206 protein-coding genes, 2 tRNA genes, 4 pseudogenes and 1 riboswitch are annotated in these 213,101 nt (G+C 69.4%); of the genes and pseudogenes, 87 read left to right on the top strand and 125 right to left on the bottom strand.

Translation table 11 applies throughout. The annotated features are described in order from the left end of the window. A partial coding sequence (locus F6X38_RS12860; RefSeq protein WP_150970224.1) for a CHASE3 domain-containing protein occupies positions 1-808 on the bottom strand: 808 nt, incomplete at its 3' end. Between the two features lie 288 nt (positions 809-1,096). Here F6X38_RS12860 and folD point away from each other — a divergent pair. Beyond that, the gene (folD, locus tag F6X38_RS12855; RefSeq protein WP_150970223.1) at positions 1,097-2,002 is read left to right on the top strand and encodes a bifunctional methylenetetrahydrofolate dehydrogenase/methenyltetrahydrofolate cyclohydrolase FolD; all 906 of its coding nucleotides are present in this window, start codon (positions 1,097-1,099) and stop codon (positions 2,000-2,002) included. Positions 2,003-2,005: 3 nt separating this feature from the next. Here folD and vapC read toward each other — a convergent pair whose 3' ends face one another. The 4 genes from vapC to hrcA all read right to left on the bottom strand — a co-directional run bounded on the left by vapC (position 2,006) and on the right by hrcA (position 4,558). Next, on the bottom strand, positions 2,006-2,392 hold the full coding sequence (gene vapC / locus F6X38_RS12850; protein WP_150970222.1) for a type II toxin-antitoxin system VapC family toxin: 387 nt from the start codon (positions 2,390-2,392) through the stop codon (positions 2,006-2,008). Beyond that, positions 2,389-2,598: a type II toxin-antitoxin system VapB family antitoxin gene (locus tag F6X38_RS12845; RefSeq protein WP_150970221.1), complete on the bottom strand. Its 210-nt coding sequence runs from the start codon at positions 2,596-2,598 to the stop codon at positions 2,389-2,391. The genes vapC and F6X38_RS12845 overlap by 4 nt, the downstream gene beginning before the upstream one ends. A 71-nt stretch (positions 2,599-2,669) precedes the next feature. Then, positions 2,670-3,359 (bottom strand): nucleotide exchange factor GrpE, encoded by a 690-nt coding sequence (gene grpE / locus F6X38_RS12840; RefSeq protein WP_150970220.1) that lies wholly within the window; start codon positions 3,357-3,359, stop codon positions 2,670-2,672. Positions 3,360-3,457: 98 nt separating this feature from the next. Further along, positions 3,458-4,558: a heat-inducible transcriptional repressor HrcA gene (hrcA, locus tag F6X38_RS12835; protein WP_150970235.1), complete on the bottom strand. Its 1,101-nt coding sequence runs from the start codon at positions 4,556-4,558 to the stop codon at positions 3,458-3,460. Positions 4,559-4,682: 124 nt separating this feature from the next. On the opposite strand from hrcA, the gene rph reads away from it, so the two are divergent. The 8 genes and pseudogenes from rph to F6X38_RS12795 all read left to right on the top strand — a co-directional run. Continuing rightward, positions 4,683-5,411, top strand: coding sequence for a ribonuclease PH (gene rph, locus F6X38_RS12830; RefSeq protein ID WP_150970219.1), 729 nt, complete (start codon positions 4,683-4,685; stop codon positions 5,409-5,411). Next, entirely contained in the window at positions 5,408-6,058 is a 651-nt protein-coding gene (gene rdgB, locus F6X38_RS12825; protein WP_150970218.1) for an RdgB/HAM1 family non-canonical purine NTP pyrophosphatase, read from the top strand. Before rph ends, rdgB begins: the two co-directional genes overlap by 4 nt. Beyond that, on the top strand, positions 6,055-7,257 hold the full coding sequence (hemW, locus tag F6X38_RS12820; RefSeq protein WP_150970217.1) for a radical SAM family heme chaperone HemW: 1,203 nt from the start codon (positions 6,055-6,057) through the stop codon (positions 7,255-7,257). Before rdgB ends, hemW begins: the two co-directional genes overlap by 4 nt. Next, positions 7,257-8,144 carry a 16S rRNA (cytidine(1402)-2'-O)-methyltransferase gene (rsmI, locus tag F6X38_RS12815; RefSeq protein ID WP_150970216.1) on the top strand — a complete coding sequence of 296 codons (888 nt, stop codon included), beginning with the start codon at positions 7,257-7,259 and terminating at the stop codon, positions 8,142-8,144. Before hemW ends, rsmI begins: the two co-directional genes overlap by 1 nt. Then, complete coding sequence (locus tag F6X38_RS12810; protein ID WP_150970215.1) at positions 8,141-8,512, top strand: YraN family protein; 372 nt, start codon at positions 8,141-8,143, stop codon at positions 8,510-8,512. The genes rsmI and F6X38_RS12810 overlap by 4 nt, the downstream gene beginning before the upstream one ends. A 72-nt stretch (positions 8,513-8,584) precedes the next feature. Further along, on the top strand, positions 8,585-9,775 hold the full coding sequence (locus F6X38_RS12805; RefSeq protein WP_150970214.1) for an ATP-binding protein: 1,191 nt from the start codon (positions 8,585-8,587) through the stop codon (positions 9,773-9,775). Between the two features lie 18 nt (positions 9,776-9,793). Then, positions 9,794-10,738, top strand: a complete 945-nt coding sequence (gshB, locus tag F6X38_RS12800) for a glutathione synthase (protein ID WP_150970213.1) — start codon at positions 9,794-9,796, stop codon at positions 10,736-10,738. Positions 10,739-10,908: 170 nt separating this feature from the next. After that, a pseudogene (locus F6X38_RS12795) lies at positions 10,909-11,556 on the top strand (magnesium chelatase domain-containing protein); the annotation flags it as partial. 517 nt (positions 11,557-12,073) lie between these two features. On the opposite strand, the gene F6X38_RS12790 reads toward F6X38_RS12795, so the two are convergent. The 4 genes from F6X38_RS12790 to F6X38_RS12775 are packed head-to-tail and all read right to left on the bottom strand — an operon-like array spanning position 12,074 to position 15,100. Continuing rightward, positions 12,074-12,547 carry a hypothetical protein gene (locus F6X38_RS12790; RefSeq protein ID WP_150970211.1) on the bottom strand — a complete coding sequence of 158 codons (474 nt, stop codon included), beginning with the start codon at positions 12,545-12,547 and terminating at the stop codon, positions 12,074-12,076. Then, positions 12,544-14,379 carry a MobA/MobL family protein gene (locus F6X38_RS12785; protein ID WP_150970210.1) on the bottom strand — a complete coding sequence of 612 codons (1,836 nt, stop codon included), beginning with the start codon at positions 14,377-14,379 and terminating at the stop codon, positions 12,544-12,546. Before F6X38_RS12785 ends, F6X38_RS12790 begins: the two co-directional genes overlap by 4 nt. Then, on the bottom strand, positions 14,376-14,870 hold the full coding sequence (locus tag F6X38_RS12780) for a hypothetical protein (RefSeq protein WP_026358495.1): 495 nt from the start codon (positions 14,868-14,870) through the stop codon (positions 14,376-14,378). The genes F6X38_RS12785 and F6X38_RS12780 overlap by 4 nt, the downstream gene beginning before the upstream one ends. Continuing rightward, positions 14,867-15,100 (bottom strand): hypothetical protein, encoded by a 234-nt coding sequence (locus F6X38_RS12775; protein WP_150970209.1) that lies wholly within the window; start codon positions 15,098-15,100, stop codon positions 14,867-14,869. The genes F6X38_RS12780 and F6X38_RS12775 overlap by 4 nt, the downstream gene beginning before the upstream one ends. 299 nt (positions 15,101-15,399) lie before the next feature. Here F6X38_RS12775 and F6X38_RS23395 point away from each other — a divergent pair, with 299 nt between their 5' ends. Both F6X38_RS23395 and F6X38_RS12770 read left to right on the top strand, forming a co-directional pair. After that, positions 15,400-15,672: a hypothetical protein gene (locus tag F6X38_RS23395; RefSeq protein ID WP_019996274.1), complete on the top strand. Its 273-nt coding sequence runs from the start codon at positions 15,400-15,402 to the stop codon at positions 15,670-15,672. Continuing rightward, complete coding sequence (locus F6X38_RS12770; protein ID WP_161992742.1) at positions 15,669-17,783, top strand: DotA/TraY family protein; 2,115 nt, start codon at positions 15,669-15,671, stop codon at positions 17,781-17,783. The genes F6X38_RS23395 and F6X38_RS12770 overlap by 4 nt, the downstream gene beginning before the upstream one ends. A gap of 79 nt (positions 17,784-17,862) precedes the next feature. Here the strand turns inward: F6X38_RS12770 and F6X38_RS23390 are convergent, their stop codons facing one another. The 9 genes from F6X38_RS23390 to F6X38_RS12730 all read right to left on the bottom strand — a co-directional run bounded on the left by F6X38_RS23390 (position 17,863) and on the right by F6X38_RS12730 (position 22,442). Then, positions 17,863-18,012, bottom strand: a complete 150-nt coding sequence (locus F6X38_RS23390; RefSeq protein WP_019996276.1) for a hypothetical protein — start codon at positions 18,010-18,012, stop codon at positions 17,863-17,865. 169 nt (positions 18,013-18,181) lie between these two features. Continuing rightward, positions 18,182-18,454, bottom strand: a complete 273-nt coding sequence (locus F6X38_RS12765) for a hypothetical protein (RefSeq protein ID WP_150970207.1) — start codon at positions 18,452-18,454, stop codon at positions 18,182-18,184. Between the two features lie 59 nt (positions 18,455-18,513). Continuing rightward, positions 18,514-18,696 (bottom strand): hypothetical protein, encoded by a 183-nt coding sequence (locus F6X38_RS12760; protein ID WP_150970206.1) that lies wholly within the window; start codon positions 18,694-18,696, stop codon positions 18,514-18,516. After that, on the bottom strand, positions 18,693-19,130 hold the full coding sequence (locus F6X38_RS12755; RefSeq protein WP_150970205.1) for a hypothetical protein: 438 nt from the start codon (positions 19,128-19,130) through the stop codon (positions 18,693-18,695). Before F6X38_RS12755 ends, F6X38_RS12760 begins: the two co-directional genes overlap by 4 nt. Continuing rightward, complete coding sequence (locus F6X38_RS12750) at positions 19,123-19,404, bottom strand: hypothetical protein (protein ID WP_150970204.1); 282 nt, start codon at positions 19,402-19,404, stop codon at positions 19,123-19,125. The genes F6X38_RS12755 and F6X38_RS12750 overlap by 8 nt, the downstream gene beginning before the upstream one ends. A gap of 92 nt (positions 19,405-19,496) precedes the next feature. Continuing rightward, on the bottom strand, positions 19,497-20,048 hold the full coding sequence (locus F6X38_RS12745) for a hypothetical protein (RefSeq protein WP_150970203.1): 552 nt from the start codon (positions 20,046-20,048) through the stop codon (positions 19,497-19,499). Between the two features lie 92 nt (positions 20,049-20,140). Beyond that, complete coding sequence (locus F6X38_RS12740; protein WP_150970202.1) at positions 20,141-20,383, bottom strand: hypothetical protein; 243 nt, start codon at positions 20,381-20,383, stop codon at positions 20,141-20,143. Between the two features lie 87 nt (positions 20,384-20,470). Continuing rightward, positions 20,471-20,734, bottom strand: a complete 264-nt coding sequence (locus tag F6X38_RS12735; RefSeq protein ID WP_150970201.1) for a hypothetical protein — start codon at positions 20,732-20,734, stop codon at positions 20,471-20,473. Positions 20,735-21,209: 475 nt separating this feature from the next. Beyond that, positions 21,210-22,442 (bottom strand): hypothetical protein, encoded by a 1,233-nt coding sequence (locus F6X38_RS12730; protein ID WP_246191323.1) that lies wholly within the window; start codon positions 22,440-22,442, stop codon positions 21,210-21,212. A 472-nt stretch (positions 22,443-22,914) separates the two neighbouring features. Between F6X38_RS12730 and F6X38_RS12725 the strand changes: the two genes are divergently transcribed. Beyond that, positions 22,915-23,352 carry a hypothetical protein gene (locus F6X38_RS12725; RefSeq protein ID WP_150970200.1) on the top strand — a complete coding sequence of 146 codons (438 nt, stop codon included), beginning with the start codon at positions 22,915-22,917 and terminating at the stop codon, positions 23,350-23,352. A gap of 35 nt (positions 23,353-23,387) precedes the next feature. Here F6X38_RS12725 and arsK read toward each other — a convergent pair whose 3' ends face one another. The 6 genes from arsK to F6X38_RS12695 all read right to left on the bottom strand — a co-directional run bounded on the left by arsK (position 23,388) and on the right by F6X38_RS12695 (position 28,035). Next, a complete protein-coding gene (gene arsK, locus F6X38_RS12720) occupies positions 23,388-24,692 on the bottom strand; it encodes an arsenite efflux MFS transporter ArsK (RefSeq protein WP_425482854.1) in 1,305 nt (434 codons plus the stop codon). Continuing rightward, a complete protein-coding gene (locus F6X38_RS12715) occupies positions 24,665-25,975 on the bottom strand; it encodes an arsenic transporter (RefSeq protein WP_150970199.1) in 1,311 nt (436 codons plus the stop codon). Before F6X38_RS12715 ends, arsK begins: the two co-directional genes overlap by 28 nt. A 22-nt stretch (positions 25,976-25,997) precedes the next feature. Continuing rightward, entirely contained in the window at positions 25,998-26,723 is a 726-nt protein-coding gene (gene arsH / locus F6X38_RS12710) for an arsenical resistance protein ArsH (protein ID WP_150970198.1), read from the bottom strand. Then, positions 26,720-27,133: an arsenate reductase (glutaredoxin) gene (arsC, locus tag F6X38_RS12705; protein ID WP_150970197.1), complete on the bottom strand. Its 414-nt coding sequence runs from the start codon at positions 27,131-27,133 to the stop codon at positions 26,720-26,722. Before arsC ends, arsH begins: the two co-directional genes overlap by 4 nt. After that, positions 27,130-27,483: an ArsR/SmtB family transcription factor gene (locus F6X38_RS12700; protein ID WP_150970196.1), complete on the bottom strand. Its 354-nt coding sequence runs from the start codon at positions 27,481-27,483 to the stop codon at positions 27,130-27,132. The genes arsC and F6X38_RS12700 overlap by 4 nt, the downstream gene beginning before the upstream one ends. Positions 27,484-27,612: 129 nt before the next feature. Beyond that, a complete protein-coding gene (locus F6X38_RS12695; protein WP_150970195.1) occupies positions 27,613-28,035 on the bottom strand; it encodes a MerR family transcriptional regulator in 423 nt (140 codons plus the stop codon). A gap of 68 nt (positions 28,036-28,103) precedes the next feature. Between F6X38_RS12695 and F6X38_RS12690 the strand changes: the two genes are divergently transcribed. From F6X38_RS12690 to F6X38_RS12660, 7 genes are read left to right on the top strand one after another with little or no spacing between them, the layout of a single operon-like run. Further along, positions 28,104-30,275 (top strand): heavy metal translocating P-type ATPase, encoded by a 2,172-nt coding sequence (locus F6X38_RS12690; RefSeq protein WP_150970194.1) that lies wholly within the window; start codon positions 28,104-28,106, stop codon positions 30,273-30,275. Beyond that, the gene (locus F6X38_RS12685; protein WP_161992741.1) at positions 30,272-30,868 is read left to right on the top strand and encodes a methyltransferase family protein; all 597 of its coding nucleotides are present in this window, start codon (positions 30,272-30,274) and stop codon (positions 30,866-30,868) included. Before F6X38_RS12690 ends, F6X38_RS12685 begins: the two co-directional genes overlap by 4 nt. 21 nt (positions 30,869-30,889) lie before the next feature. Then, positions 30,890-31,333, top strand: a complete 444-nt coding sequence (locus F6X38_RS12680) for a DUF411 domain-containing protein (protein ID WP_150970192.1) — start codon at positions 30,890-30,892, stop codon at positions 31,331-31,333. Next, positions 31,330-31,818, top strand: a complete 489-nt coding sequence (locus tag F6X38_RS12675) for a copper chaperone PCu(A)C (RefSeq protein ID WP_150970191.1) — start codon at positions 31,330-31,332, stop codon at positions 31,816-31,818. The genes F6X38_RS12680 and F6X38_RS12675 overlap by 4 nt, the downstream gene beginning before the upstream one ends. Next, the gene (locus F6X38_RS12670) at positions 31,815-32,519 is read left to right on the top strand and encodes an SCO family protein (protein WP_246191321.1); all 705 of its coding nucleotides are present in this window, start codon (positions 31,815-31,817) and stop codon (positions 32,517-32,519) included. The genes F6X38_RS12675 and F6X38_RS12670 overlap by 4 nt, the downstream gene beginning before the upstream one ends. Beyond that, positions 32,500-32,970 (top strand): disulfide bond formation protein B, encoded by a 471-nt coding sequence (locus F6X38_RS12665; RefSeq protein ID WP_150970190.1) that lies wholly within the window; start codon positions 32,500-32,502, stop codon positions 32,968-32,970. The genes F6X38_RS12670 and F6X38_RS12665 overlap by 20 nt, the downstream gene beginning before the upstream one ends. After that, a complete protein-coding gene (locus tag F6X38_RS12660) occupies positions 32,967-33,620 on the top strand; it encodes a DsbA family protein (protein WP_150970189.1) in 654 nt (217 codons plus the stop codon). Before F6X38_RS12665 ends, F6X38_RS12660 begins: the two co-directional genes overlap by 4 nt. Before the next feature lie 74 nt (positions 33,621-33,694). Here the strand turns inward: F6X38_RS12660 and F6X38_RS12655 are convergent, their stop codons facing one another. The 3 genes from F6X38_RS12655 to F6X38_RS12645 all read right to left on the bottom strand — a co-directional run bounded on the left by F6X38_RS12655 (position 33,695) and on the right by F6X38_RS12645 (position 36,231). Next, positions 33,695-34,258 carry a recombinase family protein gene (locus tag F6X38_RS12655; RefSeq protein ID WP_150970188.1) on the bottom strand — a complete coding sequence of 188 codons (564 nt, stop codon included), beginning with the start codon at positions 34,256-34,258 and terminating at the stop codon, positions 33,695-33,697. Positions 34,259-34,529: 271 nt separating this feature from the next. After that, positions 34,530-35,612, bottom strand: a complete 1,083-nt coding sequence (locus F6X38_RS12650) for a helix-turn-helix domain-containing protein (RefSeq protein ID WP_150970187.1) — start codon at positions 35,610-35,612, stop codon at positions 34,530-34,532. Position 35,613: 1 nt separating this feature from the next. Beyond that, entirely contained in the window at positions 35,614-36,231 is a 618-nt protein-coding gene (locus F6X38_RS12645; protein ID WP_150970186.1) for a hypothetical protein, read from the bottom strand. Positions 36,232-36,435: 204 nt separating this feature from the next. On the opposite strand from F6X38_RS12645, the gene F6X38_RS12640 reads away from it, so the two are divergent. Further along, positions 36,436-37,767, top strand: a complete 1,332-nt coding sequence (locus tag F6X38_RS12640; RefSeq protein WP_019994354.1) for a DNA cytosine methyltransferase — start codon at positions 36,436-36,438, stop codon at positions 37,765-37,767. Positions 37,768-37,880: 113 nt separating this feature from the next. Here the strand turns inward: F6X38_RS12640 and F6X38_RS12635 are convergent, their stop codons facing one another. After that, a complete protein-coding gene (locus F6X38_RS12635) occupies positions 37,881-39,566 on the bottom strand; it encodes a recombinase family protein (protein WP_425482853.1) in 1,686 nt (561 codons plus the stop codon). 37 nt (positions 39,567-39,603) lie between these two features. On the opposite strand from F6X38_RS12635, the pseudogene F6X38_RS12630 reads away from it, so the two are divergent. Continuing rightward, positions 39,604-40,506 (top strand): annotated as a pseudogene (locus tag F6X38_RS12630) (YifB family Mg chelatase-like AAA ATPase); the annotation flags it as partial. Here F6X38_RS12630 and F6X38_RS12625 read toward each other — a convergent pair. The 10 genes from F6X38_RS12625 to cobU all read right to left on the bottom strand — a co-directional run bounded on the left by F6X38_RS12625 (position 40,503) and on the right by cobU (position 53,811). Next, complete coding sequence (locus F6X38_RS12625; protein ID WP_150970184.1) at positions 40,503-41,642, bottom strand: PQQ-dependent sugar dehydrogenase; 1,140 nt, start codon at positions 41,640-41,642, stop codon at positions 40,503-40,505. The pseudogene F6X38_RS12630 and the gene F6X38_RS12625 sit on opposite strands and share 4 nt — an antisense overlap. An 84-nt stretch (positions 41,643-41,726) precedes the next feature. After that, entirely contained in the window at positions 41,727-42,740 is a 1,014-nt protein-coding gene (locus F6X38_RS12620) for an adenosine kinase (protein ID WP_150970183.1), read from the bottom strand. A gap of 117 nt (positions 42,741-42,857) precedes the next feature. Further along, the gene (locus F6X38_RS12615; protein ID WP_150970182.1) at positions 42,858-45,104 is read right to left on the bottom strand and encodes a xanthine dehydrogenase family protein molybdopterin-binding subunit; all 2,247 of its coding nucleotides are present in this window, start codon (positions 45,102-45,104) and stop codon (positions 42,858-42,860) included. Then, positions 45,101-46,096 carry an FAD binding domain-containing protein gene (locus tag F6X38_RS12610; RefSeq protein WP_150970181.1) on the bottom strand — a complete coding sequence of 332 codons (996 nt, stop codon included), beginning with the start codon at positions 46,094-46,096 and terminating at the stop codon, positions 45,101-45,103. Before F6X38_RS12610 ends, F6X38_RS12615 begins: the two co-directional genes overlap by 4 nt. Then, a complete protein-coding gene (locus tag F6X38_RS12605) occupies positions 46,093-46,626 on the bottom strand; it encodes a 2Fe-2S iron-sulfur cluster-binding protein (RefSeq protein ID WP_202617975.1) in 534 nt (177 codons plus the stop codon). Before F6X38_RS12605 ends, F6X38_RS12610 begins: the two co-directional genes overlap by 4 nt. Positions 46,627-46,720: 94 nt before the next feature. Next, positions 46,721-47,818, bottom strand: a complete 1,098-nt coding sequence (locus tag F6X38_RS12600; protein WP_161992740.1) for an acyltransferase family protein — start codon at positions 47,816-47,818, stop codon at positions 46,721-46,723. Between the two features lie 49 nt (positions 47,819-47,867). Beyond that, positions 47,868-48,506, bottom strand: coding sequence for a cob(I)yrinic acid a,c-diamide adenosyltransferase (gene cobO / locus F6X38_RS12595; RefSeq protein ID WP_150970178.1), 639 nt, complete (start codon positions 48,504-48,506; stop codon positions 47,868-47,870). Then, a complete protein-coding gene (gene cobN, locus F6X38_RS12590) occupies positions 48,506-52,186 on the bottom strand; it encodes a cobaltochelatase subunit CobN (RefSeq protein WP_150970177.1) in 3,681 nt (1,226 codons plus the stop codon). Before cobN ends, cobO begins: the two co-directional genes overlap by 1 nt. Continuing rightward, entirely contained in the window at positions 52,186-53,274 is a 1,089-nt protein-coding gene (gene cobW / locus F6X38_RS12585) for a cobalamin biosynthesis protein CobW (protein WP_150970176.1), read from the bottom strand. The genes cobN and cobW overlap by 1 nt, the downstream gene beginning before the upstream one ends. Positions 53,275-53,280: 6 nt before the next feature. Beyond that, a complete protein-coding gene (gene cobU, locus F6X38_RS12580) occupies positions 53,281-53,811 on the bottom strand; it encodes a bifunctional adenosylcobinamide kinase/adenosylcobinamide-phosphate guanylyltransferase (protein WP_150970175.1) in 531 nt (176 codons plus the stop codon). Positions 53,812-53,926: 115 nt separating this feature from the next. Further along, positions 53,927-54,166: riboswitch (cobalamin riboswitch) on the bottom strand. Positions 54,167-54,256: 90 nt separating this feature from the next. On the opposite strand from cobU, the gene F6X38_RS12575 reads away from it, so the two are divergent. Continuing rightward, complete coding sequence (locus F6X38_RS12575) at positions 54,257-55,096, top strand: SDR family NAD(P)-dependent oxidoreductase (protein ID WP_150970174.1); 840 nt, start codon at positions 54,257-54,259, stop codon at positions 55,094-55,096. Here F6X38_RS12575 and F6X38_RS12570 read toward each other — a convergent pair. From F6X38_RS12570 to F6X38_RS12560, 3 genes are all read right to left on the bottom strand, one after another. Further along, entirely contained in the window at positions 55,068-55,679 is a 612-nt protein-coding gene (locus F6X38_RS12570; RefSeq protein ID WP_150970173.1) for a cytochrome b, read from the bottom strand. The genes F6X38_RS12575 and F6X38_RS12570 overlap by 29 nt on opposite strands. Before the next feature lie 79 nt (positions 55,680-55,758). After that, on the bottom strand, positions 55,759-57,261 hold the full coding sequence (locus tag F6X38_RS12565) for a cobyric acid synthase (RefSeq protein WP_150970172.1): 1,503 nt from the start codon (positions 57,259-57,261) through the stop codon (positions 55,759-55,761). Beyond that, positions 57,258-58,001: a TSUP family transporter gene (locus tag F6X38_RS12560; RefSeq protein WP_150970171.1), complete on the bottom strand. Its 744-nt coding sequence runs from the start codon at positions 57,999-58,001 to the stop codon at positions 57,258-57,260. Before F6X38_RS12560 ends, F6X38_RS12565 begins: the two co-directional genes overlap by 4 nt. Before the next feature lie 260 nt (positions 58,002-58,261). On the opposite strand from F6X38_RS12560, the gene F6X38_RS12555 reads away from it, so the two are divergent. From F6X38_RS12555 to cobM, 6 genes are read left to right on the top strand one after another with little or no spacing between them, the layout of a single operon-like run. Further along, the gene (locus F6X38_RS12555; protein ID WP_150970170.1) at positions 58,262-59,347 is read left to right on the top strand and encodes a sirohydrochlorin chelatase; all 1,086 of its coding nucleotides are present in this window, start codon (positions 58,262-58,264) and stop codon (positions 59,345-59,347) included. Next, positions 59,344-59,985, top strand: a complete 642-nt coding sequence (locus F6X38_RS12550) for a precorrin-8X methylmutase (protein ID WP_150970169.1) — start codon at positions 59,344-59,346, stop codon at positions 59,983-59,985. The genes F6X38_RS12555 and F6X38_RS12550 overlap by 4 nt, the downstream gene beginning before the upstream one ends. Then, positions 59,985-61,202 carry a precorrin-6y C5,15-methyltransferase (decarboxylating) subunit CbiE gene (gene cbiE, locus F6X38_RS23910; RefSeq protein ID WP_150970168.1) on the top strand — a complete coding sequence of 406 codons (1,218 nt, stop codon included), beginning with the start codon at positions 59,985-59,987 and terminating at the stop codon, positions 61,200-61,202. The genes F6X38_RS12550 and cbiE overlap by 1 nt, the downstream gene beginning before the upstream one ends. A gap of 2 nt (positions 61,203-61,204) precedes the next feature. Further along, a complete protein-coding gene (gene cobI, locus F6X38_RS23905; protein ID WP_150970167.1) occupies positions 61,205-61,936 on the top strand; it encodes a precorrin-2 C(20)-methyltransferase in 732 nt (243 codons plus the stop codon). Next, complete coding sequence (gene cobJ / locus F6X38_RS12535; protein ID WP_150970166.1) at positions 61,933-63,747, top strand: precorrin-3B C(17)-methyltransferase; 1,815 nt, start codon at positions 61,933-61,935, stop codon at positions 63,745-63,747. Before cobI ends, cobJ begins: the two co-directional genes overlap by 4 nt. Beyond that, a complete protein-coding gene (cobM, locus tag F6X38_RS12530) occupies positions 63,744-64,520 on the top strand; it encodes a precorrin-4 C(11)-methyltransferase (RefSeq protein WP_150970165.1) in 777 nt (258 codons plus the stop codon). Before cobJ ends, cobM begins: the two co-directional genes overlap by 4 nt. On the opposite strand, the gene F6X38_RS12525 is transcribed toward cobM, so the two are convergent. Next, positions 64,492-65,235, bottom strand: a complete 744-nt coding sequence (locus F6X38_RS12525; protein WP_246191320.1) for a cobalt-precorrin-6A reductase — start codon at positions 65,233-65,235, stop codon at positions 64,492-64,494. The two genes, cobM and F6X38_RS12525, sit on opposite strands and share 29 nt — an antisense overlap. After that, positions 65,225-66,340 carry a cobalt-precorrin-5B (C(1))-methyltransferase gene (locus F6X38_RS12520; RefSeq protein ID WP_150970164.1) on the bottom strand — a complete coding sequence of 372 codons (1,116 nt, stop codon included), beginning with the start codon at positions 66,338-66,340 and terminating at the stop codon, positions 65,225-65,227. Before F6X38_RS12520 ends, F6X38_RS12525 begins: the two co-directional genes overlap by 11 nt. 58 nt (positions 66,341-66,398) lie before the next feature. Between F6X38_RS12520 and F6X38_RS12515 the strand changes: the two genes are divergently transcribed. Further along, positions 66,399-67,688 carry a cobyrinic acid a,c-diamide synthase CobB gene (locus F6X38_RS12515; RefSeq protein ID WP_150970163.1) on the top strand — a complete coding sequence of 430 codons (1,290 nt, stop codon included), beginning with the start codon at positions 66,399-66,401 and terminating at the stop codon, positions 67,686-67,688. Continuing rightward, entirely contained in the window at positions 67,685-68,656 is a 972-nt protein-coding gene (cbiB, locus tag F6X38_RS12510) for an adenosylcobinamide-phosphate synthase CbiB (protein WP_150970162.1), read from the top strand. Before F6X38_RS12515 ends, cbiB begins: the two co-directional genes overlap by 4 nt. Here cbiB and cobS read toward each other — a convergent pair. Further along, positions 68,643-69,422, bottom strand: a complete 780-nt coding sequence (gene cobS / locus F6X38_RS12505) for an adenosylcobinamide-GDP ribazoletransferase (protein WP_150970161.1) — start codon at positions 69,420-69,422, stop codon at positions 68,643-68,645. The genes cbiB and cobS overlap by 14 nt on opposite strands. Before the next feature lie 75 nt (positions 69,423-69,497). Between cobS and cobT the strand changes: the two genes are divergently transcribed. Beyond that, entirely contained in the window at positions 69,498-70,514 is a 1,017-nt protein-coding gene (cobT, locus tag F6X38_RS12500; protein WP_150970160.1) for a nicotinate-nucleotide--dimethylbenzimidazole phosphoribosyltransferase, read from the top strand. 2 nt (positions 70,515-70,516) lie between these two features. Here cobT and F6X38_RS12495 read toward each other — a convergent pair whose 3' ends face one another. The 7 genes from F6X38_RS12495 to F6X38_RS12470 all read right to left on the bottom strand — a co-directional run bounded on the left by F6X38_RS12495 (position 70,517) and on the right by F6X38_RS12470 (position 77,577). Continuing rightward, positions 70,517-70,717 (bottom strand): DUF3329 domain-containing protein, encoded by a 201-nt coding sequence (locus F6X38_RS12495; protein WP_150970159.1) that lies wholly within the window; start codon positions 70,715-70,717, stop codon positions 70,517-70,519. A 1-nt stretch (position 70,718) separates the two neighbouring features. Further along, positions 70,719-70,841: an MFS transporter small subunit gene (locus F6X38_RS24115; RefSeq protein ID WP_281353064.1), complete on the bottom strand. Its 123-nt coding sequence runs from the start codon at positions 70,839-70,841 to the stop codon at positions 70,719-70,721. A 10-nt stretch (positions 70,842-70,851) separates the two neighbouring features. After that, positions 70,852-72,204: an L-lactate MFS transporter gene (locus F6X38_RS12490; protein ID WP_150970158.1), complete on the bottom strand. Its 1,353-nt coding sequence runs from the start codon at positions 72,202-72,204 to the stop codon at positions 70,852-70,854. Between the two features lie 37 nt (positions 72,205-72,241). Beyond that, on the bottom strand, positions 72,242-73,447 hold the full coding sequence (locus F6X38_RS12485) for an OpgC family protein (RefSeq protein ID WP_161992739.1): 1,206 nt from the start codon (positions 73,445-73,447) through the stop codon (positions 72,242-72,244). Between the two features lie 182 nt (positions 73,448-73,629). Further along, on the bottom strand, positions 73,630-75,435 hold the full coding sequence (gene mdoH / locus F6X38_RS12480; RefSeq protein WP_246191319.1) for a glucans biosynthesis glucosyltransferase MdoH: 1,806 nt from the start codon (positions 75,433-75,435) through the stop codon (positions 73,630-73,632). Positions 75,436-75,544: 109 nt separating this feature from the next. Then, positions 75,545-75,847: a hypothetical protein gene (locus F6X38_RS12475; protein WP_150970155.1), complete on the bottom strand. Its 303-nt coding sequence runs from the start codon at positions 75,845-75,847 to the stop codon at positions 75,545-75,547. Positions 75,848-75,939: 92 nt separating this feature from the next. Further along, complete coding sequence (locus F6X38_RS12470) at positions 75,940-77,577, bottom strand: OpgD/OpgG family glucan biosynthesis protein (RefSeq protein ID WP_246191318.1); 1,638 nt, start codon at positions 77,575-77,577, stop codon at positions 75,940-75,942. A 164-nt stretch (positions 77,578-77,741) separates the two neighbouring features. Here F6X38_RS12470 and F6X38_RS12465 point away from each other — a divergent pair, with 164 nt between their 5' ends. Next, positions 77,742-78,623, top strand: coding sequence for an SMP-30/gluconolactonase/LRE family protein (locus F6X38_RS12465; protein WP_161992738.1), 882 nt, complete (start codon positions 77,742-77,744; stop codon positions 78,621-78,623). 95 nt (positions 78,624-78,718) lie between these two features. On the opposite strand, the gene F6X38_RS12460 is transcribed toward F6X38_RS12465, so the two are convergent. The 5 genes from F6X38_RS12460 to F6X38_RS12440 all read right to left on the bottom strand — a co-directional run bounded on the left by F6X38_RS12460 (position 78,719) and on the right by F6X38_RS12440 (position 81,217). Beyond that, positions 78,719-79,102, bottom strand: coding sequence for a P-loop nucleotide/nucleoside kinase family protein (locus tag F6X38_RS12460; protein ID WP_150970153.1), 384 nt, complete (start codon positions 79,100-79,102; stop codon positions 78,719-78,721). 7 nt (positions 79,103-79,109) lie between these two features. Continuing rightward, complete coding sequence (locus F6X38_RS12455) at positions 79,110-79,412, bottom strand: BrnA antitoxin family protein (RefSeq protein ID WP_150970152.1); 303 nt, start codon at positions 79,410-79,412, stop codon at positions 79,110-79,112. Beyond that, positions 79,409-79,627 (bottom strand): BrnT family toxin, encoded by a 219-nt coding sequence (locus F6X38_RS12450; protein WP_343033221.1) that lies wholly within the window; start codon positions 79,625-79,627, stop codon positions 79,409-79,411. The genes F6X38_RS12455 and F6X38_RS12450 overlap by 4 nt, the downstream gene beginning before the upstream one ends. Before the next feature lie 39 nt (positions 79,628-79,666). Then, positions 79,667-80,629 carry an aldose epimerase family protein gene (locus tag F6X38_RS12445; RefSeq protein WP_150970150.1) on the bottom strand — a complete coding sequence of 321 codons (963 nt, stop codon included), beginning with the start codon at positions 80,627-80,629 and terminating at the stop codon, positions 79,667-79,669. A gap of 87 nt (positions 80,630-80,716) precedes the next feature. Then, positions 80,717-81,217, bottom strand: a complete 501-nt coding sequence (locus F6X38_RS12440) for a MarR family winged helix-turn-helix transcriptional regulator (RefSeq protein WP_150970149.1) — start codon at positions 81,215-81,217, stop codon at positions 80,717-80,719. A gap of 200 nt (positions 81,218-81,417) precedes the next feature. On the opposite strand from F6X38_RS12440, the gene F6X38_RS12435 reads away from it, so the two are divergent. From F6X38_RS12435 to sthA, 3 genes are all read left to right on the top strand, one after another. Further along, positions 81,418-82,629: an adenylate/guanylate cyclase domain-containing protein gene (locus tag F6X38_RS12435; RefSeq protein WP_150970148.1), complete on the top strand. Its 1,212-nt coding sequence runs from the start codon at positions 81,418-81,420 to the stop codon at positions 82,627-82,629. 73 nt (positions 82,630-82,702) lie between these two features. Next, positions 82,703-82,969: a hypothetical protein gene (locus F6X38_RS12430; protein WP_150970147.1), complete on the top strand. Its 267-nt coding sequence runs from the start codon at positions 82,703-82,705 to the stop codon at positions 82,967-82,969. A gap of 104 nt (positions 82,970-83,073) precedes the next feature. Further along, a complete protein-coding gene (sthA, locus tag F6X38_RS12425) occupies positions 83,074-84,516 on the top strand; it encodes a Si-specific NAD(P)(+) transhydrogenase (RefSeq protein WP_150970146.1) in 1,443 nt (480 codons plus the stop codon). Positions 84,517-84,535: 19 nt separating this feature from the next. Here sthA and F6X38_RS12420 read toward each other — a convergent pair. Further along, positions 84,536-85,141: pseudogene (locus tag F6X38_RS12420) on the bottom strand (LysE family translocator). 32 nt (positions 85,142-85,173) lie between these two features. Next, a complete protein-coding gene (locus tag F6X38_RS12415; protein ID WP_150970145.1) occupies positions 85,174-85,812 on the bottom strand; it encodes a LysE family translocator in 639 nt (212 codons plus the stop codon). Between the two features lie 773 nt (positions 85,813-86,585). Between F6X38_RS12415 and F6X38_RS12410 the strand changes: the two genes are divergently transcribed. Continuing rightward, positions 86,586-87,785, top strand: coding sequence for a glycosyltransferase family 4 protein (locus F6X38_RS12410; protein ID WP_281353063.1), 1,200 nt, complete (start codon positions 86,586-86,588; stop codon positions 87,783-87,785). On the opposite strand, the gene F6X38_RS12405 is transcribed toward F6X38_RS12410, so the two are convergent. From F6X38_RS12405 to F6X38_RS12385, 5 genes are all read right to left on the bottom strand, one after another. Continuing rightward, complete coding sequence (locus F6X38_RS12405; protein WP_150970143.1) at positions 87,734-88,774, bottom strand: LLM class flavin-dependent oxidoreductase; 1,041 nt, start codon at positions 88,772-88,774, stop codon at positions 87,734-87,736. The two genes, F6X38_RS12410 and F6X38_RS12405, sit on opposite strands and share 52 nt — an antisense overlap. Positions 88,775-88,894: 120 nt before the next feature. Next, a complete protein-coding gene (locus F6X38_RS12400) occupies positions 88,895-89,272 on the bottom strand; it encodes a hypothetical protein (protein ID WP_150970142.1) in 378 nt (125 codons plus the stop codon). A gap of 99 nt (positions 89,273-89,371) precedes the next feature. Next, on the bottom strand, positions 89,372-89,623 hold the full coding sequence (locus F6X38_RS12395) for a hypothetical protein (RefSeq protein ID WP_150970141.1): 252 nt from the start codon (positions 89,621-89,623) through the stop codon (positions 89,372-89,374). Positions 89,624-89,695: 72 nt separating this feature from the next. Further along, entirely contained in the window at positions 89,696-89,884 is a 189-nt protein-coding gene (locus tag F6X38_RS12390) for a hypothetical protein (RefSeq protein ID WP_150970140.1), read from the bottom strand. Further along, positions 89,881-90,111, bottom strand: coding sequence for a hypothetical protein (locus F6X38_RS12385; RefSeq protein WP_150970139.1), 231 nt, complete (start codon positions 90,109-90,111; stop codon positions 89,881-89,883). The genes F6X38_RS12390 and F6X38_RS12385 overlap by 4 nt, the downstream gene beginning before the upstream one ends. A 169-nt stretch (positions 90,112-90,280) precedes the next feature. On the opposite strand from F6X38_RS12385, the gene F6X38_RS12380 reads away from it, so the two are divergent. From F6X38_RS12380 to F6X38_RS12370, 3 genes are read left to right on the top strand one after another with little or no spacing between them, the layout of a single operon-like run. Then, positions 90,281-90,970: an ABC transporter ATP-binding protein gene (locus F6X38_RS12380; protein WP_246191317.1), complete on the top strand. Its 690-nt coding sequence runs from the start codon at positions 90,281-90,283 to the stop codon at positions 90,968-90,970. Further along, on the top strand, positions 90,951-93,494 hold the full coding sequence (locus F6X38_RS12375; RefSeq protein ID WP_202617973.1) for an FtsX-like permease family protein: 2,544 nt from the start codon (positions 90,951-90,953) through the stop codon (positions 93,492-93,494). Before F6X38_RS12380 ends, F6X38_RS12375 begins: the two co-directional genes overlap by 20 nt. After that, positions 93,494-94,558 (top strand): lipocalin-like domain-containing protein, encoded by a 1,065-nt coding sequence (locus F6X38_RS12370; RefSeq protein WP_150970136.1) that lies wholly within the window; start codon positions 93,494-93,496, stop codon positions 94,556-94,558. Before F6X38_RS12375 ends, F6X38_RS12370 begins: the two co-directional genes overlap by 1 nt. 7 nt (positions 94,559-94,565) lie before the next feature. On the opposite strand, the gene F6X38_RS12365 is transcribed toward F6X38_RS12370, so the two are convergent. Then, complete coding sequence (locus F6X38_RS12365; RefSeq protein WP_150970135.1) at positions 94,566-95,189, bottom strand: class I SAM-dependent methyltransferase; 624 nt, start codon at positions 95,187-95,189, stop codon at positions 94,566-94,568. Positions 95,190-95,304: 115 nt separating this feature from the next. Here F6X38_RS12365 and F6X38_RS12360 point away from each other — a divergent pair, with 115 nt between their 5' ends. From F6X38_RS12360 to F6X38_RS12345, 4 genes are all read left to right on the top strand, one after another. Then, positions 95,305-96,300, top strand: a complete 996-nt coding sequence (locus F6X38_RS12360; protein ID WP_150970134.1) for an SDR family oxidoreductase — start codon at positions 95,305-95,307, stop codon at positions 96,298-96,300. 2 nt (positions 96,301-96,302) lie between these two features. Continuing rightward, entirely contained in the window at positions 96,303-97,778 is a 1,476-nt protein-coding gene (locus tag F6X38_RS12355; RefSeq protein ID WP_150970133.1) for an 8'-apo-carotenoid 13,14-cleaving dioxygenase, read from the top strand. 102 nt (positions 97,779-97,880) lie between these two features. Further along, positions 97,881-99,038 carry an efflux RND transporter periplasmic adaptor subunit gene (locus tag F6X38_RS12350; protein ID WP_150970230.1) on the top strand — a complete coding sequence of 386 codons (1,158 nt, stop codon included), beginning with the start codon at positions 97,881-97,883 and terminating at the stop codon, positions 99,036-99,038. A gap of 43 nt (positions 99,039-99,081) precedes the next feature. Further along, complete coding sequence (locus tag F6X38_RS12345) at positions 99,082-102,267, top strand: efflux RND transporter permease subunit (protein ID WP_150970132.1); 3,186 nt, start codon at positions 99,082-99,084, stop codon at positions 102,265-102,267. A 10-nt stretch (positions 102,268-102,277) separates the two neighbouring features. Here F6X38_RS12345 and F6X38_RS12340 read toward each other — a convergent pair whose 3' ends face one another. The 3 genes from F6X38_RS12340 to treS all read right to left on the bottom strand — a co-directional run bounded on the left by F6X38_RS12340 (position 102,278) and on the right by treS (position 106,561). After that, complete coding sequence (locus tag F6X38_RS12340; RefSeq protein WP_150970131.1) at positions 102,278-103,552, bottom strand: adenylate/guanylate cyclase domain-containing protein; 1,275 nt, start codon at positions 103,550-103,552, stop codon at positions 102,278-102,280. Positions 103,553-103,685: 133 nt separating this feature from the next. After that, positions 103,686-104,498, bottom strand: a complete 813-nt coding sequence (locus F6X38_RS12335; RefSeq protein ID WP_150970130.1) for a nucleotidyltransferase domain-containing protein — start codon at positions 104,496-104,498, stop codon at positions 103,686-103,688. Further along, positions 104,495-106,561, bottom strand: a complete 2,067-nt coding sequence (treS, locus tag F6X38_RS12330; protein ID WP_150970129.1) for a maltose alpha-D-glucosyltransferase — start codon at positions 106,559-106,561, stop codon at positions 104,495-104,497. The genes F6X38_RS12335 and treS overlap by 4 nt, the downstream gene beginning before the upstream one ends. Positions 106,562-106,787: 226 nt before the next feature. Here treS and F6X38_RS12325 point away from each other — a divergent pair, with 226 nt between their 5' ends. Both F6X38_RS12325 and F6X38_RS12320 read left to right on the top strand, forming a co-directional pair. Then, positions 106,788-108,728, top strand: coding sequence for a PAS domain S-box protein (locus F6X38_RS12325; protein WP_161992737.1), 1,941 nt, complete (start codon positions 106,788-106,790; stop codon positions 108,726-108,728). Between the two features lie 106 nt (positions 108,729-108,834). Beyond that, the gene (locus F6X38_RS12320) at positions 108,835-109,242 is read left to right on the top strand and encodes a Fur family transcriptional regulator (protein ID WP_150970127.1); all 408 of its coding nucleotides are present in this window, start codon (positions 108,835-108,837) and stop codon (positions 109,240-109,242) included. A gap of 13 nt (positions 109,243-109,255) precedes the next feature. On the opposite strand, the gene F6X38_RS12315 is transcribed toward F6X38_RS12320, so the two are convergent. Genes F6X38_RS12315 through F6X38_RS12285 form a run of 7 tightly spaced genes read right to left on the bottom strand, consistent with a single transcriptional unit; the run spans position 109,256 to position 116,463 of the window. Further along, the gene (locus F6X38_RS12315; protein ID WP_150970126.1) at positions 109,256-110,641 is read right to left on the bottom strand and encodes an FGGY-family carbohydrate kinase; all 1,386 of its coding nucleotides are present in this window, start codon (positions 110,639-110,641) and stop codon (positions 109,256-109,258) included. Next, complete coding sequence (locus F6X38_RS12310; RefSeq protein WP_281353062.1) at positions 110,638-110,967, bottom strand: L-rhamnose mutarotase; 330 nt, start codon at positions 110,965-110,967, stop codon at positions 110,638-110,640. The genes F6X38_RS12315 and F6X38_RS12310 overlap by 4 nt, the downstream gene beginning before the upstream one ends. Positions 110,968-111,022: 55 nt before the next feature. Further along, a complete protein-coding gene (locus F6X38_RS12305; RefSeq protein WP_150970125.1) occupies positions 111,023-112,132 on the bottom strand; it encodes a substrate-binding domain-containing protein in 1,110 nt (369 codons plus the stop codon). Between the two features lie 58 nt (positions 112,133-112,190). Next, on the bottom strand, positions 112,191-113,135 hold the full coding sequence (locus tag F6X38_RS12300) for an ABC transporter permease (RefSeq protein WP_150970124.1): 945 nt from the start codon (positions 113,133-113,135) through the stop codon (positions 112,191-112,193). Between the two features lie 13 nt (positions 113,136-113,148). Then, positions 113,149-114,129, bottom strand: coding sequence for an ABC transporter permease (locus F6X38_RS12295; RefSeq protein ID WP_150970123.1), 981 nt, complete (start codon positions 114,127-114,129; stop codon positions 113,149-113,151). Next, positions 114,126-115,664: a sugar ABC transporter ATP-binding protein gene (locus F6X38_RS12290; protein WP_150970122.1), complete on the bottom strand. Its 1,539-nt coding sequence runs from the start codon at positions 115,662-115,664 to the stop codon at positions 114,126-114,128. Before F6X38_RS12290 ends, F6X38_RS12295 begins: the two co-directional genes overlap by 4 nt. After that, a complete protein-coding gene (locus tag F6X38_RS12285; protein ID WP_150970121.1) occupies positions 115,654-116,463 on the bottom strand; it encodes a DeoR/GlpR family DNA-binding transcription regulator in 810 nt (269 codons plus the stop codon). The genes F6X38_RS12290 and F6X38_RS12285 overlap by 11 nt, the downstream gene beginning before the upstream one ends. A gap of 191 nt (positions 116,464-116,654) precedes the next feature. Between F6X38_RS12285 and F6X38_RS12280 the strand changes: the two genes are divergently transcribed. The 4 genes from F6X38_RS12280 to F6X38_RS12265 all read left to right on the top strand — a co-directional run bounded on the left by F6X38_RS12280 (position 116,655) and on the right by F6X38_RS12265 (position 121,986). After that, positions 116,655-118,757, top strand: coding sequence for a bifunctional rhamnulose-1-phosphate aldolase/short-chain dehydrogenase (locus tag F6X38_RS12280; RefSeq protein WP_150970120.1), 2,103 nt, complete (start codon positions 116,655-116,657; stop codon positions 118,755-118,757). A 71-nt stretch (positions 118,758-118,828) separates the two neighbouring features. Next, positions 118,829-120,127 (top strand): L-rhamnose catabolism isomerase, encoded by a 1,299-nt coding sequence (gene rhaI / locus F6X38_RS12275; protein WP_150970119.1) that lies wholly within the window; start codon positions 118,829-118,831, stop codon positions 120,125-120,127. 61 nt (positions 120,128-120,188) lie between these two features. After that, on the top strand, positions 120,189-121,337 hold the full coding sequence (locus F6X38_RS12270; protein ID WP_281353065.1) for an alpha-hydroxy acid oxidase: 1,149 nt from the start codon (positions 120,189-120,191) through the stop codon (positions 121,335-121,337). 67 nt (positions 121,338-121,404) lie between these two features. Beyond that, on the top strand, positions 121,405-121,986 hold the full coding sequence (locus F6X38_RS12265; protein ID WP_150970117.1) for an NUDIX domain-containing protein: 582 nt from the start codon (positions 121,405-121,407) through the stop codon (positions 121,984-121,986). 12 nt (positions 121,987-121,998) lie between these two features. Here F6X38_RS12265 and F6X38_RS12260 read toward each other — a convergent pair whose 3' ends face one another. The 4 genes from F6X38_RS12260 to F6X38_RS12245 all read right to left on the bottom strand — a co-directional run bounded on the left by F6X38_RS12260 (position 121,999) and on the right by F6X38_RS12245 (position 125,056). Beyond that, positions 121,999-122,589 carry a histidine phosphatase family protein gene (locus F6X38_RS12260; protein WP_150970116.1) on the bottom strand — a complete coding sequence of 197 codons (591 nt, stop codon included), beginning with the start codon at positions 122,587-122,589 and terminating at the stop codon, positions 121,999-122,001. A gap of 20 nt (positions 122,590-122,609) precedes the next feature. Beyond that, positions 122,610-123,428 (bottom strand): enoyl-ACP reductase FabI, encoded by an 819-nt coding sequence (gene fabI, locus F6X38_RS12255; RefSeq protein ID WP_150970115.1) that lies wholly within the window; start codon positions 123,426-123,428, stop codon positions 122,610-122,612. Positions 123,429-123,540: 112 nt separating this feature from the next. Continuing rightward, the gene (locus F6X38_RS12250) at positions 123,541-124,509 is read right to left on the bottom strand and encodes a DnaJ C-terminal domain-containing protein (RefSeq protein WP_150970114.1); all 969 of its coding nucleotides are present in this window, start codon (positions 124,507-124,509) and stop codon (positions 123,541-123,543) included. A gap of 124 nt (positions 124,510-124,633) precedes the next feature. After that, positions 124,634-125,056, bottom strand: coding sequence for an RT0821/Lpp0805 family surface protein (locus F6X38_RS12245; protein WP_150970113.1), 423 nt, complete (start codon positions 125,054-125,056; stop codon positions 124,634-124,636). A gap of 80 nt (positions 125,057-125,136) precedes the next feature. Between F6X38_RS12245 and pdxH the strand changes: the two genes are divergently transcribed. Beyond that, positions 125,137-125,757, top strand: a complete 621-nt coding sequence (gene pdxH / locus F6X38_RS12240) for a pyridoxamine 5'-phosphate oxidase (RefSeq protein ID WP_150970112.1) — start codon at positions 125,137-125,139, stop codon at positions 125,755-125,757. Positions 125,758-125,761: 4 nt separating this feature from the next. Here pdxH and tldD read toward each other — a convergent pair whose 3' ends face one another. Beyond that, on the bottom strand, positions 125,762-127,183 hold the full coding sequence (gene tldD, locus F6X38_RS12235; RefSeq protein ID WP_150970111.1) for a metalloprotease TldD: 1,422 nt from the start codon (positions 127,181-127,183) through the stop codon (positions 125,762-125,764). A gap of 85 nt (positions 127,184-127,268) precedes the next feature. Then, positions 127,269-127,838: an invasion associated locus B family protein gene (locus tag F6X38_RS12230; protein ID WP_425482855.1), complete on the bottom strand. Its 570-nt coding sequence runs from the start codon at positions 127,836-127,838 to the stop codon at positions 127,269-127,271. Positions 127,839-128,124: 286 nt separating this feature from the next. Here F6X38_RS12230 and coxB point away from each other — a divergent pair, with 286 nt between their 5' ends. The 11 genes from coxB (at position 128,125) to rnhA (ending at position 137,244) form a co-directional block, all read left to right on the top strand. Beyond that, complete coding sequence (gene coxB / locus F6X38_RS12225) at positions 128,125-129,090, top strand: cytochrome c oxidase subunit II (protein ID WP_150970109.1); 966 nt, start codon at positions 128,125-128,127, stop codon at positions 129,088-129,090. A 21-nt stretch (positions 129,091-129,111) separates the two neighbouring features. Then, positions 129,112-130,716: a cytochrome c oxidase subunit I gene (gene ctaD, locus F6X38_RS12220; protein WP_150970108.1), complete on the top strand. Its 1,605-nt coding sequence runs from the start codon at positions 129,112-129,114 to the stop codon at positions 130,714-130,716. 90 nt (positions 130,717-130,806) lie between these two features. Next, the gene (locus F6X38_RS12215; RefSeq protein WP_150970107.1) at positions 130,807-131,751 is read left to right on the top strand and encodes a heme o synthase; all 945 of its coding nucleotides are present in this window, start codon (positions 130,807-130,809) and stop codon (positions 131,749-131,751) included. Continuing rightward, positions 131,751-131,885 carry a protoheme IX farnesyltransferase gene (locus tag F6X38_RS12210; protein ID WP_150970106.1) on the top strand — a complete coding sequence of 45 codons (135 nt, stop codon included), beginning with the start codon at positions 131,751-131,753 and terminating at the stop codon, positions 131,883-131,885. Before F6X38_RS12215 ends, F6X38_RS12210 begins: the two co-directional genes overlap by 1 nt. Before the next feature lie 5 nt (positions 131,886-131,890). Beyond that, entirely contained in the window at positions 131,891-132,505 is a 615-nt protein-coding gene (locus tag F6X38_RS12205; protein ID WP_150970105.1) for a cytochrome c oxidase assembly protein, read from the top strand. Positions 132,506-132,586: 81 nt separating this feature from the next. After that, on the top strand, positions 132,587-133,477 hold the full coding sequence (locus tag F6X38_RS12200; RefSeq protein WP_150970104.1) for a cytochrome c oxidase subunit 3: 891 nt from the start codon (positions 132,587-132,589) through the stop codon (positions 133,475-133,477). A gap of 94 nt (positions 133,478-133,571) precedes the next feature. Beyond that, entirely contained in the window at positions 133,572-133,952 is a 381-nt protein-coding gene (locus F6X38_RS12195) for a DUF983 domain-containing protein (RefSeq protein ID WP_150970103.1), read from the top strand. A 4-nt stretch (positions 133,953-133,956) separates the two neighbouring features. Then, positions 133,957-134,727, top strand: coding sequence for an SURF1 family protein (locus F6X38_RS12190; RefSeq protein WP_150970102.1), 771 nt, complete (start codon positions 133,957-133,959; stop codon positions 134,725-134,727). Between the two features lie 57 nt (positions 134,728-134,784). Continuing rightward, on the top strand, positions 134,785-135,789 hold the full coding sequence (gene ispH, locus F6X38_RS12185) for a 4-hydroxy-3-methylbut-2-enyl diphosphate reductase (RefSeq protein WP_150970101.1): 1,005 nt from the start codon (positions 134,785-134,787) through the stop codon (positions 135,787-135,789). 4 nt (positions 135,790-135,793) lie between these two features. Beyond that, complete coding sequence (locus F6X38_RS12180; protein WP_150970100.1) at positions 135,794-136,768, top strand: homoserine kinase; 975 nt, start codon at positions 135,794-135,796, stop codon at positions 136,766-136,768. Next, positions 136,765-137,244 carry a ribonuclease HI gene (rnhA, locus tag F6X38_RS12175; protein ID WP_161992736.1) on the top strand — a complete coding sequence of 160 codons (480 nt, stop codon included), beginning with the start codon at positions 136,765-136,767 and terminating at the stop codon, positions 137,242-137,244. The genes F6X38_RS12180 and rnhA overlap by 4 nt, the downstream gene beginning before the upstream one ends. A 2-nt stretch (positions 137,245-137,246) precedes the next feature. Here the strand turns inward: rnhA and F6X38_RS12170 are convergent, their stop codons facing one another. From F6X38_RS12170 to F6X38_RS12160, 3 genes are all read right to left on the bottom strand, one after another. Then, positions 137,247-138,164: a DUF6030 family protein gene (locus F6X38_RS12170; RefSeq protein ID WP_150970099.1), complete on the bottom strand. Its 918-nt coding sequence runs from the start codon at positions 138,162-138,164 to the stop codon at positions 137,247-137,249. A 75-nt stretch (positions 138,165-138,239) separates the two neighbouring features. Further along, positions 138,240-138,731, bottom strand: a complete 492-nt coding sequence (locus F6X38_RS12165; protein ID WP_150970098.1) for a peroxiredoxin — start codon at positions 138,729-138,731, stop codon at positions 138,240-138,242. 65 nt (positions 138,732-138,796) lie between these two features. Further along, complete coding sequence (locus tag F6X38_RS12160; RefSeq protein WP_161992735.1) at positions 138,797-139,600, bottom strand: protein-disulfide reductase DsbD domain-containing protein; 804 nt, start codon at positions 139,598-139,600, stop codon at positions 138,797-138,799. 199 nt (positions 139,601-139,799) lie between these two features. Between F6X38_RS12160 and F6X38_RS12155 the strand changes: the two genes are divergently transcribed. Then, positions 139,800-140,510: a YqgE/AlgH family protein gene (locus F6X38_RS12155; RefSeq protein ID WP_150970096.1), complete on the top strand. Its 711-nt coding sequence runs from the start codon at positions 139,800-139,802 to the stop codon at positions 140,508-140,510. A 30-nt stretch (positions 140,511-140,540) separates the two neighbouring features. Here the strand turns inward: F6X38_RS12155 and F6X38_RS12150 are convergent, their stop codons facing one another. The 4 genes from F6X38_RS12150 to thrC are packed head-to-tail and all read right to left on the bottom strand — an operon-like array spanning position 140,541 to position 146,854. Further along, positions 140,541-143,426, bottom strand: a complete 2,886-nt coding sequence (locus F6X38_RS12150) for an EAL domain-containing protein (RefSeq protein WP_150970095.1) — start codon at positions 143,424-143,426, stop codon at positions 140,541-140,543. Then, entirely contained in the window at positions 143,423-144,106 is a 684-nt protein-coding gene (locus F6X38_RS12145; RefSeq protein WP_150970094.1) for a GNAT family N-acetyltransferase, read from the bottom strand. Before F6X38_RS12145 ends, F6X38_RS12150 begins: the two co-directional genes overlap by 4 nt. 10 nt (positions 144,107-144,116) lie before the next feature. Continuing rightward, positions 144,117-145,445: a M16 family metallopeptidase gene (locus F6X38_RS12140; protein ID WP_150970093.1), complete on the bottom strand. Its 1,329-nt coding sequence runs from the start codon at positions 145,443-145,445 to the stop codon at positions 144,117-144,119. Further along, positions 145,442-146,854 carry a threonine synthase gene (gene thrC / locus F6X38_RS12135; RefSeq protein WP_150970092.1) on the bottom strand — a complete coding sequence of 471 codons (1,413 nt, stop codon included), beginning with the start codon at positions 146,852-146,854 and terminating at the stop codon, positions 145,442-145,444. Before thrC ends, F6X38_RS12140 begins: the two co-directional genes overlap by 4 nt. A gap of 141 nt (positions 146,855-146,995) precedes the next feature. Here thrC and F6X38_RS12130 point away from each other — a divergent pair, with 141 nt between their 5' ends. Beyond that, complete coding sequence (locus F6X38_RS12130) at positions 146,996-147,514, top strand: hypothetical protein (RefSeq protein WP_150970091.1); 519 nt, start codon at positions 146,996-146,998, stop codon at positions 147,512-147,514. A gap of 4 nt (positions 147,515-147,518) precedes the next feature. On the opposite strand, the gene F6X38_RS12125 is transcribed toward F6X38_RS12130, so the two are convergent. Continuing rightward, entirely contained in the window at positions 147,519-148,205 is a 687-nt protein-coding gene (locus F6X38_RS12125; protein ID WP_150970090.1) for an HAD family hydrolase, read from the bottom strand. A 180-nt stretch (positions 148,206-148,385) separates the two neighbouring features. On the opposite strand from F6X38_RS12125, the gene F6X38_RS12120 reads away from it, so the two are divergent. Both F6X38_RS12120 and F6X38_RS12115 read left to right on the top strand, forming a co-directional pair. Then, positions 148,386-149,528 carry a site-specific DNA-methyltransferase gene (locus F6X38_RS12120; protein WP_150970089.1) on the top strand — a complete coding sequence of 381 codons (1,143 nt, stop codon included), beginning with the start codon at positions 148,386-148,388 and terminating at the stop codon, positions 149,526-149,528. 28 nt (positions 149,529-149,556) lie between these two features. Beyond that, positions 149,557-150,003: a DUF2721 domain-containing protein gene (locus tag F6X38_RS12115; protein ID WP_150970088.1), complete on the top strand. Its 447-nt coding sequence runs from the start codon at positions 149,557-149,559 to the stop codon at positions 150,001-150,003. Positions 150,004-150,010: 7 nt separating this feature from the next. On the opposite strand, the gene F6X38_RS12110 is transcribed toward F6X38_RS12115, so the two are convergent. Both F6X38_RS12110 and mutY read right to left on the bottom strand, forming a co-directional pair. Continuing rightward, positions 150,011-150,628, bottom strand: a complete 618-nt coding sequence (locus F6X38_RS12110; RefSeq protein WP_150970087.1) for an HAD family hydrolase — start codon at positions 150,626-150,628, stop codon at positions 150,011-150,013. Continuing rightward, on the bottom strand, positions 150,625-151,728 hold the full coding sequence (gene mutY, locus F6X38_RS12105) for an A/G-specific adenine glycosylase (protein WP_150970086.1): 1,104 nt from the start codon (positions 151,726-151,728) through the stop codon (positions 150,625-150,627). Before mutY ends, F6X38_RS12110 begins: the two co-directional genes overlap by 4 nt. Before the next feature lie 126 nt (positions 151,729-151,854). On the opposite strand from mutY, the gene F6X38_RS12100 reads away from it, so the two are divergent. From F6X38_RS12100 to ppdK, 4 genes are all read left to right on the top strand, one after another. Then, positions 151,855-153,210, top strand: coding sequence for an O-antigen ligase family protein (locus F6X38_RS12100; RefSeq protein WP_150970085.1), 1,356 nt, complete (start codon positions 151,855-151,857; stop codon positions 153,208-153,210). Beyond that, positions 153,207-153,713 (top strand): DUF721 domain-containing protein, encoded by a 507-nt coding sequence (locus tag F6X38_RS12095; protein ID WP_150970084.1) that lies wholly within the window; start codon positions 153,207-153,209, stop codon positions 153,711-153,713. The genes F6X38_RS12100 and F6X38_RS12095 overlap by 4 nt, the downstream gene beginning before the upstream one ends. Positions 153,714-153,799: 86 nt before the next feature. Next, positions 153,800-154,498, top strand: coding sequence for a DsbA family protein (locus tag F6X38_RS12090; protein WP_150970083.1), 699 nt, complete (start codon positions 153,800-153,802; stop codon positions 154,496-154,498). Between the two features lie 119 nt (positions 154,499-154,617). Then, positions 154,618-157,314 (top strand): pyruvate, phosphate dikinase, encoded by a 2,697-nt coding sequence (gene ppdK, locus F6X38_RS12085; RefSeq protein ID WP_150970082.1) that lies wholly within the window; start codon positions 154,618-154,620, stop codon positions 157,312-157,314. A gap of 4 nt (positions 157,315-157,318) precedes the next feature. On the opposite strand, the gene F6X38_RS12080 is transcribed toward ppdK, so the two are convergent. Then, positions 157,319-157,720: a hypothetical protein gene (locus tag F6X38_RS12080; protein WP_150970081.1), complete on the bottom strand. Its 402-nt coding sequence runs from the start codon at positions 157,718-157,720 to the stop codon at positions 157,319-157,321. A gap of 191 nt (positions 157,721-157,911) precedes the next feature. Between F6X38_RS12080 and F6X38_RS12075 the strand changes: the two genes are divergently transcribed. After that, positions 157,912-158,826 (top strand): DUF1499 domain-containing protein, encoded by a 915-nt coding sequence (locus F6X38_RS12075; RefSeq protein ID WP_150970080.1) that lies wholly within the window; start codon positions 157,912-157,914, stop codon positions 158,824-158,826. A 3-nt stretch (positions 158,827-158,829) separates the two neighbouring features. On the opposite strand, the gene F6X38_RS12070 is transcribed toward F6X38_RS12075, so the two are convergent. The 3 genes from F6X38_RS12070 to F6X38_RS12060 are packed head-to-tail and all read right to left on the bottom strand — an operon-like array spanning position 158,830 to position 161,416. Continuing rightward, positions 158,830-159,753 (bottom strand): MBL fold metallo-hydrolase, encoded by a 924-nt coding sequence (locus F6X38_RS12070; RefSeq protein WP_150970079.1) that lies wholly within the window; start codon positions 159,751-159,753, stop codon positions 158,830-158,832. Then, complete coding sequence (locus F6X38_RS12065) at positions 159,750-160,490, bottom strand: 16S rRNA pseudouridine(516) synthase (RefSeq protein WP_150970078.1); 741 nt, start codon at positions 160,488-160,490, stop codon at positions 159,750-159,752. The genes F6X38_RS12070 and F6X38_RS12065 overlap by 4 nt, the downstream gene beginning before the upstream one ends. After that, a complete protein-coding gene (locus F6X38_RS12060) occupies positions 160,487-161,416 on the bottom strand; it encodes a class I SAM-dependent methyltransferase (RefSeq protein ID WP_150970077.1) in 930 nt (309 codons plus the stop codon). Before F6X38_RS12060 ends, F6X38_RS12065 begins: the two co-directional genes overlap by 4 nt. A 187-nt stretch (positions 161,417-161,603) precedes the next feature. On the opposite strand from F6X38_RS12060, the gene F6X38_RS12055 reads away from it, so the two are divergent. Next, complete coding sequence (locus tag F6X38_RS12055) at positions 161,604-162,515, top strand: D-alanyl-D-alanine carboxypeptidase family protein (protein ID WP_246191315.1); 912 nt, start codon at positions 161,604-161,606, stop codon at positions 162,513-162,515. A 91-nt stretch (positions 162,516-162,606) separates the two neighbouring features. Then, the gene (locus F6X38_RS12050) at positions 162,607-163,929 is read left to right on the top strand and encodes an NAD(P)H-dependent oxidoreductase (RefSeq protein ID WP_150970075.1); all 1,323 of its coding nucleotides are present in this window, start codon (positions 162,607-162,609) and stop codon (positions 163,927-163,929) included. 6 nt (positions 163,930-163,935) lie between these two features. Here F6X38_RS12050 and F6X38_RS12045 read toward each other — a convergent pair whose 3' ends face one another. From F6X38_RS12045 to F6X38_RS12025, 5 genes are all read right to left on the bottom strand, one after another. Beyond that, a complete protein-coding gene (locus F6X38_RS12045) occupies positions 163,936-164,592 on the bottom strand; it encodes an SOS response-associated peptidase (RefSeq protein WP_150970074.1) in 657 nt (218 codons plus the stop codon). A 421-nt stretch (positions 164,593-165,013) separates the two neighbouring features. Then, positions 165,014-166,345, bottom strand: coding sequence for a hypothetical protein (locus F6X38_RS12040; RefSeq protein WP_150970073.1), 1,332 nt, complete (start codon positions 166,343-166,345; stop codon positions 165,014-165,016). A gap of 223 nt (positions 166,346-166,568) precedes the next feature. Then, the gene (locus F6X38_RS12035; RefSeq protein WP_150970072.1) at positions 166,569-166,775 is read right to left on the bottom strand and encodes a hypothetical protein; all 207 of its coding nucleotides are present in this window, start codon (positions 166,773-166,775) and stop codon (positions 166,569-166,571) included. A gap of 879 nt (positions 166,776-167,654) precedes the next feature. Then, the gene (locus F6X38_RS12030; RefSeq protein ID WP_150970071.1) at positions 167,655-168,017 is read right to left on the bottom strand and encodes a hypothetical protein; all 363 of its coding nucleotides are present in this window, start codon (positions 168,015-168,017) and stop codon (positions 167,655-167,657) included. A 2-nt stretch (positions 168,018-168,019) separates the two neighbouring features. Next, the gene (locus tag F6X38_RS12025) at positions 168,020-168,313 is read right to left on the bottom strand and encodes a hypothetical protein (protein WP_150970070.1); all 294 of its coding nucleotides are present in this window, start codon (positions 168,311-168,313) and stop codon (positions 168,020-168,022) included. A gap of 205 nt (positions 168,314-168,518) precedes the next feature. Here F6X38_RS12025 and F6X38_RS12020 point away from each other — a divergent pair, with 205 nt between their 5' ends. The 6 genes from F6X38_RS12020 (at position 168,519) to F6X38_RS11995 (ending at position 180,356) form a co-directional block, all read left to right on the top strand. Continuing rightward, positions 168,519-173,393: a peptidoglycan-binding protein gene (locus F6X38_RS12020; RefSeq protein ID WP_246191314.1), complete on the top strand. Its 4,875-nt coding sequence runs from the start codon at positions 168,519-168,521 to the stop codon at positions 173,391-173,393. A 31-nt stretch (positions 173,394-173,424) separates the two neighbouring features. Then, a complete protein-coding gene (locus F6X38_RS12015; protein WP_246191313.1) occupies positions 173,425-173,799 on the top strand; it encodes a hypothetical protein in 375 nt (124 codons plus the stop codon). Positions 173,800-173,861: 62 nt separating this feature from the next. Then, a complete protein-coding gene (locus F6X38_RS12010) occupies positions 173,862-174,374 on the top strand; it encodes a DUF4760 domain-containing protein (RefSeq protein ID WP_210248888.1) in 513 nt (170 codons plus the stop codon). A gap of 840 nt (positions 174,375-175,214) precedes the next feature. Then, positions 175,215-175,853, top strand: a complete 639-nt coding sequence (locus F6X38_RS12005; RefSeq protein ID WP_161992733.1) for a TetR/AcrR family transcriptional regulator — start codon at positions 175,215-175,217, stop codon at positions 175,851-175,853. Between the two features lie 14 nt (positions 175,854-175,867). Next, on the top strand, positions 175,868-177,079 hold the full coding sequence (locus F6X38_RS12000) for an efflux RND transporter periplasmic adaptor subunit (protein ID WP_246191312.1): 1,212 nt from the start codon (positions 175,868-175,870) through the stop codon (positions 177,077-177,079). Between the two features lie 10 nt (positions 177,080-177,089). After that, positions 177,090-180,356 carry an efflux RND transporter permease subunit gene (locus F6X38_RS11995; RefSeq protein WP_150970065.1) on the top strand — a complete coding sequence of 1,089 codons (3,267 nt, stop codon included), beginning with the start codon at positions 177,090-177,092 and terminating at the stop codon, positions 180,354-180,356. A gap of 3 nt (positions 180,357-180,359) precedes the next feature. Here the strand turns inward: F6X38_RS11995 and F6X38_RS11990 are convergent, their stop codons facing one another. Continuing rightward, complete coding sequence (locus F6X38_RS11990) at positions 180,360-181,529, bottom strand: M20 aminoacylase family protein (RefSeq protein WP_246191311.1); 1,170 nt, start codon at positions 181,527-181,529, stop codon at positions 180,360-180,362. 163 nt (positions 181,530-181,692) lie between these two features. Here F6X38_RS11990 and F6X38_RS11985 point away from each other — a divergent pair, with 163 nt between their 5' ends. Both F6X38_RS11985 and F6X38_RS11980 read left to right on the top strand, forming a co-directional pair. Then, positions 181,693-182,874, top strand: a complete 1,182-nt coding sequence (locus F6X38_RS11985; protein WP_150970063.1) for a D-alanyl-D-alanine carboxypeptidase family protein — start codon at positions 181,693-181,695, stop codon at positions 182,872-182,874. Positions 182,875-182,881: 7 nt separating this feature from the next. Continuing rightward, positions 182,882-183,988, top strand: coding sequence for a CobW family GTP-binding protein (locus F6X38_RS11980; RefSeq protein WP_150970062.1), 1,107 nt, complete (start codon positions 182,882-182,884; stop codon positions 183,986-183,988). Here F6X38_RS11980 and F6X38_RS11975 read toward each other — a convergent pair. The 4 genes from F6X38_RS11975 to F6X38_RS11960 are packed head-to-tail and all read right to left on the bottom strand — an operon-like array spanning position 183,953 to position 187,548. Next, the gene (locus F6X38_RS11975) at positions 183,953-184,237 is read right to left on the bottom strand and encodes a sulfurtransferase TusA family protein (protein WP_150970061.1); all 285 of its coding nucleotides are present in this window, start codon (positions 184,235-184,237) and stop codon (positions 183,953-183,955) included. The two genes, F6X38_RS11980 and F6X38_RS11975, sit on opposite strands and share 36 nt — an antisense overlap. 14 nt (positions 184,238-184,251) lie before the next feature. After that, positions 184,252-185,565, bottom strand: a complete 1,314-nt coding sequence (locus F6X38_RS11970; protein WP_150970060.1) for an MFS transporter — start codon at positions 185,563-185,565, stop codon at positions 184,252-184,254. A gap of 49 nt (positions 185,566-185,614) precedes the next feature. Continuing rightward, on the bottom strand, positions 185,615-186,766 hold the full coding sequence (locus F6X38_RS11965) for a mandelate racemase/muconate lactonizing enzyme family protein (protein ID WP_150970059.1): 1,152 nt from the start codon (positions 186,764-186,766) through the stop codon (positions 185,615-185,617). Next, on the bottom strand, positions 186,763-187,548 hold the full coding sequence (locus tag F6X38_RS11960; protein ID WP_150970058.1) for a FadR/GntR family transcriptional regulator: 786 nt from the start codon (positions 187,546-187,548) through the stop codon (positions 186,763-186,765). The genes F6X38_RS11965 and F6X38_RS11960 overlap by 4 nt, the downstream gene beginning before the upstream one ends. 187 nt (positions 187,549-187,735) lie before the next feature. Here F6X38_RS11960 and F6X38_RS11955 point away from each other — a divergent pair, with 187 nt between their 5' ends. The 3 genes from F6X38_RS11955 to F6X38_RS11945 all read left to right on the top strand — a co-directional run bounded on the left by F6X38_RS11955 (position 187,736) and on the right by F6X38_RS11945 (position 191,584). Continuing rightward, positions 187,736-188,752, top strand: coding sequence for an NAD-dependent epimerase/dehydratase family protein (locus F6X38_RS11955; RefSeq protein ID WP_150970226.1), 1,017 nt, complete (start codon positions 187,736-187,738; stop codon positions 188,750-188,752). A 295-nt stretch (positions 188,753-189,047) separates the two neighbouring features. Further along, complete coding sequence (locus F6X38_RS11950) at positions 189,048-189,578, top strand: GNAT family acetyltransferase (protein WP_150970057.1); 531 nt, start codon at positions 189,048-189,050, stop codon at positions 189,576-189,578. A gap of 191 nt (positions 189,579-189,769) precedes the next feature. Beyond that, on the top strand, positions 189,770-191,584 hold the full coding sequence (locus F6X38_RS11945; RefSeq protein WP_161992732.1) for a c-type cytochrome: 1,815 nt from the start codon (positions 189,770-189,772) through the stop codon (positions 191,582-191,584). A gap of 719 nt (positions 191,585-192,303) precedes the next feature. On the opposite strand, the gene F6X38_RS11935 is transcribed toward F6X38_RS11945, so the two are convergent. Further along, positions 192,304-192,380 (bottom strand) — tRNA-Pro (locus tag F6X38_RS11935). 160 nt (positions 192,381-192,540) lie between these two features. Between F6X38_RS11935 and F6X38_RS11930 the strand changes: the two genes are divergently transcribed. Together F6X38_RS11930 and F6X38_RS11925 are read left to right on the top strand one after the other, a co-directional pair. Continuing rightward, positions 192,541-192,615: transfer RNA gene (locus F6X38_RS11930), tRNA-Gln, on the top strand. Between the two features lie 360 nt (positions 192,616-192,975). Beyond that, the gene (locus tag F6X38_RS11925) at positions 192,976-193,485 is read left to right on the top strand and encodes a hypothetical protein (protein WP_150970055.1); all 510 of its coding nucleotides are present in this window, start codon (positions 192,976-192,978) and stop codon (positions 193,483-193,485) included. Between the two features lie 378 nt (positions 193,486-193,863). On the opposite strand, the gene F6X38_RS11920 is transcribed toward F6X38_RS11925, so the two are convergent. The 17 genes from F6X38_RS11920 to F6X38_RS11835 form a co-directional block, all read right to left on the bottom strand. Beyond that, the gene (locus F6X38_RS11920) at positions 193,864-195,603 is read right to left on the bottom strand and encodes a hypothetical protein (RefSeq protein ID WP_150970054.1); all 1,740 of its coding nucleotides are present in this window, start codon (positions 195,601-195,603) and stop codon (positions 193,864-193,866) included. A 258-nt stretch (positions 195,604-195,861) separates the two neighbouring features. Beyond that, entirely contained in the window at positions 195,862-198,387 is a 2,526-nt protein-coding gene (locus F6X38_RS23690) for a phage tail tape measure protein (RefSeq protein WP_150970053.1), read from the bottom strand. Between the two features lie 7 nt (positions 198,388-198,394). After that, on the bottom strand, positions 198,395-200,023 hold the full coding sequence (locus tag F6X38_RS11910; protein ID WP_150970052.1) for a terminase large subunit: 1,629 nt from the start codon (positions 200,021-200,023) through the stop codon (positions 198,395-198,397). Further along, on the bottom strand, positions 200,020-200,424 hold the full coding sequence (locus F6X38_RS11905; protein ID WP_150970051.1) for a phage terminase small subunit P27 family: 405 nt from the start codon (positions 200,422-200,424) through the stop codon (positions 200,020-200,022). The genes F6X38_RS11910 and F6X38_RS11905 overlap by 4 nt, the downstream gene beginning before the upstream one ends. Next, positions 200,421-200,735, bottom strand: coding sequence for a phage head closure protein (locus F6X38_RS11900; RefSeq protein ID WP_150970050.1), 315 nt, complete (start codon positions 200,733-200,735; stop codon positions 200,421-200,423). The genes F6X38_RS11905 and F6X38_RS11900 overlap by 4 nt, the downstream gene beginning before the upstream one ends. Further along, complete coding sequence (gene gp17 / locus F6X38_RS11895; protein WP_150970049.1) at positions 200,732-201,142, bottom strand: tail completion protein gp17; 411 nt, start codon at positions 201,140-201,142, stop codon at positions 200,732-200,734. The genes F6X38_RS11900 and gp17 overlap by 4 nt, the downstream gene beginning before the upstream one ends. Further along, complete coding sequence (locus F6X38_RS11890; protein WP_150970048.1) at positions 201,139-201,516, bottom strand: HK97-gp10 family putative phage morphogenesis protein; 378 nt, start codon at positions 201,514-201,516, stop codon at positions 201,139-201,141. Before F6X38_RS11890 ends, gp17 begins: the two co-directional genes overlap by 4 nt. After that, positions 201,516-201,773 (bottom strand): head-tail connector protein, encoded by a 258-nt coding sequence (locus F6X38_RS23385; protein ID WP_161992731.1) that lies wholly within the window; start codon positions 201,771-201,773, stop codon positions 201,516-201,518. The genes F6X38_RS11890 and F6X38_RS23385 overlap by 1 nt, the downstream gene beginning before the upstream one ends. After that, on the bottom strand, positions 201,770-202,540 hold the full coding sequence (locus tag F6X38_RS23380; protein ID WP_161992730.1) for a hypothetical protein: 771 nt from the start codon (positions 202,538-202,540) through the stop codon (positions 201,770-201,772). Before F6X38_RS23380 ends, F6X38_RS23385 begins: the two co-directional genes overlap by 4 nt. Further along, positions 202,537-202,893: a phage tail protein gene (locus F6X38_RS11875; protein WP_150970045.1), complete on the bottom strand. Its 357-nt coding sequence runs from the start codon at positions 202,891-202,893 to the stop codon at positions 202,537-202,539. The genes F6X38_RS23380 and F6X38_RS11875 overlap by 4 nt, the downstream gene beginning before the upstream one ends. 333 nt (positions 202,894-203,226) lie before the next feature. Then, on the bottom strand, positions 203,227-203,820 hold the full coding sequence (locus tag F6X38_RS11865; RefSeq protein WP_150970043.1) for a phage tail assembly chaperone: 594 nt from the start codon (positions 203,818-203,820) through the stop codon (positions 203,227-203,229). A gap of 12 nt (positions 203,821-203,832) precedes the next feature. Then, on the bottom strand, positions 203,833-205,485 hold the full coding sequence (locus F6X38_RS11860) for a phage major capsid protein (RefSeq protein ID WP_150970042.1): 1,653 nt from the start codon (positions 205,483-205,485) through the stop codon (positions 203,833-203,835). A gap of 23 nt (positions 205,486-205,508) precedes the next feature. After that, entirely contained in the window at positions 205,509-206,018 is a 510-nt protein-coding gene (locus F6X38_RS11855) for an HK97 family phage prohead protease (protein WP_150970041.1), read from the bottom strand. Continuing rightward, positions 206,015-206,374, bottom strand: coding sequence for a hypothetical protein (locus F6X38_RS11850; RefSeq protein ID WP_150970040.1), 360 nt, complete (start codon positions 206,372-206,374; stop codon positions 206,015-206,017). The genes F6X38_RS11855 and F6X38_RS11850 overlap by 4 nt, the downstream gene beginning before the upstream one ends. Next, positions 206,371-206,706, bottom strand: a complete 336-nt coding sequence (locus tag F6X38_RS11845) for a gene transfer agent family protein (protein ID WP_150970039.1) — start codon at positions 206,704-206,706, stop codon at positions 206,371-206,373. The genes F6X38_RS11850 and F6X38_RS11845 overlap by 4 nt, the downstream gene beginning before the upstream one ends. Beyond that, positions 206,703-207,944 (bottom strand): phage portal protein, encoded by a 1,242-nt coding sequence (locus F6X38_RS11840; protein WP_150970038.1) that lies wholly within the window; start codon positions 207,942-207,944, stop codon positions 206,703-206,705. The genes F6X38_RS11845 and F6X38_RS11840 overlap by 4 nt, the downstream gene beginning before the upstream one ends. Before the next feature lie 112 nt (positions 207,945-208,056). Further along, positions 208,057-209,853 carry a DUF6538 domain-containing protein gene (locus F6X38_RS11835; protein ID WP_150970037.1) on the bottom strand — a complete coding sequence of 599 codons (1,797 nt, stop codon included), beginning with the start codon at positions 209,851-209,853 and terminating at the stop codon, positions 208,057-208,059. A gap of 507 nt (positions 209,854-210,360) precedes the next feature. Between F6X38_RS11835 and F6X38_RS11830 the strand changes: the two genes are divergently transcribed. Beyond that, positions 210,361-210,741 (top strand): DUF3489 domain-containing protein, encoded by a 381-nt coding sequence (locus F6X38_RS11830; protein ID WP_150970036.1) that lies wholly within the window; start codon positions 210,361-210,363, stop codon positions 210,739-210,741. Positions 210,742-210,749: 8 nt separating this feature from the next. Then, positions 210,750-211,190: pseudogene (locus tag F6X38_RS24290) on the top strand (DUF2924 domain-containing protein); the annotation flags it as partial. 191 nt (positions 211,191-211,381) lie between these two features. On the opposite strand, the gene F6X38_RS23900 reads toward F6X38_RS24290, so the two are convergent. From F6X38_RS23900 to F6X38_RS11815, 3 genes are all read right to left on the bottom strand, one after another. Next, positions 211,382-211,666 carry an ATP-binding protein gene (locus F6X38_RS23900; RefSeq protein WP_246191310.1) on the bottom strand — a complete coding sequence of 95 codons (285 nt, stop codon included), beginning with the start codon at positions 211,664-211,666 and terminating at the stop codon, positions 211,382-211,384. 36 nt (positions 211,667-211,702) lie between these two features. Next, complete coding sequence (locus F6X38_RS11820) at positions 211,703-212,113, bottom strand: heme-binding protein (RefSeq protein WP_246191309.1); 411 nt, start codon at positions 212,111-212,113, stop codon at positions 211,703-211,705. A gap of 52 nt (positions 212,114-212,165) precedes the next feature. After that, positions 212,166-213,101, bottom strand: a 936-nt coding sequence (locus tag F6X38_RS11815; RefSeq protein WP_150970034.1) for a zinc-binding alcohol dehydrogenase family protein, incomplete at its 5' end; no start/stop codon positions are given.

The following is a 213,101-nucleotide window of genomic DNA, read 5'->3' as shown; positions in this document are numbered from 1 at the left end:
CCGCCTCCAGCCGCCGCTGCGCAACCGCTCCGTCCTTGAACACCTGCACCGCCTGCGCCATCGAGCCGACCTCGTCGCGACGGTCGACATGCGGGATTTCGACCGCGTGGTCGCCGGACGAAAGCCGGGCCATCGCCTCGTTCAGGCTGCGAATCGGCGCCGCGATGGTGCGCGAAAGGAGAATGCCCGATCCCACCGCAGCCGCGAGGAGCAGCGTCAGCCCCACTCCCAGAACCGTGACGGACTGCGTGTTGCTGGCCGCGAGCGCTTCCGACGATTCGGCGAAGAGCTTGGTCTCGTCCTCGCGCAGCGCGTCGACGATGCCCTCGGCGGGATCGCGGAAGGCATCGGCCTTTTCCGACGCGATCAGGTCGATCGCCTCGTTCGGATCGGCGGAGTTCACGGCCAGCGCCATCGCCGGCTTGGCGATGTTCTCGTACCAGGCCGTGTTGGCCTTCTCCAGCGCGTCGAGCTTGGCAAGGACGTCGGGGCGGTCGACGGCGTTGTCGCGCGCCTGCTTTTCGAACTTCTTCAGCGTGGCTCCATGCTTGTCGACCTTCTCGGCATAGCTCTTGTCATGGGTCAGGAGGAAGCCGCGCAGCGAGTTCTCCTGCCGGGCCATGGCGAAACGGATGTCGCTCGCGGTGAGCTGCATCTTCGCCTGCGCTTCCTGCCGCTGGCTCGCCGTTTCCACGTTGAGGATGTTCAGGCAGACCGCGGCTCCCATGCAGACGGCGATCAGGAGCAGTGCACCGAAGGCTCCGCTGATCTTTCGCGAGAGCCTGAGGTTCTGGATCAAACGTCGCATGCTTTGCCTCTTCGATACTCAAACTCAAAACCGCATATCGAAGAGCAACGGTAGACCGCATGTTTGAATAAACGTTTATTGAGCACCTGCGCGAGGAAGACGACCGTCGATACATCTGAAGGTTGTGGTTTCGTTTCGTGTTTCTGCTTGCGCGGCCGAGCTGGCTCTGAGGAAGTTCGTGGTCCGGTCGCGGCGGAAGACGTGGTCGCGACTGGACGCGGCGCAGCTTCCGCTTCGTCGCCGCGGAAAGCCGTCCTACAAGCCGCGCGTGGACACGGAAAGGCGCGGATGTCTGAGGCGAAACGGATCGACGGCAAGGCGACGGCGGCGCGGATCGTCGCGCGGGTGAAGGCGGAGGCGGAAAGGTTGCGGGCCGAGGCGGGCATGCGGCCGGGGCTCGCCGTCGCGATCGTCGGCGAGGATCCGGCGAGCCAGGTCTACGTCGCATCGAAGGCGCGCATGGCCGAGGAGTGCGGCTTCCGGTCCGAGCGCCACGTGCTCGCAGCCGAGACGAGCGAGGCGGAGCTTCTGGGCCTCGTCGAGCGGCTGAACGCCGATCCGACGATCCACGGCATCCTCGTGCAACTGCCGCTGCCGAAGCACATCGACGCCGGCAAGGTCATCCGCGCGATCGCGGTCGAGAAGGACGTCGACGGCTTCCATCTGACGAATGTCGGCCTGATCGGCACGGGGCAGGCGGCCGCCGCCTTCGTGCCCTGCACGCCGGCCGGCGCGATGATCCTGATCCGCGACGTCATCGGCGACGACCTGTCGGGACGCCGCGCCGTGGTGGTCGGGCGCTCCAACATCGTCGGCAAGCCGATGGCGCAACTGCTGCTCGCCGCCGACGCCACGGTGACGATCGCCCATTCGCGCACCGCCGACCTGGCGGAGGTCTGCCGGACCGCCGACATCCTCGTCGCGGCGGTCGGCCGGCCGCAGATGATCCGCGGCGACTGGATCAGGCAGGGCGCGGTGGTGATCGACGTCGGCGTCAACCGCATCCCGGCGCCGGAGCGGGGCGAAGGGAGGACGCGCCTCGTCGGCGACGTCGCCTACGACGAGGCGCTCGGACGCGCGAGCGCCATCACGCCGGTGCCGGGCGGCGTCGGCCCGATGACCATCGCGATGCTGATGGCGAACACCCTGGTCTCGGCCTTCCGCGCCGGCGGACAGGAGCCGTCGCGCTTCTGAGCGTCAGATCAGGCGGAGCGGGAAGCGGCGCGCGATCGCCTCGAAATCGCGGTCGCTCTGCAGAAGTGCATGGCCGTTCGCGATGCAGAAGGTCGCGATCGCGAGGTCGACGGTCTTGCGGATCGTCACCCCTTCGGCACGAAGCGCACGGTAGATGCGCGCCGCCTCGACGGCGAGCGCGGGGGAGGTCATCGGAACGATCCTGAATCGGCGAAGCTCGTCCTCCAAGCCGGACGCGTGCTGGTCGGTCCGCGCTCCCTGCAGTACCTCCAGCAGAACCAGATCGCCGACGATGATCTCGGCGCTGTCGAGGGAAGCAAGCGTTTCGACACGCGGATCGTCGGCGTCACGCAGATAGTCGATCCAGACCGACGTATCGACGACGATCACTTCCCGCTATGGTCGGCTCGACCCTCGCGCATGGCCTCGAGGTCGCCCTCCCAGCCCATGCCCCGAAGGTTCTCGAGCGCCTGACGGCGTCGGTTGGCGATCAGCAGCCGCAGCGCTTCCTCTATGGTCGCGCTGTCGGATTCGAGGCCGGCCACCCTCGTCGCTTCCGCGAGCAAGGCGTCATCGATCACGACGTTCACGCCCATGTTTCCACTCCCCAGACCGGCTTCGTTCTAGCCTGCCATGCGGTTCGGAGCCACCGTTTTCGCGTGGGATCCTACCCGGCACTGCCGGGCTCGCTCGTCTCGCCCGGGCGCGGCGCGGCGGCGGCGGGCTCGGCCGCAGCCTGCGCCGGTTTCGGACCGCCCTTGGAAACGCCTACCATCGCGGGGCGGAGCACCCGCTCGCCGATCGAGTAGCCGTCCTGCACGACCTGGACCACGGTGTTGTTCGGCACAGCAGGGTTCGGCACCTCGAACATCGCCTGGTGGAAGTTCGGGTCGAAGCGGCCGTTCAAGGGTTCCAGCTTCTTCACGCCGAAGCGCTCCAGCGCCGCGAGCAGGCCGCGCTCGGTGATCTCGACGCCCTCGATCAGGTGCTTGAGGCCGCTTGCCTCCGCCGCGCGCTCCTCGGCCGGCACCGCCGCGATGGCGCGGCCGAGATTGTCCATCACGGCCAGCATCTCGCGGGCGAAGTTCGCCACCGCATAGGTGCGCGCGTCCTTGATCTCGCGCTCGGTGCGGCGGCGAAGGTTCTCCATCTCGGCGGCGATGCGGAGCGCCCGGTCCTTCTCGGTGGCGCTTTCCGCTTCGAGTTCGGCGATACGCGCTTCCGCCGCCTCGCGGATGAAGCTCGCCGCCGCGTCGTCCGAGAAGCCGCTCTTCGGCTGCGCCGCGGCGTCGGTTTCCTCGCGCCCGATCGTCTCGTCCGTATCCTCGTTCTCGGGTCGCTGGCCGTCGCTCGTCATCGTCACCTCGTCGGAATGTCGCGCGGGCCGCCGCAGGGCGGTCCGTCTTCGCCGCCGATATCGATGGACGCCGACGCAAAATCAAGGTGGAGCACCGGTCACGGGCGGCGCGGACCCTTCTCCTTCGCGAGGATGCGCGTCACCACCCGCGCCGTGTAGTCCACCATCGGCACGATGCGGCGGTAGTTCAGCCGCGTCGGGCCGATCACGCCGACCGCGCCGACCACCTTGCCCTCGGCATCCTCGTAGGGGGCGATCACCAGCGACGAGCCGGACAGCGAGAACAGCTTGTTCTCCGAGCCGATGAAGATCCGGACGCCGTTGCCGGTCTCGGCGAGATCCAGGAGCTCGATCAGCCCGCTCTTCGTTTCGAGATCGTTGAAGAGCAGCCGCAGGCGCTCGAGGTCGTCGGCCGCCGTGACGTTTTCGAGGAGGTTGGCGCGCCCGCGCACGATGAGCCGCGACGGCTGGTCCGCCTCCGCCCCCGACCAGAGCGCGAGGCCCTGGTCGACGAGCTGGCGCGACAGGCGGTCCAACGCCGCCGCCGTCTCGGCCTTCAGCGCCTCGATGCGCAGGCGGGCTTCCGCCAGCGTGCGCCCGACGATGTGGGCGTTGAGGAAGTTCGAGGCCTCGACGAGCTGCGAGGCGGTGATGCCGGCCGGCAGCTCGACGATGCGGTTCTCGACGTCGCCGTTCTCGCCGACGAGGACGGCCAACGCGCGGGTCGCTTCGAGGCGGATGAACTCGACATGCTTCAATCGAAGGTCGGTCTTCGCCGCGAGCACCAGCCCCGCGCCGCGCGACAGGCCGCTGAGCATCTGGCTGGCCTCGGTCAGGAGCGACTGGATGGAGCGGCCGTCGCCGCGCTTCCGCACCTTGTCCTCGATCGCAGCGCGCTCGCCCTCGGCGAGGTCCCCGATCTCCAGGAAGGCGTCGACGAAGAAGCGCAGACCCAGCTCCGTCGGCAGGCGGCCGGCCGAGACGTGCGGGGCGTAGATGAGGCCGAGCTGCTCCAGATCGCTCATCACGTTGCGGATCGAGGCGGGCGACAGCGCTGTGGTCAGGAGCCGCGATAGCGAGCGCGAGCCGACCGGCTCGCCGATGTCGAGATAGGACTCGACGATCAGGCGGAAGATGTCGCGGGAGCGCTCGTCGAGCGCACCGGCGAGGCGTTCGGGAGGAAGGCGGAAGTCGTTCATCGGCTTGGCGTCAGGCACGTCTGCTACCGATATAGGACGGGGAGCGGCGCTTCGTCACCTTCGTTGCGTCGCGTGCGCGTCGCGGCTAGAAGCGGCGCAACCCCTTGAGATCGAGCGAAGTCCCATGCGTCCATCCCGACGAGCCTCCGACGCAATGCGCAGCGTGACGCTGGAGCGCGGCGTCTCGCGCCACGCGGAAGGCTCCTGCCTCGTGAAGTTCGGCGACACGCACGTGCTCTGCACCGCGAGCCTGGAGGAGCGGGTGCCGCCGTTCCTGAAGAACTCCGGCAAGGGCTGGGTGACGGCCGAATACGGCATGCTGCCGCGCGCCACCGGCGAGCGCATGCGCCGCGAGGCCTCCTCCGGCAAGCAGAGCGGCCGCACGCTGGAGATCCAGCGCCTGATCGGCCGGAGTTTGCGCGCCGTGGTCGACCTCCAGGCGCTCGGCGAGCGGCAGATCACCGTCGACTGCGACGTGATCCAGGCGGACGGCGGCACGCGCACCGCCTCGATCACCGGCGGCTTCGTCGCGCTGCACGACTGCCTCGCCTGGATGGAAGCGCGCGGCATGGTGAAGCGCGAGGCCGTGATCCGCGACCACGTGGCGGCGATCAGCTGCGGCATCTCGAAGGGCGAGGCGGTGATCGACCTCGACTACCTGGAGGATTCCTCCGCCGAGACCGACGCCAACTTCGTGATGACGGGGCGCGGCGGCATCGTCGAGATCCAAGGCACCGCCGAGGGCGCGCCGTTCTCGGAGGCGGAATTCGGCGAGTTGATGGCGCTGGCGAAGGCCGGCATCGCCGGGCTCGTCGAGATGCAGAAGGCGGCGATCGCCGCCCCCTTGCCGTGACGCGCCTCGACCCGCTGGCGGGGCCGCTGCTCCTCGCCAGCCACAATGCCGGCAAGCTGCGCGAATTCCGCGACCTGCTCGGGCCATTCGGCTTCGAGGTGATCTCGGCCGCCGACAAGGGGTTGCCGGAGCCGGACGAGACCGGCACGACCTTCGAGGAAAACGCCCGGTTGAAGGCGGTGGCGGGGGCGACCGCTTCCGGCCTCGTCGCGCTGTCCGACGATTCCGGCATCTGCGTCGAGGCGCTCGGCGGCGATCCCGGCATCTATTCGGCGCGCTGGGCCGGGGCGTCCAAGGATTTCGCGCAGGCGATGCGCAACGTCGAGGAGAAGCTGCAGTCGGCCGGCGCGACCAATCCTGAGCGCCGGCGCGCCTTCTTCGTCTGCGTCCTGTCGCTGGCGCAGCCGGACGGCAGCACGCATGAGTTCCGCGGCGAGGTGCACGGGACGGTGGTCTGGCCGCCGCGCGGCACCCTCGGCTTCGGCTACGACCCGTTCTTCCTGCCCGACGGCGAGACCCGCACCTTCGGCGAGATGAGCGCGGAAGAGAAGCACAGCTGGAAGCCGGGGCAGGAAAAGGCCCTGTCGCACCGCGCGAAGGCCTTCCAGCTCTTTGCCGACGCCGCGCTCTGGACGTCGCCCGGATGAACGCCCACGCGCCCGCGCCGCTCGGCGCGACCGTCACCGCCTTGCCCGTGCCGTCGCGCGAGCCGGGCTTCGGCGTCTACGTGCACTGGCCGTTCTGCGCGGCCAAATGCCCGTATTGCGACTTCAACAGCCATGTCCGGCATCAGGCGGTGGATCAGGAGCGCTACGCCGCGGCGTTCCGGCGCGAGCTCGCCGTGATGGCGGGGCGCTCGAAGGGCGAACGCGTCACTTCCGTGTTCTTCGGCGGCGGCACGCCTTCGCTGATGCTCCCCGAGACGGTGGCCGGGATCCTTGAGGCCATCGCCGGCGAATGGGCGGTCGCGCCGGATGCCGAAGTGACGCTGGAGGCCAATCCGTCCAGCGTCGAGGCGGAGCGCTTCCGCGGCTACCGCGCGGCCGGCGTCAACCGCGTCTCGCTCGGCGTCCAGGCGCTCCACGACGAGGACCTCCGCCGCCTCGGCCGTCTCCATGACGTGTCCCAAGCTCTTCATGCGATCGGCCTCGCCCGCGAAATCTTCCCGCGTCTGAGCTTCGACCTGATCTACGCCCGGCCCGGCCAGACGGTGGAGGCATGGGAGGCTGAACTCGCCCGCGCCATCGACCTCGCGGCCGACCACCTGTCGCTCTACCAGCTCACGATCGAGGAAGGGACGCCCTTCCACGCGCTGCGCGCGGCCGGCAAGCTGATCGTGCCGGACGGCGAGCTGTCAGCCGATCTCTACCAGGCGACGCAGGACCTGACGCGCGCCCGCGGCCTGCCGGCCTACGAGATTTCCAACCACGCGGCGCCCGGCGCGGAATCGCGCCACAACCTCACCTACTGGCGCTACGGCCTTTATGCTGGGGTCGGCCCCGGTGCGCACGGGCGGCTCATGGGCCCGGGCGGACGCCATGCCGTCGCGACCGAGCGGCATCCGGAAACCTGGCTGCGGATGGTCGAGGATTGGGACAGCGGCATCGTCACCGACGACCTGCTGACCCCCGAGGAAGAGGCGGACGAGCTTCTCCTGATGGGCCTCCGCCTCGCCGAGGGGATCGATCTCGCCCGCTGGCGCCGGCTCACCGGCCGCGACATCGATCACGCGAGCGAGGCCGACCTCGCCGGGCACGGCATGATCGAGCGGCTCGGGCCCGATCGCATCCGCGCGACGCCGGCCGGCATGATGGTGCTCGACGCCGTGGTCGCCGACCTCTGCTGATGGCGGAGGGCGAGCGAAGCTTCGCGATCCGCGGACAGGCCTTCGCCGCGGCGAAGCCGGAAGGCGGCCTCTATCTCGTCGCGACGCCGATCGGGAACCTCGCCGACGTCACGCTCCGCGCCCTGGAAGTGTGCGCCGGGGCCGACATCCTCGCCTGCGAGGACACGCGCGTGACGCATGTCCTCCTCGAGCGCTACGCCATCCGCCGCCGTTTGACGCCCTATCACGAGCACAACGCAGGCGAAGCCGGCCCGGCGCTGGTCGCGGCGCTGGAGGAGGGGAGGAGCGTCGCGCTCGTCTCCGATGCCGGCACGCCGCTCGTGTCCGACCCGGGCTTCCGGCTCGTCGGCGAGGTGATCGAGCGGGGAATGCCGGTCTATCCGATCCCCGGTGCGTCGGCGGTGCTCGCCGCGCTCGTCGCCTCCGGCCTGCCGTCGGACGCCTTCCTGTTCGCCGGCTTCCTGCCGGGAAAGGAGATGGCGCGTCGCGCGCGGCTGGAAGAGCTTCGGCGCGTCCCGGCGACGCTCCTGTTCTTCGAGGCGCCGCACCGCATTCGCGACGCGCTCGCCGACATGGCGGCGGTCCTGGGGAGCGAGCGCCCCGCTGCCGTCTGCCGCGAACTGACCAAGGCCTTCGAGACCAGCTATCGCGGTTCGCTCGGCGACCTGGAAAAGACGTTCGAGGCTATGGACCGCGTCCGAGGCGAGATCGTCGTCGTGGTCGCGCCGCCGGCGACGCAAGCCCCGCCGACCGAGGCCGACGCCGACGCGATCCTCGCCGGCCTCCTCGCGGAGATGAAGCCGGCGGACGCGGCCCGCGAGGCGGCGAAGCTGACCGGTCTCAACCGCCGCGATCTCTACAAGCGCGCGCTGGAACTGAAGAGTTGAGCGAGGCACGCCTCGCGAAACGCCGTGCCGGTTTCCTCAGGGGCCATCGCGGCGAATGGCTGGCGGCCTGGGCGTTGCGGATGAAGGGCTACCGCATCCTCGCGGTCCGTCACCGCACGAAGCTCGGCGAGATCGACCTGATCGCCCGGCGGGGAAGTACCGTCGCGGTGGTCGAGGTGAAGGCGCGTTCGACGCTGGCCGCAGCGATGGACGCCGTTTCGCCGGCCGCGCAACGCCGCATCTGCAATGCCGCCGACCTCTGGCTGGCGAAGCAGCGCGACGCGGCCCGCCTGTCGCTCCGCTTCGACCTCGTCGCCATCCTGCCGCGCCGCTGGCCGGTGCACGTGCCGGACGCTTGGCGCGGCTAAGCAGGTTATGCGAAGTTTAGGCAGGTTTATGCATATTGCATAACATGGGGTAAGTTCGCTATAGGGCTCCGTATGGAGCCGCGCGACAACCCATACGCCCCTGGCGCCGGAACCCAACCGCCGGAACTGGCCGGGCGCGACGACGTCATCGAACGAGTGGCGGTCGCGCGCGATCGCTTCCGGGCGGGCCGCTCCGCGCGCAGCATGATCGGCTATGGTCTGCGGGGCGTCGGTAAGACGGTGCTGCTCGCGAAGATGCGGCGCGATGCGGCGGAAGCGGGGTTTCCGACCGTCTGGATCGAAGCGCCGGAAGGAAGGTCGTTTCCCGGGCTGCTCATCCCACCGCTGCGAGCCGCTCTCCTGCGCCTCGATCGAGGACAAGCCGCCCTGGCGGCCGGCCAGCGCGCCATGCGAGCGCTGGCAGGTTTCGCCCGTTCGGTGAAGATGCGGTATGGAGACGTCGAGTTCGGTATTGATATCGAGCCGGAACCGGGCCTCGCAGACAGCGGCGATCTGGAACTCGACCTGCAGGATCTCTTGCGAAGCGTCGGCGAGGCCGCGCAAGCCAGGGAGACGGTCATGATCATCGCCGTCGACGAATTGCAGTATGTTCCGGAGGAACAACTGGCAGCCTTGATTGCGGCTCTGCACGCGATCGGTCGAGACCAACTGCCGGTCATGATGATCGCCGCCGGCCTGCCGCAACTTCTCGGGCAGATGGGCCGCGCGAAATCCTACGCGGAGCGCTTGTTCGAGTTCGTTTCCGTCGATCGATTGTCGACCGAGGCGGCGACCGACGCGTTGTGCCTGCCGGCGAACGAACTTGACGTTTCCTACGAACCGGACGCGATCGAAGAAATCCTGCGGCAAACCCAGGGGTATCCGTACTTCCTCCAGGAATGGGGCAAGCATGCCTGGCTCTTGGCAAACGCGTCGCCGATCCGGCGAGAGCATGCGCAGGCAGCAACGCCGCTCGCGCTCGCCGATCTCGACGCGAGCTTCTTCCGGGTTCGATTCGACCGGCTGACCCCTGCCGAGAAGCGTTACCTGCGGGCCATGGCCGAACTCGGCCCCGGGCCGCATCGTTCGGGCGACATAGCCGATCGTCTCCAGCGCAAGGTGACGACCATGGCGCCCTTGCGCAATTCCCTCATTCTCAAGGGGATGATCTACAGTCCTTCCCACGGCGACACCGCCTTCACCGTGCCGCTGTTCGACGCGTTCATGAAACGCATCATGCCGGATTTCCCGATCCACGCCTGAACGCACGGAGCCATCCCCATGCCCCTCGACGTCGCGGTCCAGATGGACCACGTCTCCTCGATCACCATCAAGGGCGACTCGACCTTCGCCCTCTGCCTCGAAGCGCAACGGCGCGGGCACCGGCTCTACCACTACACGCCCGACCGGCTGTCGCTCCGGGACGGCCGGGCGACGGCGCGTGCCGAGGTGATGGAACTCAAGGAGGAGCAGGGCAAGCACTTCACCCTCGCCGAACAGGCGAAGATCGACCTCGCCGACATGGACGTGGTGCTCTTGCGGCAGGACCCGCCCTTCGACATGGCCTACATCACCTCGACCCACATCCTCGACCGCATCCATCCGAAGACGCTGGTCGTCAACGACCCGGCCTCGGTCCGCAACGCGCCGGAGAAGATTTTCGTCACCGAGTTCGCCGACCTCATGCCGGAAACGCTGATCACCAAGGACCCCCTGGAGGTCGCCGAATTCCGCGCCGAGTTCGGCGAGATCGTGCTGAAGCCGCTCTACGGCAACGGCGGCGCAGGCGTGTTCCATCTGACGAAAGACGACCGCAACCTGACCTCGTTCCTGGAAACCTTCGGCATCCTGTTCCGCGAGCCGTTCATCGCGCAGCGCTACCTCAAGGACGTGCGCAAGGGCGACAAGCGCATCATCCTCGTCGACGGCGAGTTCGCCGGCGCGATCAACCGCGTTCCCGCCGAAACCGACGCGCGCTCCAACATGCATGTCGGCGGCCGGGCGGAGGCGACGGAACTGACGCCCCGCGAGCGCGAGATCTGCGAGCGGATCGGGCCGGAACTCAGGCGCCGCGGCCTGCTCTTCGTCGGCATCGACGTGATCGGCGACTACATGACCGAGATCAACGTCACGTCTCCGACCGGCATCCGCGAGGTGAAGCGCTTCGGCGGCGCCGACATCGCCTCGCTGCTCTGGGACCGGATCGAGGCGAAGGTCGCTGCCTGAGGGCACGGCCAGTTGAGTTGCGCGTGATCGCGCCGCTCCCGCCCGCGTCGCGGCGTCGATTCGTTCCGCCACCGTTCTGTTTATGATCCCGTCCACCCCCTAGCGGGACGCCGGAAGATCGTGCTCACTCGCGGAGCGGGCGTGGCGTGATTCCCGCGAGGGATCGGGTCATGGTTTCGCATGTGAGGACGGTCGCGTTCCAGGGCGTCGATGCCGTGCCCGTCGACGTCCAGGTGATGATCGCCCCCGGCAAGATGGGCATCCAGATCGTCGGCCTCGCCGACAAGGCGGTGGCGGAAAGCCGCGAGCGGGTGCAGGCGGCGCTCCACGCCTCCGGCCTCGCCATGCCGCCGAAGAAGGTGACGGTGAACCTCGCGCCGGCCGACCTGCCGAAGGAGGGCTCGCACTACGACCTCGCGATCGCGCTCGGCCTGATGGCGGCGCTGGGCGCGCTTCCCGCCGACGCGCTCGCCGGCTACGTCGTTCTCGGCGAACTGTCGCTCGACGGTACGATCTCCGCCGTCGCCGGCGTGCTGCCCGCCGCGATGGCGGCGAACGCCGCCGGCCTCGGCCTGATCTGCCCGGCGCCTTGCGGTCCGGAAGCCGCCTGGGCGAGCGCCGAGATGCCGATCCTCGCACCCCGCAGCCTCATCCAGATGGCCAACCATTTTCGCGGCACGCAGGTGATGAGCCGGCCGGAACCGGCGGTTCGATCCGCAGGCGAGGCGTTGCCCGACCTCGCCGACATCAAGGGCCAGTACGCGCCGAAACGGGCGCTGGAAGTCGCGGCGGCCGGCGGGCACAATCTCCTGATGGTGTGCGACATTAACCGGACCGCTTGTCAACAATTTGCGGCGTAGGAGGACGTTGCACCAACGACCGGCAGATGCCCCCTGGCGAAGCCGACGCAGGACTCAGAGCACCGGAGCGGCCGGCACGGCTGCGGGAGTTCTCGGCTGCGAGACCGGTTCTCGGGGTAGCCGCAGGAGCGCCGCCGCAGGCAGGCGCGGGACCGACTGCCCCCGGCGAGCAGGCAATAGTCCCGTGAGGGGCCTCCCCCGTCCCGCCGGCCCCTAGGCGGGGCGCTGCCCGGCACGAGGGCGGCGGGGACCGCGAGGACGTGCCCGAGGCCGTCTGAAGAGGCCGGAGCGTTCTGGAGGCTTCTGTGCGAGCCGCCAGAACGACGAAGTGAGGTTGGGCGGCACATTCCTACCCCTTGAAACTTCCGTCGCTCTTAAGGGCCTTCCTGCGAGCCGCGAGAGCGGTGAGTCCTTGCCGGGCGGCATCGGACCACCCCGTCGAGTCCTTGCGGCGAGAGGGTGCCGGGCGGCCGTTTCAGATGCCCGCCAGACTGCGCTTGCCCATCCCGCGAACAGCGAACCTCCCGGCGAGGGTTTCGCTCCCCTCGACGGGTTCACCGGACACCGCGGCGAGAAGGCATCGGCCGCAGGCGCGCCAGTCCGACAGGCAGCGCTCCGGGGCGCGGTCGGCGGCGACGAATAGGCGCCGCCATGCCGACAGGTCGTCGTCGGCGAGCGTGACGAAAACCGCCTGCAAGGCGTCGTCGCGTGCCACCGTGAGGTCCCGGCCAAGGACCGCGCACCACGGCTCGCCCGGCTGGCGGGTCCGCCGCCACGGCCGGCCGGAGGTAGTGGCCTCGGCCTCACTACCGGCGAGGGTCCATGCGCGGAGGCGGTCGTCGTAGGTGACCCACTCCGCAGCGGTGCGTCCGGCGGCACGCTCGCGGGTGTACCGCCGGAGCGCGAGGGCATCCCGGCGAGATTCGAGGATGGCGGTCGCGCCGGTCACGTCGGCCGCCGCTCGTAGTCGTCGGCCGGGGCCGGGACGTCGGGCTGCGCGACGACGGTTGCCGCTTTCGGGTCTCGCTCCAACTCGACCTTCCCGAGCTTGCGGAAGGCCGGGAGCGAGGCCGTCACCTCCTCGCGGGCGGACTTGGCGAGTTCCGCCCGCTGGTCGTCGTCCAAGTGCGAGGTGACGAAAGCCCGGAGGTCGGGGTCCAGCTTGCGCAGCGCAGCCACGTCGCCGGCGGCGGCGGACAAGAGGACATCGGCCTCGCGGGTCTCGCTGCGCACCGCGCGGAGTTTCGTCGCGGTGTCGGCGACGGAACCGGACTCGGCTGCCCAGGCTGCCGCGACGGCGGGCGGCGGGACGTAGCCTGCGAGGTCGACGCCCTGGCGCTGGCACTCCGTCCAGAGTCTGGCCTGCGCTTCCGGAGGCCATGGACCATCGAGCTCAAGGGTGCTGCCCCAATCCTCGGCGGCCTTGCTCGCGAGGGCGCGCAGCGCGACGTCACTGACCGGCCCGACGAGGTCCACGTGGTCGCCGGAGTCCAAGAGGCGGCTGCGTCCGCCGAGGCCGACGCGGACCCCGGCAGGCGACTCCACCACGTCGGCGAATCCGCGGCGCCTCCAGCGATCGGCGAGACTGATCGCCTCGTCCTCGGGCATGCTGCCCTTGCGGCGGCCCTTGCCCGGCTTCTTCGCCGCAGCGGTGCGCGCGAGGCGGTCGATGCCGTAGCCCGTCGACTCGCCGATGGCCTCGGCGAGGGTGGCGGCAGCCGGGCTGCGCGCCCCCCAGACGGTCACGGTGCCGGACTCGTCGTCGCTCTCGACCCATGCGCCGTCGCGGAGCAGCGCGCGGGTGCGGCGCGGGTCGCGCACATCGACCATGTAGAGCGCGGCTGCCGTGTCGGGCGCGAAGTCCGCGTCGGGGAAGCGGTCGCGGAGGATTCCGAGCTTGTAGTCCTGCTGGTGTGGGGCCTTCGTCTTGCGGTCGGGAGCGCGGGCGAATCCGCGTGCTTTCAAGGCCATGTCCATCTCCGTTCGGGTGAGTTCGTTGTCCAGCTTCTGGGTCTCGCGGATTCCCGCGACGACGGCGGTTCGGCGATCATGTCGATGCCGCGTTCGGACCGCGGCCATGCGGCGCTCGCCCATGGGCGGCTCGGGGGTCCGGGGATCGCCGCGGGCCGCATAGCTCCGGTGGTCCGCGCGCCGCTTAGAACCAGCGGCGCGAAGGTGCGCGTTGATGACCCCGGCGATGCGCTCGCGCTCGCGCGTCAGGGCATCACCTCGGGCACCGCCGCCGTGGCTTCCGCCGCTCGTCAGGAGGGCGTTGACGGCCTCGTTGCGTTTCGCCGCGAATCCGGTCGGGGACGCGGGGTCGAGCTTGCGGACCGTGAGGAGCATGTGGACGTGCGGCTGCTCGCCGCGATCGGCTGCACGCGGCTCATGGAGGGCCACGTCGGCTACGGCCCCGACCGCGAGATAGGGTTCCACGACGTCGGCGATGAACGCGCCCCACGCGCTGCGCGGAAGGTCCCGGGGGATCGCGACTTGGAGTTCGCGGGCGGTCTGGGCATCGCGGCGGCGCTCGGAGAGTTCGACGCGCGACCAGAGCTGTTCGCGGTCGAAGACCCAGGCGGGCGCCTCGGCGGGGGCCATGACGTAGGAATCAGTTACGGCGCGCTTGCGGGAGTAGTCCCACACCTGACCGGTGCGGGCGTCCGTCAGGCGGGCGGCGGCACGGTAGGCGGCGGCCGCGACCGCGCTCTTGCCGCGCGATCGCTGGATGACCGACGCCCGGATGTGGCACAGGGCCTCGTGGTCGCGGAGCGAGGTCATGGCGCCGCTTCGCGAAGATCGAGCCTACGGAGAAGCCCCTCGCCGGCCTGCGAGGCCGGGGTGAGCCACAGGCCGGCGGTCCCGACCTTCAGTGCGATGCGATCGCCATGCGCGATCGCGCGGACCCCGAACGATGCTAAGGACTCGTCCATCGACCGGACCATGTACCCGTGCCCGAGGCGCCAGTTGTACGTCAGGAGGTAGACGGCGCTGGGCCTCGGCTCGTTGTGCATGGACGCGATGCGGTTGCCGACGAGCGAAGGCAGCCCCGCCGCCATGAGCTCGGAGTAGGTCGGCCCGGTCAGGTACGTCGCGCCGGGGCGTAGGGCGAGCATCCCCTCGGCCGTCCATTCCGGCGCGGCGGGGGCGGGCGGCATGGGCGCGGACATCGCCTCGATCGGCACGAGCTTGCCCCGGAAGACGTAGTCGGCGGCGCTCGTGGGCGGTGCGGTCATGAGGACTGCGGCAGCGAGGAGGAGCGCTGCTCTCATCGGTTGCCCCCTGCACCGTAGTCCAGCGCCGCGAGCGTGGCGTAGAGCCTCGCGCAACGAACGCGGTACTCGGGGTCTACGACGGCCCCGGCCGTCTGCACGTATGTTGCGGCCTCGGCGAGGTCGTCCGCGCTCGCGGTGCCGGAGGCTAGGAGGTCCGCCTGGTACTCGCAGGCGAGCGCGTAGCGCGACCGGGCCGCGTCCTCAAGTCTCGGCAGAATGTCGTCCATGTCGTCCCTCCACGCCGGCGACGGGGAGGACCGGCCCCGCAGGGCGCGACGTTCGCAGAACGTATAATCGCGCCCTTCGGGTTCTCCCGGTTTCCCCACGCAGAGCGTCAGGCGCCGATTTGCGCGACGCAAGCCGATGCCGAACCATGGCTGTCGGGCGCTCCGCGTGGGTGCCTGCGGGCCGCACGAAACCTCGCAAAACTGGCGGTTGGCCCGCTCGGAGCGGAAGAGTTTTCCGATCCGCGCTTCGGATTCCGCCGGCGGCGATGGGTCGATCGGCACGAACGGGAGGACACCGCATGGCACTCGACCTCAACCGGCTCGCGCAGAAGAAGGCGCGCCTCGAAGCGGCCCTCGCCAGCGCGGACACCGCGCTCCGGGAAGCTCGCCGCCGCGACGACACGAGGCGCAAGGTCGTCCTCGGCGGCGCCTTGCTCGCGGCGCTGCGCGACGGCACTGCGCCGGACTGGATTCTGTCGGCGCTGGTTGGTCGGATGCAGCCGCGGGACGCGGCCTTGTTCGCCGACATGGCGAGAGGTCCCGTGCCCGAGTTCGAGGGGGCGGGACAGTGAGCCCGGCTGACCTCCTGAAGGAACCGCCCGCGACGGACGTGGGGTGGCGGATCGTCACCACCATCCTGCCGCTGTCGTCGGACACCACGGCGTTCGCGACCGTCGTCCGCTACCTCTCGGCCGGCCTGCTCGTCGTCGCCTGCGGCGTTCTCTCCTACGCCCTGCTGTCCATGGTCCTGCGCGCGGCCGAGCGCGGCGAGGCGCTGTCCGAGCGCCAGTCGGGTGCGGCGGCGATGATCCGCGTCGTCCTGGGCCTCGGGTGCCTCGTGCCGATCGCGGGCGGCCTGTCCGTCGTCCACTACGTGCTGCGGGACGGGTTCGCGCGGCCGGGCCTCAACATGGCGAACGCGGCCGCCGCCGGCGCGGCGGAGTACGTGCTGCGCGACGGGCATCCGCTCTCGCCCGTGTCGGCGAACGGCCGGGACATCGTGCTCGCGGTGATCGAGTCCGAGGTCTGCGCGCAGGCCTATGCCGCCGCGCGGGCGAACCAGATGATCGAGGGCGACGGGGCGGCGGTGCTGCCCCCGCCGGCCGGCATGGAGGTCGTCTTGCCGGCTCGTGCAAGCTGGTTCCCGTGGGGCGAGGACCAGCCCGCGCGGGTGACGGGCTACGCGTGGTCGTGGGGTCCGGCCTGCGGGTCGCTGTCGCTGTCGACGGCGGACGCGTTCGGCGCCGGAGAGTTCGGTCACGCGCGGCGTGCGGCGGTCGCCGCGGTAATCTCGGAGGCCCGCGCGATGGCGTGGATTCCGCGGCTCGCGGAGGCGGTCAAGACGCTGTCCGAGACCCATGTCGCGGGGCCGGACGCGGAGACGGCCTACGCGCGGCTCGGCTACCTTCGAGAGGGCGTCGATGCCGCGCTGCGCGAGGCCGGCGAGCGCTACGACCGGGGCCTGTCGGCGGTGGCCGCCAAGCTCTCGAACGGCGACGACGGCGACATGCGCACGCTCGTCCTCCGGGACATCAAGGAGCGGGGCTGGTACGCGCTTGGGAGCTACTACCGGACCTTGGCGCACTCGTCGCTCGTGTCCGCCGAGGCCGTCGCCGAACGCGCGGAACGCACCAAGCCGGACCCTGCGGCGTGGGAGACGCTGGACGGGGCGGTCGGAACTGCCCTTGCGACGTTGGACGGCCAGCTACGGCGTGGAACCGCGCTCGCCGCCCTCTCGACGGGCGAGGCGCTGACGGGGGACGCGGCGCAGGGAAGCAACCTCCTGTCGGCGGTCGTGGAGTCAATCACACTGCCCGTCACCGACTACCTGACGGGGTACGACGGCGCGAGGGTCGATCCCATCGGGGACCTGATGTCGCTCGGGTCCCTGCTGCTCGTGTCTGGGCAGGCAGCCTGGGCCACGGCGCTTGTCGCCTATAGCGGCAGCGCGGTGTTCGGCGGAATCGGCGGCGGCCTGCTCGACTTCGTGATGCTGGCTGGCTGGCCGCTGATCGCAAGCGCCATCGTCGTCGGGGCGATGCTCTGCTACCTCGTGCCGCTCGTCCCGTTCATCTACATGACGTTCGCGCTGGCCGCATGGGCGTGGGAGGTCGTGAAATCGGCGATCGCGGTTCCGATATGGGCTTTCCTACACGTGAGGCTGGACGAGCCGGAGCTCGTCGGACAGGCGCAGCGTCAGGGCTACGTCTCCCTGCTGGTCGGCGTGATGCTCCGACCGATCGTGACCGTCGGCGCCTTCGTCGCCATGCACATGATGAACGCGGTGATCCTCAACGCCTTCCTGGAAGGCTACAACGCCGCCTTCAAGTCCTCGCAGGCGGGCCAGACGATCGGGGCGGTCGGGGTGATCGTGTCCGTCGTCGTGATGCTCTACGTCCAGTGGTCCATCATCCAGTGGTCGTACCGGATGGTCACGCAGATGCCCGCCAAGGTCGCCGAGTTCATCGGCTACAGCGCCTCGTCGTGGGGCGACGACGACGCCGGGAACACGGTCGTCGCCGGGGTCACGGGCGGCGCCCGCCACGTTCCGAAGCCGGGCGGCGGAGGGTCCGGCAGGACGGGCGGCGGGTCAGAGGACGGCGGGCACGGCGCGAAGGCCGGGATGAAGCTCGGGGCGAAGGCTGCGGCGACGGCGGCCGGCGGCCCCGGAGCGGCGGCCTAGGTGCTCGAGGACGCGGCAGACATGCGAAAGGGCGCCCCATGCGGGCGCCCTTCGTCGTTCCCGGCGAACCCTGCCGGCCTCAGCCGTAGAGGGCCTTCCAGACGGCGTAGACCACGACGGGGGCGCTCAGGAGCATGACGGGCGGCAGGGCCATCAGCCCCATGACCGCCAGCGCGCGGACCCAGCGGCTGCGGATGCCTGCGGTGATCTGGATGGCTGCCTGTCCCATGGTCGTTTCCTCGATCTGCTGGCCGCCCCGGCGGCCGTTCCGGCCTCGACCAGCGGCATCCCGGCCGGGGGTAGCTGCCTCGCCGACGTGTCGGCGACGCTCGCGCTTGGGCATCGGCGCCCGCGACCGAGGATGCCGTAGAGGCGTTACGGAACGGCGTCCAGGCGGCTTAGGATTCGATCGGATCGGGCTTGCTGACAGCAGGCAACGCGGCCCTGCGCTCGCGCTGGGATAGGGTCTGGGCCTCCGCGGTGTAGTGCCACGCGGCGATCCCGCCGACCATCCACCAGCCAGACTCCATCGCGTCATTCATGCTGCCCGTCCAGAACAGGAGGCCGCCGTAGGCGAGCGCGACGGCCCCGCCGAGGTAGCCCGCGGCGAGGACGAGGCGCCGCGTCCAGGGGCGGCGGTGGAGGGCGTTGGTCAGGACGATCGGCAGCATGGGGGGCCTCCTTGGTGGTCGAGAGACCAGCGTGCGGCGCGGCCGTTCGGGCGTCCAGGTCAGACTTCGTCGGCGAGGATTCCCGCCAGTCTCCATGCGACGGTGATGGCCTCGTCGCAACGCCGCCCGAGCGCGAGGTCGTCGTCCGAGGCTCCGGCCTCGTCGCGCAGCTTGAGATACGCGTCCTCGGCTTCGCGCATCGCCTGCCAGAGCGATTTCCGCAGATCGGAGTACGTGGTCATGAGCATCCTCCTGCGGCGAGCGCCGGATCGCGATGGACGAGCATCCAGGCATCGCGCGCGGCCCGCGCCATCGCGGCGCTGATCGTGTCCTCGATCGCGTCGGCCAGAGGCGGCATGTCGCCGCCCGGAACGACGGCCAGACCCTTCTCCACCGTCGCCCGCCAGCCGCTCGTCGTTGGTGCAACGGTGAGGAGCAGCCTCGGCCGCTCGCGGCCGGAGCCGTCGTCGTCCGCGTCGGCCTCGCGCGGGTCGGCGGCACCGACCATCGCGGCGCTCCACTCGCCGCCGGTCTCGTGCGTCCAGTGCGTGAGACGGAGGTCGGTGCGCACCGCGACGCCGAGGGCGACGGCGGCTGCCGCGGCATGGACGGGCGCGTGGCCGTAGCGGATGGCCAGCGCCTGGCGGATGACGGCGTCGAGTTGGTCGTCAGTCATCCACCACCACCCTGCCGCCGCCGAGTGTCCCGGCCTGCGCGTACTCCGCCAGTTCGACGTCGATCGATCGGCTGCTCGGCGGCAGGCCATTCTTGATGCGCAGGGCGTCGACTGCGTCCCACACGACGCCCATCGTCTCGGCGTCGAGGTCTCCGGCCATGGCCTTCATCTTGTCCGAGATGGCCGTCGTCACATCATTGAGGTCACCGAGAGCCTTCTCGACCTCTGCGGCCGCGGGGTCACGCGGGTGCGTTGCGCTGTTCTTGATGTCCATGGATGTCTCCGGGGGAACCGCTCCCCACCACGTCGCCGGCCATCCTTCCGGCGACGTGGTGGAGGGCGGCGGGCCGTGGCCCGCCGGGTGCATCAGTTCACCCTTCGCTGGGTCGGATCGACGAAGCCGATCTCGGAGCCGCGGAGCCCGGCCATGACGCCCATCTGCACCATGAAGGCCGTTGCCTCCTCCTCGGTCGAGAAGTGCTCGATGGTGTAGCGCTCGCGGCCGAACTCCTGCGGCCCGACCTCCCGCACGACCGTGTCCGGGTACGCCGTGACGAGGAAGAACGGCCAGCCCGGCTCGGACGGCGGGTAGAGGTAAACCGTCAAATCCGATACCCGCAGGCGGCTGCGCCGGGAGCAGGTGCGGTCGGGTCCATCGCGGAAGTTGATGACACCGTCCGTCATCCGGATGGGCTTCTCCAGGGCCGCGAGCAAAGCGGCGCGCTCGCCCGGCGTCTCCACGTAAAACAGCTTGAACGGTTGCTCGAACGAGGCGGGAAGCCGCCCTATGAGGAGGTCAGGCATCCCGTCCATGTAGCCGGGATACCAGAGCGTCGGCATCCAAGCAGAGAGCGGTTGCGTCAGGTCGAGTTTGTCCGTTCGGGGCGGCTGGGTGCCGCCCGCGTTGTGCAAGGTCATCCGTGTCTCCTGTTATGAAGGGAGCCGCCCTTCTCCAAGCCGTCGCGATGCGCGGCGACCGGGAGAAGGGCGGGCCGAAGCCCGCCTGACTGTCAGGCGATACGCACGGGCGGGCTCACGTGCATCGCGCCGCAGGCGATCATCGCATCGAACACCGCGACCTTCAGGGCTGCTCCCTCTGTCGTCGTCTCGTCAGCGGTGCCCTCGATGTGCCGGGCGGCGGCGAAGAGTTCGGCCAACGTCAGTCCTGCGGCTTTGCTCTGGGCCTGCCAGCGGCTCCATGCGGCGGCACCGGGATTGGCCTGATCGGTGATGGTGGTCTGCTGCTCGTCCATGCTGCCTCCTTGTGGCTGGTTCGAGGGTTCTGGCCGTCCCTCACCGGGCCGCTCCGCGTTCGGGAGCGGTCGGATGGGAGGCGGGGGTCAGACTCCGCCCCGTCCCGTTGTCTCCAGCGCCGCCAGCGCCTCGGCCAGCACCGCGCCGGGATCGACGCCGAGGCGGTCGGCCTCCGCAGTGAGGCGGTCGGCCGGGTGCGCGGGGAGCCGCAGGAGGCGGGTGGTCGAGTGCCTGCGGCGGTAGCGGCGGCTCCGCTCGGCGTCGGTCATCGGGCGATCGCCCAGCGGCCTCGCGCCCCGCCTCGTCGGTGTGTCGGTCGTCTCCTGCGTCACTGTATCCGTCTCCGTCACGTGATGTTGTCCGCCATCGTGATGCCGATTATCGCAGTTCGTCAAGCGGAAAACGAAGGTCGAATGCGAATGGTAAACGACATAGGAATGTATATCGTCCGATAATCGCCCCCAATACGGTCTATAAGAATTGTTGACAACAGTGGGTGTTGATCGATGTCCGCGCATGAATGCTTCAAGGACTCGCGATTTACGCAAGGATTCGGCGGAGTGTCGGCAGGCAGTACTATGGATCAACAAGGATTTGGGTAGGGCGCGCAGGCCGACGCACCGTGTCCGACTAAGGACTCGCAAGGATTCGAGGGCGAAGACGACGGGTCGGAAGGATTCGCCGCCCAGAGGACGGGAGACGGATGTGAGCGTCCGTCGCGCGCGGCGTGGAGGGTGAGGAGGACACGTCCGGGGCTGAGCAGGTGAGAGGACCGGGCCGTGGACCATCCCTGCTTTTTTACTATACACCGAATTCCCCACCCCCTCACGCCGCGGACTCCTCGTCCGGCCAGTTCGCGCGGACGGTTTTGCGGTCCATGCCGGACCGGCGCGCGATGCCCGAGACGGTGACCGCCTCCCCAGCCGCACGCGCGGCCTCGATCGCCTCGCGGATCGCGTCGGCCGACCGGGAACGGCGAAGGCCGGCGGCGTAGCGTGCGCCGACCGCCTGACGGGCGGCGACGCCCTGCACGTCCTCGACGGCATCCGCACAGGCGCCGCGGTCGCGCGACCCGTCCCGTCCGGCCCGCGACGGGTCCCAGTGGTCGGCGGCGTAGGTGGCGACACGGTAGAGGATCGCCTGCCCCTGCTTCGGGTTGCTCGCGGCGGCGCTGACGCGCCCGACCAGTGCCCGGAACATGCGCTCGGCCAGCGCGTCCCGATCGCGGCGCAGGATCGCGCCCGCGTAGTCGGCATCGGCGGCGTGGTGCCACTCGCGCAACGTCCCGAACGCAAGCGTCTGCGCGGCGGCGAAGAGGGCGTTCGAGGCCGTCCGCTCCAGGCCGGACAAGGCTGCCGCCGAGTCCCGAATCATCCGGTCCCGCGAAGTGGACGTGTCGACCCACCCCGCCCACTCCGACAAGCTCGGGAACGTGACCTCGTTCCAGACTTGGACCGACCAGAACGGGCTCAGCGGACACTTAACCTTGTCGGGGTTCGAGAGGGCGCCGGGGTCCGCCCCGAGCGGCATCAGCGTCTTGGTGATCCCGGCATGCACGCCGCGCCACAGGGACATGACGTCCCGGCGGCAGCGGCGATCGTCGGAGAACCAGACGCCCTCGTTGTACGGCAGGAGCCACAGGAGGTGCGGGCGCTCGATCCGCCCCGCCTCGTCCTCAAACCCCACCGCGACGGACGGCAGGCACGGCAGCGAGAGGTCCGCGACCTCCTGACGGAGCGCGGCCCACGAGGGGAACACGTGGTCGAGGTCGATCCGGAAGACGGAGCGCACCTCGCTGTTGAGGTGCAGGTACGGCTCGTCCAGTCCGAGAAGCTTGGAGTCCGTTGTCCAGACCACGCCCTTGTCACGGCCGACGCGCATCCGACTCGTCCGCGGCGTCGCGTGCACGATCCGCCGGAGGACGTGACTCGCCTCCGAGCGTAGGCCCCGCTCTAGGAACGGCTCGCGGTGCCGACCGGCGACGGTGCCGCCGAAATGCTCGAAGCCATGAGACAGGCGGCGGTGGATCAGGTCGCGCCGTGACCGGGCCGACGCCACGAAGATTTCCGCTCCCGGCCTGAGGGGGCCGCGCGACGGCTGCCTCCAGTCGTTCCTGATCTCGCGGACCCAGGCTTCCTCATCCCAGCGCGTCTCGAACTCGCGGACGGAGGTTGGAAGTGGGGCGGACCCAAATTGTTGACACGCGATTTGGACAGAGTGGGGCGTCGGGGAGGCTGGGGGATATCCCAGCCCGCAGGTCAAACGTGTGCCGCCAACGGATTGACGGCATCCAGCATGGACGCCATGATTCTCTCGCCTCTATGGACCCCCGCCGAGCGCCTGGCAGCGCGATGACGCGGGGGTATCCATTTCAGGCTGTCGCCGGTGCTCGCGGGCGTCAAGCGCGGATGTGGTGGCGCTCGTCACGTCGATCCCGTCCGCGCCGGGGTCGCGACAATGCGAACGATCCGGGCAACTCGCGGTAGGGGGCGTCGTGCCAAGGTGGTGGCTCTACCTTGAAGGAGTCTCCATGCGCCACGCCGCCCGCGTATCCCTCGCCGCCCTTCTAGCACTGTCGTCCACCGTCGCCGTCGCCGGCCCCGACATGTCCCGGCAGGTCTCGGCCGGGGTGCAGCGCGGCGCGGAGCGGTTCGACGGGATCTACAGGGAAGGCGGGATCGCCGCGGCATCCGATGCCGTCCGGGCCTGCTACAAGTCCCTCAAGCGATCGGCGGCGGGGAAGCTCGCCGAGTGCGCTGCCCTCGACATCGTGTCGGCGAGCGTGGACCAGCAGGCCGTCCACAGCCTCGGGGTGCCGCCCTACGCGTTCTTCTCGGGGACGGGACCAGAGGGACGCATCCTCGCCGGGATCAAGACGGTCGGCCTGTCGGCGAAGGAGAAGGCGACGTTCGACAGGGCGCTGGAGTCGACGCTGGCCTCGGCCGCGGCGGAGTTCATGGCGGAATAGGGCAATGCCGACGGCAGCCGTAACGAACGTCGTCGTTACGGCTCGATCGGCGGCGGGACGCTCCCGTCGGCCCGCTCGGGCGTTCCGTCTGCCTGGACAGGTCCGGGGCGCCGCTCCGTCGTCGAAACGAGGAACCTGACGGCGGCGAAGGCGACGACCGCCCCGCAGCCGAGGAACGCCGTGACCAACAGGCCGCCGCCGACCCCCATCCAGTCCGTCGCGAGGGCGAAGGCGAACGGGGCCGCCGAGCCGACGATCAGCCGAATGGACGTGACCCGCCCCTGCAACGCGCCGTACCCCTTTGGGCCGAAGAGCGCGAGCGGCAGGGTGCCCCCGACGATGCTGTAGAGGCCGTTCCCGAGGCCGAACAGGGCCGCGAAGACGGCAGCCCCGACGGGCGAGGGCGCGGTGGCCGCGAGGATGACCAGGGAGGCAGGCAGAAGGGCGGCGGAGATCACCGCGAGCGCCAGCGGGGACAGGTCCCGCCCGAACACCATGAGGGTGAAGCGGCCAGCGACCTGCGCCGGCCCGAACACGGCGCTGACCATCACGCCCGCAAGCCCCAGCCCGAGCGCCGAGAGGATCGGCAGCATGTGGACGAGCACGGACGAGACCACGAGGCTCTGGAAGGCGAAGGCGGTGCCCATCAGGAGGAAGGCCCGGGACCGAAGGGACGGCGGCACAAGGCCCCTCGCCGGGGCGACAGTGCCAACGGGTTCAGCCTCGGCCGCCGGGAGCGCCGAGGCATTCGGCCGGCGGGCCAGCCACAGGTGGATGGGCAGGCAGACCGCGAGGTTCATGGCCCCGAAGACAAGGTAGACCTCGCGCCACGACATCGTCCCGTGAAGCCACGTCGTCAGGGGCCAGAACAGGGTCGAGGCGAACCCGGCGATCAAGGTGAGGTACAGGATGCTCCGCTGCGCCGTGCCCGGGTGACGCTGGACCAGCAGGGGGAAGGCGGCCCCGTACTGGACGAAGGTGGACGCGACCTCGATCGCGACGAGCGCGAGGACGAAGGCGGGTGCCGCAGGAGCAAGGGCGGCGGCGACCAGCGCAACGGCGGCCGCGACGGACCCCGCGGCCATGACGCGACCGGCGCCGAAGCGGTCGAGCCAGCGCCCCGTCCAAGGGGCGACCATCCCGCCCGCGAGCAGCGCGGCCGACAGGGCGCCGAACACCCACTCGGTCGGCCATCCGATGTCGCGCGCCATCGCGGGGGCGAGAATGCCGAAGCTGTAGTAGAGGGTCCCGTAGCCGACGATCTGGCTGACCCCGAGGGCGGCGATGTCCGCCCGGGCGCCGCGTGCGTCCCTCACGGGGACGGCACGAGCGGGAGCCATATCCAGAGGGCGACGAGGGTCGACAGGAGCACGGGCGGGGTCAGGACGAGGCCGACCCGCATGTACTGGCCCCAGGTGATCCGCTGCCCCTTGCCTGCGAGGACGTGGAGCCACAGGAGGGTCGCGAGCGAGCCGATCGGCGTGAGCTTCGGGCCGAGGTCGTTCCCGACGACGTTGGCATAGACCATGAGTTCGCGGGTCAGGGGCGCCACGTCGGCCCGGTCGATCGCGAGCGCCCCGACGAGCGTGGCGGGCATGTTGTTCATGACGGAGGCGAGCGCCGCCACCACGAAGCCAGTGCCGACGGTGGCAATGAGCGTGCCCCGGTCGGCGAGCCACCGCAGGATGCCCGCCGCGATGTCGGTCAGCCCGGCGTTCCCGAGGCCGTAGACGACGAGGTACATGCCGATCGAGAACAGGACGATCTGCCACGGCGCCCCGCGCAGGACCTTCGGCAGGTCGACCACCGCACCGCGTCCGCCGGAGAACCACCGTCCCGCGACCGCCAGGAGGACGAGGGCGGCGGCGCCCGTCACGAACGCGATCGGCATGCCGAGCGGCCCGGTCACGAAGTAGGCGACGAGCAGGAGCCCGAGGAGCGGGAACGCGGTCCGGAACACGGCCCGGTCGCGGATCGCGCTGCCGGGGGCCTCAAGCTGGCGCACATCGTAGGTCGCCGGAACATCCTTCCGGAAGTAGGCCCATAGGACAAGGAGCGTCGCTAGCAGCGAGACGAGGTTCACCGGAACCATGACCGCGGCGTAGCGGCCGAAGGACACGTCGAAGAAGTTCGCGGTGACGATGTTCACGAGGTTCGACACGACGAGCGGCAGGCTGGTCGTGTCGGCGACGAACCCGCAGGCGACGACGAAGGCGAGCGCCCCGGCCGGCGGGAAGTCGAGGCGCAGGAGGATGGCGAGCACGATCGGGGTGAGAAGCAGCGCGGCCCCGTCGTTGGCGAAAACGGCGGCGATCGCCGCACCCAGCAGAACGACGAGCGGGAACAGCCGCCGCCCGTTGCCTCCGCCCCAGCGGGCGACGTGGAGAGCCGCCCAAGCGAAGAACCCGGCCTCGTCGAGGACGAGCGAGATGATGATCAGCGCGACGAAGGTGAAGGTCGCGTCCCAGACGATCTCCCAGACCGTCCCGACGTCGCCCCAGCCCACGACGCCGGTCGCCAACGCGACCGCGGCGCCGGCGAGCGCCGACCATCCGATGCCAAGGCCCCGGGGCTGCCATATGACGAGGACGAGCGTGGCGACGAAGATCGCGAGGGCGAGCATGGACGGTCCGGGGACAAGAGGATCAGATGGTGCGCTGGTTCACGCGCGTCGAGAGTTGCTCGGCGCTCTCGACCCGCTCGGAGTAGCGATCCGTCAGGTAGTCCGAGCGACCGCGCACGAGGTGGGTGAACTTCACCAGTTCCTCGCAGACGTCGACGACGCGGCTGTAGAGGGCCGACGGCTTCATGCGCCCCGCCTCGTCGAACTCGAGGAAGGCCTTCGGCACCGACGACTGGTTCGGGATCGTGACCATGCGCATCCAGCGGCCGAGGATGCGCATCTGGTTCACGGCGTTGAAGGACTGCGAGCCGCCCGACACCTCCATGACGGCCAGCGTCTTGCCCTGCGTCGGGCGCTTGGCGCCGAGCGCCAGCGGGATCCAGTCGATCTGCGCCTTCATGATCCCGGTCATCGCGCCGTGGCGTTCCGGGCTGACCCAGACCATGCCCTCGGACCAGTCGGCGAGGTCGCGCAGCTCCTTGACCTTCGGGTGGTCGGGCTCCGCCCCGTCGGGGAGCGGAAGGCCGCGGGGATCGAACGTGCGCACCTCGCAGCCGAACCAGCGAAGCAGGCGACCGGCCTCCTCGGACAGGAGGCGGGAGTAAGATCGCTCACGGATCGAGCCGTGGAGGACGAGGATGCGCGGCGGGTGCGTCGGGGCGCCGGGGCTGGCGAGCGCGTTCCCGTCGATCGGTCGAAGCTGGTCGAGGTCGACGGAGGGCAGGTCGAGAGCGGCGGGGTCCGTCACGCCGCCGGCCCCGAGGCGGCGACGGTTTCCCCGTCTTCCTTCGTGAACGTCGCGGCGGGGTTGGTGAGGAGCGGCAGCACCTTCTCCGACGGGCGGCAGAGCGCAGCGCCCCTGTCCGTCACGACGATCGGGCGGTTGATCAGGATCGGGTGCGCCATCATGGCATCGAGGAGGGCATCGTCGGACAGAGATACGTCCCCGAGCCCGAGTTCGTCGTAGGGCGTGCCCTTCTCGCGCAGGAGGTCGCGCGGTCGGATGCCCATGGCATCGATCAGTTCGATCAGCCGCTCGCGGCTCGGCGGCTCCTTCAGGTACTCGATCACCTGCGGCTCCTCGCCGGACTGGCGGATCATCTCCAGCGTGTTGCGCGACGTGCCGCAAGCGGGGTTGTGGTAGATCGTGACGGTCACGAGCAGGTCTCCGGCGAGCATGACGGGGCAAGGAGGTCGGCGCCGAGGTTCCCGCAGATCTCCGGGTTCCCCGAACAGCAGTCCTCCGTCAGGAAGGCGAGGAGCTGGCGCATGTCGTCGTAGCTCGCGGCGTACAGGACGCGGCGCCCTTCGCGCCACGAGCGCAGGAGCTTGGCGCGCTCAAGCGTCGCGAGGTGGAAGCTCATCCGCGTCGGCGGGATGGACAGGGCCTCGGCGATCTCCCCGGACGGCATGCCGTTCGGGCCGGCGCGGACCAGCATCCGGAAGGCCGAGAGGCGGTCGGTGTGAGCGAGGGCGGACAGGGCAGCAACGGCTGAGTCGTCGTTCATCCCTGCAATATTCCAAACATAATTGTAATAAGCAAGCCATCCTCCGCATCCTGCCGCACTACGGACCGCCCTTGCGGGGAGCGGCAACCGCTACGGAACCACATGCCGACGTTCGGCACCGCCTGCGGATCAGTGAGTTTCGTGCAGGCACTCGCCGTGGTCGCCAAGCACCTCGATCACCCGGCACTCCGCCACCGAGTGGTTCGAGCAGTCCGTCATCCGGGCGACCTCGGCCCGCAGCGCCGTCAGCCGGGCGATCTTGTGGTCGATGTCCGCCAAGTGCGCTGCCGCGATGCGGTCGGCGCTCTCGCAGGGGCGATCGGGCTCACCCGCAAGGGCCAAGAGTTCACGGATCGGCTCGATCTCGAAGCCGAGTTCGCGGGCGTGGCGGATGAAGCGGAGCCGGCGCAGGTCGCCCGCGTCGTAAAGGCGTCGGTTGCCCTCCGTCCTCGGCGGCGACGGCAGGAGGCCGATCTGCTCGTAGTAGCGGATCGTCGGCACCTTGATGCCGCTCGCCCGCGAGGCCTCTCCGATCGGAACACCCTTCGTCATTTTTCCTCTTGCTCCTCTAGCCGCTAGAGGAAGTAGGCCTCTCCCGAGAACGACGCAAGGAGAGCGCCATGAGCACGGTGGCGAACGAGAGCCGCTTCAGGGTGACGGGCATGGACTGCGCGGCCTGCGGCAACAAGGTCGACACCGCGATCCGGCGACTGCCGGGTGTTGAGGACGTTGCCGTGTCCGTGTCCACGGGCGCGGTGAAGGTCCGGCATGCGGCCGGCTTCGATGTCGCCGCGGTGACGCGGCAGGTCCGGAACCTCGGCTACGGAGCCGAGAACGCGGACGAAGCGAACCCGGCATCGGACGGGCAGCACGACCATGGTGACCACGACCATGCGGGCCATGCGCATGACGACCCCGCCGAGGCGGGCTTGCCTTGGTGGCGCACGAAGAAGGCCCGGCTGACGGCAGCCTGCGGCGGGGCGCTGCTCGTGGCCTACGTCCTTGGCCACCTCGCGCCCTCGCTGGAGCGTCCGGCGTTCCTCGCCGCGCTGGCCGTCGGCCTCGTCCCCGTCGCTTGGCGAGCGATCACCGCAGCTCGGTTCGGCACGCCCTTCTCGATCGAGACGCTGATGTCGATCGCCGCCATCGGCGCCGTCTTCATCGGGGCTGAGGAGGAGGCGGCGACCGTCGTCCTCCTGTTCCTCGTCGGGGAGATGCTGGAGGGGCTGGCTGCCAGCCGTGCCCGGGCGAGCATCCAGGGCCTGTTCTCCCTTGTGCCGAAGACGGCGCTCGTCGAGAAGGACGGCCAGACGACCGAGGCGCCCGCGGAGAGCCTCGCGGTCGGCGCCACCATCCTCGTGCGCCCCGGCGACCGCATCCCGGCCGACGGCTCGGTCGTTGAGGGAGCGGGCGAGGTCGACGAGGCGCCGGTCACAGGCGAGAGCGTCCCGAAGCGCAAGGCCGTCGGCGATCCCGTCTTCGCCGGGACGGTCAACGCGGGTTCGGTCCTGCGCGTGAGGGTCACGGCGGCGGCCGCCGACAACACGATCGCCCGCGTCGTCCGCCTCGTGGAGGAGGCGCAGGAATCGAAGTCGCCGACCGAGCGCTTCATCGACCGCTTCTCGAAGGTCTACACGCCGGCCGTCCTCGTGGTCGGCTTCCTCGTCGCCGTCGTGCCGCCGCTCATCGTCGGGGCGGACTGGAACGAGTGGATCTACAAGGGCCTCGCCATCCTCCTGATCGGCTGCCCCTGCGCGCTCGTCATCTCGACGCCCGCGGCCATCGCCGCAGGCCTCTCCGCGGGAGCGCGCCGCGGCCTCCTGATGAAGGGCGGCGTGGTGCTGGAGACGCTCGGCAAGATCACCGCCGTCGCCTTCGACAAGACGGGAACGCTGACGGCAGGCAAGCCCGTCGTCACCGACGTGGTCGCGGTCGGGCGCTCGGCACGGGACGTCCTGTCGCTCGCGGCCGCGCTGGAGAAGGGGTCGAGCCACCCGCTGGCACTCGCCATCCTCGACCGCGTCAAGACAGACAAGGCTCCGGTGCCTCCCGCGTTCGACGCGAACGCCGTCCCCGGTGAGGGTGTCGAGGGCAAGGTCGGCGGCGAACCCGTGTTCCTCGGCTCCCCACAGGCCGCCGGGCGCCGCGTGCCACTCGGCGACGAGCACGCGGCCGCGATCGCCGCGCTGAACGCCGAGGGCAAGACCGTGTCGGTCGTGCTCTCCCGCGTCGGCGTCGCGGGCTACATCGCCATGCGCGACGAGGCACGGCCGGACGCGCGCGATGCCCTCGCCGCCATGAAGGCGGACGGCATCCGCGCGGTCATGCTGACGGGCGACAACCGCACGACAGCCGAGGCCGTCGCGGCCAGCCTCGGCATCGAGGCACGCGCCGAACTCCTGCCGCAGGACAAGCAGCGCATCGTGCGCGAGCTTCAGTCGGAGGGGTTCAAGGTCGCCAAGGTCGGGGACGGCATCAACGACGCCCCGGCGCTGGCGGCGGCCGACATCGGCATCGCCATGGGCGGCGGCACGGACGTGGCACTTGAGACGGCGGACGCGGCGGTGCTGCACGGGCGCGTCCGCGACGTTCCGGACATGATCGCGCTGTCGAAGGCGACCATGGGCAACATCCGGGCGAACATCGCGATCGCCCTCGGGCTGAAGGCGGTGTTCCTCGTGACCACCGTCCTCGGCATCACGGGCCTCTGGCCGGCGATCCTCGCCGACACGGGCGCGACCGTGCTCGTGACCGCCAACGCCATGCGGCTCCTCGGCTGGAGGCCTCGGTGAGCGATGCCGTCGACGACATCCTCCGCGTCGGGCCGGCGATCGTGTTGGCGATCACCGTGGCGTGGCTCGCGCTCGCCACCCGCCGAACGTCCCGGGAGATCGGCAGGCGGGCCTACGGTTTCGGCATCCGACAGACGCTGGCCCGCATCCTGTTCGCCGCTGCCGTCGTCGGCGGCTTCGTGTCCCTCGGACTCCATGCCGCGGGAAGCGCGTCGGCCTCGTTCGCACCGCTCGCGGGAGAGGCCTCCGCCGTCCGTCTGGCCGGGCTGGCGCTGGCCGTCGCAGGGCAGGTCCTGACGGTCGTGGCCCGGAGCGAGATGGGCCGACGCTGGCGGGTCGGCATCCCCGACGAGGCGCCCGATGCCTTGGTCACGACGGGTTTATTTGGCCTCAGCCGCAACCCCGTGTTCCTCGGGATGCTCGCGATGGCATCCGGCCTTGCGGTCGCCGTGCCGTCCCCGGCGGTGATCGGTTGCGCGCTCGCCTTCTGGATCGCCTGCGAGGTTCAGGTGCGGGACGAGGAGCGCTTCCTCGAACGCTCCTTCGGCCCGGCCTATACCGCATACCGAAGCGCCGTGCGGCGCTGGATCTGACATGGAACAGGGATGACCCTCATGGGACGCAGACGGACGACGATCATCGCCGGAGCCTTCGCGCTCCTTTCCGTACCCGCGCTCGCGGCGGAGACCGTCGACGTGTTCTCGACGTCGGGGTGCGGCTGCTGCATCGGCTGGATCAAGCACCTGGAGGAGGCGGGGTTCGAGGTCACGAACGAGAACCTCGCCATGGCCGACCTATATGCCAAGAAGACGGGTGCCGGACTGAAGCCCGGGCAGACCTTGTGCCACACGGGTTTCGTCGGCGGCTACGTCGTCGAGGGCCACGTCCCGGCGGCCGAGGTGAAGCGCCTCCTCGCCGAGCGCCCGGACGCGGTCGGCCTCGCCGTTCCCGACATGCCCGCGGGCAGCCCCGGCATGGGGACTAGCGACGAGCCCTACGAGGTGCTCCTCGTCGCCCGCGACGGCACGTCCACGGTCTTCGCGAGGTACCCGAAGTGAAGGCTTCGACGCTGGCGGCGGCCGCCGTCGCCTGTCTCGCCCTCCTCAGGCCCGCCGCGGCGCACGAGTTCAAGGCCGGGGACCTGACGATCGACCACCCCTCGTCTCGGCCGACGCCGCCGGGCGCGAAGGTCGGCGTCGGCTACGTCTCGATCCGCAACGACGGGACGGAGCCTGACCGTCTGGTCGGCGGCTCGGCGACCGTCGCCGGCCGCTTCGAGGTCCATGCCTCCACGGTCGAGGACGGCGTCGCGCGCATGCGCCGCGTCGAGGACGGGGTCGTGCTGGAGCCGGGTGCGACCGTCACGCTCGCCTCGGGCGGCACCCACTTCATGCTGCTCGACCTCAAGGAGCCGATCGTGAAGGGCCAGGCGTTCGACGGTACCCTCGTGTTCGAGCGTGCCGGAACCGTGCCGGTCCGCTTCTCGGTCGAGGGCTTCGGCGCCGCTGCGGCTGCCCCCTCTCACGAAGGACACCAGCCGTGAACCTGCGCACCGTTCGGATCGCGCTTTGGGGCGCGGTCGTAGTGGCTGCGGGCGCCCTCGTCGGCGTGGCATGGACGCTTCCGGGCGGCGTGTCGGCACCCGCCGCCGGAACCTCGGCGGCTGTCCCGATCGGCGGCGAGTTCGCCTTGGTCGACGAAGACGGCAAGCCGCGGACGTGGTCCGACTTCCGCGGCAAGCCCGTCGCCGTTTTCTTCGGCTTCACGCACTGCCCCGATATCTGCCCGACGACGCTGGGCGAACTGTCGGTCCTCCTTGCGGACCTCGGCCCTCGCTCCGACGGTCTCCAGGTCGTGCTCATCAGCGGGGACCCAGAGCGGGACACGCCGGAGGTCCTGAACGCCTACCTCCAATCGTTCGACCCGATGATCGTCGGTCTGACGGGGCCGGTGGCGGAGGTCGAACGCGCCTTCTCCACGTTCAGGGCCTACCGCAAGAAGGTGCCGACGGAGAGCGGCGACTACACGATCGATCACTCCGCCGGCGTCTACCTCTACGACCACGACGGCGGCTTCGTCGGCACGCTGGACATGCACGAGGACATGGAGGTGCGGCGGGAGAAGGTGGAGCGCCTCCTCGCACGTTCAGGCGGGGACGCAGCCACCTTGGACCGAGGTGGACGCACGGCCGAAGCGGGTAGCCATAACGAAGTGGAGACGGCCGATGTCGGCACAAACGGTTGACGGGGCGAAACTGCCCGTCGGCATGCGCGGCACACCAGCCCGCCGCTTAGCACCTTTGCACGGAGCATGGGTCGTCGCACTCGTTGCGACGCTCGGCGCGCTCTTCGTCGGCGAGGTGATGGGACAGGTGCCATGCGTCCTGTGCTGGTACCAGCGCGTCGCGATGTTCCCGTTGGCCGTCCTGCTCGGCATCGCCGCCTTCCGGGGCGACTGGGGCGTGCAGCCCTACGCGCTGCCGCTCGCGGTCGCCGGGTTCGCGGTCGCCGCATTCCACGGCCTTCTCTATGCCGGGATCGTGCCCGAGACCATCGAACCTTGCGGGGCGGGTCCGTCCTGCGCGAGCGCCGACATGACGATCCTCGGCATCCTTCCGCTGCCGTTCCTGTCCCTCGCGGCCTTCGCCGCGATCTCGCTTCTCCTTACCATCCCCTTCGACAGGAAGCGCGCATGAACCGCCGGGCCTTCGTCGCGTCCACCGCCGCCGCCGCCTTCCTCGCCTTCGGCGGTGGAGCGGTTTGGTATCGAAGCAGACGCCCGGAAGCCGCCCCGCTCTCGGCGGAAGGTGACCGCCTCGTGCGTCCCCACTCGCCCGTCATCGGGCCGGCCGCGGCGCCGGTCACGCTGGTCGAGTTCTTCGATCCCTCCTGCGAGGCCTGCCGCGCCTTCCATCCCATCCTCGGGCAGATCATGTCCCGGCACCCCGACGACCTCCGGTTGGTGCTGCGCTACACGCCGCTCCACGAAGGCTCGGACGAGGCGGTGCGCATCCTGGAGGCTGCACGGCGGCAGGACAGGTTCGAGGCGGTTCTCGACCGCCTGTTCGAGCGGCAACCGGAATGGGCGATCCACGGCGCGCCCGACATCGCGAAGGCATGGGAGATCGCTGGCACAACAGGCATCGACCTCGACCTTGCCCGACGAGATGCCACGCTGCCGGAAGTGACGGCCGTCCTCGAACGCGATGTCGCGGACCTCGAAGCCGTCGGCATCCAGAGAACGCCGACCTTCTTCGTCAACGGGAAGGAGCCGTCCGCGTTCGGACCACAACCTCTCTACGAAGCGATCGTCGCCGAGATCGAAAGGTCGACGGCGGATAGCTGAGTTCGGACGGCCTACAACGTTCGGGCGCCTCTCCATCCCCTCGACGGCACTTCGGGCGCGGTGAAGGCAGACGTTCAGGGTGATCGTGCATCGGCCACGATCCGACTGATCGTGGGCTGGCTCACGCCGTAGAGCCTTGCCATGTCCGCGGCCGTCTTGCGTCCCGTGAGGACGCTCTCTGCCACCTCGTGTCGCTGGGCGGCGGAGAGTTTCGAGCGTCGGCCGCCGACGCGCCCCTCGGCCCGGGCTTGACGGAGACCGGCGGCGGTCCGCTCCTTGATCATGCCACGCTCGAACTCGGCGAAGGCACCCAGCATGTGCATCATCATCCGGCCGGCCGCCGTGGCCGTATCAATGGCTTCTGTCAGGGATCGGAAGCCCGCCCCGGCCGCCTCGACCTTCTCCATGACGATGAGGGCATCGCGCAACGATCGCGACAAGCGGTCCAGTTTCCACACGACGAGGGTATCGCCTGGCCGCAGGTGGTCGAGCAGCCGCTGGAGTTCCGGCCGGTCCCAGCGCCCGCCGGACGCGACCTCCTCGAAGATGCGCTGGCACCCTGCCTCGCGCAGCGCGCGGGCCTGGGAGGCGGTGGACTGGTCGTCGGCGGTGGACACGCGGGCGTAGCCGAGGAGCATGGTACGGGAAGCCTTTCGCAAACGGCCGTTTCCGCATGCGATCGGCAGGGTGCGGTCGCGTCGAGCGTTCGGCCTTTCACAATCCTCTTTCGCTGGCGGCGCATACCGCAAGGGGTTTCCGAAAGGCGCGACGGCAGGCCGGGTGGGCCGTTGTCCAGCCCCGGCACGGGGCCGCAGCGCAGCGGAGCAGGCGGAGGGGCGCCGCGCCCCTAAACAGGCGCCGAAGGTGCCCCGGAGCCTGTGTGTCAACGTCGCGGTCGGGCGGGTAGGATCAGTTCACGATCCGCAGACGCGGACGTGCCGGACGGTCGTCGTCAAGCGGACCGTAGAAGCGTCCGAAGACCTCGTCGCCGACGCGGCTCATGTCGACGAGCTCCGCCGGACGGAAACCAAGGTCCGTAATGTGCGACCGCAGGATGGAGGGGAGCACCGTCGGGCGGTCGGCCGCGAAGTCGAGGCTCGCCGGCTCGCGGACGCGCCATCCTCTCGTGCTGATCTGGGTCCAGAGATACCGCTCCTGGTTGGACGAGACGGCCCCGGCCGCCTTCGCAGCCAGCAGGAGAGATTGCATCGAGACGCGCCACTCCGGCTTGAGGGCGGCGAGGAGTTCAAGGGTCACCTTCCGCCCGCGGAAGACCTCCCGCATCTCGTCCGGGGGCAGCAGGAACGCCGAAGCGAACTTGTTCGCCTCGTCCTCCATCTCCGGCGTCGGGAAGCGGTGCATGACCAAGTGGCCGAGTTCGTGGGCGAGCGTAAAACGAAGGCGATCCGCCGGATGGTCCCGGTTGAGGAGGATGATCGGCGGCCGGCCCGGCGCCGCGAACGTCACGCCGCTGACGGAGGCTCCCTGAAAGTCGGACTCGCCGACGATCACGCCGGCGCGTTCGGCAAGCCGGGTCAGGTTCTTGACGGGCCCGCCCGGCATCTTCCAGTGCGCACGAACGAGCGACGCGATCCGCTCCACGGAGCCGTACTGCTCCACGTCGAGGACGGGCAACTGACTGACGGGTTCGAACTCCACACTCTCCAGAAAGGTGCGCAGGTGGAACAGTCGGACATTCAGTTCGGCCGTGATCATGTCGACGTCACGGCGGGTGAGTTCCGACTTCTTGCCGCGGAACATCGTGTGGACGCTGACAGGGGGGCCGTACACGGTGTCGGTGATCGAGAAGAACTCGCGCGGGAGGTCGAACGCCCGCGCGACGCCCGAACGCATGTCGTCGTCCGGGTCGATGAGGTCGTTCTCGATCCGAGAGAAGACCGCCTGGGCAACGCCCAGACGGTCGGCGGCGGACTGCTGAGTCAGTCCCCGCAGGTGGCGCGCCAAGCGCACCAGGTCACCGAAAGTGGCCATTTCATTCTTTCCTGTCGGCCTTCTTCGGGCCGACCTTCGGCTTCACCATGGACATGTCGTCGTCGTCCGGGGCGGGCGCCAACGGCAAGGGGATCACCGTCCCCGTAGCGGAGTCGGCGTCGTCACCGATCTCGTAAAACCACAGGAGACGGTTCCCGTCGCGTGCGACGACGAGGACCTTCTCGATCTCGTTGCCGATCACGTTCGTCTCATACAGCACCTCCACCTTCACCGCTTCGGATGGCATGCCCGGGAGGTCTTGCTGGGGATCGACGAAGGCCAGCGACGCCTGCGTCTGAATGTTTCGACCGAGATGGGACTCGTCGCCCTTCTTGAAGCGCAGGAGCACCTTGTCGTCAAAGCAGAACTTCACGGTCTGCGTCTCGTGCAGCACGCGGACGCCGGGGACGCCGACGAACGTTGACGAGGCGCGGCGGGCGACCGCGTCGAAGATGTCATTCGTGACAGTGCGAGGGTAGAGGCGAGGACCAAGATCGTTCTCCCGTCGATACTGGTCGACGGCTTGTACCTCGGCGAAGCCGTCGAGGATGGCACCCCGGATCTTGGAGTGGTGAGGTTCGAGCGTTGCTCGGACGGTATGCTCTGGATCGTGGTCCATGGCTGTTCCCGTTGTCGACTGTCGGGGAGGGTAACGCCAAGATTTGCAAATTCAAGTTTTTTTATTCAGTTCCTATTCGGGATGGGCTGGCCGGGACGCAGGTCTCCAGACGTTGGTCACCTGCCGTTCACCTGATTCCTTGACCGAAATCGAACCGTCGATGCAGTACGCAACCGTCACGAGCAACAACGTGACAGCGAACCAATGCGGGCAATCGATCTCTTCTGCGGTGCCGGGGGCATGTCCCTCGGTCTGACACGGGCTGGCTTCCAGATCGTCCAGGGGTACGACGCGAACGAGAAGGCCCTGAGGGTCCACGGCGCGAACCTCCGCCGGCCGCTCGATCGGCTTTTCAAGCGCGACCGCCACCGGAAGGCGGACCTTGCGGACCTCCTGACGATGGCGCCCACCATCGCCGCCCTGGAGCCCGACATCATCGTCGGCGGCCCGCCGTGCCAGGACTTCTCCTCGGCCGGCAAGCGTCAGGAGGGACGCAACGCGTCCCTGACGCTCGGCTTCGCCGTGGCGATCATCACCGCGAGGCCCGCGTGGTTCGTCATGGAGAACGTTCCCCGCGCCCGGAAAACGAAGACGTACGCGAAGGCGCGCGCCCTGTTCGTCAAGGCCGGCTACGGACTGACGGAAGTCGTACTCGACGGCAGCCGCTACGGCACGCCGCAGATGCGCAAAAGATTCTTCGCCGTGGGAAGGCTCGGGGAGGCCGACGGCTTCCTCACGTCGGCCATCGCCGAGGCCGCCTCTCCCCGTCGCATGTCGATCCGCGATGCCCTCGGCGACGACGTGGGCGTTCACCCGGGCGGGGACCATCCGCCAGAGGCCCGCGCATTCTTCATGCGGCCCTACACAGGGCATTCGGGCGTCCGGTCGATCGACCTCCCGTGCCCAACGCTCCTGCGCAGTGCGCATGAGGGACCGCAGAACTGGTACACGGACCACGAGCGCGACATGGCGCCGTCGGCACTCGTCGACCCGCTGCCGATGGATGTCCTTTCCCGCATCCAGGGCTTCCCCGCGGACTGGGACTGGCTCGACATCCCGGCGACCAGGCAGAGGATGTTGATGATCGCCAACGCGGTCCCCCCTCCGTTGGCGGAGGCAGTCGGGCGGGTAATCCTCGCACGCGAACGGGGCGAGTCGATCCCGACGACGGAGAAGGCATTCGACGCCTGGCTCCAGAAGGGTCGCAGGGGTCTTACCGGGCAGTCCCTTCGGAACCGGCGGCTGCACCTGAAGCAGGCACGGAAGCTGTTGGGCGGTCGAATCCTTGCGGACCTCGACGCCGAGCTGGCGCTCCTGGAGCGCGCCGAAGGTTTCTCGACGCTGTCGACGAACGCGAAGTCGGACCTGCGGCGCGCATTGCGCTCGCATGCCAAGTGGCGCGCGGAGGTTGCCGCGAAGCGCAAGGCTCGGGCCGAGGCAAGGCTTGAGAAGCTGCGCACGCCTGTCCCGCGCCGCCCGCTCGGCGCGCCTGTCCGCGTTCCGGCGTCGGCGGCATTCCTCGAAGCGGCCGAGTAGGGCCCGGGTCGCCGAACCCCCACCCGGTCCTTCGGACCAGCTCCACCCCTCCCCGCGGGGAGGGGTTCACGCCCCTCGCAGGGGCGTTGCCGGGTGCGGGCGGGTCGCGCCGGCTACGCCGACGCTCTCCGCCCGCGCATCTTCGCAAGGGTACGGAGGTTGCGGGTCTCCTCGTCGGGGTCGGGTGTGTCATCCATGCCGACGAACCCGGACGGGTCCGTGTCGTCGTTGAGCCACATCTGCCAAGCCAGCATGTGGCGGGCGCCGACGATCGCGGGCACGTCCTCGGCGGGGACGCCCGGCCGCGGGGTGAGGTACGCGAGCACCCCCAAGTCGGGATCGAATCGAACCTCGGCCACAAGTTGGCGAAGCTGTTCGGCGAGACGCGTCCTGATCGCGTGCCGGTCGTCGCCCTCCGCTTCCTCCATCGCCCGTGACAGGTCCACGGCCTCGCCGAGACGGGCGCGTAGGCCGGGGTCGGCGGCGGCCGTCGCGGCGGCCTTCTCGGCCTCGCGGAGCTCGCGCTGGATGGTCTTGGCCTCCTCGCCGAGCGCCCGGTAGCGGTCGGCCGCCCCGTCGTCCCCGTCCTCGACCAGTCCGAGGAGGCGCTTGCGGCGGCCCTCGACCTCGGCGAGGCGAGCGCCGAGGATGGTCACGCGATCGGCCTCGGCGGTGGGCTGCGCGCCGCGGAGGACCGCCCCTGCGTCGAGGTAGGCCAGCCCCCGGAGGAGGCGGCGTTCGATGCGGTCGGCACGCCACCTCGTGCCGTTCTCGCACCCCGCGCCGCGCCGTTGCGTGGCGCACTCGAAGTACGTCCCGCCCTTCGGTGGCGGTCCCTTGTCGATCACGTACATGGACCCGCCGCAGCGGGCGCACTTGCCAAGCCCGAGGAGAAGGTGAGCGACGCCGCGTCCCCGTCGACCGGCTGCGATGCGGCGGCCCTTCGATGCCTGCCGGGCCCGCCAGTAGGTCTCCTCGTCCACGACGGCGGGGTAGTAGCCCCTGATTGGGTTGCCCTCGGGCTGGCGGTTGCCGCCGCGGTGGGTGCCCGAATGCGGCTGGTACTCGCCGAGCGCGAGGCGTCCGCCCAAAATCTTGGCGACGGTGGACGTCTGCCAGCCGATGCCGCCTCGCCATGTCGGGGTTCCGGCCGCGTTGAGCCGAGATACGATCTGCCGTTGCCCGTAGCCCTCGATCGCCATGTGGTAGATGCTGCGCACGATCTCGGCGCGGTCCTCGCGGAGGACGAACTTGCCGTCCTCGATCGCGATCCACTCGGGACAGCGCAGCGTGAGGGGCCGGCCCTCATCGCGTGCCGCGGCCTTCTTCCTTGCCCAGGCGGCCCCAACTCGCTCTCCCTTCGTCCGGGACTCCTCGTGGGCGCGAGCCATCACTGCGATCGACACGATCAGCGGCGTCCAGTCCGTGCGCAGGCGCTCCTCGGAGTAGACCTGACCGTCGGAGAGAGTCACAACAATGACTCCCGCGCGGATCAGGTCGAACAGCCGCGCCGCGGCATCCAGAACAGCCTCTCGGGACAGACGGTCCAAGGACTCGACCACTAAGTACGAGCCGTGCGGGACCTCCCCCGCCTCAACCAAAGCAAGGAATCGCTTGAGGGCGCCGATGTCCCGGTGAGCGCCCTTGTACGCGGATATGCCCAGGTCCCGGAGGCTGTCGTCCAACTCCAGCCCGCGAGCCTGGCACCAGTCCCTCGCCCTAGATAGCTGACGACGGAGTGAGTCGCCGCGTGCCTGCTCCGGCGACGAGAAGCGTATGTAGCTGAAAGCCTTGGGCATCGGTAACCGTCCGTCGGGTTCGATGCTGTTAATGTAGCACACCTTGCTCTTCGTCGGGCCGCCCGGTTCCGGCAAGTCGATGCTGGCGGCGCGGCTGCCGTCGATCCTGCCGGCGCTCGGCCCTCGCGAGCTTCTCGAAGTCTCGATGATCGCCTCGATCGCCGGCGAGCTGTCCGGCGGCCGGCTGACCGACCGCCGGCCGTTCCGCTCGCCGCACCATTCGGCCTCGATGGCGGCGATGGTCGGCGGCGGGCTGAAGGCGAAGCCCGGCGAGGTGTCGCTGGCGCATCGCGGCGTCCTGTTCCTCGACGAGTTCCCGGAATTCACCCCGGCCGTCCTCGATTCGCTCCGCCAGCCGATGGAGAACGGCACCAGCGTGATCGCGCGGGCGAACCACCATGTCAGCTATCCGGCCGACTTCCAGCTCGTCGCGGCGATGAACCCGTGCCGCTGCGGCATGGCGGGCGAGCCGGGTCACACCTGCGCCCGCGGACCGCGCTGCGTATCGGACTATCAGGCGCGCATCTCCGGCCCGCTGATGGACCGCATCGATATCCGGATCGAGGTGCCGGCCGTCACCGCCTTCGACCTGATGAAGCCAAGCTCCACGGAAAGCTCCGCCGCCGTCGCGAGCCGCGTCTCGCGGGCGAGAGCGATGCAATCCGCTCGCTTCGAGGCGGCCGGCCTGCCGCCGGACACTGTCAACGCCCGCTGTTCCGCCGCCCTCATCGAGACCGTCGCCACCCCGGACGAGTCCGGCGCGCGGCTGCTGCGCGAGGCGGCGGAGAAGCTACGCTTCTCGGCACGCGGCTATCACCGCATCCTGAAGGTCGCCCGCACGCTCGCCGACCTCGAAGGCGACGAGACCGTCCGCCGCGTCCACCTCGCCGAAGCCATCTCCTACCGCATCGCCGGCGAGCGGCTGCAGGCGGTGGCTTAAGCGGCCTTCGCCGGCCCGACCCGCATGATCTCGCCGTCGTCGGTGGCGACGTAGATCGCGCCGTCCGGACCCTGCTGCACGTCGCGGATGCGCTTGCCTATGCCGTCCAGCAGCCGTTCCTCGCCGACCGGCTTCGTGCCCTCGAACTTCACCCGCACGAGGTCGCGCGTCGCCAAGCCGCCGAAGAAGGCGCTGCCCTTCCAGCCGGGCGCGGCGTCGGCGGTGTAGAACGCCATGCCGCTGGCCCCGATCACCGGCGTCCAGTGGTGGATCGGTTGCGTCAGGCCTTCGCCCGACTGTTTGCCCGTGCCGACCGGCGTTCCGTCGTAGTTGACGCCGAAGGAGACGAGCGGCCAGCCGTAGTTCCTGCCCGCCTCCGCGACGTTCACCTCGTCGCCGCCTTTCGGGCCGTGCTCGGAGACCCAGAGGGCGCCGGTCTCCGGGTTCAGCGCCGCTCCCTGGATGTTGCGGTGGCCGTAGCTCCAGATTTCCGGCCTCGCCCCGCTTTGCCCGACGAAGGGATTGTCCTTCGGCACCGAACCGTCGCGGTTGATCCGGATCACCTTACCGAGGTGGTTGTCGAGCTTCTGCGCATTCTCGCGGATCGGCACGTCCGAGCGCTCGCCGAAACCGGCGAAGAGGTGGCCCTCCCGGTCGAAGACGATGCGCGAGCCGAAATGCTTGTTGCCGTCGTATTTCGGCAGTTGCGTGAAGATCTTGCCGACGTCTTCGAGCTTCGATCCGTCGTTCGCCAGCTTCGCCTTGCCGATCGCGGTGGAGTTGCCGCCGTCGCCGGCTTCCGAATAGGTGAAGTAGATCGTGCGGTTGGCCGCGAAGTCCGGGTCGAGCGCCACGTCGAGGAGGCCGCCCTGGCCGCCGGAGTCGACCTCCGGCACGCCGGCGATCGCCTCGCCGACTTCGCCGTTCGCGGAGACGATCCGCATCGTCCCGCCCTTTTCCGTCACCAGCATCGCGCCGTCGGGGAGGAATTCGAACGCCCAGGGGCGCGTCAGGTCGTCGGTGATCGTCGAAACGCGCAAGAGGCCGGCCTCGCTCCGCACCGTTTCGTCCGCCGCCAGCGCGGGCAGCGGCAGCGCGCCTGTGGCGAGGGCGAGCATCAGGGTCAGGCGTCGCATGGGCGTCTCCTCCGAAACCGTGCCCGACAAGTCGGTCGAGAAGCGGCTACCGGAAAGCCCCTTGGCGCAACCGTGATCGGGGCGTCATCGGATGCGGGCGAGGATCTCCGCCGCGGCAGGCAGGAGGGCGAGGCGCTGCTGCGGTCGCGGGCCGATCTGCTCGATGATGTGCGCCGCGGCGATCGTGCCGAGCTTCGCCGCATCCTCGTTCGAGAGGTTGGCGGTGTAGCCGCGCAAGAAGCCGCTGGCGAAGAGGTCGCCGGCGCCGGTCGTGTCGAGCAGTTGCCGGACCGGCGTCGCGACGACGTCGATCCGCGTCCCCTTCTCCACCACGGCGCAGCCCTTTTCCGAGCGCGTCACGCAGGCGATGCGGTGAGTGTCCTCGCCGATCCGGCGGATCGCCTCGTCGAGGTCGTCCGTCTCGTAGAGCGCCAGCGCTTCCGCCTCGTTGGCGAAGACGATGTCGACGGTGCCCGAGCGCATGAGATCGAGGAACTCGGCGCGGTAGCGGTGAACGCAGAACGAGTCCGACAGGGTCATCGCGACCTCGCGGCCGTGCTCGTGCGCGATCCGGGCGGCGAGGCGGATCGCGTCCTTGGCGCGCGGCGGATCCCAGAGGTAGCCCTCGAAATAGGTCACCTTCGCGCTCGCGACCAAGGCGGCGTCGACGTCCTCGGGACCGAGCTCGACGCAGGCGCCGAGATAGGTCGACATCGAGCGCTCGCCGTCCGGCGTCACCAGGATCATCGAGCGCGCGGTCGGCGGCTCGCCAGCGAGCGGCCTCGTCTCGTAGACGACCTTCTGCGCCCGGATGTCGGCCGTGAACACCGTGCCGAGCGTGTCGCTCGACACCTTGCCGATATAGGCCCCGCGACCGCCGAGCGAGACGACGCCGGCCACCGTGTTGCCGGCCGAGCCGCCGGAGGTCTCCACCGCCGGCCCCATCGTGTCGTAGAGGGCGGTGGCGCGGGCCGTGTCGATCAGGGTCATCGCGCCCTTAGTGACATCGTGATGCGCCAGGAATTCTTCGGGCACCTGCGCGATGATGTCGACGATCGCGTTGCCGATCGTCAGAACGTCGATATCCGCCGCTGCCATGCGCGCTGCCCCTCTTGGCCCTTTCGCGCCGCATAGCGGGTGCCGTCGCGGATGGCGAGTCCCGGCGCGGAAAGGGCGGCTCGCCGCCGCCGCTTGCTTGCGAGACGATGCTTGCCGTCAGGCAGCCGGCTTCGCCGCCCGCCGGTTGGCCGCCCAGCCCGCCAGCACCTTGTCGAGCGTCATCGGATAGTCGCGCACCCGGACGCCGGTGGCGTTGTAGATCGCGTTGGTGACCGCCGCGCCGACGCCGGACAGCGCCAGCTCGCCGATGCCCTTGGCCGCGAGCGGCGAGGCCGCGAGGTCGCGGTCCGGCAGCAGCACGACCTCAAGCTGTGGCACGTCGGCGTTCACCGGCACGTGGTACTCGGCGAGGTCGTGGTTGACGAGAAGGCCGGTGCGCGTGTCGACGACCAGTTCCTCGTGCAGCGCCCCGCCGATGCCGAAGATCTGCCCGCCGTAGCACTGCGACGTCGCTGTCTTCTCGTTGAGGATGCGCCCTGTCGCCGCGACGGTGAGGAGCCGCCGCACGCGCGTCTCGCCGGTCACGGCATTGACGGCCACCTCGCAGAAATGCGCGCCGTAGCTCGCCTGATGCGTTTCCTTGAACTGCCGTCCCGGCTTGAACGTGCCCTCGACCACGATCGGCTTGGTTCCGACGATCTCGCCGACGAGGCGCTGCCGGTTGCCGGCGATCACCGTGCCGTCCTTCAGCGTCACGTCGTCCGGCTTCTCGCCGAGGCGTTTCGCGATCTCCGCGACGACGCCCTCGCAGGCCGCGAACACCGACGAGCCGGACGAGTTCGCGCCCCAGGAGCCGCCCGAGCCGGCCGCCTGCGGCAGCGCCGAGTCGCCGAGCTTGACCGCCACCTTCTCCACCGGCAGCCCCAGCATCTCGGCCGCGATCTGCTGGAGGATCGTGTAGGTGCCGGTGCCGATGTCCGTCATGTCGGTTTCCACCAGCGCCGTACCGTCCGGGTGGAGCGTCACCCGCGCCGACGACTGCTGGAGGAGGTTCTTGCGGGACGCCGCCGCCATGCCGATGCCGATCAGCCATTCGCCTTCCCGCCGGCTCATCGGGGTTTCCGGGCGATCCGCCCAACCGAAGCGCTTCGCACCCTCGTCCATGCACTCGACGAGCTTGCGCGACGAGAACGGCAGCCCGTCCTGCGGGTCGACTTCCGGCTCGTTGGCTTTCCGGAATTCGATCGGATCGAGCCCGAGCTTTTCCGCCATCTCGTCCATGGCGTTTTCCAGCGCCAGCATGCCGACCGCCTCGCCGGGCGCGCGCATGGAAGCCCCGAGCACGATGTTCACATCGGATTTCCGGTGCGTGATCTGCCGGTTCTCGCCGGCGTAAAGGAAGACCGTGGAGATGCCGGCCGGCTCGAAGACATTCTGCTCCGGCAGGTTGCCGGAGATCGTGTCGTGCGCGATGGCCGTGATCTTGCCGGCTTTCGTCGTGCCAATGCGGATGCGCTGGATCGTGTCGGGCCGCCGCACCGTCGTCTGGTAGACTTGGCTCCGGGTGAGCGCCACCTTGACCGGCCGCCCGACCGCCTTCGCGCCGAGCGCCGCGAAAACCGATTCCGGCGCGATGCCGAGCTTCGAGCCGAAGCCGCCGCCGACGTAAGGCGAAACGATCCGCACGTTCGACTTCGCGATGCCGAGCGCGGCCGCGAGTTGCCCGACATTGGTGGAGACGAGCTGGTACGAGCCGTAGACCGTCAACTGGTCGCCGTTCCAGGAGGCGATGGAGGCGTGCGGCTCCATGGCGGAGGAGTTCTGGCTCGGCGTCGTATAGGTCGCCTCGAACTGCGCCTCCGCCGCGGCGAAGGCCCTGTCGACGTCACCCTTCCGCACCGTCGAGGGCATCACCTGCTCGCCGGGATCGTAGGCCTCGTCCTTGACGGCGAAAAGGTCGTAGCTCCCCTCCGTCGTCTCGTACTCCACCTCGACGAGGCGGGCCGCGTCGCGGGCGATCTCGTAGGATTCCGCCACCACCATGCAGACCGGCTGGCCGTGGTAGCTGACGGTGCCCTTGATCGCGCTCGGCTTCGAATCGCTCGGGTCGGCCGAGGCTCGCGCGGCGCGGTCGTCCACCACGACGTGAAGGACGCCCTTCATCGACAAGGCCGCCAACGGATCGATGCGCCTGATCTTCGCCGATCCGACCGGCGCGGTGACGAGATAGCCGTACGCGACGTTCCGGCCGACGAGCTGCTCGTAGGCGTATTTCGCGGTGCCGGAGACCTTCAGCGGCCCCTCGAAGCGGGGCAGCGCCCGGCCGATGACATTTTGGCCGTTGCGGTCGAGCCGCGTCTCGCCGACCGGCCTGTCCATCTTATACGTGTTGGAAAGGCTCATGCCGCACCTCCCGCTGCGATGCCCGTCACCTCGGCCAGCACCGCCGGCAGGGTGCGCCGCATCAGCTCGATCTTGAAATCGTTGTCGCCCTGGCCCTTCGCTTGGCTCAGGAGGATGTCGGCGGCCTTCTCGAACAGCGCCTCGGACGGCGCTTCGTCGATCAGCGTCTGTTCCACCGCCTCGTCGCGCCACGGGACATGTGCGACGCCGCCGAAGGCGAGCCGCGCCGTTTTGATCCGGCCAGACTCCACTTTCACCACCGCCGCCACCGAGATCAGCGCGAAGGCGTAGGATGCGCGGTCGCGTACCTTTCTGTAGATCTGCCGCCCGCCGAGCGGGGCGGGGAGATGCACCGCCGTGATCAGTTCGCCGGGTTCGAGGCTCGTCTCGACTTCCGGCGTCGAGCCGGGAAGCCGGTGGAGTTCCGCCACATCGAACCGCCGGGTCGAGCCATCGGCCTTCACCGTCTCGACCTCGGCGTTGAGGGCGCGCATCGCCACCGCCATGTCGGACGGATGCGTCGCGATGCAGTGCTCGGACGCGCCGAGGATGGCGTGGATGCGGTTGAAGCCGCCGATCGCGTCGCAACCCGAGCCGGGCTCGCGCTTGTTGCAGCGCGCCGACGGCTCGTAGAAGTAGCCGCAGCGCGTGCGCTGGAGGAAGTTGCCGCCGGTCGAGGCCTTGTTGCGAAGCTGGCCGGACGCGCCCGCGAGCAGCGCCCGTGCCAGAACCTCGTAATCCTTCCGGATGCGCGCGTTCGCGGCGAGGTCGCTGTTCGTCACCAGCGCGCCGATCTTCAACCCGTCGCCGTTGGCCGTCACGTCCTTCAGCGGCAGCCGGGAGATGTCGACGAGCGTATCCGGCACCTCCACCTGCAGCTTCATCAGGTCGAGGAGGTTGGTGCCGCCGGCGATGAAGCGGGCGGTCGCGCCCTTCGCCGCGATTGCGGCCTCAGTGGGGTTCGCGGCGCGGACGTAGTCGAAGCTCCTCATGCCGCGCGCCTTTCGTCCGTCTTGCCGACCTCGACCGCGGGCGCCGCCTCGCGGATAGCGTCGACGATGTTGGGATAGGCCGAGCAGCGGCAGAGATTGCCGCTCATCCGTTCCGACACTTCCGCCTCCGACAGCGTCGGCGCGGCGTTGATGTCGGCGGAGGCATGGCTCGCCCAGCCGTCCGCCACCTCGCCGAGCATGCCGACGGCGGAGACGATCTGCCCGGGCGTGCAATAACCGCATTGGTAGCCGTCGTGCTCCAGGAAAGCCTGCTGCATCGGGTGCAGCTTGCCGGGCTTGCCGAGCCCTTCGATGGTCAGGATCTCGTCGTCCTCGTGCATCACCGCGAGGGAAAGGCAGCTGTTGATGCGCCGGCCGTTGACGAGGATCGTGCAGGCGCCGCACTGCCCGTGGTCGCAGCCCTTCTTCGAGCCGGTGAGGCCGATATGCTCGCGCAACGCATCGAGCAGGGTGGTGCGGATGTCGAGATCGACCTCGTGGATCTCGCCGTTGACGTTGAGCCGGGTCACACGCGCTCCCTTCCCTGGCGGTTTGTAATCGTTCCAGACTACGAACGCGGGAGGGGTGGGATGGTTGAACGGCCGACCTGTAGCCGCGACCGGATTAGCTCTCTCCCGCTCCAGCGGTCGGCGATGGATGGCGTGCCGTCGGCATCGGCGGTAGCACCAACAGGAACAGTCGGCGGCCCGGCACCTCGATGCGGCGGTGGAGGAGGGCCGAAAGCGCGACCACCGGGACGAGGGTCAGGACAATCGCGCTCACTTCCAGGACGTTCGCCCTGCTCCCGGCGATGCGGCCGGCGAGGCCGAGCGCCGGATTGATGCAGAGGAAATGCGCGAGATAGACGGCGTAAGACCATTCGCCGAGCCGATGGACCGGCCGGCCGGCAAACAGCGTGTCGCCGAGGCGGCCGCCGTCGGCGAGAAGCGCGACGACGAGCGGAAAGAGACAGACGGCGGCCGCGTCGAGCCCTTCTTCGACGAGGACGATGGCAGTTATTCCGGCGACGAACAGGGCGATGTCGGCGCGCAGGGCCGCCCGCCCGGCCCGTTTCGGGCGGAAGCGATGCGCGAGGACACCGAGGACGAAACCGCCGAAACAGCGGACGGCCGGCAGCGGCGAGCCCTCCCGCACCACGTCGAGCGGCCCGTTGATCCCGGCGCCGGACAGGGCAACCATCGCGATGGAGGCCACCGCCAGGACGGCGAGAAGGGGAGCCGCGAGTCGGCTCCGCGCCAGCGCCAGCGCCATCGCCGGGAACAGGAAGTAGACCAGGAACTCCGTGCTGATCGACCAGGACACCCCGAGAAAGCGCGGCGCGTCGAAGCCCCAGGAATGCGTCATGGTGAGGTTCGCCGCCCAGTCGCCCGCCGAGGCCGCCGATCCTGCCGCGCCGGGGCCCCGGATCGCGTTCTTGACGAAGTAGACGAGGGTCAGGACGAGGTAGAGCGGGTAGAGGCGCGCGACGCGCTTGCCGATGAAGGTGGCATAGCTGCGCAGGTCGAACCCGCCCGAGAACAGGTTCATGTAGTTGTAGGCGATGATGAAGCCGCTCAGCACGAAGAACAGGTCGACGGCGATGTAGCCGTGCCGGAACGGCGCGGGCGCCGGGATGCCGAACCGCTGCTCGACGGCTTCGCCGACATGGTAGAGGACGACGGCCACCGCGGCGATGCCGCGGATGCCGGTCAGTGCTCGCAACTCCTCCCTCGCCATCCTTGGCTTCCCGCCCTCCGCCTGCCGCCGGCGGTCAGAATTCGATGCCCTTCTGGGCTTTCACGCCGGAGCGGAAGGGGTGCTTCACCGCTTCCATCTCGGTGACGAGGTCGGCGAGATCGATCAGTTCCTCCTTGGCGTTCCGGCCAGTGACGACGACGTGCTTCATCGGCGGCTTGGCGCGCAGCGCCTCCAGCACCTCCGCCATCGGCAGGTAGTCGTAGCGGAGCACGATGTTCAACTCGTCGAGGAGCACGAGGTCGTGCCTGTCGTCCATGATCAGCGCCTTCGCCCGCTCCCAGGCGGCGCGGGCCGCCTCGATGTCGCGCTGGCGGTCCTGTGTCTCCCAGGTGAAGCCGTCGCCCATCGCAGTGATCGTCACCGCGTCGGGGAACCGCTCCAGCGCCGCCCGCTCGCCGGTCTCCCACCGGCCCTTGACGAATTGGACGATGCCGACGCGCATGCCGTTGCCGAGCGCCCGGAAGACGAGGCCGAAGGCGGCGGTGGACTTGCCCTTGCCCTTGCCGGTGTGGACGATGACGAGACCCTTCTCCACAGTCTTCGTCGCGAGGATCTTGTCGCGCGCGGCCTTCTTCTTCCGCATCTTCTCGGCGTGGCGGGCGTCGAGCTCCGCCTCGCTCATCGCGGCGACGACGGGAGACTTCTCGGCCATCAGGCTTCCTCCAGCGACAGAGCGAGAGAATTCGCGCGCGGGCGCCAGAGCCCCCGTTCCACCGCCTCGCGGAAACGCTCCCGCATCTCGGCGAGCGCGGCGGGATTGTTCGCGGCGACGAAGGCCGCGACCTCCTCGTCCAGAAGATAGGCGCGGTACACCGCTTCCCAGTGGTGGTCCAACACCGCGCCCGTCGTCGCGGCGAAGGCGAAGAGATAGTCGACGGTCGCGGCCATCTCGAAAGCGCCCTTGTAGCCGTGCCGCATGACGCCGGCGATCCATTTCGGGTTCGCGGCCCGGGCGCGCACCACCCGGCCGATCTCCTCCTCCAGCGCCCGCACGACAGGGCGTTCAGGGCGCGAATGGTCGTTGTGGTAGATGGCCGGCCGGCGAGCCGCGAGGCTTTCCGCCGCCGCCGTCATGCCGCCCTCGAACTGGTAGTAGTCGTCCGAGTCGAGGAGGTCGTGCTCGCGGTTGTCCTGGTTCTGGACTACCGCCTCGACCAGCGAAAGCCGGCGCTCGAAGCCGGCGCGGTCGGCCTCGCCCTCCTGTCCCGCGCCGTAGGCGTAGGAGCCCCAGACGAGATAGGCCTCCGCCAGATCGGCTTTCGTCTCCCAGCCGCGCTCGTCGATCAGCGCCTGCAGGCCGGCGCCGTAGGAGCCGGGTTTCGAGCCGAAGACGCGGAATCCCGCGCGGCGCGCGGCTTCCCGCCCGCTGAAGCCCGCTGCGACGAGCGCGGCGGCCTCCTCTCGCATCCGGCCCGCGATCGGATTGTCCCCCACGTCCTCGTCGAGCGCCCCGACCGCGCGGACCGCCCGGTCGAACAGCGCGATCTGCTCGGGAAAGGCGTCGCGGAAGAAGCCGGACACGCGAAGCGTCACGTCGACGCGCGGCCGCCCGAGGCTGGCCGGCGGAATCACCTCGAAGCCGCTCACGCGCCGGCTCGCCGCTTCCCAGACCGGCTTCGCGCCGATCAGCGCGAGGGCCTGGGCGATGTCGTCGCCGCCGGTCCGCATGTTCGCCGTGCCCCAGGCGGTGAGGCCGACGGTGCGGAGCGGTTCGCCATGGTCCTGCGCGTGGCGCAGGCACAGGAGTTCCGCCGACTTGCGGCCGAGCGCCCAGGCGGTCTCGGTGGGCACCGACCTCGTATCGACGGAAAAGAAGTTGCGCCCGGTCGGCAGGACGTCCGGCCGCCCGCGCGTCGGCGCGCCGGACGGACCGGGCGCCAGGAAGCGCCCGTCGAGGGCGCGAAGGAGCCCGGCGATCTCCGCCGGACCGGAGCGTTCGACAGAGGGCCTCAGCCGCGTCTCGATCTCGGCGACGACGGCGCGGGTGGCGGTCCATGCCGCGTCGGCCTGCGTTGCTCCGGCCACCAGCCCGGCCGCCAGCAGTTCGATCCGCTCCACCGTGTCGCCGGCCGTGCGCCATGGCTCGCCGGAGAGAGCCCGCAGCGCATCCGGCCGCGGTCCCGCCCAAGGCTCGCCCATCCGGCAGTCGAGCGGGTCGAGGCCGAGCGCGAGGTCGGCCGCGATGGCCCGCTGCAGCGAGGCGTCGCCGGGCGCGAAGCCGCGCGGCACCCGCGCCAGCGCCACGACGAGGTCCGTCAGCAGCCGCCCTTCCGGCGCGCAGCCGAAGACGTGGAGGCCGTCGCGGATCTGCATCTCCTTCAGCTCGCAGAGATAGCTGTCGAGCTTCTCGAGCCGCTCGCCTTCGTCGTCCGCCTCGACCAGGCCGGCGTCGCGATCCAACCCGATATCGGCGACGAGGTCGAGGATACGCTTCTTGAGCAGCTTCTCGCGGCGCGGATCGCCCTGCGCCGCCTCGTAGTATTCGTCGACCAGCGCTTCCAGCTCGCGCGAGGGGCCGTAGCTCTCAGCGCGCGTCAGCGGCGGCGTCAGGTGGTCTACGATCACCGCCGCGTTGCGACGTTTCGCCTGCGTGCCCTCGCCAGGATCGTTGACGATGAACGGATAGACGTTCGGCAGGGGTCCGAGCACGGCTTCCGGAAAGCATTCCTCTGACAGCGCCAGCGCCTTGCCGGGCAGCCATTCGAGGTTGCCGTGCTTGCCCATGTGGACCACCGCATGCGCGCCGAACCCTCCCCGGATCCAGGCATGGAAGGCGAGGTAGTTGTGCGGGGGCACGAGGTCCGGCGAGTGGTAGGTCGCCTTCGGGTCGATGTTGTAGCCGCGCGCCGGCTGCACCCCGACCGCGACATTGCCGAACCGCGCGAGCGGCAGCGCGAAGCCGCGTCCCTCGACGAACATCGGATCGCGCTCGGGCGAGCCCCAACGCTCCGTCACCGCGCCGCGCACCGTTTCCGGCAGCGCATCGAAGAAGCGGCGGTAGCTGTCCGGCGTCAGCCATTCGCGCACCGCGCGGCCATGATGGCCGGCATTGGTCGGGCCTTCGAGGAGATGCCGCACGAGAGCGGCGCCGTCCGCCGGCGGCCTGTCGCCGAGGTCGTAGCCGGCGACCCTCATCGCCCGCAACGCCTCCGCCGCGCCGGCCGGGGTGTCGAGACCGACGCCGTTGGCGATCCGGCCGTCCCGGTTCGGATAGTTCGCGAGCACCATCGCGATGCGCCGTTCCGAAGTCGGCGTCCGCCGCAGCCGTACCCAGTTCGCCGCGAGATCGGCGACGTGCGCCACCCTGCTCGCCACCGGTTCGTGCCGCACGATGTCGGTCTCGCAGGTCGCGTCCCACCGCGCAGCCGATTTGAACGCGACCGCACCGGCGAAGACGCGCCCGTCGATCTCCGGCAGCGCGACGCCCATCGCGAGGTCGCGGGCGCCGAGTCCCCGCGGCGAAGCGCGCCATTCGGCCTCGGACATCGATCCCAGCACCGCCTGCAGCACCGGCGCGCCGCCTTCGTCCAGCACCGTGCCGCCTGCTGCCCCGACCGCGAAGCCGGTGAGGTTCACCACCACTTCCGGCGGATGCCCGGCGAACAGCGCCCGCAGCGTCGCGACGGAAACCTCATCCTTGAGGCTCGTCACGTAGACGGGGAGGGGCGAGAGGCCGCGCGCCGCCAGCGCGTCGCACAGCGCCTCGACCGCGCCCGTCTGCCCGCTCTGCACGAGCGCGCGATAGAAGACGACCGCGGCGACGGGCGCGTCCGCCTTCGTCGTGACCCGCCTGTCGAGCATCCCGGCCTTCAGGATCGGTCGCGCTTCCGGCGGCATCGCGCTCCCGGCGAGGATCGCCTGGCAGGCCAGCAGGAAGTTCGCCGCGTTCTCCGCGCCGCCCTCGACCAGATACCGCCAGAGCCGGTGCCGCTCGGCTGGCTCTAGCGTCGACAGCGTGTCGAGCTCGGCGTCCGGCCGGTCGTCGCCGGGCAGGGCCGCTAACGGGATGCCGTGCTCCCGTGCGAGGGCCGCCAGCCGCTCGACGCCGTGCCGCCAGTAGCTCGCCCCTCCGAGCAGCCGGACGACGATCAGCTTCGCATGCCGCGCCGTCCGCTCGGCGTAGAGGTCGACCGACATCGGGTGCGCGAGGCGGAGGAGGTTCGCTAGCCGCAGCGAAGGCGCGGCGCTCCCGAGCCGGCCGGCCGCCGCGGCAAGGCAGGCGATCTCGGTGTCCGCCGCCGACAGGACGACGACGTCCGCCGGCGACTGCCGGAGGTCGATCGCCTCCGACCCGTCGGCGATCGTGCCGGCCTGGGCGGCGAGAAGATGCATCAGGCGGCGGCGCTGGCCGGCCGCTCGCCGGCGGCGAGCGCGGCGATCCAGGCGGCGATGCGAGCCTCCGCCGCCCCGTCCAGCCGGTCGTGCAGGCCGATCACCACGAGGCGCGTTTCCCGGGCCTCGCCGGGTTTCCACGCCCGGTCGAAATAGGTCTCGATCCGCGCGCCGACCGCCTGCACCACGAGCCGCATCGGCTTGTCCGCCACGGCGGCGAATCCCTTGACGCGCAGCACGTCCTCGCGGGCGATCAGGTCGCGCAGGCCCGCGGTGAACGCCGCGACGTCGGCGACCGGGCCAGCTTCGGCGATGAAGCTGTCGAAGTCGTCGTGGTCGTGCGCCACGCCGCCTTCGTGCTCGATCTCGTGGTGCGAGCGGCGGCTCGCGATGAGGTCTTCCGTGCCGGCGCCGATGCCGAGCAGCACCTCCGCGGCGAGCCGTCCGCCCGAGCTCGGCACCACCTTCAGCGCCCGGCCGCCGGCGGCCGCCTCCACCGCTTCCCGGGCGGCGGCCATGCCGTCGGTGCCGACGAGGTCGGCCTTGTTGAGGACGACGAGGTCGGCAGCGCGGATCTGGTCCTCGAACAGTTCCTCCAGCGGGTTGTCGTGATCGAGGCTGGCATCCGCTTCCCGCGCCGCGGCGAGCCTGTCCTCGTCGTCGGCGAAGCGACCGGCCGCGACGGCGGCGGCGTCGATCACCGTCACGACGCCGTCGACCGTGACGCGCGCCTTCACCTCCGGCCAGTTGAAGGCCGCGACGAGCGGCTGCGGCAGCGCGAGCCCGCTCGTCTCGATCACGATGTGGTCGAGCTGGTCGGCGCGTTCGATCAGCTTTTCCATGGTGGGGATGAAGTCGTCCGCCACCGTGCAGCAGATGCAGCCGTTGGTCAGCTCCACCACGTCTTCCTCGCGGCAGGTCTCCGCCCCGCAGCCTTTCAGAAGGTCGCCGTCGAAGCCGAGGTCGCCGAACTCGTTGACGATCAGCGCGATGCGCCGCCCGCCGGCGTTCTGCAGGAGGTTGCGGATCAGCGTCGTCTTGCCGGCGCCGAGAAAGCCGGTGACGACGGTGGCGGGAATCTTTTGCATGGGTCTCTAGCCTTTGAGAACGAGCGGCAGGCCGGCGGCGACGAAGACGACGCGCTCGGCTTTCGCCGCGAGGGTTTGATGGAGCCGGCCCGCATGGTCGCGGAAGTCGCGGGCCATGCGGTTGTCCGGCACGATGCCGAGGCCGACCTCGTTCGAGACGAGGATCACCGGCCCGGCGGGCGGTTCGGAGAAGAGCGCGGCGAAGCTTGCGGATTCCGCCTCCACGTCATGGCTCTCCAGCATCAGGTTGGTCAGCCAGAGCGTCAGGCAGTCGACCAGCACCGCGCGGCCGGGCGCGGCCTCGGCGCGGATCGCCTCGCCGAGCTCCAGCGGTGCCTCGACGGTGCGCCAGCTCGCGCCGCGCCGCTCGCGGTGGTGCCGGATGCGCTCCGCCATCTCGGTGTCGCCACCGAAATCCCGCGCCGTCGCGACATAGACGCCGGCGAGCTTCGCCGCTTCGACGAGGCCTTCCGCATACCGGCTTTTCCCTGAGCGCGCCCCGCCGAGGACGAGCGTCAGGCCGGGGGCGAGCGTCAAGGCCGCGCCCGCGGGCTCCGGAGCATGGATATGGCGTCGGGGCCGACCGCGCCGGGCGGCGCTCGGAAAGAATCGGTCAAGGGCTCAACCTCCGTGACGCCCGAGCGGGAATTCGCGCGGGGCTCAAGGGACGGCAGGTCTCCTGGCTCGCGGGTCGTTGGCGCCTTCCGGCCTTCCCGGGGCTCGCGCCCCAGTGGCCGTTCCGGCGGAGAACCGCCGGCGGAAGGAGCCTCGCCGCTCTACAGTCGCGGGGTCGGCTGCGATCGGAGGCCTCCGGTTTGGATCGGCCCTTCGCATTCCCTCTTGGCCCCGCATCCGAATCCGGATGCGGAAGACCGTCCGCCGCGAAGCATAGCCGCGCGGGAAGACGCGTCAACGCCCCGGCGCTGGCCGCGCCGGCTTCGCGCCTATCTTCCCGGGCCGACCCCGCAAGGAAGCCGCCGCCATGCCCCATCCGCTCGTCTCGCCCGACCACGTCGCCTTCGTCACGGGCGGCGCGTCCGGCATCGGCCTCGCGCTGGCGAAGCGCTTCGTCGAGGCCGGCATGCGCGTCGCGATCGCCGACCGCGACGAGCGGGCGCTCGACGCCGCGGTGGACGCGCTTGGCGCCGGCGACCGGGTGAAGGCGTTCCCGCTCGACGTCTCGAACCGGAGCGAACTCGAAGTCGCGGCGGACCGCGTCTTCGGTGCCTGGGAGGCGGTGCACGTCCTCGTCAACAATGCCGGCATCGGGCCGGGCTCGACCGTGCTGGAGGCGGCGAACTGGGACCGCATCCTCGCCGTCAACCTCGGCGGCGTCGTCAACGGCGCGCAGGTCTTCGTGCCGCGCATGCTGGAGGGCGGCGAAGCGGGCGTCGTCGTCAACACCGGCTCGAAGCAGGGCATCACCACGCCGCCGGGCGACCCCGCCTACAACGTCGCGAAAGCGGGGGTGAAGGTGTTCACCGAAGCGCTGGAGCACGACCTCCGCAATCGCGGCGAGGGCGCGCGTATCACCGCGCATCTCCTGATCCCCGGCTTCGTCTTCACCGGCCTGACGAAGGGCGAGCGGACCGAGAAGCCGGCGGCCGCCTGGACGCCGGAGGAAACGGCGGACTTCGCCTTGACCAGTCTGGAGCGCGGCGACTTCTACATCCTCTGCCCCGACAACGACGTGCCGCGGGCGCTCGACGAGAAGCGCATCGCCTGGTCCGCCGGCGACATCACCGAGAACCGGCCGCCGCTGTCGCGCTGGCACAAGGACTGGGGCGAGCGCTTCAGTACCTGGGAGCGTCCGCGGGGTTGAGCGGCCGCTCGCTGTAGCCCTTCGTCATCCGGTCCAGCGTCGCGTCGCGCCGCCCGAAGGCGTGGTAGAGCGCGAGCGCGGCGTGGATCGCGATGAAGGCCAGGAACGTCCAGGCGAGGAGCACGTGGGCGTTGCTGTAGACGGCGAACTCCGAGCCCGGCGCCGGCGTCTCGCTCGGGGGCACGAGCTGCAGCCCGTAGACGCGAAAACCCCGGCCGGAGGCGACCGCGCGGTAGATCATCAGCGCCGGGATCACCACCATCAGGGCGTAGAGCACGACCTGGCCCGCGGTCGCCGCCAGCCGTTCGAACCGCGCGCCGGCATGCGGCGGGCGGTTGTTGACGTTGGCGAGACCCCAGAGCCCGCGCAGGAGCACGAGCACGAACAGCGTGAAGCCGACCGAATAGTGCGTTCCCCAGAAGAACGCCGCGACCGGCGTGTCCTCCGCGAAGACGTGGAGAATCGCGCTGGTGAACTGCCAGACGAACAGCAGCGCCATGCCCCAGTGGAACGTCCGGCTGACGATGCCGAAGCCTTCGTGGGTGTCCGACATCTGTCGTCCGTCGACTGCGGTCGCGCTCATGCGGCTGCCTGTTCCTCTGCTTCCCTTCGAGCGGTTCTAAACTCGGGCGGTCAAAAGGGCAGGGGTCGCACGCCGGCGTTCACGCCATCTTGACGCGGCGGCTCTCGGCGATGCGCAGGATGGCGCCGACATCGAGCGCGCGTTCCAGCGCCGCGGCGATCTCGTCCAGCGCCGCGTCAACGCCGGCTAGATGGTCGCGCGCGACGCTGTCGAGGCCGAGGCGGACGAGCAGCGCGCGCCGCCACGCGTCGTTGGCGAAGATGCCGTGGAGATAGGTGCCGAAGACGCGACCATCGGCGCTCGTCGCGCCCTCGGGTCGCCCGTCGACCAGCGCCACCGGACGTTGTCGGTCCGGCCCTTCGGTGCGCCCGAGATGGATCTCGTAGCCCGCGAGCGGCACGCCGCCGTCCGCCGAGACCGCGCGGGTTTCGCGCACCACCTTCTCCGGCTCCATCACCGTCTCGACGTCGAGGAGGCCGAGACCTTCCACGGCGCGCGGGGGCCCCTCGATCCCTTGCGGATCGGCGACGCGCCGCCCCAGCATCTGGAAGCCGCCGCACAGCCCGACGACGTGGCCGCCGCGTGCGAGGTGCTCGGCGAGGTCTTGGGTCCAGCCGTTCCGGCGAAAGGCTTCGAGGTCGGCGACGGTCGCCTTCGAGCCCGGGATCACCGCGAGCCGCGCCTCGGCGGGAAAGCGTGTCCCGGGCTGGACGAAGACCACCGAAACGCCCGGCTCGGCGCGGAGCGGGTCGAGATCGTCGAAGTTCGCGATGCGCCCGAGCACCGGCACAGCGACGACGAGGCCGCCGGCGGGGCCGCGCGACAGCCGCTCGAGCGCCACGGAGTCCTCCGCCGGCAGCCGGCTCGCTGCCGCAAGGTGCGGGACGACGCCGAGCGACGGCCAGCCGGTGAAGCGCGTGACGGTGGCGAGTCCGTCGTCGAACAGCGCCGGATCGCCGCGGAACTTGTTGACGAGGAAGCCGCGGATCATCGCGCGGTCGGCCTCGTCCAGCACGGCGTGCGTCCCGACCAGCGAGGCGATGACGCCGCCGCGGTCGATGTCGCCGACGAGGATCGCCGGCACCTCGGCCGCGCGGGCGAAGCCCATGTTGGCGATGTCGTTGGCGCGGAGGTTGACCTCGGCCGGCGAACCCGCCCCTTCCGCGATCACGAGGTCCGCATCGCGCGAAACCTCGCCGAAGCTTTCGAGCACGCGCTGCAGGAACGAGGCCTTCAGCCGCTGGTAGTCGCGCCCCTGTGCCGTTCCCGCGACGCGGCCCTGCACCAGAACTTGCGAGCCCGTTTCCGACTGCGGCTTCAGCAGCACCGGGTTCATGTGGACGCTCGGCTCCGCGCGGCAGGCGAGCGCCTGCAGCCATTGCCCGCGTCCGATCTCGCCCCATTCGGCCGTGCCGGGAATGCGCGCGACGGCGGCGTTGTTCGACATGTTCTGCGGCTTGAACGGCCGAACGCGGAGGCCGCGGTTCGCGAAGAGGCGGCAGAGGCCGGCCGCGAGCACCGTCTTGCCGACGTCCGATCCCGTGCCCTGCAGCATCACGGCTGGGACGGCGGGAAGGCTCATCCGAGGAGCAGCTTCGCCGCCAGCGCCAGGCACGTGCAGACGAGGAGCGGCCGGATCAGCTTCGCGCCGAAGCGCATGGCGAAGGTCGCGCCGAGCTTGGCGCCCGCGAACTGCGCGACGCCCATGCAGAGCCCCAGCGTCCAGAGGATCGAGCCGGACAGGGCGAAGACGGTGAAGGCCCCGAGGTTCGAAGCGAAGTTCAGGAGCTTCGTATGCGCCGTCGCCTTCAGGATGCCGAAGCCCGCGAGCGTCACGAAGGCCAGCATGAAGAACGAGCCGGTGCCGGGGCCGAACAGGCCGTCATAGGCGCCGATCACCGGCACGATCCCAAGCGCGAAGAGCCTCCGTGAGCCGCGCCGCTCGGCGTCGGCGTCCGACAGGCCCGGCCGGAGCGCGAAATAGAGGGCGATCGCGATCAGGAGATAGGGCAGCGCCCGTTCGAACGTCGCCGTCGGCAGGAGCAGCGCGGCGCTCGCCCCGACGGCGGAGCCCGCGAAGGACAGGGCGGCGGTCGGCAGCAGCTTGCCCATCTGCACGTGCCCCTTGGAGGCATAGGCGAGCGAGGCCGAGCCCGCGCCGAACAGCCCCTGCAGCTTGTTGGTGCCGAGCGCGGACACGGGGTCGATGCCGGCGAGGAGGAGGGCGGGGATCGTGACGAGCCCGCCGCCGCCGGCGATGGCGTCGACGAAACCGGCGAGAAACGCCGCCGCGACGAGAAGGAGGAAGGTTTCAGGCGGCATGGTCGAACCGGAGCATGCGGCACGGCATAGCGGTGCGGGCGGCCCGGCGGAAGCCATGCGGCGAGGGATTTGACGCCGGCGGCGCAGTCCTGTTTAGGTCGCGCTTCACTGACGGTGCCCGGCGATCGGTCCGGGCCGGATGCGACCGCACGGAAGGACGCCGACCCAAACCGGGGGCGAGCCGCGCGGACTGTCGGAACGGCGACCCGGCTCCCCGAGAACCGGCGCTTCCTCCGGCGATGCGACAACGGAGGACATGCATGCGAGCCCTGATGCTCTGCGGCCACGGCAGCCGCGACGGTGCCGCGATGGTGGAGTTCGCCGGCCTCGCCGAGAAGCTCGCACGCCGCCTGCCGGAATGGCCGCTCGAATACGGCTACCTCGAATTCGCCCGGCCGATCATCCGCGAAGGGCTGGACAAGCTGCGCGCGAAGGGCGCGACCGAGGTGCTGGCGCTGCCCGGCATGCTGTTCGCCGCCGGCCACGCCAAGAACGACATCCCATCGGTGCTCAACACCTATGCGACGGCGAACGGCCTCGCCGTCACCTACGGGCGCGAGCTCGGCATCGATCCGAAGATGATCCGCGCCGCGGGAGATCGCATCCGCGAGGCGCTCGTCGCCGACGGCTGGCGGCCCGGCGAATCGCTGCATGATTCCATGCTGATGGTGGTGGGGCGCGGCGCCTCCGACCCCGACGCGAACGGCAACGTCGCCAAGGTCATGCGGCTCCTCTGGGAAGGGCTCGGCTTCGGTTGGGGCGAGACGGCCTATTCGGGCGTCACCTTCCCGCTGGTCGAGCCGGCCTTGGAGCACGCGTCCCGGCTCGGCTACCGGCGGATCGTGGTGTTCCCTTACTTCCTGTTCACCGGCATCCTGGTACGGCGCATCTACGAGCACGCCGACCTCGTCGCCGCGCGCCATCCGGAGATCCGCTTCCTGAAGGCCGGCTATCTGGGCAGCCACGACCTCGTGGTGGAAACCTTCGTCGACCGGCTGAACGACATCCTCGACGGCGACAACTCGATGAACTGCTCGATGTGCAAGTACCGCGAGCAGGTGCTCGGCTTCGAGGCGGAGGTCGGCCTGCCGCAGGAAAGCCACCACCACCACGTGGAAGGCATCAACGGCGCGGCGGCGGCGCACGATCATCACCACCACGACCATGACGATCATGGCCATCACCACCACCACCACCACCACCACGGCGACGGCGACGCGCATCACCATCACGGCCACGATCACCACGACCACGAACACGGCCATTCGCACGGGCATCATCATCCCTATCCGCATGCCGATCATCCGCTGGGGCCGCGCTCGATGCAGGCCGCGAACCGGCGATGACGGCGGCGGCGGCGCTCGACTACCTGCGCGACCCGAACGCGATCTATCGCGCCAGCTTCGCCGCGATCCGGGCCGAGGCCGACCTGTCGCACCTCCCCGCCGACGCCCATCCGCTGGCGATCCGCGTCGTCCATGCCTGCGGCATGCCGGATGCGGCCGCCGATCTCGTGCTCTCGGCCGATGCGGTCACCGCCGGCATCCGGGCACTCCGCTCCGGCGCGCCGGTCATCTGCGACGCGGAGATGGTGGCGCATGGGCTGATCCGTCGCTTCCTGCCAGCCGGGAACCCGGTCGTCTGCCGGCTGAACGATCCCACCGTGCCGGCGCTGGCGGCGGACCTCGGCACCACGCGCTCCGCCGCGCAGGTGGAGCTCTGGCAGGGCGACCTCGCCGGCGCGGTGGTCGCGATCGGCAACGCGCCGACGGCGCTCTTCGCGCTGCTCGAGAAGCTCGACGCCGGCTGGCCGAAGCCGGCGCTGATCCTCGGCTTTCCGGTCGGCTTCGTCGGCGCGGCGGAATCGAAGGCGGAACTCGCGCGAAACAGCCGGGGCGTCGCCTTCGCGGCACTCCGCGGCCGGCGCGGCGGCTCGGCGATGGCGGCCGCGGCGGTGAACGCGCTTGGCGCCGGTTGCACCTGATGCCCCAGCCCTGGCTCACTGTGATCGGCATCGGCGACGGCGGGCTCGGCACGCTGAGCCCGGAGCAGCGCCGCGCGCTCGACATGGCGGAATGCGTGTTCGGCGGCGCGCGCCACCTCGCGATGCTGGACGCCGGCGCGCGCGAGCTCGTGCCCTGGCGCTCGCCGTTCTCGGAAGCGATCAACGACCTCGCTGCCCGCCGCGGCCGGCGCGTCGCGGCGCTCGCCTCCGGCGATCCGACCTGGTTCGGCCTCGCCGGCACCTTGTTCCGCAGCATCGACCCGGCCGAGATGCGGGTGCTGCCGGGCGTATCCAGCTTCTCGCTCGCGGCCGCCCGGCTCGGCTGGCCGCTGGAAACCTGCGAGACGCTGTCCGTCCACGGCCGGCCGATCGAGGGGATCGACCTCAGGCTGGTGCCCGGCGCGCGCCTCCTCGTCTACGCCCGCGACGGCGATTCCCCCCGCGAGATCGCCCGGCGGCTGACCGGGCGCGGCTACGGCCCGAGCCGGCTCGTCGTCCTCGAACATCTCGGCGGCGCGGAGGAGCGCGTCATCGAAACCACCGCTTCCGGCTTCGACCTCGACCGCTCGGCCGACCTCGTCACCGTGGCGGTGGAATGCGTCGCCGGGCGCGGCGCGATCCCGCGCCCCTTCGTTCCGGGCCTGCCGGACGACGCCTTCGTCCACGACGGCAAGCTGACGAAGCGCGTCGGCCGCGCACTGGCGCTCGCCGCGCTGCAGCCGATGCCGGGCGCGCTGCTCTGGGACGTCGGTTCCGGCTGCGGCTCGGTGGCGGTGGAATGGGCTCGCGCCGCGAAGGACACCGTCGCGATCGCGATCGAATCGCGCGAGGACCGGCTGCGGATGATCGCGGAGAACGCCGACGCGCTCGGCGCTGCCGCCTCGATCGAGATCGTCGAGGGCCGCGCGCCGGACGCGCTGGCGGGCCTGCTTCGGCCCGACGCCGTCTTCGTCGGCGGTGGCCTGTCGGACGGCGTGCTCGACCCGTGCTGGACCGCGCTCCTGCCCGGCGGACGTCTGGTGGCGCATGCGGTGACGCTGGAATCGGAGGCGATCCTGCTCGACGCTTACGCCCGACTCGGCGGCGAGCTGACCCGCCTCCATGTCGAGCACGCCGCGCCGGTCGGCCCGTTCCACGGCTGGAAGCCGTCGATGCCGGTGCTGCACTGGGCCGCGACCAAGCCATCGGAGGGCTGACCGTGTCGGGCACGCTCTACGGCCTCGGCCTCGGCCCCGGCGACCCGGAACTCGTGACGCTGAAGGCGGCGCGCATCCTTCGGCAAGCGCCGGTGATCGCCTATCCGCTGGCGGAGGGGACGCCGAGCTTCGCCCGCGCCATCGCCGCGCCGCATCTGCCGGGCGGGCAGAGCGAGATCGCGATCGGCCTCTGCATGGCGGATGCGCGCGAGCCGGCGCGGGCGGCCTACGATCGCGCGGCTTTCGAGATCGCCGCGCATCTCGGCGCAGGGCGCGACGTCGCGGCGCTTTGCGAGGGCGACCCGTTCTTCTACGGCTCGTTCATGTATCTTTTCGAGCGTCTCGCCGCCGATTTCGCAGTGGAGATCGTGCCGGGCGTCTCCTCGCTCGCCGCCACAGCCGCCGCCGCCCGCCGGCCGCTCGCCGCGCGAAACGACACGGTCGTGGTGATCCCAGCGCCGCTGCCCGATGCAACCATCGCGGCCCGGATCGAAGGGGCGACGAGCTTCGCGATCATGAAGCTCGGCCGGCATTTCGCCCGCGTGAAGGCGCTCCTCGCCGAACTCCGGCTCATCGACGCCTGCATCTATGTCGAGCGCGCGTCGCTGCCCGAGGAGCGCATTCTGCCCTTGGCCGAGACCGGCAACGACGCGCCCTATTTCGCGATGATCCTCGGCTATCGCGGGGCGGAGCCGGCGATGCAGGTGCCCCGGCGCAAGGCCGCTTTCGCATGAGACCCGCCGTCGTCGTCCTGTCCCCGGCCGCCCTGCCGCTCGCCCGCCGCGTCGCGGACGGGATCGGCGGCGACGTGCACGGCGCGCGCGCCCGCATCGCCGCTGCCGACGTGCCGTTCGACGGCGCGGCCACGCATCTGCGGGCGCTGTTCGCGCAGGGGCGGCCGGTCGTCGCCTTCATGGCGGCGGGCGCGCTGATCCGCATCCTCGCGCCGCTCCTCGCCGACAAGCGCGCCGAGCCGCCGGTGGTCGCGGTGGCTGAGGACGGTTCCGCCGCCGTGCCGCTCCTCGGCGGCCATCATGGCGCGAACGATCTCGCCCGCCGCGTCGCTGCGGTCACGGCCGGGTTCGCCGCCGTCACCACGGCCGGCGACCTGCGATTCGGCGTCGCGCTGGACGAGCCGCCGCCCGGCTACCGGCTGGAGAACGAGGGCGACGCGAAGGCCGTCATGGCAGAGCTCGTCGCAGGCGAATATGCCTGGATCGAGGGCGAGGCGCCCTGGCTCGAAGCCGCCGCGATCCCCGTCAGCGACGACGGACGCGTGACGCTCTCCGTCACGGAAAACGCGCGCGAGCCGGGGCCGCTCGAACTCCTCTACCGTCCGGTGACCCTGGCCCTTGGCATCGGCGCGGAGCGTGGTGCGCCGCCGGAGGAAGCCGTCGCGCTCGCCGAAGCGGTGCTCGCCGAGGCCGGCGTCTCGCCGCTGGCGCTCGCCGGCGTGTTCTCACTGGATCTCAAGGCCGACGAGCCGGCGGTGCAGGCGGTGGCGGCGCACTTTGGCGTTCCGGCCCGCTTCTTCGACGCCGCCACTCTCGAACGGGAAACCCCGCGCCTCGCGAACCCATCCGATGTCGTGTTCCGCGAGACCGGCTGCCACGGCGTCGCCGAAGGCGCGGCGCTCGCCGCGAGCGGTTCCGAAGGCGCGCTGCTCGTCCCGAAACGGAAAGGCGCCCGGACCACCGCCGCGCTCGGCAGGGCCTCCCGGCCGATCGATGCCGCGTCGCTCGGCCGGGCGCGGGGCACGCTGTTCGTCGTCGGCATCGGGCCGGGCGATGCCGGGTGGCGCTCGCCGGAAGCTTCCCGCATGGTCGAAGCCGCCACCGACCTTGTCGGCTACTCGCTCTATCTCGACCTGCTCGGGGACCTCGCTTCGGACAAGGCGCGGCACGACTTTCCGCTGGGTGCCGAGGAGGACCGCGTCCGCTTCGCGCTGGAACGGGCCGGCGAGGGGCGGACGGTGGCGCTCGTCTGCTCGGGCGACGCCGGCATCTACGCGATGGCGAGCCTCGTCTTCGAGCTGTTGGAGCGCGGCAACCTTGAAGACGCCGCGCGGCGGGTGGCGGTTGCCGTCGCGCCCGGCATCTCGGCGCTGCAGGCGGCGGCGGCGCGAAGCGGCGCGCCGCTCGGCCACGACTTCTGCACCATCTCGCTGTCCGACCTCCTGACGCCGTGGGACATGATCCAGCGGCGCGTCCGAGCGGCGGCGGAGGGCGATTTCGCGGTGGCCTTCTACAACCCGGTCTCGCAGCGCCGCCGCACGCAACTCGCCTTCGCGAAGGACGAGTTCCTGAAGTATCGGCCGGCGGATACCCCCGTCGTTCTGGCCACCAATCTCGGCCGTGCTGGCGAGCGGGTGCGCACCGTTGCCCTCGGAGCCCTTGACGTCGACGAGGTCGACATGCTGACCGTGGTGCTCGTCGGCTCGTCGCAGACGCGGAGCTTCCGCACCGGCGACGGCCGCACCTGGACCTACACGCCGCGCGGCTATGCGGAGAAACCCGGCACCGCCATCACCGGAGACGCGGCGTGAGCGTGCATTTCATCGGGGCGGGGCCCGGCGCGCCGGACCTCATCACGCTCCGGGGCCTGCGGCTCATCGAGCGCTGCCCGGTCTGCCTCTATGCCGGCTCGCTGGTGCCGGCGGAGATCGTCGCGAGCGCCCCGGCCGGCGCCCGCGTCCTCGACACCGCGCCGATGACGCTGGACGAGATCGTCGCCGAGATGGAGGCCGCCCACAAGGCAGGGCTCGACGTCGCCCGCGTCCATTCCGGCGACCCTTCCATCTATGGCGCGACGGCCGAGCAGATGCGTCGGCTGGATGCGCTCGGCATCCCCTACGACGTGACGCCGGGCGTGCCGGCCTTCGCGGCCGCGGCGGCGGCGCTGAAGCTCGAACTCACTGTGCCGGAAGTCTGCCAGAGCGTCGTCCTCACCCGCACCGCGATGCAGAGTTCCGCCATGCCGGCGGGCGAGGAACTGGCGACGCTCGGCAAGAGCGGCGCGACGCTGGCGATCCACCTGTCGGTCCGCAACATCCCGCATATCCAGCGCGAGTTGCTGCCGCTTCCCGGCTACGGGCCGGACTGTCCCGCCGTCGTCGCCTCCCGCGTCGGCTGGCCGGACGAGCTGTTCATCCACGGAACGCTGTCGGACATCCACCTCAAGGCGCGGGACGCCAAGCTCACCCGCACCGCCTTGATCCTCGTCGGCCGGGCGCTCACGGCCACGGACTTCATCGATTCGAAACTCTACGACGCAGCACACGTCCACGTTCTCAGGCCGAAGCGGAAAGCCACGCCATGACCTCCTCGACCGTCGCGGCGGTCGGCAGTTCCGGCGCCGCCATCCGCCGGATCATCACGACGGGGAACCCGAGCCGCCGCGCCGCCTCGATCTTCGGGTAGGACGCCGCGCCGCCGGAGTTCCGCGACACGAGATGCGTGATCTCGAGCCGCTCGAACAGCGCCGCCTCCTCGCGCCAGTCGGCGGAGGGGAGCCCGAAGACGAGTTCGGCAGGAAAGGGTAGGGGATCGGCCGGCGGGTCGACCATCCGCACCGCGAAACGGACGTCCAGCCGCCGGGCGAACGGTGCCAGATGTTGGCGGCCGAGCGCGAGGAAGGCGCGGCACTTTGCCGGCAAAGCGCTTGCTGCGCCGCGCAGGCAATCCGCGTCGATCCAGCGATCGCTCGGCATCGGTTCCCAGGCCGGCCGCACGAGCGCGAGCCTCGGGGTTCCGGCGAGCCGTGCCGCCGCTGTCGCGCCGCGCGAGATGCCGACGGCGAACGGATGCGTCGCGTCGACGAGCCGCGTCACGCCTTCGGATGCCATGAAGGCGGCGAGACCCGCCACGCCGCCGAAACCGCCGATCCGCGTTTCCGCCGCGGCCAAGACCGGGTCCTTCGTTCGCCCCGCCAGCGACAGGATCGTCCGCGTCGCCGGCCGCTCGTCGGCGAGCCGCTTCGCCAGCGCGTTCGCCTCCGCCGTGCCGCCGAGGATCAGGACGGTCTCAGCCGGCACGGCCGATCACCGCGCCGGTCCGGTCCACCGCGATCACCTCGGCCGCGACGGGCGCGCCGCGCAGCACCTCGCGCACCGTATCCAGCGCCGCCGCCGCCACCGCAGCCCCGAGGTCGAGCCCTTCCGCCTTCGCCATGTCCAGCACCGCCTTCGCCGTGACGGCCTCTCGGATCGCCGGCTCCAGCCGCCGCGCGGCGGCCGGGTCGATCCGCCGGGCTAGCCCGTGAAGGAACGCGAAGTCGACCTGGCTCCGGCCGGAATGGAGGTCCATCGACCCTGCCCCGAGCTTCGCCAGCTTGGCAAAGCCGCCGGCGATGGTGAGCCGCGGGATGGGGTGAACGCGGAGGTATTTCAGCAAACCGCCGGCGAAATCGCCCATGTCGAGGAAGGCGACCTCGCCCAAAGCCGGATAGAGCCGGCGCGCCGCATCCTCGCTGCTGGACCCGGTCGAGCCGACGACGTGATGGAGGCCGGCGGCGCGCGCGACGTCGACGCCGCGATGGATCGAATGGATCCAGGCCGAGCAGGAGAACGGGTGGACGATCCCCGTCGTGCCGAGGATCGACAGGCCGCCGACGATGCCGAGCCGGCCGTTCCAGGTGTGGCGCGCGAGGTCCGCGCCGTTGGCGACGCCGACCGTGATCTCGACATCCGCCGCCCGGCCGTGACGCCCGCAGACCTCCGCCGCGACCGCGCCCATCATCCGGCGCGGCACCGGGTTGATCGCGGGCTCGCCCGGCGGGATCGGCAGGCCCGGCAGCGTCACCGTGCCGACGCCCTCGCCAGCGCGGAACACGACGCCCGACCCCGGCGGCAGGAGGCGCACCGTCGCGGCGACTTCGGCGAGATGCGTCACGTCCGGATCGTCGCCGGCATCCTTGATGATCGCCGCCGTCGCTTCGCCGCCGCTCAGCCGCTGCCGCGCCAGCGGAAAGGCCGGCGTCTCGCCCTTCGGCAGGCGGATCTCGACCGGGTCCGGGAATTCGCCCGTCAGCAGCGCGGTCAGCGCGGCCTTTGCGGCGGCGGTGGCGCAGGCGCCGGTGGTCCAGCCGCGCTTCAGCGGCCGGCCATCCTTCGGCGGTCCGTCGGCTGGATCGAATTGCATGTGCCGCCTATAGGCATTCGCTTGGAAAGGAATTCAAGCGCTTGCATTCGATCCCGTCATGCCCGGCCTCCTGATCGCCGCGCCGCAGTCCGGCGCCGGCAAGACCACGGTGACGCTCGGCCTCCTTCGGGCGCTCCGCCGCGCGGGTCATCGGGTCGCATCGGCGAAGGCCGGCCCCGATTACATCGACCCGGCCTACCACCATGCCGCCGGCGGCCGCGAATGCCGCAACCTCGACCCTTGGGCGATGCGGCCGGACCTCCTCCGGGCGTTGGCCGCCGATGCCGTCCGAGACGCCCAGCTCCTCGTCGTGGAAGGCATGATGGGCCTCTTCGACGGCGCGGCGGACGGCACTGGCTCCGCCGCCGACCTCGCCGAACTGCTTGAGCTTCGCATCGTGCTCGTCGTTGACTGCGCGCGGCAGTCGCATTCGGTCGCGGCGCTCGTCCGCGGCTTCCGCGACCATCGGCTGGGGCTCGCGCTCGCCGGCCTTGTCCTCAACCGCGTCGGTTCGCCGCGCCACGAGGCGCTTCTGCGCGATGCGCTCCTTTCCCTCGACATCCCCGTCCTCGGCGCGCTGCCGGCGCGGCCCGACCTTGCCCTCTCGTCGCGCCATCTCGGCCTCGTCCAGGCCGGCGAGCATCCCGACCTCGAAGGCCTCATCGAGCGCGCCGCCGACTGGATCGAGGCGGGCACCGACCTCGACGCCTTCGCCGGGCTGGCGAGCGCGACGTTCCCGGCCGTCACCGCGCCCCGGCTCGAACCATTGGGCAACCGCATCGCGGTGGCGCGCGACGCCGCCTTCGCCTTCGCCTATCCGCACATGTTGGAAGGCTGGCGCGCGGCCGGCGCGGCGCTCGCCTTCTTCTCGCCGCTCGCCGACGAGGCTCCCGATCCGGAGGCCGACGCGGTGTTCCTGCCCGGCGGCTATCCCGAACTCCATGCCGGACCGCTCGCCGCCGCCGCCCGCTTCAAGGCCGGCATGCTCGACCTATCGGCACGAGGCGCCGCGATCTACGGCGAGTGCGGCGGCTACATGGTGCTGGGGGAAGGGCTGGAGGATGCCGCCGGTGAAACCCACGCCATGCTCGGCTTGCTGCCGCTCGCCACCAGCTTCCGGCAGCGGAAGCGCCATCTCGGCTACCGCCGCCTCGTGCCCCTCGTCGGCGCGCCATGGGCGACGGCCCTGACGGCGCACGAATTCCACTACGCGACGATCCTCCACGAAGGTTCCGCCGACCGCCTCTTCGCGGCGAGCGACGCGCTCGGCACCGACCTCGGCTCGGTCGGCCTCAGGCGCGGCCGCGTTTGCGGTTCCTTCGCGCATGTGATCGACCGGCTCGCATGATCGTCCACCTGTTCACGCTGCTCGTCGCGACGCTTCTCGACCGGCTCGTCGGCGACCCGGACTGGCTGTGGCGGCGCGTGCCGCATCCGGTGGCGCTGCTCGGCCGCGCGATCGACTGGGCCGACCGCAAGTGGAACGACCACCGCCAGTCCGCCGCGACGCGGCGCTTCCGCGGCACGCTGGCGATCCTCGGTCTTCTCGCGGTCGCGGTGCTCGTCGGCTACGACCTGCACCTCCTGCTTCTGCTGGTCGGCCCGCTCGGTGTCGCGGTGGAAGCCGTGCTCGTCGCGATCCTCCTCGCGCAGAAGAGCCTCGCCGACCATGTGCGCGCCGTGGCGCGGGCGCTGGCCGGGGACGGGGTGGAGGGGGGACGGCGCGCGGTCGCCCGCATCGTCGGGCGCGACCCGGACCAGCTCGACGAGCCTGCCATCTGCCGCGCGGCGATCGAGAGCCTTGCCGAGAACGCCTCCGACGGCGTCGTCGCGCCGTGGCTGTTCTACCTCGTCTTCGGCCTGCCCGGCCTTCTCGCCTACAAGCTGCTCAACACCGCCGATTCGATGATCGGCCACCTGACGGAACGCCACCGCGCCTTCGGCTGGGCGGCGGCGCGGCTCGACGACGTCGCAAACTTCATTCCCGCCCGGCTGACGGCGCTGATGTTCGCCGCCGTCGCGCCGCTGGTGGACGGCAGCGCCGGGGCCGCGCTCGCCGTCGCCTGGCGCGACGCACGGCTGCACCGCTCGCCGAACGCCGGTTGGCCGGAAAGCGCGGTGGCCGGCGCGCTCGGCCTGTCGCTCGGCGGCCCGCGCCGCTACGGCGAGCTGGAAGTCGACGCGCCTGCGCTCAACGCCGACGGCCGGCGGGAGGCGACCGTCGACGACGTCACCGACTCGGTCCGGCTGCTGCGCCGACTTTCGGACCTTCTCGTTGCGATCCTGCTCCTCCTGCTCGTCCTCAGCTTCCTTTGAACGCCAGCGCGAAGCCAAGGAGGATCGCGATCTCGGCGAGCTGCTGCGCCGCGCCGAGGCAGTCGCCGGTGACGCCGCCGAGCCGCCGCCGCAGGAAGCGGCGGAACAGCAAGGTCGCGAAGCCCGCGAAGGCGAGCGGCAGGAACGCCGCCGCGACGTTGCCGAGCGCGATCATCGGCAGGGCGAGGATCGCCGCTCCGAGCGCCGCCGCGGCAAGGCCCATCCGCCCCGAGGGCGCGCCCGCCGCGGCCGCGATGCCGCTCGCCTTCGCCAACGGCAGGCTCGACCAGAGCCACGCCATCGCGCCCCGGCTCGCCGCCGCCGCGAGGACGAGGAGCAGCGCCGCCAGCCGGTCGACACCCGCCGCCAGATCGGCGAGCAGCGAGATGCGCAGGAACAGCGACAGGATTAGGGCCAGCGCGCCGTAAGCGCCGATGCGGCTGTCCTTCATGATCTCCAGCGCGCGTTCGCGTCCGTGGTGGCCGCCGAGCCCGTCCGCCACGTCGGCGAGCCCATCCTCGTGCAGCGCGCCGGTGACGAGGACGAGCACGACCGTCGCGCCGATGGCGCTCGTCGGCACAGACAGGTCGAGAAGATTGCCGAGCAGGAGAGCACCGGCCGCCGGCAACGCGGCGGCGAGCCCAGCGACCGGAAAGGCCCAGGCGTCGCGCCCAAGCAGGCGCTCGCCGGCGAAAGCCGTCGACGGCACCGGAATTCGCGTCAGGAAGGAGATCACGCGCAAAACGGCGTGGAAGGCTTCGCGCATGGAGGGGACCGCCTTGGCCTCGGGCGGCTCCTCCCTTACAGCCTCCGGCAACCGCCCGGAAGAAAGCTGATCCCCATGTCCACCACCGGCCTGCCCTTCGACGACATCCGCGCTCTCGTCCGGCAGATGCCGGGTCCGGACACCGGCGCCCGCCACGAGGCGCGGCATCGGCAGGAGCGGCTGACGAAGCCCTCCGGCTCGCTTGGGCGGCTGGAGGAGATCGCCGAATGGCTGGCCGCCTGGCAAGGCCGCGCGCCGGCCGTCACGCGGCCCGTCGTCGCGGTCTTCGCCGGCAACCACGGCGTGGCGCGCCAGGGCGTCTCGGCCTTTCCGGCGGAGGTGACGGCGCAGATGGTGGCGAACTTCGCCGCTGGGGGCGCCGCGATCAACCAGATTTGCGCGGCCTACGATCTTGGCCTGAAGGTCTTCGAACTCGGCCTCGACGTTCCGACCGGCGACATTTCCACCCAGGCCGCGATGGACGAGAAGGAATGCGCCGCGACGGTCGCCTTCGGCATGGAATCGCTGGTCGGCGAGCCGGACCTCCTGTGCCTCGGCGAGATGGGTATCGCCAACACCACGATCGCCGCCGCGCTCTGCGCCGCGATCTTCGGCGGCACGGGCGCGGACTGGGTGGGGGCCGGCACCGGCGTCGATGCGGCCGGCCTCGCGCTGAAGGCTGCCGTGGTGGACCGGGCGCTCGCGCTTCACCGCGACCATCTCGGCGACCCCTTGGAGGCGCTGCGCCGGCTCGGCGGCCGCGAACTCGCCGCGATGGCCGGCGCGATCCTCGCCGCTCGCCTCCAGCGCGTGCCCGTCATCGTCGACGGCTACGTCGCGACCGCCGCCGCCGCGGTTCTCTGGAAGCTCGACCCGACGTCGCTCGACCACTGCCTGTTCGGGCACGTCTCGGCCGAGCCCGGCCACATGCGGGCGCTGCAGGCGATGGGGAAGGTGCCGCTGCTCGCGCTCGGCATGCGGCTCGGCGAGGGCACCGGCGCGGCGCTCGCCGCCGGCATCGTCAAGGCGGCGGTCGCTTGCCATTCCGGCATGGCGACCTTCGAGACGGCCGGCGTCTCCGACCGGAGCTGATCCTACTTCTCCGCCTTCTCCGGCGGGAAGTTGAGGAAGAACGCCCAGAGCGAATAGGCGAGGATCGCGCCGGTGATGATCGCCCAGGTCCGGTCGCCGTAGACGAGCTCGACGCCCGTCCAGACGGCGAGGATCGCCACCACTGCGACGCGCCGCCAGAGCGGGCGGAAGAAGGCGGCGTCGCGCTCGCTGGTCCTGATCATCTCAGGCGAACAGCGGCAGCGCGCTCTTCAGCGTCATCACGACGCCCCAGAGCAGCGGAAGCCCGACGAAGGCCCAGGCGAGGGCCAGCTTCAGAGGGCTGGAGGAGGTGGCTTGTTCGGGCATCGGGCGCTCCTCAGGCGGGCTGCGGGTCGGCGGCCATGTGGTGGCGTTCGCTCACCGGCCGCATCATGAGATTCAGGACGAGACCGACCGCCAGCAGCGCCGCCATAATGTACATGGTGACGGTGTAGGCGTCCGCCTTCGCGACGCCCGAATCGATCTGGTACTGCCGGATGTAGTTGACGAGCACCGGTCCCGCGACGCCCGCCACCGACCAGGCGGTGAGCAGCCGGCCGTGGATCGCGCCGACATATTTCACGCCGAACACGTCGCGCAGATAGGCGGGGATCGTCGCGAAGCCGCCGCCGTACATCGACAGGATCACCGCATAGGCGGCGATGAACAGCGCCACCGAGCCCATCCGACCGGCGGTCGGCACGAAGGCGTAGAGCGCGAGGCCGAGCGCGAAGAAGATCATGTAGGTGGCGCGCCGACCGATATAGTCGGAGGTCGAGGCCCAGAAGAACCGGCCCGCCATGTTGAACAGGCTGAGGAGCCCGACGAAGCCCGCCGCCGCGGCCGGCGTGATCGTGCCGGGAAACATCTCCTGGATCATCAGCGAGGCCTGGCCGAGGACGCCGATACCGGCGGTGACGTTGAGGCAGAGGACGCCCCAGAGCAGCCAGAACTGCCGGGTCTTGATCGCCTCGTCGACATGGACGTTCGCGGTGGTGATCGAGGCGGTGGAGCGGACGGGCGTGGTCCAGCCGGCCGGCCTCCAACCCTCCGGCGGCACGCGCACGATCGTCGCGCCGACCATCATGTAGACGAAGTAGACGATGCCGAGCGCGAGGAAGGCGCCGGCGACGCCGACCTGCCCCATCAGCCAGACCGACAGCGGCGAGGCGATGAAGGCGCCGCCGCCGAAACCCATGATCGCGAGGCCCGTCGCCATGCCCGGCCGGTCCGGGAACCAGGTCATCAGCGTCTTCACCGGCGAGATGTAGCCGAGGCCCAGGCCGCAGCCGCCGAGGACGCCGTAGCCGAGATAGACGATCCAGAGCTGGTGCAGGTGGACGCCGAGCGCTGCGACCAGGAAGCCGCCGCCGAAGAGGGCCGCGGCCGTCGCCATGGTCCGGCGCGGGCCGACCTTCTCCACCCAGGCCCCGCCGAAGGCGGCGGCGAGCCCGAGGAACACGATCGCGATCGAGAAGATCCAGCCGAGCGAGGGGATCGACCAGTCGCCGGGCGCCGGCTCGGCGCCGCCGATCAGGAGCGACATCGGCTTGTTGAACACCGAGAAGGCATAGGCCTGGCCGATGCAGAGATGGACGCACAGCGCCGCCGGCGGCACCATCCACCGGTTGAAGCCCGGCCTCGCCACGGTTCGCGACCGCGACAGCCAGCCGCCAGCATCGTTCTGCATTCCGCTCGTCCTCCCCGACGAATCCGGTGCAAGGATTTCAGCTTTTCGCCGGGCTGACAACCGCGCCAGCCCGGGCGAGGGCCGGCATCGCTCCGCCGGATTGCCGCACGGGCCGGGCTTGCCGCGGCGCGGCGGCGGCCGACAGGTCGAGCCGCTGCGCCTTGCCCCACCAGTCGAGATAGACGGCGAGCGCGAACTGGATCAGGAGACCGCCGCCGATCAGCGCCGTATCGCGCAGGACGTGCATCTCCTCCTGGAACATCACGACCTGGATCACCAGCGCCAGCGCGGTGCCGGTCGCGAAAACGGGGAGCGAATGGCGGCCGAGGCGCGTCAGGGGATTGTCGCGGGACACGCGGGAGAAGACGGATGCCGCCGGCGCGTAGGCGAAGACGTAGACGAGGGCCAGGAGGTGGACGAGGCGCGGCAGCGAGACGTAGGTCTTGTCGAAGCCGACGAGCATGTCCGGCAGGCCGATGAGTTTCTCCTTGCCGAAAAGGTCGAAGTCGATGAACAGCAGCGACAGCGCGAGATAGCCCAGCGCCGCCCGGTAGAGACGCCTCGAATAGGGCACGGCCTGCCGGCCCTCGCGGCGCAGGAGCCCGCAATAGAGGCCGATCGCGAAGATGAACTGCCAGGCGAAGGGATCGAAGAACCAGCCGCCGTCATAGGGGTGGTTCGGGATGTTCAGCCAGAAGTTCGCCGCCAGTGCCCAGAGCAGCGCGGAGGCGAGGAGCATGCCGCGCCGGCCGAAACGTTCCACTGCCCAGAGCAGCGCCGGCAGCATCGCGAGCATCGCGACGTACATCGGCAGGATGTTCACGAATTTAAGCTGGTGCGCCATGACGGCGAGGCCGAACAGCGTGTCGAGCGGCCGGTCCATCAGCGCCTGCATGTCGTTGAAGCGGACGAACTCGCCGTTGCCGAAGGTCATCGCCGCCCAGGCGAACAGCCCGACCGCGAAGAGCGTCAGCGTCGCGTGGACGAGGTAGAGGACGCCTGCCCGCCGCCACGCCTTCAGCGTCGCGACGAGCCGATGACCGGCGAGGAAGGGCTTGGCATAGGCGAAGGTCGAGGCGTAGCCGGCGAGGAAGACGAAGAGCTCGGCCGAATCGGAGAAGCCGAAATTGCGCGTCGTGAAGGATTCCCAGACGTTGCCGGGCACGTGGTTCACGAAGATCATCGCCAGCGCGATGCCGCGGAAGAAGTCGACGCGGTGGTCCCGCTCGGGCTTGGGCTGCATGGTCTCAGGCACGGGAGTGGTCTACGAAAACGCGCCTGAATGGTGCGTGAACGACGGTTGCGCGTGCCGTCGCGGCTAATGGAAAAGCCCGGGAAACGCCGACGTTCCCGCGGGACGCCGCTTCTTTTCGACGCGCGGCGGCGAGCGATCGGGCCGGTAATCGGTCGGGCCGCGGAAACCGATCAGGCCGGTTGCGGTTTCGCGCCCGCCGGCGCCGGCGCGCCGGCATCCGCCGCCGCGAGGCGGCCGGAGATCGCCTCCAAGCGACGCCGCCAGCTTTCCGAGGCGCGGATCACCGGTTCCGGCGCGATCTCGAACGGCGTCGAGAGGACGCCGACCCGCTTCAGCGCAAGGCCGAGCGCCGGGTCGCCGGTGAGGCTGATCAGGACGGGCGCGATCAGCAGCGGACCGGCGATCGGCAGCATCCACAGGAACAGTTCCGGCGAGTAGGAGAGGGTCGCGGCGGCCAGGATCAGGCCGGCGATCACCATCCACCAGCTCGCCTTGAAGGCGACGAGGAGCGGCAGCTTGCCGTCGTCGCGGTCGGTGGAAGGCCAGCCGGCGTCGAGGCGCATCAGGATCTCGGCGACCGTCTTCGACTGGAACATCATCATCACCGGTGCGAGCACGCTGGTCATCGCGAGTTCCACCGTCGCCGAGGCCAGCACCGTCACGGTCGAGCCGAAGGCGCGGCGACGCTCGGAAAGCGCGGTGGCGAAGGCGATCAGCGTCTTCGGCAGCAGCAAGAGCAGGAAGATGCCGAACAGGAGCAGCAGCGCCTTGCCGGTCTCGGGCGTCGGAAACACCGGAAACAGCGAGTCGGCGGGGAAGTAGTTCGGGTCGGCCGCGATGATCGGGTCGAGCAGGCTGACGACGATGAACATCAGCCAGATCGGCGAGGCGGCATAGGCCATGATCCCGGTGATCATCGAGATCCGGCTCCAGAGGTTGAAGCGGGGCGCGGGCACCAGCTTGCCGTGCTGCAGGTTGCCCTGGCACCAGCGGCGGTCGCGCTTGGCGTATTCGATGATGTTGGCCGGCGCTTCCTCGTAGGAGCCCTCGAGGTCCGGGTCGAGGCGGACGCGCCAGCCGCCGCGCGCGAGCAGCGCCGCTTCGACGAAGTCGTGGCTGAGGATGTGGCCGCCGAAAGGCGCCACCCCGGGCAGGCTCGGCATGCCGCAGCAGTCGGCGAAAGCCTTGACGCGGACGATGGCGTTGTGGCCCCAGAACGGTCCCTCGCGGCCCTGCAGCGCGGCGATGCCGCGCGAGAAGAACGGCGAATAGAGCGCCGCCGAGAACTGCAGCGCCCGGCCGAACGGCGTCAGGCGGCCGATGATGAGGGGCTGCGTCTGGAGGAGGCCGAGGTCCGGCTCGGCGTCCATCCGCGTCACCATCTCGAGGATGGTCTGCGGGCGCATCAGCGAATCGGCGTCGAGCACCAGCATGTATTCGTAGGCGCCGCCGTTCTTCGTCACGAAGTCGGCGATGTTGCCGGCTTTCCGCCCGACGTTCTTCTCGCGGTTGCGGTAGTAGAGATGGCCGGCGACCCTCAGTTCCGACAGGAGGGTGAAGGTCGAGCGCTTCTCGTGCGCCACGTGCTCCGGCTTGGTGGAGTCCGACAGGACATAGAAGTCGAAGGTCTCCAGGCGGCCGATCGAGCGCAGGCCCTCCATCATCGCGGCGATCCGCGCGAAGACCGAGTCGGCGTCCTCGTTGTAGACCGGCACCAGGACGGCCGTGCGGCTCAGCGTCATCTTGAGAGGCAGCGGTACGGAGGGCGCTCGCTCGCGCGATGCCGCGACGATGCCGGTGACCGCCGTGTTGAAGCCCCAGGCGAGCCAGACGCAGCAGACGGTGAGCAGCGTCACCTGCAGCACCTGCAGCCGGCTCGTGCCGCTCGCCGTCACCACCAGGGCGAAGAGCCCGCCAGCGATGAGGGCGAGGACGACTGCGCTCGCGGCGAAGAGGAAGCGGCGAAAGGCGATCACGGGAGCGACCTTTGCGGATGGGCGGCGCGCGATCCCGCCCATATCGGGCGGGCGGCTGCGCCGTCGACGGTTGAACGCGAAACTTGTGGTGCGGCCGCCGGCGGGCGCGCTACGACCAGGGAAGGAAGGCGAAGCGGCGCCGGCCCTTCGGGTTCTGCGGCGGCTGGTCGGCGAGGAGCGGCTGCACCGGCATCTCCAGCGGCGCGGACGGCATCGGCAGCGCGAGGCTCCTCACGAAGTTGACCGCGATCTGCTTGCCGGCGAGCGCCGCGTCGAGCACGACCCGCGCCTGACCGGCGTCGCGCTTCTCGAACTGGAGGCGCTCCGCCACGGCTTTCAGCACGACCTCGTCGGCGAGGTCGCGCCGGCCGACGATCTCTCCGGCGGACTTGTAGACGGGCGCGGACGGCATCGGTCTCGGGTGCAACGGATCCTGTAGCTTATGCAACACGGGGGAAGCCGTCGCAGCAATGCGGCGCGCGGGCAAGGTGGAAAGCGTCCGGGTCATGCGCCTGTCCACTGATAGAGCCATGTTTCGCTGACAATGCGCTGCATCATCGAGAGTTTCGCCGAAAGTTCGATCGGCGTGTCGTTTCGGCGCCGAAGCTCGATCGACAGCCGCCAGCCGCCGCCCGGCAGCCGGTCGAGACCGGTATGGACGAGTTCCGCCCCGTCCGGCACGGTGACGATCGGATCGAGCTTGGCGTCGAGCGGCAGATTGCCGATCGTGCCGCCCGAGAAGTTGATCACGAAGCGGCGGGTGTCGGAGGGATTCTCGTCGGCCGGATTGCCGCCGAGCCCGCCATAGGTGCCGGTGACGGTGGCGAGCGTGTAGGGCGCCTCGGCATCGAGACCCCAGCGCATGCGGTAGCGGAACTCGTACTGCGCGCCGGCCTCGGGACGCTTCTCCGGCACCCAGAAGGCGACGATGTTGTCGTTGATCTCGGCCTTGGTCGGAATCTCGACCAGCTCGATCATGCCGCGGCCCCAGTCGCCGATCGGCTCGATCATCAGGGACGGGCGCAGCTCGTAGTGCGACTCGGTGTCCTCGTAGTGCGAGAAGTCGCGGTCGCGCTGGAGCAGGCCGAACGCGACGGGCGACGCTTCCTGGAAATACGAGAGCGCCAGCGTTTCCGGGTTGCGCAGCGGCCGCCACAGCCGCTCGCCGTTGCGGCGATGGATGGCGAGGCCGTCGTTGTCGTGGACTTCGGGGCGGAAGTCGTCGCGCTGGCGGCGATCGTTCTCGCCGAAGGTGAACATCGAGGTCAGCGGCGCGACGCCGAGGCGGTCGACGGCGTTGCGGAAGTAGAGCCGCGCCGTCACGTCCATCACCGTCTGCGGGCCCGGCTGGATCGTGAAGGCGTAGGCGCCGGTGAGGCTCGGGCTGTCGAGTTCGGCGAAGAGGCGGATCTCGTTCTCGCCGGGATTGGGTTTCACAACGTAGAAGGCGGAGAAGCGCGGAAACTCCTCCGGCGTCTGCGTCGCGGTGTTGACGGCAAGGCCGCGCGCCGACAGGCCGTAGCGCGTGCCCTGGCCGAGCGCGCGGAAGTAGGAGGCGCCGAGGAAGGTCACGAGCTCGTCGAAATAGTCCGGCTGCTCGAGGAGCGTGTGGAGGCGGAAGCCGGCGACGCCCGGCAGAACGAGGTTCTGGAAGCGCGACGGGTCGAGCGGCGCGCGGTACTCGAAGTCCGAGCCGTTGAACTGCTGGAGCTGGAAGCGCTTGCCATCGCCGACGAAGATGCGCGTCGTGTCGCGCACCAGCGCGCCCGGATAGAAGGGCTGGAGCTGGAAATTGATCGGGTCGTTCCGCCACAGCGCGTGGTCGGGAATGTAGCGGATGGCGCGGTGCTCGTCGTAGGTGAGCTTCGTCAGCACCTCGGGAAGCTGGATCGGGTTCTCGACGAAGGGCTGCGTCGAGCGCTGGCGCATCGCGGCCGAGAACGCGTCGAAGTCGAAGTTCTCCACCACCGTGCCGTCGGCGCCGGCGGCTGCGCCCGGAACCGCTCCCGGCGCGGCGGCGGGCGCCGGGTCGGCCGGCTGCGGCTGGTCCTGCGCGGCGGCAAGCCGCCCCGACAGCGCCAGGGCCATGGCGGCGGCGCCGGTCTTCAGGGCCGACCTGCGGGAATACTCTACGCTTTTCATCACCGAGGAAGGAGTCCGTCCTTTTTGCACCTGCTCAGTGGATTTAGCACATGCGAAAGCATGCGCCACATCCCGCGGCCTCTATGCCCGACGGAAGCTGACTGGACGATGAACGGCCCGGCCGTTTGCGCGTTGAATTCCCGCAGATGCGGGACGGGAATGCGATGCAGCGACGGGCGACGATCCTCCACGACCACCGGTCGGAACTCGGCGAGGGCGCGGCCGTCGATCCTGTCACCCGGCAGCTGCGCTGGTTCGACATCAACGGAAAGCGGCGCGTCGAGTACGATTTCGCCACGGGCGGCGTTTCGGTCGCCGAGCTGCCGGAGATGACCTCGGCCGGCGCGGCGGTGGACGCGGCGTCGGAGATGATCTTCGCCCAATCCGGCCTCTGGCTTCGGAACCGCGCGACCGGGGGGCTGGAAGTCCTCGCCGCGATCGAGGCGGACCGGCCGGACCTGCGCTCCAACGACGGCCGCACCCATCCTTGCGGCGCCTTCTGGTGCTCGACCATGGCGCTCGACAAGACGGAAGGGGCCGGCTCGATCTACTGGTTCTTCAAGGGCGAGGTCCGCACGCTCTATCCGAACCTCACCGTCGGCAACGCGATCTGCTTCGCCGAGGACGGCTCCTACGCTCACTTCTCCGACACGCCGACGGGCAAGATCTGGAAGGTCGCCCTCGACCCTTCGACCGGGCTGCCGGTGGCCGAGCCCGAACTCTTCCATCAGGCCGGCGAGGACGACCCGAGCGGGCCGGACGGCGCGGTGCTCGACCGGGACGGCCTCCTCTATTCGGCGCGCTGGGGCGGCGCCCGGGTCGACGTCATCGACCGGGAGGGCCGGACGATCGGGCGGATCGAGACGGGCGCTCCCAACACGACCTGCCCGGCCTTCTGCGGCGAGGACCTCGCGTCGCTTGCCATCGCGACGGCGCGCGACGAACTGAACGCCGCGCAACTGCTGCTGCATGCCGATTCGGGTCGCACGCACATAATCGAAGCCGGCTGCCGCGGCCGCCTCGACCCGCCGGTGCTGCTGGGGTGAAACCGGTCAGCCGTTCGCGATCTCGATGCGCTCTTCGTCGGGTTCGAGCGGCTCGAAGCGTCCTCTCAGCGTATCGAAGGTGTTCCGCACGATCGTCAGACCGTGGTCGGGTCCGGCATTGCGTGCCTCAATGCGCCGCCAGGCGGTCTCGTCGGGGCAGGCGACGCGTAGAGCCGGCACTCTGCCCCGAGGCGCCGCACGATCCCGCGCACGCGGTCGCGCTCGGTTCGCTGCCATAAGCCGGAATCCAGCACCACGTCGGCGCCCGCCGAGAGGCAACGCGTCCACACCTCTTCCATGAGGTCGGCGACCCGGCGGAAGCTTTCGGCGAACGTCGCCTCGGGCGGATCGCGGCCGTAGAGTCGCCGCATCCATTCGTCGTGGGTGAAGCGGATCGCCCCCGTCTCCGCTTCCAGCCGCCGCGCCAGCGTCGTCTTGCCGGCGCCGATGAAGCCGTGGATCAGGCGCGCCGTCGCCACCGATCGGTCAGCGCGTCCCGTCGGCCGGCTCCTCGATCTCGGCCTTCCGCAACACCTCGTTCACCCGGGCCTCCCAGCCCTCGCCGGTGCGCCGGAACTTCTCCACGATGTCGGGGTCGAGGCGGACGGACGTTCCCCGCCGCTCGCGCTCGATGCTCGCGGCGAGCTCCGGGAACACCTCCGCGAACGGCTTGGCGTTCGCGAAGTCCTCCTTCGTCCATTCCGGGTTGTCGGGATCGCGACGGATGCCTTCCTGGATGCGTGCCTCCTCGGCGTCGGTCAGAGGCCGGAAAGCGCGAGCTGTTGTCATAGGAGCCTCCTTTCGTTGCGGCTGGCGCGTCGCATGGAGATGACCGAGACCGCTTCCGCGCCGAGCGGCGTGAAGATCACGGACAGAAGCGTGTCGCCGAAAGGTCCGATCGCTTTCAGTCTGCCGCGCTTCGCCGCAACGACGATGGAACTTTGGAAGAAATCGGGACTGAGGTCCGCGAAGTCCAGCCCTTCGTGGTTGCGGATGTTTCGCATCCGCTTCGGCTCGTCCCAAACGATCCTCACCTCGGCCGTCTACCCCCGGGTGAAGCGGTAGACGCTCTCGTGCCGGTAGCGCTCGCCGGGGTGGAGCAACGAGGACGGGAAGTCCGGGTGGTTCGGCGCGTCGGGCCAGTTCTGCGGCTCGATCGCGATCGCGCCGTATTTGCCGATCGGCCGGCCGCCGAGCCCTCGGAAGCTGCCGTCGAGATAGGAGCCGTCGTAGGTCTGCAGCCCGCATTCGGTGGTGGCGATCTCCACCGCGACGCCGCTCGTCTCGCAGAAGAGCCGCGCCGCCGGCCGCGGCGTCCAGACCCGCTCGCGCGCGAGGCAGAAGTTGTGGTCGAGAAGGTCCGGTCCGTTGCGCATCACCCGGCCGTTGCGGAAGTCGAAGGGCGTGCCCTCGACCGCGACGGCCTCGCCGGTCGGGATCAGCGTCTCGCCGACGGGAAGGTAGCGGTCGGCCGCGATCTCCAGGCAATGATCGCGCGTGTCGGGCTCGCCCGACAGGTTGAAGTAGAGATGCGACGTCATGTTGACGGCGCTCGTCCGGGTGACGGTCGCCTCGTAGACGATCGTCAGCATGTCGTCCTCGGCCGCGAAGATCGCGGTGAGATCGGCTGCGCCCGGATAGCCGTCCTCGCCGTCGGCGAGGTGCAGCGTCAGCGTCGCGTCGGTGGAGGAGACGTTCTCGACCTCCCATTCGCGCGACCAGGCGCCGTTCGTGCCACCGTGCAGGTGGTTCGGCGGCTCGTTGAGCGAAAGCTGGTAGTCGACCCCCTCGATCGGCAGGCGGCCGCCCGCGATCCGGTTGGCGTTCCGCCCGATCGTCGCGCCGAAGAACGGCTTGTTGCGCGGGCCGTAGAGGTCGCGGTCCTCCAGACCGACCACGAGCGGGAAGCCGAGGCCGTCGAAGCGGACGGAGCGCACGGATGCGCCGACCGGCAGGATTTCGACGAGGAGCTGGGAACTCTGGAGCCTGATGACGCTGGCGCTCATGCCGGACCTTTTCGTTGCGGACCGGGAAGAAGGGAGGGTCCGCCGCGCCCAAGTCAATCCGCGCCTTGCGTCGGATCGCGGGCGGCCTCAGCGCAGCCGGCGCAGCCGCGCGGCGAGGATCGCGTCGATCTTCTCGAGGACGCGCATCTGCGCCTCGAACTCGGCCTCGCCGAACGAGGGCTTCAGTTCCGCTTCGAGCCGGTTCCAGACGTCCTGCACCGCGTCCCGCGCCTCGACGCCGGCCGGCGTCAGCGCCACCATGGTGCGGCGGGCGTCCTGGTTGCTCGACGCGCGCCTGACGAGGTTGCGCTCGATCAGCCGGTCGAGCATTTTCGACACGGTCGACGGACGGACGGCGAGCTGCTCGGCCAGCACAGAAACGCTCACCGTGTCGCCGGGCCCGAGGCTCCTGAGAAGCTGGTCCTGTCCGGGATGCAGGCCGATTTCGGCGAGGAGGAGCGTCAGGAAGGCGCGGCTCGACTTCGAGATCGAGAGGAGCACCGGCACGAGTTCGGATTGCGTGCCCGCCGTCGCCTTGTCGTTCCCTTCCGCTTCCGCCGCGTCGTCTTCCGTCTCGGCAGTACTCATGCGGTTTGCGCCAGCAAAGAGGCGTTCTCCACCCCGGGACATCCTGTTTGCGCTCAGCTAGCATCCCCGGCGGCGACAAGAGGCTTAACTGCGATATATCCCACGGCGCCAAAGGAATTTTTTCATTTGTCCCATTGTCGCACGACAAGCCGCGCCTCGCGCTGCCCGACCCTCGCCCTCGGCGTTTCCCGGGAAGCGCCATGCTGAAGGCGGTCGCGGAGATCGATGCGCTGATCACCGAGCGCTCCCTCGCCGGCGACGGGGAACTCGCGCTCCTGCGGGCCTTCTCCGAAGCCGCCGTCCGGCACGGCCTGCCGCTCTGGCGGGTGCTGTTCATCGTCGACACGCTGCATCCCGTCTACGAGGGGCGCGCCTTCCGCTGGCGCAACGACGGCGTCGAGGAGGACGGCGAGATGACCTACGGCCGCACCGACGAGGGCGAGGCGCGCGAGCGCTGGGAAACGAGCGCCTTCTACCGGCTCTACCATACCGGCGAGACCGAGCTGCGCCGCCGCTTCCATGCCGGCGATCCGGCTGACTACAACCTGATGCCGGAACTCGTGGAAGAGGGGTGCAGCGACTACCTGATCTTCATGCAGCCCTTCGGGGCGGAAGGCGTGATCGGCGACCTCGACGGCATCTTCTGCCAGATATGCACGCGCGCCCCGGACGGGTTCTCGGACGAGGACCTCGCGGTCGTGCGCGCGCTGGTGCCGAAGCTTTCCGTCGCGATCAAATGCGCCTCGCTCGCCCGCATCGCGACCACGCTGGTCGAGGTCTATCTCGGCCGCGACGCGCGCGAGCGTGTCCTGAAGGGCCGCATCGCGCGCGGCGTCGCGGAGCGGATCCGCACCGTCCTCTGGTTCTCGGACCTCCGCTCCTTCACCACCATCACCGACACGGCCGACCCGGAGGAAATCATTCCGCTCCTTAACGACTATTCGGGCGCGGCGATCGAGGCGATCCACGGCGCGGGCGGCGACGTCCTGAAGCTGATCGGCGACGGCATCCTCGCGATCTTCAACTTCGACGACCAGGCGAAGGCGACCGCCGCCGCGCTCGCCGCCGAGCGGGACCTTCGCGCCCGCACGAGCGCGATCGACGCGCGCCGGCGCGAGGAAGGGCGGCCGGTCACCTCGATCTATATCGGCCTCCACATCGGCGAGGCCTTCTACGGCAACATCGGCTCCGACGACCGGCTGGACTTCACCGTCGTCGGCCCGAGCGTGAACGAGGTCTCGCGCATCGGCGCCATGTGCCGCTCGGTAGACCGGCTGATGGTCGCCTCGGACGAGTTCCGCGCCGCCCTCGCGCCGGAGGAGCAGGGGCGTCTCGTCTCGGTCGGCCGTTTCGCGCTGCGCGGCGTCGGCCGGTCGCAGGAGCTCTTCACGCTGGACCCCGCGCTGCTCTGACACGGGAGCGCGCCGGGAACGCCCCGCCGCCTCGCGCCTTGTCCTTTCGAACCAGCAGGGAAGGGCGCCACCCATGTCCGACACCAACAAGAACCGGCTGCGCGACGCCGAACTCGACGCCGACCTGTCCGTCCTCGGCGACGACGCGAAGGGCGATCCGAAGCCCGCCCGCGTCGGCGAGGCCGAAGCCCCCGGCGCCGGTGAGACGCCCGACAGCCTCGGGCGCGCCGGCGGCGTCGACCGCGAGGCGGTGGGCGGCGAAGGGCCGCGGCAGGGCTCCGTCGAGGGGGTCGACGAGACGGCCGCCGAGCGGGACGCGATGCGCGACGCGACCTCGTGAGGGTGCCGCCGCCAAGCGCTTGCTTTCGAAAGCGTTAACGGCGATGCCTTAAATCCTTAAACTCTTCGTGCGATTGTCGCCCTATCGCATTCCGGAGCCAGACGATGACCCGTTTCGACCTGATCGTGATCGGCAGCGGTCCGTCCGGCCGCCGGGCGGCGGTGCAGGCGGCTAAGCTCGGCAAGACGGTGCTCGTCGTCGAGAAGCGCGAGCGCGTCGGCGGCGTCTCCGTCCACACCGGCACGATCCCCTCGAAGTCGCTGCGCGAGACCGTCCTCAACCTCACCGGCTGGCGCGAGCGCGGCTTCTACGGTTCGGCCTACCGGGTGAAGAAGGACATCTCCGCCGCCGACCTCCGGGTGCGCGGCTCGAAGATCCTCGAACACGAGGTCGACGTCCTCGACCACCAGTTCGCCCGCAACCGCGTCGCGACGCTGACCGGCGAGGCGCGCTTCCTCGACCCGAACCATATCGTCGTCACCCGCGGCGGCGGTGCGGAGCCCGAGCATTTCGAGGCCGACCGCTTCGTGATCGCCTGCGGCACGCGCCCGCACCGGCCCGCCAACATCCCGTTCGACGGCAGGACCGTCATCGACTCCGACGAGATCCTGAAGCTCGAAACGCTGCCGCGCTCGATGACCGTGGTCGGGGCGGGCGTCATCGGCGTCGAATACGCCACGATCTTCTCCGCGCTCGAGATCGCCGTCACGCTGGTCGAGCCGCGCGCGACCTTCCTCGACTTCATCGACCGCGAGATGATCGAGGAGTTCGTGCACGAACTGCGCGACCGCAACGTCTCGCTCCGGCTCGGCGCGGAGGTGACGGCGGTGGAGTTCGACCATGCCGGCCGGCCGGTCTGCCGCATCGCGAGCGGCCGCGACGTCACCAGCGACGTCCTCCTCTACGCCGCCGGCCGCATGGGCTCGACCGACGGGCTCGACCTCGACAAGGCCGGCCTCGAGACCGACAATCGCGGCCGCCTCACGGTCGATCCGAAGACGCTGCAGACGGCGGTGCCGCACATCTACGCCGCCGGCGACGTGATCGGCTTCCCGAGCCTCGCCTCGACCTCGATGGAACAGGGCCGCTTCGCCGCCTGCCACGCCTTCGGCCTGGAGCCGACGCCGCTGCCGGACCACTTCCCCTACGGCATCTACGCCGTGCCGGAGATGTCGACGGTCGGCATGAGCGAGGAGGACGTGAAGAAGCGGCAGATCCCCTACGAATGCGGCATCGCGCGCTTCCGCGAAACCTCGCGTGGTCACATCATGGGCCTGCAGACCGGCATGATGAAGATGATCTTCTCGAAGAAGACGCGCCGGGTGCTCGGCGTCCACATCATCGGCGAGGGCGCGACGGAACTCATCCACATTGGCCAGGCGGTGATGGCCCTGAAGGGCACGATCGACTACTTCATGGAGTCGACCTTCAACTATCCGACCCTGGCGGAAGCCTACAAGATCGCCGCCCTCGACGCCTGGAACCGCGCCTTCGCCCCCTCCGTCGCCGCGCCGGAGACGCCCGGCATGCAGGAAGCGGCGGAGTAGGGAAAAACGCGCGGAGGTCTCAACGGGCCGACACGACCACGACGCCTGCGCCGACCATCACCCCGCCCGCCGTCCGTTTGACGCGGCGCATGATCTTCGGCGAGCGCAGGAAGCGCCGTGCTCGCGTTGCCAGCAGGACATGCCCCCCGATCACCACCGCCTCGACCGCCAGGATGACGGCGGCGAGGATGCCGACGTCTTCGCATTTGAGCGAAGGTCCGACGATGTTGGGCAGGAGAGCGACGTAGAACAGCAGCATCTTCGGATTGCCGAGGTTCGGCGCGACGCCCGTCGCGAATATGGGCAGAAGGCCGCGCCGCGCGGTCGCGCCGGGCTCGATCGGCTCGGCCGTCCAGAGCCGGATGCCCATCCAGATCAGGTAGGCCGCGCCGCCTTAGCGCAGCAGCGTCATGACGCCGCCCATCTCCGCCGCCACGACGGACAAGCCGAAGGCGGCAAAGATCAGGAACAGGAGGGTGACGACGACTGTGCCCGCGCCGTAGGCAATGCCCGAGGTCGGTCGATGCGAAAGGGCGCGTGTGACGATCGTCACGTTGTCCGGGCCGGGGCTGGCGGCGAACACGAAGAAGGCCGCCGCGAAGGCGAGAAGCGCGGAAATGTCCATGGCTGCGTTGTTGCCTTCAGGCGTTCAAGCGTTCAGGCGTTCGCGCGCCGCCAGCCGACCGCCAGCACGCCCGCTCCGATCATCAATGATCCGCCGGTCCGGTTGACCGCACGCTGGACGCCCGGGCGACGGATCGTCGTCCGGGCTATCGAAGCCAGCAGTCCGTAGAGGGTCGCGTTCAGCGTCGCGAGAACTAGGAACGTCACCTCGAAGATCGCCATCTGTGCGAACAGGGGCTGCGAGGTGTCGAGGAACTGTGGCAGGAAGGCGACGAAGAAGATGATGCTCTTCGGATTCAGCGCCGTGACGACGTAGGTGTGGAGGAAGATGCGGAAGGGCCGCTCCCTTACCGGGTCCGTAGCGGCAGAATCCACTTCGCTCGTCCCGACCGGCGTACGCCAGAGCCTGATGCCGAGATAGACGAGATAAGCCGCCCCGATCCATTTCATGGCGGTGAACAACGCGGCCGACGTTGCCAGCAGCGCTCCCAGTCCGAGCATGGAGCCCGTCATCGCCGTGAAGTCGCCGAGCGCCACGCCCGCGACCGTCGAACTCGCGACGCTACGCCCGTGGCCGAGCGCATAGGAGATGACGAGCAGGATCGTCGGGCCGGGGATCGCGAGGAGGACGGCGGATGCTGCGACGAAGGCTAGCCAATGCTCAAGCGACATGACGGTTCTCCGGTTGGCAACCGAAGCAATCCATCCCGATGGACGAAACGCAAGTCTCTTCAAGGCCGGATCGGGTATCGGCTTCAAGCGACCGATCCGGATATGGTTTGTGTCTGCGAAGGATCGGCGACGTTCGCTGGTCTGCCGTCAAGCCGAAAACTTATCCCCGCTCTCGCCCCTTCGCGTAACCTTCGCTGACCGTCGCCCCGTCGAGTGAGCGCGAATGATCACCGGGATCGTTCGGTGGGGTGGCGGGCGGGTCCGGATCGGCGGTCGCTTCCGGAGCGACGGCGGGTCCGGGCAGCGCGAACCATGGCCGGTCCCATGCAAATGGGTCCGGGAGCAAGCCGAGGAACCCGAACGGCTGTGTAGCCGAGGACAATGTTCGGATCACGCCCTTGAGGCGAGGTGAGCCACCTCGCCGAAGGTCATGGGGACGCCGGCGGGGCAGCCGGCGGCAAGCGTTGCGAGACACCCGCGCGGGCGCCGAAGGCAGGCCGCTTGACGAATGCACTACGTCGGAAGGCTCTGCCTTCGGCGCCCGCCGCTCTCGACCAGCGGCAACAAACCACAAGCTCAACTCGGCCACGAAGGCGCGAGGTCGCGGACGCATGTCCATAGATGCGAAGACATGGAAGCAGCTTTCTTCTTTCCCGCGGGGAGAAGAACAGCGCGCACTTGCTGAGGGGATAGCGGCATATCGGATGGAATCCGCTCGCGGCGAAGCGGTTCACCGGTTAGAAGCGCCGCATCGATCCTCGCCGCGACCTCCCGTGCCGGACGCAAGCCCTTCCAAACCCAAACTCGTCTTCCTCGCGACCGAGGACTGGTTCTTCGCCTCGCACTTCCTGCCGATGGTGCGCGCGGGACGCGATGCCGGCCTCGACGTCGTGGTCGCGGCGCGGTTCGCCCGGCATCGGGACCGGATCGAGGCGGCCGGGGCGCGCACGGTCCCGCTCGACATGGAGCGCGGCGGGGGCTGGCTGCTCGGACCGCTCCGCGCGTTTCTCCGCACGCTTCGGCTCCTTCGCGCGGAGCAGCCCGCGATCGTCCACGCGATCTCGCTGCGGGCCGTGCTCCTCGGCGGTCTCGCCCGGCGGCTTTCGGGCGGCGGGCCGACCGTGCAGGCGATCACCGGCCTCGGCGTCGTCGGAGCGGACGAGGGTTGGCGCGGCCGGCTGGCGCGCAGGCTGTTCCGGCACCTCCTCCGCCGGACCTTCGCGCCGAAAGGCGCGGCCTTCCTGTTCGAGAACGAGGAGGACGCGCGCTGGCTCGGCCTCGACCGGACGATGCCGGACGCGGTCTTCGTGCCGGGCGCGGGGGTCGATCCCGCCGCCTATCCGCAGACCCCGCTGCCGGCCGGGCGGACCCTACGCGTCGCGCTCGTCTCGCGCATGCTCTGGTCGAAGGGGGTCGACGTCGCGGTGGAAGCGGTGCGGCGCGCGCGCCGGGGTGGCGCCGACGTGACGCTGTCGCTCTACGGCGCGCCGGACCCGGCCAATCCACGCGCCATCCCCGAAGCCGATCTTCGTCGCTGGGGCACGGAGGACGGGATAGAATGGCATGGGCCCACTTCCGACGTCGCCGGCGTCTGGCGCGAGCACCACGTCGCCTGCCTGCCGTCGCGCGGGGGGGAGGGGCTGCCCCGCGCCCTGCTGGAAGCCGCCTGCTGCGGCCGGCCAATCGTCGCGACCATGGTGCCGGGCTGCACGGCTCTGGTGCGGGATGGGAAGGACGGTCTGCTCGTGCCGCCGGGCGACCCGGAAGCGCTGGCGGCGGCCTTCGCCCAGCTCGCCGCCGACCGGCCGCTCGCCGGTGCGATGGGCGACGCCGCCGCGCGGCGCGTTCGCGAGGGTTTCACCGAAGACCACGTCGCGGCGATCGTGGAAGCCCTCTACCGCCGCCTGCTCGGGCAGCCGCCTCAGCCGGCGGCCACCATCTCGCGCACCAGCGGCGCGACCTTGGTGCCGTAGAGCTCGATGCAGCGCATGAGTCGTTCGTGCGGCAGGGGGCCGGCGGAATACTTCAGGTCGAAGCGCGCCGCGCCGAGCGTCTTCACCGTCGCGGCGATCTTCGTCGCCACCGTTTCGGGCGAGCCGATATAGAGCGAGCCGTGGTCCGCCTCGCGCTCGAAATCGCTGCGTTGCAGCGGCGGCCAGCCCCGCTCGCGCCCGATCCGCGCATGCATCTGCCGGTAGTCGTCGAAGAACTCGGCCCTCGCCGCCTCGTCGGTGTCGGCGACGTAGCCCGGCGAATGGACGCCGATCGGCTGCACGCCATGGCCGAACTCCGCCGCGGCGCGGCGGTAGAGGTCGACATAGGGGCGGAAGCGCGCCGGGCTGCCGCCGATGATCGCGAGCATCATCGGCAGGTCGTGCCGCGCCGCGCGCACCACCGATTCCGGCGAGCCGCCGACGCCGATCCAGGTGGTCAGCCGGCGGCCGTCCTCGATCGGCGGGAAGACGCGCTGCTCGTGGAGCGGCGGGCGCGTCCGCCCTTCCCACGTCACCGCTTCGCCGGTGCGCAGCGCCGTGAAGAGGTCGAGCTTCTCCTCGAACAGCGTCTCGTAGTCGCGGAGCTCGAAGCCGAACAGCGGAAAGGATTCGGTGAAGGAGCCGCGCCCGAGGATGACCTCCGCGCGCCCGTTCGACACCGCGTCCAGCGTCGCGAAGCGCTGGAACACCCGGATCGGGTCGTCCGAGGACAGGACCGTCACCGCCGAGCCGAGGCGGATGCGCGTCGTCCGGGCCGCGATCGCGGCCAGCACCACCTCCGGCGCGGAAACGGCGAAGTCCTCGCGGTGATGCTCGCCGACTCCGAAGAAGTCGAGGCCGACCGCGTCGGCGAGGGTGGCCTCCGCGACGACGTTCCGCACCACCTCAGCATGTGAAAGCAGTTCGCCGCCGGCGCTGCGCGTCACGTCGCCGAACGTGTCGAGGCCGAGTTCGATTGTGCCGGTCATCGCGGTCGTCTCCGCCGGGTGTTTGGGTCGGAGCGCGATGTCGGCGGTATCGAGGAGCTGTGCAAGGCCGCGGGGGTTGACGATGCGTCGTCGCTGGAGCGGCTTCCGGAAACGGCGGTCCTAATCGTCGTCGTCGCTGGTGTCGCTGGTGTTGCCATCGACGCCGGAGCCGGACAGGTCCATCGGAATGCGGACCTTCAGCCCCTTGCGCTTCACGTCGGGCGAGACCTTGGCGCCGGCGATCTCGATCGACGGGTTGAACCAGGCGACTTCCGGGTCGGCCTCGGTTTCGAGGTGGAATTCCGGCGGCGGCTTGTCGAAGGCGCCGTGCCGCTTCGCCGCCTCGCCCGTGCCGAAGTTCAGCTTGCGGGACAGGGACGAGCCGACCCGCTCGGCATCGAGCGTCGACTGGACCCTGTCCTCGAAGCTCTGGGCCGAGACCTTCGCGGGCAACGCCGAGAGAATCGCGCAGCACGCGACGATCGACGAGTTCCGCATCAGGCCGCTCCGGTCCATACCCTTACTGTGCGCGAGCGCGAGCCGTTTGTAAACCGCAAGATACGGTAAACGCTTGTGGAATTCCGTTGCGGCTTTGGTTCAGGCGTCGCCGCGGAGCGCCTGGAGCGCCTCTTCGAGACGCCGCTCGCCGGCTTCCGTCAGCCGGCCCCGCGCGCCCTCGACTTCGAGGAGCCCCGCCGCGGTCATCTCCTCGACGCCGCCGGCATCCGCCTTGTGGCCCTTGCCGTCGTCCAGTACCACGTCCCGCACCTTCTCGCCGCTGGCGAGCGCGTGGTAGGCGGCGAAGGCGAGGATCGACAGCGCCTTGTCGGACAGGTTCGTGTCGGCCATGGAACGGTTCTCCTTGAGGTTCGAGCGAACGCAACGCTCGAGGCCGGGTCCCGATCCGCGGCGAATGGCCGCTTACGGACCGCCCGCGATCGACCCCATCACCACCATCACCAGGTCATCGAGGTCGATCGTGCCGTCGACCACGAGTTCGTCGCCCCGCATCTCCACCTTCAGCCTCGCGCCGTCGTTCGCCGCCTGCCGCCGCAGCTCCTCGACGATCGATTCCCGCAGCTTGCTCTCGATCGTTTCCGACTGGCTCATGCGCCCTTCTCCTTCGATGCCTCGGGATATCTGAGCCCGCCCGCCATGGTCTCGTCGACGTCCTCGCTCGGCGGATAGCTGTCGTCGCCGGTGGCATGCGGGTCGGCCGGCTTCGGAATGGCGTCGGCCGGCGTCGGTCGGCCGAGTTCGCCCGCGCCGTCCGTCGCCGGCACTCCGGCCTCCTCGAACACCTCGTTCTCGCGCGAGACGCGGCTTTCTCCGCCCATGTCCAGCCTCCCTGCCGATGGCTTCGCCGCCTTCATATGGCGGAGCCTTCGCTGCCCGACAGGCGGACCGGGCGATGCCCGTGCGGCAAAGCGTTTCGCGGCTGGCGAAAACCGCCCCGCGATCCACATCGAGCCAGTGGAAGCGCCCGCAGCGAAAGGCTTTTCAGGTTTGCGTGAAACGAAGCCGATCCTCGCCGTCCGTGATCTGGCGAAGACCGTGCCGGGCGGCCGCCGGCTCTTCTCGGGCCTCGACCTCGAGGTGAAAGCCGGCGAACTCGTCGCCGTGGTCGGCGAGTCCGGGTCCGGCAAGTCGACGTTCCTCAACATCCTGGCGGGCCTCGACGACGGCGACAGCGGCGAGGTCGTGGTCGACGGAACGGCGACGGGCGGTCTCGACGAGCGTGGGCGCACCGAGCTTCGCCGCACCCGGATCGGCTTCGTGTTCCAGGCCTTCCACATCCTCCCCTACCTGACGCTCCGGCAGAACGTCGCGCTGCCGCTGGCGCTCGTTTCCGGCGATGCGGCCGCGATCGAGTCGCAGGCCGATGCCAAGCTCGCCGCCGTCGGCCTCGGCGACCGGGGCGGATCCTACGCCCGCGACCTGTCCGGCGGCGAATTGCAGCGCGTCGCCATCGCCCGGGCGCTCGTCCACGAGCCGGCGCTGATCCTCGGCGACGAGCCGACCGGCAACCTCGATCCCGAGACCGCAGGCCGCGTCCTCGCCCTCTTCGCGGGTGCGGTGCGGGAAGGCGATGCCGCCGCGGTGATCGTCACGCATTCGCGCAGCGTCGCCGCCGTCGCCGACCGTGTCCTGACCCTGACATCGAATGGCCTCTCCGATGCCGATCGCGCGCGCTGAGGCCGGCCTCGCTTCCGCGCATCTCGCGCTGCGCTGGCTGATCGGCGGCGAATGGCGCGCCCATCCCTGGCGCTTCCTCGCGACGGCGCTCGCCATCGCGGTCGGCGTCGCGCTCGGCTTCGCGGTGCATCTCGTCAACGGCTCGGCGCTGGCCTCCTTCGACGGCGCGGTGCGGGGGGTGAACGGGCAGGCCGACCGCGCGGTGCGCGCGGCTTCCGCGCTTGGGCTCGACGAAGCGCTCTACCCGCGCGTCGTCGCCGCGCCCGGCGTCGCGGATGCGAGCCCCGTCGTCAGCCTCGACGCGCGAGCCGGGACTGCGCGGTTCACGCTGCTCGGGCTCGACGTCATCCGTGCCGCGGCGGTATCGCCGAGCCTCGTCGGCATCCGTCCGAACGGCCCGGATGCGGGCAGCGACGACATCTTCGCCGCCGACGCGCTGTTCCTGTCGCGCAGTGCCCTCCAGGCGAGCGGCGCGGCGATCGGCGACACGCTGGATGTCGCCGCCAACAACCGGACGGTTCGCCTGCGCATCGCCGGCACCCTGCCGGGCGTTCCCGACGGCCAGATGCTCGGCACGCTCGACATCGCGGCGGCGCAATGGCGCTTCGACCGGCTCGGCCGGCTCGACCGCATCGACCTGAAGCTCGCGGATGCGGCAGCGGCCGACGCCGCGTTGAAGGACCTGCTCCCCGCCGACGCCAACCTCGGCAGCGCCGAGACGGAAAGCGCGCAGAACGGGGCGCTGTCGCGCGCCTACCGGGTGAATCTCGACATGCTGGCGCTGGTGGCGCTCCTCACCGGCGGCTTCCTCGTCTTCTCGGCGCAGTCGCTGTCGGTAGCGCGGCGGCTGCGCGCCTTCGCGCTGGTTCGCACCCTCGGCCTACCGCGCGGCGGCGTCGTCGCGGCGGTGGCGGCGGAAGGGTTACTCATCGGGATCGGCGGGGCGCTCGGCGGCCTTCTCGCCGGCTACGGCCTCGCGGTTCTCGCGGTGCGCTTCTTCGGCGGCGACCTCGGGGCCGGCTATTTCGAGGGCAGCCATGTGTCGATCGTCTTCCAGCCGCTGGCGGCCGCAGCCTTCTTCGCGCTCGGCCTCGCGGCAGCGGTGCTGGGCAGCGTCCTGCCGGCGCGGGCGGCCTCTCGCGCCGCGCCCGCCGCGGCGCTGAAGAACAGCGGCGATCTTCTCGATCCGCGCACGCCGGTGCCGTGGAAGCCGGCGCTCGTGCTTCTCGCCGCCGGCGCGCTGCTCAGCCTCGCGCCTCCGATCGGCGGGCTGCCGATCCTCGGCTTCGCCGCGATGGCGCTCCTCCTCGCCGGCGGCGTCGCTGGCGTTCCCTGGCTCGCGCGTTTCCTGCTCGGCCTGTTCGGGCGGCGCCGGCGGAGGGGCGCGGTTCCGGCCGAACTCGCGCTCCGGCATCTCGGCGGTGCGCCGGGCGAGGCGGCGACGGCGCTCTGCGGCATCGTCGCCTCCACGGCGCTGATGATCGCGATGGCGACGATGGTGACGAGCTTCCGCGGCGCGGTGGACGAATGGCTGGAACAGGTGCTGTCTTCCGATCTCTACCTCCGGGCGGAAGGCGGCGCGAGCTTCGATCCCGCCGCGCAGGCGCGGCTCAAGGCCGTGCCGGGCGTCGGCTCGCTCGCCTTCAGCCGCCAGATCGCGCTTGGGCTGTCGCCCGAGCGCCCGCCGCTGACGCTGATCGCCCGGCCGCTCGACGGCGGCCCCTCCGATTCGCTCCTCGCGATGATCGAGGCGACGCCGGAGCGGCCGCTGGGCACTGTGCCGGTCTTCGTCTCGGAGCCCGCCTCGCGCCTCTACGGCTGGAAGCTCGGGCAGACGATCGAGCTGCCGATCGGCAAGGGCGAGCGCTTCGCGGTCGCCGGCATCTGGCGCGACTACGCCCGGCAGTTCGGCGCGGTGGTGATCCAGAGCGCCGACTACGAGCGGTTGACCGGCGATGCGACGCGCGATGAGGCGGCCGCGACCCTCGCGCCGGGCGTGGACGCCGACGCCGTTGGCCGCGCGCTGGAGGACGCCGTGCCGGAGGCTCTTCGGGGTCAGGTCTCGCTGGCGCGGCCGCAGACGCTGCGGGCTTATGCGCTCGATCTCTTCGATCACTCCTTCGCCGTCACTTACGTCCTGGAAGCGGTCGCGATCCTCGTCGGCCTCGCGGGCGTCGCGGCGACCGTCTCGGCGCAGACCGTCGCGCGGGCCCGCGAGTTCGGCATGCTCCGGCATCTCGGCCTGCAGAAGCGGCAGATCGTCCTGATGCTCGGGGCGGAAGGCGCGCTGCTCGGCCTCGTCGGCGGCGTCGCGGGCGTCGCGCTCGGCGGCGTGCTGGCGCAAGTGCTGATCCACGTGATCAACCCGCAGAGCTTCAACTTCACCATGGCAACGCGCGTGCCGTTCGGGACGATTCTCGGCGTCATCGCGGCGCTCGTCGCCGCCGCCGCGCTGACGGCGATGCTTGCCGGCCGGCGCGCCACCGCCCGCGACGCGGTGCTGGCGGTCAGGGAGGACTGGTGATGCGGCGCATCCTTGCGACCCTCTGCATCCTCGCCTTCGCCTGCCAGGCGGCGATGCCGGCCGACTATCCGGTGGTGGAGCCCGGTATCCGGCTCAGCTTCCCGGCCGATCACGGCGCGCATCCCGAGTTCCGCACCGAATGGTGGTACGTCACCGGCGCGCTCAAGACCGAAGACGGCCGCGACCTCGGCTTCCAGGTGACCTTCTTCCGCACCCGCCCGCCCGCGAACCCGGACAATCCGAGCCGCTTCAACCCGGCCCAGGTGCTGTTCGCCCACGCCGCCCTCTCGGACCCGGCGCTCGGCCGGCTGCTGCATGCCGAGCGGGCGGCGCGCGCCGGCTTCGGCATCGCGGGGGCCGCGACCGCGGACGCCGACGTGCGGCTGCAGGACTGGGCGTTCCAGCGGGGCGGCGACGGCGTGTACCGGACCAAGGTACAAGGTCCCGATTTCGGCTTCCAGCTCGACTTCGCGCCGACGCAAGAGGTGATGCCGCAGGGCGAGAACGGCTACAGCCGGAAAGGCCCGAAGCCGGAGGAGGCGAGCTACTACTATTCGATCCCGCATCTTCGCGTCTCCGGCACGGTGCAGCGCGAGGGGCGCCAAGTCGCGGTGACGGGCGAGGCCTGGCTCGACCGTGAATGGTCGTCGAGCTACCTCGCGCCGGACGCGAGCGGCTGGGACTGGACCGGCCTCAACCTCGACGATGGCTCGGCGCTGATGGCCTTCCGCATCCGGGGGAAAGACGGCGGCACGGTCTGGGCCGGCAGCTCGTTCCGCTATCCCGACGGCCGCATCCGGCGCTTCGAGCCGGGCGACGTCGCGCTGGAACCCGTCCGCCACTGGCGCTCGGCCCGCACGAATGCCGAATATCCGGTGGAGCAGGTGCTGCGGGTGAAGCTGCCGGAAGGCGAGCGCCGCTTCGCGCTGAAGCCCCTGTTCGACGACCAGGAACTCGACGGCCGGGCGGGTGGCATGCCGGTCTATTGGGAGGGTCTCGTCGCGACGGAGGGTGGCCGCGGCTACCTCGAACTCACCGGCTACGCGGCGGACCTGCGGATGTGACGCGTCCTCAGGCGCGGCCGGTCACCGCGACGAGCGGGTCGCCCTTGCTCCCGTCCGCGAGGACGACCGCTTCCGCCGAGCCGAAGCCGGCCCGTTCGAAGTAGAGGCGCACCAAGGCGGCGTGGCCGTTCGCGTCCAGCGACCGCCAGACCGCGACGGCCTTCGTCGGGAAGCAGCGGTTGGAGAAGGTCACGGCGAAGGGCGCGCCGGGCCGCAGGACGCGCCGGACCTCGGTGAAGACGGCGACGGGTCGCTGCAGGTACTGGACGCCGACGCAACAGAGCGCCGCGTCGAACGCGGCGTCCGGCAGCGGCAGCGTGGGATCGCGGTTGAGATCCTGCACGAAACGGTGCGAGAGGCGTGGGTTGGCGTCGAGCTCGGCCCTGTTCATGCCGTGCCCGACGACCTCGCCGAGCATAATGTCCTCGGGCAGGTGGCTCACCCAACTCGACATCAGGTCGAGCACGGCGGCGTGCGGCGGCAGGAGCGTGGCGTAGTAGGCGGTGAGCGCCGCGACCGCGCCTTCGTCGATATGCGTGACGAGCCGGGACGGGGCGTAGAACAAGGCGTCGTCGCCTGCGTCCTCCTTGGCGAAGGCTTCGTCCGGCAGTTCCGCGAGCACCGTTCCCATCGCCGTCCAACGTCCCGCCGCACCGACCGTTGCGGCGCTGCGACCATTCCGCGTCGCACGCAACCCATCGGCCCGGACGGGCTTATCCCCCGGCGGCGGTGACGGAGAACAACGGATGGCGCGGACGGTGGTGGTGACGGGCGGAACGGCGGGCATCGGGCTCGCCTGCGCCGAGAAGTTCGCGGCGGAGGGCTGGAATGTCGGCATTGTCGCCCGCGCCCCGGCGCGCCTTCGGGAAACCGAGAACCTCCTGCGCGCCAAGGGCGTCCTCGCCCTCGGCATCGAGACCGACGTCGCCGACCATGCGGCGGTGGAACGCGCCGCCGAGCGGTTCGAGCGGGAGCTCGGGCCGATCGAGGTCTGGGTCAACAACGCGATGGCGACGGTGGTGGCCGCCGCGCACCGCATCGAGCCGGACGAGTACAAGCGCGTCACCGACGTCACCTATCACGGGCAGGTCTTCGGCACGCTCGCCGCGCTGAAACGGATGCGGACGCGGGGGCGGGGTGCGATCGTCCAGATCAACTCCGTGCTCGGCATCCGGCCGTTTCCGCTGCAGGCGGCCTATGCCGGTGCGAAGGGCGCGGCGCTGAACTTCACCAACGCGCTTCGCAGCGAGCTCTACCACGAGGGCTTGCCGGTGACGCTGACGAGCGTGTTCCTGCCGGCCGTCAACACGCCGCAATTTTCCGGCTGGGCGCGCAACCGCACCGGCCGCCGGCAGATCGCGCCGAACCCGGTCTACGATCCGCGCCTTTGCGCCGAAGCCGTCCATTTCGCGGTGGAGCATCCGCGCCGCGACATCTGGGTCGGGCGCACCTCGGTGCTGGCGAGCGTTCTCCAGCGCGTCTGGCCGAATGCCGGCGACGTACAGGCGAAGAGCGGCTGGGACGCGCAACTGTCCGACGAACGTTTCGCCGAGAACGAGGGCAACCTGTTCAAGCCGGGCGAGGGGCCGGCACGCCTGCACGGGCCGTTCGGCGACCGCATGAGTTCGGCCCGGCGCGCCTTCTGGACAAGCCGGCAGCGCGACGTGGCCGTGCTCGGCGGCGTCGCCTTTCTGGCGGCGCACCTCGCCTTCCTCGCCGGCCGTCGTCTCGGCGACCGCTGACCGTGCCCGCAGCCGACCTCGTCGAGACCGCCGTCCGTGCCCTCGCCTCGCGGGCGGTTTCCGGCATTGCCGCCTTCAACCGCTGGCGGTTGCCGGCGCGCACCACGCCGCATCCGCTCCTCACCGGCATCCACGCGCCGATGCGGGACGAGCTGACGCTGACGGATCTCGCCGTCGAGGGCACGATCCCGCCGGAACTCGACGGGCGGTATCTCCGCATGGGGCCGAACCCGATCGCGGCGGACCCGCGCATCTACCACTGGTTCATCGGCGACGGCATGGTGCACGGGGTGCGCCTCAGGAGAGGCCGCGCCGAGTGGTACCGCAACCGCTGGATCCGCTCGACGCCGGTCGCGAAGGCGACCGGCATCCCGGCCGCGCCGGGGCCCCGCTTCGGCGGCTTCGACACGGTAAACACCAACGTCGTCGGCCATGCGGGCGCCGCATGGGCGCTGGTGGAAGCGGGCTCGACGCCGGTGCGGCTCGGCGAAACGCTGGAAGACCAGCGCTACGACGATTTCGCCGGCACGCTCGGCGGTTCCTTCACCGCGCATCCGCACTACGATCCGGTGACGCGCGAGCTTCACGCCGTCTGCTACCAGGCGACCGATCCGAACCGAGTCCGGCATGTCGTCGTCGGCGACGACGGTCGCGTCTCGCGCCGGGTCGAGATTCCCGTGAAGGACGGGCCGCTGATCCACGATTGCGCCCTCACCGAACGCTTCGTCATCGTCTTCGACCTGCCGCTGACGATCTCGATGAAGGTCGTGATGGACGGCTACGGCTTTCCCTATGCCTGGAACCCGGACCATCCGGCGCGGCTCGGCCTGCTGCCGCGCCATGGCACGGCGGCGGACGTGATCTGGATCGACGTCGATCCCTGCTTCATCTTTCACGCCGCGAACGCCTTCGACCTTCCCGACGGCCGTCTGGTGCTGGACGCGGTCGTCTACGACCGGATGTTCGTGTCGGGCGAGGAGATCGGCCCCGACGAGGCGGCACGCGGCTTCGAGCGCTGGACCGTCGATCCCGTCCGCCGCACGGTGGAGCGCCGGACGCTCGACCCGAAACCGCAGGAGTTTCCGCGGCTCGACGAGCGCCGCATCGGCCGCCCCTACCGCTACGCCTACGCGCTGGCGCTGCCCGAGCGCTTCGACCCGGCGCTGGTCGGCGCGGCCCCGATCCTCAAGCACGATCTCGAGACCGGCGAGCGGCTGGAGCACCATTTCGGGGAGGGGCGCATCCCGGGCGAGTTCGTGTTCGTGCCGCGCGCGCCCGATTCTGCCGAGGACGAGGGCTGGATGATCGGCCTCGTGATCAATCCGGCGAGCGAGACGAGCGCGCTGGAGATCATCGACGCGCGGGCCTTCGCGGCGCCGCCGGTCGCCGTGGTGCGCCTGCCGCACCGCATCCCGCCGGGCTTCCACGGCAACTGGGTGCCGGAGCGACAGGCGGGCTCGAATGGAGCCGGCTATTGATGCCGCATCGTGCGGTCATATGTGCACTGCGGAATTAGCCTCGCTTCGTCGGAGCCAGCGCCCGTGCAGATCATTCATTCCCGCATCCGGGGAGCGGCGGCGATCGCCGCGACGGCCGCGCTGGTCTGGGCGCTCCTCGCCGAGCGGCCGCAGCCGGCTCTCGCGCAGGAAGGGCCGCCCGCCGCGCCGGTGACGGTGGCGAAGCCCGTGGTGAAGCCGATCGTCGAGGACGACGAGTTCATCGGCCGCTTCGAGGCGGTGGACCAGGTCGACATCCGCGCCCGCGTCTCCGGCTACGTCGCCTCGATCAATTTCCAGGATGGCGCGCTGGTGAAGGCTGGCGACCTTCTCCTCGTGATCGACCAGGCGCCCTACAAGACGGCGCTCGATCAGGCGCAGGCCTCCGTCGAATCCACGAAGGCGCAGCTCGAATTCGCTCAGTCCGACCTCCAGCGCGCCACCTCGCTGCGGCAAACCGGCACGATCGCCACGCAGACCGTCGACGACCGTCAGCAGGCCTTCGCCACCGCGCAGGCCAACGCCAACTCGTCGCGCGCCGCGCTGCAGCGGGCCCAGCTCGACATGCAGTATACCGAGATCCGCGCCCCGATCGCCGGCCGCATGTCGCGCCGCGAGGTCTCGATCGGCGACCTCGTCTCGGCCAACGACACGGTGCTCACGAACATCGTCTCGGTGGACCCGATCAATTTCTACTTCGACGTCGACGAGCGCACCTATCTCGCCTACCAGCAACTGTCCGCCGGCGGCCTCAACACGCCGGTCGGCGACAGTCGCAACGAGGTGAAGGTCGCGATCGGCAACGAGCCGCGCCCGGCCCATCCCGGCTATCTCGACTTCACCGAGAACCGCCTCGACCAGGCGAGCGGGACGATGCGGGCGCGGGCCGTGCTGGCCAACGCCGACGGCAAGCTGCTGCCCGGGCTGTTCGGGCGCATCGCGATCCTCGGCTCCGTGCCCTACGACGGCGTTCTGATTCCCGACGAGGCGGTCGGCTCCGACCAGGACCGGCGCGTCGTCTACCTCCTCAATCCCGACAACACGGTGAAGATGCAGCCGGTGCGCCTCGGGCCCCGGATCGACGGCTACCGCGTCATCCGCGAGGGGCTAAAGGGCGACCAGACCATCGTCGTCAACGGGCTGATGCGCATCCGGCCCGGCGTGAAGGTCGCGCCGACGGAGTCGACCCTGCCGCCGGTGGCGCCGACCGGCCCGAACGAGGGATCGGAAGCGCCCTCGTAAAGCAGCCTTTCGGCCCGCCACTCTTCACTCCGGGGACCGTTGGATGCGCTTCGCCCACTTCTTCATCGACCGGCCGATCTTCGCCTGCGTCGTCTCGATCCTGATCTCGCTGGTCGGCTTCATCGCCTATCTGGGGCTGCCGGTCGCGCAGTATCCCGAGATCGCGCCGCCGACCGTCGTCGTGCGCGCCTCCTATCCCGGCGCCAATGCCGAAACGGTCGCCGCCACCGTCGCGACGCCGCTGGAGGAGCAGATCAACGGCGTCGAGAACATGCTCTACATGTCGTCCTACTCGTCGGGCGACGGCTCGATGCAGCTGACGATCACCTTCCGGCTCGGCACCGACCTCGACCAGGCGCAGGTGCTCGTCCAGAACCGCGTCGCCATCGCCGAGCCGCGCGTGCCGGAAGAGGTGCGCCGCCTCGGCATCACGACGCTGAAATCCTCGCCCGACCTGATGATGGTCGTGCACATGATCTCGCCGAACAAGAGCTACGACCAGCTCTACATCTCGAACTACGCGCGCAACAACGTGCGCGACGAGCTGCTGCGGCTCGACGGCGTCGGCGACCTCACCATCTTCGGCGAACGCCTTTACTCGATGCGCGTCTGGCTCGATCCGGACAAGCTGACGACGTTCGGCCTGACCTCCTCCGATGTCGTCTCGGCGATCCAGGCGCAGAACGTCCAGGTGTCCTCCGGCGCGCTCGGCCAGGAGCCGGCCCCGGCCGGCAACGCCTTCCAACTCACCGTCAACACGCAGGGCCGCTTCACCGACGTCGCGGAGTTCCGGAACGTCATCGTCCGCACCACGCCGGACGGCCGCATGGTGCGGGTGCGCGACGTCGCGCGGGTCGAACTCGGCGCGCAGGACTACGTCACCAACAGCTACCTCAACGACCAGGAGGCCGTGGCGCTGGCGATCTTCCAGCGGCCCGGCACCAACGCGCTGCAGGCCTCGGAAGACATCATCGCCAAGATGGACGAACTGAAGGCCAGCTTCCCGCCCGGCATCGAGTACCGCATCGTCTACAACCCGACCGAGTTCATCTCCGACTCCGTCAACGCCGTCTACGAGACGCTCCTGGAAGCCGTGGCACTTGTCGTCCTGGTGGTGATCGTCTTCCTCCAGAGCTGGCGCACCGCCCTCATCCCGATCATCGCGATCCCGGTCTCGCTGATCGGCACCTGCGCGGTGATGGCCGCTTTCGGCTTCTCGCTGAACACGCTGACCCTCTTCGGCTTCGTGCTCGCCATCGGCATCGTCGTCGACGACGCGATCGTCGTGGTGGAGAACATCGAGCGCAACATCGCGGAAGGCATGTCCCCGCGCGACGCGGCGCATACCACGATGGACGAGGTCGGCACGGCGGTGATCGCGATCGCCCTCGTGCTCGGCGCGGTGTTCGTGCCGACGGCCTTCATCCCCGGCATCTCCGGCCAATTCTACCGGCAGTTCGCGCTGACCATCGCGATCTCGACCTTCATTTCCGCCTTCGTCTCGCTGACGCTCTCGCCGGCGCTCGGCGCGCTGATCCTGAAACCGCACGAGAAGCACGAGGAGGGCGGCCGAAAGCCCAACATCGTCCGCCGCGCCGCGAACGCCTTCAACCGCGGCTTCGACCGCACGGCCCACGGCTACGCCAACGGCGTCCGGCGCGTCGTCAACCGCAAGCTGATCATGCTGCCGCTCTATGCCGGCCTTCTGGTCGGCACGTTCTTCATCACCCGCGCGGTGCCGGGCGGCTTCATCCCGAGCCTCGACCAGGGCTACCTGATCGTCGCGGCGCAGTTGCCGGACGGCGCTTCGCTGTCGCGCTCCGACGAGGTGACGCAGAAGATCTCCGAGACGGCGCTCCAGACCCCCGGCGTCCAGTATGCGGTCGCCTTCGCCGGCTTCTCGGGCGCGACCTTCACCAACGCGTCCAACGCCGCCGCCGTGTTCGTCGGCCTGAAGCCGTTCGACGAGCGGGTGAAGGCGGGCGAGTCGGCCGACAAGATCCTCGGCGACCTCACCGGCCGCCTGCAGGCGATCCAGGAGGCGTTCATCATCGCCATCCCGCCGCCGCCCGTCCGCGGCATCGGCAATTCGGGCGGCTTCAAGATGCAGGTGCAGGAGCGCATGGGGCCGGAGGTCGAGCGCGTGCTCGCGGCCAGCCGCGACCTGATGGGCAAGGCGGCCGGCGACAAGGGGCTGCAAGGCGTCTTCACCACCTTCACCGCGTCCTCGCCGCAGCTCTTCCTCAACATCGACCGGCGCAAGGCCGAAATCCTGAACGTGCCGATCGAGAGTATCTTCGCGACGCTCCAGCAGAACCTCGGCACGGCCTATATCAACGACTTCAACGCCTTCGGCCGCATCTACCAAGTGCGCGCGCAGGCCGACCAGCGCTTCCGGATGGACGAGCGCGACATCCAGCAACTCCGCGTGCGCTCCTCCAACGGCGCGCTCGTGCCGCTGGGGACGCTGGTCAACGTCGAGACGGTGTCGGGGCCGGACCTCATCCAGCGCTACAACATGTACACGTCCGTGCCGCTGCAGGGGAACGCGGGCCCGGGCGTCTCGTCCGGCCAGGCGCTCGACGAGATGGAGCATCTGGCGCGCCAGACCCTGCCGCAGGGCTCGACCTTCGAATGGACCGAGCTCGCCTACCAGCAGAAGCAGACCGGCAACACGGCGATCTTCGTCTTCGCGCTGTCGCTCGTCTGCGTCTTCCTGGTGCTCGCCGCGCAGTACGAGAGCTGGAGCCTGCCGCTGGCGATCGTGCTGATCGTGCCGATGGCGGTGCTGTCGGCTTTCGTCGGCGTCCTGATCCGCGGCTTCGACAACAACATCTTGACGCAGATCGGCCTCGTCGTGCTGGTCGGCCTTGCCGCCAAGAACGCCATCCTGATCGTGGAGTTCGCCCGCGAGGCCGAGGCGCGCGACGGCAAGGGCCCGGTAGACGCCGTGGTGGAAGCCTGCCGGTTGCGGCTCCGCCCGATCCTGATGACGGCGTTCGCCTTCATCCTCGGCGTCGTGCCGCTGGTGATCGCGACGGGTCCGGGCGCCGAGATGCGTCAGGCGCTCGGTACGGCGGTCTTCGCCGGCATGATCGGCGTCACGATCTTCGGCCTGTTCCTGACGCCGGTCTTCTATGTCGCGATCCGCTGGGTGGACTCAGCGGTAGCGCGCTGGCGCGGCAAGCCCGGCGCGGCGAAGGCGCCGGAACCCGCGCCGGCGGAGTAGGCGGGACGGTTCAGGCGGTCGCTTCGAGCGCCGCCTGCTCCGCCATCTCGTCCGCGCGGCAGCGGTCGCTGAAGAAGGCGAAGACCTCCACCGGCTCGCCGTGGCCGCGCAGCGGGTAGGCGCCGAGGCTTTCCAGCATCCGCTGGCAGCCGGCCATCTCGGCGAAGGTCTTCGACAGAAGCACCTGCCGCTTCACGGTCTTCGTCAGCGTTTCCAGCCGCGCCGCGGTGTTGACGGCCGGGCCGATCACGGTGAAGTCGAGGCGCTTCCTCGAACCGATGTTGCCGTACATCACGTCGCCGACATGGATGCCGACACCGTAGGAAAGCGGCTCGCGGCCCTTGGCGACGTGGTCCTCGTTCAGCGCCGCCATCGCCTTCTGCCCTTCCGCCACCGCGCGCAGGAGGTTGCGGCAGGCGTCCGGCTGGTCGAGCGGGAAGATCGCGAGGAGCCCGTCGCCGATGAACTTGAGGATCTCGCCGCCATGCTTCTCGATCGGCTCCGAGATCGCGTCGAAGTAGCCGTTCAGCAGCTCGATCACGTCGTCGCGCGGCCACGCCTCGGAAATCCGCGTGAAGTCGCGCAGGTCGCAGATCATGATCGCCGCGCCGACCGTCGCGCCCGAGCCGCGGGTGATCGCGCCGGCGAGGATCTCGGCGCTGGCATGCGGCCCGACATAGGTTTCGAGAAGTGTGCGCGCGAAGCGGTTCTTCAGCCGGATCTCGCTGACGAGGGCGAGCACCGGCACGAGGTCGCGAAGCAGCGCGTAGCCTTCCTCGCCGAAGCCGTCTTCGCCGTCCGCCGCGAACGTCACGACATGGCGGCGGTCGAGCGTGTGGTCGAGCGGCCAGGCGACGTATTCGGTATAGCCCTGCGCCTCCAGTTCGTCGAAGATCGGGAAGTGCCGCGGCGCCGGCAGGGGATCGCGCAGCCTGCGGCGGATTTCGGCTCCATCGCGATGCACCGCCTTGATCGGGCTGTTGGTGTAGTCCTTGCCGTCGAAGCTGCCGGCCTCGTAGGTGTCGAGCTCGGCCTCCGTGGCGCCCTTCTTCCAGAGCATGCTCGCGCCGACCCATTGCGGGTGCTGGACGCGAAAGAACATGCCGGCCCGCGCCACCGGCACGCCGGCCGCGCGCAGGCGCTCGCAGAGCTCCACGAAAAGATTGTCGATGAAGCGCTGGCCGCGCGTCTCGCTCACCAGCCAGTCGATGATCGCGTGGCGGCGGGAGGGCCAGGAGCCGGTTTCGGTCGCGAGGGCGGAAACGGGGGGCGAGGATAGTTGCATAAGCTCAAGCTCCTCGATTGGGCGGGCGCGACGGACGGCACCGACGCTCCCGGCGCGGGAGGTAGGCACGGATCATGCCGATTTGAAGGTCGCTTCGCCGAACGCAGCGTTCGCCTTCGCGCGCCGGCTGCCGTTATGCGTCCGACCGCACCAGCGCGTCCAGCCCGTCCGAGAGCGCCTCGACCGCGAGAACGAGCGCGGCTGCATCCATCGTGCCACTCCCAAGCAGCCGGTCGACGTCCGCCGCCATGCCGCGCGGCGTGCGCGGCAGCCGGAGCGCCTGCGCCAGAAGCCGCTTCTCGCCGGGATGCGGCGTGCGGTTGAGCGCGAACAGGATGTCGAAGTAGCTGGCGAGGAAGGCGGCGGTGCGGTGGTTCACCGATACGGCGTCGCCCCGCTCCGCCGCCCGGCGGATCTGCCCGCCGAACGCGCCGAAGGCCTCGCGGAGCAGCGGATGGTTCTTCGCGACGATCGCCTGCGCCAGCGCCTGCGGATAGGGGCGGCGCGCCGAGGCCTGCAGGCGCGCGAACCAGCCGTCCCGGTCGAACAGGCCGCGGGAGGTGAGGATGTTGTGCCAGAGGCATGTCGAGTAGCCGATCCGCGCTTCGTGCCGGTCGAGGACGCGGGCGAGTTCGTCTTCGGCGAAGGCGGGGCTGCGATACATGACGTCGACATGGATGCCGCTCGCCGCCTCGTCCCACTCGTCGCCGGTTTCCCAGAAGCGGTTGTCGATCTCCCGGCGGGCGGCCCGTGCCTCGGCGAGGCCGGCGCGGAAGGCGAGGTCCACCTCGCCCTCCGCATAGACGTAGAGATCGATATCCGAACCCGCGTCGGCCGCCCCCGTCGCCTGCGAGCCGCCGAGCGCGACGGCCTGCACCTCCGGCCGCGCGGCGAAGGCGGCCGCGATCGAGGCGGCCGTCCGCTCGGGGGCTCCCTCCGCCGTCACAGCGTCGGCAGGGCGCCGACGATGCGCAGCGACACGCCCTGATAGGGCTCCAGCGCGACGAGGAGATCGCCGTTCTCGGCGAGATCCCCGGTCACGTGCTCGGCGATCATGTCGACGACGGGTCCCGGCCGGACGTTCGGCAGGTGGATCGTCTCCTCGATCCGGTCCGGACCGAAGTTCAGCGCCGTCACCTGCGTGCCGCGGCCATCGGGAAGCTCGTGCACCATGACGAGGAGCGAATGCGCCACGACGTCCGGGATCGCGATCTGCCGGCTGGAGGCGATCCCGTAGGCGTCGCGCACGGCGAGGAGCCGTTTGAGCTGCGAGGCGAAGGAGTCCGGGTTCTCCAGCTGTTCGACCACCGAGCCGTAGAGCGAGCGCGCCCGCGGCATGCCGTCGGCCGAGCGCGTCGCGGAAGGGTCGGAGTCGATGAGGTCGTAGGCGCCGCGCTCGATCCAGCGCGTGTCGCCGTCGCCCATCAGGTGCTCCACCTGCTCGGCCTTCAGCGGCAGGGCGCCGACGAGGTCCCAGCCCGAGAGGGCGAAGACGCCCGGCTGGTAGGCGTTGTACATGCACAGCAGCAGATGGACCTTCCGGATCTGCGCGATGTCCTCGTCGGTGATCTCGTCGAGGTCGTCGATCCCGAGCGCCGCCGTGATGACGCTCGCCGTGGTGCAGGAGATGCCGTTGGTGACGAAGCGCAGGTTGTAGGGCGCGGCCGGACCGGAGAGCTTCTGGTACATCGTCTCGCGGATATGCGTCCGGAGCGTCCGCCCCTGCCAGGTCTGTCCCTGGAAGGTGTAGATGTCGTTGGCGTGCAGCGTCCAGAAATGCACGAGCTCGGTGGTCAGCTCGTCGTGGTTCTGCAGCGCGTGGATCAGCGAGGCCGGGTCGATGCCGAACTCGTGCACCATCCGGAGCATCATGCGCAGGAACTCGGTGTCGCCGGTGAGCAGCGCGTGGTGATAGGCGGGGCGCGTGATGAAGTCGTAGGACAGGTCCGCGCCGCCCTTCGACATCGCCGCGATGTCGTCGACGGTAAGGTTCAACTCCTGGAACGAGAAGCCGCCCGCCTTGCGGATCATGCCGGCGAGGAGCGCGTTGCCGGTGATCGAGAGCGGGTGGCTTTCCGACCAGGCCGGCCCTTCGAGCCGCTTCTCGACGCCGAGGAAGCCGTTGGCGTCGAGCCGCATGATGCGGGCGCCCATGTGGTCGATGGAATGGAGCGCGTCGCCGATGATCATCTGCTGGGCGGCGAAGGTCGGGTCCAGCCAGTTGAGGCTCGGCTGGCCCTCCTTGAAGTAGTGGAGGTAGACCCAGCGGCGCGACACGCCGTCGACGCCGGCGACGGGTCCCGTCACGCTCCAGTCGGTCTCCTTGACGCCCGGCTCGAAGAAGATGACGCGCTGGAGCTGGCCGACGATAAAACCCTTCTCCTTCAGGTAGTCGACCGTCGTCGCCGACAGGTTCACCGAGTCGCGCCCGTCCGGCACCTCCGGCAGATGCTCCCATTCCTCTTCCGGGATCTCGACCATGTGGTAGAGGCCGGGATAGGTCGAGTGCTTCATGGTGGCGAGGCGGAAGTCGGCGCCCTTGCCGGTATGGGCGGGGATGACGTCGTCCACCACGACGGAGTTGTGGGCCGCCGCCATGCGGCTGATGGCGATGAACTCGTCCTGGCTGCCGAAGGCCGGGTCGACGTCGAAGCCGATCCGGTCGAAGTTGCCGTCGACGGTCGGGGTGAAGACCCCGTCCTTCCAGCCTCCCGAGCGCTTGGTCGGGCCGGTATGGATGCCGCGCACGCCGATGGACGACAGCGCCGACCAGAGCTTGCGGTCGCCGAGCACCTTCAGCACCGAATTGCCCTGGCCCGTGATGATCGAAGCCGGATAGGCGGTGAACCAGACGGGCGCGACGGCGGAGGCGACGCGCGGCCGCGTTTCCGCGAAGGGCCGCTGCCAGAAGCGGCCCTGGCCGCCATAGGTCGCCGCATGGACCTTGGCCTGATGGAACATCGACATTCCGACGAGTTCGTCGATCGTCTCCGCTGCGGGTGCGGTCATTGGTACTCCTGTCCCCCGTGTCACCATTGCGCGGCTGAACTAGGGGAGTGCGTGCTGGGTTCGATGCTTTGCGAGTGGACGGAAGCCGCCTTTCCACCGTTCGATGGGCCCGCACGGATTTCATTCCTCTTTCCGGCGCGAAGCCGGCCGAAACCGCTTTTCTTCGTGAAGACGGTTGCTTAGGCTCCGGTCGGGGCTTGGGGACACCGAACGGCGGGTCGAGGGATTGGGCGAGGACGAACGTTCCGACGCGGCCGGCGAGACGGCCGGCGCCGAGGCCGCGAGGTTGGCCGCGCTCGCCGAATACGCCACTCTCGACACGCCGCCCGAACAGGCCTTCGACGATCTCGCGGCCCTCGCCTCACAGATCTGCGAGGCGCCGGTCGCGCTCGTCACGCTCATCGACGGCGGCCGGCAGTTCTTCAAGGCGCATGTCGGCACCGAGCTCGAGGGGACGCCGATCGACGCCGCGATCTGCCGGCACGCCTTCGGCCGCCGCGACGTGCTGGTGATCCCGGACCTCGCCGCCGATCCGCGCACGCGGGGCAACCCGCTCGTCACCGGACCCGAGAACGCGCGGTTCTATGCCGGCGCGCCGCTCGTCACGCCGGGCGGGCACATGCTCGGCACGCTCTGCGTCATCGACCGCGCGGCGCGGCCAAACGGGTTGGCGGATCGCCAGCTTCTGGCGCTGGAGCGCCTCGGCCGCCAGGTGATGGCGCAGCTCGAACTGCGCCGGGCGCTGGCGCGCCAGCGCGCCGAGGCGCTGCGCAACCGGCAGGTGCTCGACAGCGCCACCGAGTTCGCCATCGTCGTCACCGACCGGGACGGGATCGTGACCGACTGGAGCCGCGGCGCGGAGGAGATCCTCGGCTGGTCGGCCGCGGACATGCGCGGCCGGTCGGCGGAAATCTTCTTCACGCCGGAGGACCGGGAGGACGGGCGGCTCCGCAAGGAGATGATCTACGCGCTGCGCGACGGGCGCGGCATCGACGAGCGCTGGCACGTGCGCAAAGGCGACTCGCGCTTCTGGGCGTCCGGCGACATGATGCCGCTGCGCGACGAGGACGACGGACATGTCGGCTTCATCAAGATCTTTCGCGACCGCACGCTGGAACACCAGGCGGGGGTGCGGCTGGAGGAGACCGAGGCGCTGCTCCGCAAGGCGCAGGAGGCGGGCGGGGTCGGCGTCTTCTCGCTCGTCGTCGCCGACGGGACGATCGAGGCGACGCCGGAATTCTGCCGGCTCTTCGGCCTCGCCGGCGCGGAGCGGATGCCCGCCGCCGCAATCGAACGCCTCATCGTGCCGGAGGACCGGCATCTCGCCTCGAACTCCGCTTCCCGGCTGCGGGGCGACGCCGTGCTCGACGTCGAGTACCGTATCCGCCGCGCCGACAGCGGCGAGGAGCGCTGGATCGCGCGCCGGGGCGAGTTCGAGGCGGACGCGTCCGGCCGGCCGTTCCGCTTCGTCGGCGTCGTTCGCGACGTGACCGAGCAGGTGCGGGGCCGCCGGCTCCTCGACGAGGAGCGGGCGCTGGCGGACGAGCGCCGGAACGTGCTCGCGGCGGAACTGGCGCATCGCCTGAAGAACACGCTCGCGGTGGTGTCCTCGATCGCGACGCAGACGCTGCGTTCGGCGAACGACCTCGTATCGGCCCGCTCGACGCTCGGCGAGCGCATCCGCGCCCTGTCCAACGCGCACGACGTCCTCCTGTCCGGCCGGCGGGACGCGGCGCCGATCGGCGCGATCGTCGAGGCCGCGACCACGCTGCACGACGGCGGCGCCAAGCGCATCCGGCTCCGCGGGCCGGAGATCGCGCTTGGGCCTAAGGCGGCGCTGACGCTCTCGCTGATCGTCCACGAACTGGCGACGAATGCCGGCAAGTACGGCGCGCTTTCCTCGCTCGAGGGGCAGGTCGAGGCGGAATGGTCGGTGCTGTTTCCTCCGGCGGCGGCACAGCCGATGCTCCGCTTCGAATGGCGCGAGAGCGGCGGCCCGCCCGTCGCGCCGCCCGCGCGGCGAAGCTTCGGGACGCGGCTGATCGAGATGGGGCTGTCGGCGGCGCCGGGCGCTTCGGCGGAGCTCCGCTACGAGGTCGACGGGCTTCGCTGCCGCATCGACGCCCCGCTTGCCGACGTCGAGACCGAGGAGGAAGCGCCTGCGTGAGGCGGCAGCGGAAGTGCCGAATATGGCTCTCCCCGGCGCGCGTGCTTATATGCCTCGCAGCCCACCGCCTCGCGCCCGCGCGTCGCCGGGCGAAGGAGCTAAGCCGATGAGCGGATCACCGCGCGAGGGCGTCGCCCTGACGCGCAACCAGGAACTGGTGATGAACGCGCTCGAGCGGGCGGACGGGCCGCTCGGCGCCTATGCGCTGCTCGACGAGTTGAGGCCGCAGGGCTTCAAGGCGCCGCTGCAGATCTACCGGGCGCTCGACAAGCTGCTCGAAACCGGCCTCGTGCATCGGCTGGAAAGCCTCAACGCCTTCGTCGCCTGCGCTCGCCCGCACTGCCACACGTCCGCGACGGCCGCCTTCGCGATCTGCGAGCGCTGCAACGCGGTGCAGGAATTCTCCGACCCCGCCGTCGCCGAGCGGCTGGAGCACTGGTGCCATGACCGGCGCTTCGTGCCGGCGAAGACCACGATCGAGATCAAGGGCGTCTGCGCCGACTGCCGCGCCTGAACGGCGGAAGCCGTCACCCGCCCTTCGGCAGGCGCGCGCGCCACCGCTCGGCGTAGCGGCGGATGGCGTCGCGGTGCGGGTCCGGCGGCGACGGCGCGTCCGGCGGTGCTGCGGCATGCGGGCGGGCGCCCGCCGCCAGCAGTGCCGCGCCCGCCGTGGTGCCGGTCGCGCCTGGCGAGGCGGCGGCCGGCCGGCCGGTGAGTGCGCCGACCGCCTCGATGAACAGGCGGTTGCGGGCGAAGGGTCCTTCCACGATCGTCGGCCCTGCCGCGCCGACGAGATCGAGCGCCTCTCCCGTCATCAGCGCGCAGTAGAGGCTGGCGGCCGCGACCCGCGCGCCGGGCATTTCCAGCGTTTCGACCCACTCGCCCCGGCCGTTCGGGAAGGGGCCGGTGCCGGCCGCGAAGCTCGGCAGCGCCATGGCATCCGATCCGAGCACGGCGGCGATCTCGTCCGCCGTCGGCTCGGCGGCAAGATGCTCGGTGAGGATGTCGAACTCGCGTCCGCCCATGAACCGGCTCGACGGCACGGCGCGGCCGAGCGCGTCGACATTCGCCAGCGTGTCGCGGGCGGGATCGAGGCCGTCCAAGCTGCCGCCGACCGCCATGGCGATGATCCAGGTGCCGGTGGAGAGCACGGTGAACGGCGCCTGCCGCGCCAGCACATGCGGCAGCAGCGAGGCGTTCGAATCGTGGATGCCGCAATGGACCGGGATGTCCCGTCCGCCGAGGCCAAGGCGCTGGGCCAAGTCCGGCCGCAGCGGCGCGACGGCATCGAAGGCGCTGCGCACCGGCGGAAACAGCCGGCCCCAGCCCTGGCTCTCGACGAGGGCGGAGTAGGTGCCGGCGGCCGGCTGCCAGATGTCGGTGTGGCAGCCGAGCGAGGTCAACTCGCCGGCCGCGACGCCGGTCAGCCGCCAGACCCAGTATTGCGGATAGGTGAGGACATGCCGCGCCTTCGCGAAGGCGTCCGGGAAGGCTCGGGCCAGCCAGAAGAGCTGCGCTCCGACATTGAGGCCGTTCGGCAGGCGCGGCGAGAAGGTTTCCGCGAAAGGCGGCCGGGCCGCGTCGTAGTCGCGCCGCGTCGCTTCCGGCGCGTCGCTCTCGTAGTCGAGGATCGGCAGCGCCAGTCCGTCGTCGCCGACGAGGGCGGCGCAGGCGCCGTGCGTCGTCACCGAGATCGCGTCGACGGGGTGGGCTCTCGCCGCTTGCCCCAGCGCGTCCGTCAGGAAGTCCCAGAGGCGTTCGACGTCGAAATGCGGGTAGGGGCCGTCCGTCCGCACCCGGTTCGGCTCGGTCCGCACGAAGACGTCCGCGCCGGTGTCGAGATCGTGGACGGCGAGCTTGGCGTTGGTCTTGCCGACGTCGATCACCGCGACGTGGCGGGCGGTGCCGGTCATTCGAGGTGGAACACGGTTTCGAGCGGAACGGCCACCGGCTCGTTGTCCGCCTTCACTTCCATCAGGTCGGCCATCATGTCCCACCAGCGGCGCATCACCGGCTCCAGCGGCAGCTTGTCCATGCCATGGTCGAGCGGCCGCCAGAGCACGGCGAAGAGGTGGTTCGTCTCGCGGTCGAGATGGATCGAGTAGTCGCGCACGCCCGCCTCGCGCAGGAGCGCGACGAGGTCCGGCCAGATCGCGTCGTGCCGGGCCTTGTATTCGGCCTCGCGTCCCGGTTTCAGGATCATCCGGAAGGCGATCTTCTCTTGGCCCGATGCGCTCAACCGTTCTCCTCCCAGAGGGAAGGGGCGCTGGAAACGCCCCTTCCGTTCGACAGCTTCAGAAGTCGAAGTTGTTGATGTCGGCCTTGGTGAAGACCTTCGGCGCGCCGAGCAGGATCTGGCTCTGGTTGACCACCTGCAGCTTGCCGAGGCGGCCGGCCTCGAACTCGGTGGCGCCGGGCTTCAGCGAACCGTCCGCGACGGCGCGCATCACGAGGCCCGCGGCGTAGCCGAGGTCCACCGTCGACCAGAGGATCGTGGTCTTGATGCAGTCGTTGTTGACGTAGGGCTTCATCGCGTTCGGCAGCGCGAGGCCGACCACCGAGACCTTGCCGCAGAGCTTGTTCTGCTGCACGGCTTCGGCCGCCGCCGGGGTCGCGACCGAGGTCATGCCGAGGATGCCCTTCAGCTCGTCGCCGTACTTGTTGATCAGCGTCTGCGCCTGGTTGAAGGACAGGATGTTGTCCTCCTGCGCCTCGACCGTCTCCAAGAACTTCAGCTTCGGATGGCACTTCTCGGCATAGGCCGTCATCTCGGTGATCCAGCGCGCCTGGTTCGGCGTCGTGAAGGTCGAGGTGACGATGGCGAAGGAGCCCTCCTCGCCGATCTCGGAGGCGAGCTGGTCGATCATCGATTTCGCGACGCCGTTCGGCAGCGCCTGGTTGACGAACCACTGGCGGGCGTCGGCCTCGGCGTCGGCGTCGTAGCCGACGACGTTGATGCCGGCCTCCAGCGCCCGCTTCAGGACCGGCGCGATCGCGACCGGATCGTTCGAGGCGAAGAGGATGCCGTCGACGCCTTGCGTGATGTAGTTGTCGACGAAGGTGATCTGCTCGTCGATGTTCGCCTTGGTCGGCCCATCGGTAGTGATGGTCATGTTGCCGTCCTGCTTGGCGGCTTCCTGCATCCCTTGCGCGACCGAGTTGAAGTAGCCGACGCCGACGAGCTTCGGGATGTCGACGACCTTCAGCGCCTTGCCCTTGCGGTCGGGGGCGTTGGTCGGGGCGCCGCCGTTGTATTCGCCGGGGTTCGAGGGGCTGGTGCTCGCGTCGCAGGCGAGCGGCGTCGCCGGCTGGTCGTCGCCGCCGGTCCAGGCGCTCTGCGCGAGGGCGGCGGGGCTGGTGGCGAGCATGGATGCCCCGACAAGGGCCGCCAGAAGCGTCTTCATGAAATGTCCTCCCATTGGTTGACCGGATTGCCGACGCCCACTCCCGGCGCCATTCCCCTCAGTCGTCACCGTAACGGCTGAGAAAGTTCGAGATGAGCACGGCGAGGATCAGCACCGCGCCGATGATGATGATCGTGCCGTCGCCCTTGACGCCCGACAGAGCGAGGCCGTTCTTCAGGACCTGCACGAGGCAGAGGCCGACGAGCGTGCCGATCACGAGGCCGCGCCCGCCGAAGATCGAGGTGCCGCCGAGGACGACGGCCGTGATCACGTCGAGCTCGATGCCGGTGCCCATGTCGGAGCGCGTGGTCGAGACGCGGCTGACGAAGACGAGGGCCGCCAGCGCCGAGACGAAGCCGGAAGCGGCGTAGATCAGGAGCTTCACCCGGTCGACCGGGATACCGGAATAGCGCGCCGCCGCCTCGTTGTTGCCGATCGCATAGGTGGCGCGGCCGAAGCTGGTGAAGCGCAAGGTGAAGAAGCCGAGAAGGGCGACGAGGGCGAGCAGCCAGAGCTGCGTCGGGACGCCGAGGAAATTGCCCTGGCCGAGCTCGAAGAACCATGTCGGATAGCCGCGGATCGAGCGCGCCTGGCTGATCCCTTCCGCGAGGCCGCGATAGAGCGCCAGCGTCGCCAGCGTCGCGATCAGCGGCGGCACGGAGAAGCGGGTGATGATCAGGCCGTTCGCGAGGCCGCAGAGCGTGCCGACCATCATCACGAGCCCCATCGCGACCGGCAGCGGCAGGCCGAGCGTCTTCCAGAACACGCCGACGAGGATGGCGCAGAGGCCGAGGATCGAGCCGACGGAGAGGTCGATGCCGCCGGTGACGATGACGAAGGTCATCACCACGGCGATGAGGCCGACCTCCGTCATCAGCCGCCCTTGGTTGAAGAGGTTGGCGGCGGTGAGGAACCGGTCGTTCTGGACGGCGAGGATGGCGAGCGCGACGACGAGGAGGACCGTCAGGATCGTCTCGTGCCGGAGAAGCGAGCGAAGGGTCATAACCTGTGTCCCCTCAGCCGGTCCGTCGCCGCCGCGCCATGTCGGCGAGCACGGTCGCGAGGATCAGGATGCCCTGTACGGCGCGCAGCCAGTAGGCCGAGACGTTGAGGAAGATCAGCGACGAGCCGATCGCGGCGAAAAGGATCGCCGCCAGCGTCGAGCCGACCACCGTGCCGATGCCGCCCAGGATCGAGACGCCGCCGACGACGGAGGCGGTGATGATCACCAGTTCCAGCCCGTTCGGCACGGTCGACTGGATGACCTGCAATTGCGTCGCGAACAGCACCGCCGCGACGCCGCCGATCGCGCCGTGGATGGCGAAGACCTTTACCACGGTGGAGCGCACGCCGATGCCGGTCGCTTCCGCCGCTTCCGGGTTCGAGCCGACCGCGTAGACCGAGCGGCCGAAGGCGGTGTGGCGCATCAGCAGCGCGGCGAGGATCGTCATCGCGATCATGAACCAGACCGGCGAGGGCACCTCGAACAGGCGGAACTGCGCGAGCTGGTAGCCGGGCGGCAGCCCCGAGATCCAGGCGCCGCCGGTGACGGTGATCAGCCCGCCGCGCAGGATCGACAGCATCGCCAGCGTCGCGATGATCGAGGGGACGCGCAGATAGGCGACGACCGCCCCGACCACGAGGTTGACGAGCGCGCCGATCACGACGGGCCCGAGCCAGGCCAGCCAGATCGGATAGCCGTTGGTGACGAGGAGGCCGGAGATCGTGGCGAGGACGCCGATCAGGGCGCCGATCGACACGTCGATATGGCCGGAGATGATGACGAGCGACATGCCGATCGCCGCCACTGCGATATAGGCGTTGCCGACGAAGATCGCCGTCAGGTTGTTCTGCGAGAAGAAGCGCGGGTTGATCCACGTGACCACCGCGAAGAGCGCGACGATCGCGAGCGCGAGGAGGATCTCCTGGCCGAGCGTCGAGCCGATGCGGAACGACCGGCGGCGCGGCGCGGCAGCAGTGGCGGCAGCCTCGCTCATGCGGCGGCCTCCACGGGCGCGCGGCCCTGCATCATCGCCGCGCCGACCGCATCGGGCGTGGCGTCCTGCCGATCGAACGTCGCGACCAGCCGGCCGGCGTTCATCACCGCGACGCGGTCGCTCATGCCGAGCACCTCGGGAAGTTCGGAGGAGATCATCAGGATCGCGATGCCCTGCCGCGCGAGTTCGGTCATCAGGCGGTGGATTTCCGTCTTCGCCCCGACGTCGACGCCGCGCGTCGGCTCGTCGAGGATGAGCACGCGCGGATCGGTCGCGAGCCATTTCGCGAGCACGACCTTCTGCTGGTTGCCGCCGGAAAGCTGCGAGACGATCTGCTTCGGTCCCCGCGCCCGGATGGCGAAGCGCTTGATCGCGTCGGCCGCCATCTCCGTGACGCGTCTCGCGTCCACCACCGAGCCGCGCGTCAGGCGCGGCAGCACCGCCATCGAGACGTTCTCGCGGATCGATTGCGGCCGCACCAGCCCGTGCAGCGCCCGGTCCTCCGGCACGTAGCCGATGCCGGCCGCGATGGCTTCCGCGACGCTGCTGATCTTCAATGGCTTGCCGGACAGCGTGATCGTGCCGGCATTGACGGGCCGGACGCCGAAGATCGCCTCCGCCGTCTCGGTGCGGCCGGAGCCGACGAGGCCTGCGAGGCCGAGGATCTCGCCGGCGCGCAGGTCGAAGGACACATCGCGCACCGCCGTGCCGCTGGCGAGCTTCTCGACCTTGAGGACCACCTCACCGATCGGCACCGTCTCCTTCGGGAAGAGCTGGTCGATGTCGCGGCCGACCATCATCGAGACGAGGCTGGCTTCCGTCACCTCGGCGATCGGCTTCGTCGCGACCGTCTTGCCGTCGCGCAGCACTGTCACGCGGTCGGCGATCTCGAAGATCTCGTTCATCCGGTGCGAGACGTAGACGATCGCGACCCCCTCGCGGCGCAGCGACCGGACGACGTCGAGGAGGCGGCGCACGTCGGCCTCGGCGAGCGCGGCGGTCGGCTCGTCCATCACGAGGACGCGGGCGTTGCGCGACAGGGCCCGCGCGATCTCGACCCGCTGGCGGTTGGCGACGGAGAGCTTCGAGACCTTGGCGTCGACGTCGAGGTCCGGGCAGTCGAGCCGGTCGAGGAGGGCTCTGGCTCCGGTGCGCACCTTCGCCCAGTCGACCGTGCCGATCCCGGTTCGCGGCGCGTGGCCGAGGAAGACGTTCTCGGCGACGGTCAGCGAAGGAAACAGCAGCAGTTCCTGATGCACCACGGCGAGGCCCGCGCCTTGCGCCTCGCGCGGGCTGGCGAAGCGCCGCTCGCCGCCGTCGACGAGGAGCCGCCCCTCGTCCGCCCGATGCGCGCCCGACATGATGCGGATCATCGTGGACTTGCCGGCGCCGTTCTCGCCCATCAGCGCGTGGACCTCGCCGGGGCGGACGTCGAAATCGACGCCGCGCAGCACCGAAACCGGCCCGAAGGATTTCGAGACGCCGGCGAGCGCGACGATCGGCGCCGCTGCCTGGGATGGTGCTTCAACCGGCACGAGCTTGGCCTTCCTCCGCCTGTCCCTCGACGCGCGCGACGACGAGCCGGACGCCCGCCGCCTCGATCATCTGCGCGTGCGCGTCGTCGATCCCCTCGTCGGTCACGATCGTGCCGACGCGCTCCAAGGGCGCGACGATCATCGACGAGCGCGAGCGGAACTTGGTGGAGTCGGCCAGAACGATCAGCTCGCTCGCACGGCGCATCAGCCGCTGCTCGGACTGGACGATCAGCGGATCGGTCTCCGCGATGCCGAGGCCCGAGATCGCCCGGCAGCCCATGAACATCTTCTCGGCGGCGAAATGCGCGATCCCGTCCGCTTCGAACGGGCTGATGATCAGGCCCTGCTCGCGGTAGATCGCGCCGGCCGGCACCAGCACGGTGCACTTCGTGTGCTTCGTCAGGTGCTCGGCGATGCCGAAGGAGTTCGTCATCACCTGCAGGGGCAGGGCGGTGAGGTGGTGCACCATCTGGAAGGTCGTGGTGCCGCCGTTGATGATCACGGCGTCGCCCTCGGCGCAGAGACCGACGGCAGCCCGCGCGATCGCCCGCTTCTCCGGCCGCCGCTGCGCCTCGTTGGCGACGAGGGTCGGTCCGCCGATGCGGCCATAGGGCGAGGAGGAGGGCGCTTCCGCCCCGCCGCGCACGCGCTTCAGCTTCTTCTGCAGCGCGAGCGTCGCGATGTCGCGCCGGATCGTCGCCTCCGACGCGCCTGTCAGTTCGGCAAGTTCCCCGATCGCCGCCACCGAGCGGCCCTGCACGGCGCTCAGGATGATGCGGTGCCGCTCCAGCTCGTGCATCCCTGTCCTCTCCCGACCGCCAACCTTCACGCCGGTGCGAGAAATGTCAATCATCTTCGATCATATTCCGACATTGCAGTGCAACATAAGCATGGTTATGATTGATTTTGTTGACAGGTGATCGGAATTGGCGCAGTTCGTGTAGCGAAGGCGAGGGTCGATCCGCTCCCGCCCCGTGCATGGGAGGGCACATGTCCGGCGTCACCGAATCATCGCGGCTGCAGAGCCTCTGGGACGCGGCCGAGGCCGACGCGCTCGACGAGCCGGGCAGGCTGCTCTACCGCTCGAATCTGCTCGGCTCCGACAAGCGCATCACCAACTACGGCGGCGGCAACACCTCGGCGAAGGTGCGGCATCGCGACCCGCTGACCGGCGAGGACGTGACGGTGCTCTGGGTGAAGGGCTCGGGCGGCGACGTCGGCACGATGAAGCTCGACGGCTTCGCGACGCTCTACCTCGACAAGCTGGACAAGCTCCGCGACATCTACCGCGGCCCGGCGCACGAGGACGAGATGGTGGGCTACCTGCCCCACTGCACCTTCGACCTCAACCCGCGCGCCGCCTCGATCGACACGCCGCTCCACGCCTATCTGCCTTACCCGCATGTCGACCACATGCACCCGGACGCGGTGATTGCCATCGCCGCGACCGTGAACGGCCGCGAGATCACGCATCGCGTCTACGGCGACGAGATCGGGTGGCTCGAATGGCGGCGTCCGGGCTTCGAGCTCGGCCTCGAACTCGCGCGCTTCGCCGCCGAGAACCCGGACGCGAAGGGAGTCGTCCTCGGCTCGCACGGCCTGTTCACCTGGGGATCCTCGGCCGAGGAGTGCTACGAGACGACGATCCGCATCATCAACCGCGCGATCGAATGGTTCGAGGGTGAGCTCGCCGGCAAGCCGGCCTTCGGCGGCGAGGCGGTGTCGGCGCTCGCACCCGAGCGCCGACGGGAGATCGCGGTACGCCTGATGCCGGAGATCCGCGCTCGGATCGGCTCCGAGAAGCCCAAGGTCGGGCACTTCGACGATTCCGACGCGGTGCTGCAGTTCGTCGGTTCGAAGGACCTGAAACCCTTGGCGGCGCTCGGCACCTCCTGTCCTGACCATTTTCTGCGCACCAAGATCCGCCCGCTGGTCCTCGACTTCGACCCCGCGAGCGGCGACGTCGACGCGCTCGCCGCCACCCTCGACGGCGCGATCGAAGCGTATCGGGCGGACTATGCCGGCTACTACGAGCGCTCGAAGCACGAGAACTCCCCGGCGATCCGCGATCCGAACGCGGTGATCTATCTCGTTCCCGGCGTCGGCATGATCTCGTTCGCCGGCGACAAGGCGACGGCGCGCATCGCGGCCGAGTTCTACGTGAACGCGATCAACGTCATGCGCGGCGCGTCCGGCGTCGACACCTATCAGGGCCTGCCCGAGCAGGAGGCCTTCGACATCGAATACTGGCTGCTGGAAGAGGCGAAGCTCCAGCGGATGCCGAAGCCGAAGCCGCTCGCGGGCCGCGTCGCGCTCGTCACCGGCGGGGCCGGCGGCATCGGCCGGGCCATCGCCGGGCGGCTGCTGTCCGAGGGCGCCTGCGTGGTGCTGGCCGACATCGACGAAGGCGCGCTGGAGGCGGCGAAGGGGGATTTCGCCAAGGGGTTCGGCGCGGATCAGGTCCGCACCACCCGCATGAACGTCACCGCCGAGGGGGAGGTGGCGGGAAGCTTCGCCGACGCCGTGGTCGAATATGGCGGGCTCGACATCCTCGTCTCGAATGCCGGCATCGCCTCCGCCTCGCCGATCGAGGACACGACGCTGGAGGTCTGGGACCGGAACGTCTCGATCCTCGCGACCGGCTATTTCCTCGTGTCGCGCGAGGCGTTCCGGCTCATGCGCCGGCAGAAGCTCGGCGGCTCGATCGTGTTCATCGCCTCGAAGAACGGCCTCGCGGCCTCCGCCGGCGCCTCGGCCTACTGCACGGCGAAGGCTGCCGAGATCCACCTTGCCCGCTGCCTCGCGCTCGAAGGGGCGGAGGCCGGCATCCGCGTCAACACGGTGAACCCGGACGCGGTCCTGCGCGGTTCGAAGATCTGGAGCGGCGAATGGCGCGAGCAGCGCGCCGCCTCCTCGCGGATCGACACGAGCGAGCTGGAGGAGCACTACCGCAACCGCTCGCTGCTGAAGCGCTCGGTGTTTCCGGAGGACATCGCGGAGGCGGTCTACTTCCTCGCCTCGGACCTCTCGGCGAAGTCGACCGGCAACATCATCAACGTCGACGCCGGCAACCAGATCAGCTTCACGCGGTGAGACGGCGTCCCCTTTCCCGGATCGGGAGAGGGAGGGAGCCCTAGCTTGAACCGGTGGAGGGAGTATCTGCCATGACCATGTCGCCCATCGATCCCGGCCTGATCGAGCGCCACAACGCCGATCGGCGAAAGCATCTCGACGCCGACTACGCCTCGCTCGGCGAGCGCTTGTCGCGCCGCGGCGTCGACATCGACGCGATCGCACGCAAGGTCTCCGCCTTCACCGTCGCCGTCCCGTCCTGGGGCGTCGGCACGGGCGGCACGCGGTTCGCGCGGTTTCCTGGGCCGGGCGAGCCGCGCGGCATCTTCGAGAAGCTCGACGACTGCGCGGTGATCCAGGCGCTCGGCCGCGCGACGCCGGCCGTCTCGCTCCACATTCCCTGGGACAAGGCCGATCCCGCCGAACTGAAAGGCCGCGCCGACGCGCTGGGCCTCCGCTTCGACGCGATGAACTCCAACACCTTCCAGGACCACCCGAGCGATCCGAACCAGCCGTTGTCCTACAAGTTCGGCTCGCTGTCCCATGCCGACCGCGCGGTGCGCGAGCAGGCCGTCGCCCACAACGTCGAGACGATCCGCATCGGGACCGCGATCGGCTCGAAGGCGATCACGGTCTGGATCGGCGACGGAACGAACTTCGCGGGGCAGGCCGATCTCGGCCGCTCCTTCGACCGCTACCTCGAATCGATGCGGGCGATCGTCGCGGCGCTGCCAAGCGACTGGCGCGTCTTCACCGAGCATAAGATGTACGAGCCGGCCTTCTATTCGACCGTCGTGTCGGACTGGGGCACGAACCTGATGATCGCGCAGGAACTGGGGGAGAAAGCCTTCTGCCTCGTCGATCTCGGCCATCACGCGCCGAACACCAACATCGAACAGATCGTCTCGCGCCTGATCCGCGCGAAGAAGCTCGGCGGCTTCCACTTCAACGACTCGCGCTACGGCGACGACGACCTCGACGCCGGCTCGATCGACCCGTTCCGCCTGTTCCTGGTCTTCAACGAACTCGTCGGCGCGGGCGAGGCCTTGGACCGGTTGCACCCGACCCACATGATCGACCAGTCGCACAACGTCACCGACCCAATCGAAAGCCTGATCCGCTCGGCGAACGAGATCCGCCGCGCCTATGCGCAGGCGCTCCTCGTCGACCGAGCGGCGCTGACCGGCTATCAGGACGCGAACGACGCGATGATGGGGTCGGAGACGCTGAAGAACGCGTTCCGCACCGATGTCGAGCCGATCCTGGCGAAGGCGCGCGTCGATGCAGGCGGGGCGATCGACCCCATCGCGGCGTACCGGGGAAGTGGCTACCGTGCCAAGGTCGCGGCCGAGCGACCGGCTTCGGTCGGCGGAGGAGGGGGGATTGTCTGAAGCACACCGGGTCGAAGCGGTCGACGTCCAGTCGGCGAACCAGCCGGCGCGGGCGAAGCGTCTGCGTTCGCTTTCCACTGCTCTGACGATCGCCGACCTGAAAGCCCGGGCCCGCCGACGCGTGCCGAAGATGTTCTTCGACTACGCCGATTCCGGCGCCTGGACGGAGGGCACCTATCGTGCCAACGAGGCGGACTTCGCCGCGATCAAGCTGCGCCAGCGCGTCCTCGTCGACATGACGGGCCGGAGCCTCCAGAGCGAAATGATCGGCGAGCGGGTGGCGATGCCGGTGGCGATCGCGCCGACCGGCATGACCGGCATGCAGCATGCCGACGGCGAGATGCTGGGCGCGAGAGCCGCGGAAGCCTTCGGCGTGCCCTTCACGCTGTCCACCATGAGCATCTGCTCGATCGAGGACGTCGCATCGGTCACGAAGCGGCCGTTCTGGTTCCAGCTCTACGTGATGCGCGACCGCGATTTCGTCCGCAACCTCATCGGCCGCGCCAAGGCGGCCGGCTGCTCGGCGCTGGTGCTGACGCTCGATCTCCAGATTCTCGGCCAGCGCCACAAGGACCTGCGCAACGGCTTGTCCGCCCCGCCGAAGTGGACGCCGAAGCATGCCTGGCAGGTGGCGACGCGGCCGCTCTGGGCGATGGAGATGCTCGGCACGAAGCGCCGCTCCTTCGGCAACATCGTCGGCCACGCGAAGAACGTCTCGGACCTGTCGTCGCTCTCGTCCTGGACGGCCGAGCAGTTCGACCCGAAACTGTCCTGGGACGATGTCGCCTGGATCAAGCGGGAATGGGGCGGCAAGCTGATCCTGAAGGGCATTCTCGACTCCGAGGACGCGCGGGCTGCGGCCGATACCGGCGCGGACGCGATCATCGTCTCGAACCACGGCGGCCGCCAGCTCGACGGGGCGCGCTCGTCCATCTCGATGCTGCCGCGCATCGTGGACGCCGTCGGCGACCGGATCGAGGTGCATCTCGACGGCGGCATCCGCTCGGGGCAGGACGTCCTGAAGGCGCTCGCGCTCGGCGCCAAGGGCACCTATATCGGCCGGCCGTTCCTCTACGGCCTCGGCGCGGGCGGACAGGACGGCGTGACCCGCGCGCTGGAGATCATCCGCACCGAACTCGACGTGACGATGGCGCTCTGCGGCCGGCGCGACGTCCGCGACATCGACCGCTCCATTCTGGACGAGGGCTGAGCCGGCTTTTCCCGACGCGACTTCGGCCGGGTTCCGTTATGGTGCCAGCATCGAGCGGGGAAACGGCATGAGCGTCAGGGATCGCGTCAGGGTCAAGGAGGTTCGGACGCTGTCCGACGACTGGTACGTCCTGAAGAAGACGACCTTCGACTGGCAGCGCGCCGACGGCACGTGGCAGACGCAGAACCGCGAGACCTACGATCGCGGCAACGCCGCCGTGATCCTCCTCTACGATCCGGATCGGCGCACCGTCATCCTCGTCCGGCAGTTCCGCTACCCGGCCTTCGTCAACGGCTACGACGATCTCCTGATCGAGGCCCCGGCCGGCCTCCTCGACAATGCCGAGCCGGAGGAGCGGATCCGCAAGGAGACGGAGGAGGAGACCGGCTACCGGGTGCGCGAGGTGACGCGCATCTTCGACAGCTTCATGAGCCCCGGCTCGGTGACGGAGCGGCTCACCTTCTTCGTCGCCCGCTACTCGCCGGACGACCGGATCACCGAGGGCGGCGGCGTCCACGACGAGGGTGAGGACATCGAGGTGATCGAGCCGACGATCGAGGCCGCGCTCGCGATGATCGCGGACGGGCGCATCCTCGACGCAAAGACGATCATGCTCATCCAGTACGCCGCGCTGCACCTGCTGCGGTAGCGGGCGGCGCGGTCAGCGCCAGGCGATCTCGCCGTCGCGGTATTCGAGAATCCGGTCCTGCCGGATCGCGACATGCGCCGCGGCGTCGGCGTCCATGCCGCCGTAGCGGCGCAGGAAGCAGCGCATGATGCCGCCATGCGCGACGACGATCGTCGGCCGCCGGAGCGCCTCGAAGACCGCCGCCATCCGCTCCTCCAGCATGGCGTAGCTTTCCCCCGCCTCGCCGCTCGGGACGTAGCTCCACTTGGCGCGGTCGCGCGTCGCGACGGCGTTCGGCTGGATGACGTCGATCTCGGCGAGGGTCGATCCCTGCCAGTCGCCGAAGTTCAGCTCCATCAGACGCGGGTCGGTGGCGTAGTCGTCGGCGGGTAGATCGAGCGCGCGGCGCAGGATCGCCATCGTGTCGCGCGTCCGCGTCATCGGGCTGGCGAGGAAGTCCCAGCCCGGCGCGCCGGCGCCGACGAGGCCGCGCAGCGTCTCGCCGTTGCGCTCCGCCTGGTCGAGGCCGCGCCGGTTCATCGGCACGTCCGTCTGTCCCTGGATGCGCCGTTCGGCGTTCCAGTCCGTTTCGCCGTGACGGCAGAGAACGAGATGCGGCAGCACCGGAATGCGAGGGCTGACGGTCAGTCCTTGACCACCGAGATGTCCGGCGCATCGACGGCCTTCATGCCGATCGTATGGTAGCCGGAGTCGACGTGATGCACCTCGCCGGTGACGGCGGCGGACATGTCGGAGAGGAGGTAGAGCGCCGAAGCGCCGACCTCGTCGATCGTCACCGTCCGCTTCAGCGGGGCGTTGTACTCGTTCCACTTCAGGATGTAGCGGAAGTCGCCAATGCCGGACGCCGCCAGCGTCTTGATCGGGCCGGCCGAGATGGCGTTGACCCGGATCGCCTTGCCGCCGAGATCGACCGCGAGATAGCGGACCGAGGCCTCCAGCGCGGCCTTCGCGACGCCCATGACGTTATAGTGCGGCATGACCTTCTCGGCGCCGTAATAGGTCAGCGTCAGCATCGAACCGCCGTCCCGCATCAGCTTCTCGGCGCGCTGCGCGACCGCCGTGAAGGAATAGACCGAGATCAGCATGGTCTTGGTGAAGTTCGCCTCGGACGTGTCGACGTAGCGCCCGGTCAGCTCGTCCTTGTCCGAGAAACCGATGGCATGGACGAGGAAGTCGAGCTTGCCCCACTTCTCCTCCAGCGCGGCGAACACGGCGTCGATCGTCGCGGCGTCGCCGACGTCGCAATGGCCGGCGAGCGTCGCGCCGAGCTCGGCGGCCAGCGGCTCCACCCGCTTCTTCAGCGCGTCGCCCTGATAGGTGAGGGCGATCTCCGCCCCCGCCTGCGACAGGGCCTTGGCGATTCCCCAGGCGATCGAGCGATTGTTCGCGACGCCCATGATGAGGCCGCGCTTGCCGCTCATGAGGCCTTGGGTTTCCGCCATGTCCGCTTCCTCGATCGCCGGGGAGGACGGCGTCCGCCGTCGAAGCGGCGGTATGGCATAGGGTCCGCCCGCCTTCAAGGCGCGGGGACCGCGGGGAAAAACGCCCGGCTGCTCAATCCGCCGTTGCGGGCTGGCGCGCTTTCAGGAACTCCGCCAGCGCGGGATCGGGCTCGGCGGGAAGGGTGATCCTGAGCGATACGAGGATGTCGCCGCGCCCGCCCGCCTTGGTGGTCAGACCCTTGCCCTTCAGCCGCAGCGTCTTGCCGGAATTCGACCAGGGCGGCAGCCGGAGCGACACCCGGCCGTCGAGCGTTTCCACCGGCAGCGGGCCGCCGAGCACGGCGACGTCGAGCGGCACGGCGAGGTCGAGCAGCAGGTCGCGGCCGCGGGCGGTGAAGCGCGGATGCTCGACGAACTCGATGGTCACCAGCGCGTCGCCCGCCGTGCCGCCCGCGACGGGCGCGGGCTGCCCCTGACCACGCAGGCGGATCGTCTGCCCGTCCTCGACGCCAGCCGGCAGCTTGATCGCAAGGCGCTTGCCGGACGGGAACACCGCCTCCACCTTCTCGTCCGAAACGACGTCCTCGAGGCGCACCTTCAGGTTCGCCTTCAGGTCCTCGCCCTTTTGCGAAGCGTTGCGTGCCGCGGTGAAGCCGGACGAACGGCGGCTGCCGGTGTTGCCGCTGCCGCCCGCGGTGCGCCCGCCGAAGGCCTGCTCGAAGAAATCTGCGAACATGCTTTCGCCGCCACCACCGTCCCCGCCGGAGCGGAACTCGAAGCCGCCCGCGCCGCCGAACGGATCGCGCCCGCCGCCGCCACCGCCGAACGGATTGCCGCCCGGAAAGCCCTGGAACCGGGGCTTGCCGTCCGCATCGATCTCGCCGCGGTCGAACTGCGCGCGCTTGTCCTTGTCGCCGAGGATCTCGTAGGCCTGGTTCGCCTCGTTGAAGCGCGCGCCTGCCTGCGCATCGCCCGGATTGGCGTCCGGGTGGTAGGTCTTGGCGAGCTTGCGGAAGGCGCTCTTGATCTCCTTCTCGCTCGCCGTCTTCGGCACGCCGAGTACGGCGTAGGGATCGCGCATGTGGCTCAAGGTCCTGCTGGCGGCTCGGGCGCGGCGCGGATCGCGGGCACCGTCCCGACGGCATTATATGGCGAACCGCACGGCGGAATTGAAGGCGTCGACGTTTCCCCGGGCAGGGCCGGTCTCAGCTGCCTTCGCTGAATTTCGTCAGCGTCCATTCGCCCTGGCCCTTGGTGCAGGCCTCGCCGCTGTAGAGCGCGACGCCGTCGTAGCGCTGGCGGGACGTGCGGAACTGGCGGCAGATCATGTTGCCGGCGCGGTGTTCCTGGATGTTGGAGATGACGCCGCTCGCGCCGGTATCGGCGTTCGCCCAGGCCATGGGTTGCGTTTCGACGCCCTGGATATTGGCCGAGGAGACCGCGTTGCGGACCGTGTTCTGGTCGGATTGGTCGACCGGAGCCGTGGCCGGCCCGGCCGCATTCGCCTGCTGCACCGAGTTGGTCGCCGTCCGGTCCACTGCCTCTTCCAGGCCACCGCCCGACAGGACGCAGCCCGACAGGGCGGCGACCGCGAGAAGGGCGAGGCAGGCGGCTTTCGGAAAGGGCATCTCGGTCCTATGTCTCGCGGCCCGGGAGGTCGCGAACGGCGATGAACGCGACGCTCCCGAAGGCGAGAGGCCGCGCGACTATGACGAACGAAAGCTTAACCCTTGGTGAAACTCTCGCCGGCGATGACCCGATCGGCCTGTTCGCCGACTGGCTGCACGATGCCGAAGCCTCGGAGCCGAACGACCCCGGCGCCGTGGCGCTCGCGACCGTCGACGCTTCGGGCCTTCCGGACGTCCGGATGGTGCTCCTGAAGGGCTACGACGCTCGCGGCTTCGTGTTCTACACGAATTTCGAAAGCGCGAAAGGAACGGAGATTCTGGCGAATCGAAAAGCCGCCATGTGTTTCCATTGGAAGACACTGCGGCGACAGGTGCGGCTGCGCGGGCCGGTCGAGGTCGTCACGCAAGCGGAGGCCGACGCCTACTTCGCCTCGCGCCCGCGCGGCAGCCGGCTCGGTGCCTGGGCCTCGCAGCAATCGCGTCCGCTGGAAAGCCGCAAGGTCCTCGCCGACGCGGTGGACGAGGTCGACAGACGCCATCCCGGCGAGGACGTTCCGCGGCCGCCGAACTGGTCGGGCTTCCGCATCGTGCCCGGGGAGATCGAGTTCTGGAAGGACGGCGCCTCCCGCCTCCACGACCGCATCCTCTACAAGGGCGGCCGCGGCGGGGAGGGCTGGGAGCGGACGCGGCTCTATCCGTGAGGCGTCACGCCTCCGTGCCGCCGACCGTCATCTGGTCCATCCTGAGGTGCGGCTGGCCGACGCCGACGGGGACGCTCTGGCCCTGCTTGCCGCACATGCCGATGCCGGTGTCGAGCTTCAAGTCGTCGCCGATCATCGAAACGCGCCGCATCGCCTCCGGGCCGTTGCCGATCAGCATCGCGCCCTTCAGCGGTTCGCCGACCTTGCCGTCGCGGATGCGGTAGGCCTCCGTGCAGCCGAACACGAACTTTCCGCTCGTCGTATCGACCTGGCCGCCGCCGAAGGACACGGCGTAGATGCCGTCCTTCACGGAAGCGATGATCTCCTCCGGCGTCTTGTCGCCGCCGAGCATCATCGTGTTGGTCATCCGCGGCATCGGCACATGCGCGTAGGACTGGCGGCGGCCGTTGCCGGTGCCCTCGACCCCCATCAGCCGGGCGTTCTGCCGATCCTGCATGTAGCCGACGAGCACGCCGTCGTCGATGAGGACGGTGCGGTTGGTCGGCGTTCCCTCATCGTCCACCGTCAGCGAGCCGCGCCGGCCGGGAACCGTGCCGTCGTCGACGACGGTGACGCCCCTGGCCGCAACCTGCTGGCCCATCAGGCCGGCGAAGGCAGAGGTCTTCTTGCGGTTGAAGTCGCCCTCCAGCCCGTGGCCGACCGCCTCGTGCAGCATCACGCCCGGCCAGCCGGAAGAGAGCACGATGTCGAAGGAGCCGGCGGGGGCGGGCACGGCCTCGAGGTTCACCTTCGCCTGCCGGAGCGCCTCGTCGGCGACGTTTTTCCAGTTCTCCTCGACGAGGAACTCGCCGAAACCGGCGCGCCCGCCCGTGCCGAAGGAGCCGGTCTCCTGCCGCTCGCCGCGGCCGGCGACGACGGACACGTTGATCCGCACCAGCGGGCGCACGTCGCGTACGAGGACGCCGCCGGCGCGCAGGATCTCCACCGTCTGCCAGGAGGAGGCGAGCGACACCGTCACCTGCCTGACCTCGGGGTCCTTGGTGCGAAGGTAGGCGTCGATCTCCTGCAGGAGCTGCACCTTCGCCTCGAAGCCGGGCGAGGGGATCGGGTTCTCGTCGCCGTAGAGCCGGGCGTTGGTACCGCGCGGCGCTTCAGAGTAGGTACCGGAATGACCGCTCTTCACCGCTGTCACGACGTCCGCCGCGCGCCGGAGCGCGGCCTCCGACATCTCGCCGGCATGGGCGTAGCCGACCGCCTCGCCGGCGACGGCTCTGAGGCCGAAGCCCTGGTCGACGTTGAACGAACCGGACTTCAGACGGCCGTTGTCGAAGACGAGCCCCTCCGATTCGCGGTACTCGACGAAGAGTTCCCCGTCGTCGGCGCCCTTCAGCGTGTCGGACAGGAGCGCGTCCAGCGATCCGCGGGACAGGTCGAAGCGCTCGATCAACGGCGATGCGGCGGACATGGGACTCTCCGGGGAGACGGCTGTTCGGCGCCTCAGATAGGACCGCCGCGCCCGTCCCGCCATCCCGGACAGCCGCGGCTTCTCGTCAAGGCAGCGCCTTGAAGCCGTCGCCGAAGCCGTTGAGGTCGACGGGGATGCCGATGCCCTGTTCGGGCGTCTGGAACACGATGAAGGTGGCGCTCTTGCCGGTGGAAAGCGTGTTCAGGAGCTCGTCCGCCAGGATCACCTCGGCGTAGCAGCCGTCGTTGAAGCAGCGGACGAACTGCGCCCGCCCGATGTTCTTGCCGTCGACATAGAGGCCGAGCCCGTTCGGCAGCAGGATGCCGAGCGGCGCGAGGATGCGCAGGATGCGCGCCTTCTTGTCGGCCGTCTTCAGCGCCACCACCGACAGGCCGACCTCCGGCCGGTCCTCCGCGACGACGTTCTGGAGGAGGGCGCACTGGTCGGCCGGCGCGCCGGCCGGACGGTCGCAGACGACGTTCCAGGCCCCGTGCTGCGATTTCACGGTGCCAGTCGCGCCGGCAGCGGCCTGCGCCCAAGCCGCGGTCGATTGCGCCGCGACGAGAAGCGCGCCCGCGAACGCCGCGATCAGAAATCGCCTGGAACCCACCGCCATCGGCACAACCCGCCTCCGCACCCGCAACCGGAAAACCATCCGATCGGGCGTCATGCGCCCGAACGTCGGCGCGCTTATGGCACGTGACGCGGCGTCGCCGCCACCGCCCCGGCCATGCCTTTCGCGAACTTGACGGTTTCGCGAATATGTCGCAACGCGACCGCAGTCTGGAATTGTTGCAGACTATGCGCATTCATGGTTTGAACCCGGCCGGCGGGCCGGGTAAAGAACGTCCGGCACGCGGCCGGAACGCTGAGGAGCGTTCCGGTGCGGCGTCCGGCTCCGGCGGCGCGAGGCCGGCGGCGTTCCGACAGGAGAAGGCTTCGTGAAACGATCGATCATCGCCGCGCTCGGCCTCGTGGCCTCGACGCTCGGCGCGGCGGCACAGGCGGTCAATCCGGGCCAGCCGCACCATTGGGGCATCAACCTCCAGGAGGCGCTGTCGCCGACGGAGGCCGAGATCCACTGGTTCTCGAACTACACGCTCGCCTTCATCGTGCCGATCGTGATCCTCGTCGCGGGGCTTCTCGCCTACGTGGCGTGGCGCTTCAACGAGCGACGCAACCCGGTGCCGTCCCGCACCAGCCACAACACCACCATCGAGGTGATCTGGACGATCGCGCCGGTGCTGGTGCTGGTCTGCCTCGCGATCCCCTCGTTCCAGCTCCTCACCGCGCAGTACAACCCGCCGCGCGAGCCCGAACTGACCGTGAAGGCCACCGGCTACCAATGGTACTGGGGCTACGAATACCAGCCGGGCCAGACCGATCCCGCCGCGACCGCCGGCGCGCCGACCGTCGGCGCGAACGCCGGCACCGCCGAGGCGACGACCACTTCCGCCGCCGTGCAGCCGGTCTCGTTCGAATCCTACCTGATGCAGGACGGCGACCGCGAGAAGGCCGGCAAGACCGACCACGACGTCTATCCGCGGCTCCTGACCGTCGACAACGAGCTGGTGGTGCCGGTCGATACCGTGGTGCGCATCCTCTCGACCTCGGGCGACGTGATCCATTCCTTCGCGATCCCCTCGATGGGCGTGAAGGTCGACGCCGTGCCCGGCCGCAACAACGAATACTACTTCGAGCCGAAGAAGGAGGGGCTGTTCTACGGGCAGTGCTCCGAGCTCTGCGGCCGCGACCACGCCTTCATGCCGATCGCGGTGCGGGTCGTCTCGAAGGACCAGTTCCGGACTTGGCTCGCGGGCGCCGCGAGCGATCTTCCGGCCGCCTACAAGCAACTGACCGCCTCGATCGACGCCGCCCGCAACGGCGTCGCCGTCGCCGGGCGCTGACGGATCGTTAAGGATAGAACGATGGCCTACGGAACCGCCGTCCACGACGATCACGCGCACCACAAGCCACACGGCTGGACGCGCTGGGTCTATTCGACCAACCACAAGGACATCGGCACGCTGTACCTGATGTTCGCCATCATGGCGGGCATCGTCGGCGGCGGCCTGTCGGTCGCGATGCGAATGGAGCTCCAGCAGCCGGGGCTGCAGATCTTCGGCGACCCGGCGATGTACAACGTCTTCACCACCGGCCACGGCCTGATCATGATCTTCTTCATGGTGATGCCGGCGCTGATCGGCGGCTTCGCCAACTGGATGGTGCCGATCATGATCGGCGCGCCGGACATGGCGTTCCCGCGCCTCAACAACATCTCGTTCTGGCTGCTCGTCCCCGCCTTCCTGCTCCTCGTCCTGTCGATGTTCGTCGACGGCGCGCCGGGCTCGCACGGCGCGGGAACAGGCTGGACGATGTATCCGCCGCTCTCGACCTCCGGCCATCCGGGTCCCGCCGTCGATCTCGCGATCTTCGCGCTGCATGTCGCCGGCGCGTCCTCGATTCTCGGCGCGATCAACTTCATCACCACGATCCTCAACATGCGCGCCCCCGGCATGACGCTGCACAAGATGCCGCTCTTCGCCTGGTCGGTGCTCGTGACCGCCTTCCTGCTGCTCCTGTCGCTGCCCGTCCTCGCCGGCGCCATCACCATGATGCTGACCGACCGCAACTTCGGCACGACCTTCTTCTCGCCCCAGGGCGGCGGCGACCCGATCCTCTACCAGCACCTGTTCTGGTTCTTCGGGCACCCGGAGGTCTACATCCTGATCCTGCCGGCCTTCGGCATCGTCAGCCACGTGATCTCGACCTTCTCGAAGAAGCCGATCTTCGGCTATCTCGGCATGGCCTACGCCATGGTCGCCATCGGCGTCGTCGGCTTCGTGGTCTGGGCGCACCACATGTACACGACCGGCATCTCGCTGAACGCGCAGCGCTACTTCGTGTTCGCGACGATGGTGATCGCGGTGCCGACCGGCATCAAGATCTTCTCCTGGATCGCGACCATGTGGGGCGGCTCGATCTCGTTCCGCGTGCCGATGCTCTGGGCGATCGGCTTCATCTTCCTGTTCACGGTCGGCGGCGTCACCGGCGTGAAGCTCGCGAACGCCGGCATGGACCGCGTCCTGCACGACACCTACTACGTCGTCGCGCACTTCCACTACGTGCTGTCGCTCGGCGCGGTCTTCGCGATCTTCGCCGGCTGGTACTACTGGTTCCCGAAGATCACCGGTTACATGTACAACGAGCGGATCGGCCAGATTCACTTCTGGATGACCTTCGTCGGCGTGAACCTCGTGTTCTTCCCGCAGCACTTCCTCGGTGCGCAGGGCATGCCGCGCCGCTACGTCGACTACCCGGACGCCTTCGCGAACTGGAATTTCGTCTCCTCGATCGGCTCCTACATCTCCGGCATCGCTGTGTTCGTGTTCCTGTACGGAATCTACGAGGCGATCCGGGCGAAGCGCGTCGCCGGCAACAATCCGTGGGGCGAAGGCGCGACGACGCTGGAATGGCAGCTCTCCTCGCCGCCGCCGTTCCACCAGTGGGAGCAACTGCCGCGCATCCGCTGACGGCGGGTTCAATCCGACAAAGCCGGCCCCGACCGTTCGGGGCCGGTTGCATGGGAGCTCCTGCGGCTTCCCAATGACTCCGAGGTTCGCTTGACCCTTATCGACGCCAGCATCGACAACCCGGTCCGTGACGAGCCGCGCGGCATCAGCCTGGCCGAGCCGCGCGACTTCTTCGCGCTCCTGAAGCCGCGCGTCATGTCGCTGGTGGTGCTGACGGCGATCACCGGTCTCCTGATGGCCCCCGGCCATATCGACGCGACGCTCGGCTGCATCGCCATCCTGTCGATCGCACTCGGGGCCGGGGCCGCCGGTGCGCTCAACATGTGGTACGACGCCGACATCGACGCGGTCATGGCGCGCACCGCCAGGCGCCCCGTTCCGGCCGGGCGCATCGCGCCGGAAACGGCGCTCGCCTTCGGTCTCGGCATGGCCGGCCTTTCGGTGATGCTGCTCGGCCTCGCGGTGAACTGGTTCGCCGCCTCGCTGCTCGCCTTCACCATCTTCTTCTACGCCGTCGTCTACACGATGGGCCTGAAGCGCTGGACGCCGCAGAACATCGTGATCGGCGGCGCGGCCGGCGCCTTTCCCCCGATGATCGGCTGGGCCTCCGTCACCGGCGGCGTGTCCGTCGAGAGCGTGACGCTGTTCCTGATCATCTTCCTCTGGACGCCGCCGCACTTCTGGGCGCTGGCGATGTTCCGGATGCGCGACTACGGCGCGGCCGGGGTGCCGATGCTGCCGAACGTTTCCGGCGAAGCGGCGACGCGGTTCCAGATCCTCCTCTACTCGCTGATCCTCGTGCCGGTCGGCGTCGCCCCCTACGTCCTCGGCTTCGCCAGCATGGCCTACGGCTTCGTCGCGATCGTGCTCGGCGCCGAGTTCCTGCGCCTTGCGTGGAAGACCTTCCGCATGGCCGACGGCGACACCGCGATGGTGCCGGCGAAGAAGCTGTTCGGCTTCTCGATCCTCTACCTCTTCGCGCTCTTCGCTGCCCTCCTCGCCGAAGCGGCGCTGACCCGCGGCGGCCTCGTCTGATGCAGGACGACCGCATCACGCTGACGCCGGAAGAGCAGGCGGCGCGTCGCCGCCGCTCGGTCGCGATCGGCGTGTTTCTGGTGGCGCTCGTCGTGATCTTCTACGTGGTCACGCTCGCGAAGATCGGGGGCTGACCGGCATGGGCGAGCAGGCGAACGACGGGCAGGGGCGGCAACGGCAGCGGCGCGGCAACCTCATCGCGGTCGGCTGCCTCGCCTTCGCCTTCGGCATGGTCGGCGCGGCCTATGCCTCGGTTCCCCTCTACCGCATGTTCTGCCAGTTGACCGGCTACGGCGGCACGACGCAGCGCGCCGAGGCTGCGCCGGAGGCGGTGCACGACAAGTCGATCAACGTGCGCTTCGATGCCAACGTCGCTCCCGGCCTCGACTGGGAGTTCCGGCCGGTCGACCGGCAGGTGCGCGTCCGGCTCGGCGAGGTGCGCCAGATCTCCTACCGGGTGAAGAACCGCTCCAACCGGACGCTCACCGCGCGGGCGGACTACAACGTGACGCCGGAGACGAGCGGCGCGTTCTTCAACAAGATCAACTGCTTCTGCTTCAACGACCAGACGCTGCAGCCGGGCGAGGAGCGCGACATGCCGGTGATCTTCTTCGTGTCGCCGGATGCTGCCGACGATCCGGACATGCGCACCCTGCCGACGGTCACCCTGTCCTACACCTTCTTCGCCATCGACAAGCCGGCGCAGCCGGTGGCCGAACGCCAGACGCCGGCAGGCTCCAGCGCCGTGCGCTGAGGCGCGCCGTCGCTGGAGCTTGATCTGGAACTCGTATAACACGCTAGCCTGAGGTCGGGGTCGACCGACGAGGATTTGAGAATGGCCGATACGACGCACGGGCACGGCAAGCAGCACGACTATCACATCATCGACCCGAGCCCTTGGCCGTTCCTCGGCTCGCTTGGCGCCTTCATCATGTTCTTCGGCGCGGTCGCCTGGCTGCGCCACCATCTCGACCAGCCGTTCAACTTCCTCGGCGCGAACCTCGCGACGCCGTGGATCTTCGCGCTCGGCCTCCTGATCGTGCTCTACACGATGTTCGCCTGGTGGTCGGATACGATCAAGGAAGGCAACGAGGGTGCGCACACGCCGGTCGTGTCGATGCACCTGCGCTACGGCATGATCATGTTCATCGCCTCGGAGGTGATGTTCTTCGTCGCCTGGTTCTGGGCCTTCTTCGACGCGAGCCTGTTCCCGAACGAGCTCGTCCAGGCGTCCCGCACCGAGGTGCTCGGCGGCGTCTGGCCGCCGAAGGGCATCGAGGTGCTCGACCCGCTGCACCTGCCGCTGTTCAACACGGTGACGCTGCTGCTCAGCGGCACCACGGTCACCTGGGCGCACCACGCCATGCTGGAGGACGACCGCCAGAGCCTGAAGGCCGGCCTCGCGCTCACCGTCATCCTCGGCGTCATCTTCTCCTTCGTGCAGTTCTACGAATACGCGCACGCCCCCTTCGCCTTCGCCGGCTCGATCTACGGCTCGACGTTCTTCATGGCGACCGGCTTCCACGGGTTCCACGTCATCATCGGCACGATCTTCCTCGCCGTCTGCCTGCTGCGCGCGGTCCGCGGTGGCTTCACCCCGCACAAGCACTTCGGCTTCGAGGCCGCCGCCTGGTACTGGCACTTCGTCGACGTGGTCTGGCTGTTCCTGTTCTTCGTCGTCTACGTCTGGGGCGGCTGGGGCGCGCCGATGGAAGGCGCCGGCTGACCGACGCAGGCCGCATAGGACGATTCGAAGCGGGCGGCGCCATCGGCGCCGCCCTATCTGTTTCATGCATGGATTCCATCCGAGGAGTGCCGCGATGAGCGGGTCCCGAGCATCGCTTCCCGGCGTCGATCCCGGCAAAGCAGGCACGCGTGGCCGCTGCCCCCGCTGCGGCGAAGGGCGACTGTTCGCGGGCTTCCTGAAGCTCCGGCCGCAATGTTCGGAATGCGGCCTCGACTACGGTTTCGCCGATTCCGGCGACGGGCCGGCTGCCTTCGTGATCCTCATCGTCGGCATCGTGGTGATCGGCCTCGCCCTTTGGCTCGAGATCAGCGTCTCGCCGCCGTTCTGGGTCCACCTGATCCTCTGGCTGCCGCTGACCGTCATCCTCAGCCTGCCGCTGATGCGCCTGTTCAAGGGACTGCTGATCGGCCTGCAGTTCCGCACCAAGGCGGCGCAGGGGCGGCTCGATGGCTAGGGCGATGACGGCGGCCGACGAAGCGCGCCCCGGCCGGCGGCGCGGCGTCGTCGGGCTGCTCCTCGGTCTGGTCGGCGTCGTTATCCTCTGCGCGCTCGGCACCTGGCAGGTCGAACGTCTCCACTGGAAGGAAGGCGTGCTCCGGCAGATCGACGAGCGCACCCATGCCCCGCCGCAGCCGGCGGACGCCGTCGCCGCGACGGCCGAGCGAACCGGCGATGTCGAATACATTCCCGTGTCCGCGCACGGCCGGTTCCTGAACGGGGCGGAGCGCTTCTTCATCTCCACCTTCGGCGGCGATGCCGGCTGGAACGTCTACGTGCCGATGGATCTCGGCGGCAACCGCTTCGTCTGGATCAATCGCGGCTTCGTGCCCTACGACCGCAAGGACCCCGCGACGCGGCGCGAGGGGCTGATCGACGGCGAGACGGACGTGACGGGGCTCGCCCGGAACGTCGCCGCGGAGAAGCCGTCCTGGCTGGTGCCGAACAACGACACGGCGAAGAACCAGTTCTTCTGGAAGAACCTCGGCGAACTCGGGCTCGGCGCCGGCCTGCCCGCCGATGCGAGGGTGCTGCCCTTCGTCATCGATGCCGGATCGGGCCGCGCCCCCGGCGGCTGGCCGGTCGGCGGCACGACGGTGATCGACATCCCGAACAACCATCTGCAATACGCGATCACATGGTACGGGCTGGCGCTGGTCCTCGCCTCGATGCTCGGCTATCAGGTGTTCCGAGCCTTTCGTCCGCTGGCGCCCGCGCCCGATCGCGGTTGACACGGGCGCTGCCGATCCCTTCATTCGCGGCCGACACGCGATACGGAACCGATCCACTTGCTGCAGACGCTCGCCAAGCCGCCGCTGACCCTTCGCCTCTGTGAGCCGCGCGGCTTCTGCGCCGGCGTCGACCGCGCCATCCAGATCGTCGTCCTGGCGCTGAAGAAGTACGGCGCGCCGGTCTATGTCCGGCATGAGATCGTGCACAACCGCTACGTCGTCGAGGGCCTGAAGAACCTCGGCGCGGTCTTCGTCAAGGAACTGACCGAAGTGCCGGACGACGGCCAGCCGGTCGTCTTCTCGGCGCACGGCGTTCCGAAGTCGGTACCGGCCGAGGCCGAGCGGCGCGAACTCCTCTATCTCGACGCGACCTGTCCGCTGGTCTCGAAGGTGCACAAGCAGGCCATGCGCCATATGCGCCTCGGCCGGCACGTTCTCCTCATCGGCCATGCCGGGCACCCGGAGGTGGTCGGCACGCTGGGTCAGCTTCCGGTCGGCGCCGTCACGCTGATCGAGACGGAGGAGGACGTCGAGCACTTCGCGCCGGCGAACCCGGAAGCGCTTGGCTTCGTCACGCAGACGACGCTTTCCGTCGACGACACCGCCGGCGTCATCGCCGCCCTCGGAGCGAAGTTCCCGGCGCTCCACGCGCCCTCGTCGGACTCGATCTGCTACGCGACGACGAACCGGCAGGACGCGGTGCGCGAAGCCGCGCCCGGCATCGACCTGTTCCTGATCGTCGGCGCGCCGAACTCGTCGAATTCCATGCGCCTCGTGGAAGTCGCCGAGCGGGCCGGCGCGAAGGCCTCGCGGCTCGTGCAGCGCTCCATCGACGTGCCGTTCGAGCTGCTCCACGGCGGCATGAACCTCGCGATGTCGGCCGGCGCATCGGCGCCGGAGATCATCGTGGACGAGATCGTCGCGGCGCTCCGCGAACGCTTCGACCTTCGGATCGAGCTCGTGCAGACGGCGGTGGAAACGGAGAACTTCCCCGTGGTGCGGTCCTTGCGCGAAACGCCGCTCACCGGCGCGGACATGGCTTTCGTCAACGGGACCCGGTGAGCCGGTGGCCGTCTATACCGACGTTTCCGAACCGCAGCTCTCCGCCTTCCTCGAAGCCTACGATCTCGGCACGCTGCTGAGCTACAAGGGCATCGCGGAGGGGGTCGAGAACTCGAACTTCCTCCTGCGCACCACGGGCGGCACCTTCATCCTGACGCTCTACGAGAAGCGCGTCGCGCGCGGCGACCTGCCGTTCTTCGTCGGCCTGATGCTGCATCTGGCGTCCCGCGGCCTGTCCTGCCCGCTGCCGGTGGAAGCGCGCGACCGCGAGACGCTGCGCGACCTCGCCGGCCGGCCGGCGGCGGTGTTCACCTTCCTAGAAGGCATGTGGACGCGGCGGCCGGGCGTGCCCGAGTGCCGCGACGTCGGCGCGGCGCTGGCCGGCATGCACGCCGCGGCCTCCGACTTTTCCGGCACGCGTCCGAACGCGCTTTCGGTCGACGCGTGGCGACCGCTGGCGGAAAGCTGCGGCGCGGATGCCGACCGCGTGGAGCCCGGCCTCTCCGCCGAAATCGCTGCCGAGCTCGATGCGATCGAGGCGGCTTGGCCGCAGCACTTGCCGACCGGCGTCATCCATGCCGACCTCTTTCCGGACAACGTCTTCTTCCTCGGAGGGCAACTGTCCGGCCTCATCGACTTCTATTTCGCCTGCAACGACATCCTCGCCTACGACCTGGCGATCTGCCTCTGCGCCTGGTGCTTCGAGGCGGACGGCGCGTTCAACGTCACGAAGGGGAGGGCGATGATCGAGGCCTACCGCCGGGTCCGGCCGCTGTCGGAGGTCGAGATCGTGGCGCTGCCGATTCTCGCGCGTGGCGCGGCGATGCGCTTCCTCCTCACCCGCCTCTACGACTGGCTGAACGTGCCGGACGGCTCCTTCGTCACCAAGAAGGACCCGAAGGAGTACCTGCGCAAATCCCGCTTCCACCGCACCGTCCGGAGCGCCGCCGACTACGGCATCGAGATGGACTGCCCGTGAGCGAGCCGCGCGTCGCGATCTTCACGGACGGCGCCTGCTCCGGCAATCCGGGGCCGGGCGGTTGGGGCGCGATCCTGCGCTGGGGCACGACCGAGAAGGAGCTTTCCGGCGGCGAGGCGGTGACGACCAACAACCGCATGGAACTGCTCGCCGCGATCTCGGCGCTGGAGGCGCTGAAACGGCCGGTCGCGATCGACCTCCATTCGGACTCGCAGTATCTGCGCGACGGGATCACCAAGTGGATCCACGGCTGGAAGCGGAACGGCTGGAAGACGGCCGATCGGAAGCCGGTGAAGAATGCCGAACTCTGGCAGGCGCTCGATGCGGCGCGCCAGCGCCATCAGGTCGAGTTCCACTGGATCAAGGGCCATGCCGGCCATCCGGAGAACGAGCGGGCCGACGAACTCGCCCGGCTCGCCATGGCGCCGTTCAAGCGGAAAGGCAGCCGGCCGGCGGCGGTCGTGCCGGAAGGCTGATCCTACTGCCGCGCCGCGACATGCGTCGCGGCGGACAGCACCGAGTTCGGCGGCCGGAACCGCGCGAGGCAGTCCTTCGCGCAGGCGCTCTCCTTCGGCGCATCCAGCACCGGCGAAACGGACAGACTGATCACCCGGACGTCCGGGCGGTTGTGTTCGGCGACGATGCGAAGGGTTCCGAACGAGGTCGGCAGGTTGACCGGCTCGCCGGCCGCGAGGCGATCGAGCATAGTGGCCGACGGAGCGACGTGCGCCGCGGCGAGGAACTGGCCGACGACCGGTTCGACCCGGCCGATCAGCGCGGCGCGGTCCGCCGCCGAGACCGGGTTCAACTTCAGCATCAGGCTGCCGGCGTTCCGCTCGCCGGAGCCGCGAACCACGAGAAAGGCGGCGTCGCCGTCGCGGCCGTCCGCCTGGAGCGCCGAGGAGCACTCCCACTCGCCGTCGAACACCTTGCTCGCCTGCCAGCGCGCATGGGCGAAGCCGGCCGCCGCGAAATCCTGGCAAAGGCGCTTCATCCGGTCGGGTGGATCGGCGAAGCCCTGCGCGAATTCGGCGGCCGGGCGCAGCCAGCGCGACGCGAGGTCCGGCGTCGGCGGCTCCTCCGTCAGCGCCGCCGCCAGGTCGAGGACGTCCGGGGATGGCGGCGGATCGGCGGCGACGCTCTGCCGGAGCTTGGCGAAGGTCGGGGCTTGGACGACGACGGCCGCAACGGCCACCTGATCGGGGCCGCCGGCGCGCAGCGTGACGACGGCGAGGAGCGCCAGCGCCAGCCCGCCGGCGATCGAGCAGCGCACGATACGCGGCAGCGCGTCGGACGCCGACCAGCCGCGAAACCAGGCGATGAGGCGCGCCCGCGGCGAGATCTCGCTCGACGCGGGCGAAAGATCGGAACTCTCGTCGTCAGTCCATTTGACCATTCGGACCCAGCCCGGGCGAGCGTCCGCGATGACGCGGTCGTCTCGATATGAAACAGCCAATCCTTTCTTTTGCTTTCACGCGCCGAGCGCGTCAAGCACCCCCGCCGCGCCCGACTTCTCCGCGGTACCGGGCGACTCCTCGATGTTCAGCACCTTGACGACGCCGTCCTCGACGATCATCGAGAAGCGCCGCGAGCGCGTGCCGAGCCCCGCGACCGCCAGATCGACGTCGAGGCCGAGCGCCTTCGTCAGTTCGGCGTTGCCGTCGGCGAGGAACAGGATGCGGCCCTCGCCGCCCGTCGCCTTCGCCCACGCAGCCATAACATGGTGGTCGTTCACCGCGAGAACTGCGATCTCGTCGACCCCCTTGGCGCGGATCGCTTCCTCGTTGTCGAGGAAGCCCGGCAGGTGGACGTTGCTGCAGGTGCCGGTGAAGGCGCCGGGCACCCCGAACATCACGACCTTCCGGCCGGTGAAGACTTCGCCGGTCGAGATGTTGCGCGGGCCGTCCGGTCCCGGCGTCTTCAGCGTCGCATTAGGTATTGTGTCGCCGATCGCGATGGTCATCCGCCCGTCCTCGTCTGTCCGACCCGCTCGGACCGTGAATGAAGGTAGCGCGCCCGCGCCCGCCGTCAGCGCTGGCGCCGCACCGCGAGGCCGCTCGCCCGCCAGTTCCCGGCGGGGCCGGCGAGCGTCGCCTCGATCGCGAACGGCGCGGCGGCGGTCTTCCGCGGCTTCGCCGTCACCGGCAGCGTGATCCGGGCTTCGTCGCCGACCGACCGGACGGCGCCCGGGGGGCCGAACGCCCAACCGTTCGGGGCGGCGGCGAAGAGGTCGGCACCCGCGGCGGCGCTCGCCGGGCGCACCGAAACGGTCAGCGTGCCCGAATCCTCCGACAGCTCTGCCCCGACGATGCCTGCCTCCGCCGTGCTCGGCCGAGGGAGGGCGGCGAAGGCGGCGTCGATTGCGCCGCGCACCTCGGCACTCGCGGCCGGTTCCGCGTCGAGCACGGCCGCGACGGGGATGCAGATCTCCTGGCAGACGCCGAGCGTCGCCTTCAGCTGGGGCTTCGCAGTGCCGGGCTCCAGCCGGCCGTCCAGCGCGACGGCGAAGGGCGCGGAATAGACGATCGACTTCGCGAAGCCGTCGTCGACACGGTGCGGCGCCGGGAACGAGGCGACGGTCTCGGGCGCATTCCCGAAGCGGAGGTCCGGCGGAATGCCTGCCTCGCCGGGATCGAGCCAGTAGGTCTTCCAGCCCGGCTTCAGGTCGACCAGCAGGGCTCCCCGGAAGTGCCCTTCCGCGTCGGGCCGCTCGGCGAGGAGCCGCAGTCGGACGCCTTCGCCTTCGAACCTGTCGCCGGCAGCGGCTCCGGCCGGGAGGCCGAGCGGCAGGATGCCGAGGAGCGTAACGAGAGCGGCGACATTCTTTCGCATGGGTGCTTTCATGCCGGTCGGATCGTCGCCATGTCCAGCCTGGAACGCGGCGCGGCGCGGGACCGGCCGTGTCGAACCGGCGACAAGCGATCAAATTATGCGGCCCCGTCGCCGCCGATCTTGATCCTTCGGGCTTGCCGCCCTCCCATCATGCGGTGCACTCTCCGGCGAACGTCGCCTGGAAAGCGGGACGAACGACATGGCCGACATCGAACGCAAGAGCAGAGCCGGGATCCTGTCGGCGTCCGCATCGGACGACCGGCGATCGCAGCCGATCGATATCGCCACCGGCGACGACGACGATGCGACGGCGGAGCGGTCCGACGATCTGGAAAGCGCCGACTCGCTGGAAGGGCACTTCCTGATCGCCATGCCCGGCATGGAGGACGAGCGTTTCGCCCGCTCCGTGGTCTATCTCTGTGCCCATTCGCCGAACGGCGCGATGGGCTTCATCATCAACAAGGCGCAGCCGATCTCGTTCGCGAACCTCCTGGCGCAGCTCAACATCGTCAAGGAGGACGAGGCGATCCGCCTGCCGGAGACCGCCCGCGACGTCTCGGTCTGCATGGGCGGCCCGGTGGAGCGGGGGCGCGGCTTCGTGCTCCACACCGGCGACTACTCCTCCGAGTCGACCGTCGCCATCTCGGATGGCGTGTCGCTGACGCCGACGCTCGATATCCTGAAGGCGATCTCGCAGGGCATCGGCCCGGACTCGGCGCTGATGGCGCTCGGCTACGCCGGCTGGAGCGCCGGCCAGCTCGAAGAGGAGATCGCCGCGAACGGCTGGCTCACCTGCCGCGCGGACGACGAACTGATCTTCGACTCGAAGCTCGACGGCAAGTACAACCGCGCGCTGGCGCTGCTCGGCATCGACCCGGCTTTTCTGACCGCCGAAGCCGGCCACGCCTGAGACGGCCCGCCCCGCTTCGCCGGCCGCCGGTCAGGCCGTGCGGCGGCGCGCGGGACGCTCCGTCAGCTTCCGGCGCACCTCCTCGACCGTCAGCGGCGGGGAGAACATGTAGCTCTGGCCGTATTCGCAGCCGAGCTCGACGAGCCGGGCGACGTCCGCCGGCGACTCCACCCCTTCCGCGATCACCGACAGGTGCAGTTCGCGCGCCATCTGCACGATGGACTGGAGGATGATCGTGCGCTGCGGCTGCGCCTCGCCGCGCAGGAACGCCTGGTCGACCTTCAGCGTGTCGAACGGGAACCGCGTCAGGTAGGCGAGCGACGAGTAGCCGGTGCCGAAATCGTCGAGCGACAGGCCGACGCCCATCTCGCGCAGGCGCGCGAGAAGCTGGGCGGAGCGCTCCGGATTGTCCATCACCAGCGATTCGGTGATCTCCAACTTCAGGCAGTGCGGCGGCAGCGCATAGCGCTCGAGCGCGGTCCTGACGTCGTTGACGAGGTCCTGCCGGATAAGCTGGCGACTGGACACGTTGACGGACACGGTGAGCTTCTCGTTGCGCGTCAGCCGGTGCCAGTCGGAAAGGCGCAGCGCCGCCTCGTTCAGCGCGAACTGGCCGAGCTCGACGATGAGGCCCGAACTCTCGGCGACCGGCACGAACTCGGCCGGCGAGATCGCGCCGCGCTTCGGATGGTCCCAGCGAAGCAGCGCCTCGAAGCCGGCGACCCGGCCGTCGGCGAGGTGGACGATCGGCTGGAAGGCGAGCGTCAGCTCGTTGCGCGAGAAGGCGCGGCGGAGGTCGGATTCGAGCTCCAGCCGGCTCGACCCGCCGGTCCTGAGCGCCGGGCGGAACGGCTCGATGCGGTCGCCGCCGAGGCGTTTGGCCTCGTACATCGCGAGCTCGGCCTCCTTCAGCGCTTCCTCCGGCGTCGCGCCTTCGGCCCAGCCGGCGATCCCGATCGAGCCGGTGAGGATGATCTCGCGCTCGCTGAGACCGATCGGCGCCTTCATCGCCTGGAGCAGCTTCTCGGCGAAGGCGACGACCGTGCCGGCCTCGGTCTCGGAGAGGAGGATCAGGCCGAACTGGTCGCCCGCGAGGCGCGCCAGCGAGTCCTGGGGTTTGAGCACCCGGCGCAGCCGGCGGCCGAGGGTCAGGAGGATCGTGTCGCCCGTGGCGATGCCGAAATCGTCGTTCACCTGCCGGAAGCGATCGATGTCGATCACGAAGAGGCTCGGCCGCACGTCCTGGCGGCCGCTGGCGAAGGTGCCGATCGCCTCCAGCCGGTCGATGAACAGCTCGCGGTTCGGCAGGCCGGTCAACTGGTCGTGCAGCGCGTCGTGCAGCAGCCGCTCCTCGGCCTTCTTCTCGTCGGTGACGTCCTTGATGGTGCCGACGCAGCGCACCACCTCGCCGTCCGAGCCGAGCACCGGCCGGGCGCGGAGCTGCATCCAGTGGTAGTGCCCTTCGCGGCCCTTGACGCGGAAGTTCTGCGCGATGCGGCCGCGGCGGTGCTCGAGGATCGTGTCGAGCGTCAGCTTGAAGCGGTCGCGGTCGTCGGCGTGAAGGATCGGCAGCCAGTCGCGCGCCGGGCCGGTCATGTCGGCGAAGGGCAGGGTACTGGAGCCTTCCCCTTGCGTGCCGGCGAAGATGCGGTCGCGCGTCACGTCCCAGTCGAAGATCGCGTCGCCCGTGCCGGCGAGCGCCAGCGCCCGCCGCTCGACATCGGTGATCGCGGCGCCCGAGAAGCCGCTCCCCGCGAAGGCGTGCTGCATCACGGTGAAGCCGATCAGGAGCACGATGAGGACGAGGCCGCCGCCGAGCGCCGGCTGGATCACGTCGTTGTCGAGCCGGCCCGTCACGGTCATCCAGGCGCCGAAGGTCCAGACGAGGATCAGGAGCCAGGTCGGGATCAGCATCACGGCCCGGTCGAAGCCGACCGCCGCGAGGTAGACGATGAGGCAGAGGCCGACGACGCCGGTGGCGCCGAGCGACATCCGCGCGATGCCGGCCGCGACCGGCGGATCGACGGTCGCGGCGACGCCGAGCGCCCCGAGGCCGGCGAGCCAGAGCAGCGTGAAGGCCGAGAATACCCCGTGCCAGCGATTGAGGTGGAGGTAGGCGGCGAGAAACACGACCAGCGTGAAGGCGAGCGCGACCTCGGTTCCGGCGCGCCAGATGCGCTCCTCGCCCGGCATGATCGGGATCAGCTTCTGCCAGAAGTCGAAGTCGATGCAGATATAGGCCAGCACCGCCCAAGCGAGCGCGGCGGTCGCCGGGAACATCGCCGAGCCCTTCACCACGAAGAGGATCGTCAGGAACACCGCGAGGAGGCCGGCGATGCCGAGCACGATGCCGCGATAGAGCGTGTAGGCGTTGACCGTGTCCTTGTAGGCGTTCGGTTCCCACAACCGGATCTCGGGCAGGTCGTGCGAGGCCATCTCGGCGACGAAGGTGACCACCGAGCCGGGGTTCAGCGTGACCAGGAATACGTCAGCCTCGGAACTCGGCTGGCGCTCCAGCGCGAAGCCTTCCGATGGGGTGATCGAGGCGATGCGCTGGCTCCCGAGGTCCGGCCAGAGGATGCCGGAGCCGGCGAGGCGGAAGTTCGGCGCGACCACGAGCCGGTCGATCTGCACGTCGGTGTTGTTGGCGATGGCGAACACCGCCCAGTCGCCGGAGGAGTTCGGCGAATTGGCCTCGATTTCCATCCGCCGGACGATGCCGTCCGCGCCGGGAACGGTGGAGACCTGAAAGCTCGAGCCGCCGCCGCGATGAATCTCGACGGCGGGTTTGAGGTCGATCGCGACGTCGTCGCGCGCGATGCCGACCGGCTCCAACGCGAAGGCGGGCGCGGCGAAGCCCGCCGTGCCGCCGACGAGGCAGAAGAGGAAGAGGAGGAGGCGCAGGGCGGCTCTCATGGGTTCGCCCCGTCGAGGGCCGCGATCGGCGGCGGGGGGCGGGCCAAGCGATCGGCCGGCCCGCCGTCCCGCGAGGCGGCGGCCTGACGCGCGAGTTCCGCGGCCCAGTCCTCGGCCACCAGCGAATAAAGGTGATGGTCTTCCCACGATCCCGCGATCTTCAGGTATTTCTGCAGATAGCCCTCCCGGCGAAAGCCGCAGCGCTCGAGGAGCCGGATCGAGCGGGCGTTGGACGGCAGGCAGGCGGCCTCGATCCGGTGCAGGCCCTCGACCTCGAAGACGAAGGGTTTCAGGAGTTCCACCGCCTCGCGCATCAACCCCTTGCCGGCATGGCGCTCGCCCATCCAGTAGCCGAGCGTCGAGGTCTGGGCGACGCCGCGCCGGATGAGGCCGAGCGTCAGGCCGCCGAAGAGTTCGTCCGTGCCCGCGTCCTTCAGGAAGAAGGTGAAGCCGGAGCGCTCCTGCGTCTCGCGGAGGTAACGGTTGAGGCGCATGCGATAGGCCTTGCGCGTCAGCTCGTCCGGCGTCCACAGCGGCTCCCACGGCATCAGGAACTCGCGGCTTTCCTCGCGCAGTTTCCGCCACGCCTCGAAGTCGCGCATGCGCGGAGTGCGCAGGACGACGCGCCCGCCGCGCAGCACCGGACCCGAAGGGCTGAGGATGGCGTCGAACAGTCCCATGCGCGTCAAGTCAGTGGTGGGCGGCCTGCCTGAACGGGTCGGCGTCGTCGGCGGCCGCGGGCGGGCGAGGGGAGGCAAGGCCGCGGCCGATCTCGTCGACCCGCGGCAGCCGGTCGATGGGTCCGATCGCGGCGAGCGTCGGGGAGCGTCCGAGGAAGGTCGCCTCGGCGAGGCTCGTCAGCCGCGCGGCGTCGATCGCCGCCAGGCGGTCGAGCAGTTCCTCGTTGCCGATGATCGAGCCGTTGAACATGAGCTGGCGGGCGATCTGCCCGGCCTTGGAGGCGGGGCTTTCCTGGCTCATCAAGAGGCTGGAGCGCATCTGCGCCCGCGCTCGCGCGACCTCCGCCGGCTGGATGCCTTCCGCGGCCCTGGCCAGCTCCTCTGCGATCACGGGGGCGAGCTCGGCGAGTTCCTCCTCGCCGGTCGCGGCATGGACGCCGAACAGGCCGGAATCCGAGAAGCTCCAGTGGAACGAGTAGATCGCGTAGCAGAGCCCGCGCTTCTCGCGCACTTCCTGGAACAGGCGGGACGACATGCCGCCGCCGAGCACCATGGAAAGGATCTGGCTCGCGTAGAAGTCCCGGGCGTAGTAGGGCCGGCCCTCGAAGCCGAGCACCATCTGCGCGTCCATGAGGTCGCGCGACTGGCGGAACTCGCCGCCGGTATAGGCCGCGACCGGGCGCACCGGCTCGATGTCGGGGCGCGGGTTGCTGAGGTGCCCGAAGCTTCGCTCGACTTGGGCGACGATCGCGGCGTGGTCGACGGCGCCGGCCGCCGAGATCACCATCTTCTCCGGCGAATAGTGCCGGGCGAGGTAGGTGCGAAGGCCCTGCGGCGTGAAGGACTTCACCGTTTCCCGCGTGCCGAGGATCGGGCGGCCGATGATCTGGCCCCGGAAGGCGGCGGCCTGGAAATGGTCGAACACGATGTCGTCGGGCGTGTCCTCGGCCGCGCCGATCTCCTGCAGGATCACCTGCTGCTCGCGGTCGAGCTCCTCCTCGTCGAACTTCGAGTCGACCAGGATGTCGGTCAGGATGTCGAGCGCCAGCGGCACGTCGTCCTTCAGGACGCGGGCGTAGTAGGAGGTGGTCTCGACGCTGGTCGCGGCGTTCAATTCGCCGCCGACGTCCTCGATCTCCTCGGCGATCTGACGGGCCGTGCGGCGCGAGGTGCCCTTGAAGGCCATGTGCTCGAGGAGGTGCGCGATGCCGTGCTCGCCCTCCGCCTCGTCGCGCGCGCCCGCCTTCACCCAGACGCCGAGCGCCGCGCTTTCCAGCGTCGGCATGTGTTCCGTCGCGATCGTGACGCCGTTGGCGAGCTTGGTGATCTCGACGCTCATGCGGCCTGGCCCTTCGCGAGCGCCGCCTTGGCGCGCTCCGTGATGTATGTCTGGACGGCGTTCAAGTCGTTCGGCAGCCGGTCGAACACCTCGGCGCGTTCCATCAGCCCGTCGTGGCTGGCGGGAAGCGCCGGAACGCGGCCGCTCGCAGCTTCAACGGCGGCCGGGAACTTCGCCGGATGCGCCGTGCCGAGCGTCACCATCGGCGCGTCGCCGCCCTGCCGCCGCGCGACGCTGAGGCCAACCGCCGTGTGCGGATCGAGGAGGAGGCCGGTCGCCTCCACGACCTCGCGGATCGTCGCGGCGGCCTCGGCCTCGCTTGTCGCGCCCGCGTCGAACTCGGCGCGGATCGTCTCCAGCATCGGGGCCGGCAACGTGAAGGCGCCGCTCTGCTGAAGGCCCGCCATCAGGCGGCGCACCGTTTCCGGATCGCGGCCCGCCGCCTCGAACAGGAGGCGCTCGAAGTTGGACGAGATCTCGATGTCCATCGACGGCGAGGTCGTCGCATGGACGCCCGCCTTCTCGTGCCGCCCGCTCGCCAGCGTCCGCGCCAGGATATCGTTTTGGTTCGTCGCGATCACCAGCCGGTCGACGGGCAGGCCCATGCGCTTGGCGGCGTAGCCGGCGAAGATGTCGCCGAAATTGCCGGTCGGCACCGTGAAGGAGACGGCGCGGTCGGGGCTCCCGAGCGAGACGGCGGCGGTGAAGTAGTAGGTGATCTGGGCCATGATCCGCGCCCAGTTGATCGAGTTGACGCCGCTGAGCGCCGTGTCGCGGCGGAAGCGCTGATCGTTAAACATGGCTTTGACGAGCGCCTGGCAGTCGTCGAAATTGCCCTCGATCGCCACCGCATGGACGTTCGGTGCGCCGTGCGTCGTCATCTGCCGCTGCTGCACCGGCGAGACGCGCCCGTGCGGAAACAGGATGAAGACGTCGGTGCGGGTGCTCGCCGCGAAGGCCGCGATCGCCGCCCCGCCCGTATCGCCCGAGGTCGCGCCGACGATGGTCGCGCGGGCGCCCCGCTCGGCGAGGACATGGTCCATCAAGCGCGACAGCATCTGCATCGCGACGTCCTTGAAGGCGAGCGTCGGACCGTGGAAGAGTTCGAGGACGTAGTCGCGCGGGCCCACCTGCACGAGCGGCGCGACGGCGGGGTGCGGGAAGGTCGCGTAGGCCTCGTCGACCATCCGCTGCAAGGTGGCGCGGTCGATCTCGCCGCCGGTGAAGCGCTCGAAGATCGCCAGCGCGACGGCCGGATAGGGCATGGTGCGGAAGGCGCGGATCTCGCTTTCCGACAGGCGCGGCCATTCCGCTGGCAGGTAGAGCCCGCCGTCGGCGGCGAGCCCGGCGAGCAGGACGTCGGCGAAGCCGAGAACCGGCGCCGCGCCCCGCGAACTCACGTATCTCACTTGCGCTCTTCACTCCCGATCCGGCAGATGGTGCCGGACTTCCCGCTACGGAACGGGGGAGAACGCGTCTCGCGCCCGTCGCTTGCCGTTCGGCTGGCTGTTATAGAACGGCGCGCCACGAAATGGGAAGAACCACGCACGATGCCTGTCCTCCGCCCCCGCATCGCCCTCGCTCTCGCTGCCATCTCGGCCCTCGCGGCCTGCAACTCGACGCGCGAGGCCGCGGACATCCCGGCGGCGCCGCACCGGCCGCAGAGCGTCGACACGGAAGGGGTCGTGCCGGAATACTGCCCGAAGATTTCCCTGCGCGAGAACACCGCGATCCTGCGCAAGGGCGAGATCGGCAAGCAGCAGTACATCGCCTCGATCACGCAGACGACGCGCGAATGCCATGTCCTGAACGGCGAGCTCTACCTGAAGGTCGGCGTCTCGGGCCGCGTCGTCGCGGGGCCGGCCGGCGAGGGCGGCACCGCCGCGCTGCCGATCCGCGTCGCCGTCGTCAGCGGCGCGGACACGCTCTACAGCAACAGGGGCACGCAGAGCGTCGCCTATGCGCAAGGTTCGCCCGGCCGGTTCGTCTATGTCGACGAGGCGATCCGCGTGCCCGAGCCGCCGGCGCGCAACTACGCGATCTTCGTCGGCTTCGACGAGGGGAAGTAAATCGTCAGGCCTCGGCCCAGGCCGAGAAGGCTTCCACCACGGCGGGGAAGTCCTTGAGGCGCGCGATTACGGTTTCCGCGCCGGCGTCGCTCAGGGCCTCGCCGTGGCCGGGGTAGGAATGGGAGGCTCCGGTGAAGCCGACGACGCGGCAGCCGGCCGCGACGCCGGCCGCGACGCCGTGCACCGAGTCCTCCAGCACCACGGCCTTGCGCGGCTCGACGCCGAACTCAGCGCAGGCATGCAGGTAGACGTCGGGCGCCGGTTTCGGCCGCTGCATCCCGACCTCGCGCGCGGCGTAGATGTAGGGGCGGAAGCGGTCCCACAGCCCGACCTTGGAAAGCTCCAGCTTCAGGTGGTCTGAGCTCGAGTTCGAGCAGATGCAGCGGGGCAGGTCCACGAGGTCCAGCATCTCCTGCACGCCGGCGATCGGCTCCAGTTCGGCGGCGAGGCGCCGGGTCAGCTCCTCGTGGCTGCGCGTCCGCAATTCGTCGGGCAGGGTCGTGCCGTACTCGGCCGACAGGAGTTCGAGGATGCGCACCCAGGTGAGGCCGGCGAAGCGGTGCGCGATCTCCTCCGGCGAAAGCTCGATGCCGTATTCCCGCAGCAGTTCGGCCTCGACGCGCGCCGCGATGATCTCGGAATCGACGAGCACCCCGTCGCAGTCGAAGATGGCGAGGGAAAGGTTCGACATGGCGTCTCCGACGGGCGCGTTCCGCGCCGTTCCGGCCGCTTCGGTACAGGATAGGGCAGGCGGGGTCGACCGGAAATTCCTCGCGTCCGCCCGTCTCGTTCGCGCCGGCTTTATCGATTGTTTACGCCGTTCGGTAACCATGATCGCGAGGCTTGTTTCCTGGCGTAACCGGTGACCCGAATGGCGAATGCGAAGCTCCGTCCCGTCCTCGACGACCGTGCAGCCGGGCCGCGGCCCGCGCTCGTCGACACGATCCTCAAGGGGGACTGCATCGCGCGGATGGAGGCGCTGCCGACAGGCTCGATCGACGCGGTCTTCGCCGACCCGCCCTACAACCTCCAGCTCGGCGGCGAGCTGCACCGGCCGGACCAGAGCAAGGTCGACGCCGTCGACGACGACTGGGACCGCTTCGAAAGCTTCGCGACTTACGACAACTTCACGCGGGCCTGGCTCCTGCAGGCGCGGCGGGTGCTCAAACCCAACGGCACGCTCTGGGTGATCGGCTCCTACCACAACATCTTCCGCGTCGGCGCGATCATGCAGGACCTCGGCTTCTGGCTCCTGAACGACGTGGTCTGGCGCAAGACCAACCCGATGCCGAACTTCCGCGGCCGGCGCTTCCAGAACGCGCATGAGACGCTGATCTGGGCGTCGCGCGACAAGGACGCCAAGGGCTATACGTTCAACTACGACGCGATGAAGGCCGCGAACGACGACCTGCAGATGCGCTCGGACTGGCTGTTTCCGATCTGCACCGGCGGGGAACGGCTGAAGGACGAGAACGGCGACAAGGCGCATCCGACGCAGAAGCCGGAGGCGCTCGTCGCCCGCGTGCTGCTTTCCTCGACGAAGCCGGGCGACGTGGTGCTCGACCCGTTCTTCGGCTCCGGCACGACGGGCGCGGTGGCGAAGCGCCTCGGCCGGCACTTCGTCGGCATCGAGCGCGACGCCGGCTATATCGCGGCCGCGCAGGCCCGCATCGACGCCGTGGTGCCGCTCGCGGCCGAGGCGCTGCGGCCGGCGCCGACGAAGCGCGCCGAGCCGCGCGTGCCCTTCGCCAGCCTGATCGAGGCCGGCCTCGTCGAGCCCGGCGCGGAACTGACGGACGCGCGCGGCCGCTGGACGGCGGAGGTCAGGGCCGATGGCACGATCGCCGCGAACGGCGAGAGCGCCTCGATCCACCGTATCGGCGCGAAGGTGCAGGGGCTCGACGCCTGCAACGGCTGGACCTTCTGGCACGTCCGCTCGCAGGGCGGGGCGCTGACCTTGATCGACGAGCTCCGTCGGCGCGTGCGCGAGGAACTCGGCCGGGCAGGGGCGTGAGACCCCCGGCCGCGGCAGGCGGCGCGTAATGCCGGTCGAGCCGCTCGACAGCGCGGCGCACGTCATCCAGCTCGCGCTGACGCCGGTCTTCCTCCTGACCGCCGTCGCCTCGTTGATGAACGTCTTCGCCACGCGCCTCGCGCGGGTGCTCGACCGTATCCATCAGATGACGCTGGTCGGCGGGCAGCGTCCCGTCGAACTGGCGCGTCTCAGGCTCCGGTCGAAGATTCTGGACGCGGCCGTGGTGCTGGCGGCGCTCGCCGCCTGCATGACCTGCTGCGCGGCCGCGATCCTGTTCTTCGGCGAGCTTGGCGCCATCACCATCGGCACGCTGCTGTTCGGCTTCTTCGGCGGCGCGCTCCTCGCCACCATCTTCGCTTTGGTCTGCTTTTCGACCGAGATCGTCATTTCCGGCCGTGCAGTCCGCGAGGCGATCGATACCGGCACGCCGAGCGGCGACGGGGCCGGCACCTGAAGCCGTTTCAGGCCGGCTTGGCGACCTCGAAGCCGTAGCCGGCCAGATCCTCGGCGAGCTTCGCCGCGCCGGTGAACTGCACCGCCTGCCAGCCGGCGGCGCGGGCGCCTTCGACGTTCTTCTCGACGTCGTCGATGAACAGCGTCTTCGCAGGATCGAGCCCGAAATCGCGCGCGTGCAATTCGTAGACGGCGCGGTCCGGCTTGATCAGTCCGACCCGGCCGGAAACCGTCACGCCGCGCGCCTCGGTGAAGAACGGGTAGAGTTCGCTCGCCTCCTCGAAGGTGTCGGCGGCGAAGTTCGTCAGCAGCGTCACGTCGACGCCCTGGCCGATGAGGTCGCGGAAGATCGCGACCGTGCCCTCGTAGGCGTGCGGCACCATCTCCCGCCAGTTTCGGCGGAACGTGCGGATCAGGTCGCCCTTGTCCGGATGGAGGGCGAGGAGCGCCGCTTCGGCGGCTTCCCAGGTCCGGCCCCGGTCCTGTTCGAGATTCCAGTCCGGCGAGCAGACCTCGGCGAGGAACCGCGCCCGCTCGGCGTCGTCCGGGATATGGCGGCGATAGGGGATCTCCGGGTCCCAATGGATCAGCACCTTGCCGATGTCGAAGACGACGTGCTCGATCATGCGGGTTTCCCGTCCCTCTCCGTTGCCAGCGCGATGGCGCGGCGCATCAGCGTCGGCAGCGCCTCGGTGCCGATGCGCCCGGGCGGCGACCACCAGCCGTCCATCGTTTCCCCGGTTTCGTCCACCACGGCATGCCAGACGTCAAGCGCCAGGTCGAAATGGGTGAAGCCGTGCGAGACGACGCCTCGATGCGCCCAGGCGGCGGGAAAAGGCGCGGCCTCGGCGCCGGTCGCGCCGTCGCCCTTCGCCGACCAGCCGGTGGTCGGCGGCTCGGCCATCCCGCCGAGCATGCCCGCCTCCGGCCGCCGGCGCAGCCAGACCGCGCCGTCGGACCGGCGGACCGCGACGAAGGCCGCCCCCCGCCGGGCGGGTTTGGCGCGTTTCGGCAGCTTGACGGGAAAGCGGTCCTGCTCGTTCTTCGCCTGTGCCGTGCAGAGCGGGCGCACGGGGCAGATCGCGCAGGCCGGACGGCGAGGCGTGCAGATCGTCGCGCCGAGGTCCATCATCGCTTGCGCGAAGTCGCCCGGACGGCTCGCCGGCGTCATCGCATCGACATGGGCGCGGATGGCTGGGCGCGATTTCGGCAGCGGTATCTCGATGGCGTGCAGGCGGGAGACGACCCGCTCGACATTGCCATCCACCACGGCGACCCGCTCGCCGAAGGCGATCGCCGCGATCGCCGCGCCGGTATAGTCGCCAATGCCCGGCAGACGTTTCAGCCCTTCCGCCGTCCGCGGAAACCGGCCGCCGTGCTCCGCCGCCACCGCCTTCGCGCAGGCGTGAAGGTTGCGGGCGCGGGCGTAGTAGCCAAGGCCCGCCCAGGCCGCCATCACCTCGTCGGCCGGCGCCTGCGCCAGCGCTTCCACACTCGGCCAGCGGCTGGTGAAGCGCTCGAAATAGCTTTTCACCGCCGCCACCGTCGTCTGCTGCAGCATCACTTCGGACAGCCAGACGCGATAGGGATCGGGCCGCGCGCCGCGGCGAAAGGCGGCCGGGGAGACCCGCCACGGCAGCGCTCGCGCGTGCCGGTCGTACCAGCCGAGCAGCAGCGCGGCGGCCGGCGCATCGGAGGCGGTCTCTCTTCCGAACTTGACTTGCATGCCCCGCCGTCGCATCCGCTGGAACCGGACGCGCGCCATGCGGGCGCTTTCGACGTTTCGAGCGATCTCCCTGAGAAAACCGATGAGGCCGGCATTGGCAAGAGCGACCGGTCCGGGCGGATCGCGGTGAGGCGTCGCAGCGTGCCGGCGAGCGGCCTCGATCTACTGCCTTTGGGGCAAGCCGGCCGGCAACGCGGCTATCGCGAACGCATCCGTGCCCTCGCTCATCCGGGGCGGGCGGCGCTTGGGCACCGCAACCGGCTGTCGAACTTCGCCTTCTTCGTGGCGGCCGCGATGGGCGGCTCCGCGGCGACGGTGGTCGCGGTCGTCTTGGCGGGCTGGGCCCTGATCTCCCTCCTCTTCCGCCGCTTCGTCTGGCGCTTCGAGCGTTCCGACCTGCCCGTCGTGCTGTCGACGCTGTTCTTCTTCCTGGCGATCGCCGGCTCCGACGTCTTCCATGGCTTCGAGGCAGGTGAGCCAGCCCGGGCGGCGCGCCATGTCGGGGAGCGCCTCCTGTTTCTGCTGCCGCTGCTCCTGATCCCGCGCATGCGCTGCTCGCGGTTTCCCGATACGCTGCCGCCGGCCTTTCTCGGCGCGGCGCTCGGCGGTACGCTCCTCCTGCCGATCTGCCTCTTGTCGCCCGGCCTCGCCAACGGCCGTGTCGACGGATTTTCGGGCAACGAAGGGCCGTTCTCCATCGCCGCCCTTCTGGCGGCCGGCTGGTCGCTGCTCGCGTTGCGGGAAGGAGCCGGCCGCCTGCAGCGCGCGCTCGCCGTCGCCGGCATGCTGGGCGGTGCGCTGGCTGTGGTGGCGTCCGGCATGCGCGGCGCGTGGCCGGCGCTGCCGCTCGTCCTCTTCGTCGCGCTCGTCGCACGCCGGCGCGCGATCGCCGCCCTTTGGCGGGGAACGAGCCCTCTCCTTCGCGTCGCGCTCGCCGCGGCGGGCGGCGCGATTCTCGCCGGAGCGGCGTTCCTGCTCGCCGCGCCGCTCGTCCTGCGTGTCCGCATGCTCGTCGGCGACCTGTCGCTCATCGCCGCCGACGTCGATTTCGGCACCTCGACCAGTCTTCGCCGCGACATGTACGAGGCGGCGACGCAGGCCATCGCGGCGCGCCCATGGTTCGGCTACGGCGAAAGCGGGCTCTGGCGCGCCATCAAACCCTATCTCGACACGAATGCCTTCGCCGGCTTCTCCTACACCCATCTTCACGACGTGTTCCTGACGGTCGGGGTGATCGCGGGCTTCGTCGGCCTCGCGGCGCTGGTGGCGCTGGTCGCCGCGCCGCTCTGGACCGCCTGGGCCGCGCGCCGGACGGAAGGCGGGAACTCGCGGCTGGCGGCGGCGGCGATCCTGACGCTCGCCTTTCTCGTGCCGGGGCTGACCAACATCATGTTCCTGCACGACATCCTCGATTCGATCTGGGTCTTCGCAGCCTCGCTCGTCGCGGCCTCGGTACCGGCGCGTCGAGAGGCGAGCCCATGAAGAAGCCGTTCGTTCCGCCCCAGCCGGTCGGCGAGGCCGTTTCGGCGCTGCTCGATCCGGTGCTGCGGCGGAAAGCCGGCATGACCATCGGGCTGCTCGACGCCTGGCCGGAGATCGTCGGCGCGCGGCTGGAAGCGGTGACGCGGCCGGAAAAGCTGGTCTGGCCGCCGGAAACAGGTGCGAAGGACGCGCGGCTGCGGCCGGCCGTGCTCGTCGTCGCCTGCGAGAGCGCCGCGGCGCTCCGCCTCCAGCACGAGTCCGGCGAGATCGTGCAGCGCATCAACGTCTTCTTCGGCTATCGCGCGGTGGACCGGCTCCGCATCCTCCAGAAGCCCGTCGCCGTGACGCGGCCGAGTCGCAAGCCGTCCTTACGCGGCCTGTCGGAAGCGGAGGAGGAGGCGCTGAAGGCGATGACCGAGCGGATCGAGGATCCGAAGCTGAAGGCGGCGCTCCTCGCCTACGGGGAAAGCATCTTGCGCCGGCAGACGATGACGAAACCGTAATGACGCCGTCAGCGCCCCGCCTCTTGGCAGCGCCGCAATCTCTTTCTACACCTCCCGCCAACCTTCGCGGCTGAAAGTCGAGCCTCATGTTGCGCATGCTTCCCCGCCTCGGGCGATCCGCCTCCTTCGCCGCTGCCGCCGCTCTCGCGGCGGTGCTCTTCGCCGGCGCGCCGGCCGGGGCGCAGGAGAACGCCACCAAGGTGCCGGGAGCCTCCGCCACCGCGTCGAGCGCCAAGGGCGAGGTCGACGTGAACGAACTCATGGCCCCCGGCCCCCTGCCGGACGTGGTGATGGGCAAGGCCGACGCGCCGATCACCATCGTCGAATACGCCTCGATGACCTGCGGCCATTGCGCCGACTTCGCGGTGAACACCCTGCCGACGATCCAGAAAGACTACATCGACACCGGCAAGGCCAAGCTGATCCTGCGCGAGTTCCCGTTCGATCCGCGCGCGGTCGCCGGCTTTATGCTGGCGCGCTGCGCGCCGGAGGGGCGACGCAACGCCATGGTGGAGGTGCTGTTTCAGCAGCAGGAGGCCTGGGCCCATGCCCAGAACGCCAGCCAAGCGCTTCTCGATATCTCGCGCCTCGCGGGCTTCACCGACGACAGCTTCAAGGCCTGCCTCAGCGACAAGGACCTGCAGGCGAAGGTCGTGGCGACGCAGAAGCGCGGCGCCGACACCTTCGGCGTCGAGGCGACCCCGACCTTCTTCATCAACGGCAAGCGCTACGAGGGCGCGCTGCCGCCGGCCGAGTTCGCCGCGATCCTCGACGCCGCGTCGTAAGCCGGCAACTGGGGAAAGCCGTCTTTTTCGCACTGCAGCAATTGGCGGCAAGCCTTTAGTCCCTTAAGTCTTTCTGCCGGGCGATACGGTTTCGCCGGGCGGGAGCGGCGCGGCGCGCGATGGCGAAGCGGATACACACCTTCAGGCGAGGCGCGGCCGAGCGGACGGCCGACGCGCTGGAAGCGCTCGGCGCCAAAGGCTCGAACCTCGCGCTGCTCGCCTCACTCGACCTGCCGGTGCCGCCGGGCTTCACCATCGCCTCGACCGCCTGGCGCGAGGCGGCCGCCACGCCCGACGCCCTGCCGCCGGCCTTGCGCGCCGACATCGGCAACGCCGTCGCGTGGCTGGAAAAGGCGACGGGGCGCGTCTTCGACGGCTCCGAACGCCCGCTGCTTCTCGCGGTCCGCACCAGCGCCCGGACGCCGATCCCCGGCCTCGCGGAAACCGTCCTCGATGTCGGACTGAACGACCGCACCGTCGAGACGCTGGCCAGGGAACTCGGCGACGCGGGTTTCGCCTTCCGCTCCTATCGCCGCTTCATCGAGTCCTTCGCCAGCCTCGTCTTCGGCATCGACGCCGGCGAGTTCGAGGACATCGCCGATGCCGAACAGGCCGCGGCCGGCTGGGCGCGCGAGCCGCAGATGCCCGCCGAATGGCGGCGGCTCGTCGCGCGCTACCACGAGTTCATCGAGGCGACGGCCGGTACGGCATTGCCCCAGACGCCGCTGGAGCAGCTTCTCGGCGTGGTGGAATCGAGCTTCGCCTCCTGGCGCAGTCCCGTCGCCCGCTCCTTCCGGGCGGTGCACGGAATCCCGGAGAACACCGGCCTCGCGGTCACCGCGCACGCGATGATCTTCAACGAGCGCGACCAGAATTCCGGAACCGGCCGTGCCCGCTCGCGCGATTTCGCCACCGGCGGCGCCCGGCTCACCGGCGAGTTCGGCTTCGGCGGGCGGAATGCCGTGCCGGGCGTCGCCGAGGGCGGCGCGGTGCGCGACCTCGCCGGCTTCCTCGACGGCCGCTCGGCCGACGCCTTCCCCACCGACATCGAGGCGCTCGGCCGCTACGTCGCGCGGCTCGAGGCGCATGTCGGCGACGCGGTCGAGGTCGACTTCATGGTCGGCGACAGCGAGCTGTTCCTCCTCCAGTCGCGCGTCGCCAAGCGCGAGCCGGCGGAGGCCGTCAGGATCGCGACCGGGCTCGTCGGCGACGGGGTCATCGACGAGGAGGAGGCGATCCTCCGGATCGACCCGGCCTCGCTCGACCAGCTCCTCCACCCCGCGATCCGCAACCGCGACGCGCTGACGGTGATCGGGCGGGGCCGCCCCGCATCCCCGGGCGCGGCGTCGGGCGCGATCGTCTTCACGCCGGAGGCGGCGCAGGCCGAGGCCGCCGAGGGGCGGGCGGTGATCCTGGTGCGCAACGAGACGCATCCCGAGGACATCCACGGCATGCACGTGGCGGAGGGCGTCCTCACCATCCGCGGCGGCACGACGAGCCACGCGGCGGTGGTGGCGCGCGGCATCGGCAAGCCCTGCGTGACCGGCGCCGGGGCGCTGCGCCTCGACCAGGCGGCCGGAACGCTCCGCGCCGGCGACATGACGCTCCATGCCGGCGACCTGATCACGATCGACGGTTCTTCCGGCGAGGTGATCCTCGGGGCCGCCGAACTGGAGCTGCCGAGCCTTGCCGGCGAACTGGCGCAGCTTCTCCTCTTCGCCGACCGCGCCCGCCGCATGGGCGTGCGCACCAATGCCGAGACGCCGGCCGAAGCGCGCGCCGCACGGGCCTTCGGCGCGGAAGGCATCGGCCTCTGCCGCACCGAGCACATGTTCTTCCAGGGCGACCGGGTGCCGGCGATGCGGCGGATGATCCTCGCCTCCGACGAGGACGGGCGGCGCGAGGCGCTGGCCGAGCTCCTGCCGTTCCAGCGTTCCGACTTCGTCGAGCTCTTCGAGATCATGGCGGGGCTGCCGGTGACGATCCGGCTGCTCGATCCGCCGCTGCACGAGTTCCTGCCGAAGGGCGAGGCGGAGATCGCCGAGGTCGCCTCGCAGTTCGGCATCGAGCCGCGGCTCCTCGCCGAGCGGATCGGCAAGCTCGAGGAGTTCAACCCGATGCTCGGGCATCGCGGCTGCCGTCTCGCGATCTCGCATCCGGAGATCGTCGACGTGCAGGCGCGGGCGATCTTCGAGGCGGCGATCGAGGCGGGCGAGCGCGCCGGCGCAGCCGTCGTGCCGGAGATCATGGTGCCGCTGGTCGGCCTCAAGGCCGAGCTCGACTTCGTGAAGGCGCGCGTCGCCGCGATGGCCGACCGCGTCATGGCCGAGCTCGGGCGCTCGATCGACTACCGCGTCGGCACGATGATCGAACTGCCGCGCGCGATCGTCCGGGCCGACGCCATCGCCGAGGAGTCGGACTTCTTCTCCTTCGGCACCAACGACTTGACGCAGACCGTGTTCGGCATCTCGCGCGACGACGCGGCGAACTTCCTGCCGACCTACGAGAAGAAGGGGATCGTGGCGCGCGACCCGTTCCAGTCGCTCGACGTCGAGGGGGTGGGCGAACTGATCGCGCTCGGCGTCGAGAAGGCGCGAAGGACGCGGCCCGACATCACGCTCGGCGTCTGCGGCGAGCAGGGGGGCGACCCGGCTTCGATCTCGTTCTTCGAGCAGACCGGCCTCGACTACGTGTCGTGCTCGCCGTTCCGCGTGCCCGTCGCCCGCATCGCCGCGGCGCAGGCCGCGATCCGTTTCGCGCGTTCGCTGAAGGGACCGGCCGCCAAGGCGCGCGGCCGCTTCCAGGCCGGGGAGTGAAACCTCAGGCGGTGCCGCCGGAGGCGAGGCCGGCGAGCCGCATGTCGTCCCGGATGCGGGTGAGAACGCCGACGAACGCCTCGGCGAAGCCGTAGAGGCGGTCGCCGACCTCGTCCGGTTCCGCGACGCGGATCGACGTCTCGGTCTCGTTGAGGATCGCGAAGACGATGCGGTCGCGAGGGGAGCCGGGCACCCGTACCGCCGCGATACGCGACGCGTCGTCGAGCGAGCCGTCCGCCGGCACGTCGAACAACACCTCGCCGCCGACCACCGCGACGGCGTTGCGCACGCGAGTCTCGAAAGTCTCGCCGCTCGGCTCCTGCAGGTCGAGCGCCAGCTCGATCTCGACGGTCTCGAATCGGGACGGTGCGGCGGCGTCCCCGCTCTCGATATCGACCTGGCTCATCACGCGGACACCTTTCGAGACCATCGCGGGCCGGCCGGAGGGCGGGATCGCGGGCGGTCACTTGCCCGGCCAAATCCGGCGGGATGATGACGCGGTCCGGATGGCCCTGAACGCCGCCCGCGAACTTTCCCGGTGCGGGAGACCGGCGATATCGGCTATCGAGGGCGCGAAGCTGCGCCCGGGACGCGTCGATGGCAGGTCACTATCTGAAGAAGCGGCTCCGGACGGCCAGCCTCGCGCGGCGGCTCGCGAGCTTCGCGCTGATCCTCCTCGTCGTCGCAGTCCTGATGTTCCGGCTGCACGGCATCGAGTTCGAAGTGCTTCGGATCCTCCTCGCCGTGGTCGGCGCGCTGGCGGCGCTCGCCCTCGTGCTCGCGCTGTTCGGCCTCGCGCGCGTCTGGCGCAAAGGGTACCGGGGCGGCGGCGCGGCGCTCGCCGCGCTGGTGATCGGCGCGCTCGTGGCGGCGCCCTTCGCCTTCGCGGGCGCGCTCGCGCTCCGCAACCCGCCGACCAACATGGCGGAAACCGACGGCATCGCGGAAGAGGAGCAGGACGCATCGGCCGCCACCGTCCCGCCGGCCGCGCCCACGAATGCCACCCAGGCGCCGGACGAGGAGGAGGCGTTGAACGGCCGGGTCTTTGCGGTGCGCGCCTCGCAGGTCTACGCGGCGGTGCGCCTCGTGCTCGGCGACGTCGGCTGGACCGTCGGGGAGGTCCAGACCGCCGATCCCGAACAGGGGACAAGCGGCGAGGACGCGAGCCCCGCCGACGAGCCGCCGCCGGCCGCGATCGCGGGCACGGTTCCGGTGCCGACCCCGCGCGAGGTGCCGGGCGAGGCGGAAACGCCGGCGAAGGCACCCGATCCGCTCGACCAGCCGGATTCCGGCGAGTACCGCATCGCGGCGGTGGCCGCGAGCCCCGTCCTCGGCCTGCCGAGCGACGTCGAGATCCGCATCGTCGAGGACGATTCGCAGGCTTACCTGGACCTTCGATCCGTCTCCCGCTTCGGTTCGTACGACTTCGGACAGAACCGCCGCTTCATCGAGGACTTCCTCGCGCGGGTCGACACCGCGATGGTCGGCACGGTCGCGCCGGCAGGGAGTTAAGGTTCAGACCGCCTCGAACGCCGCGCCGAGCGCCGGCGGTCCCTCGCAGCGCACGGTGCCCCGCTCGGCGAGGTCTTCGAGATGCGCCAGCACCGACAAGGCGGCGGCGCCGTGGAGGGCGGGATCGGTGTTGCGGTAGATTCGCGCGACGATCTCAGGAATGCGCCGGTCGCCGGCTTTGAGCGCCGCGACGATCGCCGCCTCGCGGATCAGCCGGTGCGCCTTCATGGCGCGCACGAACCGTCGCGGTCCCGTCACCGGCCCGCCGTGGCCCGGCAGGTAGAGGCGGTCGTCCCGTTCGAGCAGCTTGTCGAGCGAGGCCATGTAGTCGCGCATCGAGCCGTCCGGCGGCGCGACGATGCTGGTCGACCAGGCCATGACGTGGTCGCCGGACAAGAGCGTTCCGGCCGCCGGTCCCGCCTCGACGGCGAAGCAGACATGGTTGGCAGCGTGGCCGGGCGTCGCGACGACTCGTAAGGCTCCGCCGTCGAAGGGAACGACCTCGCCGTCCGCGACGAGGCGGTCCGGCACCAGCGCGGTATCGCCGGAGGCGTCGAGCCGCGCCGTCTCGCCGTCGCGGAGCGGGCGCGACGGGCGATGCCGGCCTTCCGCCAGCACCGGCGCGTCGAAGGCCGCCTTCGCGGCGCCGACGAGGCCGGTATGGTCGCGGTGCGTGTGGGTGAGGAGGATCGCGTCCACCGGCCGCCCGGCGGCGGCGCGGGCGATGGTGTTCAGATGGCGAAGGTCGTTCGGGCCGGGATCGACAAGGACGAGTCGGTCCTGACCGAGAAGGTAGCTGTTGGTGCCGTGGAAGGTGAACGGGCTCGGATTCGGCGCGGTGAGGCGCAGGATGCCGGGCGCGGCTTCCACCGCCTCGCCGTGGCGCGGCTCGAAGCTCTGGTCGAGACGGAGCACGGGCGTTCTCATGCCGGCGACGCGAAGACCTGTGCGGCCTCGCCTTCGCCGAGCACGCGGAACTCGCCGGGCGCCAGATCGGCGGGGAGGGCGAGGCCGCCGAGCCGGTCGCGATGCAGCGCTTCCACGTGGTTGCCGACCGCGGCGAACATGCGCCGCACCTGATGGTAGCGGCCTTCCGTCACTGTCAGAGCGGCTTGCCCGTCGGCCAGCGGTTCCAGCACCGCCGGCATGAGCGGCTTCTCCTCGCCCTCCAGCAGGAGCGTGCCGGCGGCGAAGACTGCACCCTCGTCGCCGCGAAGCGGCCGGGCGAGCCGCGCGACGTAGCGCTTCGGAACGTGGCGCTTCGGCGAGATGACGCGGTGGAGGTAGCCGCCGTCGTCGGTGAGGAGCAGGAGGCCCGACGTTTCTTTGTCGAGCCGGCCGACCGTGGAGATCGCCGGCTCACGCCGCCGCCAGCGGGCGGGAAGGAGGCCGTAGACCAAGGGCCCGGCCTCCTTGTGCGAGCAGGTGACGCCGAGCGGTTTGTGCATGAGGATCACCAGGCCGGGCGGCGGGTCGAGCGGCTCACCCGCCACCGTCATGCGGGTGGCGAGATCGGCCGAGACGGCGATGCGCCGGTCGGCGTCGGGAAGCGGCGCGCCGTCGAGCACGATCCCGCCGCGCCGCGCGAGAAGCGCGATCTCCTTCCGCGAGCCGTAGCCCATGTTGCCGAGCAGGCGATCGAGCCGAAGCGTCGGCACCTTCATCGGCGCGCCTCGAACACCTTATAGCCGCCGGCCTCCGCCGCCAGCCGGACGCGCGCGAAGCGCTCCGCCAGCACCGCTTCGTAGGGGAGGTGCCGGTTCGCGACGAGCCAGAGCGTGCCGCCGCGCCTGAGGCTGGCCGCCGCGCGCCGGATGAAGGCCTGGCCGAGTACCCGGTCCTCCGCGCCGCCGTCGTGGAAGGGCGGGTTCGACACGGCGAAGTCGAGCTCGGCGAGACCGCTCATGTCCTCGCGCAGGTCCGCCCAGCGGAACGCGGCGCGCGGATCGGCGATGTTGCGGCGCGCCGCCTCGACCGCGCGCCGGTCGAGGTCGACGGAGACGAACCCGCTCACCTTGTCGCTCCGGAGGACGGCACGGCCGATGACGCCGATGCCGCAGCCGAGATCCGCGCCGCGCCCCGCAAGCGGCGGCATCGAATCCAGCAAGAGGCGCGTGCCGGGGTCGATCCGGTCGAACGAGAAGACGCCGGCCTGCGTCCACAGTCCCAGCGTCTCGTCGAAGCGGAGCGCTCCCGCCGCGATCGCCTCCGCGAGCCCGGTCGGCCGCTCCGGGCGGGCAAGACGCGCGATGCGGTGGTGGCGGCGCGACTCGGTCGCGACGGCGCAGCCGAAGCCTTCGAGATCGGCTGCGATCCGCCGGCCGCCCTTGTCGTTCGGCGCGAGGACGGCGAGGGAAGCGCCGGGTTTCGCCGCGCGCAGTATCTGCGCCAGGACGAAGCGGCGCTCGATCGTGCCGGGCGGAGCGAGCACCGTCGCCCGTTCCAGAGAAGCGTCGGGTGCCTCTTCCAGCGAAGCCGAGCCCGGCACGAGCGGCGAGAACTGGCGGGCATCGGGATCGAGCTCGACCACGTCCGCCGGCGGGCGGCCGTAGACCGCGCTTCCTCCCGTATACCTCGCATCGTTCAGCATGGCGGCTCCATAACGCGGGCAGAGCGGCGCGGCCAGCCGCGCCAACCTCCAAGCATCGATTTCGCGCCTGTTGCCGCCGCGCCATTCTCTCGTGTGGTGAATTTCCCTTAAGGAGCTTCGGCTTACCATGCGCCGTGCGGCGCGCCCGCCGTTGTTCCGGTTGCGGGAGCCTGAAGGTCCGATGCCGATGCCCAAGCGTTCTCGCGCCGCCGCGGCGCTTCTCGGCCTCCTTGCGCTCGCGGGCTGCCAGAGCGCGCAGCTCAGCGCGGATGGCGTGCGGCCGCCGACGCCGTCCTCCATCGTGATGGCGCCGCAGCAGGTCACGCTCGGCTATCCGGTGGCCCGCGCCCTGTCCGAACTCGTCGTCGACTACGATACCGGCCGCACCCTCTACGAGGTGGACGCCGACGGCGTGCGCTATCCGGCTTCGCTCACCAAGATGATGACGCTCTATCTCCTGTTCGACGCGGTGGACGGCGGACGCGTCTCGTTGGACGACACGATGCTGGTGTCCGAGAACGCCGCGCGCCAGTCGCCTTCGAAACTCGGGCTGAGGGCCGGCAGCCGCGTTCGCGTGTCCGACCTCGCGCACGGCATCGCGACGAAGTCCGCCAACGACGCGGCGATGGTGGTGGCCGAGAACCTCGGCGGCTCGGTCGACGGCTTCGCGAAGATGATGATGGCGAAGGCGCGCTCGTTGAAGATGACGCGCTCCAACTTCGTCAACCCGAACGGTCTGCCCGACCCGCGCCAGATGACGACCGCGCGCGACATGGCGACGCTGGCGCGGGCGTTGCGCGCCAACCATCCGCGCTTCACCTCGTTCTACGCGCAGCCGGCCTACGCGTACGAGGGTAAGCGCTACCGCTCCACCAACCATCTCCTCGGCACCGTGCCGGGCGTCGACGGCATGAAGACCGGCTACATCCGCGATTCGGGCTTCAACCTCGTCGCCAGCGCGCAGCGGGGCGGCCGGCGCGTCATCGTCGTCGTGATCGGCGGCGCGACGGGCCGGGCGCGGGACGCGGAAGTGACGCGGCTGATCGACACCTATCTCGGCCCCGCCGAGCCGCAGTCGATCGCCAGCCTGACGCAGTAGAACCGGCCGCGCCTGCTTCGCCGGCAAAGGAACGCGTTCGTCTTGCCCGCGAAACCGTGTAAGACCACGGGATCGAACGGAGACGTTTCCCATGACGATTGCGACGGTCGGCCTCGCGGCGGAACTGAAGGTCCATGCCGACCGGCACGGACCGGTGACGCTGGGGGTCGTCGGCGCCGGCCAGATGGGCACCGATCTCGCCGTCCAGTGCGCCCTGATGCCGGGCATCCGGCTCGGCGCGATCTCGGCCACGTCCTCGGCCCGCGTCGAGGCGGCGATGGCGATGGCCGGGCTCGAATGGACGGGCGCCGACACGGCCGCGGACATCGACCGCGCGATCGAGTCGGGCCGCGTCGCCTATGCCGAGGACTTCCGCACCCTTTGCGCCTCCGGCCGCGTGCAGGTGGTGATCGACGCGACCGGCAACCCGAACACCGGCACGATGATCGCGCTGGAGGCATTCCGCAACGGCAAGCATGTCGTGATGCTGAATGTCGAGGCGGACATCACCATCGGCCGGCTCCTGAAGCGCGAGGCGGCGCGGGCCGGTGTCGTCTATACCGGGGCGGCGGGCGACGAGCCGGCGGCGACGGTGGAACTGATCGGCCTGGCCCAAGCGCTCGGCTTCGAGGTCGTCGCGGCCGGCAAGGGCAAGAACAACGCCCTGAAGTTCGACGCGATGCCGACCGAGTTCGAGGAGGAGGCGGCGCGGCGCAACATGAACGCCCGCGTCCTCGTCGAGTTCGTCGACGGCTCGAAGACCATGGTCGAGATGGTGGCGATCGCCAACGCCACCGGCCTCGTGCCGGACGTTCCCGGCATGCACGGGCCGGCGGCGACGCTGGAGGATCTCGCGCAGGTGCTCTGCTCGAAGGCCGACGGCGGCATCCTGTCGCGCTCCGGCTGCGTCGACTACACGATCGGCAGGGGCGTCGCGCCGGGGGTCTTCGCCATCGTCAAGCCGAGCCATCCGCGGGTGCTGGAGCGGATCACAGACCTGAAAGTCGGCCCCGGCCCCTGCTACGTGCTGTCGCGGCCCTTCCATCTCACCAGCCTCGAAGTGCCGCTCTCCGCCATCAAGGCGGTGATGCACGGCGCGCCGGACCTGCAGCCGGTGGACCATCCGGTGGCGGAATGCGCCGCGGTTGCCAAGCGCGACCTCCAGCCCGGCGACGTGCTGGGCCGGATCGGCGAGACCGACTATCGCGGCTTCGCGATGACCTGGGGGGATGCGCGCGCGGCGAAGGCGCTGCCGCTGGGTCTCGCGGAAAAAGCCCGCGTCACCCGTCCGATCGCGAAGGGCGAGAAGCTGACCTACGCGAACTGCGTGCCGGAGGAGAGCTACCTGGTGACCCGCATGCGCCGCGACCTCGACGCCGAGGACGCCCGCTTTCTCCCCGGCGAGGCGGCCTGAAGCAGATCAGCCCTCGGCACCGTCCTGCCGCTCGCCCTTGGCGACGATCGTCAGCGCGCCGTCCGGCAGCGGGCGCTGGAGCTTCGCGGCTTCCTTCCAGTCGGCGTTGAGCCAGAGATCGATCTCGTCCGGCTCCGTCAGGATCACCGGCATCGCCTTCGGGTGGATGGCCTTCACCTCCCTGTTTGGATCGGTGGTGAGGAAGCCGTAGGCGTCCACCGTCACCTCGCCCTCCTTCAGTTTGCGGGTGCTGGTCCATTGCGTCCAGATGCCGGCGAAGCAGGCGAGCGGCCGGTCTTCGCTCAGCGCGAACCAGACCGGCACCTTCCTGCCCTCCACCGTGTCGTATTCCGAGAAGCTGGTGAACGGCACGAGGCAGCGGTGCGCGGGGCCGAGCCAGCGCCGCCAGTGTGCCGAAGCGGTGTTGCGGATGTTGGTGACGCCGGGGTCGGTCTTCTTGCCCTCCAGCACAAAGCGCGGCGACGGCATGCCCCAGCGCGCCATCGCGAGTTCGCGGCCTTCGCCGCCGTTGCGCACGATCGGGGCTTCCGTGTCCGGAAAGACGCCGGGCAGCGTGCGCAGGTTGCCGGTCTTGTCGATGACGGCGTTCAGGAACTCGCGCAGCGCCGTCTGCGGCGTGGTGATCGAATAGAGATTGCACATGGCGTCGGCGAGATCCGGCGAGAGGTCCGAGCGGCGGTGTGCCGAACGGACGGAAGATGCGGGAAACGGAAGCGGCGCGCGTCCGGCGAACGGCGACCCTGCCGGAAAAGGACCGTGTCGCGGTTCCGTTCCGGTGAGGCTGCCGCGATGTCGCTGTGAAGGGCACGTTGGTTTGCAGTAAAACCAACGTAACCCGTTGTTTCCTAATGCCTGGGTTGTTCTGATGGCACGACGATGACTGTGTCTGGCAACATAGATCTACAGCAGTTCCAGTCGTCCAAGCGTCTGGTCGCCGTATCGTAGGCAATAAAAAACCCCACCTCTCGGCGGGGTCGATGGTCTGTTCTTGTCGTTCCAGACCGGCGTCGTCGTCTGGTCCCGTGCAGATCCGCCCCCCGAAAATTCAGCTTGGCGCGTGTGGTCACGGTTCGCAAGCAGCTTCGTCGTCAGCACGACAAGTGACGCCTGAACGACACCGGACTTCTTCCTCCCTCACGAGGAACGATCGAAAATCCGCCGCCGCGTGTTTCGGGAGGTCGCATGCGATGCGGCCGTCCATCACCCCCTTCACGATCTCGGCCGCGACGACTCCGGTCCTTTCGGCGACCGTCGGTATGGTGTCGGCATCGCCGGTTCCGACGGAGACGGCGTCGCAGGCTCGCGACGAGGCAGCTCGTTCGAGGCGCTTCATGAAGTCCGCGACGGCATCGTTCGCGATCCGCAGCCCGGCTTCCGGAATGCCGGTTGCACCCATATGCTCGACGAGGCCGGCCTCGACCAGATCCACCAACACCGGCGTCGGCATGTGGATTGAGGCGGCGGCCGCCGACACCCACCTCGCGCCTTCCAACATCGTGACGACCTTCTCGACCCATCGCGCCGGAACGAACAACCGGTTCGCTCGCAGCCGTGCCAGCCCTTCGTCGATCAACCCCGTCCGGACAAGCATGTCGCGGACCTTGGCAGGCGTCGTGCCGCACCTTGCCGAGAAGCTGGAAAGGTCGATCCTGACTTCCGGCGACGGCGACGACGTCGTCGGGAAGGCGCCCCGCGTCCCGCCGAAGCGGCAGAGCAGTTCCCCGAGGACGTTCCGTATCGGTCCGATGTCGTGAGCGGAATAGCCGTCCTCGACGAACAGCCTCGAGATCCGCGTGGTCATGTTCCAGGCCTCGTCGGCGCTGCAGGATCCGCCCGGACGCACAAGGGCGGACTCGATGACGGCGCACAGGTCGTCGAGACCGCTTCCGGCCACCTCGTATCCTGCCGCCTCGGCCGCGTGCAGCTCGTCGTCGGACTGGTACAGGTACCGTCCTAGCGTGTCGGACGAAGAGAGCAGCCCGACCTGTTCGCAGAGACGCCTGACAACCCCCATCGGCAGGTCGTCGAGGAAGGTCGACGACCGTTCGCCGAATTCGATCCTGGCGCGCATGTAGATTTCGAATGAAGAGGGTCGGCGGTGGCCGCTGGACGACCAGTCGCTCCGCGGACGCGACGACGACGCATCGTCACGCACATGGCGAACGCGGCTGTCCCATGGGGAGGACATGTCTACCCGACGAAGCGGCCGGTCATGGATGGGGCAGGTGCGAAGTCCCGCCACGCCCCACCAGCCACGCCGCCAGGTGCGGCAGCCGAAAGGAAGCGTGTCGTCGGACACATCCTCGTCCAGGCATTCGCCGCAGACGACGTATCCCGACCGCGTCGACCACCGCCTGCCCATCCGTTCCCGGCGAAGGGTCGCCTCGTCGTCCACGTCACCCGCGTCGCCCATTCCGACAACTCGGGCACAGTACGCGCGGTCAGGTCCGCGAGCCTGCCGAGAGCGTCGGATCGGCCACGTAGGACGCCTCGCAGGTCCAGGTCGACGCTCCGGGAGAACGATTCCGCGTCGTCGAGGCCGTTGACGCGGGCGAGACGATAGACGAGCGAGCCCGGCGTTTCGCCGACGTTGAACGGAACGGTAATGGCGAGCCGGCTCACCGGCCAGTCACCTTCTGGCCCCGCCTGCTTCCGCCGCGCTCGGCGATGGCCTGCTTCGCCTTCAGGAAGGCCGCCGCCTCCTCGCGAAGCATCGCGTTCGCCGGTTCCACCTCTCGCCGGTCTCGCACCAGCCGTTCCAGGGTCGCGAGGTCGTCGGACTCGTGGCCGACGGGAACGCCGGGCACGAAGAAGGGAAAGGACATGACGGCTCTCCGAATCCATCTCGACCGTGGAATCCGACCGATCGCACTATCCGCCCGTCGACTTGAACACTTTCTGGGAGCTGTGGGGCGCAGTCTGGCTCGCGAAACGGTTTAGACGATGGGGCTTCGCTGGTTCCTGCTTACTCGAGACCCCGGACAACCCGCACTCGTGCTCCTGGCGTCTCCAGCGCGGCGATATCGTCGTCGAACTCGACTACGAAGCCCATCCGACATTCGTGGACCATACGGAAGTTCCACCGGTCCAGGATCGTCGAATGCTCGTATTGGAGTGGGCAGCGAACCAGGAGTACGACAGGGACCGACCATACTCGGGTCGGAGGAGAAATGCTCGCCCGACTACCCGATCAGGATCACCACGCCTACCGAACTGCTCCTGTTGGTCGGCGACGCATGTCTCGCCAGCCCTCAGCACCATGCCGTGAAGAAGTCGCAAGACGCAAAGACATACACTGTGGAAAAGTATCGATAAACGCTCGGATGGGTTTCGGGGGGCCGGATCGTCCGCTGTCACCCACTAGGCGGTTTCGTACTCTTCCCGCCGCCATCGGAAGCCTAGGACCGTCTCCAGCAGATGCCGGGCGTGCGGGATTGCACCCTGCTCACGCCGACACCGTGTGGCCCCGGGACAGCGGACGGAAGAATGGCCGACTGGTTGAACGCGATGATCCCCGGTATGTCGGGAAGCGGGGTCCACGCGACGAATAGAAACTAGCGACTCCGGCGACCGACCTCGCAACCTTCGCGGCGACATGTCGACTACTCGGCCGAGAGCTGTCCCAGTGCCGTTCGAGACGATTCGTGGGACTGGTCTCGGGTCCGACGTGCGCCCGTGCCGACAGACGACCGGCTCGCAGACGGTCACCGTTCGAGTAGGTCATTCACGCCGATGATTGTCGCGTTCCGCACGTCGATCCGTCCTGGATGGACGAAGGTCCGGAAGACCGGATAAGTGAAACCGGGATCGGGTTCGAGAGCCGAACGATCGAACCTCGCATCGTCGACGACGATGATGACGATAGCCGATGCACGCTCGGCTGGATCGGAGACTGCCCGCCCTCGCTGGACGTAGGCTTCGATCAGGAAATATGCGGCGGCCAAGGGAGAGTCGGCGAGATAGACGCCGTTCTCGCATGAGTGGTTCTTCGTGGCGACGTCCGCGCGGATACCCTCTCGCCTGATGGCCGGCAACCGTTCGCGCCATGTCGCATGGTACAGCGGCAACGCTACGCGGCCCGCCTGCGATCGCTCGTCGCACGCGGTTCAGCGTTCCTTCCTGTCCCGCCGACGGTTCGCGACCGGCGCGTCTCCTTCGGCCTAAAGATCTTGAGAATGATTTCGGGAAACGTCCGGGTGATCACGAGCGTGTCCCCGAGACGGATGGCGAATTGTTCTTCGACCTTGATGTCGTAGACGCCCGACCGCAGCACGAGGAGTTGATAGACCAGCCGGTCGTCGTTGATCTCGGCTCTGACGTGCACCTTCAAGACGAACATCCCATCAACCACGGACATGCCCATCACCCGCATATCGCGCGAAACGCGACGAGGTTCCTAGTGATAAGGTCGTTCCACATTTCATCGCTTCTCGCCCGAAGAGGATGCTCGTGGGAAGCGGCATTCGAAGCACGACTAACTTAATCGACGAGGGTGGATATTCCCTTGAGTAAGTTCGTCCTTCTTGCCAATCTCGGATCGGGTCGGCCCGCGAGGACGAATCGTCGACATGCGCGTCCTGAAATCCATTCTGCTCCTTCTGGCCCTGGCGTCGACCGGCGCGGCGGCGCAGTCGCGAGACGTCCTCGTCGGAACGGTCCGGGAAATCTTGGGCGGCGTGGATCCGCAGTCGGGCGACGAGTACCTTGGGCAGGCTTTCGACGGTCGCTCGCAATTGACGCGACCCGAAGTCCGGCGGCTCCAGCAGGCGTTGAGAAGTCTCGGCTACGCCGACGCGCCCGTCGACGGCTCCGTCGGCCCTGGGACCTGGAGGGCGGTATCGAACTGGGCCGAGGCGCACGGGTGGAAGACCCCGCGCAGCCTCCGCGTCGAGCACCTGCTCGCTTTGGAGAAGGAGGCGGGCGAACGAGATCCGGCATCGTCCGCCGCGCCGGCATCGGGGGACGGCGACGTGCGGCGCGTCCAGTCGGCGCTCGCGACGCTCGGCTACTTCGCCGGGCAGGCGAACGGACAAGTCGACCAGGCGACGCTCAAGGCGGTGGCCGCCTGGGCGGCCGACCGGGGTTGGAAGGCGCCGAACCGGATCCGGTCGTCGCACGCCGACAGCATGGAAAGGGAGATCGCGGAACGAGGATCGGGCGTTCCGGCGGCGAGCCCGCCGGACGTCGTGACGATCGCGAAGGCCAAGGCGGCGCTCGCGCAGCTCGGTTACTATTCCGGGCCGGAGGACGGGCGATCGGACCCCGCTTTCGTCGCCGCCCTCGCCGCATGGGCCTCTGACCGGGACTGGACAGCGCCCGATACCCTCCGGAAGGCGCACGTGACCGACATGGAGGGGGAGGTCGGCAGGCTCGCGGCGTCCGGCGTGACGCTGGTGGGGACGGGTTGGGCGGCGGACCGGAGGTCGTCCGGAAGCACGGTCTGTACCGGCAACCGCAGCGGGGAGGCGACGTGCCTCCATCTCGCCTGTGGGCCGGAAGGCGGGCTGGCGCTCGAGTTCGATCCCTCGGATGGCGACGGGCCCATCCCGGCGAAAGCGCGGCTCGCCGCGGACGACGGCGCCGGCACGGACGTGCCGCTCGAAGGCCGTCCGGGTCGCGTCATCCTGACGGGAAAGGGTTCGCAGCCCGTCCTGGAGCGTCTGTCGAAGGGGCGCGTGCTGCACGTCCGGGTCGCCGACGTCGCCGTCGCCTTCACGCTGGCCGGCTTCGGTCCCGAGCGTCGACGGATGGAAGCGCGCTGCGACGCTCCCTCGCCGAAGCCCGCGTCCGGCGAGGGGGGCTTTGCCGGCCGAGCCGCACGCCTGCCGGACGAACTGGTCGACCGTTCTCGGCTGGTCGACGCCGAGAAGTGGGCCTACCTGGACGACACCGACCTCGGCGGAGCCGACATTCGCGGCGGCCTGACGGACCCGTCGCTTCGTGGCATCGACGAAGCCGACTGCCTCGCCATGTGCCGCGAGACCGTCGGGTGTCGTGCCTTCACCTTCAACCGGAACGGCCGGGTCTGCTTCCTGAAGTCCGAGAAAGGGCGGGACAAGACCTTCCCCGGCGCCCGCAGCGGCGTCCTGCAGACGAGGTCGCTCGCCGTGCCGCCTCCCACGCGCGGACCGGAGCCCGTCGTCGACGCGAACGTCGGCTGGCGAGACGCCGACCGGCTGGCGCCTTTCCAGGCTCGGGTGCGACAGTCCGCGCGCAAGCTCGGGAATGCCTGCGAAGCCGAACGAGCGACGCTGCGCAGCTTGGCCGGCGCGCTCGAATGGACGCTGTCGAAGACCTCCGGTTTCCGTGTCGGAGAACAAGCCTCGCTGCAGTGGTCGAACAACGAACTCGCCGACCGCATTCCGGTCTGGCTGGTTCTCGAGGCCGACCAGCCGGTCCGCTTTGCCGGCAAGGGGTCCTTCGCACTCGGTCCGGACGCGCCGAACCCGTTCGCCATTGGGACCGGCCTCGGTCACACGCGAGCTCTGGTCGCGTTGGCGACGCGAGGCGCGGGTTCGCAAGGCTCGGTGAAGTTCGCCCCCTTGCGTTCGGGTCCGCTCGACGTGTCTGTCTCGCTCGTCGGTTACCTGCGGGCCTGCGAGGAGGAACTGACGCTGAAGGCGACGCGCGAGACGCTCGACGTCGCCCCGGCCCCCGCCGAGATCGTCCTGAACACCGCCGAAGCGCGTACCGCCTTCACGCTCGGCATCGACGTTCCGGCGGTCTCGCGCCGGATCCTGCTGAACGACAGGCGCTTCCTGCTGCTGGACGCGACGACCGGCACCGAGATCGCGGAACGGGCGGGGACGGAACTTCGCGTCTCGCCGACGCACCGCTTCGTCGCCGTCGACAACGACGGACGGACGGAGATCGTAGACACGATCGACGGTCGGACCACGGCGACGTTGAACGCCGGCAAGCTCTACTGGGCGCTCGGCGACAGCGTCGTCGTCACGACGAGGGCGCCCTGGGCCAAGGTCGACGTCGCCTCGACCTTCGGTGACCACCTCCGGTTGGCGGAACAGCTCACCGGCGCCGCGTGCTGCTTAGCTGAACCAGGGGAAACGCGGATCTCGATCGACTTGGAGAACTCGACCTACGCCATCCTGGGCGAACTCGGCTACCGGATCGGTAGCCTGCAGAACGCCGACTTCGCGTCCGTCGAGAACTCCGGCGGCGGCTACCTGTCGAACGGCGGGGGCACCGCCGCGTCGCATCTCCGGACCCTCGCGACGCTCGGCATGGTGTCCCCCGTCAGCCTGTCACGCGACTTCGACGCGGCCGGTGGCTTCGTCGACGGCGAAGCGACCGACGCGGTTGACACGAGCGGTTCCGAAGTCCCGCACCCTCCTGCCTTCGAGGATCGGCTGCGAGGCAGCCTGGCGAAGGTCGGTCTGACGGTGAAGACCCTCGGCGACACGGAACAGATGGCTGGCGATCTTCGACTTGCCGACACGGTCAACAGCGTGCCGCTCTCGCGAGCGCTGCCGGAACAGCTTCTTCGGCTGGGCGTGACGCTGGATCCGATGGCGGATGGCGACGTCCTGCTCGAACCGGAAACGAAGGGCGAAACGGATCATACGCACGCCATGGAGCTGCCGGCGCGACTGGAGCGTTCGGCACCGGCGATGGGGCGGCTCGAAAGGGAAGCGAAGGCCGCCGGCTGGCGATTCCGATGGTCGCTGCCGGAGGAAGACGACGGCCTTCTCGCCGACTGCGGACATGTCCTTCTCGGCGACGCCGGCGACACCGGCAATGTGGGCGAATCGTTCGGACCCCGAGACGTTGTGGAGGTTTCGCGCGTGGCGACGCGGCGCGGCGCCGTCTGGGTCGCGCGGGCGTCGTGCACCGCCGGCGCGACGTTCGGCAGCCTGCGGCCGCACGCCGCCTTCTACGTCATGGACATCGGATCGGCAAAGTCCATGAAGGGTTCCGATGCCATGGTGGACGGGTCGGAGTTCTTTGAGAACAACGCCCATCGTCTCTGGTACGATCACCCGTTCCGGATCAAGGCGAACGACGACCTCCTCTTGACCTATGCGCCCGGCAACGGAGTGATCACCGTCCGGCAGCGGGCGACGCGTTCCATGCTGTGGATCGGCGAGAATCTTCCGAACGGCGACCTCCTGGTCGACGCGTGGCTGACCGGCGACCGTCGCCACGCGGTGCAGCTCAATTCCGACGGCAACTTCTACGTTCACGACCTGATGAAGGCGGGAGCGGTGATCCTGTCGGGCCGGATCGTCGACGACGAGGTGGCGGTCTGGACATCCGACTTCCGGTACGACGCGACGGCGGAGGCTGCGGCGCTGATCGACCTGAAGTTTCCAGGGCGGGACGAACAATTCAGCCTCGACCGGTTCGGCGCGGCGCTCCGCGTCCCTGACCTTACGCGCGCCGCCCTGGAGGGTTCCGTGCCGTCGGCCAAGGAGGGTGATCTCGGAGTACCGCCATCGCTCGCCGGCGAGATCGCGCTCGACTCGGACGGCAAGGTGAGGGCGAACCTGCGATACGAGGCCGGCGAGGTGGTGCGGCTTTCCGTGCTTCAGGACGGGGTGTCGACGGGAACCTTCGAAAGCGACCGGCTGAACGGCACGGTGACGTTCGAACGGCTGAAGGACACGCGGCTAGTCTCGATCGTCGCATTCGACGCCAGGGGCCTCGCGAGCCTGCCCGTTTCGGTCGATCTCGGACCTTCGCCGACACGAAGGGCCACGACTCGGGTCCTTTCGATCGGCGTGAACACGTATCAGGGCGCCGGCCTGCGTTCGCTGAACTACGCGCTGCGCGACGCGGGTCGAGTACAGGAACTGCTTTCCGTGCGGAACGACGGAGAGCCGCCCTTCGCCGTGGAGACGGCACCCAAGGACCGGCGTGCGTCGCCCGACGCGATCGTGGAGGCGACCCGCCGGCTCCTAGACGGGCTCGAGCCCGGCGATCATGCCGTAATCTTCCTTGCGGGCCACGGCCTGCAGGACGCGAAGGGGCGCTTCTACTTCGGAACGTCGCTGACCGATCCGGCGGACCTCGAAGGGACCGCGCTGGCGTTCGAGCGGCTCGAACGTCTGTTCCAGTCGACCGACGCACGCATCACCATCTTCCTGGACGCGTGCCATTCGGGAGCGGCCGGTACCGGCGCCTTCGCGACGAACGACGACTTGGCGGGGAACTTCGCCAGGTCGAGATCCAATGTCACCGTACTGGCGGCAGCCAAGGGACGGCAGGAATCCGAAGGGAGCCGAGAGGTCGGTGGACTGTTCACCGACGCGATCGCCGCCGTGCTCGGCGCCGAACGGGATCGATACGATCGCAACCGCAACGGCCGGATCGAGGCGTCCGAACTGTACCGAGGGGTGAAGGCACGCGTCGTCCGGGCGAGCGGGGGGCGGCAGACGCCGTGGATGGTCGGCAGCAGGATGGTGGGAGACTATGCGCTGTTCTAGGAGTGTAGCCGGTGTTCTAGCGATCGCCGCAATGTTCGCGGCGTCGGCCGCCGTCGCCGACTGCCTCGTATGCGACGAGGTAGTCGAACTCGACGGAATCCGAGCGCGATGCTTCCAGCAGGACTACGGCAAGTTCCTGGAACGAGCCGAGCGCTCGAAGACCGGGAACGCGGAGGTCGATCTGGGGACCTGCGCGGGCGACGACGGCACGGAACAACGCGGTCTCGACAAGTTCCCGAGCCTGGACCCGCTCGACGCGGGGACGGAGTCCGTCCGCAGCCCCCTTCGCTCGGTCTACGTCCTGGACAAGCCCGCCATCGTCTGCCTCAAACGGCTGCTGGACGACTATCGTGGCCTCATCGATCCGAAGGTCCAGTTCGATCTTCTGGAACAGTGCCGGCCGTGATCTCGGGCGAGGCGGGTCGGCCGAGGCGAAGTAGGGGCCGGACGCGGCGCAGGGCGGCATTGGTGCGCCGGATCGGAACCGCCTTCGGAGCTGCGAGCGTCGTCGTCGGCGGTCTGTGGGCCGTCTACGAGTATCGCAGTTCCGAGGAGGGGGAACGCACCAAGTACACGCTGCAGATGATCGAGGACTGGGAGACGAAGGGGTATCGTGTCGCCTACGGCGAGCTCCGGGAAGCCTACGCGTCGTTCCTCGCGTCGTTATCGGAAACCGACCGCTCGACGGCCGCTTCGATTATCCAGGGCAGGGCCAACCTCTTGGCGAACTTCGCGCGACGGATGGGCGAAGATCCGAAGAAGCGCGATCAGATCCGGGAGGTCGTCTACTTCTTCAACCGACTCGGCCTGTGCGAGGGGTCCGGGGTCTGCTCGCACGAGACGACCGCAGTGTTCTTCGACGACACGGTCCGAACGTTCGTCGAGGTGTTCCAACCGTACATCGACACGCACTTCGCTTCGCTGCCGGGTTCGAGGACGACGGTGTCGGATCTTTCCCGTCGCCTGGACGCCGACAGATGACGAACATCGAAGGTGCGATCGAGGAGGCCCGAACGTCGCCACGTGGAGATCGGCGAGAAGGCAGACGCGGGGTAGTCGACACGTCCGGAGTTCGGGCCCCTCGTGTAAAACGGCAGGATGGGCTTCGGGCTTGCATGCTTGCAGCGGCCGCGTCCGGTCGAGAGCGCTCCGGCGATCTTGGCGGTCGGGTGATCCTTTGGCTCCGGCACGAGATCGCGGACGGACTTCGAAATCCGGATCGGTCGAACAGTTCCGACTGCTGGGTGCGGTAGGCGAAGAACCCGCCTCGCGGCAGGGTCGCCGAGCGGTCCTCCATATCTTCGTTGGTCGAGCCAGGCGAGCCGAGACCTCGCCGACGAAGGTCGATCATCCACGTTTCCTGTAGCGGACGCGGGCGTCGGCATCCTCGAGGACGAACGAGGACAGGAAGCGTTCGTCGTAGGGATTGGGAAGCACGTTCGCGACCGGATCCACGCTGAGGGGGCCTGTGACGTGCAGCATCACGAGGTGGAGTTGAACTACGAGCGCAGATAATCTCCCCGGGAATCTTCCCATCGAACGCAGCGCGATTGAGTCGTGTCGGCTCTGATCGTCAGCGGCATGCAGCACGGCTTCAGGTCAGTCGCGTCGGCATGCATGGCGCTGCGGTCGCCGCTCTCTGGTACGTCCGTCGACAACTAATCAACAGCTGCAAACCTAACGTGCCACTACCGGCAAACCAAAGTGCCCTGCTGCAAACCATCGTGCCGTTCTCAGATGTCGCATCACCACGAGACGACAGGCCCTTGTGCGAATGAACGTTCATTCACTACATTGCGCTCGTTGCAACCGGCCGCTTCCATGACCCAGATCGACCGCCACGACCTTGCCGCGCGCTCCGAGGAAATTCTCGAGCGGGTCACCGTCGTTTTCGCGCGCAAGGGTTTCGACGGGGCGTCCATGCAGGATCTGGCCGCCGGCGCCGGCATGAGCGTCGGAAACTTCTACCGCTACTTTCCGTCCAAGCTGGCGCTGGTCGAAGCGCTGGTCGAGCGCTGCATGCGCGATGTCCAGCGCGACCTGGCGAAGGTGCGCGACGAGCCGGACTTCTTCGTCGCATTCCGCCGCCTGATCGAGATCAACCGGGAAAGCCTCGTTCCCGAGGAGGCCGCGATCTGGGTGCACGTCGATGCGGGGGCGATTCGCCATCCCGAGATCCGGGCGCTGCGCGAGGCGATGGAATGCGGCATCCGCAAGGAGATGTTCGCGCTCCTGACACGCGAGGTCGAGGCCGGCGATCCGGCGACGGTCGAACGACTGGAGGAGATCGCCGACTTCCTGGTGGTGCTCGTCAGCGGGCTGTTCCGCCGCTTCGCGTTCGGCGACCGCGAGGCCGAGCGGGAGCGCTTCGACCGTCTGACGACGCTGGTGATCGACACCGCGCGCGATCGGCTCGACGCGGTTCGCGTCCGTCACCCCCTGCTCGACGCCGCCGAATGAGGGGCTCGCACCGCATGTTCGACATGGTTTCCCGGATCGGTGTCGGGATCGCGGTAGCGGCGTTCCTCGCCGGCGCTGGATCGGCCAGGGCGGAAACGCCCGCGGCCGCGCCGGTCGCGCCCGTCGCCGCGCCCTCCATCGTGGTGGTCGAGGCGAAGACGGGCGAGGTCGCCGACCGCGTCATCGCCTCGGGCCTCGTCCAGGCGGTGGAGGAGGTCGATGTCCAGCCGCTGATCGAGGGCTACGCGATCGACCGGCTCGAGGCCGATGTCGGCGACCGCGTCGAGGCCGGCGAGGTGCTGGCGACCCTCTCCTCCGACGCCCTGACGCTGGAAAAGAGCCAGATCGAGGCGACCCGCGCGAAGACCGGGGCGACCCTGCTGCAGGTCGAGGCGCAGATCGCGGAAGCGCAGGCGAATGCTGACGAGGCGCGCCGCGTCTTCGAGCGCACCCAGCGCCTGTCCGGCAACGGCGCGACCTCGGAAGCGCAGGTGCAGCAGGCGAAGGCCTCCGCCGACGCCGCCGAAGGCCGGCTCGCCGCCGCCCGCGAGGGCGTGAAGGTGTCCGAGGCGGAGGTGAAGGTCGCCGAGGCGCAGCTCGGCGACATCGAGCTGAAGCTGCAGCGCACGAGCGTGAAGGCGCCGGTCGCCGGCATCGTTTCGGCGCGGAACGCCCGGGTCGGCGCGATCGCGCGCGGCACCGGCGACCCGCTGTTCACGATCATCCGCGACGGCGCGGTGGAGCTTCGCGCCGATGTCGCGGAAGGCGATGTCGGACGGCTGCGTGCCGGGCAGGCGGCGAAGGTCTCGCCGATCGGCGCGGCGGAGCCGCTGGCGGGCGAGGTGCGGCTGGTGGAGCCGACGATCAATGCGACGACCCGGCTCGGCCTCGTGCGCATCAGCCTCGGCGACGCGTCCCGCATCCGCCCCGGCATGTATGCCGATGCCGACGTCACCGTCTCGCGGCAGGCGGGCGTCGTCGTGCCGATCACGGCGGTGACGGCGGACGAAGGCGGCGAGGGCGCGAGCGTGCTGCGCCTCGACGGCGATCATGTCGCCAAGGTGCGGGTCGAGCTCGGCGTGCGCGACAACGGCCTCGTCGTCGTCCGCTCGGGCCTTTCGAACGGCGACCGGATCGTCGCGAAGGCGGGAGCCTTCGTGCGCGACGGCGACCGCATCACGCCGGTGCTGGCGAGCGACCCGCTCGGGGCCCAGGCGAAGCGGTGAGGGCGGCTCGATGAACTTCTCCGCCTGGTCGATCCGCAACCCGATCGCGCCGATCCTGTTCTTCGTGCTGCTCGTCGCGGTGGGCGTCCAGTCCTTCCGCGAACTGCCGGTCACCCGTTTCCCGAACATCGATTTCCCGCTCGTCTCGGTGGTCGTCACGCAGAACGGCGCATCGCCGGCCGAGCTTGAGCGGCAGGTGACGAAGGAGGTCGAGGACGCCGTCTCGGGCGTCGTCGGCGTCAAGAACATCACCTCCACCGTCACCGACGGTGTCTCCACGACGGCGGTCGAGTTCCGGATGGAGATCCCGACCGACCAGGCGGTGCAGGACACCAAGGATGCGATCGACCGCATCCGCCCGGACCTGCCGGCCAGCGTCGAGCCGCCGATCGTCTCGAAGATCGACGTCGCCGGTCAGGCGATCCAGACCTTCGCGGTGTCCTCCCCGGCGATGACGCTGGAGGAGCTGTCCTGGTTCGTCGACGACACGGTGAAGCGCCAGCTCCAGGGCCTGAAGGGCGTCGGCAAGATCGAGCGATACGGCGGCGCGACGCGCGAGATCCGCATGGAGCTCGATCCCGCCAAGCTCGACAGTTTCGGCATCACCGCCGCAGATGTCAGCCGGCAGATCGTCAAGACCAATGCCGATCTCGGCTCGGGCCGCGGCGAGATCGCCGGGGCCGAACAGGCGATCCGCACGCTCGGCGACGCCGCCTCCGCTGCCTCTTTGAGCGAGACGGCGATCGCCCTGCCGAACGGCCGCTTCGTCCGGCTCGGCAATCTCGGCACGGTCTCCGACACCTACGAGGAGCAGCGCTCCTTCTCGCGCTTCGACGGCGACCCGGTCGTCACCTTCTCGGTGTTCCGCTCGAAGGGAGCGAGCGAGGTCGACGTCGCCGAAACGGTGAAGGGCGCGCTCGCCAAGCTGAAGGAGACGCATCCGGAGGTGAAGGTCGGCCTCGTCGACGACGCCGTCTTCTACACCTACGGCAACTACGAGGCGGCGATCGACACCTTGATCGAGGGGGCGCTGCTCGCCGTCCTCGTCGTGCTGCTGTTCCTGCGCAACTGGCGGGCGACGCTGATCTCCGCAGTCGCGCTGCCCTTGTCGGCGATCCCGACCTTCTGGGCGGTCGACATGCTCGGCTTCTCGCTGAACCTCGTCAGCTTCCTCGCGATCACGCTGGCGACCGGCATCCTCGTCGACGACGCGATCGTCGAGATCGAGAACATCGCCCGGCACATCCGCATGGGGAAGTCCCCGTACCGGGCGGCGATCGACGCGGCGGACGAGATCGGCCTCGCGGTGATCGCGACGACCTTCACCATCATCGCGGTCTTCGTGCCCGTCTCCTTCATGCCGGGCATTCCGGGCCAGTACTTCCGGCAGTTCGGCCTCACCGTCGCGATCGCGGTGTTCTTCTCGCTGCTCGTCGCGCGGCTCGTCACGCCGATGATGGCGGCCTACCTGATGCGGGCGAAGGACGCGCACGGCGAGGAAGAGCGCGACGGCCCGCTGATGCGGCTCTATACCGGCTTCGTCCGGGCGACCTTGCGCGTCCGCTACCTCACTCTCGTCGCCTCGTTCGGCATCCTCGCGCTGTCGCTCTTCGCGATGATGCGCATTCCGATGAACCTCTTCCCGCCGGAGGACGTGTCGCGCATCGTCGTCTCGGCCGAGCTGCCGCCCGGCACGCCGCTCGCCGAGACCGACGTCGCGATGGAGAAGGTGCGCGGCCTGATCGAGCGCATTGACGGCGTGTCGAACGTCTTCGTGCTGGGCGGCACCTCGCCGACCGGCTCGCTCGACACCCGCCGCGCCGCGCTGACGGTACTGCTGGAGCACCAGGAACATTCTCTGGTTAAGGCCCTCGCGAACGGCGTCGCGGCGGCCGGCGACCGGATCGGCCTTCACCTGCCGCGGATGCAGGTCGAGGGGCGCACGCGCCCGCAGGCCGATATCGAGAAGGAGGTGTTCGCCGCCGTCGCCGCGGTGCCGGACGTGCGCATCTTCAAGCTGAACGATCGCGGCGAGCGCGACGTCTCGTTCAACCTCCTGTCGTCCAGCGACGCGGACCTGAACGTCGCGATCTCGCGGCTGGAAGATGCCATGTGCGCCGATCCGGTCTTCGCCAGCGTCGCCTCCACCGGCGCGCTGGCGCGGCCGGAGCTGCAGATCCGCCCCCGTGCGACGGAAGCCGCGCGCCTCGGCGTCACCACGCAAGGCATCGCCGACACGGTGCGCATCGCGACGATCGGCGACGTCGATGCGGCGCTCGCCAAGCTTTCCGCCGGCGACCGGCTCCTGCCGGTGCGGGTGCAGCTCGACCTGCGGTTCCGCCAGGATCTGGCGCGGCTGCGAAACCTGCGCGTGCCGACGGCGAGCGGCGGCAGCGTGCCGCTGCAGGCGGTGGCCGATGTCGAGATCGCCGAAGGGCCGAGCACGATCGACCGCTTCAACCGCGAGCGGCGCGCCTCGGTCGGCGCCGACCTGCCGCCGGGCGTCGCCCTCGATACCGCGACGTCGCGCTTCGGCGAGATCGCCGCCCGAACTGAACTGCCGGCCTCCGTCCATTTCGTCGCGTCGGGCGATGCCGAGATCCAGACCGAGATGGTCGGCGGCTTCGTCAATGCCATGCTGCTCGGGCTCGGGCTGGTGCTGACGGTGCTGATCCTCCTGTTCAAGGACGTCATCCAGCCCTTCACCATCCTGTTCTCACTGCCGCTCGCGATCGGCGGGGTCGCGGCGGCGCTGATCGTCACTGGCCAGCCGGTCTCGATGCCGGTGATGATCGGCTTCCTGATGCTGATGGGCATCGTCACGAAGAACGCGATCCTCCTCGTCGACTTCGCGGTCGAGATGCGCCGGCACGGCATGGGACGGCTGGAGGCGATGATCGAGGCAGGCCGCAAGCGCGCCCGCCCGATCGTCATGACCTCGATGGCGATGTCGGCCGGCATGGTGCCGTCGGCGATGGGGATCGGCGAGGGCGGGGCGTTCCGCGCGCCGATGGCGATCGCGGTGATCGGCGGCGTGATCGTCTCGACCGCGCTGAGCCTCGTCGTGGTGCCGTCCTTCTATCTCGTGATGGACGACCTTTCCCGCCTGCTCCGCTGGCTGTTCGGGCGCTTCGTCGGACGCAAGGACGAGGAGGACGAGCGCGACCTCGCCGCCGAGCGGCTGGTGGCGCTGGAGACGCGCGTCCGCCTCTTGGAGGGCAAGGGCGAGCCGAAGCCGCCCTATCTCCTGCGCCCGCCGAGCGAGGCGGCGGAGTAGCGGTCAGCCGAGGGCGCGTTCCACCAGCGTCTCCCAGTAGCGGACACCGAGGGGAATCACGGTATCGTCGAAGTCGTAGGCGGGATGGTGGAGGCTCGCCGAAGCGCCGTTGCCGATGAAGACGAAGGCGCCGGGACGCTCGTTCAGCATGAACGAGAAGTCCTCGCCGCCCATCAGCGGCGGGATGTCGCTGTTCACCGCATCGGCTCCGAAGACCTTCTCGGCGACGCCGGCGCAGAATTCCACTTGGCCGGCGTCGTTGCGTGTCACCGGATAGTGGCGGACGTATTCGGTGGCGATCTCGACGCCATGGCCCATGCCGATGCCGGCGGCGCATTCGCGGATGCGCCGCTCGGCCAGCGTCCGCGTCGCCTCGTCGAGGGTCCTCACCGTGCCCGACACCACTGCGGTTTCGGGAATGACGTTGCGCGCGAAGCCGCCGTGGAACTGCGTGACCGACACGACCACCGAAGCGAGCGGATCGGCGTTGCGGGAGGCGATCTGCTGCAGCGCCTGGACGAGCGCGGCCCCCGCGAGGATCGGGTCGGCTGTCAGTTGCGGGATCGCCGCGTGGCCGCCCCGGCCGGCGATCTTCAGGTTGAACTCGTCGGTCGCGGCCATGATCGGGCCGGCGCGCGTGCCGAAGGTGCCGACCGCCATGCCCGGCATGTTGTGCATGCCGTAGACGGCCTCGATCGGGAAGCGCTCGAAGAGCCCGTCGTCGATCATCGCCTTTGCGCCCGCACCGCCTTCCTCAGCGGGCTGGAAAATGAGCGCCACCGCGCCGCGGAAATCCGGCGACCGCGCCAGCCGGCGCGCCGCGCCGAGCAGCATCGCCGTGTGTCCGTCGTGCCCGCAGGCATGCATCATCCCTTGCGTCTTCGAGCGCCAGGGAAGGTTCGTCTCCTCCTCGATCGGCAGCGCGTCCATGTCGGCCCGGAGCGCGATCGTCGGGCCGTCGCCCCTGGTCCCCCGGACGAGACCGACGACGCCGGTGCGGCCGAGCCCCGTTTCCACCCGCTCGCAGCCGAACTCCCGCAGCTTCTCCGCCACGAAGGCCGCGGTCTCGTGCGTCTCGTAGAGAAGCTCCGGCCGTTCGTGGAGGTGATGCCGCCATGCGGCGACCTCACGCCACTCCGCCGCTTGGCCCTCGCGCGTTTCGCCGCCGTTCACGAATTCACCAGATTCATGCGTGCCTTCCATTGCGCCGCTTGCCAGAAAGCCGTCCGGGCGCGAGATAGGGCATAGGTTCCTATCACATCAGTTTTCCGCCTAAACCGGCCCAACGACAAGGGATTTCGAGGTGGCGATCCGCATACGACCATCGACGGCGTTCATGGTCCTTCTTCTAGCCGGCGCGCTGCCGGCCGCGGCCGAGCAGGCGGTCGTCGCCGACGTCGCCACGGCCAAGGTGCTCTACGCGCAGAACGCCTCGTCGCGTTGGTATCCGGCTTCCACCACGAAGCTGATGACGGCCTATGTGGCGCTGAAGGCGATCGAGGACGGCAAGGCGGCCGTCGACACGCCGGTGGTGATGACGCGATACGCTGCGTCGCAGGCGCCGTCCAAGATGGGCTTCCAGCCGGGTTCGGTGATGCGGCTCGACGTGGCGCTCCGGATGATGCTGGTGAAGTCGGCGAACGACGTCGCCGTCGCGATCGGCGAGGCGGTCGGCGGCGGCTCGCTGGAGACTTTCGTCGGGATGATGAACGAGGAGGCCGCCGCGATCGGCATGAAGGACAGCCGGTTCGTCAACCCGAACGGGCTGCCGGGCGAGGGCCAGCACTCGAGCGCGAAGGACCTGGCGCTCCTCGCGGTGAAGCTTCGCACCGAGTTCCCGACCTTCGCGACGCTGTTCGGCACCGAGGCGATCTCGACGGGCGCTGCGACGATCAAGAACACCAACGGGCTGCTCGGGCGCTTCGATGGCGCGGACGGCATGAAGACCGGCTATATCTGCGCGTCCGGCTTCAACCTCGTCGGCTCGGCGACGCGCGACGGGCGCACGGTCGTCGCCGTCGTGCTCGGCGCCAGCGGCACCATCGTGCGCGACCGCCGGGTGGCGGAACTGCTCGACCTCGGCTTCAAGGCGGACCCGGCGAAGGAAACGACGCTCCTCGCCGACCTGGCCGTCGCGAACGGCGACGCGGCCGACATCTCGGGCGAGATCTGCTCGGCGGCAGGGCGCAAGGAGCGGGCCGAGGCACGGGAGGACGAGGCGGAGCGCAAGGACGGTTCGCCCGGCTCGCATCTCCACGAGATGGACCGCGCCCGCTCGGTGGTGCGCGTTTCGCTCGGCGGCGCGGCGGCCGCGCCCGGCATCGAGGCCGGCATCACCCAGATCGCCAACTACAACATCCCCGTACCGATGGCGCGGCCGCCTTACGTGCCGGAGAAGGAAGGGCCGCCGCTGCCGCCCGGCTTCGCGGCCTCCGCCGGCCGCGAGGGGCCGCCGCTGCCGTCCGACGCCGTCGCGGTCGCGCCCGCCGCGCCGGACGAAGGCGACGGCGCGAACTGACCGGCGGATGGCCTTCCACGTTTCCGCCGAGCCGGTCCGCCTGACGCTTCTGACCGGCTTCCTCGGCGCCGGCAAGACGACGCTGCTGAACCGGCTGCTCGCCGACCCGGCGGTGACGGACACCGGCGTCATCGTCAACGAGTTCGGCGCGGTCGGCGTCGACCACCTTCTCGTCGAATCGGCTTCCGACGGGCTGATCGAGCTCTCCGGCGGCTGCCTCTGCTGTTCGGTGCGCGGCGATCTCGCCGACACGCTGGCCGACCTCGTGGATCGGATGCAGACCGGCCGGATCGCGCCGCTGAAGCGCGTCGTCGTCGAGACCACCGGCCTCGCCGACCCGACGCCGATCCTGGCACTCCTCATCGGCCATCCGGCGCTCGCCCGGGCCTACGCGCTGGACGGCGTCGTCACCGTCGTCGACGCGCTCGCCGGCCCAGCCAATCTCGCCGAGCATGTCGAGGCACGGCGGCAGGCAGCGGTCGCCGACCGGATCGTCCTGACGAAGACCGACCTCGCGGATGCGGGCGCGGCGGACCGGCTTCGCGGCGCGTTGCGCGACCTCAATCCGGGCGCGCCGATGCTGGATGCGGCGAAAGGCGAGGCGGCGGCGGACACGCTGTTCGGCTGCGGGCCGTTCGATCCCAACGCCAAGTCTACGGATGTCCGCGCCTGGCTGCGCGAGGAAGGCGGCCAGCACGACCACCCGCATCACCACCATCGCCATCACGCGCCGGATATCGGGTCGTTGGTGATCGAGCGCCGGGAGCCGATCGGCGAGCGCGATCTTCGCGGCTTCATGGAGGCGCTCGCCGGCGCGGCGGGGCCGGGCCTCCTGCGCGTCAAGGGCATCGCGCATGTGCGGGAAGCCGTGGAGCGCCCGCTCGTCCTCCATGGCGTGCGCGGCTTCTTCCACCCGCCCGCGCGGCTCGGCGCGTGGCCGGACGGCATGGAGCCGGCGACGCGGCTCGTCGTGATCGGCGAGGGGCTGGATGAGCGGCGGGTGCGCGATCTCTTCGCCGCCTTCATCGGCGAGCCGCGGATCGACGCGCCGGACCGGCAGGCGCTCATCGACAACCCGCTAGCCGTGCCCGGCTTCCGCTCCCTCACCGGCTGAGCGCCCGCCGCGCCGGATCGAGACGCTCAAGTATCCATCCGCCTCCGTCGCGGCGAGGAGGTCGTGACCCTCCGCGCCGCAGAGATGGGCGAGGTCGAGTCGCGCCAGCGGGTCGTCGGCGAAGACATCGAGCCGCGCGCCGGCCGGCAAGGCTTTCAGCCGTGCCGCGGTCTTCAGGGCGGGGAGGGGGCAGCGCAGGCCCCGCAGATCCAGACGCTCAACAATCTCGCCGGAACCGCCCTCGCGCAAAGCCCGTCCTCTTCCTATTCCTCGACGCGCTCCATCCGTCCGACGAGGACGATGTAGGAAAGCGCCGCCACCACGGCCAAGCCGGCGCAGAGCGCGAGGGCCGGCGTGAAATCGCCGCCCTGCACGAGATAGCCGATGGCGATCGGGATCACCACCGAGGACGCGCCGCCGAAGAAGTTGAAGACGCCGCCCGTCAGCCCGATCAGCCGCTCCGGCGCCAGTGCCGAGACGTAGGACCAGGTGATCGAGGCCATGCCAGTGCCGAAGAAGGCGATCGCGAGGAAGGCGATGATCGCGGCGGGCCGATCCACGAACTGCGCGCCGATGATCATCACCGACAGGCCGATGCCGACCAGCACCGGCACCTTCCGCGACGTTTCCAACGTCGAGCCGCGGCGGAGCAGCGCGTCGGACAGGAAGCCGGAGAAGATCACCCCGGCGAAGCCCGCGAGGAACGGCACGGCCGCGTAGAAGCCGGCCTTCAGGAAGTCGAGGTGCCGGAACTTCACCAGATAGGTCGGGAACCAAGTGAGGAAGAAGTTCGCCGAGGCGAGGTAGCAGAACTGGCCGATATAGATGCCCCAGAGCTTGCGCCGCCCGAGGACGATGCGGAAATCCGCCCACGAGAAGCCTTCGCCGTCTCGCTTCGTCTCGATCCGCCGGCTGAGGTCGGGAATGCCGCCACCCTCGCGGATCAGCTCGATCTCGGCGGCGTTCGTGCCGCGGAACTTCGCCGGATCGCGGTAGAAAGCCGCCCATATCAGCATCATGAGGACGCCGAGCGCGCCGGTGATGAAGAACACCGAGCGCCAGCCGAAGGCGCTTTCCGTCCAGACGAGGACCGGCGTCAGGAAGCCGAGGCCGACATACTGCGCCGAGGTGTAGATGCCGATCGTGCTCGCCCGCTCGCGCTCGGGAAACCACGTCGTCACGATGCGGTTGTTCATGATGTAGGAGGGCGACTCGAACGCCCCGACGAGAAGACGCAGGACGAACAGCGTCGCGATGCCGCCGACGAAGCCGAGCGACAAGGTGGCGATCGACCAGACGCCGATCGCGAGCGGATAGAGCACGCGCGGATGGACGCGGTCCGCGAGCCAGCCGCCGGGAAGCTGCAGGATCGTGTAGGTCCAGCCGAAAGCCGAGAAAACCCAGCCCATCGTGACCGAATCGATCTGCAGCTCGTTCGACAGCGAGTTGGCGGTGAGCGACAGGTTCGTCCGGTCGAGGTAGTTGACGACGCCGGTGACGAACAGGAGCGCGACGATCGCGAAGCGCGTGCGCGACGCGACTTGCCGCGACGTCGCGGCCGGTGAAATGGCGCTCATCGCGCGTTTCCTTTTCGAAATTTCGTGAAAGCGGTCCGGCGTTCGGGCGTCACCAGTTGGTGTAGCTGCCGTCGCGGCGGCGAAGATGCGGCGGCTCGGCAAAGCGGAAGGCCTCGCGCGTCAGCGCCGCTTCGTCGACTTCGATGCCGAGCCCCGGCGCGTCCGGCACGAGGTAGGACGCGCCGTCCAGCCGGACTTGTACGGGAAAGACGTCGCCCGAATCGAAGCAGAGTTGTTCGACCGGCGAGGCACGGCACTCCGCCCAAGCGAAGTTCGGGACTGCCGCGGCGAGATGCACCGTCGCCGCCGTGCAGATAGGACCTAGAGGATTGTGTGGCATGAGGTCGACGTAATGCGCCTCGCTCCAAGCCGCGATCTTCATCGCCTCGGTGAAGCCGCCGACGTTGCAGACGTCGATCCGGTTGAACTGGTGCAGGTCGCCCTCGATGTACGGCAAGAACTGCCATTTCGACGCGAACTCCTCGCCGATCGCGAAGGGCACGTCGGTCATCCGCCGGAGCGCCGCGTAGGCGGCCGGCGTCTCGTCGCGGATCGGCTCCTCCAGGAAGTCCAGCGTGCCGGAAGGCATGCGCTGGCAGAAGCTCGCCGCTTCCGCCACCGACAGGCGATGGTGATAGTCGATGCCGAGCACCACTTCCGGCCCGAGCGCTTCGCGCGCCTTGACCATCCAGGGCGCGGTGCGGGCGATGGACTCGCGCGGCTCGAACTGATCGGTCGCGTGCTGGCCGGCCGGCACGAAGCGGATGCAGGTCCAGCCGGCGGCCTTCAGGATTTCGGCCTGCTCGATCATCGCCTCGCCCGGTTCGGCCGGGGCGGTGGCGAAAGCCGGCACGCGCTCGCGCTGCTTGCCGCCGAGCAGTTCGTGGACCGGGACGCCGAGCGCCTTGCCCTTGATGTCGTGCAGCGCGATGTCGATCGCCGAGATCGCGGCGGTGAGCACCCGGCCGCCCTCGAAATACTGCGAGCGGTACATCTCCTGCCACAGTGCGCCGATGGCGAAGGCGTCCCGGCCGACGAGGAACTGCGCGTAGTGCTCGATCGCGCCCGCCACCGCCTTCTCGCGGCTCGACAAGCCCGATTCGCCCCAGCCATAGACGCCTTCATCCGTCGTCACCTTGACCAGAAGCTGGTTCCGGAGGCCGACACGCGGCGTGAAGGTCTCGATCGCGGCGATCTTCATGCGTGGTCCGTCTCCGTCGGTGAGGTAATGTCCGCCGTGCTGCGGACTGGCCCATCCGCGGCGCGCCCGATCCACAAAGCGGGATCGGCGTCGAGCGCGTCGGCCGTCTGCCGGCCGCGCGCGGTGATGGCCATCGCGATGAAACGAGCCTCTTCGGCGCGCCCGCCCGCGACGGCGGAAGCGAGCGCGAGGTGGACGGCGGGATTCGGATCGTAGCGCTGCCCCTCCGCCATCAGCCGAAGGTCGGCGTCGAACAGGGTGCGGAGCAGGACATCGAGCGACCGGCTGAACCCTTGCAGCAGGCTGTTGTGCGTTGCCGCGAGGATCGCGAGGTGCAGGTCGACATCGGCGCCGATCGCGGCGGCGGGATCCGCCGCATCAATGGCTTCGGCGAGCTTGAGGATCCGGGCACGCTCCTCCGGCGTCGCGGCTTCGGCCGCGAGCGCCGCGGCCCCGGGCTCGATCATCGCGCGAAGGTCGGCGACCTCGCGCTTGAAGCGGGCGTGGCTGGCGCTGTCCGCAAGCCGCCATGCGAGCACGTCCGGATCGAAGGCGTTCCACATCGCCGCGTCGGTGACGAAAGTGCCGTAGCGCCGGGCGGTGCGCACGAGACCCTTGCCGGCGAGCACCTTCACGGCTTCCCGCAGCGAGTTCCGACCGACGCCGAGTTCCGCAGCGAGTTCGTCCTCGAAGGGCAGGCGCGATCCCGCCGGATAGGTTCCGCCGACGATGGCTCTGCCGATCGTCTGCACCGTTTCCCGTGTCGCGCCCGATGGCAGCATTCGCCGTCTCCTCGGCGAAAGCTTCTAGATCCTATCTAGAAGAAATGTCAATCGGCCTGTGTGTTGTGCCCGAAGGTTTGGACGTGCGGTCCCGGCATCGAAGTCCGGCTCCGGCTTGCATCCACTCTACGCCAGCCTCTACAGGCTGCGATTGCTCGGTTGAAACAAACCGGCGAGAGACGTGACGATGCGCTACTACATCACCGGGACGGCGGGTTTCGTCGGTTTCCATCTCGCCCGTCGCCTCCTGGAGGAAGGGCACGACGTCGCCGGTTTCGATGGGCTGACCTCCTATTACGATGTCCGCCTCAAGGAAGCGCGGCACGCCGCGCTGGCGCAGTTTCCGCGCTTCGCGCCGACGATCGCCCTCCTGGAGGATCAGGCGGCGCTCCGCCGCTCGATGGCGGAAGCCAAGCCCGACATCGTCATCCACCTCGCCGCGCAGGCCGGAGTGCGCTACAGTCTCGAGAATCCGCGCTCCTACGTGGAGTCGAACGTCGTCGGCACGTTCAACCTTCTGGAGATCGTCCGCGAGCTTCGGCCGCGGCACCTGCTCCTCGCCTCGACCTCCTCGGTCTACGGCGCGAACCCGACCGTGCCGTTTCGCGAGATCGACAAGGCCGACGAGCCGCTGACCATCTATGCCGCGACGAAGCGCGCCTGCGAACTGATGGCTCATTCCACCGCGCATCTCTACCGTGTGCCGACGACGGCCTTCCGCTTCTTCACCGTCTATGGACCGTGGGGCCGACCGGACATGGCGCTGTTCAAGTTCGTGCGCGCGATCCTCGCCGACGAGGAGATCGAGATCTACGGCGAAGGGCGGATGAGCCGCGACTTCACCTACGTGGACGACCTAGTGGAGGGCATCCTGCGCCTTGCCGCCCTGCCGCCGGACGAAGCGAACCGGGTGGGAGCAGGCAACGAGCTCGACACCCTGTCGCATCAGGGACCGTACCGCGTGGTGAACATCGGCGGAGGGCAGCCGGTCGGCCTGCTCGAACTCGTCGATGCGGTCGAACGGGCTCTCGGACGGAAGGCAAGGCGCCGGATGCTGCCGATGCAGGACGGCGACGTGCCGCGCACCTTCGCCAGCCCCGACCTCCTCGAAGCCCTGACGGGCTACCGCCCGGCGACGAACCTCGAAACGGGCATCAAGGCGTTCGTCGACTGGTACCGGGAGGCGCAAGCCAGCCTGCGCTAGCGAACCGCCGTTGGATACGCCTTGCTGGAACGGCCCGGTCCTTGCCCAGGACACAGCCGAACTGCGACAGCTTCGGTCTCGATGTCTGGAGACGGTGCAGGCGGCGCTTTTCGAGCGTATGGAAGCCGATGCGACGATCTCGTCCCGTTCTCTCGGTCTGGGTCCGCCCCGGTCTTTCCGGCGACCATCGCACTCGGAAGCGATCCGAACGGAGCCGCACGGTCGGTGACGCGGCTATGCCGGGCCGGGCGAATCGGACAGTCTGGCGTCCGGTCTGCAATCGAGCCCCATCGCCATGCGCGCCTTCGAGTTCCTGACCCGTACGGCTTTCGCGATCGCGGCCCTCGTGCTGATGGGCTTCGCGCTCGGGCTGATCGTCTATGCGGTGGGGGGCGTATGGGGGAGCGTCGGCTTTCGCGATCGGGACGTGGGTGACGCCCTGCTCGAGGCGGTCAGCTATACGGTGATCGCCATCGCCGTCTTCGACGTCGGCAAGTACCTGCTCGAGGAGGAGGCGATCCGCGGCCGCGAGATGCGCAATCCCGGCGAAGCACGGCGCAGCCTGACGAAGTTCATCTCGACGATCGTCATCGCGGTTCTCTTGGAATCCATCGTCACGGTGTTCGAAGCCGGCAAGGAAAGCGCGCCGCAGATGCTCTACCCGACGTTCCTCCTGTTCGTCGGCGTTCTTCTGCTCGTCGGTCTCGGCGTCTACCAGCGCCTGTCCGTCAGCGCCGAAAGGCAAGCCGCGGATCCGCCGGACGAGGACGGCAAAGCAGGGTCGGACAGCGAAGGCGCGTCGTCACTGACGGACAGATCGAACTGATCGCTTCGGCGTCATGCCCGAAAGCACGACCGGGTGAACGGCGGCCTCGAGGGAGTTCCGCCGCTCGCCCGATGCCGCGATCTTTCTCATGCGCGTCGAAACTCTATCTCGCAAAGGACTGGTGAGTATTTCGTGGCGCTTACGTGAGAGCGGGCATGAGGCTTCTCGGTTCTGATCGGCACGACCGTTGGGTGGCGATCAGGTCGCTGCTATCCGTCGGCGCCGTGGTCGGCGTGATCGCGCTGCTGTTCGTCGGCGCCGGCGGTGTCGACGTGGCAGCCGACAAACCGCATAGCTGGCTGACCTATCGCGTGCTGCATTTCGCCTTCGGGCAGAGCGTCGGCGTCCGAGCGAGCAGCATCGTCCCGCCGGACGACCTGGATTCGGCGGCTCGCATCCGCCTCGGCGCGCAGCAGTTCCACCTCGTCTGCTCGAACTGTCACGGCGGTCCCGGGATCGGCCAATCGCCGCTCGCCTTATCGATGGAGCCGCGACCCCAGAGCCTACCGTCGGTGGTCGGCCAGTTCTCGGACGCCGAACTGTTCTGGATCCTGCAGCACGGCGTCAAGTTCAGTGCCATGCCGGCATGGTCGACGAAGACTCGCGACGACGAGGTCTGGTCGACCGTCGCCTTCGTGCGCAAACTGCCGACGATGACCGCGGCGGAATATCTCGCACTGACGGCGCCGCCGGAGGCCGATCCCGGGATCCCGTCCGCCGTGCCGCCGTTCTCCGCCCCCGACGCGTTGCGGCCCGCCGACACCGCCCGCAACGTTCCCTACCAGGCGCCGAACGAATATCTCTACGCCGTGCCCGCGCTGGGCTTTGGCGACCGCACCGCCATGGCGAACCCGCTGGCGTTGTGCGGCCGTTGCCACGGCGCGGACGGCACCGGCATGATCGCCGGCGGTGAGGCACCCAACCTCGTCATCCAGGACCCGGAATACATTCGCGCGTCGCTGGAAGCCTATGCGACGGGCGGCCGGCGGAGCGGCTACATGCAGCCGATCGCCGCGCAGCTCTCCGACCACCAGATCGCCGCGCTCGCCGACTGGTATGCCGCTCTGCCGGACAAGTCATCCGGGACTGTGCCTGCAAATCCGGAAGTCGAGGCGCGTGGGCGGAAGATCGCGACCGAAGGTTTGTCCACCGTTGCGCTGCCCGCCTGCGCGACGTGCCACGAAGGCGAGGTCCGCGCGAGGATCGGTGCGCCGCGGCTCGAAGGCCAGTCGGCCGTCTTCCTCCGACGCCAGCTCACGGCCATGCGCGACCGCAATCGCGGCTCGACCCGCTTCTGGAACCCGATGCCGGCCGTCGCCGGCCACCTGACGGACGCCGACATCGAAGCCCTCGCCGTCCACTACGCGTCGCAGCCGCCGGCAGGGGCGGCGACTTCGCCATCCCTGGCTGCGCGATCCGCCATCGGCGGGGATCCGGCGAAGGGCGAGCAGATGTTCGGCGCGATCTGCGCGCGCTGCCACACGCCGGCGGCGCTTGGCGACGAAGCGGGCGACATTCCCAATCTCACGCTGCAGCTTCCCCGCTACGTGGCCTCGGCGCTGCGCGCCTATCGAAGCAACGAGCGGCAGAACACGCGGATGCACCTCGTTGCGCAGGACCTCGATGACGACGAGATCGAGGCGCTCGCTGCCTATGTCGGTGGCCTGCCGCCGCGGCCGGCCCGGCTATCGCCGGTGGTGGGCACGCCGGAGCGCGGCGAGGCGATCGCGCATGACGGTATCCCGGACCGCAAGCTGCCCGGTTGCCTGACTTGCCACGAGGCAGGCATGACGGCGGCCCTCCCTCTGATCCCGCGCCTCGACGGCCAGAATGCCGAGTACCTTCGCAAGAAGCTCGACTATTTCGCCGGTCCGCAGGCCAGTCAGCTCAGCCTGCTCAACCCGATGCCCGCGATCGCGCGCAACCTGACGGAGACCGAACGAGCCGATCTCGCTGCCTATTTCGCCGCCGGCCGGCCGTTCAGCAAGCAGACGGAGGCGAACTGAGCGCGAGACCCGCGTTCGCAGAAGGGAGGATCATCGTTTCGTCGCGCAGGGCACACCCAAGCCGGATCGACATTCAGGCTTTTCAGGCAGGCTCAGGGCTGATTCATCCAGTTCTGTGCGGGAGCACCAAGTTGGTGATGGCAGCCAGGCGGTATGAGTTGAGCGAGGTTTATGGGTTCGAATCGCGCCGTTGCGGCCAGGCAAAGCGGGGGATCCGGGCCGGACGGGATCGAACAACCGGTTGTTTCTGAACGGATGTTTGTGGGTGCTGCGGTCAGGGTGTGCATCGGTGCTATCTGCGGGAGCGCTATGGCCGGTGGAAGACGTTGCCCCGACGCTTCAGCTGCTGGTGCCCTACCGGGGTGCGGGAACGTGTGTTCGAGGCGATTAGCGCTGGCAGGAACAACCAGTATCCGATGACAGCAAGATCGTTCGCGTCCACCCGCGGGCCGCCTCTTAAAAGGGTCAAGGATCAGGCACTGGGCGGGCTCACCGCCAAGATTTGCATGCTGTTCGACGCGCTGACGCGACCACCGAGACCGGAACCGCGGTAAGCGTTCCACGCGATGGCCGAAGCATTCAAACGCCCGCTCGCCAACATCCCAACCGCGATTCCAACGGGATCGACCAAGGTTTCCAACGTTGGGTATTGACAGTCGCCGCCGACTTCGTGGTCGCTTACGACATCTCACCAATGCCAGCAGGACCAAGTGATTGGTTGGTCGGAGTGGCAGGATTTGAACCTGCGACCCCCTCGTCCCGAACGAGGTGCGCTACCAGACTGCGCTACACTCCGCCTTCTGCGGTGGCGGCCTTATAGCGGGCGGCAGCGCCGCTCGCAAGCCGGTTTCCGCCGCACCATTGCACCGCTGCGCGCAGCATCGCCGGCTGCTGCGACGACGCGTTGCGCGCGCAAACCGCAATCGCTATAGAACGCCCCGTCCACCCGGATATGTTGGGGCGTCGCCAAGCGGTAAGGCAGCGGTTTTTGGTACCGCCATTCCCAGGTTCGAATCCTGGCGCCCCAGCCAACAGAGATTTCATCAAAAAAACAAATAGTTATGGTTTGGCCGGAACAGACGACCGGAACAGTTGTCCGTCGTGGAGATCCGGCTCGATTCGTTGTGTCGCCTGCTTAAGGACCTTGGGGGCCATAGGGTTCGCAACTCACGACGGAAGCGGACTTCACGAGCCTGGTCACGGCTGCATTTCGAATCGAGATCGATACCCCGGCTTGCGTCTAGGTCGCTCGTTTCAAGGGAGTCGGCCAATCCTCCGACCGAATGGAACCAGTTGGTGAGTTACGAGTCCTTAACCATGACTCCGTCGCCATCTCGAAAGCTGCGTTGTCGAGGCTTGCGTTGGTTCTTGCTTTGGACTACAGGGATTGAATGGCTGAAACGCTCGCAGACTTCTTGACTAAACGCCGCCGCGAAATCGAGAACGAGGCGTCGATCCTGAATGCGCAACTCGATAAGCTGGATGAGGAGCGCCGCCAGCTTTCGTCCGCTGCGAAGGCGTCAGGCCTCGCCCATATTTTCCTCGCCCGAAACGATCAAGCGAGCGAGGAGGAGGCGGTCGTCAACGCAGCGAAGCGGTCCGGGAAGGTCGCGTCGGTTCGGACGATCAAAGAGGCTGCGGTCGAGATTTTGGAGGGGCATCCCGAGGGATTGACGGCGCTGGAGATCCTCGACGCGATCAACGATCGGTTCGGGTTCGAGTATCCTCGCACAAGCCTTAGCCCGCAACTGAGCCGGTTGCGTGGTGAAAATCGGCTAGTTCGCGAGGGAATGATTTGGCGGCTTGCCGACAAGCCGGCGGAAGGCGAGGCGGCTGCGGGTGAGGAACTCGAAGAGCACGAGGCCGAACTCCGTAAGGAGATCAACAACGCTTTTGGTTGACCGCGAGCGGTTCGAGCCGATTCGCTAAAATTCGAGGAACTATAGGGGAAACGGATTGTGAATGTTGCGCCGGGTGGTCGAGCGCATTACAAAGGAACACCGAGCGGACGGGCGTCTTACCAAGGTCCACCCGTCCATTCGGCAGCTCGCGACAGCGTCGTCCCTTCCATAAGGACGTAGTTACCCCCTCCACCAGGGTAGCAACCCGCACAGTCGCACACATGACGCGGCACACTGGATGCAAGCCCGGTGTGCCGAGTTTATTATAATCACCTGCTGTAATCACGCAAGAAGTATGTGCAGCGCATCGTCAGGCGCATCGAATTGACGAGCCGTATGGACTTGCAAATGATGCAAGCCGGTGTGGCGAGTTGACGACTACCGCAGGTTCGCCGCGGCCCTCGTCATCTGGTCGTGAAGCCAGCGTTCGCCGTCGTTCGGCTTTGCGACATGCGTGGCGCTCGAAGGGTTCCGATCGCGAAACTCGTCTACAAGATCGTAGAGAGCCTGGCGGATCGCCGGGAGCTGGTCCTCGAAAGTGTCGATCCACCGCGGCGTCGGCTTTTCTTCGACCAACTGGATACGGTCGAAAGACGCCATCGGCGCCCGTCCCGTGATAAGCGGCTCGACTGCCTTCGGGAGGATGCCATGCCGTCCGAGAGTTTCGACAACTGCCGCGGCGTCGGTCGCGCCGTGATCCACGAGGTTCGAAACAAGCGTCCCGTAATCGAGGGCGTCGAGGTAGTGGTAAGCCATAACCGGCTGTTCCTTCTGTATGGTGTGCAATGTCGCTATAGCGGCGACGAAGCCGGATGCGATTGGAATCGTCAGGCGGCCAGGGAGAGGGTTTCGAGGTCGTTCAAGTCTTCGAGGTCCACGTCGAGGCCGAGCATCACGGCGGCCGCTACGCGCTCCCGGTCCACGACGAGCGCGTGATCCGGCATGTTCGTGGTCGCGGCGGCCACGATCGTCTCGATCGCGGTCCAAAAGTCGTTCCGGGTCATGATCTTCGGCACTGTCGCTTTCCCCTCGCGAAGCATTTACTCGCAAATTATCTCGCGGAACCGAAGTTGTATCCAGTGAGTTGTTGGCGGTTGCGAAAGGTTCAGGGCAGTAAGTCATAAATGAATTATCGATTATTGCTGCGGGACGGTGCTGGATCTTCGAGATCTCGTTCTCCCGCCAAGCCTCGAACATAGCCTTGGCGCCGTCGTTCACCTTCTTGGTGGCGGCGATGATGCCGCCCTTGATCTTGCGCTGGGTGTAGCTGGCCGACTTCGAGGCGTAGCCCGGGAGCCAGCCTTCATCCGGGGTGCGGAACCGGGAGAAATCAACCTGGCGGTCGCCGCGGCGCTTCTGCTTCCAGTTCAGGCCGCCGGCAGCGCGGAGGGCGGCCTCGACAAGCTCGGCCTCGTGGAGCTCGAAGCCGGCGAGGCCGTGCAGGTGCTCGCGGTCCTTCCCGCTGGCGGTGCGGATCTCGACGACAAAGGCGAACGGGATCTCGCGGCCCGGGAACCGGATGGAGAGCTCGCGGGTGATCCGGTCGCGCATGTGGGCAGCGAAGGACGGAGCCGCCCGTGCGGCGGCACGGGTTGCGGCGTCGAGCTCGAGGGAGAACGGATAGAACGTGCCCTGGGACGCGAGGAAGTCGTGCGCGGCCAGTGCGCGACCCTCGACGCCGAGATCGCGCCAGCGGGGCAGGGAGCGGCGTTCCGGAGCATCGGATAGGAGATCGCCGCCGGCGCGGGTCCCGTGCTTGAACCGTGCGGCCTCGACGAACTCGCGCCTCGCTTCGTTCTCCCGCTTGGCCTTCACCTTCTTGGTGAGCGGCTCCTGCCTGGTCTTTCTCGTGGTGCTGAGAGGGGAAGGGGAAAGGGGAGCGGCCTTACATACAGGCGCGGCGTTCAGAGGGTCCTTTTTCGGCGCCGATCGGGAGGCCGGGAAGCCCTGCGCCGCCTGAGTTTCAGGGGTCCGCGAGGGTGCATTCGGGAGCGGAGCGCCGTTCGGCGTTTTGCCATTTTCGGGCGCGGCGACGAACTGGTCGAGGAACTCGTCGAGCTCGGCGAGCTGGCGCGCGGTGGCGCCAGTGATCGGAATGGTTGGGGAGGGGAAGTCCATCAAAGTCACACAGGCAGGGGAAACGGGAGCGCGGTCGGACTCGTCGGCCCGCCGTCGTTTTTTCGTGCTGTGTGCTTAGCTCCAGTATAGACGATCGAGACCCGAACCGCATCCAAATTATTTTCGGGCTGGTCGACGATTTCTTTCTCAAATCGCGATCAATCCGCTATAATGGCGGGCAGTTATCCTAGCAGGGGTAGCTTTTCTGTGTGCTATGGGCGACGGTTGCCTTCTTACCGTCGCCCTTTTTTTGCCTGCTTACCTTCCGTTTCTGAAAATTCCCCCTGGCGACATGGCGCGTTGCAGCTCGGACTGCACAACGGCGCGCATTTGGTCGTTGACGGCGCGCGCCGTCTTCTTCGCGAGCTCGTCGTTCTGTGCCGGGGTGCCGCCGTTGGCGTTCACGGTGACGCTCGACGCGATGTTGATCGGCGACGAGCCCGCGACGCCGACGGCGAGGTTCGGGGCCGAGACCGGGCGCGGCGTCACGAGGCCGCCCGCGGCGAAAGCCGGCATTCTGGCGCCGCCGTTGATCGCCTCGAGGAGGGCGCGGTGCTTGCTCGTCGCCTTCGCGTTCACGACGAACTCGCCGTTGCTGAGGCGGGCCGGGATGCTGTCGCTCGTGCCAGTGCCCGGGCCGTGGACGTGGCCGCCCTCGGCGAAGCCGAGAAACTTCCCGATGGTGCCGATGAAGCCGAGCCCGCCGCCGGCGCCGCCGCCCGTGGCGCCCTTGAAGGCGTTGGTGAACAACTGGTCGACGGCCATGTCGATAAGCTGGTCGGCGATGTTGCCGAGCACGGAAGCGAAAGCCTCGCCGGCATCCTTGCCCGCGAGGAGATCCTTGACGAGGCTCGAGGTCGCGTCCCGGGCGATGCCGCGGAACTGTTCGGCCGTGCGCTGCGCCTGTTCCTGGGACTCGGCGAGGCGCTGCGCGGCGACTTCGGACTCGGCCATGCCGCGGGCGAGCTCGTGGAACTGGTCGCGCATCTGCGGTGTGAGCGTCAGGCCGGCGGCCGACGCCTGGTTCAAAAGGTCGAGCTCGTGCCGCATGGTGGCCGCCTGGAGAGCGGACTTCCCAACGGTCGCGGCCTCGTTGTTCTGCGCGGCGACGTATTCCGTCGAGCTGGCGACGATCTCCTGATAGCTCTTGGCGAGCTCGTCCTTCTTGTCGATCGCCACCTGGGTGTTCTCGTCGCGTCCCGGCATGGTCGGCTGCGTCACGTTGAGCGCCGTGTTGATCGTGTCGTCGGGCACGTTGGCGAGCGAGGTCCATTCCTTGCGGAGGCCGCCGAGATCGTTGCCACGACGCCGGAGGAGCTGTTGAGCAAGCCGATCCTGCATCTCGGGACTGAACAGCTCGTCGCCCTTGAGGTTCAGCTCCTTCATGAGGCGGTCGAGGGTCTGGCCGGTGATCTGGTAACGGCCGAGCGCCGAGCTGTTCCACTTGTTCTTCGGGTTCGCCAGCATGGAACGCTGGAGGTCGCGGATTTCCTTCAAGCTCATGCCGACGAGGTTCCGATCGCCGCCGGTCAGGAGGCCGTAGCCGAGCGTTTCGTTGTAGCCGCGGCCCTTGTCGGTGCCCTCGGTGTGCCCGATGAGGTCGAGCATGCCCTTCTTCGCCACGTCGCGCGTCAAGCCGGCGTTGTAGCGATCGAGGGAGCGGAGATCGCCCTTCTCGGCGATGCGGCCGCTTCCCGCGGTCGCCAGGGTGCTAAGCGTGCCGGCGGCGGTGTCTGCCGCCTGGCCGAGCCGGTCGATCTTCCCGCCGGCGTCGCCGGTCTGATCGCCGAGCTGCGCCAAGGCGGCGTCGATCTTGTCGATCTCCTTCTGCGACTGCGCGACCTGGCGCTGTGCGGGCGTGTCGAAAAGGCCGCCGTAGCGGCCGATCGACTTCTGCGCGGCGTCGCGCTGGCGGACGGCGAGCTCGCGGTTCTCGAGGAGCGTGGCGCGGCGCTGGTCCTGCACCTTGTTGAAGGTGTCGATGAAGCGGGCGAGTTCTTCAACGGCGCTGATGATCGCGCCCTTGAGCCGGGTCGAAACCGTCGTCGCCAAGAGGTTGAACTTCTTGTCGATCTCGTCGGCCTTGGCGATCATCTTGTCGTCGAGCACGAGGCCGAGATCGTTGGCGTCGCGGATCATCTGCTTGATGTTCGCCGAGCCGCGGTCGACGAGCTCGACGAACCGCTCGCCACCTTCGCCGCCGAAGATCTCGTCGGCGATACGGATGCGGGAGGCCCGGTTCAGCTTCTCCATCTTCCCGATGATCTCGGTGAACAGGGCGGACGGATCTTTCAGCTTGTCGCGTAGCTCCGCGGCCGTGAAGCCGAGGCGCTTGAACGACTCGGCGGCCGAGCCGGAGCCGGTCATCAGATACTCGTCGGCGCGGAGGGAGAGCTCCTTCATACCGTCGACGATCGCGTCGACAGGGATGCGGGTCTGCGTCGCGACGAAGGACAACTCCTGAAACGCCTTGGTCGAGAGGCCGGCGCGCTTCGCCTGGTCGCCGATCTCGGCGACGGACTTGGCGAGCTCGCGGGCGGCCGCCACGGCGCCGCCGAAGCCGATCGCGGCGACGCCGGCGAGGCCGCCCTTCAAGCTGGAGCCGATCCGCTCGCCGACCTTGGCGAACGACGACTCGAGCTTGGCCGCCGACTTCGCGGCATCCTGTTCCATGCGGTTGAACGACTTCGCCGCGGTCTTCGCGGCGCGGTCCATGTTGCGCTCGAAGTCCTTGATCTTCGCCTCGAGGCGGATCGCGAGTTCCTGTTCGTCGGTGCGGGCCATCGGTGTCCTAGAAGAATGCGAGGTCGGTGAGGTCGCCGGACCGTTCGGCCGACGAGTAGATCGAGGTCGGGGTGTCGTTCGCGGCCGCACGGGCGACGGCCATCCATGTCGCCACGGCGCCGTCGATCCGGTCGGTCGACTTGCCCTTGTGCATGGTCCGGTTTCCGGCGCTGTCGGTGTGGATCGCGACGTTCCCGAAGCACCATTTGAGAACGGGGTGGCCGCCGTGGCGGAACTTGCCGGCGACGATCGCGCGCTCGAGCACGTTCAAGGCCGGCGACTGCGTGACCCAGCCTTGGCGCATGGTCGCGACGGGGAAGCCGTCATCCAAAAGCGGCGCCGTGACAGGCTGGGAATATGCGATGTCGAAATTCATTTCCCGCACGTCGTAGATCTCGGCGAGCTCGCGGATCTTCGCCTCGACGGCGCGGTAGTCGATCGCCTCGCCAGGCGTCGGGATGAGGAAGCCCTGTTCGGCCCAAAGCGGATAGGGAACGCCGTCGCGCTCGCCGCGGGCGCGGAGCTGGTCGCCCGGGCAAAAGAAGTGCGGGAGCACGAGGAAGCCATCGGGATCGTCCGGGTCGTGGAACGCGGCGACGACGGCGGTGAGGTCGGTGGTGGTCGACATGTCGACGCCGAGCCAGCACGGGGCGCCGCGGAGCGCCTCGAGGTCGATCGGCGCCTGGCCGCGATCATAGACGGCCATGTCGACGAAGGGGCTCGTCGAGTTGTCGAGCCAGATATTGAGCTTGAGCTGGCGGAAGCTGTCGCGCTCGGTCGGGCTGCGCTCGGCGCGCTTGGCATGGCGCCGCATGCCGTCGAGGCTCGGGTAGCCGTGCGCCAGGCCTGGGTTGACGCGGTGCCAAAGGGCTTCATCCTGCCAATCGGCGTCCCGGTCGGCCTCGAACAGGATCGGCAGGATCGAGGCGTCGTCGACTTCGCCGCGCGCGACCTTGCGGGCGTCCTCGATGACGCGCCAGGCGATGTTCTCCTGACCTTTGCCGGCGGTGGTCGCGATCACGAGGAGGCCATTGTCGGTCTTCTCGAGGCCGGTGGTGAGGGCTTCATAGAGCTCGCCGCCCTGCCAGATGTGGATCTCGTCGGCGAGCACAAAGCCCGGGGTGCGGCCGTGCTGGCGCTTGCCGTCGCTCGAGACGATCTCGAGGAACGTCCCGTCGCGCTCGAGCACGATCTTCTTGGCGCTGTTGTGCGCGTCGTAGATCGTCGTGGCGGCCGTGAGGCGTCGGTCCTCGCGGACGATGTTGGCCGCCTCGCGGAAGCCGATCCCGGCCTGGGTGCGGTCGCCGGCGGCGAAGATCGCCTCGCCGCCCGGGACGCGCTCGGGGCCGATCGTATGCAGGAGCGCCAGCGCGGCCGCCAAGCTCGACTTACGGTTGCCTCGGGGTAGAAGAAGCACGACGGTCTTGACGATCCGGTCGCCGTTCGGGTGGCGCGGGCCGTAGATCCGCCGGACGATCCGCTCCTGCCACGGGTCGAGCGTGAAGGCGCGGCCGGGCGCCGAGCTCTTGGGGTGCTTGAGGAGCCGGAGGAACCGCACGGCGCGCTCGCCGTAGCCGAACGGGTCGGCGATCTCGGACTTGTCGTGTATCCACGAAGGGAAGGCCGAGCTCGTCATAGGTCGAGCGGGTTCGGCTCGTCGTCGAGCGCCGGCGCCTGCATGCCGGTGCGGCTGCGCGCGTAGGGCGTGAGGCCGAGCTCGGCGGCGAACAGGCGGGCCGTCTTGAGGGCGGCGTCCTGGGTCGTGACGGCCGGGTGACGCTTCGGGCCGGACGCGGCGATGTAGGTGGCGCCCTCGCGCCGGATCGTCGCCTCGGCCTCGCGGACGCGGCCGATCGCCGTGGCGTAGCCCTCGAGCGTGGCGAGATCCGCGGTCGTCAGGACGCCGCGCTCGACGAGCACGGGCGCGACGCGCTTCCATTCGGCCTTCGCGTCCTTCGACAACCACGCCGGCGGCTTCGGCACGTGCGTCAGCACGTGCGAGCCGGCCGAGATCTGGTCGGGCTTGCGACCCTTCACGGCTTCGCCTCGACGCGGAGCTCGAGGCCGTCGCGGCGGCCGAGCTCCTTCATGCCGACGATGTTGAACGACTGGCCGTTGTAGATCACGTGATCGTCGAGGCGCACGTCGTCGCGCCAGCGGATGCGGAACACGACGACGGTGCTCGAGGCCTCGACGTTGCCGGCGAGGATCTCGTCGGTCGACGCGGTGATGAGCTGCGCCCATACCGTCACGACGGGCGAGGACGTGCGGGAGGTCGTGCCGTAGGCGTCGACGAGCTCGAGCTCGCGTTCGATCCTGACGCGGCGGTCGAGGTTGCCGGCCTTCATTGCACGGCCTCGACGAGGGCTTCGACGGACACGACGGCGTGTCCCGCCTCGTGGTCGGGGTCGCGCAAGTAGCGGACGCCGGAGATCTCGAAGTCGATCATGCGGAAGCCGTCGATCGCCGGAGCGGTCGCCAAGGCGCCGGCGACGGCGGCCGCCACGGTCTTAGCGCCGGCGAGGCCTTCGCCGTGCGTGAACACGTGCAAGTCGGCGTAGGTCCGCACGTGCCGGCGAGCGTAGGTGACGCGCTCGAGCACGGTCTGGCCGTCGCCGATGAGGATCGACGGGAAGCTTTCGGGGCGCACGAAGCCGTCGCGGATCTGCGCCTGGTCGACGAGCGCGACCACGGCCGGGGTGGCGACGAGGCGGGCGCGGATCGCGCGCTGGAGCTCGAGGGAAGGCTCGATCATGCCTTCCCCCACGTGTCGCGCACGGCCTTGCCGATCGCCCGCTTAATCCGGGCCTGGATCTGCTTCTTGTTGAGGCGCCAGGCCGGGAAAAAGAAGGGTTGCGCGGCCGCCTGCGTGGTGCCGTGCTCGACGTGAACGGCGTAGAACGCGGGGCCGCCGCCGGCGACGACGAGGAGCTCGAGCTCGTGCTCGCCGGCCTCGACGCGGATCGAGTCCTTCAACGTGCCGTCGTCGGTCGGGACAAGGTGACGGGCGGCCGCGACGAGCTGGTCGGCTCCCTGGTCGAGCGACGGCTTCACGGCGTCCCGCGCGGCGCGCGACACGGCGGCGAACCGGGCGTTCAGGCGGGCGAGCTGGTCGGAGCTGCGCGCCATTAGCCGAACGTCCAGTTGCGGAACGGGTCGAGAAGCCGGAGCGCCTCGACGGGCGCGGCGTCGGCCTCGCGGTTCTCATAGAGCTCGGCCGCGATCTTGAGGATCGCCTCGTCGCGCACGGGGCCGGTGCGGCTCGTGCCGGTGTAGGCGCGCGCCATCGCGGTCGCGGCCGCGAGCTTGGCCTCGAGAAGGGTGTCCTCGGACGTGTCGTCGGCGTCGAGTCGAAGGTGGAGCTTGAGGGCGGAAAGGTCGGTCACTGAAAAAATCCCAATTCGGGGAGCTCTTGTTTCGAGGGAGACTCGCCGGTCAGGGCGCCAAGGGCCGAGCTTCGACTCTCCCCCGGGGCCTGCGTCGGTGCGAAGGCCGAGCCGATCGCCGCCTCGAGGGTCATGCCACGGTCGAGGCGACCATGAAGGATACGGGAACTGACGCCGGCGAGCTTGGCCCACTCTTTGATCGGCATGGTCTGGCCGAACGCTGTGTGCAGCTTGGCGGCTTTCGGGTTCAGCTCGCCGGAGAGCTCGGCGTTGAGGGCGTCCTCAATGCTGTAGCCACGGTCGAGGCGGCCGCGGATCGTGCGCGCTGGGATGCCAACCTTGGCGGCCCATCCGGTGATCGACAACGAACAGCCATTGAAGTCGTAGCGGCGGCCGTAGGGCCTGCGCTCGGGACGCTGCGTCGTCGGCCGATCCGACGTTTCATTCCGCCGGAACTGGAGGGCTTCCTCGAGCGTCAGGCCGCGGCCCATCCGCATCCGCAACGTCGAGAGCTTCACGCCGAACTCGTCGGCCCATGCCTGCGTCGACTGCCACCGGCCGAACGCCTGTCGCCCGGTCGGCGGCAAGGTGTTGGCGGGCCGTTCGGTGCGGGGAATGAATTTGAGGGGTTCCCGCGGCTGGAAAGCGAGCACCCTGGCGCGGTCCTCGGCGCGCTTCTGCGCGGCATAGGCGAGGGCGCGCTCAAGGGCGCGACTGCTTTCCTGCTTGAACTCGAAGGCGTCGATCTCCTGGGGCGTCATCGTCATACCGCCAGGGTGAAACACTGGCGGAACGTCGCCGAGATCTTGAAGAAGCCGCCGGAGATCCGTTCCTCGGACCACTTCTCGCACGTGTAGCGGGTCGGGCTGGCCTCGTCGTCGAGCTTGAACCAAAACGGCTGGTAGCCGCCGCGCTCGCGGAAGAAGGCGATGATCGGATCGCGCTCGGACTTGTATAGAGCGTCCCAGGTCATTTCGCGCACGTTGCGAATGTGGTTGAGGCCGGCCGCGGTGGCTTGAGTGTAGCCGTCGCCGAAGTCCGCTTTAAGGATCTTGATCTCGGGCGTGTCGGTGATGCCTACAGTTGGCTCGACGGCCGGGTCGAAGGTGGGAAGGGTCATGCGGTCGGCTTCTTCTCGACCGCCTGGAGCGGGCCGTCGTGACAGGGTTTGCAGGCGGGTTGCCAGTTCGAGCGGCGCCAGAACAATTTCTGGTCGCCGCGGTGCGGGGTGACGTGATGCACGACGGTCGCGGGTGCGCCGCAGCGGGCGTAACGCGGGTTCGCGCGGAGGTATTCGACGCGGGCGGCCTGCCACTTCGAGCCGTAGCCGCGTGCGTTAGCTGACGGACGCTTCTCGTCGTGCCGCGCTTTCCGCGCATGGTCGGCTTTGACCTGGCACGGGCAACGCGTCGTCGACGGGACGCGGTGGCCGCATCCGCAGACGCGGGGCGGCTTAGTCGGCATCGTCGCGCCTGGTGCCGCCGAGCGCCTCGAACGCCATGCGGGTCCGGTCGGCGATCGGGAGCGCGGCCCGGGTCTTCTCCTGGTCGCGTTTCTTACGGTCGTCGGGCGAGGCGTGCGCCTCGGTGCGGAACTCCATCGCGACGATGATCTCGCCCGGGGTGGCGTTCCATGTCGCGTCGGGCGTCCATCGCAGGATGCCGGTCGCGAAGGCGAACAGGGACTCGTAGAACGCGATCGGCGCCGCGGGCTTCGAGTTCGGATCTGCCGGCCGGGGTTCGTCCTTCGCGTCAGGATCGGCGCCGAGAAGGCCGCCGACTAGCTCGAATGCGATCGGCTGGAGCACGACAAGGCATGCCGCCAGGGATTGATCGGAGACGAACAGCAAGTCGGAGAGCGAGCCGGTGAAGCCGCATTCGACGAGGACGCGGCCGATCGTCGAGAGGTTGCCCTCGCCGATCCCGCGAAAGACCGGCGAGAGGCTGCCGAACTCGTCGACGAGGGCGAACGCGGCCCGCATCGTCGGCCGCAGGACGGCCGTTTCCTTGCCGACTTTGAGCCGGATCGGTGCTGCGAGCCGCGACACGGTGCGAGGCCCTTACGTCAGCGATGCCGCGATCTCGAGGGGCTTGTCGGTCAAGCTGATCTCGAGGTTCTGCATGATGATGTTGTTCGGGCCGCCGAACTCGAGCTCGTTCGAGAGGATCACGCCGGAGACGTAGATCGTCGTCGGCTTGCCGTTCGTGCCGGTCGGCCGGTCGGGCAGAACGACCTTGAAGGCGTTCGGCTTGCCACCCTCGAAGCCGGCGCGGATGAGCGCCTGGCCGGCGTCGAAGCTGTCGCGCGCCACCTTCAAGCTGAGCTTGCCGGCATCGCGGACGCCGGCGCGCTTGATGCGGCGACCGGAGCCGTAGAGCTCGACGGCGACTTCCTCGCGGGTGTCGCCGAAGTTGCCAATGTCGGCGATCGAGCCGACGAGGGTCCACGTCAGGGCCTCGAACTCGGTCTTGCTCTTGGCGGTCGACTCGCCCGCCACATAGACGAGCGTGTCGGTGGAGGTGGTGATGTTCTCGTTTGCCACGGTGCCGCCCTCCCTTACGCTGCGACCTTGAGCTTCACGAAGCCCGCAGGGTCGAGCACGTCGGCGCCGACACGCTTTGCGCGCGTGGATGCGGACCTGGCCCTTACCGGCGAGCGTGAAGGGGTCGCGGAGCGTCGCGAGGCCGACGCGATCGACGATCCGGTAGCCGGCGAGGTCGCCGAACAGGATCGGGGACTTGCCGGCGCCGACGTCGTCCATGTCGGGCGCCTCGACGATCGGACGGCCGAGAAGCTGCGTCCCGCCGCCGTTCACGACGTCGAGGATGAAGGGATAGCCGTTGCCGTCCTTCCATTTCCGCAGCTCGCCGAGCGTCTTGTTGTTCATGACCCAGACGCCGGCGCGCGCGTAGGCGGACGGCAGGGCGTGGAACATGCCGATCAACACGTCGATCGGGTTCACGGTCGGGAAGCTGTCCGCAACGCCGGTCTTCACTTCGGCGATGCCCGCCGCGGTCATCAGGCCGGTCGGCTGGAAATTCACGGCGCCCGTGCCCTTCACGAAGGCGAGGCCCTCGGTCTTGCCGAAGCTCTTGGCGAAGTCGGTGGCGAGGAAGCCTTCGAGGTTGTAGGCGTTGTCCTCGAGCAACTGCGTCGAGAGGTCCGTGAACGTCGCCAGCTCGAAGGGCTTGATCGCGACCTGCTCGAACGCCGGCTGGGAGCCGGTGCGGTCGGCCGTCTCGTCGACCCAGGTGGCCGCCACGCTGGCGGTCTGGCGCGGGAACTTCACGGACTCGGCGCCGATCGTCATCACGGACGCGTAGGCGCGGATCGGCGAGAACTCGACGAGCTTGGTAAGGATCGACGCGGCGAGGGCTTCGGGCGCCAGGTAGCCGCCGGAAGCGTCGTTCGCGACCGTCATGCTCTTGAGCTCGTCGGCCGTCATCGCCGGCTGGCCGCGGCGAAGGTAGGCGTCGAACGCCTTGGTTTCGATCGACGCCTCGACGGCCTCGCCGGTGATGATCGCCGGACGGTTCAGCTTCGCGGTGAGCTTGGCGAGCTGGTCGGCCGACTTGGTTTCGACCGCCGCGATACGGTCGGCGAGCTTCTTCTCGATTTCCTCGAGGCCCTTGAGCACGAGGGCGTCGGCCTCGTCGCCTTCGGCGCTCTTGAGTTCGATGGCGTTGTCGAACGCCTTCTGATTGAAGTGCATGCTGGTCCTATGATCCTTTTCGATTAGAGGCGGGCCGCGGCCCTGTTCAGGAGGTCCGCGAGCGCAAAGGCGCGGGCGGCATTCTTCGCGCTCGTCACGCGGGCGCCGGGATGGGCCGGGATGGTGACGAGCGAGATCTCGACGAGCTCGAGGCTCGAAATCGTGCGGCCGACGGTGCGGCCGTTGCTGACGCGGGGCGCCGCCTTCTTGGTCGAGAAGCCGATCGAGAGGCCGCCGAGCGTGCCGGCGGCGACGAGGGCGCGCACTTCACGGGCGCGCGGCACGTCGTCGACGAGAAGGCGGCCTTTCACGGCCAGGCCCTCGGCGGTTTCCTGGACGTGCGTCCAGACGCCAACGGGGTCGTTCGGGTTGTGACCGAACAGCATCGGGACCGGGAGCGCGGCGTCGGCAAAGGCGCCCTTCTCGATCATGTCGCCGACGCGATCCGGGGTGCCGAACGGCCAGGCGAGGCCGGTAATTTCGCCGGCGTCGTCGGCCGAGACCGCGGCCTTGAACTCGAGGGCCTGCGTCATGCGCCGCCGCCGCTGATCGAGACGAGCGCCGACGCGCCGGTCATCGTGAGGATGACGACGCGCCACCACGCGACGGCTGGTTCCCGCACACCAAATCCGGCGCCGGGGTCCGAGAGGTTTTTCGTGAATACGCCGTTTTCGTCAGAGCCATGATCAGGCGCAGACCACGGCACCCAGTTCGGCGCGTCGGTTTCCGGATTGAGGGTCGAACGCTCCAAGCGCCAAGTGAAGCTCGTCTCGGGGCCGGTGATCTGCGTAAAAGCATAGTCGGACAGCTTTACGCCGGGCGTGGCGCCCGGGCCGGTCATCTGGAAATGCTCGACGGTCGCGAAATTGGTGAAGCGCGCGACCCTCATGCGAATTCTCCCGCAACGTCGTCGGCCGGGAGCTGCGCGCCAAAGTAGAGCTCGGTCAGCACGTCGACGGCGATGGTGAGGGTCTTCTCGAGCGGCTGCATCGGCAGGTAGGCGGTGACGAGCGCCGCGGCTTCCTGCGGATCGAGGCCGCCGCCGACGAGCGCCAGGCGAAGGGTTTCGGTGAGGTCGGCGAGCCGGTAGCTCGAACCCATGACGCGCCGTGAGAGCTCGCCGATACCGGCGTCGCGGCTGCGCTCGAGCTCGAGGATCTGCGGGAGCTCGAGGCGGAAGTCGTGTTCGGCATTGCCGAAGAAGGCGCGATGCGGGATCATGCGGCGGCCTGTTCCTTTTTGGTTTCGGTGGTCGAAGGCGCGGCATTGCCGGCCGTGGTGAAGGGGCTGTCGAGCCGGTCGCCATCCGCATGCGCCGGAAGGCCTAGCTCGCGGCGCGCGTCGTTCGCGGTCATCACGCCGGCGGCCCGGAGCTTGGCGATCCGGTCGGTCCTGGCAGCCGTGTCGACGGCGACGAGGGCGTCGGTGTCGAACTCGATCGAGGCGCCGTCCTCGTCGCCGAGAAGGGCGCGGCCGAGCTCGCCGGCGAAGGTCGAGAGCCAGGGCGCCAGCGTGAAGGTGACGAACTGGCGGCCCTGCTGCTCGGTGTTGGCAAAGGTGCCGTTCGACAGCTCGAACAGCATGGTTGCCGGGACGCCGAAGGCCCGGGCGATCTCGACAATCTGCTCGCGGCGCATCTCAAGGAACTGCGCGTCGACGCTGGAAAAGGTGAAGGGCGTGAACTTGCCGCCGCCGTGCAGGAGCGCGGTCTTCCCGGCGTTGCCGCCGCCCTCGTGCGCCGCGCGCCAGCCGGTGCCGATCCGCTTGAGATCTTCCTCGCCCATCTTGTCGGCGAACTCGATCACGCCAGAGGGGCGAGCCGAGACGCCGAACAGCTTGGCGGCGCGGGCTTCCATCGTGATCGCGAGCGCAATGGCCTCGCGGGCGAGCTGGATCGGAGAAACGCCGGTCACGCCGTCGAAGCTGACGGGCGCCGGAATGTGGATCACGTCGCGCGGGTCGAGGATGCGGCCGCCGGCGGCGTTCAGCCGGTAGAGCACTTCGCCGGTGGTCGGCTCGATCTGGATGCCGATCGCGGACGGCTCGAGCCGCAGGATCTCGACGACACGGCCGTCGACGCGGTTGGCGAAGGCGAAGCCGTTCCCGTGGAGGAGGGCGTCCATCGCGAGGCGCTCGCGGAGCTTGCCGGCCGAAAGCCGATCGTTCGCGGCGCGGGCGATAAGGCCGAACGCCGGGTGGTCGACGAGGATCTCCTTCGAGCCGGAGTCGCTGCGCACGATGCGGGCCGGTAGCGAGCCGATCGACGAGGCGATGAGGTTGACGGCCAAAGCAACGGCCGGGACGCGCATGGCCGACTGCGAGGACACGACGACGCTGGAGATCGTCGTCGGCGTGAGGAAACCTTCGAGGCCCCAAGCATCGTAGGGCACAACGGCGCTCTTTGTCTCGACGGGCGAGAACATACGCGCGACCGATGCCTTGATGCTGGAGAAATCCACGAGAAATCCAAGTTTCTAAATTGGATATATTGTCTTATGGGGGAATCTAACGAGCAATAGATCATAAATGACTTACCACGATTTTCTTAGTCGTTTGACAGTTCCCTGACGATTATTTTTGAACTGCAAGGTGATCGAGCGTCAAACCTGGGTAGGCAATCGCTTCCACGAGCTCGACGCGCTGCTTGAGCATACCTTCGGGAAGCATGCCGTAGCGCCCGGTCATGGTCGCCTTGGTGTGTCCCAAGATGAAACCGAACTGTTCGTCGAGGAAGCCCGCCCGCCTGAGAGCGTCGGCGGCGCCGTGGCGGAAGGAGTAGGCCGAGAAGCCGCGGCCATCCTTGAGGCCGAGCTTCGTCAGGTAGGGGCCGAACGACTTCGAGAACTCGGCGATCATCTGGCCGCGCGAGTTGCGCTTCGCTTCGGGGAACAGGCGGTCATGGCCTTCGGCCTTCATGCGGGCATGGTGATCGAGGAGGCCGAGCCGGATGAGTTCGGAATGGATCGGCACGACGCGCATGCTGCCGCTGGTTTTCACCTGCTTGTCGCCGTCGCCTTCGGTGGTGATGTGCAAGATCCAATGACCATGCTGTTCGCGCACGTCGGCGAGGGCGAGCTGCGCGATCTCGCCTGGGCGGGCGCCGCTGAACAACATGATGAGCGGCACCCAAAAGCGGTGGTCGCGCACCATGACGTTGCCCGGCTTCGCGACGGCGCTCCATGAGTCGCCGCTTCGGCATCCAGTGAACAGCGGGGAGGCGAACAGGGTCGCGAGCTGGTCGGTGTTGAAGGGGAACGTCGACCGCTCCTTCTTCTTCGCCAGCGACATTCCCTCGACGGGATTGGCCTCGAGGTAGCCGTGCGCGACGAGCCATGCCGCGAATGAACCGAGACCGGCGAGGTAGCGGTTGACGGTGCGGGCGGTGATGACGGGCTTGCCGATCGCGTCGTTTGCCCGGACAGCTTGAGCGAGCGTCATACCGGCGAAGGCTTTCGTCTCCTGCCACTTCACAGGCGCGCGCACGAGGAGCGCCTTCCACTCGCGCACGGCGCGCTTGTCGATCCGGCGGGCCGGCGCCGAGCGGCCGAGCGTTTCGGCGAACGTGCCAACGTCCCGACGCGCCTGGTTCAGCGTATCGGTGGCGATGCCTTTCGGGTTCTCGCGGGCGTAGATCTCGAACAGCTCCATGATGCCCTCGCCAGGCTCGGCGCGCTCACGCGAGCCGCCGGCGGCCGGCTTCACGATCGGGTCGCGCGGCGCCTCGCCGTAGTCGCCCCGGTCGCGTTCGAGGGTCCGCTCAAGGCCCTCGATCTCGGCGCGCATCATGCGGCGCGCAATCTCGTTCCACTGGCCGCCCTTGCGCTCGACGAGGAGCTTGTGGTCCTCGACGTAGGCGTCGACTTCATGCGCGACGAGTGCCGTCTCGCCGAGCGGAAGGTGCTTGCGGAGATCCGCGAGCTTCGCGCGTCGGAGCTCGGCGTCGAGCTCGCCCGCCTTCTGCATCACTTGAACCTCTAGGGTCGCGTCGAGGATCTCGAGCGGATCGGCGCTGGCGATCTCGCCGCGCTCGACCCGGGCGCGCACGGTGGCGATCGCTTGGTCGATCTCGTCTCGGCCCGGGCGTCGGCGTCGGGCGTCTTCGTCGCGGTCGAGGGTGCCGCTGTAGTGCCGCCACGTGGCGTCCGCCATGTCGGCGGTGGTGATCGTGCGCCGGGACCGCACGTCGTCGCATTCGGCTTGCCAAGCCTGAACCATCGGCCAGAGGCGCCGCTTGGCCTCGGCCTCGTCCTTCGTCCTGAGCGACTTCTTCTTCGTCGTCGTGCCGTAGTGCGCGACGAGATCGAGGGGCACGTCGACGCGGAAATAATAGGTGCCGTCCCGTCGCTCGAGATAGCTGATCTTCGACATTCCCACGCCCGCCCGTCACACCAAACCGGAACACTCGACCGGAACAGTTATGTTCGGGAAAGGCGAGAAAAAGCAATAGGTTCTAAGATTTCAAAGCCTTGATTTCGACGGGATTATGTTCCTGGCGCCCCAGGCACGCAGTCGGCCGAATATGGGCTTATTCGCTGACTTCCGGAGAACATGTCGTCGCGTCCGCGGCTTAGCGGAGTTCGGGCTGGATTCTCTGCCGTCTCGGGGGCGCGGTTTTGCGGCCCAACGGGCCGAGCTAGCGATGCAGTTCTTCGGCTGACGGTTTTGCCAGCATGGCGTGATGTGGTCTCGCATCGGCAATGATGCGGTGCGGCGGGAGCCGGCACAGCTGCTCAGCTCTGGGTTGCCATGTGATCCCCCTCGGCATCCCGGCCGTTGCAAGCATTGCTGCATCGTGCGGTGTGGAGGCCTGACAGGGGCGGCGCCACGGCCTGGCAGCTGCTGGGCTTGCGTCGGTAGCGGCGCCGGAGCCCCGCCATGAACGCCCTCGCCTGCAAGATCGCCGCCGTTCCATCCCAGCCGCTCGAGCCGGGCGTCGCCAGCAACGATGCGGCGGCTTCCACCACCAAGGTCGTAGCCGAGCGCGGCCCCTCGAAGTCGGCGACGGTGCTGAAGCTCCTGCGCCGGAAGCGCAGCGCCTCCTTGCCGGAGTTGCAGGCGGCAACCGGCCGGCAGGCGCCCTCGCTGCGCGGCTTCCTTTCCGGCACGATGCGCAAACGCCTGCAGTTCGCGCTTGCCGCCGAGCTCGGGTCCGACGGCGTGCGGCGCTACCGGATCGAGGGCGGCACCGCGCCGGCGGACACTGCGTCCGATGGCGGTGACGTGTCCGCTCCGGCCGCCCCTGGCAACGTCGGTTGATCGCCGTCATGGTTTATCCGAGAACAACCGAGGTCGATGCGATGCTTCGCGTCGACCCAGAAAGCCTGCCGGCCCTTACCATGGCCGAGATGCGCCGGGAGTGGCGGATCTGCTACCGCTGCGGAGTCCCGCGCAACCTGAGCCGGCAGATCCCGGTCCAGGCGATTACCTACCGCCTGCAGGAGAGGGAACACGGCGGCCTGTCGCCCGCCGCCGAGGTGCGGCTGGCCAATCCGCCAGAGCGCGATGCGGATGCAGCGTCGGGGTCGGCTGAAAAAGTGCCACGGCTGCGGGTACGCCGCAGCGTGAAGGCGGGAACGCGTTTCTTTGGCGAATGGGAGGGGCGGACCTATGAGGTCGTGCGCCAGGCGGACGGCACCTACCGCCATGGTGGCGTCAGCTACCGATCGCTGTCTGAGATCGTCCGCCTCATCACCGGCACGCGCTGGTCGGGTCCCCGCGGTATGGGCTGCCATGCCTGCTTCCTCCAGCGTCTTAGCCATCATGGCGGCGATCACGGGGTCGTCTTCCACGACCAGGATCATCGGTTGATTTCGGCTGGATCTGCGAACTGGAAGCATGGTGGCGCGCCCCGGATCGGTATGAAGTATGGACATGTGCGGTCGCCGCGTGGTTCCGGTCAATTCGCGGCGAGGCGCGGCAGGCGAAGGCGGATGACGAGGCCGTGCGGGGCGCGATCGCAAAGTTCGAGAGTTCCGTCATGCGCCTTGACGATGTCGGACACGATCGACAGTCCGAGGTCGAAGTCTTTTTGCGTGCTCGGTCCGCGCGAAGCGTCAAGCTTGAAGAAGGGCTCGAGCACGAGCGAGCGTTTATCCGGCGGGATGCAGGGCCGGAAGCGGACTGCGCCCCAGCGGCTACCGTTGCGGTCGCCGGAGCCTGCCTGCGGCAGGTGGACTGCCAAGCTCGATTACGCTTGCGGGAGTTCGAACCCGGTCGCCTACAGAGCCGCCACGGCGGCGTCCTGGTCCTGCTGGTAGATGCCGCCGGAAATGCTGATGCCACCGACCAGGCGGCCCTGTGCAGGAGCGGGTAGCCGCCGTCGACCGGCATCATGCGCGGCAAATTGGCGAGCGGCGCGACCTTTGGGTCGGCGACATAGTCGTTCCAGACGTGGGTCGGGTAGCCGTAGGACCCTGCCGTCCACGCCTTGTTGATCGCGCGTCGGCGGTAGGAAGACGGCTCCGTCGCTTCGCGTGAACCCCTTCAGCGCCCCGCCGGCATCGACCACGGCCACGGCCGCCTCGAAGCCCAGACCGGCCGCGGCTTCGAACGCGGCTTTCAGAAGGGCGTCCGAGGCCGTCCTGGAGACGGTGGCAGTGGCAGCGACATCGGTCGACTGGGTGTTCATGGTGTGGACTTCCGGCTGGTTGAGAAAGCGGGGGGTGGGAAGGAGGAGGTCTTCAGCCCCACCCTTCCAGGACCACCTTGCAGCGCGTGGCAGCGCTCTCGATCATGGCGTGCGCGCGCTTCAGGTTGGCGGCGTCGATCGGCGACAGGCGCTCGGTCAGCGTGGTCCGCAGTTGTCCGGCATCGACGAGCCTCTCCACCTCGGCCAGGAGCCGGCCCTGTTCGCCGATGTCCGCTGTGTTGAAGATCGGGCGGCTGAACATCAGTTCCCAATAGAGCGACACCGACTTCCGCTTGAAGGGCATCGCGTCGAGGGTCGCTGGATCGTCGATCAGGGCGAAGCGGCCCTGCGGCGCGATCAGTTCGACGATGTCGCCGAAGTGGCGGTCGGTATGGGTCGTCGAGAACACGAAGGCCGGCGCGCCGATACCGAGTTCCTCGATTTGGTGCGACAGCGGCTGGCTATGGTCGACCACGTGATGCGCGCCCATGCCGCGAGCCCAATCCTGTGTCTCGCGGCGCGAGGCGGTGGCGATCACCGCGAGATCGGTAAGCTGCCGGGCAAGCTGAGTCGCGATCGAACCGACGCCGCCCACGCCGCCGATCATCACGAGCGCATTGGCCGCTCCCGGCACGGCCTTGCGGACGTCGAGCCGATCGAACAGCGCTTCCCAGGCGGTGATCGCCGTCAGCGGCAGCGCCGCGGACTCGGCCCAGTCGAGGCTCTTCGGCTTCGCTCCGACGATCCGCTCGTCCACCAGATGCAGTTCGGAGTTGGTGCCGTCGCGTGCGATGGAGCCGGCGTAGAAGACCTCGTCGCCGGGTCGGAAGGACGTGACCCCGGGCCCGACGGCCCTGACCACGCCCGAAGCGTCCCAGCCGAGGGTCCGCCAGCCCTCGCCCGTGCGTGCGGAGCTTTGGCTGTTCGGCGACGGGCGTGCGGCGATGCTGCTCAGCTTCGACGACACCGCGAACCGGCTGGCGGCCGC

Source organism: Plantimonas leprariae (genome assembly GCF_008802405.1).
GTDB classification, from domain to species: domain Bacteria; phylum Pseudomonadota; class Alphaproteobacteria; order Rhizobiales; family Rhizobiaceae; genus Plantimonas; species Plantimonas leprariae.
The sequence above is the reverse complement of the archived record's forward strand: the minus strand, read 5'-3'. Positions and strand labels throughout refer to the sequence as shown.

Bases quoted from the DNA above. Each gene is read 5' to 3' on its own strand.
- F6X38_RS11925 (WP_150970055.1), top strand. From the start codon at position 192,976: ATGGCTGAAACGCTCGCAGACTTCTTGACTAAACGCCGCCGCGAAATC.
- F6X38_RS12645 (WP_150970186.1), bottom strand. From the start codon at position 36,231: ATGGACCACGATCCAGAGCATACCGTCCGAGCAACGCTCGAACCTCAC.
- F6X38_RS12200 (WP_150970104.1), top strand. From the start codon at position 132,587: ATGGCCGATACGACGCACGGGCACGGCAAGCAGCACGACTATCACATC.
- F6X38_RS11910 (WP_150970052.1), bottom strand. From the start codon at position 200,023: ATGACGAGCTCGGCCTTCCCTTCGTGGATACACGACAAGTCCGAGATC.
- cobN (WP_150970177.1), bottom strand. From the start codon at position 52,186: ATGCATCTTCTCGCCGCCCAGGCCGGCACGATCGCCGACGGGTCGGAG.
- F6X38_RS12745 (WP_150970203.1), bottom strand. From the start codon at position 20,048: ATGACCTTGCACAACGCGGGCGGCACCCAGCCGCCCCGAACGGACAAA.
- cobJ (WP_150970166.1), top strand. From the start codon at position 61,933: ATGAGACCCGCCGTCGTCGTCCTGTCCCCGGCCGCCCTGCCGCTCGCC.
- F6X38_RS12565 (WP_150970172.1), bottom strand. From the start codon at position 57,261: ATGAGCCTTCCCGCCGTCCCAGCCGTGATGCTGCAGGGCACGGGATCG.
- F6X38_RS12165 (WP_150970098.1), bottom strand. From the start codon at position 138,731: ATGACCATCGCGATCGGCGACACAATACCTAATGCGACGCTGAAGACG.
- F6X38_RS11850 (WP_150970040.1), bottom strand. From the start codon at position 206,374: ATGAGGGTCGCGCGCTTCACCAATTTCGCGACCGTCGAGCATTTCCAG.
- F6X38_RS12075 (WP_150970080.1), top strand. From the start codon at position 157,912: ATGGCAGGTCACTATCTGAAGAAGCGGCTCCGGACGGCCAGCCTCGCG.
- F6X38_RS12230 (WP_425482855.1), bottom strand. From the start codon at position 127,838: ATGGTTTTCCGGTTGCGGGTGCGGAGGCGGGTTGTGCCGATGGCGGTG.
- F6X38_RS12365 (WP_150970135.1), bottom strand. From the start codon at position 95,189: ATGGGAACGGTGCTCGCGGAACTGCCGGACGAAGCCTTCGCCAAGGAG.
- F6X38_RS12430 (WP_150970147.1), top strand. From the start codon at position 82,703: ATGTCCGACACCAACAAGAACCGGCTGCGCGACGCCGAACTCGACGCC.
- F6X38_RS12740 (WP_150970202.1), bottom strand. From the start codon at position 20,383: ATGGACGAGCAGCAGACCACCATCACCGATCAGGCCAATCCCGGTGCC.
- F6X38_RS12455 (WP_150970152.1), bottom strand. From the start codon at position 79,412: ATGACAACAGCTCGCGCTTTCCGGCCTCTGACCGACGCCGAGGAGGCA.
- F6X38_RS11920 (WP_150970054.1), bottom strand. From the start codon at position 195,603: ATGGACTTCCCCTCCCCAACCATTCCGATCACTGGCGCCACCGCGCGC.
- pdxH (WP_150970112.1), top strand. From the start codon at position 125,137: ATGACGAACGAAAGCTTAACCCTTGGTGAAACTCTCGCCGGCGATGAC.
- gshB (WP_150970213.1), top strand. From the start codon at position 9,794: ATGCCCCTCGACGTCGCGGTCCAGATGGACCACGTCTCCTCGATCACC.
- F6X38_RS12445 (WP_150970150.1), bottom strand. From the start codon at position 80,629: ATGAGCGCCAGCGTCATCAGGCTCCAGAGTTCCCAGCTCCTCGTCGAA.
- F6X38_RS23395 (WP_019996274.1), top strand. From the start codon at position 15,400: ATGGCACTCGACCTCAACCGGCTCGCGCAGAAGAAGGCGCGCCTCGAA.
- F6X38_RS11995 (WP_150970065.1), top strand. From the start codon at position 177,090: ATGAACTTCTCCGCCTGGTCGATCCGCAACCCGATCGCGCCGATCCTG.
- F6X38_RS12395 (WP_150970141.1), bottom strand. From the start codon at position 89,623: ATGGCCGACACGAACCTGTCCGACAAGGCGCTGTCGATCCTCGCCTTC.
- rhaI (WP_150970119.1), top strand. From the start codon at position 118,829: ATGACCATGTCGCCCATCGATCCCGGCCTGATCGAGCGCCACAACGCC.
- cobO (WP_150970178.1), bottom strand. From the start codon at position 48,506: ATGGCCGAGAAGTCTCCCGTCGTCGCCGCGATGAGCGAGGCGGAGCTC.
- F6X38_RS23380 (WP_161992730.1), bottom strand. From the start codon at position 202,540: ATGACGATGACGCCCCAGGAGATCGACGCCTTCGAGTTCAAGCAGGAA.
- F6X38_RS12265 (WP_150970117.1), top strand. From the start codon at position 121,405: ATGAGCGTCAGGGATCGCGTCAGGGTCAAGGAGGTTCGGACGCTGTCC.
- F6X38_RS12785 (WP_150970210.1), bottom strand. From the start codon at position 14,379: ATGACCTCGCTCCGCGACCACGAGGCCCTGTGCCACATCCGGGCGTCG.
- F6X38_RS12475 (WP_150970155.1), bottom strand. From the start codon at position 75,847: ATGCCGTCCGCGCCCGTCTACAAGTCCGCCGGAGAGATCGTCGGCCGG.
- F6X38_RS12555 (WP_150970170.1), top strand. From the start codon at position 58,262: ATGCGAGCCCTGATGCTCTGCGGCCACGGCAGCCGCGACGGTGCCGCG.
- F6X38_RS12660 (WP_150970189.1), top strand. From the start codon at position 32,967: ATGAACCGCCGGGCCTTCGTCGCGTCCACCGCCGCCGCCGCCTTCCTC.
- F6X38_RS12060 (WP_150970077.1), bottom strand. From the start codon at position 161,416: ATGCTGAACGATGCGAGGTATACGGGAGGAAGCGCGGTCTACGGCCGC.
- F6X38_RS12715 (WP_150970199.1), bottom strand. From the start codon at position 25,975: ATGCTCGCCCTCGCGATCTTCGTCGCCACGCTCGTCCTCGTCATATGG.
- hemW (WP_150970217.1), top strand. From the start codon at position 6,055: ATGAACGCCCACGCGCCCGCGCCGCTCGGCGCGACCGTCACCGCCTTG.
- F6X38_RS12195 (WP_150970103.1), top strand. From the start codon at position 133,572: ATGAGCGGGTCCCGAGCATCGCTTCCCGGCGTCGATCCCGGCAAAGCA.
- F6X38_RS12005 (WP_161992733.1), top strand. From the start codon at position 175,215: ATGACCCAGATCGACCGCCACGACCTTGCCGCGCGCTCCGAGGAAATT.
- F6X38_RS12435 (WP_150970148.1), top strand. From the start codon at position 81,418: ATGCTGAAGGCGGTCGCGGAGATCGATGCGCTGATCACCGAGCGCTCC.
- F6X38_RS12050 (WP_150970075.1), top strand. From the start codon at position 162,607: ATGACGATTGCGACGGTCGGCCTCGCGGCGGAACTGAAGGTCCATGCC.
- F6X38_RS12620 (WP_150970183.1), bottom strand. From the start codon at position 42,740: ATGGCAGCGGCGGATATCGACGTTCTGACGATCGGCAACGCGATCGTC.
- F6X38_RS23390 (WP_019996276.1), bottom strand. From the start codon at position 18,012: ATGGGACAGGCAGCCATCCAGATCACCGCAGGCATCCGCAGCCGCTGG.
- F6X38_RS12170 (WP_150970099.1), bottom strand. From the start codon at position 138,164: ATGGTCAAATGGACTGACGACGAGAGTTCCGATCTTTCGCCCGCGTCG.
- F6X38_RS24115 (WP_281353064.1), bottom strand. From the start codon at position 70,841: ATGCCCGAACAAGCCACCTCCTCCAGCCCTCTGAAGCTGGCCCTCGCC.
- F6X38_RS12615 (WP_150970182.1), bottom strand. From the start codon at position 45,104: ATGAGCCTTTCCAACACGTATAAGATGGACAGGCCGGTCGGCGAGACG.
- F6X38_RS12405 (WP_150970143.1), bottom strand. From the start codon at position 88,774: ATGACCGGCACAATCGAACTCGGCCTCGACACGTTCGGCGACGTGACG.
- F6X38_RS12245 (WP_150970113.1), bottom strand. From the start codon at position 125,056: ATGCCCTTTCCGAAAGCCGCCTGCCTCGCCCTTCTCGCGGTCGCCGCC.
- F6X38_RS12320 (WP_150970127.1), top strand. From the start codon at position 108,835: ATGAGCGGATCACCGCGCGAGGGCGTCGCCCTGACGCGCAACCAGGAA.
- hrcA (WP_150970235.1), bottom strand. From the start codon at position 4,558: ATGAACGACTTCCGCCTTCCTCCCGAACGCCTCGCCGGTGCGCTCGAC.
- F6X38_RS12300 (WP_150970124.1), bottom strand. From the start codon at position 113,135: ATGACCCTTCGCTCGCTTCTCCGGCACGAGACGATCCTGACGGTCCTC.
- F6X38_RS12485 (WP_161992739.1), bottom strand. From the start codon at position 73,447: ATGCAGCCCAAGCCCGAGCGGGACCACCGCGTCGACTTCTTCCGCGGC.
- F6X38_RS12495 (WP_150970159.1), bottom strand. From the start codon at position 70,717: ATGATCAGGACCAGCGAGCGCGACGCCGCCTTCTTCCGCCCGCTCTGG.
- F6X38_RS12020 (WP_246191314.1), top strand. From the start codon at position 168,519: ATGCGCGTCCTGAAATCCATTCTGCTCCTTCTGGCCCTGGCGTCGACC.
- F6X38_RS12515 (WP_150970163.1), top strand. From the start codon at position 66,399: ATGCCCGGCCTCCTGATCGCCGCGCCGCAGTCCGGCGCCGGCAAGACC.
- F6X38_RS12210 (WP_150970106.1), top strand. From the start codon at position 131,751: ATGCAGGACGACCGCATCACGCTGACGCCGGAAGAGCAGGCGGCGCGT.
- F6X38_RS11890 (WP_150970048.1), bottom strand. From the start codon at position 201,516: ATGGCGCGCAGCTCCGACCAGCTCGCCCGCCTGAACGCCCGGTTCGCC.
- F6X38_RS12450 (WP_343033221.1), bottom strand. From the start codon at position 79,627: ATGCGAAACATCCGCAACCACGAAGGGCTGGACTTCGCGGACCTCAGT.
- F6X38_RS11820 (WP_246191309.1), bottom strand. From the start codon at position 212,113: ATGAACACCCAGTCGACCGATGTCGCTGCCACTGCCACCGTCTCCAGG.
- F6X38_RS12015 (WP_246191313.1), top strand. From the start codon at position 173,425: ATGTTCGCGGCGTCGGCCGCCGTCGCCGACTGCCTCGTATGCGACGAG.
- F6X38_RS12070 (WP_150970079.1), bottom strand. From the start codon at position 159,753: ATGAGAACGCCCGTGCTCCGTCTCGACCAGAGCTTCGAGCCGCGCCAC.
- F6X38_RS12725 (WP_150970200.1), top strand. From the start codon at position 22,915: ATGCGCCACGCCGCCCGCGTATCCCTCGCCGCCCTTCTAGCACTGTCG.
- grpE (WP_150970220.1), bottom strand. From the start codon at position 3,359: ATGACGAGCGACGGCCAGCGACCCGAGAACGAGGATACGGACGAGACG.
- F6X38_RS11855 (WP_150970041.1), bottom strand. From the start codon at position 206,018: ATGACGCAGGCCCTCGAGTTCAAGGCCGCGGTCTCGGCCGACGACGCC.
- F6X38_RS12385 (WP_150970139.1), bottom strand. From the start codon at position 90,111: ATGGGCGGAGAAAGCCGCGTCTCGCGCGAGAACGAGGTGTTCGAGGAG.
- F6X38_RS12080 (WP_150970081.1), bottom strand. From the start codon at position 157,720: ATGAGCCAGGTCGATATCGAGAGCGGGGACGCCGCCGCACCGTCCCGA.
- F6X38_RS12035 (WP_150970072.1), bottom strand. From the start codon at position 166,775: ATGTCCTTTCCCTTCTTCGTGCCCGGCGTTCCCGTCGGCCACGAGTCC.
- F6X38_RS11965 (WP_150970059.1), bottom strand. From the start codon at position 186,766: ATGAAGATCGCCGCGATCGAGACCTTCACGCCGCGTGTCGGCCTCCGG.
- F6X38_RS12490 (WP_150970158.1), bottom strand. From the start codon at position 72,204: ATGCAGAACGATGCTGGCGGCTGGCTGTCGCGGTCGCGAACCGTGGCG.
- F6X38_RS12655 (WP_150970188.1), bottom strand. From the start codon at position 34,258: ATGCTCCTCGGCTACGCCCGCGTGTCCACCGCCGACGACCAGTCCACC.
- F6X38_RS12650 (WP_150970187.1), bottom strand. From the start codon at position 35,612: ATGGCCACTTTCGGTGACCTGGTGCGCTTGGCGCGCCACCTGCGGGGA.
- gp17 (WP_150970049.1), bottom strand. From the start codon at position 201,142: ATGATCGAGCCTTCCCTCGAGCTCCAGCGCGCGATCCGCGCCCGCCTC.
- F6X38_RS12520 (WP_150970164.1), bottom strand. From the start codon at position 66,340: ATGCAATTCGATCCAGCCGACGGACCGCCGAAGGATGGCCGGCCGCTG.
- F6X38_RS12680 (WP_150970192.1), top strand. From the start codon at position 30,890: ATGGGACGCAGACGGACGACGATCATCGCCGGAGCCTTCGCGCTCCTT.
- F6X38_RS12150 (WP_150970095.1), bottom strand. From the start codon at position 143,426: ATGAGAGCCGCCCTGCGCCTCCTCCTCTTCCTCTTCTGCCTCGTCGGC.
- F6X38_RS12110 (WP_150970087.1), bottom strand. From the start codon at position 150,628: ATGATCGAGCACGTCGTCTTCGACATCGGCAAGGTGCTGATCCATTGG.
- treS (WP_150970129.1), bottom strand. From the start codon at position 106,561: ATGACCGCACCCGCAGCGGAGACGATCGACGAACTCGTCGGAATGTCG.
- F6X38_RS12845 (WP_150970221.1), bottom strand. From the start codon at position 2,598: ATGGGCGTGAACGTCGTGATCGATGACGCCTTGCTCGCGGAAGCGACG.
- F6X38_RS11970 (WP_150970060.1), bottom strand. From the start codon at position 185,565: ATGAGCGCCATTTCACCGGCCGCGACGTCGCGGCAAGTCGCGTCGCGC.
- F6X38_RS12315 (WP_150970126.1), bottom strand. From the start codon at position 110,641: ATGACCGGCACCGCCCGCCACGTCGCGGTGATCGACGTCGGCAAGACC.
- arsK (WP_425482854.1), bottom strand. From the start codon at position 24,692: ATGGCTCCCGCTCGTGCCGTCCCCGTGAGGGACGCACGCGGCGCCCGG.
- F6X38_RS11980 (WP_150970062.1), top strand. From the start codon at position 182,882: ATGGCCTTCCACGTTTCCGCCGAGCCGGTCCGCCTGACGCTTCTGACC.
- ctaD (WP_150970108.1), top strand. From the start codon at position 129,112: ATGGCCTACGGAACCGCCGTCCACGACGATCACGCGCACCACAAGCCA.
- mutY (WP_150970086.1), bottom strand. From the start codon at position 151,728: ATGCAAGTCAAGTTCGGAAGAGAGACCGCCTCCGATGCGCCGGCCGCC.
- sthA (WP_150970146.1), top strand. From the start codon at position 83,074: ATGACCCGTTTCGACCTGATCGTGATCGGCAGCGGTCCGTCCGGCCGC.
- F6X38_RS12625 (WP_150970184.1), bottom strand. From the start codon at position 41,642: ATGCGACGCCTGACCCTGATGCTCGCCCTCGCCACAGGCGCGCTGCCG.
- F6X38_RS12145 (WP_150970094.1), bottom strand. From the start codon at position 144,106: ATGGGACTGTTCGACGCCATCCTCAGCCCTTCGGGTCCGGTGCTGCGC.
- F6X38_RS11960 (WP_150970058.1), bottom strand. From the start codon at position 187,548: ATGCTGCCATCGGGCGCGACACGGGAAACGGTGCAGACGATCGGCAGA.
- F6X38_RS12055 (WP_246191315.1), top strand. From the start codon at position 161,604: ATGCCCAAGCGTTCTCGCGCCGCCGCGGCGCTTCTCGGCCTCCTTGCG.
- F6X38_RS12560 (WP_150970171.1), bottom strand. From the start codon at position 58,001: ATGCCGCCTGAAACCTTCCTCCTTCTCGTCGCGGCGGCGTTTCTCGCC.
- F6X38_RS12370 (WP_150970136.1), top strand. From the start codon at position 93,494: ATGCGGCGCATCCTTGCGACCCTCTGCATCCTCGCCTTCGCCTGCCAG.
- F6X38_RS12805 (WP_150970214.1), top strand. From the start codon at position 8,585: ATGGAGCCGCGCGACAACCCATACGCCCCTGGCGCCGGAACCCAACCG.
- ppdK (WP_150970082.1), top strand. From the start codon at position 154,618: ATGGCGAAGCGGATACACACCTTCAGGCGAGGCGCGGCCGAGCGGACG.
- rph (WP_150970219.1), top strand. From the start codon at position 4,683: ATGCGTCCATCCCGACGAGCCTCCGACGCAATGCGCAGCGTGACGCTG.
- F6X38_RS12780 (WP_026358495.1), bottom strand. From the start codon at position 14,870: ATGAGAGCAGCGCTCCTCCTCGCTGCCGCAGTCCTCATGACCGCACCG.
- F6X38_RS12305 (WP_150970125.1), bottom strand. From the start codon at position 112,132: ATGAAGACGCTTCTGGCGGCCCTTGTCGGGGCATCCATGCTCGCCACC.
- F6X38_RS12125 (WP_150970090.1), bottom strand. From the start codon at position 148,205: ATGTCGAACCTTTCCCTCGCCATCTTCGACTGCGACGGGGTGCTCGTC.
- F6X38_RS12760 (WP_150970206.1), bottom strand. From the start codon at position 18,696: ATGACCACGTACTCCGATCTGCGGAAATCGCTCTGGCAGGCGATGCGC.
- F6X38_RS12345 (WP_150970132.1), top strand. From the start codon at position 99,082: ATGCGCTTCGCCCACTTCTTCATCGACCGGCCGATCTTCGCCTGCGTC.
- F6X38_RS12285 (WP_150970121.1), bottom strand. From the start codon at position 116,463: ATGCACGAGCTGGAGCGGCACCGCATCATCCTGAGCGCCGTGCAGGGC.
- F6X38_RS12470 (WP_246191318.1), bottom strand. From the start codon at position 77,577: ATGAAAAGCGTAGAGTATTCCCGCAGGTCGGCCCTGAAGACCGGCGCC.
- F6X38_RS12390 (WP_150970140.1), bottom strand. From the start codon at position 89,884: ATGAGCCAGTCGGAAACGATCGAGAGCAAGCTGCGGGAATCGATCGTC.
- cbiE (WP_150970168.1), top strand. From the start codon at position 59,985: ATGCCCCAGCCCTGGCTCACTGTGATCGGCATCGGCGACGGCGGGCTC.
- F6X38_RS12755 (WP_150970205.1), bottom strand. From the start codon at position 19,130: ATGACTGACGACCAACTCGACGCCGTCATCCGCCAGGCGCTGGCCATC.
- F6X38_RS23690 (WP_150970053.1), bottom strand. From the start codon at position 198,387: ATGGCCCGCACCGACGAACAGGAACTCGCGATCCGCCTCGAGGCGAAG.
- F6X38_RS12045 (WP_150970074.1), bottom strand. From the start codon at position 164,592: ATGTGCAATCTCTATTCGATCACCACGCCGCAGACGGCGCTGCGCGAG.
- F6X38_RS12415 (WP_150970145.1), bottom strand. From the start codon at position 85,812: ATGTCGCTTGAGCATTGGCTAGCCTTCGTCGCAGCATCCGCCGTCCTC.
- F6X38_RS12130 (WP_150970091.1), top strand. From the start codon at position 146,996: ATGCCTGTCCTCCGCCCCCGCATCGCCCTCGCTCTCGCTGCCATCTCG.
- F6X38_RS12360 (WP_150970134.1), top strand. From the start codon at position 95,305: ATGGCGCGGACGGTGGTGGTGACGGGCGGAACGGCGGGCATCGGGCTC.
- tldD (WP_150970111.1), bottom strand. From the start codon at position 127,183: ATGTCCGCCGCATCGCCGTTGATCGAGCGCTTCGACCTGTCCCGCGGA.
- F6X38_RS12465 (WP_161992738.1), top strand. From the start codon at position 77,742: ATGCAGCGACGGGCGACGATCCTCCACGACCACCGGTCGGAACTCGGC.
- F6X38_RS12570 (WP_150970173.1), bottom strand. From the start codon at position 55,679: ATGAGCGCGACCGCAGTCGACGGACGACAGATGTCGGACACCCACGAA.
- F6X38_RS12640 (WP_019994354.1), top strand. From the start codon at position 36,436: ATGCGGGCAATCGATCTCTTCTGCGGTGCCGGGGGCATGTCCCTCGGT.
- F6X38_RS12065 (WP_150970078.1), bottom strand. From the start codon at position 160,490: ATGAAGGTGCCGACGCTTCGGCTCGATCGCCTGCTCGGCAACATGGGC.
- F6X38_RS12665 (WP_150970190.1), top strand. From the start codon at position 32,500: ATGTCGGCACAAACGGTTGACGGGGCGAAACTGCCCGTCGGCATGCGC.
- F6X38_RS12190 (WP_150970102.1), top strand. From the start codon at position 133,957: ATGACGGCGGCCGACGAAGCGCGCCCCGGCCGGCGGCGCGGCGTCGTC.
- F6X38_RS12140 (WP_150970093.1), bottom strand. From the start codon at position 145,445: ATGAGCGTCGAGATCACCAAGCTCGCCAACGGCGTCACGATCGCGACG.
- F6X38_RS12120 (WP_150970089.1), top strand. From the start codon at position 148,386: ATGGCGAATGCGAAGCTCCGTCCCGTCCTCGACGACCGTGCAGCCGGG.
- F6X38_RS12440 (WP_150970149.1), bottom strand. From the start codon at position 81,217: ATGAGTACTGCCGAGACGGAAGACGACGCGGCGGAAGCGGAAGGGAAC.
- F6X38_RS11860 (WP_150970042.1), bottom strand. From the start codon at position 205,485: ATGCACTTCAATCAGAAGGCGTTCGACAACGCCATCGAACTCAAGAGC.
- F6X38_RS12295 (WP_150970123.1), bottom strand. From the start codon at position 114,129: ATGAGCGAGGCTGCCGCCACTGCTGCCGCGCCGCGCCGCCGGTCGTTC.
- F6X38_RS12155 (WP_150970096.1), top strand. From the start codon at position 139,800: ATGGCCGACATCGAACGCAAGAGCAGAGCCGGGATCCTGTCGGCGTCC.
- F6X38_RS11955 (WP_150970226.1), top strand. From the start codon at position 187,736: ATGCGCTACTACATCACCGGGACGGCGGGTTTCGTCGGTTTCCATCTC.
- F6X38_RS12550 (WP_150970169.1), top strand. From the start codon at position 59,344: ATGACGGCGGCGGCGGCGCTCGACTACCTGCGCGACCCGAACGCGATC.
- F6X38_RS12775 (WP_150970209.1), bottom strand. From the start codon at position 15,100: ATGGACGACATTCTGCCGAGACTTGAGGACGCGGCCCGGTCGCGCTAC.
- F6X38_RS12250 (WP_150970114.1), bottom strand. From the start codon at position 124,509: ATGCGCGATCCCTACGCCGTACTCGGCGTGCCGAAGACGGCGAGCGAG.
- F6X38_RS12695 (WP_150970195.1), bottom strand. From the start codon at position 28,035: ATGACGAAGGGTGTTCCGATCGGAGAGGCCTCGCGGGCGAGCGGCATC.
- F6X38_RS12700 (WP_150970196.1), bottom strand. From the start codon at position 27,483: ATGAACGACGACTCAGCCGTTGCTGCCCTGTCCGCCCTCGCTCACACC.
- F6X38_RS12375 (WP_202617973.1), top strand. From the start codon at position 90,951: ATGCCGATCGCGCGCGCTGAGGCCGGCCTCGCTTCCGCGCATCTCGCG.
- F6X38_RS12160 (WP_161992735.1), bottom strand. From the start codon at position 139,600: ATGCGAAAGAATGTCGCCGCTCTCGTTACGCTCCTCGGCATCCTGCCG.
- F6X38_RS11950 (WP_150970057.1), top strand. From the start codon at position 189,048: ATGCGCGCCTTCGAGTTCCTGACCCGTACGGCTTTCGCGATCGCGGCC.
- F6X38_RS12025 (WP_150970070.1), bottom strand. From the start codon at position 168,313: ATGGGCATGTCCGTGGTTGATGGGATGTTCGTCTTGAAGGTGCACGTC.
- F6X38_RS12765 (WP_150970207.1), bottom strand. From the start codon at position 18,454: ATGCTGCCGATCGTCCTGACCAACGCCCTCCACCGCCGCCCCTGGACG.
- F6X38_RS12750 (WP_150970204.1), bottom strand. From the start codon at position 19,404: ATGGACATCAAGAACAGCGCAACGCACCCGCGTGACCCCGCGGCCGCA.
- cobT (WP_150970160.1), top strand. From the start codon at position 69,498: ATGTCCACCACCGGCCTGCCCTTCGACGACATCCGCGCTCTCGTCCGG.
- F6X38_RS12575 (WP_150970174.1), top strand. From the start codon at position 54,257: ATGCCCCATCCGCTCGTCTCGCCCGACCACGTCGCCTTCGTCACGGGC.
- F6X38_RS12690 (WP_150970194.1), top strand. From the start codon at position 28,104: ATGAGCACGGTGGCGAACGAGAGCCGCTTCAGGGTGACGGGCATGGAC.
- F6X38_RS12090 (WP_150970083.1), top strand. From the start codon at position 153,800: ATGTTGCGCATGCTTCCCCGCCTCGGGCGATCCGCCTCCTTCGCCGCT.
- F6X38_RS12205 (WP_150970105.1), top strand. From the start codon at position 131,891: ATGGGCGAGCAGGCGAACGACGGGCAGGGGCGGCAACGGCAGCGGCGC.
- F6X38_RS12400 (WP_150970142.1), bottom strand. From the start codon at position 89,272: ATGCGGAACTCGTCGATCGTCGCGTGCTGCGCGATTCTCTCGGCGTTG.
- fabI (WP_150970115.1), bottom strand. From the start codon at position 123,428: ATGGCGGAAACCCAAGGCCTCATGAGCGGCAAGCGCGGCCTCATCATG.
- F6X38_RS12000 (WP_246191312.1), top strand. From the start codon at position 175,868: ATGTTCGACATGGTTTCCCGGATCGGTGTCGGGATCGCGGTAGCGGCG.
- F6X38_RS11830 (WP_150970036.1), top strand. From the start codon at position 210,361: ATGAACGCCCTCGCCTGCAAGATCGCCGCCGTTCCATCCCAGCCGCTC.
- F6X38_RS11875 (WP_150970045.1), bottom strand. From the start codon at position 202,893: ATGACCCTTCCCACCTTCGACCCGGCCGTCGAGCCAACTGTAGGCATC.
- F6X38_RS11845 (WP_150970039.1), bottom strand. From the start codon at position 206,706: ATGATCCCGCATCGCGCCTTCTTCGGCAATGCCGAACACGACTTCCGC.
- cobS (WP_150970161.1), bottom strand. From the start codon at position 69,422: ATGCGCGAAGCCTTCCACGCCGTTTTGCGCGTGATCTCCTTCCTGACG.
- F6X38_RS11835 (WP_150970037.1), bottom strand. From the start codon at position 209,853: ATGTCGAAGATCAGCTATCTCGAGCGACGGGACGGCACCTATTATTTC.
- F6X38_RS12280 (WP_150970120.1), top strand. From the start codon at position 116,655: ATGTCCGGCGTCACCGAATCATCGCGGCTGCAGAGCCTCTGGGACGCG.
- F6X38_RS12635 (WP_425482853.1), bottom strand. From the start codon at position 39,566: ATGCCCAAGGCTTTCAGCTACATACGCTTCTCGTCGCCGGAGCAGGCA.
- F6X38_RS12340 (WP_150970131.1), bottom strand. From the start codon at position 103,552: ATGCAACTATCCTCGCCCCCCGTTTCCGCCCTCGCGACCGAAACCGGC.
- F6X38_RS12610 (WP_150970181.1), bottom strand. From the start codon at position 46,096: ATGAGGAGCTTCGACTACGTCCGCGCCGCGAACCCCACTGAGGCCGCA.
- cobW (WP_150970176.1), bottom strand. From the start codon at position 53,274: ATGCAAAAGATTCCCGCCACCGTCGTCACCGGCTTTCTCGGCGCCGGC.
- folD (WP_150970223.1), top strand. From the start codon at position 1,097: ATGTCTGAGGCGAAACGGATCGACGGCAAGGCGACGGCGGCGCGGATC.
- F6X38_RS12115 (WP_150970088.1), top strand. From the start codon at position 149,557: ATGCCGGTCGAGCCGCTCGACAGCGCGGCGCACGTCATCCAGCTCGCG.
- F6X38_RS11900 (WP_150970050.1), bottom strand. From the start codon at position 200,735: ATGAAGGCCGGCAACCTCGACCGCCGCGTCAGGATCGAACGCGAGCTC.
- rsmI (WP_150970216.1), top strand. From the start codon at position 7,257: ATGGCGGAGGGCGAGCGAAGCTTCGCGATCCGCGGACAGGCCTTCGCC.
- cbiB (WP_150970162.1), top strand. From the start codon at position 67,685: ATGATCGTCCACCTGTTCACGCTGCTCGTCGCGACGCTTCTCGACCGG.
- F6X38_RS11985 (WP_150970063.1), top strand. From the start codon at position 181,693: ATGGTCCTTCTTCTAGCCGGCGCGCTGCCGGCCGCGGCCGAGCAGGCG.
- F6X38_RS12095 (WP_150970084.1), top strand. From the start codon at position 153,207: ATGAAGAAGCCGTTCGTTCCGCCCCAGCCGGTCGGCGAGGCCGTTTCG.